This is a genomic window from Vibrio aphrogenes (assembly GCF_002157735.2).
GTDB lineage: Bacteria > Pseudomonadota > Gammaproteobacteria > Enterobacterales > Vibrionaceae > Vibrio > Vibrio aphrogenes.
The window spans coordinates 230,687-461,372 of sequence record NZ_AP018689.1 but is presented as its reverse complement, the minus strand read 5'-3'; the positions used below and the strand labels follow the sequence as shown (position 1 = coordinate 461,372).

Sequence of the window (230,686 nt, the reverse complement as noted above, 5' to 3'; positions counted from 1 at the left end):
CCACTTTGACAGTGCTGAGCAACTTATGGCATGCATTGATGAATATATTGATTATTACAATAACGATCGGATTAAGGTGAAATTAAAAGGCCTAACTCCGGTAGAATACCGAAATCAGGCCTTAGAAGCCGCATAACAGAAATGTCCAACTTTAAGGGGTCACTTCAGTGGGATACAGGCCTTTTTTTGAAAACTTTCGCTTACCAGCCTGCCCCAACATACATGGTGTCGGTAATAATGGTGGTCATAATCGCAGTGCTATTGATAAACATCATATTTCTTAACTTTTCTTAGTAACTGCCCTTAGATTTACCGACTTAACTGTCAAGAGTCAATCAAAAGTTCGATTTATTCCTAATTCGTTCCAATATAGCGATAAAGGTCATAAAAATTATCAACTACAGAATGAAAACTAACTTGAACAACCTTCTAAAAAAAAAGGGAGATTCAAAATAAAAAATTAAAAAAATCAACACATCAAGATAGAGCTATAATTTAATTAGCCATTATCCCCTGTAAGAAACTTTTGTTCTATACAGGAATTATCACACGAGAATCAACTCAGTTGCTATTCATCTTTATAAGAAGCTGTATGTGCATGTAAAAAGACTGCCTCTTAATGCGTTAACCCCAAATCAATTTAAGGCTAACTCCAAACACCACCTAATTCAGATCATGCATGATGCATAAAAATACTCTCATCATCCTTAACATAACCGCAAAAGATCAAATTTGTTATATGCACGTTAGCGTAAACTTGGTCTTTTTAAACATCCATTTATAGAACTGATTGATGCAAATCAACAAACTTGATAATAGCTCATAGACACATATTGTTAGCAAGCTGTTAAGACGGTAGACTCAATATCATAAGTGGACAAAACATTAGCCAAGCTTTTTCAATATTTCCAGGCTTAATTAATCAACCTCATTAATGCCTAATAATGATTCATTGACTATATTGTTCATAATGAAGTTTTTAATAACATAATATTTTTTTCCAAGATTTATAAATTATTTAAAGTCATGATTTAGGTACTCCTATGCATACCCCACAAATTCTTATCGTTGAAGATGAACAAGTCACACGCAATACGCTGAAGACTATTTTTGAAGCAGAAGGATATACAGTTTTTGAAGCCATTGACGGCGATACTATGCACCAAATACTGTCTGAAAACCCTATTAACTTAGTGATCATGGATATTAATCTACCAGGCAAAAATGGCTTGCTTCTTGCTCGAGAATTGAGAGAGCAAGCGAATGTTGCTCTGATGTTCTTAACTGGACGTGACAATGAAGTCGATAAGATTTTAGGTTTAGAAATTGGTGCAGATGATTACATCACTAAACCATTTAACCCACGTGAATTAACCATTCGTGCACGTAACTTATTGCATCGTTCAATGAGTCAAGGTGATGCACAAGAAGAAAAACGTGTCGTAGAAAAATACGAATTTAATGGTTGGACGCTGGATATTAACAGTCGTTCTTTGATCAATCCAATGGGTGATAGCTACAAGTTACCTCGTTCAGAGTTCCGAGCGTTGCTACACTTTTGTGAAAACCCAGGCAAGATTCAAACTCGTGCTGACTTACTGAAAAAAATGACCGGACGTGAACTAAAACCTCATGACCGTACTGTGGATGTGACAATTCGTCGTATTCGTAAACATTTTGAATCCGTTGCAGACACCCCTGAAATCATTGCTACGATCCATGGTGAAGGCTACCGCTTTTGTGGTGATCTAGCCGAATAAGACCTTGCCATTGCAGCGTCTTACTCTTGCATAATGCTCAAGCCTCATTGCACTCACAATGAGGCTTTTTTATTTCTTGCTATTGCGACTTTTTACTCATCTTTTGTTGTTGAATCCATTGCTTTAATAATTCAATATCTTGTTGATAATAACGCTCGATACTTGCCACCCAAGAAGCCACTTTCTCACGCCATTGTGGTGACTCTGGCGTTTGAGCCAATTGGGCTAAAGCTTGTATCCTTTGCAGCCCCACCGAGCCTGCCGCCCCTTTAATTTTATGCGCCTCAGACACAAGGTTGTCGTCATCTTTATCTTGTAAATACTGATTCAATAACGTCATATATTCCGGCATAGCTCGCTCAAACATCGCGACACTGTCTAATACCGCTTGTGTGCCAACAATCTCTAAATACATCAAGAGCATATCTTGATCGATGATCTCATCTGATGGTGTGAGCTGTTGGGGTTGGTTCGTACTATTTTGACACTCAGACACAGGTTCAGACTCTTTCTTCTCCTCGACAATCAATTGAGAACTGACCGCATCTCTGGATGGTAAACTTGGCGAAAACTTATTAATCACCTGATAAATATCTTTCACCGACAATGGCTTACTTATTGCGTCATCCATTCCTTTATCAATATATTCTTGCTTATTTTTCAATAAATTTGCTGTCAAAGCCACCAGTGGTGGTAAATCAGTGTATTGCTTTCTCAGCTGTTGAGCGATATCAAAACCTGTCATATCGGGTAATTGAATATCAAGAAACACCAAATCAAACTGCTCAGGTGCAAACTTCTCTAATGCTTCTTCTCCTGACATGGCGATCTCAACCGTATGCCCTAAGTTTTCTAATACCGAACGAGCCACCGTAATGTTTAAGGCGATGTCTTCCACCATAAAAATACGTAAGCTTTTTTGTGTTTTTACTTTGTCAGTAACATCAGGAAGATGCGCAATCGGAACATGAATAGAAACCGTAAAAGTACAACCAAAGCCTAGCTCACTTGTCACCGTGATATCACCGCCCATACGGCGAGCAAATTCTTTCGAAACCGCCAAACCAATGCCCGTCCCAACTGCATGCAAATTATCTTTACCGGATTTCACTTGATAATACATACCAAAAATATTATCGATTTCAGATTCTGGAATACCGATACCAGTGTCTTCAATTTCAAAAATAATATCGGCAAATTGATCATCAAAATCTGCGCTGACATTGACGGTCACACCACCTTCTTTCGTAAACTTCATGGCATTATTCAGTAAGTTCCACAGCACTTGACGTAAACGGGTCGCATCGACTGAAATCGCTGTCGGTAATTCCGTTAACCGGTCTAATTCAAAACTTAATCCTTTTTGCTCGGCCATTAATCCAGAGATTGTTTCAATATCGCTGATAAAACTTTGAAAATCCGTATCCGTTGGTAATAACTCCAATTGTGTACGATCTAACTTATCTAAATCGATCACATCATTAAAAATATGGCCCAATGTGATCGCGCTGATATTAATGGTTTGCATATATTGGCGTTGCTCTTGATCCAACTTAGAGTCCAGCAAAATACGACTTAAACCGACAATCCCATTTAATGGCGTACGAAGTTCGTGACTGATCGTCGAAATAAAGGTGGTTTTATCTTGGCTCGCTTTCACTAACGCATCTTGATAAGCCTTACGGTCGGTAATATTTCGTCCAAACCCTACCAAACCAAGCAACTGTTTCGACTTGTTGTAAAATGGCAACTTCCTAAATTCAAAGTAGGCTTTTTCACCATTGGGGTACTCTAACCAAATGTCGTAAGCCAATTCTCGGTTAGAATCAAAAACTTCTTTATCTGTGATTTCGATTTGGTGGAGCGTATGGATGTCTTTATACACATCATAAATAGATAGCCCCACCAACTCATTTTCGGTTAACCCGGTCAGCTCTTCAAAAGCCTTATTACAACCAGAAAACACCCCTTCGGTATTTCGGTAATAAATAAGATCTGGAGAGGAATCTAAAAAAGAGCGCAGCAAAGCCGTTCTTTCCGCTAGCTCCACTTGGGTTTTCTCTCTTTGATAAACTTCATTTTTTAAGTCTTGCATCATTTCAAGACGCGCTGCTTCCGCTTTGACCCTTTCGGCGATTTGCTGATTTAATTTATGGATATTTTGTTGCAGTTCTAAATTCAGCTCATGATCGCGCTGACGCATATTTTTGAGCTTTTCCACCATTTTGCTCAGCCGCTGGCGTGACTCTTCTAATTGATCCACAACCACTGTTAGAAAATACACCGCCCAAGGGGTGATTAAGATCCCGAAGAAAATAGAACGAATAATGACAATATTTTCTACTTCGCCCAGCCAGATCATGCTGACAACGGCTTGTAAGAGCACTGAAAAACAAACGAAAGCCAGTGCCAGCAACATGGAAAAACGAACCATGCCTAACTTCACAAGCAGATCGACATAATATTGAGCCAATTTTTTTATTAATTTCATGATACATTCCGCTCAGACAGCTAGTTAATTTGATAAATGAGGTAATGAAAAGATAAAACCAAAGCGATGACTGGTTAACTAAAACCATGATAATCCTATTGCTTAAACCACCCTTTTATATCATTCAAAACACTAAAAAGCCTTGAGTTATTTCCCCTTACTTTCACTTAGCATCAACATGAGGCGTGACAATTAAGGTACACGACTCGCTCAATGATTCACCCTAACATCGCATTAACAAAAACAAATAAACATTCACTTAAAATGCATAAAATTCAACATCATCGACATTTTGTTCTTTTAATATGCAAAATATGTGAAAAAAATAAACAAATTTATTTAACTTTCGTTGGAATTACATAGTACAAAAATGTAGGATGGGTGAACGATTCTGTGTTTTCGTGATAGGAATCACGCCAAAACTCAGGAGTAAATCGCTAGCACTTCCTTTTAAAACAGCATAAAACACTAATTATGTGTTGAAACGGATATAAAAGGAACTAAGGAACCGCTTTTTTCGCAAATACTTTTCTGCGAATGGTTGAAAGGAATCGCACTTACTAGACCGAGCAATGTCGACGTAAGCTGAAGATTATAAGTAAATAAAAGGACAAAGCGGCTATAACGAAACGCATTGAAGCGAATCAATAGCTGCTATTTAACTTGGAAGGATGTACCTATGGTAAGTAGAGAGCACAGTACACAAGGATTGTACACTCCCGAGCTGGAGCATGATGCCTGTGGAATCGGTTTTGTTGCTCACTTAAAAAACCGTAAATCCCACGCGGTAGTTACTCAAGCACTCGATATGCTAGCCCGAATGGAACACCGAGGTGGTCAAGGTTGTGACCCCTGTAGTGGTGATGGTGCGGGTATTCTGCTACAAAAACCTCACGAATTTCTATTAGAAGAAGCAGTTAAACTTAGTATCAAGTTACCTTCTTTTGAAAAATACGGTGTTGGTGTGGTTCTTTTCCCTAAAGATGAACACAAGCGCCAACAATGCCGCGATATTCTTGAACGTAATGCCAAACGCCTTGATCTTGAGATCTTAGGTTACCGTGTTCTCCCCGTCGACAACTCTATGATTGGCGAAGATCCACTGAGCACAGAACCTCAGTTTGAGCATGTTTTCATTTCTGGTGGCCCAAGTACAGAGCCAGAAGAACTTGAACGTAAACTGTACGTATTACGTAACTATACCGTTCGAGTCTGTTTAGAGTCAGTTTCCAACATTGGTGACGATTTCTACATCAACTCACTTTCGTATAAAACGCTAGTCTACAAAGGCCAGCTAACTACAGATCAGGTTCCTCAGTATTTCTTAGATCTGCAAAATCCAACCATGGTGACCGCGTTAGCCTTGGTTCACTCTCGCTTTTCAACCAATACGTTCCCTCGTTGGCGTTTAGCTCAACCTTTCCGTTACATCGCTCACAATGGTGAGATCAATACGGTTCGCGGTAACCTCAACTGGATGAAAGCACGCGAAGCTATTTTAGAATCGGATCTCTTCACCAAAGCTGAAATCGACATGCTATTGCCGATTTGTTCAGAGAACGGTTCAGATTCATCAAACTTCGATATGGCATTAGAGCTACTTGTTCTATCTGGCCGTAGCTTGCCACACGCTTTAATGATGTTAATCCCTGAAGCTTGGCAAGAAAATAAAAATATGGATCCAGCGCGTCGTGCCTTCTACCAATACCATGCCAATATCATGGAACCTTGGGATGGCCCGGCTTCTGTTTGTTTCACTGATGGTGTTCAAGTAGGGGCAACACTGGACCGTAATGGGTTACGTCCATCTCGCTATACGGTAACTAAAGATAATTTCTTAGTTATGGCATCAGAATCAGGTGCGGTAGAAATTGCACCAGAAAACATCGAATACCGCGGTCGCTTACAACCAGGTCGTATCTTTGTTGCCGACCTTGAACAAGGTCGCATCATTTCTGATGAAGAAGTCAAAGATACCATCGCAAAAGCCAAACCTTATGAGCAATGGGTACAAGACAATCTATTAACACTCAAAACACTGCCAGATGCAGATAACATGCACCACCAGCCTTCGGCGGCGAAACTGCTACAACACCAACAAGCATTTGGGATTACTAGCGAAGAAGTGAATGACATCATCCATGTTCTGGCGGAAACAGGCTATGAACCCTTGATGTCCATGGGTGCCGACTGGCCTCTTGCGGTGTTATCACACCAATCACAACACCTGTCTCATTACTTTAAGCAGTTATTTGCTCAGGTCACTAACCCACCGATCGACCCGATCCGTGAGCGTATGGTGATGTCACTTAACACCTACTTAGGTCGTGACCATAACCTGTTAACTGAAACCCCAGAGCACTGCCGAAAAGTTGAGCTTGAGTCGCCCGTTCTCTCTAACGATGAGCTTGAGAAATTACGTGCGATTGATAACGAACACTTGCAAGCCAAAACACTGGATATCGTATTCCGTGCCACTGAAGAGCCGGGCAAACTAGAACGTGCACTGAAACGTATTTGTCAGTACGCAGAAGATGCAGTGATCGACGGTTATTCGATCATTCTACTGACAGACCGTGCAACCAACTCTAACCACGCAGCAATTCCTGCGATGTTAGCTGTAGGTGCGGTTCACCATCACCTTATCCGTAAAGGCTTACGTGCCAAGTGTGACATCGTAATCGAAACCGGTGATGCCCGCGAAACACACCACTTTGCCACTTTAGTTGGCTATGGTGCCAATGCGGTTAACCCATACTTGGTGACAGAAACGATCGTGGATCTTCAGAAGAAGAAAAAACTCGATCCTGAAATTTCAACCGAGCAATACTTCAACAATTACCGTAAAGGCATCAATGCTGGTCTATTGAAGATCTTCTCTAAGATGGGCATCTCAACTTTACAGTCATACCATGGTGCGCAAATTTTTGAAGCGCTAGGGATCAGTAAATCGGTGGTAGATAAATACTTCACCGGTACTGTTTCACGTATTCAAGGTTTAACCATCGATGATATCGCTCGTGAAGTGTTGATCCGTCACCGTGTTGGCTACCCAACGCGTGAAATCCCAATTCAAATGCTGGATGTGGGTGGGGTTTACCAGTGGAAACAACGTGGTGAAAAACACTTGTTTAACCCTGAAACCATCTCTCTCTTGCAACAATCAACTCGTAATAAAGATTACTCACAGTTTAAGCAATATGCGAAAACGGTGGATGATCAAGGTGATAACGCAGCGACATTACGCAGCCAATTAGATTTCATCAAAAATCCTGCCGGTTCTATCCCGCTAGATGAAGTCGAGTCAATTGAAAGCATCCTCAAACGCTTTGCTACCGGAGCCATGAGTTTTGGTTCTATCTCCTACGAAGCGCACTCCACACTGGCTGTTGCCATGAACCGTATTGGCGCAAAATCGAACTCAGGTGAAGGCGGTGAAGACCCAATTCGCTTTGAGAAGAAAGCCAATGGCGACTGGGAACGCTCTGCAATCAAACAGGTTGCATCTGGCCGTTTCGGGGTAACCTCTTACTACCTGACTAACGCTGATGAGCTACAAATCAAAATGGCTCAAGGGGCAAAACCAGGTGAAGGTGGCCAGCTACCAGGTGATAAAGTCGATGATTGGATCGGGGCAACCCGTCACTCAACTCCTGGAGTCGGTCTCATTTCTCCACCACCACACCACGATATTTACTCAATCGAGGATTTGGCTCAGCTGATCTACGATCTGAAAAATGCTAACCGTGACAGCCGCGTGAACGTTAAGCTGGTATCGGAAGCTGGTGTTGGTACTATTGCCTCTGGTGTAGCGAAAGCCAAAGCAGATGTAGTTTTAATTGCAGGCTTTGATGGTGGTACAGGTGCATCACCGATGTCATCGATTCGCCACACAGGTTTACCATGGGAATTGGGCCTAGCCGAAACACATCAAACGCTACTGAAAAACGGCTTGCGTAACCGCATCGTCGTGCAATCTGATGGCCAAATGAAAACGCCGCGTGACCTAGCGATTGCGACACTACTTGGCGCAGAAGAATGGGGCGTGGCAACCGCAGCGTTAGTAGTTGAAGGCTGTATCATGATGCGTAAGTGTCACAAAAATACTTGCCCTGTCGGTATTGCCACACAAAACAAAACCTTACGTGAACGTTTTGATGGCCGCGTAGATGATGTTGTTACCTTCTTCCAATACATGGCAGAAGGTTTACGTGAAATCATGGCAGAGCTTGGTTTCCGCACCATCCAAGAAATGGTCGGCCAATCACAAAAACTGAAAGTTCGTGACGATATCCAACATTGGAAATACAAAAATCTTGACCTTAGCCCTGTGCTTTATATTCAAGAGCCACGTGCTGAAGATGGCGTTTATAACCAAAAACCTCAAAACCATGGTTTAGAACAAGTCCTCGATCGCAAATTGATTGAAGTCGCACAACCTGCCCTAACCAAAGGCGAAGCGGTTGAAGCGCTCTTCCCTATCATCAATACCGATCGTAGTACCGGTACTATGCTGTCGAACGAAATTTCGAAAGTGTACAAAGACCAAGGCTTACCAAAACCAATGAATGTGAAATTCACTGGTTCTGCTGGTCAATCATTCGGCGCATTCTTAGCAAAAGGCGTGAAGTTTGAAGTAGAAGGCGATGCCAACGACTATTGGGGTAAAGGCCTATCAGGGGGCACCTTAGTGCTTTATCCTGACCGTCGTGCAACCGTTGTCGCCGAAGATAACATTGTTGTCGGTAACGTCTGTTTCTACGGCGCAACCTCTGGCGAATCCTTTATTCGCGGTATGGCGGGTGAGCGTTTCTGTGTACGTAACTCAGGTGCACACGTGGTAGTGGAAGGTGTCGGTGATCACGGTTGTGAATACATGACTGGAGGCTCGGCGATTATCCTTGGTTCAACTGGCCGCAACTTTGCCGCAGGTATGAGTGGCGGTGTGGCGTATGTCTGGGATAAAGAAGGGGATTTCAATACGAAATTAAACCCAGAGTTGGTTGATGTCGATCCAATTGAAGCTGAAGATAAAACCTTTATCAAAGAGATGCTCACTAAGCACGTTGAGTACACAGGAAGTACCGTTGCGCAGGCATTCTTAGCTGATTTTGACAATAACCTCTCTCGCTTGGCAAAAGTGATGCCTCGTGATTACAAAGCGGTATTGCAAAAACGTAAACAAGCCGCAAACAAGGAAGAGTTGGAGGCCGTAAATGGGTAAGCCTACTGGATTTTTAGAGCATGGACGTGAACTACCGAAAAAAGTCGACCCGGCGGTTCGCATACAAGACAACAAAGAGTTCGTTTTAGACCAAGAGTTTGGCAGTAAAATTAACACTCAGGCCTCTCGTTGCATGGACTGTGGGGTGCCGTTTTGTCATAGCGGTTGCCCAATCGGCAACATTATTCCTGAGTTTAATGATGCGGTATACCGTGATAGCTGGGAAGAAGCTTGGCACATTTTAAGCAGTACTAACAACTTCCCGGAGTTTACTGGCCGAGTTTGTCCGGCTCCTTGTGAAACAGCCTGTGTACTCGGTATCAACCAAGATCCGATTACCATCTGTAACATTGAAAAGAACATTGTTGAACGTGCTTATAAAGAGGGTTATGCCAAACCGCGTAAACCTCGTATACGTACTGGTAAGTCAATTGCGATAGTCGGTTCAGGCCCCGCTGGGCTTGCAGCGGCCGAGCAACTGAATGCCGCAGGCCACTCTGTCACTGTGTTTGAACGTGATGAGAAAATTGGTGGCTTATTGCGCTTTGGGATCCCAGATTTCAAACTCAGCATGGAAGTTATCGATCGTAAACTGGATCTGATGGCAGAGGCGGGTGTGAAATTTGAGGTTAACGCACATATTGGGGTTAACATTAATGCTCAGCAATTACGCCAAGAGTTTGATGTGGTTTTATTAACCGGCGGCTCAACCGTACCGCGTGATTTACCTATTCCTGGTCGTGAGCTGAAAGGCGTCCATTTTGCGATGGAGTTTTTAGGTCAAAACAACCGTCGTGCCAACAACATGGATCTGAAAGGTGAAGAAATTCATGCAAAAGATGATCATGTTGTCGTAATTGGCGGAGGAGATACAGGTTCTGACTGCGTCGGTACTTCTAACCGTCATGGTGCAGCGAGTATTACTCAAGTCGAGATCATGCCAATCCCGCCAGAAAAACGCCCAGCAAATCAACCTTGGCCGCAATACCCAATGATCATGAAAACCACCACTTCTCATGAAGAAGGTTGTGAGCGTCATTGGAACATTTTAACCAAGGAATTCATTGGTGATGAAAATGGCCATGTAAAAGAATTGCGTATTGCTGACATCGTTTGGGATGAAGCCAAACCCGGTGAGCGCCCAGGCTTTAAAGAAGTCGAAGGCTCTGAACGCGTGATTCCTTGTACTAAAGCCTTCTTAGCCATGGGCTTCTTACACCCAGAACCAACTGGGGTATTGGCTCAATTGGACATTAAGCTAGATGAGCGTGGAAATGTCGCCACCAATGGCTATGCAACGAACCAAAAAGGAGTCTTTGCCGCGGGTGATATGCGCACAGGTCAATCACTGGTCGTACGTTGTATTAATGAAGGGCGTGAATGTGCTCGCGAGATCGACGCTTATCTTATGGGTAATAGTCATTTAGAAGCTCGTGCAGATTCATTAATGAAATCAGCCTAATAACTGCGATTAAATCCGTAAATTAAAACCCCGTTATATTGCGGGGTTTTTCTTTATTCTTGCTAGCGTCTCTATCTATGGGGGGCTCTTTTTTATAGCTCCTGACACCATTATTCCGCCTTAATAAGCTCTTAAAAAATAATAAGCTCTCAAAAATAATAAGGTCTCAAGATGCGAAAACGTTATATTTTAGCTATGGTTATATTATTGATTGGGTGTAGTCAGAGTCGAGCCATGAAAAAACCAACACCAGAACTACTATGCAGCTCCAAGCCAAATTGTGTTTCTACTCAAGAAATACGCAAAGATTATTCCATTCCACCTTTTCAATTAATCTCTCCAGACACTAGCTTAGATGACATTGAACGTATTGCGCTAACGCTACCACGAACATCGACGGTCCAAAAAACCGAAAACAGTCTTCATTTAGAAGCCAAAAGCCTTATCTTGCGCTTTGTAGACGACTTACATATCACAAAACAAGGTAACCAATTGCAAGTACGTTCCAAATCACGAGTTGGATATTCAGATTTTGGCGTCAATAAATCTCGCACAGAAGCGCTTCGTCAAAAACTGCTTGAGGCTAAGTTGATAGCGCCCAATACTGCTGTTCACCATTAATAAAATTTTAATTGCGAGGACGACTTATCGAAATTTTAGCCTTGTTCTTACGCAATTTCTGACCATCTAATGAATGTGATTGCTATAAGCGTGCTTTTTAATATGGGGGGAACTTTTATCTCCCCCTCGCTCCTGTGCTACAATCGCGCCATATTTGATAGACATAGAGAAACAAATTATGAAAGTTGGAATTATTGGTGCAATGGAGCAAGAAGTCTCCATTCTAAAATCAGCCCTGATTGGTTGCCAAAGCACAACAAAAGGTGGCTGTACATTTCATACAGGCACCATCCATGATGTTGAAGTGATCTTACTGCAATCAGGGATTGGTAAAGTGTCGGCCAGTATTGGTACCACATTGCTGATTGAATGCTTCCAACCAGACGTCATTATTAATACAGGTTCTGCTGGTGGTTTTGATTCTAGCTTAAATCTAGGTGATGTTGTGATTTCAACCGAAGTTCGTCACCACGATGCTGATGTGACCGCTTTTGGTTATGAAATGGGGCAAATGGCTGGTCAACCTGCCGCCTTCACCGCCGATCCAACACTCATTGATATTGTGGAACAAACTCTGCTAGAAATGAAAGACACTCATGCTGTACGTGGTTTAATTTGTACCGGTGATGCTTTTGTTTGTACAGCACAGCAACAAGCCTTCATTCGTCAACATTTTCCTAATGTGATCGCCGTTGAAATGGAAGCGTCAGCCATTGCGCAAACTTGTCATCAATTCCGTATGCCTTTTGTGGTTGTTCGCGCAATTTCTGATGTGGCAGATAAAGAATCACCAATGAGTTTTGATGAGTTCTTACCGCTTGCGGCTAAACGTTCATCAGATATGATTGTTAACATGTTAACTCGTATGAAATAACGCTTTATCGAGCCATGTTTTCTGGCATGGCTCATTTCAAGGAACGAAAACTTGCTACGGAAACAGTTACTCGCTATTACTCTTTGGCTCGCTGCTACAACACAAGTAATGGCCGCTCATCCTCACGTTGCACAACGCGTGATAACCCTCTCACCTCACGCCACCGAATTAGCCTTTTCTGCCGGATTAGGTGACAAAATCGTTGGTGTCAGTCAAGCCAGTGACTACCCTCCAGAAGCTGGTAATATCGAACAAATTGCCAGCTACCAAAATATTAAACTCGAAAGAGTTCTCACATTACAACCCGACTTGGTAATTGCCTGGCACTCTAATGCCAACGCTAAAGAATTAGATAAAATAAAGCAATTTGGCATCCCTATTTATTACTCCGACATTGAAACCCTCTCGGATATTCCTAAAAATATCCGCCAATTAAGCCAATGGGCCGCCGACCCGACGATTGGTCAACATAATGCGGCTGTATTTGAAGCAACACTCGAGTATTTACACCGCAAATACCAACATAGGTCAAAAGTACGTTATTTTTATCAGCTCAGTGACCAACCTCTGATGTCATTTAGTCCACCTCATTGGCCCAATGACATATTATCAGTGTGTGGTGGTCAAAATATTCTTTCACAACAAGCGGTTGCTTATCCTCAAGTCAATCAAGAGCAGATTATTGCCTTAAAACCGGACGTCATCTTTATCCCTGAAGACTCCCTCAGTCACTCAATTTGGCAAAAATGGCCGCAGATTCCAGCAGTAAAGCACCAATTTATTTGGTCTCTGAACCCAGATTGGATCTCCCGTCCAACCATGCGTAGCCTTAAAGCACTCGAGCAAGTTTGTCACTATTTAGATAAAGTAAGATCATTGTAAATAAATATTTGCGCAAATCGAATTTACCAGTAGAATCTACGCCAATTTTCTCCATATCAATATACCCATAAGAATGCCTTCCATGCATATATCGCTACTGTATATTTTTGACTTATTTGGCACCGCCATTTTTGCAATATCAGGCGTATTACTCGCAGGTCGTTTAAAAATGGACCCATTTGGCATGGTTGTATTAGCCAGTGTCACCGCCATTGGTGGTGGCTCGATTCGAGATATGATGCTCGGTTCAACCCCAGTGTTCTGGATCATTGATAATAATTATTTATGGGTGGTGTTTGTGACCTGCCTATTTACTTTGTTATTAGTCCGTCGTCCCCGAAAACTCTCGTGGTACGTATTGCCTGTATGTGATGCGATCGGTTTAGCGGTCTTTGTAGGAATTGGGGTTGAAAAGTCACTATTATTGCAAGATTCGATGCTAGTTGCGGTTATTATGGGGGTTATCACTGGCTGTGGCGGTGGCATTATCCGGGATATTTTGGCCCGCGAAATTCCCATGGTATTACGCAGTGAAATCTATGCCACAGCGTGTATTGCCGGTGGCATCATTCACACCCTTTCGTTATATTTTGATCTGCCTTCCCAAGTTTCATTTTTATTAGGGGTGACAACGACCTTAACGATTCGCTTAGCCGCAATCCGTTGGCACCTTGCTCTACCGACCTTATCTTTAAAACATTAATCCGTTCAAACATGAATGCTGTAAAACAAAAAAGGAGTCAATCATTGACTCCTTTTCTCGTTATAAGTTGTATCCATCACACTAATTCGATAGTCAAAAACTGCCTAAAAAAAGGCTTGAGTACCCATGGTCTTAATCGTCTTTGGTAAAATTCTCAACCGAGAAATGCTCTAAATCATAAGGGGTTTGCTGATAGACGCAATAATTGAGCCAATTGGCAAATAATAGATGCCCATGACTACGCCAGCTCGCACATGGAGGGTTATCCGGATTATCGTTGGGATAATAATTGACAGGTATGGCGGGATCTAATCCTTCCGCTAAATCACGCACGTATTCATTGTGTAAAGTATTGGCATCATACTCAGGGTGTCCCGTCACAAACACATGACGTTTATCTTTGGTTGCTGCCAAATAGACGCCAGCATCATCAGATGTCGCCAAAATATCTAAATCGGTATGCTCAGCAAGATAATCTGCACTAAAGTCTGCATAACGGGAGTGCGGAGCTAAAAAGCCATCATCAAACCCTCTCACAATGGGGTGAAATTCACTAACAACACTGTGTTGGTACACACCAGAAAGTTTTTCATCGCGTGTTTGTTTCGGCAAATCATACAACAGCTTTAATCCAGCTTGTGCGGCCCAACATACATAGAGTGTCGAGGTGACATGATCTTTTGCCCACGTCATCACCGTTTGTAAGTGATCCCAATAAACCACATCTTCAAATTGAACTAAGCCTAACGGTGCACCTGTTATGATCAAACCATCAAAATTACGGTCTTTGACCATATCAAACTGGCGGTAAAAGTTATTTAAATGCTCGGTTGGCGTGTTTTTGCTTGGTCTGTCATCGATTCTTAATAGCTCAATATCCACTTGAAGTGGACTGTTTGACAGTAAACGTAAAAATTGAGTTTCCGTCTCAATCTTTTTAGGCATGAGATTTAAGATCAAAACTTTCAGTGGGCGAATCATCTGTGTCGTCGCTCGAGTCTCCGACATAATGAAGATTCGTTCCTGACGAAGAATATCGGATGCAGGAAGTTGATCGGGGATCTTAATTGGCATTGCGCTCTCTCCATAAGCAATCTAGACGTCTAAACACCCATGAGTATATCAACCCTTATCGGAATGTCGAGTAAGAATCAGAAGTTCTATTGTCAAATTTATACCAATCATAGTACTTAACCTCAACTGCGGATAAGAGTGTCACAATAACCATTCTAACCTTCTGATATATAAATAATAAAAATATCTATCCTCTACCTAAGGTTAATTAATTTCTCTCAATACCGAAATTTAGGATGGATAATAAAGCAAAATAATCGGTCAATATCTAACCTATTACGTAGGTTTTAAAGAAGTTAAACGCCAAAATTGCTGTATTGAGTAACTTCCAGTTATCCGCAACTGAGGTTACTTAGATAATCAGAAATTGCTTAAAATCAGAAATTGCTTAAAAAAGAAGAATCAGATAATGAGTACAATTGATATTAGTACTCTGAGGGTTCTGAGATAACAAAAAAGCAGTACTCACATACTGCTTTTTTAGATAAGGTGTTTGTTTACCTACTTGCGGAAGTTATTTAACGACCGTTAAGGTTGGACGCCCTTTAGGCTTACTTGAAGAGTCAGTCTCTATCGCGGTTGAGCCTTCCCTTTCTTCAACGTCAAGCGTGGTATCTACATTCGACAAAGATGATGCTACATCTTCTTCCATATTTTCCTCAAATTCCGCTTCATAAGCTTCCTCTGGTTCAAACATGGTACCCGCTCCATTTTCACGCGCATAAATTGCTTGTACCGCGTAAATAGGAACAATCACCGAATGTGGACGACCACTGAAACGAGCATTAAACATGATCGCATCATTACTGATTTCCAAGTTACCAACTGCGCGAGGGGCGACATTTAAAATAATTTGTCCATCTTGTACAAATTCAATCGGCACTCGCACACCTGGTAATGTCGCCTCAACAACTAAATGTGGCGTCAAATCGTTATCCACTAACCATTCGTAAAATGCACGAATGAGGTATGGACGTCTTGGAGTCATCTTGTTCATATCCATGATATTAGCGAACCAAGCGCATTTCTCTTTCAGCTTCTGTTAATGAAGCTAAGAATGAATCACGCTCAAACACACGGCTCATGTAGATCTTAAGTTCTTTAGAACCAGGTCCAGATAATTCAATACCCAATGTTGGTAAACGCCATAATAATGGAGCTAAATAACAATCGATTAAGCTAAATTCTTCACTCATGAAGTGTTCGTATTCTGCAAATACAGGCGCAAGCGTCAGTAAATCATTACGTAATTTAACACGTGCTGCTTCGGCTTCTTCCGCTGAGCCTGTCATGATTTTTTCAGCTTGAGAGTACCAGTTACGCTCAATACGATACATCATTAAACGGCTGTTACCACGAGCAACAGGGTAAACCGGCATCAAAGGTGGATGCGGAAAACGTTCATCAAGGTATTCCATGATGATGTTTGAGTTATAAAGTGCAAGTTCACGATCAACCAATGTCGGAACTGACTTATATGGGTTCAGTTCAATTAAATCCGATGGTAAGTTTTCTTCATCGACTAACTCAACTTCGACACTCACACCTTTTTCGGCTAGAACAATACGAACCTGATGGCTATACATATCTGAAGCACTTGAAAATAGAGTCATCACAGAACGTTTATTGGCAGCTACAGCCATTGAGAAGCCCTCCAGCACACTTAAAATAAAAAAGAATGGAGGCTAATTGCCCCCATTACACAAAATTTAGCAAGGAATTTTAGCACATTTGTTCACATTCAGGCTAATTTTTATTCCTTAGACTTTTTAGTAGTAATTCAAAATGCCCCAAATCAGTGAACATCTCTCCAGTACTCTTTCTTCAGTAAGACCACGATAATGGTAAAGATCACCAAAAACGCCATCACCCACCAACCTAAAGCATGTCGCTCAAGTTTCACAGGATCACCTGAATATTCTAAAAAGTTCACAAGATCGCGAACGGTATTGTCATATTCTTCACTTGTCAGTTCACCCATTTTAGATACTTGTGTACCAACAACAACTTTATGCTCTTCACCATCGATCGTTTGAGTATCATAAACCGGCTCAGGGATCCCTTGTAATCCTTCTAATACATGTGGCATCCCCACATTAGGGAAGGTGATATTATTCACCCCAAACGGACGAGAAGGATCCGTATAAAAAGAACGTAAATACGTATAAAGCCAATCAACGCCACGTACTCGAGCGACTAAAGTTAAATCCGGCGGTGGGCTACCAAACCATTTACCAGCATCTTCTGCTGGAATCGCATTGGTCATCAAATCACCGATTTTCGCCTTAGGATCGAATACTAGGTTTTCCATCATTAAATCATCTGGAATACCTAAATCTGTCGCGACACGTTGATAACGTTGATATTGCGTTGAATGACATGCTGCACAATAACTCATAAAGGTTTTAGCACCACGTTGTAACGATGCTTTATCTGTTAAGTCATTATTAGCACTATCTAAATGTACATTTCCACCTGCTGCCATTACCGTGAATGGCAACATAATGGTCAAAAGTCCTACAATCCACTTTTTCATTTGAATGTTACCCTCTCTGGCAATGGTTTCGTCGCTTCATTTTTACTGTAGAAATACAGCAGCACAAAGAACATGAAATATCCTAAGCTAAAGATTTGCGATAACAGCGTATACAACGATGTTGCTGGCAAAGTACCTAAGATCCCAAGACCGATAAAGCACACAACAAATTGGCAGATATTCAATAGGTGCCATTTACTACGGTAACGGTATGAACGCACTTTACAGCGATCAAACCATGGTAATAAGAATAAGAATAAAATCGAGGCTCCCATTGCCGCAACCCCTAACAACTTGTCAGGTACTGCACGCAAAATTGCATAGAAAGGTGTGAAATACCAAACAGGTGCAATATGCTCAGGTGTCTTCAATGGGTTCGCAGCTTCAAAGTTAGGCGGCTCAAGGAAGTATCCCCCCATTTCTGGGTTAAAGAACAACACATAACTAAAGAAGAACAAGAAACCAGCAACACCGACCAAATCTTTAACCGTCCCATAAGGATGGAAAGGTACTGAATCGATGATGTTATATTTCTTAGTGAACTGCTTATGGAATTTAAATTGTGTCTTATGCTCGCCGTTATCATCTGGTGCTTTTGGAATCTTAGTATCAATACCGTCAGGGTTGTTCGAACCGACTTCATGCAAGGCTAGTACGTGTAATACAACCAATAGCAATAATACAATTGGTAATGCAATCACGTGCAATGCGAAGAAACGGTTTAGCGTCGCGCCTGAAATAACGTAGTCACCACGAATCCATAATGTTAAGTCATCACCAATAACAGGAATCGCACCAAATAATGAGATGATTACCTGTGCGCCCCAATAAGACATTTGTCCCCAAGGTAATAAATACCCCATAAAGGCTTCAGCCATCAGTACTAAGAAGATCAACATACCGAAGATCCACAATAGCTCACGTGGCTTTTGATAAGATCCGTAGATAAGGCCACGGAACATGTGTAAATACACCACAACAAAGAACGCAGAAGCGCCAGTTGAGTGCATATAACGAAGTAACCAGCCATATTCTACATCACGCATGATGTATTCAACCGAGGCAAATGCGCCATCGCCTGATGGTACATAATTCATGGTTAACCAAATGCCGGTAAGGATCTGGTTAACAAGTACCAACATGGCTAAAGAACCGAAAAGATACCAAAAGTTGAAGTTCTTAGGCATTGGGTATTCAGACAGATGCTTCTTATAGGCATCCATAACAGGTAGACGTTTTTCTACCCAATCAAGTAAGGCTTGCATCAGGCTTCCCCTCCACGACTCTCACCAATGATAATTCTGCTATCACTTAGATAACCATGTTCTGGTACCACTAAATTGAGCGGTGCAGGAACCCCTTGGAACACTCGCCCCGCTAAATCAAATTTTGACCCGTGACATGGGCAGAAGAACCCCGATTTAACACCTTGAACTTGTTCACTAAAAGAATCAGGTAAATACGTTGGTGAACAGCCAAGGTGAGTACAGATACCTACCGCGACAAAATAGTCAGGCTTAATAGAACGATATTTATTTTGAGCATATTCAGGCTGCTGCTCTTGTTCGGATGCAGGATCGCGAAGTTTATCATCCAACGAATCTAACTCAGCTAATGTGGACTTTGAACGCCGAACCACCCAAACAGGTTTTCCTCGCCATTCGACCCGCACTAACTGACCTTCTTCTAGCTTACTGATATCCACCTCTACAGGCGCACCAGCTGCCTTAGCCCTTTCACTTGGATTCCAAGATTTAATAAAAGGCACGGCAACCGCCACCGCTCCAATACCACCAACAACAGCTGTCGTAGCGGTTAAAAAGCGCCGACGGCCATTATTTATAGGCGCATTGCTCATCCAAACATCTCCCAATCTGCATTCAATACAAAAGAGTAACCCAATCCATAAGTCTGGCGACCTAATACTCTCAAATGTGCACTTTATTATTCACACCGCCAAGATAACGGCAGTATTTATTGGCTTATAATCATGCACATGTTTATAAAAATTCATTCAAATGATAAATAAACCGTTACATCCAGACAAGGTAAAGCTACCTTTTCGTAACATCTGTAACCTATATTTGTTTAGGACCTCACAAAAGCCATTAAAAACTCATCATTACAGGTCATTAAAAATCATATTGAAACGATAAAATGTGGCGAACTATTAGGGAAATAAAGTGAAATCGATATTTAAATGATACATTTAGTAACATTTAGCCAACTCAACATGATGGCAAAGATAAGAAAGGAAAAATGAAATCCACAAAGAGAATAAAGTGAAAAAGTAGAGCGTAAAAAGAAAATAAAACCGTAAAAAGACGTCGTGAAGTAATAATGTTAAACCATAAAAACAAAAAAGCTCGACCGAAGCCGAGCTTTTGTAACCACACACCAGAAAACTGGTGACGTTGATTTGCAATACAGGAAAACCTGTAAAGTAAATTAACGCTTAGAGAATTGTGGTTTACGACGTGCTTTACGTAGACCAACTTTCTTACGTTCAACGCAACGAGCGTCACGTGTAACGTAGCCAGCTGCACGTAGCGCAGGACGTAGAGACTCATCGTATTCCATTAGAGCGCGTGTGATACCGTGACGGATCGCACCAGCTTGACCAGAAATACCACCACCTTTAACAGTGATGTATAGGTCTAGTTTCTCTACCATATCAACAAGTTCAAGAGGTTGTTTAACAACCATACGTGAAGTTGGACGACCGAAGTAGGTGTCTAGGTCACGTTTGTTGATTACGATGTTGCCGCTGCCTGGTTTGATGAAAACACGAGCAGCTGAGCTTTTGCGACGGCCAGTGCCGTAGTATTGATTCTCTGCCATTTCGATAATCCTCGATTAGATGTCTAGTACTTGTGGTTGTTGAGCAGCATGGTTGTGCTCAGCGCCAGCGTAAACTTTTAGCTTACGGTACATAGCACGGCCAAGAGGACCACGTGGTAGCATACCTTTAACAGCTAGTTCAATCGCCATTTCTGGTTTGTGATCAATCAGTTTTTCAAAAGAGATTGATTTTAGACCACCAGGGAATTCAGAGTGACGGTAATAGATTTTACCCTTCGCTTTGTTACCTGTAACAGCTACTTTCTCAGCGTTTACAACGATGATGTAATCACCAGTGTCAACGTGAGGAGTGTACTCAGCTTTATGTTTGCCACGTAGGCGAGATGCAATTTCACTTGCTAGACGGCCAAGAGTTTTACCTTCAGCGTCTACAACATACCAGTCGCGTTTTACAGTTTCTGGTTTAGCAACGAAAGTTTTCATGCTAATAATACCCGTTAAATTAATATTCTAGTTTAAGGAATGAGTTCCCCATTCATTATCAATGAGCATATATACTCATTCCCACTGTCTAAGAGCTCTATGCTCACCCCTTCGAGTGGTAGACACTCTCGGCTTTGTCCCTCTACTAAAAGAGCAAACGCAACCTGCAGTAACGGTGGGTCGCAGGATTATAGAGAAGAGTGAGGGAAAAATCATCTATTTTTGCTAAAAAAATCTGATTAATTAAAAATAAGGTTACGATTTTACTTAAATCGTCAAAATCACCGGAAATAAAAGGCGGATTGATGATATTTCACTCATTTCATCCTCTCGCTAGGCTAAGTGTTCGTTCGATAAATACGCAACACTTTGCATTTCAATCAAACGGGATTGGCAACGTTGAAATTCAAATTCTAGCCGACCTTGAGTGTACAAATCCGACAATGCCACTTCAGCAGAAAGAATCAAGGTCACATTACGCTCATAAAACTCATCCACTAACGCAATAAAACGTCGAGCGGCATCATCTCGAGTGCTGTCCATTTGCTTCACTTCCGCCAAGAGCACCGTATGGTATAAACGTGATATTTCAATATAGTCTGATTGGCTACGCGAGCTTTCACACAATTGAGAAAAGTTGGCATAAAGCACACCATCGCACGCACCTTTTACTGCAATTTGTCGATGGTTAATCAAGATAGAGGTTGCTTCTTTTAATTCACCTCGACTCAATTGACGATAATACCGCTGCAAATTGTCGGCAGCCTTGTCATCTAATGGAAAATGATAAATTTCAGCTTGCTCTAAGGTTCTTAATCGGTAGTCCACCCCACTGTCGACATTCACTTCGGTACAATGTTGTTCGATTAAGCGAATCGCAGGTAAAAAACGCGCTCTTTGTAGTCCATTTCGGTATAACTCTTTCGGAGGAATATTCGAGGTTGCAACCAAAACCATACCGCGTTCAAAAAGCGCTTCAAACAAGGTGCCTAAGATCATCGCATCGGTAATATCAGAGACAAAAAACTCATCAAAACAAATGATGTCCGTTTCTTGTTTTAAAATATCAGCAACCTTTTGCAACGGGTCTTCGACATCCTTCAATAACCCTAACTCTTTATGAACTCGTAACATAAAACGATGGAAATGCATTCGACTTTTCTTGGCATAAGGCAAAGCATCATAAAACACATCCATCAAATAGGTTTTACCACGCCCCACCCCTCCCCAAAAGTACAATCCCTTTGGCGGAGCAGTCTCTTTTTGACGCTGAAAAAGTTGAGAAAATAAACTCGTTTTTTTGCGAGGTGTTGATACATACTCAAGAAATTGATGATAAAGTTGATCTAACTTTTCGACTGCATTATGTTGAGCTTGATCAGGTTGAAATCCTAAATGCTCAATGTCGTAGAGATACTTTTGCTTTGGCGTCATCATTCAATGTCATCCATGATTACCGAAGTGATATATTGAGAAAATGGCCCCACATTGATCGTTCTAAGGGCAGCTTTTGCTTTATCAAGCAAGACGGCCATAGTACCATGTATTTAAAACATGTATAACTTGTTGTAATAAACATGTTAGAAAACAATGATAAGGAACTTTTATGGTTTTTCTTTATGCTGCAGTAGGTTTGGTTATTGGTATCATTATCGGCATTATCATTGCCCGCTTAATGACACCTGAATACAAGAAACATAAGCAACTTCAAAAGGAACTTGAAACCACCAAGTTTGAGTTAGAACAACATCGCCAAGATCTATCTGACCACTTCTCAAATACTGCAGAAATGCTCGATAGTTTAGGGAAAAGTTACACTAAGCTTTATCAACATATGGCACAAACCTCTTCTGATTTATTGCCTAACCTACCAAAACAAGAGAATCCATTTATTACTCAGGCAGCAGAAGAGTCAAGCGAAGACAAACATCACGAAGAAATTACCGATGTTCAACCTAAAGATTACGCGAATGGTTCGACTGGCTTACTTAAAGATCAGAAAAAAACGTTAAGTAATTCACCAGAAATGAACAAAGCGTCATAACCTCTCTCATTTCGTGGGAACTTTGCAAGGTTTTTTTACTCTATAGCTCCGGTATTCAATAAAGGAGTATTAGAATGAAAAAACCTTTGCTTGTTCTGAGTGCTATCTCATTAAGCCTTAGTGCTGTTTTAACCCCGGTGTCAGCCAGTGCTACCCTTCCGACGTCATTAAATGGCCAAGAAATGCCGAGCCTTGCTCCTATGCTTGAGCAAGTGACTCCGGCTGTAGTTTCTGTGCTCGTAGAAGGCAAGAAACACGCTAGTGGACAATCCATTCCAGAGCAATTCCGCTTCTTCTTTGGACCAGACTTCCCCGTTCCAGCTCAACCTGAACGTCAATTCAGAGGTCTAGGCTCTGGCGTCATTATTGATGCGAATAAAGGCTATATTGTGACTAATTATCATGTCATTAATGAAGCCGATAAAATCCAAGTAGCCCTATCCGATGGCCGAGAAATAAAAGCCACATTAATTGGTGGTGATAAACTGTCAGATATCGCCATTCTAAAACTCGAAAAGAGCGTATCCGGTTTAACTCAAATTAAAATGGCTGACTCTGATCAACTGCGCGTTGGTGATTTTGCAGTCGCAATAGGTAACCCATTTGGTTTAGGACAAACTGTTACCTCAGGGATCATTTCAGCATTAGGTCGTAGTGGGCTTAATATTGAAAACTTTGAAAACTTTATTCAAACCGATGCCGCTATTAACACCGGCAACTCAGGTGGAGCCTTAGTCAACCTGAAAGGTGAACTGGTCGGAATTAACACCGCTATCTTAGGGCCAAATGGTGGTAATGTCGGTATTGGTTTTGCCATCCCATCCAATATGGTGAAAAACTTAACCGAACAAATCATTGAGTTTGGTGGCGTTAAGCGTGGCATATTAGGCATCCAAGGGGGAGAGATCACCCCAGACCTTGCCGAAGCAATGGGCTACGACAGCAGTAAAGGTGCCTTTGTAAGTCAAGTCATGCCCAACAGCGCAGCAGAAAAAGCAGGCTTAAAAGCGGGTGATGTTTTAGTTTCGATTAATGATAAGAAGATCAACACCTTTGGTGAATTACGTGCCAAAATTGCCACCATTGGTGCAGGGAAAACCGTCAAGATAGGCATCATCCGTGATGGTAAAAATATCACTAAAAATGTCACCCTAGGGGAAGCAGAACAAATCCAAGCCAATGCTGCCGAACTGCATCCGGGGCTTGATGGTGCCAAATTTAGTAATACTGACAGCCACGATCCAATTGCTGGCGTCAAGATTACCGACATCACGAAAGGCTCAGCGGCGGAACGTTATCAACTGCAAGCAGGCGATATCATTATTGGCGTAAATAGGACTCGCGTGAAGAATTTAGCACAAATGCAAAAAGTCCTTGAGCAAAAAACCAATATCTTGGCCTTGAACATTCAACGAGGAGAACGCACTATTTACTTAGTGGTTCAATAATTCTCCTAACTAGCAACGCCATAACCAACAGAAAAGAGAAGTTTCGCGCTAAACTTCTCTTTTCTTTGCTTTCTATCCGGTGCTATTCTTTGCAAGACTCCCTTTAATTCATACCCGCACCTGAGGATACCAATGGTTAATTTTTTGCTGCGACCTATTCTTATTGGCCTAGCAACCGCTGTCGTAATTTTATTCGCAGTACCATCGTTACGTCAGGATATTTTGCATATTGAATCGGAACCTAAAGCTGAAACTTTTGATGATATGCAAATTTCATTTAGCCATGCGGTCCATCGAGCAGGTCCTGCTGTCGCCAATATTTATAGCCGACAATATGTTGAAGGCGACCGCTTAAAACTCAAAACCCAAGGCTTAGGCTCTGGCGTTATCGTGTCCGATAAAGGGTATATCATTACCAATTACCATGTGGTAGCTCAAGCCGATCAAATTGTTGTGGCATTGCAAGATGGTCGAGTATCCAGTGCTCAATTGGTGGGCTCTGACAAACGCACAGATATTGCTGTTCTCAAAGTTGAAATGAATAATTTACCGGTGATCCCACAAAACCCCGACTCTAACTCCAAAGTTGGCGATGTGGTATTAGCCATAGGTAATCCTTACAACTTAGGACAAACCACCACCTTTGGCATTATTTCAGCCATCGGCCGCTCCTCCGTCAGTGCTGATGGACGACAAGCCTTTATCCAAACCGATGCGGCAATCAACAAGGGAAACTCTGGCGGCGCTTTAGTGAATACCTTAGGTGAGTTAATCGGAATTAATACGGCTTCATTCCAACAAGCAACAGACTTGGAAACCTATGGTATTTCTTTTGCGATTCCTTATAAATTAGCCCATAAGATCATGACAAAAATTATTGCCGATGGTCGAGTAATTCGTGGTTACATTGGTATCGACGCTCAAGATATGAATGCGGTTGCCGCTCGCTTGCTGGGTATTGATTATGTTAATGGTATCGTGGTTCTCAGTATTGCCGAAGGTTCACCTGCCGATAAAGCGACGCTCAAAGAAAAAGATGTCATCGTGGGAATTGATGGTAAAAAAGTCATTAATAGTCAAAGTGTTTTAGACATGGTGGCAGAGTTTCGTCCCGGCACCGTAGTTAACTTCGATATTTTACGAGATGGCAAATCTCTAACATTACCCGTTACGATTGCTGAAGACCCTAGAGATTAAAGCATTAAGAATAAAAAAGCTCGGCACAACAATTATGCTCCCTCAACGACATAAAAAAACATCATCACATAACATGATGATGTTTTCATTCATTTAGCAGACCATAAATGTGGCTTAAAACTGAGTTTCTCATACCATTAATCCTACTAATTAGGTGTTCAGATAATTAGTAGGATTGGTATAAACTACAAACTAAACACAAAGTTGGCGATAATTGCCGATAAAATGCTGACTAACGTTGCGCCATACAGCAATCTCAAGCCAAATTTTGCCACCATATTGCCTTTTTCTTCATTGACCCCTTTGACCGCACCAGCGATGATGCCAATGGAGCTAAAGTTTGCAAAAGACACCAGAAAAATGGATAAAGTCCCGACAGTGATTTCCGATAAGTTTGCGGCTTGATCTTTGAGCTCCAGCATCGCAACAAATTCATTAGTCACTAATTTAGTCGCCATAATGCTGCCCGCTTGTAACGCCTCTGAACTTGGCACTCCAATCAGCCAAGCAATCGGATAAAATACATAACCGAGTACCGCTTGGAACGTAATCCCGAACACTAAATCAAAACCATGGTTGATTAAGGCAATTAAGGCAATAAAGCCAATTAACATCGCAGCCACAATCACCGCCACTTTGAACCCAGTAAGAATATACTCACCTAACATTTCAAAGAAACTGTCTTTAGGTTGCTCGTCCTGCCCTTGCTTAACCATGTCATTAAAATCGACTTCCGCATCGTAATCATAAGGGTTAATCAAAGATAAAATCGTAAAACTACTGAACATATTTAGAATCAAAGCCGTTACGACATATTTAGGGTCAATCAATTGCATATAAGAGCCGACAATCGACATCGATACCGTCGACATCGCGGTGGCCGCAAGTGTATACATACGTTTTTCAGACATTTTGCCGAGAATGTCTTTATAGGTAATAAAGTTTTCTGATTGACCCACCATAAGCGCACTGATCGCGTTAAATGACTCTAACCGCCCCATACCATTCACTTTCGACAATACAAAGCCAATCGCTTGGATCACAATAGGAAGTAATTTGATGTGTTGTAAAATACCAATCAAAGCGGAAATCAACACTATCGGCATCAATACGTTGAGGAAAAAGCTAAACTCACCCGCATTCAGCAAACCACCAAATACAAAGTTGGTACCTTGTGCGGCAAATTCCATTAATGCTTCAAACCCAGCAGAGATGGAGCGAATAATCCCAGTTCCCACATCAGAATGAAGAAAGAAGAAAGCCAGCGCTATTTCAACAAGTAATAATTGCAAGATATAGCGAATCTTAATCTCTGAACGATTTCGGCTTCCTAACAAAGCCAGCCCAGTCACAACCAATAACGCAAAGAAGAATTGTAAATATACCATCACACTCAAAACCCAATATAGTTCTCAATTGGTGTGAATATTTGATCATATCGTTTCATTTTTATAATGCATAGATCACATTCATTCATTTCTATTACGTCTGTAACACGACCAATCTATTGAGATGTGAACGCAAACGAATACCTCTTTAACTCGTCACTTTAAAATCGATTTATCAACAAATATAAAAAAAGCGCCAAACTCACTGGCGCTTTACAATTTTACAACATATTGATTACTCGGCAGATTCAGGATGATCCACTTCGATTTTCGTGACACGTTGTAAGCCTCTAGGCAGTTTGCCTCCTCGACGACCACGTTCGCCACGGAAGTTATCTAGATCAATCGGTTTTAATCCAAGCTTACGCTTACCCGCATACAAGGTCACACTGACACCATAAGGGATGGCGATCAACTGCGAGACTACTTCTTCACGAGTTTTAGCTTTAGCCGATGGAATATTAATGATCTTATTACCTTTCCCTTTACTTAATTGCGGCAAATCTTTAATTGGGAATAAGAGCATTCGGCCATCATTGGTGATCACCAAAATCTCATCTTTATCCAGATCTGAAATAGGACTTGGTGGTAATACTTCTGAGTTTTCAGGTAAATTAATTAACGCCTTACCACTACGGTTTTTCGATAGTAAATCTGAACCTTTACACACAAAACCATAACCGGCATCCGAGGCAATCAACCATAGTTGCTCATCTTCACCCATCACAACTTGGCGAACATGGCTACCTTCCGCAATCCCTAGACGTCCAGTAATCGGCTCACCTTGGCTACGGGCTGATGGGAGCGAATGAGACTCTAATGAATAACTGCGCCCATCCGTGCCTAAGAACACGGCCTGTTGGTTACTCTTACCATGGGCATGAGCAAGATACTCATCACCTGACTTATAGTTGAGTGAGGCTGGATCAACATCGTGCCCTTTCGCATGGCGAATCCAACCTTTTTCTGAAAGTACGACTGTAATTGGTTCGCTTGGGATCAAGTCGCGTTCCGTTAATGCTTTGGCTTCTGCACGTTCAACTAATGGCGAGCGACGATCATCACCGTATTTTTCTGCGTCGGCTTGAATCTCTTTTTTGATCAAAGTATTTAAACGACGTTCAGAACCCAGTAGTTGTTCAAGTTTTTGACGTTCTTTTTCAAGCTCATCTTGCTCGCCACGTAGCTTCATTTCTTCTAATTTGGCTAAGTTACGTAAACGCGTATCTAAGATAGCATTCGCTTGGATCTCAGTAATCCCAAAGCGAGCCATCAATACTTCTTTGGGCTCATCTTCGGTACGAATGATCTCAATTACCTCATCCAAGTTAAGGTAGGCAACCAATAAACCTTCCAAGATGTGCAGGCGATCTAACACTTTATCTAGGCGATACTGTAAGCGTCGACGAACCGTGGTTTTACGGAACTCAAGCCACTCTTGAAGGATCTTGACCAAGCCTTTTACTTCAGGGCGATTATCTAAACCGATCATGTTGAGGTTAACACGATAGTTCTTTTCAAGATCAGTAGAAGCAAATAAGTGGTTCATCAACTGATCGCAATCCACACGGTTAGAGCGAGGAACGATCACGATACGAGTTGGGTTTTCATGATCCGACTCATCACGCAGATCATCCACCATCGGCAGCTTTTTGGCGCGCATTTGGTTGGCAATTTGTTCTAGTAACTTCGCACCAGAAACTTGATGAGGCAACGCGGTGATCACAATATCACTGCTTTCTTTATGCCATACCGCACGCATCTTGATACTGCCACGACCGTTACGATAGATCTTTTCAATATCCGCTGCAGGTGAAATAATTTCCGCTTCGGTTGGATAATCAGGGCCTTTTACATGGGTCATGATTTCCGATAATTCGGCTTTAGGGTTATCAATTAAATGGATTGCAGCATTGGCAATTTCACGCACGTTATGCGGAGGAATGTCGGTTGCCATACCAACGGCAATTCCGGTAATGCCGTTTAATAAAATGTGCGGCAAACGAGCTGGCAACATTTTTGGCTCTTTCATGGTGCCATCAAAGTTTGGTGTCCATTCCACCGTACCTTGACCCAATTCACCTAATAGAACTTCAGCAAACTTAGATAATTTCGCTTCGGTATAACGCATCGCCGCGAACGATTTCGGATCATCTGGGGCACCCCAGTTACCTTGACCATCCACCAGCGGATAACGATAAGAGAAGGGTTGCGCCATCAAAACCATGGCTTCATAACAGGCTGAATCACCATGTGGATGGTATTTACCTAACACATCCCCCACGGTACGAGCCGATTTTTTATATTTTGCCGCCGCAGAAAGGCCAAGCTCAGACATCGCGTAAATAATACGACGCTGCACCGGTTTCAGACCATCGCCTACGTAAGGTAAAGCGCGGTCCATAATTACATACATTGAATAGTTAAGATACGCATCTTCAGTAAATTTGCGTAACGTCAGCTGTTCAACGCCATCAAATGTCATTTCAGAACTCATTGATTAACCTTTTTATTCACTCGTCGTTTATAGCTCAACATCCGCTTGGTCACCGTAGGCCTGAAGCCAGTTACGGCGGTCTTCCGCGCGCTTTTTACCCAATAGCATATCCATCATTTCAATGGTTTGCTCATTATCATCAATGGTCAATTGCACCAAGCGACGAGTGTTAGGATCCATAGTCGTTTCACGTAATTGCAATGGGTTCATCTCACCCAAACCTTTAAATCGTTGTACGTTGATCTTGGCTTTCTTATTGCTTAAACGCTCTAAAATACCGTCTTTCTCACCTTCATCTAAGGCGTAAAAAACCTCTTTCCCACAGTCAATGCGGAATAAGGGCGGCATTGCCACATACACATGGCCTGCACGTACTAAAGATTCAAAGTGACGCATAAACAACGCACATAATAAGGTCGCGATATGCAAACCATCGGAGTCCGCATCGGCTAGAATACAAATTTTCCCATAGCGCAAGCCATCAAGATTATCGGTATCAGGGTCAATCCCAAGGGCAATCGAGATATTATGCACTTCATCAGAGGCCAGAACTTGATCCGATGATACTTCCCACGTATTTAAGATCTTACCACGCAAAGGCATAATCGCTTGGAATTCACGATCGCGCGCTTGTTTGGCCGAGCCACCTGCCGAGTCCCCTTCCACCAAGAATAATTCGGTACGATTTAAATCTTGCACTGAGCAATCGGTCAGCTTACCAGGGAGTGCTGGACCTGAGGCCACTTTTTTACGCACCACTTTTTTACTGGCACGCATACGACGATGAGCGCTGGCAATACAAGCTTCTGCTAATAATTCGGCAATTTGTGGTTTTTCATTCAGCCATAAACTAAAGGCATCTTTGACCACGCCTGAAACGAAAGCCGCAGATTGACGAGACGATAAACGTTCTTTGGTTTGCCCTGCAAATTGTGGGTCTTGCATTTTGATCGATAACACGTAAGCACAACGATCGAAAATATCATCCCCGGTCAATTTCACGCCACGTGGTAATAAGTTTCGAAATTCACAAAACTCACGCATCGCATCCAGTAAACCTTGGCGTAAACCATTGACGTGAGTACCACCTTGCGCAGTTGGAATCAGGTTAACGTAGCTTTCGGTAATAAGATCGCCGCCTTCAGGTAACCAGATGATCGCCCAATTGGCCGCTTCGATTTGACCTGTAAACTCACCAGTAAATGGCTCTTCAGGTAAAACAGGGAATCCCTTAACCCCTTCGACCAAGTAATCTTTTAGGCCATCTTCGTAATACCATTTATGGGTATTGCCGTTCACTTTATCGATAAATTCAATTTCAAGTCCAGGGCATAAAACCGCTTTCGCTCGTAAATTATTAATCAACCGACTTACTGAAAAATTACCTGAATCGAAGAAAGAAGTGTCTGGCCAAAAATGCACACTGGTACCAGTATTACGTCGTCCGCAAGTTCCCGTGACTTCTAATTCTTTAACCTTATCACCATTTTCAAAGGCAATTTCATACACTTGGCCATCACGTCGGATCTGAACTTCCACACGCTTAGAGAGTGCGTTCACAACCGAAATGCCGACCCCGTGCAAACCACCAGAGAACTGATAGCTTTTATTCGAGAATTTACCACCCGCATGCAATTTACAGAAAATCAGTTCCACCCCTGAGATTTTTTCTTCAGGGTGAATGTCGACTGGCATACCACGACCGTCATCGGTCACTTCAATAGATTGATCGGCAAATAACGTTACTTGAACTTTAGAGGCATGTCCTGCTAGGGCTTCATCGACACTGTTATCAATAACTTCTTGTGCCAAGTGATTCGGGCGCACAGTGTCGGTATACATTCCTGGGCGACGACGAACCGGCTCAAGACCGTTCAGAACTTCAATCGCACCAGCATTATATTGTTCAGTCATAATAAAAAGATAATCTCAAAAAAGATGGTAACTATTTAGACCCCAAATGGCCTTATTTTAGTTATTCTATGCCATAAATACTGGCATCATAGTCTGTATCCCAGCCGATAATGTCAAGTTAAGCCATATAAAAGTGAAGGATTCCTCCCTTTACATCACTCAGTCTTACTTTTACCACTGACTACAGAAAAAACACATCCACTCTGTCTCAGTAACCAAAGCAACTATAAGGCTAAAAACTCCACAATTTGTTGCGGGTATCGTTCAAAGCCAACAAAACTGTGATCACCAAGCTCTTCGATCGTTGAGCGGCTATGCTTATATTTATCAACAGCTTGACGATAGTCTAACACTTCATCGCCTTGTTGTTGCAACAACCAAAAATCATTCGGTGAACGTAATCTTGTTATTTCTAGGGCTTTAAGCTCTAAGATGTGCTTTTCTTCTAAAACATAACTTTGATTGGTATAAGGGTTGGTTTGCTGCCCAAGGTAATCCACTAATAATTCAAAAGGACGCACTGCCGGGTTTACCACTACTGCTCGACAACCATATTTATCATTGAGCCAGGTTGCCAAGTAGCCGCCCAAAGAACTCCCAACTAAACCAATATTATAGTCTCGATGATGGTTACTGATGAAGGCATCAAGATAATCCGAGGCGCGCTTAGGAAAATGCGGTAATTGTGGAATAACCAAGGTGATATCAGGTCGGTATTGTTGGCAGTATTCCCGAATGAGGTTGGCTTTATGAGAGTTGGGCGAGCTATTAAAGCCATGTAAATATAATAGCATCGAGGGTTTGTTCACTGCGCTCTCCTTAAATCATATCTGGAAGCGCAATTGTACACCAACCACCAATTAAATGGATATTAGGAGCATCACACTCGCTTAATCAATAACCTTGTGATTCAAAATCTGGTTGGAAATCACTGCTCGCTAAGCGATAAACTTGCGTTTCAATTTGTCCATTCGCTTTTAAGGTTAAACTGCGCCATCCAGGTGACACCGTATCCAGAGCAAACTCATGCGATTGTGGTTTAAATTGAATACAGGTTGATGGGCTGGTCAAGACTTCGACGCCCTGATAATGCTGATGAAAATCTTGATGCACATGGCCACACAATACCGCTTTCACATTTGAGTGCGGCTGTAGCACTTGCCAGAATGCTTCGCTGTTATGTAAACAATGCTGATCAAGCCAAGCACTGCCGACTAATAAGGGGTGATGATGCAAAAGGATCAGACTAAAACGTTCAGGGTAATCAGCTAATTTTTGTGATAAATATTGTAATTGTTGTGCTGATAATACCCCGTGAGGGCAACCTTCAACTTGACTATCTAGCAAAATAATTTGCCAATGTTTTCCGACCAGTAAATGTGTATCTTCTTGAATTTGCGGGGAAGGATAAACACTGTACATATTAGGTTGGTAGTCGTGATTACCCGGTAACCAAAAACAAGGCTTTTGTAGCGGAGCGATACCTTGCTCAAATAAAGTATAAGAAGCATCAGTGTGATCTTGTGAGACATCGCCTGTCATGAGTAAGGCATCATAGTGCCGTTTACTTGTCGTAATATCCTCAACCACCGCCGTAAAACTATCAAGCGTATTCACACCTAAAAGTGCCCTTTCTCGATCAGAAAAAAGGTGGGTATCGGTAATCTGAACCAAAGTGACATCAGCTAAATCAGGTTCAAGCAAATTGGGAAAGTCAGTTTTCAAAGTGGTCAACTCATCTCTATACGTTTGTTGATAGTTATTATTTTGTTACATACTAATAAATAGGCGCTCGACTAATTCCATGCCTCAAACAAAAGCTTAACCATTCTCCAAGAAACTGGTTTACTTGAAACTTTTCGTCTTTTTGCATCATTTTTTTATTAGGATAATCATAGCGTGCCTCAACTCTAGAAATCTGCTCACTGGCACACACTTCCGCAACTCGAGCATCGTGATAAAGGCGAACCCGCATGCGAGGCAATGGAAAGATTGGACGCACATCACATTGGCACACATCCACTAAGGTGGTATAGCGGGTCACCTCTTTCACTTCCAGTTGATACGCCATTTGAGAAACTTGATACGAACGCGTTTCTCCTACCTCATGCGCACTAGGTAACAAAGAGTTCATTTTGGCATAATTGGTTTCATAAACGCGCATTAAACCAGCAAGATCAACATGGTAAGTTTTTGTCATTCACAGCCTTTTCTTTTTCATTGCAACATTCAGACAATAAAGCATTGGTTTACATAGAAACAACATTTAACACCAACGTTGTTTCAATTTAGTATGATTTAATTGTAACCACTGTAATGCAATGATAGTCGCTCCATTTTCTATCACACCCGATTCAACCAGTTGATAAGCTTGTTCTCGAGTCATCACATGAACTTTAATGTCTTCATTTTCCGAATCTAGGCCATGCACACCGGATGCAGTTGTTGCATCAATCTGACCAACAAAAACATCAATCGTTTCAGAGCAACCACCTGAAGAAGCGTAATAATGGCTAATCGCTTCTACCTCACCGACTAGCACGCCCGCTTCTTCCATTGCTTCACGGCGAACCACCGCTTCTGATGATTCATCTTGATCATTCATACCGGCAATGATTTCAAGCTGCCATGGAGAATGATGTTCTAAGGCTCCAACCCGAATTTGCTCAATTAATACCACTTCATCGCGCTTGGCATCAAAGGCTAATAAAGCCGAGGCATGTCCCCTTTCGAACATCTCTCGCGTAATTAAGCCACTCCAACCGCCTCGAAATAAACGATGCTTAAAAGAGTATTTGATCACTTTAAAAAAACCATTAAAGACTCTTTCTTTACTCTCAATCTGAATATCTTGTGACTGAAAAAGCGAGGTAAATGGTTTAAAGTTCATCTTGAAACTCCTTTTATTGGACCGAGATCTAATCACGATAGTGATAAATCGACAAGCTTTGATACAATTTTTTTTGATAAATGTTGAGTTTTTTTTAACCTTAAACTTGTTTTATTGTCCAGACGGATAGTAAGTGGTAAATTAATGTAAAAGTTTGCATAACATTCTAGCTACTTAGGTTACAATCTAAACCATTATTGTCTCTTTTATTATAAGCGGGAAAAGAACCATGAAAAAACTGCTTCCTCTTTTCATCAGCCTCTCTCTTGGTGGCATACACTTGGCTCATGCTGATGATCTTGCGCAGATTTATAATCAAGCAAAAGAAAACGATCCTCAATTATTAAGCTCAAAAGCTGATCGTGATGCGGCATTTGAAGCAATCGAATCAAGTCGTGGTGACCTTTTACCTCAAATTAATCTAACCGCGGGTTATAACATTAATCGCAATATCAACTCTCATAACAATGATCCTGTAGAGAGTTATGGAGCAAGCACCAGTGAGCAAAATGTGTTCACAGCGGGCCTCGACTTCTCTCAACAATTATACAGTCGTGACAGCTGGGTAAACTTGGATATTGCAGAGCAAAACGCTCGCCAACAAGATTCCGCTTATGCCGCCGCACAACAAGAAATGATTTTGCGTGTTTCTCAAGCTTATTTTGATGTGTTGCAAGCTCAAGATAATTTAACTTTTATCCAAGCTGAGAAAAAAGCCGTTGGCCGTCAATTAGAACAAACGAAACAACGTTTTGAAGTGGGTCTATCGGCCATTACTGATGTGCATGATGCACAAGCTCAATACGATAGCGTGTTGGCTGATGAGATCATTGCTCAAAATGACTTAACAAACAGCTATGAAGCTTTACGCGAAATCACCGGCCAAGATAATAAAGACTTAAGAGTGCTAGATACCAAGCGTTTCACCGCGAGCACTCCTCAAACTACACAAGCTTCATTAGTTGATGAAGCCAAACAAAAGAACTTGAGCTTATTAACTGCACGAATCGCACAAGATATTGCGAAAAGTAATATTTCTTTAGCTCAATCAGGTTATAGCCCTTCTTTAACTTTAGATGGTGGTTATCAATATTCTGATATCGATGAGCATAACAGCCACTCACCTTACAGTAACTACACCAGCAACGATTACAACATCGGTGTAAATTTAGTGATTCCACTTTACCAAGGTGGCTCAACCAGTGCTGATGTAAAAACTGCGCAATACCAATATGTCTCAACCAGCCAACAACTGGAAGAAACCTATCGTAGCGTAGTGAAAGATGTACGTGCTTATTACAACAATATCAATGCGTCCATCGGTACTATCCGCGCCTACCAACAATCAGTTATTTCTGCTAAATCAGCCTTAGAAGCGACGGAAGCGGGTTATGAAGTTGGTACGCGTACTATTGTCGATGTATTAGATTCAACTCGTAGTTTGTATGATGCTAACCGTAACCTTTCAGATGCACGTTACAACTACATTCTGAGTGTACTACAACTAAAACAAGCTGTTGGTACGCTGAGCGAGCAAGATGTGTTAGATATCAATGCAGGCTTAATCGCGGCTAAATAATCGTTAACACAGCCTAATTAACAACGCCGCTTCAGAGCAAACTGAAGCGGCGTTTTTTATCCATTGGTTATAGCAGCAATCGTACTAATTAACCTTTACCACCTTTAATGGCATTGATGATTTCCGACGTTGAGCAGCCATCTTCAAAGTTCAGCACTTTCACTTCACCGCCTGCCGCAATCACTTCGGCACCACCAGCGATCTCTTCCGGTTGATAATCTCCGCCCTTCACTAATAAGCTCGGTAAAACTTCTGAAATTAAGCGTTGAGGAGTATCTTCACTAAATGGCACCACCCAGTCCACGGCACCTAAGCCGGCTAATACCGCCATACGGCGATCGGTTGGATTAACCGGTCGGCCAGGACCTTTTAAGCGCTTCACTGACTCATCAGTATTAACGGCGACAATCAGCTTATCGCCTAATTCTGCAGCGTGATTTAAATAAGATACATGACCTGCATGCAAAATATCAAAGCAACCATTGGTCATCACCACTTTTTCACCACGAGCACGAGCTTGCTTCACGGCCTCAATTAAAGCGGGTTCACTGATCACGCCATAATCCGTATCTTTACTACCATGGATGGCTTCGGCCAACTCAATCGTCGACAGGGTCGAGGTTCCAAGTTTACCCACTACCACACCGGCCGCCGCATTGGCGAGTGCACAGGCTTCTTTTAAATCTTTACCCGCCGCCACAGACGCTGCCAATACTGAAATCACAGTATCACCCGCCCCCGTCACATCGAAGACTTCTTGAGCTTGAGTCGGAAGGTGGAATGGCTCTTGTCCGCGACGTAATAGCGTCATACCATGTTCACTGCGGGTCACTAATAAAGCGTCAAAATCAAACTTGTCGATTAAAGCCAAGCCTTTTTCAACTAAGTCTTGCTCATCTTTCGTTTTACCGACCACCAATTCAAACTCAGACAAATTCGGTGTTAATAAGGTTGCGCCACGGTAACGTTCAAAATCCGCTCCTTTAGGGTCAATAAAAACTGGCACCTTCGCAGCTTTAGCTTGCTGAATCATGGTTTGCACATCATCCAACGCCCCTTTACCGTAATCTGATAAAATTAACGCGCTCACTTGAGGAAGATACGTGGTCAAACGATCCAACATAGGTTGGGAATCTACCTGAGAAAAACTGTCTTCAAAGTCTAAACGAATCAGTTGCTGGCCACGGCTCATCACTCGCAATTTAGTGATCGTAGGGAGCTCTGGCACTGTGACAAAATCACACACCACATTTAAAGAAGATAACTTTTGGTTTAGTACTTGAGCAGGCTCATCTTCACCAGTTAAACCAACTAACTTGGCATTCCCGCCTAATGCAGCAATATTCATCGCTACGTTGGCAGCACCGCCTGGTCTTTCTTCATTATTTTCTATTTTCACCACTGGCACTGGCGCTTCTGGAGAAATACGTCCTGTCGGGCCATACCAATAGCGGTCTAGCATGACATCTCCAATAATTAACACACCAGATTGAGCATAATCAGGCAAAATAGGTTTCATACAATTCTCCAAATACTAAACCGAAAGCGCATAGACCAAAATGCCTACTCTTTCGCTCAGTTAAATTTCTGATATGGGGCCAATAATATCACAGCCCTAGACAACTGCTCCAGAGCTCGGTGATACAAGCCCGGTGCTCAGCAAAGCGAGATTGATCAACATCAGCCTCTAAGTTCAGCAAGTTTCGATGGTGGATTTCATTTCTCAAACAAGTATAGGCTTCTATTAATTGCTGAGCCTGACTGGTTTCAATAAGCCCTTGCTCAGCCATGGTTTCAAGGATGCGTACATTGTCTGACCAACGAGTTAACGCATGGTATTGATGACTATATTGCAGCACCATATATTGAACCAAAAACTCAATATCCGTAATTCCGCCTTTATCTTGCTTTAGCATAAAACGGCCAGCTTTTTTTTCTGATAAGTGTTCGCGCATCTTTTCTCTCATCTCATAAACGTCTTTTTTCAGCTTTTGTGGCTCACGTTCCTGAGTTAAGATTTTATGGCGGGTCTCATTAAAGCAGCGTTCTAATTTCTCATCGCCATAAATCATACGCGCTCTCACTAACGCTTGATGCTCCCAAGTCCATGCTTCTTGCAGTTGATATTCTTCAAAGGTTTGCGCGGTACAAGCCAATAATCCAGATGTTCCAGAAGGCCTTAACCGTGTGTCGATGTCATACAAAATGCCAGATGGCGTGCGCACAGAAAAAATATGCACAATTCGTTGCGCTAAACGTAAATAAAACTGTCTGCCATCAATTTCTTTTTTACCATCGGTATACACATTAGGCGGACAATCGTGCAAAAATACCACGTCCAAATCAGAATTATAGCCAAGCTCCCAACCGCCGACTTTACCGTAACCAACCACCGCAAAACCTTTACCGTTTCGATGGGCTAAATGGCTCGGCTCTCCATATTTTGCCGTTAATTGTAACCACGCCTGTTGTACCACGGCTTCGACAATCGCTTCGGCTAAATACGTTAAATGATCGCTCACTTTCATGACAGGTAAGGCACCCGCAATATCCGCCGCCGCAATGCGTAAAATGCAAATCTGCTTAAATTGGCGTAATGCTTCCATTTGTTGTTCCATATCGTCTTCAGGAATGCGCGCTAAAAAGTCACGTAGTTCCGAACGATAATGTGTCAATGCAATGGGATTGTAGAGCTGTTGAGGATCAAGTAATTCATCAAGCAAAATAGGATAACGACCCAGCTTTTCAGAGATCATCGGGCTGGCAGTACACAAACGAACCAGTTGTTTTAATGCCCCAGAATGCTCTTCTAATAATTCTAAATAGGTCGTCCGAGTCACGATGTTATTCAAAAGATGCAAGACTCTCGCCAAGCCAAATTCAGCATCGGGATGAGCAAATACCACATCAAATACTTTAGGCATTAAGCGAACTAACACTTCACGCCCTCGTGGTCCTAACGTCTTTTTGGCTAAATCTTGTTTGAAGCGCACAATCACATCGGCCAATTGCGCTGCATTTTCAATATCGAGATCTTGGCGAATAATCAGCTCTAAGGTTTGAGGCTGAGAAGCCATGTCCCACATTTCAACATAATGAGAAGCGACCGAGTGCTCCGACTCATCTTGCTCACCAATCAAATCAATAAAGACTTGGTGGACGGCGTCCATGTGCTGAGCAACCAAGGCAAATAAAGCGGGCCAATTGTCCACTGACATGGCATAGGCTAAACGCTGTTGATCACATTCATTATCCGGTAACGTTTGAGTTTGTTTATCATCAATCGCTTGTAGTAAGTTCTCTAATTTCCTTAAAAATTTATACGATTGGCGTAAGTTAGCCACCTCTTGAGAGCTCAACAACCCCAGCTCATCAATCGCCGCTAAGGTTTCTAATAGACCTCGACCTTGCAAGCTAGGTTCTCGTCCACCGCGAATCAATTGAAACACTTGGACAATAAATTCGATCTCTCGGATCCCTCCCGCGCCAAGCTTGATATTATTACTCAGCCCCCTGCGCCGAACTTCCGCACTGATCATCGACTTCATTCGACGCAGAGATTGAATCGCACTAAAGTCGATATAACGACGAAAGACAAATGGTCTGAGCATCTGTTTTAGCTCTTGGTATTGGGGGTACATTTCACAGCCCATGACCCGAGCTTTAACCATGGCGTAGCGTTCCCAATCTCGGCCTTGTTCTTGATAATAATCTTCCAGCGCCGAGTAACTCATCACCAAAGGGCCACTTTCACCAAATGGACGTAAACGCATATCAACCCGATAGCAAAAACCGTCAAACGTGGTTTGATCTAACGATTTAATCACTCGCTGTCCAAGCCGCGTAAAAAACTGCGCATTATCTAAATGGCGACGCTGGCCTTGGGTCTCACCATTTTCTGGGTAGGTAAAAATCAAGTCGATATCTGATGAGAAGTTAAGCTCTGCTCCCCCGAGTTTTCCCATCCCAATAATCAACATCGGTTGTGCTTCACCTTGAGCATTACAAGGCGTCCCCCATTCTGCGCAACAGGCTTTATATTGCCATTGGTAGGTTTCCACAATCATGGCTTCGGCCAACATCGATAAGTGTTGTAAACTATGCTCTAGCGGCCATTGCTGAAGGAAATCTCGCCACGCAATCACCACCATTTCTTGACGGCGAAAGAGCCTCAATTGATGAAGTAACTCCGCTTCGTTATGGCATGCTGATAAACGTGCAAATAACTGCTGACGGTAATACTGGGCACGATTTGACGTTGCCAGTAATTCTGGAAGTTGCATGAAAAGGAGTTCATCGGCCAACAGCGATTCTGCAATAAAGTCACTTAACCCTAATACTACTTCCAGTTGTTGGTAAGCCTCATCCGGCCATTGAGCGCGAGCATTAGGAAATCGAGTTTTCAGTGCATCCAGTGCTTGTTGAGATAAAGCTTGTAATGGGGCAGGCAAGCTCATAGAAACTCCTTGTTCAATCATCAATAATCAAAGCCTTACTCTACTCTGTTTTAACATTTGATGTTAGGCTCAATTTATCGCTAAATAAGTGATGGGGAAAGGATACCTTGTATGATCTATTTACTTTACCAGATCATCAGTAACACGGATTAAGGGGACAACATGAAGTATCAAACCAATAATGACTCAGATTTTAAACCCATGAGTTTGATGTCATTATTACTCTCATTTGTCTCCTTGGTGATCGTTTATCATTTACTTTTCATGACCATTGATCTTGAGACTCGCCACACGTTATTAGGCATAGATACCGCCATCTGCGGGCTCTTTCTTCTCCAACTGACGATTGATTGTTATCGCTCTAAGCAGCGATTGCGGTATTTACGTCAGCATTGGTTAGACATTGTCGCCAGCATCCCGATGATCGAAGTTCTGCGTTTGGCTCGTATTGTCCCTATTGTTCGCATTGTGCTGTTAATGATTCGTCATCGACAATCATTTTTAAGTGAAGCCAAAAAAAATCGTAAAGAAGCAACCTTAGCGACGATCTTTACGTTATTGATTGTACTAATCACTATTGGCTCAACCTTTATGCTGTTATTTGAAGCCGATGCAAAAAGCAGTAACATTCATAATGCCGGTGATGCATTGTGGTGGAGCCTGGTCACGATATCCACCGTCGGTTATGGAGACCATTATCCTGTGACCTTTGCTGGCAAAATACTCGCTACCGCGATGATCATTTGTGGCGTGGGGATTTTTGGTATGATTTCAGGCTTAATCACCTCAATTTTATCTTCTCCTTATAAATCAAAACCCCCTAAGCATGAAACCTTATCATCAAAACAGCTAGAACAACTCCTCAAGCAGCAACAATACATGATTGAAAAAATAGACAAATTGGAACAACAGTTAGAACACATCTCGCCTAAAAACCCGCCTCGACATGATTCCTGATTTATATTAGCGGTTAAGCATTATAAAAATAAGACACAAAAAAAGGGTTCACTAGGAACCCTTTTTGGTCAATATAAATTTAAGCATGCCAGTAAGGCGAAACTTCGGTACAGCGCATGCGGGTTTGTTCCATCGCATGTAAAATAGACACTTCTTGACGTCGAATCCAACGTTCAACTTGATCTTGTTCTTGTGCCTCTAAGGTCGGTAATAATTGCTGTAATGGCTCTAAAGTCAGTAAGTCATCCACCCCTTCTAGCAAATCGACCCAAGGTAAGCGAAATTGTGTACGCTGCTCGAGATCAAATAGATAAGCAAAAGCCAAACCAGTGAAGAGATTACGCTTTAGGCGAGCTTTCTGATCAATATAATCTTGGCAAGATAAGGTTCTTTCAATAGGGAACACTTCGATCAATTCAGCCCAACTACGATCTAATTGTTTGATAGCAAAAGGCTTCACATCTTGCGTCATTTTTTCACGTGCTTTGTCATCTAAAAATGGCTGCCAACCTTTAGATAATATCCAGCGACTCAGGTCAAGTAGGACTGCGGTATAACGAGCCGAACCAAACAAGGTTAAGATCGCTTCTGCGTCAGGCAGAGCCTCTTTTTGCTCATTTAAAGCGGCGACCAACTGTTTTTGGCAATCGAGCTTTCTTAAAGCATAGCCTTTATCTTCTGTTAGTCCGTCCAAATAGCGTGAGGTTTTTAACCACGACAATTCTTCTTCTAACCATTTTAACTCTTGACGTAATAACGCACTGCCACGACGAGGAATAATGCCGCCATAGACGGTAAATAACTGACGAATGAAGTGAATCGAATAATCAATTTGCTCTAACGCTTCAATCGAGGGTTGTTCAGTGTAGATTTGTTCATGGTAATGCCAATGCGATAAGCCATGTTCCAGAGATTGAATAAAGCACTCTTCTACGCTGAATTTAGGATCCGTTTCTATTAATGAGAAATCCACCACCGGATCGGACGTGTAGTTTTGCGCTAAGCGATAACCTCGCGCAGCTTTACTTAAATTACCTAAACGCATGCCACCTTGATCGGATAAAACCCGAGCTAAGGTAAACAATGATTCAGTTTGACCTGATTTTAACTCCAGCTCCACTTCGCAAATGGGGCTTTGATTTTCACCAGCAATCACGACACCTTGATCGAAAGCAACTTCAATTTGACTGCCATCTGGCATACTTAATAACCATTGCTCACGCTCAAAGTTAGTAGCGAACAACGGGACTATCTCTTGTTGCAGAGTCTGAAGATCACGTCCTTCAGGCCAAATATCCTGTGGATGAAGGGAAAGATCGGGTTCATTACTTGAGTGCTCAGCATTATATTCAGGTCGCTGATGCAAACCTGCCACTACTCTACCTGCGGTTTTGACGGTTTGAACATACACATCATCGCTTTGACGAATACGTAAACCAATATCATGCAGACGTAGCCAAGAATCGGTCGTATCAAAGTAGGTATTACCCAGCTCTTTACAACTGTGTTGCAGGACTTTGGTTTCTGCGATTTTTTTCTTTAAAACTTCAGAAAATTCAGGGGATACAAAAAACTTAAGTTCTATCTCGGTTTCCATAATGCGGCCTATGATTAATGACCCTCAAAGAATATTGTGGATTTGAATCGTGGGCAAGAAAGAAATCACTTTGTCTATTTATATATTGAATAAAACAGCATCAATCTTCCTCAGATTTCAGCTCATTTCATTTTTACATAGACTAAAATGGTATGAATGCTATGAAGATTACGTTAACATGCGCGCGACTTTATAGCACTGTCCAGCATTTGAGCAGAAACCCGCTTAAATGAAAATGAGTTATATTATTTGTAGGTTAAATAACCATGCCAGTAAATACAATTATGGGGTTATTTGCAAAGTCCCCTATTAAGCCTTTGCAAGAACACGTTGTATGTGTAAATGAATGTTGCTCACAACTGATCCCTTTTTTCGAACATTGTTTAAAGAGTGACTGGGATACAGCGAATCAAATTCGTGAAGATATCTCGCGTCTAGAGCGCGAAGCAGATGTATTAAAACGAGAAATTCGTCTAAAGCTGCCACGCGGTCTATTTATGCCAGTTGATCGTACCGATATGCTTGAGCTGTTAACTCAACAAGATAAGCTTGCCAACCTTGCTAAAGATATTGCAGGCCGCGTTATCGGACGACAATTAGAGATTCCTTCACAAATTCAAGAAAGCTTTCTAGCCTATGTTTCTCGTTGTCTTGATGCCGCTAAACAAGCGCAAGAAGTAATTCATGAACTTGATGAATTACTAGAAACCGGCTTTAAAGGTCGTGAAGTAACCCTTGTTGCTGAAATGATTAATCAACTAGATGAAATTGAAGATGATACTGACTCGATGCAAATTGCATTACGTCAGGAATTAATGGCGATTGAATCTAAATACAATCCGATTGATGTTGTATTTTTATACAAAATTCTTGAATGGGTTGGTGGTATTGCCGATCAAGCACAGCGTGTTGGTGCTCGTTTGGAAGTGATGTTGTCTCGTTCATAATGTAATCGAAGCAGCAATAATAAATAAGAAAAGTACAAAATAACAAACCAGGCAGCAGTGGGGTGTGATTCCCGACAACAAGCTTGCCTAACCTGTTATCTCAAAACTAGGTATTACAATGGATATCCTCGCTAACTACGGCACTATTTTAATTTTAGTTGCAGCGTTTTTTGGTTTCCTAATGGCTGTTGGTATTGGTGCAAATGATGTTGCCAATGCCATGGGCACATCTGTTGGTTCAAAAGCACTAACAGTTAAACAAGCGATTGTTATCGCAATGATTTTTGAATTCGCAGGGGCTTACCTTGCGGGCGGTGAAGTCACCGACACAATCCGTAAAGGGGTCATCGATACGTCTTACTTCGCCTCTCAACCTGACGTCTTAGTCTACGGTATGATGGCGTCATTATTGGCTGCAGGTACTTGGCTTCTTTTAGCCTCATACATGGGCTGGCCAGTATCAACGACTCACTCTATTATTGGTGCTATTATTGGTTTTGCTTGCGTTTCTGTTGGTACAGAGGGCGTAGACTGGCACTCTGTTCAAGGAATCGTTGGTAGTTGGATCGTCACCCCCTTTATTGCTGGTATTTTTGCCTATGGTATTTTTGTTAGTGCCCAACGACTGATCTTTGATACCGAAAACCCGTTACTCAATGCTAAACGCTTTGTTCCGGTATATATGTTTATTACCACTATGGTTATCGCTCTAGTAACCATCAAAAAAGGTCTTAAACATGTCGGATTACATCTAACTCATGGCGAAGCTTGGCTATACTCTGCCGGTATTTCTGGTCTAGTTATGGTTTGTGGTTATCTTTATATCAATAGAAGATTTGCGAGCCACAAAGAAGATCGTAGCTTTTCTGGTGTAGAAAGCATTTTCAGTGTCTTAATGGTTATTACCGCTTGTGCGATGGCTTTTGCTCACGGTTCTAACGACGTAGCAAATGCTATTGGGCCTCTTTCTGCGGTTGTGGCTACGGTTGAGAATCTAGGTCAACTGACAGCTAAAAGTACAATTGCATGGTGGATTCTTCCATTAGGCGGTGTCGGTATTGTAGTCGGTCTAGCTACTATGGGCCATAAAGTAATGGCGACGGTCGGTACTGGTATTACCGAATTGACGCCAAGCCGTGGTTTTGCCGCTCAGCTAGCAACCGCTTCAACCGTAGTATTGGCTTCAGGTACAGGCTTACCAATTTCAACCACTCAAACCTTAGTGGGTGCGGTATTAGGTGTTGGCTTTGCTCGTGGTATTGCGGCACTAAACTTAGGTGTAGTACGTAACATTGTGGCTTCTTGGATCATCACCCTACCTGCTGGTGCGGTGTTAGCCATTGTATTCTTCTACGCTCTTCAAGGTTTATTTGGTTAACCATCAAAATGGTTCGCAGTAACTGACTCTGTCATCACTGTGTCATAATTATTACTTCGAAGTAAAAAGAGGGAGCGAAAGCTCCCTCTTTTGTTGCACCTAAAGCGGAAACTTCTTACTATTCGATAATATTATATATAGCCATTTCATTCATATTGGCTACTTGGGTTTAGCCCAAAGTTTTACACCAATTAAAAGGGACACAATGTGAAAAAGCTTCTTAGCTTCGTATTATTGGCATGTTTTTTTGCCCCAATGACCTACGCGAGTGAATTCTACATTTCAGATAAACTTTTTACTTATGTACACTCTGGCCCTAGCAATGATTACCGAATTATTGGCAGCGTCAACGCAGGAGAGAAAATTAAACTTCTTTCTAATAATAAAGCCACTGGGTTTAGTCAAATCATCGACGCCAATGGTCGTAAAGGCTGGGTAGAAAGTAAATACGTTACTCAAGAAGTCAGTATGTCGATTCGCTTACCACAGCTTGAAAAAGAGCTCACTACGGTGAAAGAGCAATTGAGTCATGCTCGAGAAACATCGGATACTGAAAAAGCAGGCTTAGTCAGTTCTCTGGAATTGAGTAAAAAACAAATTACTGACTTAGAAACCAACTATCGTAATATCAATCAACAACTCATCGATTCACAAGAAGAAGTTCGTGCCCTGCGTGCGAAAATTGATACTCAAAAAGAAGACTTGTTGCTACGTTACTTTATGTACGGCGGTGGTGTGGCTGGCTTAGGTTTACTCTTTGGTCTGATCCTGCCTCATATTATTCCACGTCGTAAGAGAAACCCTGGCGGCTGGGCTTAATACTTAAGCATCCCTAAATACCATAACGGCTTCCCATCAAAGGAAGCCGTTTTTCTATCTCATTCATACTCAAGATAATTTGATGCAGTTATACCAAGCAGAATATATCACCACGATATCTGCTGTTAGTGCATTGGCGATAAAGCAATACCTTCAAACACCACACCATCCCAACCATGAATAATAAAATTTCGGATATTTTGGTGATCGGTGTTTTCTGGGTGGGCTAATACATCTTGTCGATAATAATGACCAAAACACGCTAAAGTCTGCGCTTGAGTTAAATCATGCTGGCGAGCAAAAGCTAAAATTTTACATGAGCCATTATTTTGACCCGCCTCATTATCTAACTCACCATTTTTAAAGGCCGTCGGGGTAAATGTGTAATTAGCATCAATAACCGCTATGGTTTGTTCAAATTCTACCGATAACGGCTCTGTTCTTATTTGGTGTAAAAATTCATTTAATTCCATCATTCTCTCCTCTTATCCAAAGTTGAGGTTAATTTAACCATTCATCTTGTCTACAAATTCGACATTTTATTATGAATCTTTAAATAAAAAACCGCTGCAACAAACAGCGGTTTTATATTGTCATGAGTTAAGTGTATCGCTTATGCAGGCTCTTGGAAGATCACTGTATCCGCTTTCTTGGTATAGTGCTCCATACGATGGAAGTTAAGATAGCGATAGGTATCCGCCGCCGTCGCATTGATTTGCTCAGCATACTCTAGGTATTCCTCTTTGGTTGGAATACGGCCTAAAATAGCGCCAACCGCTGACAACTCAGCCGAAGCCAAGAAAACATTCGCCCCATTACCTAAACGGTTCGGGAAGTTACGAGTTGACGTCGACATGACCGTTGATTTCTCAGCAACACGCGCTTGGTTACCCATACACAATGAACATCCCGGAGTTTCAATACGCACCCCAGCGCGACCAAAGATGCCGTAGTAACCTTCTTCCGTCAGTTGGTCTTTATCCATCTTGGTTGGCGGCGCAACCCATAAACGGGTTTCGAGCTCACCTTTATGTTTTTCCAAAAGTTTACCCGCTGCGCGGAAGTGGCCAATGTTAGTCATACAAGACCCAATAAACACTTCATCAATCTGTGTACCTTGAACCTCTGACAGCAAACGAGCATCGTCAGGATCATTCGGCGCACATAGAATTGGCTCATCGATTTCGGCTAAGTCAATTTCAACCACATGAGCGTATTCAGCGTCTTCATCAGCGCTCATTAGCTCAGGGTTCGCTAACCACTCTTCCATCGCTTTAATGCGACGCTCAATGGTACGACGATCGCCATAACCTTCAGAGATCATCCACTTCAACATCACGATGTTAGAGTTTAAGTATTCGGCAATGGATTCTTCAGAAAGCTTCACCGTACAGCCCGCAGCAGAACGTTCCGCTGAAGCATCGGAAAGCTCAAACGCTTGCTCAACCGTTAGGTGTTCAAGGCCTTCAATTTCCAGTACACGACCAGAGAATTCATTGATCTTACCGGCTTTTTCAACCGTTAAGAGACCTTGTTTGATGCCGTAGTAAGGAATCGCATGCACCAAATCACGCAGTGTAATACCGGGCTTCATTTCACCTTTAAAGCGAACTAAAACAGACTCAGGCATATCAAGTGGCATAACCCCCGTTGCTGCCGCAAAAGCGACCAAACCAGAGCCAGCAGGGAAGGAAATCCCTAATGGGAAGCGAGTATGTGAGTCGCCACCAGTTCCTACTGTATCAGGCAGTAACATGCGGTTTAACCATGAGTGGATAATACCGTCACCAGGGCGAAGCGACACCCCACCACGATTCATAATGAAATCAGGTAGCGTATGGTGCGTATTCACGTCAACGGGTTTTGGATAAGCCGAGGTATGACAAAAAGACTGCATTACAAGATCAGCCGAGAAACCTAGGCAGGCAAGGTCTTTAAGCTCATCACGAGTCATTGGCCCAGTGGTATCTTGCGAGCCCACCGTCGTCATTTTAGGTTCGCAATAAGTGCCAGGGCGAACGCCTTCAACACCGCAGGCTTTACCCACCATTTTTTGTCCTAAAGTAAAGCCTTTATTGGACTCAGCCACAGGGACAGGACGGCGGAAAACTTCAGAGGGTTCCAAACCTAATGCGGTACGAGCTCGGTCGGTTAAACCACGACCAATGATCAATGGAATACGACCACCAGCACGAACTTCATCGTACAACACATCGGTTTTCAGTTTGAAAGTCGCAATCACATCATCAGTGCCGTGTTTGCAAACTTTGCCGTCGTGAGGATAAATATCAATCACGTCACCCATGTGCATTTTGGAGACGTCGAGTTCAATCGGGAGCGCACCAGCATCTTCCATAGTATTGAAGAAGATCGGGGCAATTTTACCACCTAAACAGAAACCACCAGCACGTTTGTTTGGCACGAATGGAATGTCATCACCCATAAACCACAATACTGAGTTAGTAGCAGATTTACGAGATGACCCGGTCCCCACCACATCACCCACATAAACCAGTGGATGGCCTTTTTCTTCTAAAGCTTGAATTTGCTTGATAGGGCCGACATTGCCCGGATCATCAGGATTGATGCCTTCACGCTCATTTTTGAGCATCGCTAATGCATGCAGAGGAATATCTGGACGTGACCATGCATCCGGAGCCGGAGACAAGTCATCGGTGTTGGTTTCGCCGGTTACTTTAAAGACCGTTAACGTCACTTTATCATCAAGTTTTGGCTTTTTCAGGAACCATTCCGCATCGGCCCAAGATTGAAGAACCGCTTGAGCAAAGGTATTGCCCGCTTTGGCTTTCTCTTCAACATCATGGAATGCATCAAACATTAATAATGTGTGTTTTAAGGCTTCAGTAGCAATAGGAGCCAGTAACTCATCGTCTAAGAAGCTCACTAATGGCTCAATGTTATAACCACCTTGCATAGTGCCAAGCAACTCAGCGGCTTTTTCACGAGAAATCAGTGGTGATTGGGCTTCATCTTTCGCTACCGCCGTCAGAAAACCGGCTTTAACGTAAGCGGCTTCATCAACACCGGGTGGTATACGGTTAACAAATAGATCAAGAATGAATTCTTCTTCACCTTGAGGTGGGGTTTTTAGTAATTCTACCAAAGCAGCAACCTGCTCTGCGTCTAAAGGTTTTGGGACAATTCCTTCAGCGGCACGCTCTTCGACGTGTTTACGGTAGGCTTCAAGCACGACTCATTCCTCTCATTGCGGTTTACTTTTACTATGATAATCAAAGTAAACATCCATGGAAATTTGGCTTCCTGCCCATTTTTTATTATGAATTGGTATTAATAATCGAATATGGTCGGAGCCAAAGTGTTAGTGTCAGGATAACAAATTTAACCAAAAATTAAAATCTGCCGAGTTTGACCAAGCTAGCAAAGTGACATTAAAGTTGCTGAAAAACTTGGCCAAACACGTCATTTATATCTATGGTCGGCGGAAAGTGCCATCAAAACATTGACCCTATCATCAGATAGGCCGAACGGTAACCTTCCTCCGTTTGACCATACGCCAAAATAATCGGGCCGATTGGCGAATCTACCCCAGTAAATACGGTTCCTGCCGCATACATGGAGTCGCTATCCCACTTTTTATTGGTATCATTCCAAACCCCACCATATTCCAGCGAGCCACCAATATAGACCGGAGATTTGAATAGCCCAAAGTCATTATCGAACCATTTATAACGGTACACTAAACTGGTGTAAGCTTTATTTCGCCCAAGTAAGCTGTCTCTTGGTATGCCAGATAAATTCAGAAAACCACCTAGTTCTTTCGGATCTATCGGTAAATCAGAACTATCGCTGTCAACCACACCATAATCAAAACGACCGACCAAGGTGTGCTTTTGATAACTTTTCGCTAACATAAACATGGTGCTGACTTCCGCCACTTTCTCATCTGACTCATCATCATAATCATCAAATGAATATAAATATTCGACATCAGCATAATAACCTGTGGTTGGGAAGTTAAAGTCATCTAAGGTATCAAGGCGATATCGAACATAGGCGGCTTGTCTGGTGTAATCTTCATCTCCAAAAGCAGGAAGCCCAGCTAAACTGGTATTTCCTTCGGTATAACGTAGACCTAACCTGAGCTCTTGCCATAAGGTGGGTTGATAACCAATGGCGAAATCCCCCACCCACTTAACATAATCGACCGGCAATGAATTTTCTGTATCCGATAATTCAGTTTGCCCCGTATAGCTGCTAGAAAAATCATAGGATTCAGGAATGAAAAAATTCGATTTTTCATCGCTATAAGAACCTTCGAGCGATAGAAAGTATTGCTGATCATAAGTCAGAGGGTAATACAGCTCTAAACCAAAAAATTTATCGGTACCGATTTCAACATTCGCGCGTAACTCAGCACCACTATCGTCTAAATCGGTAAAATTACTGGTCATGCCTATCGAATATTTACTGGAGTTCTGAAAGTTATCTTCCATGAAAAAGCGAAAATCTAAATAATTCGGCCCCCACTCTTTTTCATTCACTTTCAAGTTTAAATCGGTGGTCCCATCTCCATTATCTTGATAATCATAGGACACTCGTTCAAATCGATCTAAGGCATACAAATCTCGCACTTTTTGTTCAATTTGTTCTGAGGTGTATTCCTGACCAGCCTTAATATCCAAACGCGCTAACAGTAATTTTTCATTGTAATGACTGTTGTTATCGATATTGACTTGTTTTATTTCAAGATCCGCACCGCTTTTGAAGGCTTTACGTTTTTCTGTTTTCGTCATTTGATAGGCTCGATAAGCCTGCGCATCAATCGAATATTGGGCTAAAACTTGCTTATGTGCTAACGCAGCTTGATAACCTAACCCATACGCTTCCGGCATTTGTGAAAAATCGGTAGTGCTCATTTGCCCGACCGCCGGTTTAATCAAGACGTCTTGCGAACTCAGTAAGTCCGTTTGCTCTTGTGTGCTGCGACGAACTAAATAATTAGATAATTGATTACCGACACTCAAGAAGGTGTTTAGTTGTTCTCCCGTTTTGTAATCGGTACTGATGTCGACAGCAATAATAACATCTGCTCCCATCGCACGCGCTAACCCTACCGGCATATTGTCAGTCACACCGCCATCCACCAACAACATGCCTTTATAAGGGTAAGGTGGCAAAGCGCCGGGAACCGACATACTTGCCATCATAGCGTCAACAATTTCGCCCTCTTGAATAATCACCGGCTTTAAATTAACGATATCAGTGGCAACAGCCCGGTAGTGCACAGGAAGTTGATCGAAAGAATCAAAGGCTGGCAAATTGCCCGTACTTTGACGCAAAATTTGCAACATGTTTTGACCTTGTACCACCCCTTTAGGCACCTTCACTTCTAACCAGCGTAAGCCCAAATCCGTGTGTAATTGATAGCGGTCATCGTACTCTTTATCTCTGACTCTTCGCTCGCTACGACCAACACGATCGTTATAGCCGCTATTCCAATCAATGCCTTGTACGGTTTTTTGAATATCCTCTGCCGTCATTCCTAAAGCATACAGTCCACCGACATAAGAGCCCATACTGGTGCCAGTGACGATATCCACCGGAATATGAAGCTCTTCTAAAACCTGTAAGACCCCGATATGAGCGGCCCCTTTAGCCCCGCCTCCAGCCAATACCACCGCAATGGTAGGACGAGTCGAGCCATCTGGCATTACTTGTTGAGCACTGGCAGACAGACTCAATAACGCCAGAGAAAAAGCACCTATTACAATACGAAAGCGTTTCAAGCAAATATCCTTTTTTATCGCTCGCGATAAGTTAAATGAAAGTGGTAGCTAAACATCAATGTTAACCAGTTTGATATAAAACATATTTATGTAAAACATGTCTATGTAAAACGCATCTCTAGGTAAAACACAGCTCTAGGTAAAACTAAAGCTTAGTCATGCTTAGCCACCTTAACTTAGCAACGTAAATTAACGTTATTTATTGGTGTTAGTGTCACCATCTTCCATTTGGGCATTATCAACGATGTGATTTTCACCAATATCTTGAGGTAGCACTAAGTTTAAGATGATCGCCACAATACCGCAGAGACTCACACCTTGTAAGCTAAACTCACCAATACCAAATGCCATACCACCGATCCCAAAAACCAGTGTCACAGCGACAATAACCAGATTGCGAGACTTGTGTAAATCGACCTGATTTTTGATCAAAGTATTCAAACCCACGACGGCAATCGATCCAAATAATAAGATCATAATACCGCCCATCACCGGTACGGGAATAGTTTGTAAAATTGCCCCTAACTTACCAACAAAAGCCAAAACCAATGCGGTAATAGCGGTCCAAGTCATGATCACCGGGTTAAAGGCTTTGGTTAACATCACCGCGCCAGTCACTTCTGAATAGGTCGTATTCGGTGGTGCGCCAAAAAATGCCGCCGCCATAGTGGCTACCCCATCACCAGCCATCGTGCGGTGTAACCCCGGTTTTTTCAGATAATTTTTACCCGTTACATTAGAGATGGCTAAAATATCCCCTACATGCTCCACCGCAGGTGCGATCGCCACCGGAATCATAAAAAGAACCGCGTTAATATTAAATTCAGGGAAGGTAAAATTAGGAAGAGATAACCAAGAAGCTTGTTGAACCGGAGTAAAGTCAACCACACCAAAGACAACACTGGCACAGTAACCACTTAAAATCCCACCAAAGATAGGGATCAATTTAAACCATCCTTTGCCGAAAATACTCAAGCCGATGGTCACTAATAAGGAAATAGAAGAGATCCACAGTGCGGTGTCATGCATCACTAATTGGGTACCACCGTCGCCGCTTTTCCCCAGAGCCATATTGACGGCTGCGGGTGCTAAACCTAACCCGATCACCATGATCACCGGGCCAACGACCACTGGCGGTAATAAGCGATGAATAAAACCCACACCTCGAATGCGAATGATGGTTGCTAAAATAACATACACAACCCCTGCTGCCATTAAACCACCTAAGGTGCTCGGAATCCCCCAAGTTTGAACTCCGTACATAATTGGGGCAATAAAAGCAAAAGAGGAAGCTAGGAAAATAGGGACTTGCCGCTTCGTCACGAATTGAAATAATAATGTACCAATACCCGCACCAAATAATGCCACACTCGGATCTAACCCGGTTAGCAATGGAACGAGAACTAATGCGCCAAATGCTACGAATAACATTTGTGCTCCCTGCAATACTTTTAACATAACGCCCTACATCCTTTAAAAAAAACAAACTTACGGATTCTATCACTAAAGTGAAATTTAAACAGAAAAGACTCAGATTGTTTTTCAATCTCTCATTGCTACTTTTAAAACCACGGCTGCATTAGATAATGTGAAATAAAGCCCCAATACAAAAATAACGGCCAATGGGGCCGCTATTTTCTTCAATTTTCGCTTTTCGTTATTCCTTGCCAAACATTAGCCCGCCCACTCATATAAAGCAGGGATCTGAATAATGTGATTATCAAACTGAATCAATAAGCTTCCTGGCAATATTTGCTGCAACTTCACCACAGGATCAATGATCCATTCGCCTTCGTGGACGTTTTTCCCATTCACTTTGATCCAACGACTGTCGGCTCTCGATGAGTACATGTGGGTTTCAAAGTTCATTGCTGGTAATCGACCACGAAACCTAGTCTCATTTCCCACTAAATTAATAGCATCGCTCAGTTGTTGAGAGGAGGGTTTCCTCTTAGCTGACGCTCCCACTGAATCAGGGTGTGCTTGTAACGCAGATTGAAACTTTTCCGCTAACTCAGGAGATAACCCAGAAAGATCCAAGTGATCCACATTCCAGTCTTCTCGGCCATCGTTCACGTTCACTTGATCGGTTTGGATGATTTTACCGGTTGACGACTGATTAGAATTATCCGCGTTTGTCGTTACTGGTGTTGGAACACTCGTATTATGTGAGACCGACTGTTTAGCGACCAACGGTTTAACGATAGGCTTGGCCGCTGCGCTCGCTCTCGAATCAACAATAAAGCTTCCTGGTAAAGGGCGAAGCGTTTTAAGCTCAGGGTAAGACAGCCGCTGAGCAACTGGATCCTCCCTCTTTATACCCTGTAATGAACCCAAGTCAGCCGCCATACTTGATTGGCTTATTGCCTCTAACTGAGGGCGCTCTTTCGTCTTTATAAGCATTGGATAAACCATGGCGGCCACCACCAACAAAGGCAACACAAATAAAGTAGCTTTTATGTAGTGGCTGCGTTTTTCTGCCCTCATTGACGCTGGCTGACGAAGTGGCCCATTCGAAGCTGGCATTTGCGCTTGGTAGGCTTGTTCCGATTGTTTTAACGCTTGCATCACTTGTGACATCATTTTTCCCCAATGAACGATGAAACGCCAACATCAACCACTCGAGGCGCTTGAGAATTCACATAGCTATCAAGCAACATGCGTGTTTTTTTACCAGCAATGCCATCAACATGAATGCCTTGCCACAATTGAAAAGCCTCTACTTTTTGTTTCACACTATGATCAAACTCGCTGGTATTGTGTATTGGTTCACCTAAAACCTGCGACAATAAACGGTTTAGTTTCACGACCTCTTCCCCTTTGGAATACAGTTTCAAGGTGCGATCTGCAAGGTCGCTATGCCAAAGCAATTGATACTCACCCGACCAATGCTGCTTGAGCCAGTTAAGTGGTACTTCAATCCGTTCATCGTCCATTAACAGCTGAGCTTGGTCATCCGTCAGTTTGTATAAAATGGCAAAATAAGAACGATAATTATCTTGCATCGTCAACATAGCAGGGCGATTGATCACCGCAAGATCATTTAACGAGCCCGAGGCTTGGTAGCAATACAATTGTGCCCTGATTGCTTGCTGGCAATTGGCTTCCGTGCTGGTAACCTCATAACCCCATAATGAAAATAACGTGCGCATCGAAGCCAGAGGATTATGACTGGCTTGTATCAAAGGGGTCACTAACTCATCCACCTTATGTAAGGAAGAAGACTCTGTATTCAAAGCTTCTGGGTTTGAGTGGTTAGCCGTCAATGACTCGGCCTTTGTTGACTCCGTCTCAAGATGGATATTTGAAGTAGAATCTTGCTTTAATTGGTTGGCTTGTACAGAGTGCCCATTGACATACCAAGTGCTAGCCAACATCCAAAGCAGCCCCGCCACTACGCTCCCAACCAGCAAACTGCCCGCATACCCAACCCAGTTAACATGAGTACGGTGTGAGGCTACAGATTGAGCATAAGGAGATCGCGAGCTGGCAGGATCCATATTTACCGGACACTGAAATGACATCACATCTTGGCATGCCTTTTGTGCCACCGACAGAGACACTTGCGCCTCCCCGCTGTAATAGGCATACAGTAAACATTTATCACACACCAGATTGATCAAACGCGGGACACCCTGGGTCTGCTTAGCAATCCACTTCGTCGCCTTAGCGGTAAAAATATCTTGCTGACAGCCCGCTACGTGCAAACGAAATTGAATATATTGTGACACTTCATCAGCCGTGAGCGGTAACAAATGGTAGCGCCCAGTAATCCGCTGAGCCAATTGCCGCAATTGCTCGGTTTGTAATTTATATTGCAGTTCTGGTTGGCCGATCAACAACACGCGTAATAACTTTTGGCTTTCAGTTTCTAAATTGGTTAATAAACGCAATTGCTCTAACACATCAGCAGATAAATGCTGAGCTTCATCAATCAATAATAAGGTTTTTATCCCTTTACCATGGTTATCCAACAAGTATTGATAAATCGCCTGGGTTAATTGTTTTAGGCTGGCTTCAGGTTGATAGGCAATGGAAAACTCATCGCATATCGCCTCCAGTAAATCTGAACTGGTGTAAGTTGGATTGAGCAATAATCCGGTTTTCACTTGATCGTCTAAGACACTCAATAACGCTTTGGATACGGTGGTTTTTCCCGTCCCCACTTCACCAGTTAATAGCGCAAAACCGCCGCCGCCACCTAAGCCAACCTGCAAATGATTCATGGCTTCTCGGTGTCGCGCACTTAAAAAAATATAACGAGAGCTTGGAACTATGGTGAACGGTAAATCGGTGAGACCAAAAAAGTCTTTATACATGCACAATACTCAAAATTAACACTAACGATGAAGTAACCTATAAGCTACACCAATCCCCTAGCGATTTATAGCAAGAAGCCAGCGCAATGTAGCGCAAATTCCATTTATTGCTAGAATATCGACTCATTACATTGATTTGCATTAGTTGAAAAAGGACACATTGTGGAAATATATCTTGTTGGCGGTGCGGTACGAGATCATTTACTTGGCATCCCCAATTACGATAAAGATTGGGTGGTCGTCGGCAGTAGTCCACAAGAGATGCTCGCACAAGGTTTCCGTGCGGTGGGACAAGACTTTCCGGTTTTTTTACATCCACAAACGCAAGAGGAATACGCCCTTGCCAGAACAGAACGGAAATCGGGACAAGGTTATACTGGTTTTGAGTGCCATTACGCGCCAGATGTCAGTTTAGAAGAGGATCTTGCGCGACGGGATTTAACCATCAATGCCATCGCCCAAAGCGCCGATGGCAAGCTTTACGATCCTTATCATGGGCAAGCGGATCTAGAGCAACTCTTGTTACGCCATGTGTCTCCCGCTTTTAGCGAAGATCCATTACGAGTCTTACGGGTAGCACGATTTGCCGCCAAGCTCAGTCCTCTGGGGTTTTCAATTGCCCCAGAAACTATGCAATTAATGAAACACATCGTCCAATCCGGTGAGTTGCAATACCTCACCGCTGAACGCGTATGGCAAGAGTGGCAAAAATCGCTATCCACTCAAGCGCCACAAGTTTTTCTTGAAGTCTTAAAAGAATGCGGCGCGTTAGCTGATATTCTACCTGAAGTCGATGCCTTATTTGGGGTACCTCAACCGCCACAATGGCATCCAGAAATTGATACCGGTATTCACACCTTGATGGTCGCCCAACAAGCAGCCCAATTAAGTGAGCAACTCTGCGTTCGCTTTGCCGCGCAAGTGCATGATCTTGGCAAAGGCGTAACACCAAAGCACGAATGGCCGAGCCATAAAATGCATTGTCATAGCGGCATTTCATTAATCAAAACACTGTGTCAAAGACTCACCGTACCGAATGAGTGCCGAGATTTAGCCTTATTGGTGTGCCAACATCATTCCAATATTCATCGCACTTTTGAACTTAAAGCCTCGACCGTACTCAAATTGTTCAATCAAATCGATGTCTGGCGAAAACCCGAACGTTTTCAACAAGTATTGCAATGCTGCCAAGCAGATCATCAAGGTCGCTTAGGTATGCAAGCTGCTCCTTATCCACAAAAACATAGAATGCAGCACTATTACCAAGCCGCAATTGCAATCGATGTTCAATCAATTATTCAACAAGGCTTTCAAGGTAAAGCCATTCGTGAAGAATTAGATAAACAACGGATACAGGCCATTCAACAAGCCAAAGAGTCATACTAACACTATGAAAAGTTTGAAAAGCTTGTAAGAAACATCGACAATGATGAAAAATTGAAACCCTCTTAACAATAATTTATTAATAATAGCTTAAGTTTGAATGAGTTATCTCACCTCAAACGACACATAGGAACCTCCTGTCTCATGACCATTTTTGACTCTATTGTGCTTGGCATAATCGAAGGTATTACGGAATTTTTACCCATTTCATCCACCGGACACATGATTGTTGTCGGTGATTGGTTAGGCATTGCCAACACAGATACCAACCAAGCTTTTGAAGTGATCATTCAAGTAGCGGCCATTTTAGCGGTGATTGCCAATTATAAAGAAAAGTTTCATCCTCGCTTTTTTGAACTGTGGGTGAAAGTCGCTGTCGCCTTCTTACCCATTGGGATCATTGGCTTCTTATTAAGCGATGTGGTCAAAGCCTTGTTCAGCGTCACAATTGTCGGCGTGATGTTTATTATCGGCGGGATCATCTTTATTGCCGTGGAACGCTATTACCAAGAAGAAGCGTGCCCGACGGTTGATGTCAACGACGTCTCCATGAAACAGGCCATGTGGATTGGCTTTGCGCAAATCTTTGCACTCGTCCCCGGAACCAGCCGTGCTGGCGCAACGATTATTGGCGCAATGTTAGTTGGTTTAAACCGTAAAACTTGTGCGGAATTTTCATTCTTATTGGGCTTACCGGTTCTTGCCGCCGCTTCAGGTTATGATTTATTAAAACACTACCAAGATTTTACCAGTGCTGACTTTACTAACTTAGCAGTCGGCTTTGTCACCGCCTTTATTGTCGCGTATTTCGTTATTAAGTTATTCATCAACTTCTTAGCAAAATTCACCTTTGTTGGCTTTGGTGTTTACCGCATCCTCTTTGGGTTATTACTCTTAGCGATGGCTTAATCAAGCATTGAGCGACTGTGATGCCTTATACCAATCTACTAGGTAACCAAAAGGCACGGCGGCAGCAACTAACCTCCCCCTTAATAAAAAACGAGCTCTGATGGCTCGTTTTTTTAATGACGAATTGGTTAGTTAATTTTAACGGTTAAAAAGCAAAGTCTGCCAAGGTTAAGCTGTTTTTAGGGCCTTGAAACTGCTGCCAAATTTGCTCAATAGTTCGTCCATCTGAAGCAATGAGGAGTTGCGGAGAGAGCTCCCACAAAGGGCGTAACACAAATTCAAATTTAAAAATATCGCTTCTAGGCAAGGTTGGATTGTCAGTCGACACTTGCTCCCCAAACAATAATAAATCCAAATCTAAAGTTCGGTCTTGTAGTTTTTGAGCATTAGGTTGACGTCCCCACTTTAACTCAATATTTCTTAGCTGATGGTGCAATTGAGTCAGTGAGAGCTCAGTATCTAATTCCATCACGCAATTATAAAAAGCATGGCTATCAAACCCGACTGGCTGGCATTCATACACATTAGACGCGCGAACCAAGCCTAATAAAGACAACTCTTGATAGGCTGCCCTAATATGAGTTTGTCTTTCAAGATTAGAACCTACTCCAATATAGGCTAAGGTCACAGTTGACCTCGTTCAATAATGACACCAACCCCTTTAGCTTGAGGAACTGCGCCAGGTTTAATCAAATGAATCTTGACCCAAGGAACTGAAAATTGCTCCATGATTAACTCCGCAACTTCTTCCGCCACACGTTCTACCAATTGAAAATGCCCAGATTCTATATGTTGTAATACCGCTTGGCTGACTTTGGCATAATCAAGCGCATCATTAACATCATCACTTTTCCCTGCGGGACGATTGTCATGTGCCATTTCAAGATTAAGAATGAGCTTTTGTTTAATCTCTTGTTCCCAGTCATAAGCACCGATGGTGGTGATCACCTCTAATTGTTCAATAAATACTTTATCCAAAGCTACCCCACTCCCTTTTCTAAGTTAATGACAAGATTAATATTGATGAATGTGTAAGTTTACGACTCATCGGATACCCAATTGAGATAAAAACACGTAAGATGCGAAAAATATACTATATCTAAGCAAATTGAAGTATATATTCCAATCATATCGTTTCACCACTGCCTAGGAAAAGCATGAGTATTTTGGCACTTATTATGATCATTTTCGCGTATTTACTCGGGTCAATCTCGAGTGCGGTATTGATCTGTCGTCTGTGCAAATTGCCCGATCCAAGACAGCAAGGCTCACACAATCCCGGTGCCACTAATGTGTTGCGCGTTGGTGGAAAATCAGCGGCAATTGCAGTGTTAGTCTGCGATATTCTCAAAGGAATGATCCCGGTTTGGCTTAGCTATTACCTCGGCATTGAACCTTTATTATTAGGCTTTATTGGCGTAGCCGCCTGCTTAGGCCATATCTACCCCTTATTTTTTCATTTCAAAGGCGGCAAAGGGGTGGCAACCGCAATCGGTACGATGGCCCCTATCGGTTTTGACTTAACTGGTATGCTCATGGCGACTTGGCTCGTCACTTTTTTTAGCACTCGCTATTCTTCACTCGCGGCTATTATCACCACTTTACTTGCGCCTTTTTACACTTGGTTAGTCAAACCGCAATACACAATTCCAGTGGCGATGTTATCTTGTCTCATCATTTTCCGTCATTATGCCAACATCAAACGCTTAATTGATGGTAGTGAACCCAAAGTGAAATCGAAAACCGCCACCAAAGAAGCGCAAGAATAATACCAATCACACTAATTAACCTCAGCTTCGGATAATTATGCTCAGATAATGAGTGCGGTTGATATCCCCCTCGTTCCATCTCCACGAATCCATGCTCACACAAACCCCACAGCATAAAAAACGGCAACCATTGGCTGCCGTAAGATTTATAGGTGTATGGGTTATTCTGCAATAGGAGCTACCGCGATGGGCTCTAATTGGTCAATCGGCCAACGAGGCTGAGCTTGTACAGAAAGATCGGTCATCTCACCATTACGTAAACGTTGCATTCCCGCATAAGCGATCATGGCACCATTATCAGTACAAAATTCAGTTCTCGGATAATAGACCGCACCACCGACTTTTTTCGCTAACGCTTCTAATGATAAACGAAGCTGTTTGTTAGCACTTACTCCGCCAGCAATAACGATACGCTTTAGCCCTGTTTGTTCTAATGCACGTCGGCATTTAATGACTAAAGTATCACAAACCGCTTCTTGGAAAGCATAAGCAATATCGGCACGCGTTTGTTCAGAATCATCATTTGCAGCAATCGTATTAGCGGCAAAGGTTTTTAAGCCAGAGAAGCTAAAATCCAAACCCGGACGATCAGTCATTGGTCGAGGAAACTTAAAGCGACCAGGAGTACCATTTTCCGCTAAGCGAGAAAGTAATGGACCGCCAGGATAATCTAAACCCATCAATTTAGCGGTTTTATCAAAAGCTTCACCAGCAGCATCATCAATTGATTCACCTAAAATTTGATATTCACCAATACCGTTAACTTCCACCATCATGGTATGCCCACCCGAAACGAGCAAAGCCACAAACGGAAAAGCAGGTGGATTATCTTCCAGCATTGGCGCTAATAAGTGTCCTTCCATATGATGAACTGGCACAGCCGGCACATTCCAAGCGTAAGCCAAACTGCGTCCAATCGTTGCACCAACCAGCAGCGCGCCCACTAAGCCAGGGCCTGCGGTATAAGCCACACCATCAATGTCGCTTGAGGTCAATCCGGCTTCTTTTAACGCCGCCTTAATCAAAGGAATGGTCTTTTTCACATGATCTCGAGACGCCAGCTCAGGCACCACGCCACCATAATCGGCGTGCAATTTAACTTGACTATAAAGTTGATGAGATAACAAGCCTTGCTCTTCATCATAGATGGCAATCCCGGTCTCATCACATGACGTTTCAATACCTAAAATTCGCATAATATTCTCACGACCGTCTAAGTCGATTAGTTGATTTTTCTTTAATTGAGCGTAATCTTACCGCTTCGGAAAAAATTTAACCAGATCTTACCTTGATAATGCTTTACAAATGGGTAGCGATCGGATTAAAATTCCGCACCATTTTTGATCTAGCTGATTACTTTACGTTCCAAGTTTGGGGCGAATTCAAAGATCAGCATTAACGAATAACCCCTGAGGTGAAAGGCATATGCCAGTAGTTAAAGTACGTGATAACGAACCGTTTGACGTAGCATTACGTCGTTTCAAGCGCTCTTGCGAAAAAGCAGGTGTTCTTTCTGAAGTGCGTCGTCGTGAGCATTATGAAAAACCAACAACTGTACGTAAACGCGCTAAAGCAGCGGCTCAAAAGCGTCACGCTAAAAAGCTAGCTCGCGAAAACGCACGTCGCGTTCGCTTGTACTAATAACTTAATCTCCCACTAAGGACTTAAGTTATGGCTCTGATTGACCAACTTAAAGATGAGCAAAAATTAGCGATGAAAGCCAAGGATAAATTACGCCTTGGCACTATCCGTTTAGCTCTTTCAGCCATTAAACAACGTGAAGTCGACGAACAGATCACTCTGAGCGATGACGACATCATTAGTGTGCTGACTAAAATGGTTAAACAGCGTCGCGATTCTGTTACGCAATATGAAGCTGCAAATCGTCAAGATCTTGCAGATGCTGAAAAAGCAGAAATTATCGTTCTTGAGGAATTTATGCCTCAACCGCTTAGCGAAGAAGAAGTGGCAGCTTTAGTTGATAAAGCTATCCTTGATTCAGGTGCAGCGGGCATGCAAGACATGGGGAACGTTATGGGGGTATTAAAACCTCTACTTCAAGGCCGTGCAGATATGGGCAAAGTAAGTGGTTTAGTTCGCGCTAAATTAGCTTAATCTTCCCAAATAAATTAAACCAAGCCGTGCACTTCTTTGGAGTTGCACGGCTTGTTTGTATATAAAAGGATACAAGGTTTCTAGTCCCTAGTTTCTAGGAAAACTATCTCTATTAACTTTAATCCACCAATAAAAACACACTGCAATAACAAGTGAAATATAGGTTATCGCCCCTAGGAACTAGGAACTAGGAACTAGGAACTAGGAACTAGGAACTAGGAACTAGGAACTAGGAACTAGGAACTAGGAACTAGGAACTAAATTATCATTTGCCCAACTTAAACAATCATTAAGAGTTTAAATTTTTATGGCAGGACACATACCACGTAGTTTTATTGATGACCTTCTTGCACGCGTTGATATCGTGGATCTGGTCGATCCGCGAGTAAAACTCAAAAAACAAGGTAAGAACTACGGAGCATGTTGCCCGTTTCATAATGAAAAATCGCCTTCTTTTATTGTTAGCCCTGACCGTCAGACTTATCATTGCTTTGGTTGTGGTGTACACGGTAATGCCATTGATTTTATGATGGAATACGAACACTTAGAGTTCGTTGAAGCCATTGAAGAACTGGCTCACTTACAAGGCTTGGAAGTTCCAAGAGAGCAACGTAGCGGCGGCCAGTTTTCAAATTCAGCCCCTAAAGTTAACGCTGAACAAAAACGTAATTTATACGACTTACTAGGCAGCATTAGCCAATATTACCGCTCCCAACTAAAAGTCGGCGCCAATAAAATCGCAATTGAATACCTTAAAAATCGCGGCTTATCGGGTGAAATAGTCCAAAAGTTTGGCATTGGCTATGTGCCCGATGAATGGGATTGCGTACGTAAAAACTTTGGTCAGCAAAAAACCGTACAGGATATGCTGGTTGAAGGCGGAATGCTGATTGAAAACGATAAAGGAAATCGCTACGACCGTTTTCGTGGCCGAATAATGTTCCCAATTCGTGACCGACGTGGCCGGGTAATTGGGTTTGGTGGTCGAGTATTAGGTGATGAAAAACCTAAATATCTCAATTCACCAGAAACCCCAGTTTTCCATAAAGGTAAAGAGCTTTACGGCCTGTATGACGTCCTACAAAGTCACCGTGAACCTGAACAAATCTTAGTTGTTGAAGGGTATATGGATGTGGTGGCCTTGGCTCAATATGGGGTCGATTATGCTGTCGCGGCGCTAGGAACCTCAACCACGGGCGATCATATGCAAATGCTATTTCGTCAAACCAGTACCGTGGTCTGTTGTTATGATGGTGACCGAGCAGGTAAAGAAGCCGCGTGGCGTGCCATGGAAAATGCTTTGCCCTACTTAACCGATGGTAGACAACTGAAATTTATGTTTTTACCTGATGGTGAAGATCCAGATTCTTATATCCGCGAACACGGTAAACAACAGTTTGAGCAACACGTATTTCATGCTACTTCCTTGTCTGAATTTCTATTTTCGACACTCATGCAACAAGTGGATACCAGCAGCAACGAAGGGAAAGCAAAATTGACCTCGCTCGCGGTTCCTTTAATTGAAAAAGTCCCAGGTGGTACATTACGTCTATACTTAAGGGACTTACTAGGAAAAAAACTCGGGTTACTCGATGAACGTCAATTACAGCAGTTAATCAGTAAAAACAACTCAACACAAACTACACCGCAACCGCATAAAGAAATCAAACGAACACCAATGCGAGTGGTTATTGCGTTACTTTTACAAAAACCCAGCTATGCTGAATTAGCGCCAGACTTAAATTCCATTCGTCAAATTGACTTACCAGGATTAAGTTTATTATTAAACGTACTTGATATTTGCCGAGAAAATCCCAATATCAACTCTGCACAGTTAATGGAATACTGGCGTAATCAAAAAAATGAAGCATTATTATCACGTTTAATGAATTGGGATATCCCCCTCAATGATGATAATGAACAAGATGTATTTTTAGACACATTGGATAAAATACTAGCTCAATGTGTTGAAAAACAAATAGAAACATTGCAAGCGAAAGAAAGAAGCTCCGGCTTATCAGTCGAGGAAAAACGGGAGTTGCAAGATCTCATTCTTCAACGTCCTTAGTTCAGCAACGCCCCAAGATCACGGTTCTTGAGTGGCGAGCAATGATTAAATTTGTTATAATTGGCGGTTTGCATTTCGCATACTAATATTCTTCACTCAGACCTCAAGTTGGATATCGTCGATGGATCAAAATCCGCAGTCACAGCTCAAGTTACTTGTCGCCAAAGGTAAGGAACAAGGCTACCTGACCTACGCCGAAGTAAACGACCACCTACCTGAAGAAATCGTAGATTCAGAACAGGTAGAAGACATCATTCAAATGATTAACGACATGGGTATCCAAGTCGTTGAAACCGCACCTGATGCGGATGATCTTATGTTGAATGAGGCCGTAGCAGATGAAGACGCAGCCGAAGCTGCAGCAGCTGCAGCAGCTGCACTTTCAAGTGTTGAAAGTGAAATTGGCCGAACAACAGACCCAGTACGTATGTATATGCGTGAAATGGGTACGGTTGAACTATTAACTCGTGAAGGTGAGATCGACATTGCAAAACGCATTGAAGATGGCATCAACCAAGTCCAATGCTCAGTCGCAGAATACCCAGGCACGATTTCTTATATCCTTGAACAATTCGATAAAGTTCAAGCCGAAGAGCTTCGCTTAACTGACATTATCTCTGGTTTTGTCGATCCAGATGATGATGGCAACGCAGCTCCAACCGCGACTCACGTTGGTTCAGAATTATCTGTCGTTGATGACGATGATGATGATCTGGATGACGACGATGAAGATGATGACGATTCAGAAACGGAAGAAGAAGAAGTTGGTATCGATCCAGAGCTTGCTCTAGAGCGTTTCACTGAGCTTCGCAATACTTATCAAAATCTTCAACTTGCTATCAACGAACATGGCCGCTCAAGTAAAGCCATCACTGATATCAAGCAAGAGTTTTTAGATGTCTTCCGTCAGTTCCGTTTAGTTCCAAAGCAATTTGACTACCTAGTCAACGGCTTAAAGAACTCAATGGATCGTGTTCGTACACAAGAACGTTTAATTATTCGTACTGTCGTTGAATATGGCAAAATGCCGAAGAAAGCCTTTGTTCAAGCTTTCACTGGTAATGAATCTTCCGATGCTTGGTTAGATGATATTTTATCGTCTGGTAAACCGTATGCAGACAAGATCAAACAAAGTGAAGAAGAGCTACGTCGCTGTATCTTCAAGTTAAAATCTATCGAAGAAGAAACGTCTTTGAATGTACAAACCATCAAAGATATCAGCCGTCGTATGTCAATCGGTGAAGCTAAAGCTCGTCGTGCGAAAAAAGAAATGGTTGAAGCTAACCTTCGTTTGGTTATCTCAATTGCGAAAAAATACACTAACCGTGGTTTACAATTCTTAGATTTAATCCAAGAAGGTAACATCGGTCTAATGAAAGCCGTTGATAAATTCGAATACCGTCGTGGTTATAAGTTCTCAACTTATGCTACTTGGTGGATTCGTCAGGCGATCACTCGTTCAATCGCAGACCAAGCACGTACGATCCGTATTCCGGTACACATGATCGAAACCATTAACAAATTGAACCGTATCTCTCGTCAGATGCTTCAAGAAATGGGTCGTGAACCACTACCAGAAGAATTGGCTGAACGCATGCAAATGCCAGAAGACAAAATTCGTAAAGTCTTGAAGATTGCTAAAGAGCCAATCTCAATGGAAACCCCTATCGGTGATGATGAAGATTCACATCTAGGCGATTTCATTGAAGATACCACTCTAGAATTGCCTCTAGATTCAGCAACCTCAACCAGCTTGAAGTTTGCGACTAAAGACGTTCTAGCAGGCCTAACCCCTCGTGAAGCGAAAGTTCTACGTATGCGTTTCGGTATCGACATGAACACCGACCACACGTTAGAAGAAGTGGGTAAGCAATTCGATGTGACTCGTGAACGTATTCGTCAAATCGAAGCAAAAGCACTACGTAAACTTCGTCATCCAAGCCGCTCAGAAACACTGCGCAGCTTCCTAGACGAGTAAGTAAGCTATTAGTTAGATCAAAAGGTGAGTGTTAAGCTCACCTTTTTTGTATCTACAATTTAAAATGGTTTAAGTGGATAAAAACTAAGCGCATTATACGAGCTCCTATCTAGACAGCACTCAGTCATTCCCCTATAATCTTCCAACAATTCGGCCCCATAGCTCAGTTGGTTAGAGCGCACGACTCATAATCGTTAGGTCCACAGTTCAAGTCTGTGTGGGGCCACCATATACAGAAAGGCGTAGCAGGTTAGTAACCGCTACGCCTTTTTTTGTATTTTCAGTTTTGGGTCAAGTATTTATACCTTTAAAACAACAAACCACACCGTCTTCTTTCTTCACTTGGCACTGTTCAATCAGCAATGTTTTTAATTTCTTGCGAGCTCGAAGTAGTCTTGCTTTGACAGCACTTAACGATAAATCATATTGCTGCGCATACTGTTTTTGGGTCAGTCCTTGCAAGTCACATAACTCAATCACTGACCTCTCAGAAGGTGATAACATTGGCAAGATGATAGGTAAACACGTTTGCATTTGCACAACGGTATCTTGCTCTATTTTATGGCTAGGCACATTGTCATCAATCTCTTCGCTTAATATTTGTTTTCGCAAAACATCAATATAGCGATTCTTCACGACTTTAAATAACCAAGACTTTGCATCATCTAAGTTACAAAAACGGTTAGGATTTTTCATCGAACTTAAAAAGACATCTTGCATGATATCTTGTGCAAGCTCTTGATCTTGCGTTTGTTTAACCAACCAATTGAAAATCAATTTTTCATTGTCATTCCACGCTTTTAATAAACACTTCATCTAATATAGGCTCTCTAAAACGAACAATAAGATGCCTTTTTTAACTTAGGCATCTTATCAACTTGTTTATTCACTGAGTAATTGCATCACGACCTCTTTGCTAGGCACTGATCCCGTATGCTTTACTACACCATCAATCGCGACCCCTGGAGTACTCATGATACCGGCTAACATGATTGCTTCTAAGTTAGTGGTTTTCTCAACCGATACCTTGATATTCATATCTTGAGCCACCTCAATGAATCGGTTTACGGTTTCAGTACAATTAGCACATCCGGAGCCATACACATTCACTTTTTTCATAGTCTACCCTTAATAATAGTAATTAAACATCCAGCCAATCAGCGTGATCGCCACAAAGATGTATCCTGCTAACATTGCAAGTAAGCGATATGTCATCACTTGCTTGAGCATAATAAATTCCGGCAAACTTACCGCAACCGCACTCATGCAAAAGGCCAAAGTCGTACCAAGAGGAACGCCTTTATCAATTAAAGACGCCATAATCGGTACAATACCGCTAGCATTGGTATACATTGGAATTGCAATCAAGGAAGAAACTAGTACTGACCACCATTGACCTGCTGATAAGTTTTCTTTAAACCATTGCGCAGGAATGAAACCATGTATCATTGCGCCAATCCCAACACCAACAATGACCCATTTCCAAATACGTTTAACAACCGCAAGCATTTCTTGTTTGGCAAAAAGGTGATGTTCTTTTAATGACAATGTTTTGGTGGTTACTACATCCACGGTATTGCTAGCTTGCTGCTCATGTTCATAAATATTGGCCAAAAATGGCTGCAACCAACGATAGGATTTAGTCATATCAATTAAAAGGCCAGCAACCACGCCTAATGAAATGCCCAAGATGATATACATTAAGGTGAATTTAATCCCTAATATCCCGCCAAGCATGATCACTACAACTTCATTGATCAGTGGCGAAGTCACCAAAAAGGCCATGGTGACCCCCAAAGGAATACGTGCTGAAATAAATCCCATAAAAAGAGGAATGGAGCTGCATGAACAAAATGGCGTGATCGCCCCAAATGTCGCCCCTAATACATACCCCACCCCTTTTCTTTTGCCTTGTAGGAAATCACGCACACGCTCGACATTCAAAGCTGCTCTTAAAAATGCAATGATATAAATAAGCAAAACCAATAGAACTAAAATCTTAGAGGTATCTTCGATAAAAAAATGAATAGCCTCTGCACTAGGAGTATGGCGAGGTAAGTTGAAAGTATCGTAGGTCAACCAATTCGCTAAGGTAGTAAAAATTTCCAGCATGATGTAATGCACCTTTCATTCAATCTATACTCCTAACACGTAGCAAAGAAAAAAAGGATGCACAAAAGAGGGTTTTTATCTCGATAACAATGGCAATAACTAGATAGCAATAAAATGGTTAATCTCAAGAAAATTGAAAATAAAAAGTTAAGAGCGAGTAAATACACTGTTTATCAACGTATACTCATGAGTAGATAGCGATAAAGCAGCAGCCCTCTTAATCAATAATCTATTTTTAATCACACCAAAAAACGAGGCAGTCGCTCATGACTGCCTCATATCATTATTTCGTCAATATAGTGACTGAAAAAACCTACGCTTGCTTCTGAATAAGTGATTCTCGATACATCACAATGTCATCGATCGTTAACACTGGCATATTGTGTAATTTACCAAAGGCGACGATTTCTTCGGCTCTAGCCATGGTGCCATCTGGGTTAGTGACTTCACATAACACTCCTGCAGGATTCAAGCCGGCAAGTTGCATCAAATCCGTCGTACCTTCGGTATGACCTCGGCGAGTAAATACTCCACCTTGGCGAGCACGCAGAGGAAAAACATGGCCTGGGCGTGCCAGATCATCCGGTTTAGCATCGGCAAAAATCGCGGTTTTTATCGTAGTTACGCGGTCGGCTGCTGATACACCGGTCGTCACGCCTTGTTTGGCTTCAATCGACACAGTAAACGCCGTTTGGTTTTGGCTGTTGTTATTGACCACCATTGGAGGTAATGCAAGTTGATTTGCCTGCTCATCCGTCAAGCATAAGCAAACGATACCACTACCTTCGCGGATCATTAAGGCCATTTGAGTATCGGTTAAGGTTTCAGCGGAATAAATAAGGTCGCCTTCGTTTTCACGGTCCTCATCATCTAAGACAAGAACACCTTGTCCCTGTTTTAATGCCATAAGCGCTGCTTCAACACGCTCAAAAGGGTTACCGAACTCGGCAAGTAAAGAAGGTTGGTTCTGATTCATGGTAATGACTCCTGTAGGTACCAGAATCAGGGCTATTTTTAAGAAGGGATCAAACAGCACTTGGCGAGATACCAAGTACGATCAATACAAGGCCGATAGACTTGAGTCTAACGACATTTATCCTCTCCCATCCAGACTATTACTGTCGGCTCTGGCTTCTCACCAGATCTGCTGACCTCAATCCGAAGATTAAGCGCTCGCGGGCTGATAGCTTCATCGCTATATACCGCCGGTGGGGAATTGCGCCCCGCCCTGAGAATAATTAATAAAACCCACACAATGTGGGAAGCCCATGGTATTACAGAGATCAAATAAAATCTAATATTCAGATAAAAAAAACCTCAGCACAACGCTGAGGTTTCAATCACTAAAAATAATTAAGCGAAAATTAAGCTGCGGCTTTAATCGACTCAACAGCAGCCGTTACTTTCTTCTCACCAATAGGAAGAACTGTACGGCCGTATTCCAAATTAATGATAGTTGCTACTGCAAGGTAAACCGCGCTAGAACCACAGAACAGGCCAACAATACCAGCAATAAAGCCAATCGTTGCATTACCAGAGAAATCACCCGCTGCTAATAAGAAGAACAGAATCGTCAAGCTACCGAATACCACTTGTTTAGCCACTGGATAACGAGGCAAAGTCGCAATAAACATGAAGCCAGTAAAGATACCCCAAATAGTTAGGTATGACGCTAAAAAGTGCGCGGAGGTGGCTTCACCAAAGCCCATGCTTGGCATCAAAATCAAGCCAACTAATGACAACCAAAACATGCCATAAGAAGTAAAGGCAGTAGTACCAAAAGTATTACCGTTTTTGTATTCCATGATACCGGCGATCACTTGAGCAATACCGCCGTAAAAAATACCCATCGCAAGGATCACTGAGCTTAATGGGAATAAACCTACGTTATGTAGATTTAAAAGAATGGTCGTCATACCAAACGCCATTAAACCTAATGGGCCTGGATTTGCTGGTTTTGTAGTAGTTGCGGTTGACATAGTTTTACCTGATTAAAATATAGTCGGAATATAAAAAAGCGGCGTATTATTGTCGAAGAACACCGCTTTGTAAAACATTTTGTCAGTTAACTCGCAAAAAACTAATTTAAGTCATAAAAGAGCGTGACATCCCCAGCTAAATAGACTCTCTATTAACCACGCTTTATCTATAGATAGCAGGAGCTTAGTGTATTTTAGTCACTTAAAACTCGAGTGACGCACAGGTAATGCTCTCTTATTCCCATTTTTACCTTTTACTTCTCCCGATTTTGTGTCTTCTACTTTTACTTCTGGCTTATTTTTCAAAACAATCACAGGGCGAGTCATGAATAAGTTATTCGGATAAAGTACGCTGTCGCCTTCCAAGTTACGTAACTGAACATTCATAAAGCCCATTTCGATGATCTCGCCTTCAATAAAATTTGCCCCATCAATCACTTTCACCCAACGACCGACACGACAATCATTTTGGGTAAATAAAATCAAAAAACTGGTTAAGTTACTCAATAAAGACCAACCAGCAAACAGCGCCACCCCCAACAAAGCAAACATTGAAGAGCCCACTACCAGTAAGCCTCGAAGCTCAATCCCCCACAACATCAATAACAAACAAATCAGAATGATCGAGGTTAAGCTATTAATTAATAGGCGAGCCCGCTGTTTTCGGTGAGGGCTGATCCCCGCTTTCATGCTACTTAAAAATATTCTTGCTGGCATGCGTCTTAGCATCGGGTAGAAGACCAACACTAATATGGTGATAAACCACTTATAGTAATCTTGCGTGAACAGCAGCCAATCTGTATTCATAAGCGTCGACATTAAACATTCACCTCTTTTTGTTGCTCATGCTCTATGGCTTGCTTTTGATAGCGATTTGCCAAGAGTGCGCAATAAAATATCTGTAAGGGATGATAAATCATTATCGGTAACAGCAGCATACCTAAACGTGGGTCGGCACCAAAAATGACTTTTGCCATCGGCACCCCTGCCGCTAAGGTTTTCTTACTTCCGCAAAAAACAGCAGCCACTTCATCGGCACGTTTAAAACCCAAACGTTGGGCACTCCATTTCATACCATTCACGATCACCAGTAAAACCACGGCACAAATCGCCACTGACAATAAAACATAATCCAGTGAAAATGAATGCCAAATCCCTTCATTAACCGAATCAGAAAAGGCATTAAAAACAATCAGTAAAATGACATATTTATCTAATTTATTCACGCTACTTTTATGCTTTTCAAAAAACGTCAAAATAAAAGGTCGAACACATTGCCCAACAACCATTGGCAGCAATAACATCTGCGCAATCGAGGTCACTGAAGACATCACATCAAATTGAGCACCTTCCAAGCCCATAAAAAATTGAATGAATAATGGGGTTAAAAAGATCCCGAGCAGGCTCGACAATGAAGCATTAAAAATAGCGCCGGGAATATTACCGTGTCCAATCGCCGTCATGGCAACAGAAGAGGAAATGGTGCTTGGTAACACAAACAAAAAACAAAAGCCGAAAGCTAAGGCACTAGGCATAAACACCAAAAACGCTTGCCCAAAACACACCCACAATAACGGGTAAACAATAAAGGTTGCCGCTTGAATAAACAGGTGCAATCGCCAGTTTGCGACCCCATCTCGCAACGCAGTCGGTGACAGCCCAACGCCATGCAAAAAGAAAATCAAAGCGATACCTAACGTCGTGACTTTATCTAAATGCAAAACACCAGCACTTTTCCCAACATTAGGAATAACCAGCGACAACAAGATGGCCCCTACCATGGCCAACAAGAACCACTCTTTTTTAATTAAACGAACAACATTGGTCTTCATACAAGCGATTCCTTTTAGCCTTGTCTTTGAAGTAAGAATTTAAGCAATTTAGCAATTACGTTACATAATGTGAATAAAAGCACTGAAAAATGGTTACATATCATTTAGATAATGGGATACTGATTTACGAGCCTTTTTTGCTCAATTTTTGACTAACATACTGCTTAACCTATAATAAATATTCACTTATCAGATGCGATTATAGGATTAATTGACGTAGTTTATACCCAATCTATTTTGAGAACAGGTAACGACCATGACATTAGATTATGTGGCTCTTTGCATACTTATCTTTGTAGTGTTGGTGCTATTTTATGGCATCATTGCTATTCATGATATCCCTTATGAAATATCCAAAAAGCGCAATCATCCCCATCAAGATGCTATCCATGTCGCTGGCTGGGTAAGTCTTTTCACTCTTCATGTTTTATGGCCATTTTTATGGATCTGGGCAACCTTATGGCGTGCAGACCGAGGATGGGGCTTTACGCAAATCCAAACCGAACAAAATAATATCCACCAAAAAGTAGATGAATTAAACGATCAAATCGTGCATTTACAACAACAATTAACCGAATTAAATAAAAAAGAAACCACAACCAACCCCACCAGCAAGGCGGATGAATCAAAAGGAGAGTCAAACTAATGGAAACCATCATGACTCTGACTTATATCGCCTTCTGTATTGCGATTTTTAAAATCTTCCGGATTCCATTAAATAAATGGACAGTACCTACCGCTGTATTAGGCGGTATCGTACTACTTGGCAGCGTATTCTTATCCATGAACTACTTCCAACCATTTACCCAAGTCGGTGGACAAATTTATACCACCACGCCAATGGTTTCGAATATTCGCGCCCGAGTGGTGTCAGTGGATGTAGAAGCCAATACTTTAGTTAAGCAAGGCGATCCTCTGGTTCACTTAGATGACACACCTTTTAAAGCCGCCGTTGTGAAACAAAAAGCCGCATTAGCTGCTGCTCAACAAAATGTTCTGGTTCTGGAAGCCGATTACAAGCAAGCGGCGGCGAGCTCAACCCAAGCTTTGGCTGAGCGAGATCGTACTCAACGTGAATCAGCTCGTTACCAAAAAGGCTATAAGCGTGGCGCATTTACTTTGCAACAAGTGGATGACAAACAACAAGCTGCTAAAGCCGCTGAAGCTGCTTATCAAGCTGCTCTTGCGAATGAAAAAGCCGCAGAAGCTGCCTATAAATCTGAAATTGATGGCGTTAATACCACAGTCGCAGAAGCACAAGCGGCCTTAGATAAAGCGCAATTTAACTTAGACCAAACGGTAGTTCGCGCTCCAACAGACGGTTATGTCACTCAGTTGGCTTTAAAACCCGGTGTAATGGCAGTACCGCTTCCTTTTAAACCGATTCTGACCTTTGTCAGTACTCAAGATACTTACTTTATTGGTGCCTTCCGCCAAAACTCGACTTTGAACATTAAAGAAGGCGATGAAGCGGATATGATCTTCCGCTCATTACCAGGCAAATCGTTTAAAGCAGAAGTAGTTCAAGTACTCCCAGCCATTGCTGAAAGCCAAATCCAAGCCAATGGCAGCTTACTCGGCACCAATGCTCTACAAACTCATGGTCGAATCATGGTGAAATTTGAGCTAAAAGACGATATTTCTCAATATAATTTACCTATGGGTGCTAATGTAGAAATTGCGGTCTATTCTGGAAAAATGGAAGAGTTAGCTTTGATTCGTAAAATTTTGATTCGCATGAAAAGCTGGCAAAACTACGTCTATTTCGACCATTAATAGACAAGCTTAATACTAATCACGCTCATTCACCTCAACGGCGAATAATTAGATGATTTAAATTAGCTCAGTGATTTAAAGTAATTCTGTGATAAAAAATAAGCCCTGTCATGCAGGGCTTATTTCATCTCGAGCGAACTCATAGCAACAACATCAATCCATTACAAACACAGTTCAGCCAGTGTACTTAAACGCTTTTGCGGACTCGCCACATAAGGGTTGGTTTTATCCCAAGCGTATCCGGCTAAGATTGAGCTGATTTTCTTCTTAATTTCAGGATTGGCTTGTTCAAAAAACACCACATTTTGGAAGCGCCCGTCATACCAACCTTCAACATAAGCTCGGAAGGTATCAACGCCGACCATCAGTGGTTCGGCATAATCTTTATTCCAATCTACCGCTTCACCATTAAATTGACGAATCAAAACCTCGGTCGCTAATTCTGCTGATTTCATCGCAATCGTGACACCGGATGAAAATACCGGATCTAAAAACTCTCCCGCATTGCCTAATAATGCATAATTCTTGCCCGCCAAATGCTTAACGTTGGCAGAGTAGCCACCAATTTTTCCACTCATGTGACAAAAATCTGCATCACGAAATAGACGTTTAAGATGTGGCTCTTCTTGAGTCAGCTGCTTTAAGGCTTCAATATTATCGTCTGGATAAGCCTCAAAAAACTCCGGGCTTCCCACCACTCCAACTGAGCACACTCCATGACTAAATGGAATTAACCAATACCAAACACTGGTATTTTCTGGGTGCACATAAATAGTGATTTTATTGCGATCATAATCCAGCTCACGTGCCAGTTCTGGCGATATATGATCGGTAACATGGGTAAATAATGCTTGTCGTGGCGGCAAATTCGATGGCTGCTCTAACTCAAGCAGACGAGGCAACACTCGCCCGTAACCGCTGGCATCCAAAATAAAATCTGCCTGAATTTGATAGGCTTGCTCATGCTGATCTAACACAGAAATAACCGGCTTAGTCGATTCGACATTCACGTGCGTTACCGTATGTTGATAACGAATCTCGACTCCTTGCAGCTCGGCTTCATCTGCTAATAGCTTGTCAAAAGTGGCGCGCGGTACTTGAAAGGTGGTGCCTTCCCCTGCGGTGTACTTTTGCGTGAAATCAAAATGGGTATATTGATCTTGATAACGAAATGCCGCGCCATTTTTCAATTGGAACCCTGCTTGATTAACCGCATCAAACAAATTGGCCTTTTTAAGGCTCTCCATACAAGCTGGCAATAAACTTTCACCAATTGAAAAGCGAGGGAAAAGGCTGCGCTCAAGTACCACACAATCAATATGATGTTGCTTTAAAATAGCCGCGGCAATAGAGCCAGATGGCCCAGCGCCAATAATTACTACTGATGTTTGTTCCATCTTATCCACTCTTAACGGTTCCTAGGTTTGAGAAAGTGTTCTTGTGTTTGAAAACATATCCCAGTGATAAAGATTAGTTGGCTTTCAAATGCAATAAGGTATGACCTAAACCAATGTGATCGATCCGCTCATTGACCGTAAAGCCTGCCTCAGCAACGATTTCTAAGAAGTCTTCGCTGCGATAAAAACGGCTGTTACCATTGGCAAGACACGTAAAATACAACGAGGTCGCATTTAAGCTATACGACGCGGCTTCGTAACGTTGTGCATCCCAAAATAACTCTAAGATATAAACGTCCGCATTCTCCGACATCGCAGCCCGTACTCGACGTAAAATGCTTAAGATTTCCATTGGTGAAAAACAGTCTAAAAATTGACTCATCCACCACACATCAGCACCTTGCGGTAAGCTTTGCTGTTTATCGAGTAAATTCGCTGGGAAAAAGTCCACTCGCTCAGCAAAACCATGTTGTGCAATGTTTGGTTTCGCCAACTCAATCTGCTGAGGGAGATCAATGATCGTTACCTTAACTTTCTCATCATGCTGACAGCATTGCAAAGTCCACTTACCCGTATTTCCACCAATATCAAAAATACGCTGTGGTTGATTAGAGAAGATTTTCTGCAATAACACCGGGAAGGTATTATCGGAATAAAAATGATCAAACTTAAACCAGCTTTGTTTGGCCTGTTCTGGTAGTTGGGATAACCCTTCATAAATGGTCGCCCACTCACCTAACTCTTTAAGACCTGCGGGCGTGCCCTCTTTAATCGCTTCGGTTAAGTGCATCATGCCGGCATAACAAACATCTGCGGTAAAATCCATATTAGCGATCGTCATGCCATCTCTTAATAAAGAGTGTCCTAATCTCGCCAGCACATAATGTTGCTCATTCCAAGTCACGATATGTGCGCTGAGGCCCATGTCTAATAACACTTTGACGCCATATTCCGACACTTGAGTCGCGTCAGCAATTTGTTGTGCCGTCATACCTTGTTCTGGTTGGGTTTCTAATGCGGCTAAAATTCCCAAATCACGTAATGTTCGTGCGGTATGAAAAACAATGGGGGCAAAGGCTAATTTCTGCGCTTCTGTTTTGGCTTCTAATGCTGAATAAGGATCATGCCGATATGGTTTCACAATAACGTCTCACTAATGAATATTCTCAATTAACAATAATCAAGTTTGATTGGCTAAAATGAACCTAAAGCATAGATTCATATTAATAACTTGAAGTAACTTCATGTTTTTGTACCAATAAAGTCACAAACAAGATAGCACTCACATCAATAAAAATGGTATTTTTAAATAATGTTTTGAATTATGGGGTTCAATAGACACAAATGAGCACTATTGCATTTAATCTTGAGCAATGGCATGCCTTGTCACCAGGAATAGACACACCACAAGCTTGGAAAAATCATTCTTGGGACCAATTAGCATCATCAGATGAAGCTCAGAAGCCTCTGTCGACGCCTCTCATTCCAGCCATGATGCGACGCCGCATGAGCCCACTCAGCAAAGTGGCACTCCAAACCGCCTTGCACCTTCAGCAAGCTCATGACGCCCCTTTTGATTACCTCGTTTTTTCAAGTCGTCATGGTGAATTGCCGCGTACTGTGGACTTATTACAACAAGTCTTACAAGGTGAAGAAGCTTCTCCAATGGCGTTTTCTCAATCGGTGCATAACACCAGCGCCGGATTATTTACCATCGCCAATAAAAGCCCAATTCCTGCGACCTCGCTTGCAGGATGTGAATCGAGCCTACATCACGCTTTAATTGAAAGTTGTGCTTATTTGGCGGAAAACCCATCCCATAAAGTTTTATTGATTGATTTTGATGCGCCACTTCCTAAGCCTTATGATCAATTTGAAGCCACGCCCACACCGCCACTTTATGCTTTAGGTTTGATCCTGTCTCATGGCACGACTACCCGCTTAACTTGGCAGCCTCAACAACCCACTGAGCAAGCGACGAAAAGACCATCACAAACTCTCGATGTTATTAAGCATCTCGCTCATCAATCCGATCAATGGCAAATTAATGACCACCGTAATCATTGGCTTTGGCAAAGAATATTGGCATAAATGAACACATGACCCAGACAACACTGACTTTTTCACAACACTGCAATAAATATTGGCGTGTCATCGCAACGGGCACCTGCTTTGCGATCTTTGGTCTGGGCGCATTAGGGCTAACCTTTATCGTTTTTCCACTGATGACCGCTACCATTCGTCAGCAAACTCAACGAGAACTCCGAGTTCAATCCATCATCCAGCGTGCCTTCGCTTTATTTTGTCGTACCATGAAATTCACCGGTGCGATTGATTACCAATTTGATAATATTGAAGCGCTGTTACAAGACCGCAATTGTTTGATCGTCGCCAATCACCCAAGCTTAATTGATTATGTACTGATCGCCTCTTGCCTCCCGCAATGTGACTGCTTAGTCAAAGCGGCAATTTGGCATAACCCGTTTATGAAAGGTATAGTGAAAGCCGCTGGCTATATCCCGAATCGCGACCCTGAAAGCTTATTAGATGACTGTAGCCAACGCTTAAATCATGGTAATGTCCTGCTGATTTTTCCTGAAGGCACACGAACCACTCCCGGTCAGGCATCAAAATTACAACGCGGTGCCGCACAAATTGCAGTACGCACACAACGGGACTTACGGGTCGTGCATATTAGCGTGAACCCCAGCTTTTTGACTAAACAAAAAAAATGGTATCAAGTGCCTGATACAAAACCCTTTTTTCATATTGAAGTGAAAGGTAAAATCCAAGTTGATGAATTTATTAAACACAGTGATTCACCAACTACCGCAGCACGTCAGCTCAACCGACATTTATCCAGTGCCATATTTCCCGATATGGCGCACAAGCATTAAAATAACAAAGCAACTTTAAAATATTTAGGCAGGTTATAGTGGAACAACTACACAACGAATTAAAAGCATTGATCATTGAAGCGCTCAACCTTGAAGATATTCAGATTGAAGATATCGACACTGACGCTGCGTTATTTGGTGACGGCTTAGGTTTAGACTCTATCGATGCACTTGAGCTCGGGTTAGCCATCAAGAAACAATACCATGTCGTGATCGACGCCGATGATAGCCAAACTCGTGCCCATTTTGCTTCTGTGGCAAACTTAGCAAAATACATTTCGAGCCAACAAGCGTAATTCCAATCAGGCGTAGACATTATGACAGACATGAATAGAGATGAAGTATTCAACAAAGTAAGAGAGGCTTTTGTTGAGTTATTTGAAATCGATGCAGATGACATCAAACCAGAAGCTAAACTCTACCAAGAGCTTGATCTTGATAGTATTGATGCGGTAGATCTTGTTGTGCACTTACAAAAACTGACAGGTAAAAAAATTCAACCTGATGAGTTTAAAGCCGTTCGCACCGTCGACGATGTGGTCGATGCGGTCGTTGCGCTACTCAAGGAAAAATAATGCGATTCATCACGGCTTTATCTGGCTTATTGCTGCTGGCTTATCCGGTGGCGGTATATTACGGATTAAGCCGCTGGGGGCTTGGCGTGATCGCAGTGATCTTTGCGCTGTTATTTCTGTTACGCATCGTGGCCGGTCATCGTGCCAAGCTCAAAGAATTGAAATACATCGCTTGGTTAAGTGGTGGCGCAGGCATTGTGCTCACCTTATTGGCGATGGTATTTCGTCAACACGGCTGGCTAACTTACTACCCGGTGGTCGTCAATGTCTTGCTATTTAGCTTATTTTTTAGCAGCTTATGGCAACCACAGACCATCATTGAACGATTAGCACGGATACAAGAGCCTGAACTACCGGAAAGTGGTATTGGTTATACTCGAAACGTCACCAAAGTATGGTGTGCCTATTTCGTAATTAACGGTGCAATCGCCCTTTATACCTGCTTTCTTTCACTGGAAATTTGGACTTTATATAACGGCTTAATCAGCTATATTCTTACCGCAGCTTTATTTGCCGGTGAGTGGCTGGTTCGTCAACGACTCCGTCAGTCCATGTCGCAATCATGATCACTATGAGTACAACCACCAGCATGACTCCAATTTCTTTTTTGCCAATCTCTCAACTCATGAGTCGTCAACGCTCATTGAGTCACCCTATTGCGGCCATCCTCAGTGAAACGCCACACCACCAACATCTGGATTGGCAAACCTTTAAGCGCGATATCATCCAACTGCATCAGCACTTGCAAGCCACTGAGCAGCAACGTTGGGCGATCTGTTGTGACAATAGCTATTGGTTTGCAGTGGCCTTTATGGCGGCGGCGCATAGTCAGAAACACATCATTATCCCTGGTAACTTACAACCGGCGGCATTGGCCGAGTTGTCGTCACAATTTGATGCCATTTTATATGATGAAGCTATTGATGTAGCCTTTTTATCAGGCCATCCGCAAGTGCAACTGCCATTATCCAGCGCCCAGAAAGATCAAGCAGATATCCAATTCTCCCCGTTAACTAACGTCGATATCACGTTATTTACTTCCGGTTCGAGTGGTCAACCTAAAGCCATCCATAAACCGTTAGCCATACTAGAAAAAGAAGTCGCCCAACTGGAAGCGACTTGGGGGGAGTCTTTACGTGGAGCGATCACCGCCAGTACGGTCTCACACCAACATATTTACGGTTTGTTATTTCGCATTTTATGGCCCTTGTCTGCCGGTCGCCCTTTTTGGGGACACGATTGGCAATACCCCGAACACATTATTGAACATGCTAATTCCGACACCATCTTAGTCAGCAGTCCGGCATTATTAAAACGCTTAGCGCCACATCACACTCAGCAGGCGATTCGTGCGATTTTCTCCTCTGGTGGCCCGTTGGATTTTGCGTCCGCGCAGCATTGTCAGACGCTGTTTGATTACCTGCCGCATGAAGTCTTGGGCAGCACTGAAACCGGCGGGATCGCTCATCGCCAACAAGTGACGTCACAACAACCATGGCAAGCTTTTACCGGAACACAAATCGCCACCAATCCAGAAGGCTGCTTACGCATTTTTTCGCCATTAGTCGATGAGCAACATTGGTATCAAACCGCAGATCAATGCGAGATCGTTGATCCCCAACACTTTGTATTAAAAGGTCGGGCCGATCGCATCATCAAAATTGAAGAAAAACGCATTTCTTTAACCGAAATTGAAAAGCGCTTACACCAATTGGCAGAGGTTGCTGAAGCGGCGGTGATTCCTTATCAAGACACTAACAGGCTAATAACGGCGGCAGCGATCACCTTAACTCCCGAAGGTGTATCTCGTTTACATAGCTTAGGCAAAGGACGCTTTCATCTGATGTTAAGAAAACAATTACATCAATGGATTGAACCTGTCGGCATTCCTCGCCGTTTTCGCATCATTGAAGAAATCCCGCTCAATACCCAAGGTAAGCGTCTAGTAAGCGATATTGAGCAACTTTTTCATTCTACACAAGCCCCAATCCATGAGTAGTCATCCTATGTCGATCACCAGAAAGCCGCAGCTAATTAAGCATCAACATCATCACCAAGAGCATGCCGTGACCTTATGGCTACAAGTCGATGCGGATATCGAGGATTTTAAAGGCCACTTTGCGCAATTTCCGTTATTACCTGGGGTCACTCAAATTGATTGGGCGATCTTTTATGCGCAGCAGTTTTTACAAGCACCTGCACACTTTCAAGGAATGGAAGTCATTAAGTTTCAAGAACCTATCCTTAAAAATAGCCTTGTAACACTAAACTTAACCTGGCATCGTGATAAACAAAAGTTGTATTTTCATTATTATTCACAGCCACAAGATCGCTCTCAACAAGAACGCTCTCAACACGATCATTCACAACAGCAAGATGAGACCCGTACTCATTCTTCTGGCCGTATTTTATTAGGGGAATCCTAATGATGATGGATAGAATTTAACCAAGGGCCTGCCATTTGCTATGACACACTTTTCACCTTGTTTCATCATTCCTTGCTATAACCACGGCACGACTATGGCTGAGGTGATTGACTCATTACGCCCTTTTGGTTATCCCATTTTGATCATTGATGATGGCAGTGATGCGATGACCAAAGCCGCCTTACAGCCCTTGGCAGACGCTGCGGATGTTCAGTTACTGACCCATGCTAGCAATCAAGGCAAAGGAGGCGCGATGATCACCGGCCTGCGTGAAGCACATCGCCTTGGTTTTAGTCACGGATTACAAATTGATGCCGATGGTCAGCACGATCCCGCCGCCATTCCTTTACTCATCCAAGCCGCTCAGCAGCATCCTGAACACTTAATTTCTGGTCGGCCGATTTATGATGATTCAGTGCCTAAGTCGCGCTTTTATGGTCGTTATGCCACTCACATCTGGGTCTGGATTGAAACCTTATCTCTCGAAATTAAAGACAGCATGTGTGGCTTTCGTGCTTATCCATTAAATGCCACAGTTGAGACCTTAAATCGTTATTCCTTTGGCAAACGCATGGATTTTGACAGTGAAATCATGGTCAAAATGTATTGGCAAGGAGTCAGTTTCCAATTTATCGACACCCGTGTTTTTTATCCAGAAAACGGCATTTCTCATTTTGATGCGCTGCATGACAATCTGCGTATTAGCAAAATGCACACTCGATTATTCTTTGGCATGTTGCCACGAATCCCGAAGTTAATCGCCCGCCATTTTAGCTCCGCCAAAGAAAAGTCATCCGCTTCAACAGACACGGTGCATTGGGCGAAAAGCAAAGAACAAGGCACGGTTCTCGGGATCAAATTATTGATGGCAGTTTATTCTTTACTGGGCCGTTCAGTATTTAATGCTCTCTTAAAAGTGGTGATCGGCTATTATCACAAAACCGGTACACAAGCTCGCCAAGCCTCAGAGCTTTACCTCGAGCAGTGGCGTCAATATCAAGGGCTATCTTCTCAAAATAGCGACTACTCTAGCTACCAACATTTACTCTCTTTTGGCCATACCATGTTAGATAAACTAGCCGGATGGCGAGGCGATATCACCCGTGATGATCTCACCATACATGGACAACAACACTTTGATGAAGTGATTGAGCGTCAACAAGGGATTGTCATTTTAGGATCGCATTTAGGTAATCTCGAACTATGTCGAGCTATGGGTCGTTTACGCCAAGGTGTAACCATTAATGCCCTCGTATTCACTGAACATGCCGAACGCTTTAATCAGGTCATGAAGGCGATCAATCCTGATTCGTCGGTCAACCTCATTCAAGTCACCACACTTGGCCCAGATACCGCCATTTTATTGCAACAGAAAATAGAGCAAGGTGAATGGGTGGTGATCGTCGGTGATCGCACCTCAGTGACCAAGGAACAACGAGTGGTATGGGCTGACTTTTTGGGCAAACCCGCCCCCTTTCCACAAGGCCCGTTTATGTTAGCGACCGTTCTGGCCGCACCGGTTTATCTCATGTTTGGCCTACGCGATGAAAACGCAGACATTCGACGTCCTAAATATCATGTGTATTTTGAACCCTTTAGCCAAAAAATCACCTTACCTCGCAAACAACGAAGCGAAGCACTGCAAAGCGTGGTACAAGATTATGCAGCGCGATTAGAATATTTCACCTTAAAGGCGCCACTGCAGTGGTACAACTTTTTTAATTTTTGGCAATTAAGTGGTTCTGTAGACCAGCATGAGCCAACTCCTACCAATAGCGTAAGTGAATCCAATGACCATACAAACAAGCAATAACTCTACGATTACCTTTGGTGCTCAACGTCTTACCATTGAAGATGTCATCAGCTTATCTCAAGGTAGCCAAGCACAAATGAACCCAGCGGCAGACTTTGTTGCCAAAATCGATCGTGGCGTGGCCTTTTTGGAGCGCTTATTAAAACAAGAAGGCGTGATTTATGGGGTCACCACTGGTTATGGGGATTCTTGTACTGTGGCTATTCCGATGAATTTGGTCGATGAATTGCCTTTGCATCTCACCCGTTTTCATGGCTGTGGTCTCGGTGAACATTTAGATGAGCAGCAAGCACGCGCCGTATTAGCGACCCGTTTATGCTCTTTATCGCAAGGCGTGTCTGGGGTCAGTCACGAGTTACTCAATCAAATCGTCACTTTAATTAATCACGGCATTACCCCGCTGATTCCTCAAGAAGGCTCAGTGGGTGCCAGTGGTGATTTAACCCCATTGTCTTACCTGGCCGCGGCGCTAATTGGTGAGCGTGAGGTTATCTATCAAGGACAAGTTCGCCCAACGGCTGAAGTGTTTGCTGAGCTTAATATTGCTCCGATAAAACTGAAACCCAAAGAAGGGTTAGCGTTAATGAACGGCACCTCAGTCATGACTGCCCTCGCGTGCATCGCTTATAAACGAGCCGAATATTTAGCTCAACTGGCGACTCGAATTACCGCCATGGTGTCACTGGGTATGCAAGGGAATGATTTCCATTTTGACCAAGCTTTATTTGCGGTTAAGCCTCACCAAGGACAGCAACAAATTGCGGCGTGGTTACGTTCTGATTTGCAAGCAGAGCGACCACCAAGCAATAGCGATCGCTTGCAAGACCGCTACTCTTTACGCTGTGCGCCACATGTCATTGGGGTATTACAAGATAGCCTACCTTGGTTGCGTCAGATGATTGAAAATGAACTTAACAGTGCCAATGATAATCCGATCATTGACGGTGATAATGAGCGAGTACTGCATGGCGGCCACTTCTACGGCGGTCACATTGCTATGGCGATGGATACCTTAAAAACCGCAGTGGCCAATATTGCCGATTTGCTCGACCGTCAGATGGCGCAATTGATGGACTACAAATTTAATAATGGTTTGCCGTTTAACTTAACCGGCGCAACCGGAGAGCGTAAACCGATTAACCACGGCTTTAAAGCGGTGCAAATTGGTATCTCAGCTTGGACGGCAGAAGCCTTAAAAAACACCATGCCAGCCAGCGTGTTCTCTCGCTCAACCGAATGTCACAACCAAGATAAAGTCAGCATGGGAACCATAGCTTCACGAGATTGTTTACGCGTTTTACAACTGACAGAACAAGTTGCCTCGGCATCCTTACTGGCTGCCACTCAAGCTATTGAACTGCGTAAACGCCATCATGAATTAGATCAGCAACACTTTAGTCCGGCGATCAACACTATGATGGAAGCGGTGCAATCAGAGTTTGAGTTTGTTATCGAAGATCGTCCATTAGAAGCGGATTTAAGGTTATTTGTTGCCAAAATCCAACAGCAAGCGTGGCCTTTATATTGATCTCAGCAAAATAGCTTGATAACAAAAAATAGATTGATAAGAAAAAATAGATTGATAACACCCTGAGATCTTTATAAAACCCAAAACAGATTCATAAAAGCAAAGCGTATTCGTAAAACCCAAGCGAGCACATTATTTATGACACAAACTATCGCTCTTTCCAGCCAAGTCATCATGACGCCGTCTTTTCAAGATGCCGATCCGATGGGCGTGGTGTATCACGGTAACTACTTTCGTTTCTTTGAAGAAGCGCGCCGCGTCCTGCTGGATAAAATTGGCTACAACTACCGTGAAATGCAGGCATCCGGCTATATGTGGCCGATTATTGATACTCGAGTCAAATACATCAAACCGATCCCTTTTGATCTCACGGTACGAGTGGAAGCCAAGTTGGTGGAATGGGAAAACCGACTCAAAGTGGATTACGTGATTTATGATGCGCAAAACGGACAGCGCTTAACCAAAGGTTATACCATGCAAGTGGCGGTCAGTATTGACACTCAAGAGATGTGTTTTGTTTCTCCTAACGCCTTAATCGATAAGCTCAATGCCTGGAATCAACATGAATAAACTCACCAAATGGAAGCAAAGACGTTATTGGCAATGGTTATGGCTTGCGACTATGGCAATCTTTTCCGCTCCGGCTGCCTACGCCGCCCAACCTAGTTTAGCCAGCATCCAACAACAATTGGCTCAGCAAAACATTGTCCGTGGTGACTTTACCCAAACTCGTCGAATGCAAATGTTCGATGCTCCCTTGGTGTCACAAGGAAAATTCGTCCTGTCACGCGATCAAGGTCTATGGTGGCAGCAAACCCACCCGTTTCCGACCTCCTTGGTGCTGACAAAAAACACCTTAAGTCAACAAATCGGCTCAGAGCCTGCGCAAATTCTAAAAGTCAGCGACAACCCTATGGTGTTCTATTTCAGCCATGTCTTTTTGTCGTTATTTAAAGGTGATACCAGTGCGTTAACCGAGCAATTTACTCTTAGCTTCTCATCACAAACTGATCAGCATTGGGTTTTATCACTGACGCCTAAGTCTTCTCCATTGGATAAAGTCTTCAGCAGTATCGAAATCGAAGGGCAACAAGACATCAATAAAGTGGCCTTAATGGAAATTCGTGGCGATAGCACCGTGATTGAATTTAGCAATCAAACCCAACAGCCAGACTCTTTAACCGCGGCGGAACACGCCATTTTTGCGATCCAAGAATAATATGAAAACCAACGCGCCTATTCATTCATCTCAATCTCGCTGGGCCTTATTGTGGTTAATCGTCATGGTGAGCCTAACCGCCATGCTGGTGAGTCAGATCACCAGTAAATCACTGCCGATTGAAACCAATATCATGGCGTTGCTCCCTAAGAATCAGCAAGATCCGCGAGCACAGCTTGCCTTTGACAAAGTGGCTGCCACCATGAGTGATAAGGTGGTGTTTTTAGTCGGTAGTGCCTCGCCACAAACCGCTATTACGGCGGCGCAACAGTTAGAAAAGCAACTAGAAAGACTGGATCTGTTTACGCACGTTGACGGTAAAGTGACGCAAAGCGATCAACAAGCTTGGGGGCAATTTTTCTTTCAAGCGCGCGCTCAACTCTTAACTGAAAAGCAACAGCAACGCCTCGCACAACACCCGCAAGAGCAAACTCAATCGGTGATTCAAGCGCTTTATAATCCTTTTTCAGGGGTTAGTGCCAATGAACTCCAATACGATCCGTTTTTGTTATTTAGAGAATATTTACAACAATTAACTGCCAACTCGGGCAATTTCCAGCTTTCTCAAGGCTATTTAACTGCCCAATATCAAGGCCAAAGCTATGTTTTATTGACCGCGGATCTCAACGGTTCTGCTTATAGCATGGCATTGCAGCAACAGTTGCCTCAGCTCAATCAGCTCGAAAGCCAGATCCAACAAGAGTTTCAAACCGAGCAAATTTCCATTCACCATACCGGGGTGATCTTTTATGCCGCCCACGGCAGTGAAAGTGCTAAAAGTGAAATCAGCACCATCGGGGTCGGCTCCTTAATCGGTATCGTCTTTCTGGTATTAATCGTTTATCGCAGCATGATGCCACTCAATTTGGCCCTACTTTCCATCGCCTGTGGATTTTTGGCCGCCTTCGTGCTGACAGTGGCACTGTTTGGCAAGGTACATTTGTTTAGCCTAGTGTTTGGTGCCAGTTTAATTGGCGTCTCGATTGACTATGCGTTTCACTATTTAACCGAACGCCTCGCCGCCGGTCGACAGTGGGATGCTAATCAAGGACTTAAGCATATTTTCATTGCCATCAGTTTAGGGTTATTGACCAGTTTAATTGGCTATTTAGGCATGTTGATCGCCCCTTTCCCTGGGCTGCAACAATTGGCGTTATTCTCTGCAATTGGCTTAACCGCCGCTTATGCGACAGTGGTTTGTTGGTATCCAATTTTAGCGGCTTCACCCAGCGTTGAGCGCCCTTTACCTTGCGCCAACTTACTCTCAGGCTGGATCACGCTCTGGCAAGTCCGCCCTATTCGTTGGCTGATCCCCTCAGTCTTAATGATACTGGCAGCAATCGGGTTGTGTTATACCCAATACAATGATGACATTCGCCAATTACAAGCTATGCCTGCGGCCTTAAAACAACAAGAAACGCTCATCAAAACCATCAGTGGTGTGCAAAATGATCAGCAAATGTTGTTAGTGAGCGCCGACAGCGATGAAGCGCTACTGCAAAAATTAGCGCACGTTTCACAATTACTCGATCAACAAGTCACTCAGGGCAACTTAGGCGGCTACCAAAGCCTCAACCAATTTGTTCCCAGTCAACAACAGCAACAACACAATATGGCACTGGTCAAAGCGCTGTATCAGTCACAAGCTGAGTCATTACAACAAGCGTTACAGTTGAAACACACTCCAACCTTGCAAGATAACTGGACCCCTTTAACTTTAGAGCGCTTCTTAGCTTCTCCGATTTCCAAACCTGTGCGTTTTATGTGGTTAGGCGATCTAGATGGACTGCGCTCAGCGATCATCACGCTCAACCAAGTCACCGATGCGGCGGCTATTCAAGAGTTAGCCGCTCAGCAACAGCATGTTAGTTACTTAAATAAAACCGCAGAAATTTCTCAGCTTTTTGGCTCGTACCGACAACATGTGACCGAATTACTTGCGCTCGCCACGCTGTGTATTTTCATCGTGGTTGCTCTTCGTTATGGGGTAAAACAAGGGGTGCTTATTGTGACTCCGCCTTTAATTGCAGGTGCGGTCGGGATTGCGGTGACGGTCCTAACGGGTGCCTCGTTGAATTTATTTAATTTATTGGCACTGATTTTAGTGTTTGGGATAGGAATTGATTACACGTTATTTTTTGCAGAGCAATCGAAAAATAACCTTAACCTTGCCACTATCAGCAGCACATTATTGGCTATCAGCTTATCGGCTCTGACCACTATTTTGTCTTTTGGGTTATTAGCCTTAAGCGACACCCAAGCCATTCAAAGTTTTGGTGTTACCGTTTTATTTGGCATTTTTGTGTCTTGGTTATTGGCCCCATTAGCCATGAAGCCCCTCGTTCGTCATCCAAGCGCTGCTAATCAAGGAGCTACATCCTAATGCGTTCTAGCTTAATTCATTCCAGCTTAATTTATACGAGTTTAATTCGTTCAATTTGTCGGCCACTAATCTGGTTACTGACGAGCGTATTGTTATTCGGTTGCGCTCAACAAACCGCACCAATCGCTCCAGAGCAGAACACTCACATTAAGATTGCAGACAACACTTGGGTACACTTACCTTTGCCGTCACAACTGGGGTATGCGGTCACCGCCAGTCAACTGCTGAGCGTGCGCTATCAAGACCAGCATCAGCAACAACAAAGCAATCAATTGCCCATCCAGTTACAAATTACGCAAGATAAAGTGGTGTTAGCTGGGTTTTCCTCTTGGGGGACGCGTCTGCTCAGCTTAACCTATCAAAACCAAGACATTGATACCTATGTTATGACAGGATTAGGCGGCGTCTTACCGCAACCAGAACAAGTGTTATTCAACTTAATGATCACCTTGTGGCCGGTGGAGGTTTGGCAGCCTCAACTGCAACGTATCGGTTGGCAATTAACTGAAACGCTAACGGATTCTTCATTAGAGTCCAGCAAACCCAATCATACCGCGCACGCCAAGCAACGCACCTTAATCAATGATAAAGGACAGGTGGTTGCCGATATTTATTACGCTGACCGTCAAGCGTTGAAAGGTGATATCACGTTTATAAATCACGCTTTGGACTTCACCATTGTGATAAAAACCTTACAATATCAACTAGAATCCAACTCATCAGCTCAAGAGACGCATTAGCAATAGGAAATCAATATTTAATGTCAACACAGACAGCGACTCCACTTTACATCCATGCTTGTGGTTCACATTCGGCTTTAGGTTGGACAAACGACATGATCCACCAGCATTTGCAATTAGGCTCAACGCCGCATATGCAGCGCACTACCGAGTGGCTCAATGATGGCAGTGAAACCGTTGTGGGTTATGCTAATGGCCCTCTGCCGCACCTTGATGACACTTTTGCCCATCAAGATACGCATAATAACCGCTTAGCTTTATCGGCGTTATTGCAGATGGATGCTGAAATCAAAAATGCCATTGCCCATTATGGCGCTGAACGTATTGCGGTGATTGTCGGCACCAGCACTTCTGGTATTTCGGATGGTGAACACGCGCTGCAACATTGGCAACGCACCACGCAGCTTCCCAAGCAGTTTGATTATCACCAACAAGAAGTGGCCAATACCAGTCGTTTTATTGCTGAATATTATGGCATTACTGGCCCCAACTACACCATTTCAACCGCCTGTTCTTCCAGTGGGCGAGTGTATCTCTCGGCACAGCGATTATTAAAAGCCGGCCTTGTCGATGCCGTGATCGTGGGCGGAGCCGATACCTTATGCAAACTCACTTTAAATGGATTTTATGGCTTAGAAGCTTTATCGCATCACCATTGCAATCCCTTTAGTGAGAAGAGGGATGGCATCAATATTGGTGAAGCGGCGGCGTTTATGCTGCTGTCTTTAGATAAACCTCATGTGGTTCACCCAACTTATAAGCAAGATGCGTCTAACCAACCAAACGCTGATTACAACCCGAACGCTTGCTTGGCGTTATTAGGGGCCGGCGAAAGCTCCGATGCTTATCATATCTCCGCCCCTCAGCCTGAAGGTATTGGCGCTGAACGGGCGATGCGCAATGCGTTAACCAATGCCGGATTGCAGGCAGATGACGTGGGATACGTAAATGCCCATGGTACCGCCACTAAATTAAACGATGCCATGGAAGCGCAAGCGATTGAGCGAGTGTTTGGCTCAAACATCCCCGTTAGCTCAACCAAGCCTTTCACCGGCCATACCTTGGGGGCGGCCAGTGCCATTGAAGCGGCGATTTGCTGGCATGTCTTGCAATATCAACTTCCGATCCCAGCGCAAATTAATGATGGTCACTGTGATGAGTTTACTATTGCCTTAGCGCAGCCCAACACCAAGCTGCAACGCCCAGTGATTCTCAGCAACTCCTTTGCTTTTGGCGGCAATAATGTCAGCTTAATTTTTGGATACCCTAATGACTGATTTTTCGTTATCCCCCACCACTCCGATCGGTGAGCTATTGCCTCACCAAGCGCCAATGATTTTGATCGATAAACTGATCGATATCAGTGATACCAAGGTTCATACTCAAGTATTGATTCAAGCGGATGGACTCTTTTTTGACGCTGCTACCAATACCGTGCCCGGCTATGTGGGGATTGAATACATGGCACAGTCAATCGCGGCTTGGTCTGGTTATCACGCTAAACAACAAGGCAAAGATCCTGACATTGGATTTTTATTAGGCTCTCGTCGCTATCACAGTGACTGTGCTGCCTTTTCCTTAGGTCAAGTTCTTGATATTCATGCAGAACAACTGATGGAAAACAATGGCATGGCAGCCTTTTATTGCCAAATCATGCACCAAGGAAAAGAGATAGCTCACGCACAACTTAATGCATTTGTCCCTTCTCCAGAACAACTCAATGATATGCTGGCGCAACAATAACGTTCAGCCTATTGAAAATAAAAGGAAATCACGATGACCCGACACGTTCTCGTCACCGGAGCAAGTAAAGGTATAGGCCAAGCCATTGCCATTCAATTAGCCCAAGATGGCTTTGTCGTAGTGGTCCATTACATGAGCGATCAACAAGGTGCTCACAAGACCATTGAACAGATCCAACAGCTCGGTGGACAAGCTCGCGCCCTGCAATTTGATATTAGCGATCGTCAACAATGCCAACAGATCATTGAAGCCGACATTGAACAACATGGTGCCTATTATGGCGTAGTCAGCAATGCTGGCATTACTTGTGATACCGCCTTCCCTGCCATGATGAGCGAGGAATGGGATAAAGTCATTCATACCAATTTAGACAGCTTTTATAATGTATTACATCCGTGCGTCATGCCAATGGTGCAACGTCGTAACGGTGGCCGAATCATCACCATGGCTTCGGTATCTGGCATCATGGGGAATCGTGGACAAACCAATTACAGCGCTGCCAAAGCCGGGATTATTGGTGCGACTAAAGCTTTAGCCTTAGAGTTAGCCAAACGCAAAATCACCGTCAACTGCGTCGCACCGGGCTTAATTGATACCGGTATGGTCGATGAACATGTCCAACAACATGCGTTACCACAAGTGCCGCTCCGCCGCATGGGACAACCACAAGAAGTGGCCGGTCTGGTCGGTTATTTAATGTCTGATAATGCAGGCTACATTACTCGCCAAGTCATTTCAGTTAATGGAGGTTTAATATGAATCGTCGTGTCGTCGTCACTGGCATGTCCGGCATCACCGCATTTGGTAATGATTGGCAGCACATTGAGCCCAAATTGCGCGCCTGTGAAAATGCGGTGCAATTTATGGAAAGCTACGTTCAATATGATGGATTGAATACCAAATTAGCCGCGCCGATTGTCAATTTTGAATTACCCAAGCATTACACTCGTAAAAAAACACGTGGCATGGGGCGAGTCTCGCAAATGGCGACTTTAGCCTCTGAACAAGCACTATTACAAAGCGGCTTACTGTCGCCTGATGGTGACAAGCACCCCATTTTAACCAATGGTCAAACCGGTGTGGCTTATGGCTCATCAACCGGCAGTACTCCTGCGATTGGCGCATTTGGTGTTATGCTCAACGAAAAGTCGACTCGCGCCATTACAGCCACCACCTATGTACAAATGATGCCACATACTTCAGCGGTCAATGTTGGGCTATTTTTTGGTTTACGTGGCCGTGTTATCCCAACCAGCAGCGCATGTACCTCTGGCAGTCAAGCTATTGGTTATGCCTATGAAGCTATCAAGCATGGCTACCAAACGGTCATGGTTGCCGGCGGTGGTGAAGAGCTTTGCCCAACTGAATCGGCGGTATTTGATACCCTTTTTGCAACCAGTTTAAAAAATGATGCGCCGAAAACAACTCCTCGACCTTACGATAAAGACCGTGACGGCCTCGTCATTGGCGAAGGTGCCGGAACACTGGTACTTGAAGAATACCAACATGCAGTTGAGCGTGGCGCGACGATTTATGCGGAAATAGTTGGCTTTGCCAGTAACTGTGATGCGGCCCATGTCACTCAGCCGCAAATGGAAAATATGCAGCGCTGCATGGAGCTGGCCCTCGACAATGCCAATTTAAGCCCAAGTGTTATTGATTATATCTCCGCCCACGGCACCGCGACCGACCGTGGTGATATCGCCGAAAGCCAAGCCACTGAAAATGTCTTTGGCCACCAAACCCCAATCAGTTCTTTAAAAAGCTACTTTGGACATACCCTCGGGGCATGCGGTGCACTTGAAGCTTGGCTCAGTTTGGAAATGATGCACAGCGGCTGGTTCAACCCGACTTTAAACTTGGATAATATCGATCCAGAATGTGGGAAATTAGACTACATTCGAGGCCACGGTCGTGAACTCGATTGCCAATACATTATGAGCAATAACTTTGCTTTTGGTGGGATCAATACCTCGATCATCTTTAAGAAATCCGCCGACGCCTAATCAACAAATGGCGCTCTACCAGAGCGCCATCATTGCTTTATTCTATTCATTGATCTTATACCAATCATAAGATGGTATTCGTAGAGACTCGACTAAAATTTATAGCCCACTCCAATCATATAAACCCAAGGGTCGATATCCACATCAACATCAAGCTTACCCACGGGGGCAAAATCAACACTGGCATCGGTATTAATATCGATATAACGAACTTGAGCGTTGAGCGTAATGTTATCGGTAATAAAGTAGTCCATGCCCACTTGTCCTGCCCAACCCCATGAATCATCAAGACTAAGATTACTAAAGCCTTTACTGCTTGCCGAACTGCTCACTGAATCATCAAAGAAGAACGTATAGTTCACGCCAACCCCAACATAAGGTTGAAACTTAGACTCGTTAGCCAGTGGGTAATACAACAAACTCAATGTCGGTGGTAAATGCTTAACACTACCTAATGACCCATTCAGTGAATCCAATCCAGCAGGCGATCCTTTAACCGAGACATCATGGCTAAATGGTGTGGCGGCTAATAATTCAATCCCCACATGATCCGTCATCATGTAAGCAAAGTTCAATCCCAATTGGGTATTGTTATCCACTGACAGATCGCCCCCTAAATTCGATCCTCCAGCCTGAATACCATCGGTTGATTCATTCGGTGCCACCATCACCGCCCCCGCTCGAATTAAAATATCGCCTTTTTCAATCGCCGCATGTGCAGAAAATGTTGCTGCCATCGCCATAGCCAATACGGTTCCCATTACAGGCATGTTTTTCATGTTATTACTCCTTTATTATTATTGTTTGTTTATTGTTATTATTGCTTTCAAACTACCTCTAGTAATGACTACCCCTTTTGAGGTAGATCAATAAATAACCACACCTTCATTCATAGTGGTTATTTTTGTTAACTTGAGCACAAAGATTTAGTTACGATAACGCTGAATTTAATCAAGAAAGGAAACACTCAATAACGAATATTGAGGCATACTATCGACTCGATTTATTCGTAGCATTGTTGGTAGTTAAGTTAGTGGTCATTACGCTGTTAGTAGTAGCTGAACTAGTGCTCATTGAGCTGGTGGTAGATAAGCAGTTGGCAGTTGATTAATTGAGAGGAATTTATGTACAAGATCGGAGAACTGGCCAAATTATGTGGCATTAATAACGATACCTTACGCTTTTATGAAAAATCAGGCTTGCTCACCCCATCTGCACGCTCAGAATCGGGATATCGCTTATATAACGAACAAGACAAACAAGCCTTATTATTCATTCTAAGGGCCAAAAAGGTCGGATTTAATTTATCGGATATCAAAGAGTTATTAGAAATCGAAGTCGAAAAAGCCAGTAATTCTTGTTTTGATGTGAAACAGGTAGTGGATGCCAAACTTGCCGATGTGGAGCAAAAATTAGCTGAATTACAGCAATTTCAACGTTCCTTGCAAACCTTATCCTCGGCCTGCTGTGGCGGCAAAGGCAGCGCAGAACAATGTACGATTTTAGAAGCGTTAGAAAGTGACATTGAACATGTTAAGCCTGAAAAGCATGGTTAATAACTGCAACCCACCCCCGATTAATCGGCTTCAAAACTTCAGCTTTTCTTCAGTGAATCTTAAGGTTTTCTCGTTAAGTTAAGAGCTAAATGTGCAAATGATGTGTCTTCAGATAATGGTTGGTCGCTGATGCTTTCGCTTGAGCTGCTACTTTCACCTGAGCTTACACCCCATTTGTATTGAACTTTTTTCATCATTGCTAATCCGAAAGCAGGGTATACCAATCACATTAACTAGATGGTCAGATAATGAGGACGATTGGTGTTATTCATCCATTTAACGAGATCCTATAATGGCAAGTATTTCAGTGGTTATTCCAGCTAAAAATGAACAAGGAAATATAGGGAAATTAATCAAGGAAATTCATTCTAGCTTACAAGGTTATCCTCAATTTGAAATTGTCATCACCGATGATGGTAGTCATGATCACACCGCTCAAGAAGCGATAAACTCCGCGGCAGAATGCGGTTGTCCTTTGCAAGTGATTCGTCATGCACAAAGCTGCGGTCAAAGCACCGCCGTATTAACAGCGATAAAGCATGCCAAAGGCGAATGGATCATCACCACTGATGCCGACGGGCAAAATGATCCTTCCGATATGCCTAAGATGTTAGAAGCGGCGAGCCATCAAACCAATCCACACTTTTGTATTGCTGGATTTCGTGCCCAGCGCCAAGACACCGCTTGGATTCGCTTTCAATCTAAAATCGCCAATACCATCCGGCATGCTTTACTCGGTGATGGGGTTCCCGACTCAGGTTGTGGATTAAAAATCATCCCGAAATCAACCTACTTACAATTACCTTATTTCGATCACATGCATAGGTTCTTACCCGCATTAATCAAAAATATCGGCGGGGATATTGTCATTCATCAAGTTAGGCATAGAGATCGTGAAATCGGCACTTCAAATTACAACGCTTGGAATCGAGCTTGGGTTGGGATCATTGATATCCTTGGCGTAATTTGGCTCCAAAAACGGACTCAGCGCCCAACAATCGCAAACATTTACACTTCAGCGTCTACACAAGATGATTAAACAATGAAATGGCTAAAACTGGTTTTGCTCATCATCATTGGCCTGTTACTCGCTCAACAGCTTGAAAGCCCTGTGATGGCTCATTTAACCGATAAAAATTGGCTACTGGCTTATGTGCAACAACATGGCCTTCAAGGCGATCTCATTATCTTGTTGTCTTGCGTGGCTTTTTTAGCCGTCAGTGGCCCTAAACAAATCATCGCCTTGGTACTTGGCTACATTTATCCGCTTGCTATTGCGCTTGGCATGGCTTTATTAGCTTGTTTATTCGCAGCCGCCGTCAATTACCTGGCCGCTCGATATTTAGTGGGTCAGGTCTTATTTCATCGTTTTCCCAAACGCATGAGTCAATTTAACCAATTTGCCAGCCATAAGCCCTTTTATAAAATCTTATTGCTCCGTTTATTTCCCATTGGTAACAATGTCGTGACCAACCTACTCTCAGGTAGCGTTCGAGTACCGGCCTTCGCCTTTTTTTCAGCCAGTTTGCTCGGTTATTTTCCACAAATTCTGATTTTTGTCTTGATGGGTGCTGGCATTCAAACCACGAGCCACAGCATGATTTATCTCAGTATTGCCTTAGCTGTCATCAGCACGCTATTAACCGGATACCTATATCAAGATCATCTTAAACAACGCCTTGAAATGTTAACCATCGACAACGCTAATTTGGAAAAACCTCATGAGCTTGCTTAACCTTCGCAGTAAAAAGACTGAACAACATCAAGATTATTACTCGACCTTATTCTTTCTCTTGATTGTCGCAACGCTCATTATTTTTACCGGGATCGGTTGGCGTGACCCTTGGCCTGCCGATGAGCCACGCTTTGTCGAAGTGGCTAGAGAAATGGTACAAAGTGGTCAGTGGTTTTTTCCCATGCGCGGTGGTGAACTCTACCCAGATAAACCGCCTGTATTCATGTGGTCGATGGCCGCCTTATATTGGCTGACTGGTGACTTAAAGGCTACCTTTTTATTGCCTAATGCCATAGTCAGCTTATTGGTCTTGCTATGTTGTTATGACATTTCGGCTAAATTATGGAATGTTAAAACCGCACGTACCGTTGGGCTGTTGTTGTTGATCACCCCGCAATTTATTATTCAAGCAAAAGCTGCGCAAATTGATGCCATGGTCGCCGCTTGGATTACCCTTGCGATGTACGGTTTATTGCGTCATTTCTTTCTCAAAAGTCATTGGCTTTGGTACTGCCTCGCTTGGGCCTTCATGGGGTTAGGCATCATTACCAAAGGGGTAGGATTTCTGCCCGCGCTCTTGTTGATCCCGGTGTTGTACCTACACTTTAGCGGTCAACATCGGTTTGAAAATCAAATCTCATGGAAGCTCCTGCTCGGCCCGTTGATCATGTTACTGGTCGTGGCTTGTTGGCTTTTACCTATGCTCATGTTGGCCGAATCTAGCCACAATCCAGACTTCATTGCCTATAAAGACAATATCTTATTCAAACAAACGGGAGAACGTTACGCTAACGCTTGGGGACACATCCAGCCTTGGTGGTATTTCTTAACCAACGTCATACCTATGATGTGGTTTCCTCTCTATTTTGTGTGGTTAAATCGCCCATTTTGGCAACAACTTAAACGCTCACCAGTCATCCTCAGCCTGCTGATTTGGGTGGTGCTGTTAGTGATTTTCTTCAGTATTAGCCCCGGTAAACGAGGGGTCTATGTTTTACCCGCCGTCCCTATGATGGCGATAATAGCGGGTTGGTATTTAAGTCATTACTCATGGCAACGCTGGACGGACAAACTGCTCAAGATTGCCTCCATTGTTATCGCAGGTTTATTACTCATCGCCACCGTCATGGCAGGGTCTAACGCTCCCATCCTAACCAAACAATTGGGCGATAATCTGCTCCCTTATGCCGCGTTCTTTGCCGGTGTAGCTTGCTTATGGATTATCATTTATTGGCAAACCCGACGCCAATCGGGCTTAATCACCTGGGGAAGTGCCATTTCGCTCACTTGGGTACTCTACAGCTTGATTGGTTACTCACTATTAAACCCAATCCGCACGCCAGCCAAAGCCATCATGCAGCAAGTCGCCCAAGATATTGGTCTCAATGGCGAACTGGGAGTCACTCGCTTTAAAGAGCAATTTTTGCTGTTTTCGCCCATTTCACTGACTCATTTTAGTTATTTAGCCGATAAGCAAGAACAAGATCGTAATGCGTGGTTATGGTTAAAAGAGCAACCAAATCGCTATATTTTTACAGAAAAAACCGAGGATATGGTGTGTTTTGATGTCAACAAAGCCAAGCCTTTAGGGCAAGCACATCGTCGTAAATGGATCTTGTTAGACGCCTCCGCCATGCTCAGCCATTGCCAAGCTCCACAAACCATAAAACGTTACCATCTCTCAATAAGCCAACCCTATTCTGAATAAAAAAATGGCAGCATATCGATGTGATAGCTGCCACTGTGAGATAAAAATTTCATAGTGAATATGAGACGTTATTCTTCTTTTACTCACTTATGGACAAAACCTTGTTAGACCTGATGCTCTAAAAAGATTCTGTCAGATTAGGAAAAGTATGTTGAAGCCATAGTCGTTTGTTAGATGCCCGATTACTGAAGCTGATTTAGTAGTGGTAACGACACGAAATTATCGTTATCGCTTCATCATCGACCGCATAAACAAGCCTATTAGTATCATCAATACGGCGAGACCAAAAACCAGATAAGTTCTCTTTTAACGGTTCAGGTTTACCGATGCCCTCAAAAGGAGAGCGCTTAACATCATTGATAATTTTGTTGATGCGCTTTAGTGTTTTCTTGTCTTGGGTTTGCCAATACAAGTAGTCATCCCAAGCGTCATCAGTCCACGACAATAGACGTTGACGACTACTCATCAATTAACTCTCGTGCTGTTGTTTTACCTGCACGATACTGTGCTACCGAACGGTTTAGGTGTTCAGCATTTTTAGGGGAGCGCAGTAAGTGAACTGTCTCCATAAGGCTGTTGTAGTAGTCTAAAGACATCACCACTGCATCTTCAGAATCACGGCGTGTAATGACTGTTGTATCAGCATCATTAACTACACCGTCTAAAACAGCTTTAAGACTATTTCTAGCTTCAGTAAAAGATACGATTCTCATAAGAACCTCCACATGTACATTTAATGGAACAAGTATAGCCTTCACTATCTTAGTTGTACAGTAAATTGAACATGTAATATTAATAAGGTAACTTACAATTTAATAGACGGATAAAATCCGTCTATCATTCCATTCAATTCTCAGATCAACAAGCTAACCATCTCAATTTATTCATAAAATATGAACTTACCTCATATTCAATCAACATAAAATGCGGAAATAATCCATATAGTTAACCAAAGCCTACTCATGAAGAAGAACTGTGGGTTTAATTAGTATCTAAAAATACAATTATTCAAGCTTCAAACTATACAAAATTGACAGCATTTGGCATGAGAAAATATATGGATAAAGCTAATCATTATGGCACTTGTGGGGATACTTTCTAACTCGTTTTTGGGCATTTTCGATTTAAAAATGGCAGCGTATCGATGCGATCGCTGCCATTTTAGTATGAGAGTTTATTACTCTCTCACATCACTGATATTTTTACACCGTCGCTTTATTCTACGGTTACTGCTTTAGCGAGGTTGCGGGGTTGGTCAACATCTGTGCCTTTAATTAAGGCGACATGATAAGACAACAACTGCATTGGAATGGTGTAGTAAATCGGTGCAGTAATTTCACTGACACTTGGTAAGTTAATAATTTTCATGCTTTCATCGCCTTCAAATCCCGCATTAGCATCGGCAAAGACATACAGCAACCCACCGCGTGCACGTACTTCTTCAATGTTAGATTTCAGCTTTTCAAGTAGGTCATTATTTGGCGCTACCACGACAACTGGCATGTCGGCATCAATTAATGCCAATGGGCCATGTTTTAATTCGCCCGCCGCATAGGCTTCTGCGTGAATGTATGAAATTTCTTTCAATTTTAGAGAAGCTTCCATAGCAATTGGGTAGAACTCACCACGACCTAGGAATAAGGTGTGATGCTTATCAGCAAAATCTTCGGCTAAGGCTTCAATCTCTTTATCGTAGGCTAATGCCGCTTGAATTTGCGTAGGAAGAGCATGTAAAGCATCAACAATTTCTGCTTCTTTTGCATGATCAATGCGTTGTTGCTGCTTACCAATCGCAGTCACTAACATCAATAGCGCTGAAAGTTGCGTGGTGAAGGCTTTGGTTGAGGCCACGCCAATTTCAGTGCCAGCACGAGTCATGAAGGCAAAATCCGACTCACGAACCAGTGATGACCCCGCAACGTTACACACTGTCATGGCGGCCATGTAGCCTTTTTCTTTTGCCAAACGTAAAGCGGCTAACGTATCGGCAGTTTCACCGGATTGAGAGAGCGTGATCAATAAACTATTTGGACGGGTAACAAATTTACGGTAACGGAATTCTGATGCAATCTCGACATCACAGCTTACGCCTGCTAACGATTCAAACCAGTAACGCGCGGTCATCCCGGCATTATAAGAGGTACCACATGCGATAATTTGTACGTGCTCCACTTGCGATAAGATTTCTGCGGCATGCACGCCAATGCTTTCGGTAATGACGCTCTCTTTAGTCAGACGAGCTTCCATCGTGTTAATTAGGGCTGTCGGTTGTTCGTAAATTTCTTTTTGCATAAAGTGACGATATTGGCCTTTATCCCCAGCGTCATGTTCTGCATTCGATTCAGCAATTTCACGTTCAACTTGTTGGCCTTGGCAATCGAATACTGTGACCCCACGTCGAGTCACTTCCGCAACATCACCTTCTTCTAGGTACATAAAGCGGCGAGTTACGTTCAATAACGCCAATTGATCGGAAGCGATGAAGTTTTCACCAACGCCAAGACCAATCACGATCGGGCTACCTGAACGAGCAACCACAACACGACTTGGATCTTTACGATCAACAACCACAGTGCCATACGCACCTTCAAGCTGTTGTACTGCTTTTTGTAAGGCTTCAGTCAAGCTTTCTGAGTTACGTAATTCCCATTCAACTAGGTGAGCAATAACTTCTGTATCCGTTTGAGATTCAAATACATAGCCACGCTCACGTAAGGTTTCACGTAACGATTCATAGTTTTCGATGATCCCATTATGTACTACGGCAATATCGCCGGAAATATGTGGGTGAGCGTTCACTTCTGATGGTTCACCATGCGTCGCCCAACGTGTATGAGCAATCCCGGTGCCACCAACCGCATGCGCTGATTCAACAGCATCGGCTAATTCTTGAACCTTACCTAAACGACGAATACGCGTCATATTGGACTCAGAATCAACAATCGCAACACCGGCTGAATCATAACCACGGTATTCAAGACGACGTAAACCTTCGACTAAAATTTCAGCAATATCACGTTGTGCTACTGCACCCACAATTCCACACATAGTATTTATCCTTTTATTCCTTTACCAACAGCAAGCAAAAGGTGGCAAAGCTTAGTTAAAATGAAATTTATTCAACCTCACCTGCGCATAAGAGTGTCTTCTCGTTATCCGCAGCTGTGGTTATTTAGAAATCACAACCTGCACATGATGTTGTTCTATTTGTGCTTGTTGCTCTAAACTGATCCCACTGTCCGTCACAAGTACATCAATTTTGTCCCATGACAGCTCTAAATTTGGAATTTTGCGACCAATTTTGTCAGATTCCACCATCACCACGACGCGACGAGCTACTTCCGACATCACCTGACTTAACCCAAGCAGTTCATTAAACGTTGTGGTGCCACGTTCCAAATCAATCCCGTCCGCTCCAATGAATAATTGGTCGAAATCGTATGAACGCAGAACTTGCTCGGCGACTTGCCCTTGGAAAGATTCAGAATGGGTATCCCAAGTCCCTCCAGTCATCAGCAGGGTGGGTTCACTTTCTAATGCATTTAACGCATTAGCGACATTTAAAGAATTGGTCATCACCACTAAGCCACGCTTTTGGTTTAATTGTTCAATTAAAGCGCCCGTGGTACTTCCACTATCAATAATGATGCGATGGTGATCTTTGATTAATGTTGCGGCGGCTTTTGCCAACCCCAGCTTTCGCTTCGAAACTTCTTCTGAAAATTCTTCATTTAGGATTTCTTTAGGTAAGGCTACTGCGCCACCATAACGGCGTAACAATAAACCACTGGCTTCCAAAGCAGATAAATCCTTTCTTATTGATACTTCAGAGATATCAAATTGTTTTGTTAAGGCTTCGACGCTGACTTCACCATGCTCATTTATTTGTTGAACAATTAAGTGACGACGTTGTTGAGTGTTTCGTTTAGACATAAATGAAAATCTATTAAGTTTCGAATCGAAACAACATTAAACACAAACGAAACTTGATTGTCTATATATTTCACATAGAAAAATAAATGTTTTTTACAGAAACCTTGTCCTAAGACAAGTAACTAATCGTGATCTTCCCCACAAAGACTGGTAAAATTACCACCCCATTTAAGAAACAAAATTACAACGCAGTTTTCTCGCAAACTGTAATGAACTGATGACTACCCAGAAAAAAGTGTCGGTAGTTAAGCCAGAATGGGAATAATGTCTACACTGTAAAACAGACCACAAAACTGTCAGGCAGAATTTTGGTTTTATTGCTCAATACGTATTTACGTGTATTAGCACTCAAACTTGCAAAAATTGAAAAATATAATATTACTTACCGGAGAGTATCTACTCATGAAAAAGACCAAAATCGTATGTACGATTGGCCCGAAAACTGAATCTGTTGAGAAACTAACTGAACTAGCAAACGCTGGCATGAACGTAATGCGTTTAAACTTCTCACACGGTGATTTTGAAGAACACGGCAATCGTATTGCTAACCTTCGCCAAGTAATGAAAAACACAGGTAAACAACTGGCTATCCTTTTAGATACCAAAGGCCCTGAAATCCGCACAATCAAACTAGAAAACGGCGAAGACGTTGCACTAGTAGCGGGTCAAGATTTCACATTCACAACCGACACTACCGTTGTTGGTAACAAAAACACTGTAGCGGTTACTTACCCAGGTTTTGCTCAAGACCTTAAAGCCGGTGACACTATCCTAGTTGACGATGGTCTAATTGAAATGGAAGTCGTTGCAACGACTGATACTGAAGTTCAATGTAAAGTATTGAACAACGGTGACCTAGGTGAAAACAAAGGTGTTAACCTTCCTGGCGTATCAGTAAAACTTCCTGCTCTAGCAGAAAAAGATAAAGCTGACCTTAAATTTGGTTGTGAGCAAGGCGTAGACTTCGTTGCTGCTTCTTTCATCCGTAAAGCAGAAGACGTAAAAGAAATCCGTGAATTGCTATGTGCAAACGGCGGCGAAAACATCCAAATCATCTCTAAAATCGAAAACCAAGAAGGTGTCGATAACTTTGATGAGATCTTAGAAGCGTCTGACGGCATCATGGTTGCTCGTGGTGACCTAGGTGTTGAAATCCCAGTTGAAGAAGTAATCTTCGCTCAAAAAATGATGATCGAGAAATGTAACCGCGCTCGTAAAGTGGTTATCACAGCAACTCAAATGCTTGATTCTATGATCAAAAACCCACGTCCAACTCGCGCAGAAGCGGGCGACGTAGCGAACGCCATCATGGATGGTACTGACGCAGTTATGCTTTCTGGTGAATCTGCAAAAGGTAAATACCCTGTTGAAGCAGTGACTATCATGGCGCAAATCTGTGCTCGCACTGATAAAGCACTAAAAGCAGAACTAGGTTCTCGTCTAGACAGCCCACGTCTACGTATTACTGAAGCCGTATGTAAATCAGCAGTAGAAACGGCTGAAAAATTGGCTGCTCCAGTTATCGTTGTAGCGACTGAAGCTGGTAAATCTGCTCGTTCAGTTCGTAAATACTTCCCAACAGCACGCATCATTGCGGTAACAACTAACGCTAAGACAGCAGCACAGCTTTGCTTGTCTAAAGGTGTAACGCCAATCGTTGTTGAGTCTATCAATGATACTGAAGACTTCTACCGTCAAGGTATGGCTCTAGCTCTAGAAACAGGCTACGGCGAGAAAGGCGACGTAACTGTTATGGTTTCTGGTGCTCTAGTACCATCAGGCACAACTAACACTTCTTCTGTTCACGTTCTTTAATGAAAACGAACTGATAGAAATACCAAAGGAGGCCAATGGGCCTCCTTTTTTTATGTCAGTCGTTTATGCCAATCAATAAGCCCTTAGCGACGAAAAGATTGACCCATTCAAGGCTCTTACTCAATTCAAACTCTTATTAAAGTTAATCTCTATAAACCTCAGATCTAAGCACCCCAGGTCTTAGCCACATCTGCCGTTACCAGCCAAAGAACTCTTGATGATGCGTATTCAATAGCAGAACTAATAATAAGAAATATAAAGCGCTAATATTGATAGCAAGTACTAACAAACTCGCTATCGTCACTCTCACCACCACAACATTAGACATAAGCCACTCACCCAAATACCTCACTCTCCATCCAATAAGTTTAGTGAAGTTTTATCGATTTATTAGACTAAAGTCTTAGATCTTTTTTTCATAAAAATTGCAGCATAAAAAAAAGCAACCCGTAAGTTGCGTTCTAAATAGTGCTATTCTCAAGCTAGCGATATTTATCAATGATGAGGTTCGTATCAGCTATGCTTTTAAAGCACGTTCTCCACGGGCAATCCCCACCACCCCACTGCGTGCTACTTCAATGACATCGGTCATCTCGGAAACCGCTTTGATAAAAGCATCTAACTTGGCCGTATCCCCGGCTAATTGAATGGTAAACAAAGAAGCCGTCACATCCACAATCTGTCCACGGAAAACATCCGCTAAACGGTGCACTTCAGCACGAGAAAATCCGCTGGCTTTGACTTTTACCAACATCAGCTCTCGTTCAACATAATCAAATTCCGTCACTTCTTGCACTTTTAAAACATCCACCAGCTTATGCAGGTTTTTTTCAATTTGCTCCAGCTGTAAAGCATCCGTGGCAGTGGTGATATTGATACGTGATAAGGTAGCATCGTCTGTGGGCGACACAGTTAATGACTCAATGTTGTAACCACGCTGAGAAAACAGACCGACAACACGGGACAAAGAACCTGGTTGGTTTTCCAATAACAATGAAATGATATGTCTCATATTAGGTTCTCTCCGTCTTGCTTAGCCACATTTTATCCATGCCTTCCCCTTTGATTTGCATTGGGTAAACATGTTCCGTTTCATCCACATTGATATCAACAAACACCACACGGTCTTTCATAGCCAGTGCTTTTTGTAAGCCGCTTTCTAGCTCATCAGGGTGATTAATTCGAATCCCGACGTGACCATAAGCTTCTGCAATGGCGGCAAAATCAGGAACAGAATCCATATAAGAATGCGAATGGCGACCTTGATAAATCATATCCTGCCATTGTTTTACCATGCCTAAGAAACGGTTATTCAAGTTGATGATTTTCACTGGAATATCGTATTGCATACAGGTGGATAACTCTTGGATATTCATCTGAATACTGCCATCACCGGTAATACAAACCACTTCTTCTTGTGGCATCGCAAATTTCACCCCCATCGCGGCGGGTAAACCAAACCCCATGGTGCCTAGACCACCAGAGTTTATCCAACGACGTGGCTTATCAAACGGATAATACAATGCGGCAAACATTTGATGCTGACCTACATCGGAGGCGACATAAGCTTCACCCTTGGTCAATTTATATAAGGTTTCAACCACTTGTTGCGGCTTAATGCGATCAGAAGTTTTATCATACGCTAGGCAGTTACGGTTCTTCCAACTTTGTAGCTCTTGCCACCATGTTGCGAGCGCCTCAGAATCTTGCTCAATACCATGATCTTCCAATTGCTTTAGCATACTGTTTAGCACTTCATCAGCCGAGCCCACAATCGGTAAGTCGGCATGAATCGTTTTAGAAATAGAAGAAGGATCAATGTCAATATGCATGATCTTGGCGTTAGGACAATACTTTTCTACATTGTTGGTGGTGCGATCATCAAAACGCACCCCGACGCCAAAGATAAGATCAGCATTATGCATCGCCATATTTGCTTCGTAAGTGCCATGCATTCCTAGCATACCTAACGAATTTTTATGGGTTGCTGGGAAGGCACCTAAGCCCATCAAAGTACTCACAACCGGCAAACTTAACGCTTCGGCTAATTTGATCAGTTGTTCACTGGCTTCAGCAATAATCGCTCCGCCTCCAACATAAAGAACCGGTTTTTTCGCCGCCAATAAGGTTTTTAATCCTTTCTTAATTTGTCCTTTATGCCCTGATGTCGTCGGGTTATAAGAACGCATTTTGACTTCTTCAGGGTAAGAATAAGGGTAGTTTTCTAAAGGATTGAGGACGTTTTTAGGTAAGTCGACAACAACCGGACCTGGACGCCCCGTTGAGGCAAGGTAAAACGCTTTTTTGATTGTCGAAGGAATATCTTCCGCTTTTGTAACCAAGAAACTGTGTTTTACGACTGGGCGTGAGATCCCAACCATGTCACATTCTTGAAAGGCATCATTACCAATCAAGCTGCTGGGTACTTGTCCTGATAGCACCACCATCGGGGCCGAATCCATATAAGCGGTCGCAATTCCGGTGATGGCATTGGTTGCCCCTGGGCCTGAAGTCACTAATACGACCCCAACTTTTCCCGTGGCTCGCGCATAACCATCGGCCATATGAACCGCAGCTTGCTCATGACGAACCAGAACGTGTTCAATATCACTTTTTTCATGCAGCGCATCGTAAATATCCAAGACAGAACCGCCCGGATAACCAAAGATGTGATCGACGCCTTCGTCGATTAAGGAGCGAACGATCATATCCGCACCAGATAACATTTCCATGTTGCCTCCTTTTAAGCCGCACCAATCAGGAAACAAAGAAAGCCCCTTAATGAGCGTTATTCGTCCAGTTGCAAATTGGTTCGGCACTACATAGTTAGGGCTTATTTTTAGCCTAATAAATTCAGAGATGAAGGTGAGCTCCTCCCGGCCTTCATCTCTTGCGCTATGTACCTGCAGATATTGTCATAACAATTCGACAGGGTGCATATTCGAAATTACTTTCGTAGCGATTACTTTACCGCCAACTTATAAATCTTGTCTATATGAGGTAAAACACAAGATTAACCATCTTGGTTGTTAATTGATTGCATTCATAGGTAACAAACTAGCTACAAACCCATTTCCCAGCAAATCATCTAATTATTCAATAAAAAAAAGAGAATAATAATGTGATTAATGAGAGCGGGCTCACGAGTGTTCCGGCATAAAAAAGCGCAGGACGAAAATCTCGTACTGCGCTTCTTCAGTTAAGAATAATGCTTATCGTTTTGCAGCTAATGCTTCTCCACAAATAAGCATTAATTGATCACGCATCCAAATATGACCTTTGTCTTTTTCGCTAGAATCATGCCAAGTTAAATACCCCGACACTTTATTATCGCTAAATGGGTAATCTAAGACTTTATAGTGAGTTGGATTTGGGATCGCTTCCACTAACCAACGAGGCACGACCGTTACTAATTCAGATTGTCCCACCACGTATAAAATATTACTGAGACTGGTTCCTTGGTACGATTCTTGGCACTCTAAATCGCTCCCATAAACACGCTCATAAAAGCTTCGAATGCCATTCACTTTAGATAAAGTCGCATGCTTTTCTGACATAAATTCTTGTTGGCTAATGTGATCGCCAATACGTGGGTGATTGGCTGCGACCACTACCACTAACTCATCGCTAAAAATTTCTGTGCTGGAGTAACCCGCTTGCTCAAAGCGAGCATAATCAATCACGAAATCTACTTCTTGATAACGCAGTTTTTCGGGTAATTGATGATCAAACTCTGCATCCAAATTCAGTTGAATGCTGGGGGATTTTTCCGCAATACCACGCATGATATGAGGGGCAAAACGTAAATCACATGGGCTGCATACTGCCAATTTGAAAACACGATCTGAAGTCTCTGGGACAAAAATCGAATTAGGTAATTCATTACGTACTAATTGCAGCGCTTGTCTGAGTGGGCCAAAAAGCTGACGAGCACGCTGGGTTGGTTGAATACCACGACCATGACGCATGAAAAGTTCATCATTAAACATGACTTTTAAACGCGCAACCGCATTGCTCACTGCGGGTTGTGACATCCCTAAATACTGCGCCGCACGGGTAATATTTTGCTCTTGCATCACCGCATCAAAAACAGTGAGTAAATTAAGATCCACTCCACGTAAAGTCGACTCAGATCTTAAGTTAACAGCTGGGTTTTGTTGTTCGATAGGAAGTGCCATTGTATGTTGTGCCTCTCATAATTGTGGTCAATCACATCAAGAACAAGTGATGATTCGCCACAAAAAGATAGTGAATAATCATTGTATTTACCGAACCACTTATTCGGATTGCCGACACTATTCACCAAGCAAATATAAGAAGCAATTGTATTGATAATAAATGATTTTAATTTACTAAAAATCACTAAAAGATAGAAAAAATCAATAACTTATATCTATTTATAAATTTTTATAAAAATCTCTATAAGCCCCTAATAGCTTCTTTGTAAGCTTATTCGTTAATCAGAACATAAGGAGGAAAGTCAACTTGTTCCCAGAGTTCACTCCATAACGGAGCAATGTTATGCCAGTCACCTTGTGTAACCCAGCGAGCAAGATGAGCGGCAACATCTGGGTACACTACTGGCTCTGCCGCTTGCTCATTTAACCAATCTCTCACCGCACTGGGATCTAACCAAGCCATAGATTGAGCTAACCCCAAGGCTTCAAGTGTCGCCACATTACTCATTTGTTCAAACTGACCATTTAAAGGTTTTAGCAACAGTTTCTTTCCTAAAGTTAATGCTTCAGACGGTAACTCAAATCCGCCGTTTGCCATCACGCCATGACAAGCATGTAAATCAGCTTGAAAGTTGGCATACGATAACGGCATAAATGTGATGTTTTCTTGTTGCAGCCTTTCTTTGATCTCGGGGTGATAACAGATGAATTTATGGCTAGAAAAGCGCAACAACAACTGCTTTACCTCTTGCCAATCTTCAAACGGCAAATAGACTAAAATAAAATCATCTTCACTAATGCGGTGGTGCTTATTGGTGTGCACAATAGGTGGCAAAATGGGTTGTTGGAAATGATACCAATGCAAACCTAAACGATGCTGCGTTGGTGCAAAATGCTGAATCAAGGTTTGATCGATCCAAGTGGCCCCTTTCTTGGGAACCGAATATTGAAAAGCATTTTGATGGCTAATACCGATAGTCGGAACATTTTGCTTTTTCGCAGCCCAAGCAGTGATCGGTTCAAAGTCATTAATAACCACATCGTAGCCCGATAAATCCATATCTGAGATTTCCTTCCATAAATGGCTGGGATTGGTATTGATGGCGGTTTTTAAATGACTGACTTTGCCTTTTTCCGTGCTAAAGGTTAAGCCTCTGCGTGTTTGATACTGACCGAAATCATCCATGGAAAAGTAGCCCTTCTCATCTCGGCCTGAAAAAAGAAAATCTACTTTAATGTCATCACGTTGCTTGAAAGCACAAGCCATGGCTCTTGCTCGTGCAATGTGTCCATTTCCAGTCCCTTGTACGCCATACAAAATCTTCATAAGCCGTTAGCCTGCCATTAAATAGATCGCACTCAACGCACAACTCACGCCCAGTAAGGCTCCGAGCACAATATCGGTTAAAAAATGCACGCCTAATAAAATGCGTGAAAAGCCGATTAAACCAGCCCAAGCAAAACACGCTACGCCTAAATCAGGGTAGAAATGATCCATTAATACCGCCATCAAGAAGGCGGCCGCAGTATGACCTGACGGTAAACTGTATTGATCGGAAGGGGTGATATAAGAGGTCAATAAATGGGAAATTTGTGCTGGGCGACGGCGCTTAAAGCTGTTTTTCACTAACCAATAAATCGGTAGCTCAATTAAAAATGCCAGTAATCCCACCATTAAGAAAGCTTGGCCAGCTCTTGGCTCAAACCACCAAGAAAGCAAACCGATTACCGCATAAAGGTGTCCATCCCCCGTATGTGACACTGCTTTACTCACACGTGCGACCGGCAAATTAAATCGATGTTGTAAACACAATAAAGAAAACGCTAAATCGAATCGGGCTATAGGTTGCATTGTTTTCATCACATACTCCTAATATACAGTGGTTTATCCCTTATCCACCCGACCAAAGTAAGTGACATTAATGACAAAAAAGTGACGATAATTTGTTCTTATGATGAAACTTCCCCCACTCAAACCATTAACCAATCAATAACAATACTTTCGTTTATTTGGATATTTTTTCAACGAAAGGGTTGACGCTCCCCCCAAGAGTGCGGTACTAATTGACTCAATCATTACGTGGACGTTTTTAATGCTAAGGAAAGTAAACAGCATGAATAAACCATTTTCGACTCTACTCAACCTCCTCCTCATCGTGAACCAATCGCGCGGGTAGGCAGTGGACGAAAAACCACAACGAATTTCAAACAAGCCCGCATCTCACATGCGGGCTTTTTTATTCGCTAGAATCTAAAATAAAAAACCGCATTGGATAGCGAAGCACATAGATAAGGAAGCTAACATGAACGATCAAGTCATTATATTCGATACGACCTTGCGCGATGGCGAACAAGCGCTATCAGCGAGCCTAACAGTAAAAGAAAAATTGCAGATCGCTTATGCTCTCGAGCGTCTAGGTGTTGACGTTATCGAAGCCGGTTTTCCTATTTCTTCACCGGGCGATTTCAAATCCGTCAAAACTATCGCACAACATATTAAAGGGAGCCGTATTTGTGCACTATCCCGTGCGGTGGAAAAAGACATTGATGTCGCCGCAGAAGCATTAAAAACCGCCGAAGCTTTCCGTATCCACACCTTCATCTCAACCTCAACCATTCACGTTCAAGACAAACTACGCCGCAGTTATGACGATGTGGTTGAAATGGCGATTAACGCAGTAAAACGCGCGCGTAAATACACCGATGATGTGGAATTTTCGTGTGAAGATGCCGGCCGTACACCGATTGATAACCTATGTCGTATCGTTGAAGCTGCCATTAATGCTGGTGCCACCACGGTCAACATTCCAGATACCGTCGGCTATACCTTGCCAAATGAATTCGGCGGCATTATTCAAACCCTATTTAACCGTGTTCCTAACATTGATAAAGCCGTTATCTCAGTACATTGTCATGATGATTTGGGGATGTCGGTAGCTAACTCGATGGCGGCAGTTCAAGCAGGGGCTCGCCAAGTCGAAGGAACGATCAATGGCATCGGTGAACGTGCAGGTAACTGCGCATTAGAAGAAATCGCCATGATCATTCGTACTCGTGGTGAATTCCTAGGCGTGAATACTGGCCTTAAGTACGACGAAATCCACCGTACCAGTAAGCTAGTGAGCCAACTTTGCAACATGCCAATTCAAAGCAATAAGGCGATTGTAGGGGCCAACGCTTTCAGCCACTCTTCAGGTATTCACCAAGATGGAATGTTAAAAAATAAAAACACTTATGAAATCATGACTCCAGAATCCATTGGCCTAAAAAACCAAGCGCTGAATCTAACCAGCCGTTCTGGTCGCGCTGCGGTTAAAAGTCACATGGATTCAATGGGCTATAAAGATTCAGATTACAACCTAGATACTCTATATGAGGACTTCTTAAAGCTTGCTGACCGTAAAGGTCAAGTCTTTGATTATGATCTTGAGTCATTGATGCACTTTGCTAACTTGCGTGAAGAAGATGACTTCTTTAAATTAAATTATCTTAGTGTGCAATCTGGCAGTGTGATGGCGACCACCAGCATTAAGTTGCAATGTGGTGCAGAAGAAAAATGTGAAGCCGCTGTCGGTAATGGTCCGGTGGATGCCTTATACCAATGTATTTATCGCTTAACGGGTTATGAAATTGTCTTGGATAAGTTTGATCTTACCGCCAAAGGCGAAGGTGAAGATGGCTTAGGTCAAGCAGACATTATTGCCAATTACAAAGGGCGCAAATATCACGGTACTGGCCTAGCAACCGATATTGTCGAAGCTTCAGGTCAAGCACTATTGCACGTGATTAACAGCATTCATCGCGCTGATCAAATTGCTGAAATTAAGCAATCAAAAAGAATGGAAACAGTATAAGTTGAAACAAAACACAATTCGGTGATGAATCGTGTGGTTGAGTCTAGGAGCTAGTGAAAAGTCGACATTGTTACAAGCGAGCACCGCTAAGAACCGACACAGCTAGAACCAACATAACTAAGAACCAATATAACTAAGAACCAATATAACTAAGAACAGGCACGTTCATCACTAAAGTAACAAATTCAGTTATACATACTTTTAAGGAAGAGAGAACTCATGTCAGCAACATACAAAATTGCAGTTTTACCAGGTGACGGCATAGGCCCAGAAGTGATGCAGCAAGCACAAAAAGTCTTGGATGCCATCGAACAAAAACACGCGATCTCATTTGAACGTCAACAATTTGATGTCGGCGGTATTGCCATTGATAATCACGGCTGCCCATTACCTGAAACAACAGTTAAAGGATGTGAAGAAGCGGATGCGGTATTGTTTGGCTCAGTAGGAGGCCCCAAATGGGAACACCTACCACCTAATGATCAACCTGAGCGTGGCGCTCTCCTGCCTCTTCGTAAACACTTCCAACTTTTTTGTAATCTGCGTCCTGCGCAAATTCATGCTGGATTAGAAAGCTTCTCACCATTACGTGCAGATATCTCTGACCGTGGCTTTGATATTGTGGTCGTCCGAGAGCTCACTGGTGGTATCTATTTCGGTCAACCTAAAGGTCGTGAAGGTTCTGGCCCTGATGAAAAAGCGTTTGATACTGAAATTTATCATCGTTATGAAATTGAACGTATTGCAAAAATCGCCTTTGAATCGGCTCGTCTGCGCAACAAAAAAGTGTGCTCAGTCGACAAAGCGAACGTATTACAAAGCTCTATTTTATGGCGCGAAGTGGTGGAAGAAATTGCCAAAGACTACCCAGATGTTGAGCTATCACACATCTATATCGATAACGCCACTATGCAGCTCATCAAAGACCCTTCTCAATTTGATGTGATGCTATGCTCCAACATCTTTGGTGACATCATTTCCGATGAATGCGCCATGATCACAGGCTCCATGGGGATGCTACCTTCTGCTAGCTTAAACGAAAGCAAATTTGGTTTATATGAACCCGCAGGCGGCAGTGCGCCAGATATCGCAGGCAAAAACATTGCTAACCCAGTGGCGCAAATTTTGTCGGCCGCATTAATGTTGCGTTATAGCCTAGGAGAAGAGGAAGCGGCGCAAAGTATCGAGCAGGCGGTATCAAAAGCCTTAGCAGCCGGAGAGCTGACTGCCGATCTTGCAGGTAACCAACCCGCCCTTTCGACCTCTGAAATGGGTGACAAAATCGCGCACTATATTCTAAATTCATAATCTGAGCAGGTAGCAAGCAATGTCAAATTCAACACCAAAAACATTATATGAAAAAGTCTACGATGCTCATGTGGTCGTAGCCGCCCAAGGCGAAAACCCAATTTTATACATCGACCGCCACCTAGTACACGAAGTGACCTCACCACAAGCTTTTGATGGTTTACGCGAAAAAGGTCGTAAAGTGCGCCAAGTGAGCAAAACCTTCGCCACGATGGATCACAACGTATCTACTACCACCAAGGATATCAATGCCTCTGGTGAAATGGCACGTATTCAAATGCAAACTTTAATGAAAAACTGTTTGGATTTTGGAGTAACGCTTTACGATCTAAACCATAAATATCAAGGTATTGTGCACGTAATGGGCCCAGAGCTAGGCATTACCTTGCCGGGTATGACCATAGTTTGTGGTGACTCTCACACCGCCACCCACGGCGCTTTTGGTTCATTGGCATTTGGGATTGGCACCTCAGAAGTAGAACACGTATTGGCAACGCAAACCCTAAAACAAGCGCGTGCTAAAACGATGAAGATCGAAGTCAAAGGTAAAGTCGCCGAAGGCATCACCGCCAAAGATATCGTACTGGCAATCATAGGTAAAACCACGGCGGCTGGCGGTACAGGCTATGTGGTGGAGTTTTGTGGTGAAGCAATTACCGATCTTTCAATGGAAGGTCGCATGACGGTATGTAACATGGCGATTGAACTGGGCGCTAAAGCCGGCCTAATTGCACCAGACCAAACGACTTTTGATTACATCAAAGATAAGAAGTTTTCCCCAAAAGGCGCAGACTTTGACGCGGCAGTCGAGTATTGGAAAACCCTAAAATCAGACGATGATGCACAATTTGATGCAGTAGTGACACTAGACGCCGCTGAAATCAAACCACAAGTGACTTGGGGGACCAACCCAGGGCAAGTAATGTCGGTCGATGGTATTATTCCGAACCCACAAGATTTTACCGACCCAGTTGAAAAAGCCTCAGCGGAAAAAGCTTTAGCCTACATGGGGCTAGAAGCGGGCAAAAAACTGTCTGATTACACTGTCGATAAAGTGTTTGTTGGCTCTTGTACCAACTCACGTATTGAAGATATGCGCGCTGCGGCTGCCGTCGCTAAAGGTCGTAAAGTCGCCGCCAACGTGCAAGCGTTAATCGTACCGGGCTCCGAACAAGTCAAAGCCCAAGCTGAACAAGAAGGCTTGGATAAAATCTTTATTGATGCGGGGTTTGAGTGGCGCTTACCAGGCTGCTCAATGTGTCTTGCTATGAACAATGATCGCCTAGGGCCAAAAGAGCGCTGCGCCTCAACCAGTAACCGTAACTTTGAAGGTCGCCAAGGCCGTGATGGTCGCACTCATTTAGTTAGCCCAGCGATGGCGGCTGCCGCTGCTATTGCCGGTCACTTTGTTGATATTCGTTCACTAGATTCTGTCCAGCAAATTAATAAGCAATAAGGAGCACGCTATGTCTCAAGCCTCTACACAGACAGGTTTTCAACAACATACTGGCCTAGTCGTGCCATTAGATATTGCTAACATTGATACCGATGCCATCATTCCTAAGCAGTTTTTGCAAAAAGTCACGCGCTTAGGTTTTGGTCAACATTTGTTTCATGATTGGCGTTTTTTGGATGATGCCGGCACTCAGCCTAATCCTGAATTTGTCATGAATGCACCACGCTATCAAGGCTCGAGCATTCTACTGGCTCGTGAAAACTTTGGTTGTGGCTCATCACGTGAACATGCTCCTTGGGCTTTGGCCGATTATGGCATTCAAGTGATGATCGCACCGAGTTTTGCTGATATTTTCTATGGCAACTCCATCAATAACCAAATGGTTCCGGTGCGCTTAACCGAGCAACAAGTGGATGAAATATTCCAATTTGTTGAGGCCACTGAAGGTGCACAAATCACTGTCGATTTAGAAGCGATGACGGTTTCTGCAAATGGAAAACAATATTCATTTGAGATCGATGAGTTCCGTCGTCACTGTCTGCTTAATGGATTAGATAATATAGGCTTAACCTTGCAACATGAAAGCAAGATTGCTGAATATGAAGCGAATATTCCCGCCTTTTTACGTTAGGTAAGGTATTCTCTATTTAAATCAGAAAGCCTCATTGACCATTCAATGAGGCTTTTTTATGACTCATGCATCGATGAACGCACTCACTATTTGGGATAATGAGCCAGTTAGATCAAACTGACCGATTCAAGAAAGAAAGAAAGAAAAAACTATTCACTCAAGAAAGCGAAAAGCGAAAGTTTTCTCACTCACCTCAGGTCTTATTGTTATACCGATATTAAGAACTGAAGAGTCATCAATGAAACACTGCCTTGCCCTACTTTTTATGTGCCTTGCTTTTCCTGCCCTATCAGCCCCCAAGGCGGAACGCTGGGATTATTGGGACGTCAACCAGCCACAAAGTCAGCAAATCGTCGATCACTCCACATGGCAGGCGTTATTAGATCGATATCTGATCACACAAGATCAAAATACCTTATTTCTCTATAGCCAAGTTAGCTCATCAGACAAGCAACGATTACACGATTACCTAAGCAACTTAACCACTCAAGACCCTCGCCAACTCAACCAAGCACAACAATTCGCTTATTGGGTTAATCTCTACAATGCTTTAACGGTCAATTTGATTTTAGAACACTATCCTATTACTTCTATCACCAAACTCGGTGGATTATTTTCTTTTGGCCCTTGGGATCAAGACATCACGACAATTAATGGGAAAGCGCTCACTCTAAATGATATTGAACATCGAATTTTAAGGCCCATTTGGCAAGACAAGCGGATCCATTATGCGGTCAATTGCGCCAGTCTAGGTTGCCCGAATCTATTACCTACAGCCTTTACTGCCACCAATACCGAGCAGTTGTTAACGCAAGCTGAATCTGCTTTTGTCCATAGTTTAAAAGGAGTGGCGGTTAAAGGTTCAAAATTGCAGTTATCTTCTATCTATGAATGGTATGCAGCGGATTTTGGTGGGGAAGCTGGCGTTTTATCATATTTAGAGACATTGCGACCGGAAATCGGCGATACCAATAAAAAACCCAGCTATCGATATAACTGGGATTTGAATAGCATTAAATATTGAATATTGAATAAGTCTAAATCTTAAATAGCCCTAAATTTGAAGTAGCATTAGGGCTTAAATAAAACAGACTTTTGCATCATGGCTAGCGCGCTACACCAAGAAGTGCTGCAACACACCTAATCAGCACCATTAAAAGCCTTTATCTTTTTTGATGAGATCATAAGCGGATTGAATTTCTTGGGCTTTTTGTTTGGCAACTTCCATCATTTCTGGCGGTAAACCTTTGGCGACCAATTTGTCTGGGTGGTGCTCATTCATCAGCTTACGATGAGCACGCTTAATGGTTTTGGCATCGGCAGTTTTGTCCACCCCAAGTAATTCGTACGCATCATCCAGTTGAGAACGAGTTGGCCCTTGCTGCCATTGACCGCCCGATTGTTGCCCCTGGTGTTGATAGCCACCAAAACCACCGCCTTGCTGAAAACGAAACGCCGCTTCTTGCATGCGCAAACGTTGTTGTAAATATTGCGCGGTAAACCCTAATTCTGCTGCGACCGTTTGTAGTACATTCACTTCACTTGGGTGCAATGAGCCATCGGCAAAGGCTGCCGAAATTTGTAACTCAAGAAAAAACTGCAATAAATCACGACGACGACCCGCAGAAAAACGCACACGACGCAGTGTCTCTTCTAATGGAAAGTGCGCTTCTTTTCCTTGACGAAAGGCTTCTTGCGCAATACGTTTTTGCTCACCCGTCAAGTTCATGCGATCCATCATAACCGTTGCCAGTTGAATCTCTTCTTTTGTCACTTGACCTTTTGCTTTCGCAACATGCCCCATCACCGCATAAGCCGCTTGGAAAAAGTCGGTTTGACGTTCCGCTTGAGACGGGCCGGAGCCAAAGGCGGATTGGAATCCTTGTTGACTACGTCTTGCTTTATCGAATTGATGACCGATAAAGCAACCAATGATTGCGCCCGGGATATTCCCTATCATCGAGCCAAACAAAATTCCCAGTAATTTACCTAACATATATTGATTCCAAATCCCAAACTATGAATTTTTATTGTTAACTATTGTCTGTATAGTGTCGATTCTTGCCAGATTCTTATATGATATAGAAATCTGTGTATATTTCGTATTATTTCTGTAAATAACCTTTGTCTATACACAAGTGTTATCAAACAACAATCTCACTTAAGTTTCACAGGACACTTTTATTTCATGCTACCAGTTTCTCGCACTTTTCTCGCCACGCTCATAAGTGCCGCCTTCTTGCCAACTGCCTTCGCGGATGAAAGCAGTCAGGACAGTGTGCCGGAAATCATCCCAGTTGATCAATGTATTGCGCCAGAAAAAAACTCTTCAGACCCTGAACAAGAAACCGTTAAAGTAGAAGCCGATAGCATTCATACCGAAGGACAAAATCAAGCTGTCTATCAAGGTGATGTCATCATAACCCAAGGGCCTAAAAAGATTACCGCCGATCAGGTGACGATCAACCAAAGGGATAATTCCATTGTGGCGGATGGTAATGTGACTATGAATGATGGGCAAATCAAATCTAACTCTAATAAAGTTAAGTCTGATTTGAAAGGTGAGCGTGTTGAGCTACATGACACTCAATATAAATTATTGTGCCAACCTGCTCGTGGTGAAGCCGCTTATATTTTAAAAGATGGTCAAAGCATCTATACCATGGAAGATGGGACTCTCACCACCTGTCCAGAAGGTAACAAGTCTTGGCGAGTCAAAGCCACCGACATTGATATCGACAATAATGAAGAAGAAGCCACTTTTTATAACACGCGTTTTGAGATATTAGACGTGCCTGTTTTCTATTGGCCTTATATTACCGTACCCATTGGCGATAAGCGTAAAACTGGTTTTCTCTACCCATCGGGTGGTTATGACACCAAAAATGGTTTAGAAATTAACGTTCCGATCTATTTTAACTTAGCGCCTCAATACGACCTCACCACGACACTGAACTACATGCAAGAACGTGGTTTGCAATTTGATAATGATTTCCGTTACTTAACTGATGGTTTTGGTAGTGGTGACATCAATTTTGAATATTTGCACCAAGATGACCTGTATAAAGAAAAAGGGGCTCGTTGGGGGATAAACTTCACTCATGATGGTATTTATCAACGCCATTGGAAGTTCACCGCTGACTATTCTCGTGTCAGTGATATTGATTACTTTACTGACTTAGATTCCAGCATTGGTAACCGTGAAGATGGTCAGTTATTGCAATCGGGTGAAGTCTCTTACCGTACAGATTATTCTGATACCACATTAAAAGTTCGTGACTTCCAAGTGCTTAGCTCGTCTCAGCCTTATCGCTTAATGCCGCAGCTGCAATATCAATACAATCGCGCCAATGTATTGCCTCATATCGATGTTGAGTGGAACAGCCACGTCAGTCGCTTTGAAACCGATGATGATGACCTACCAGATGCTACCCGTGTGCACCTTGAGCCTGGGGTTGTTATCCCGTTTTATGCTCCTTGGGGTCAGTTGACCACTGAAGCAAAATTAATGTACACCTATTACCAACAAGACTTAAAAGATGGTAGTGCAACCACACAAACCAACAGCTCTGGTGATAGTGTTACTTTATCGAAAACGGCTGACCGTACCGTTCCAGAATATCGAATCAGTGGCTCATTATTTTTAGATAATAGTCAGAAATGGCTCGGTGGCTATACCCAAACCCTCGAGCCGAAAATGCAATATTTGTACATTCCTCGTGTCAATCAAGATGACATTTATCAAGGCTATGACACCACCTTATTGCAAAATGACTATTACGGATTATTCCGAGACACTCAATACAGTAGTATCGATTACATTGCTTCTGCCAATCAGTTTAGTTACGGTGCGACCTCTCGTTTTTATGATGAAAACTACAAAGAACGCTTTAACTTATCCCTCGGGCAAATCTATTACATCAATCCGGGTGATGATGAAGTCAATTTGTCAGCATGGGCATTAGAAAACGAATGGAACATCAGTGATGAATGGTTATTTAAAGGTGGCGTTCAATACGACAGTAATGTCTCAAGCTTACAAATTGCCAACAGCACCATTGAATATAAACTCCCAGGCGGTGGCTACACACAGTTAAACTACCGTTACGTCTCTAAAGATTACATTTTAGATAACGCCTCTGGGTTAACCGAAAGCAGTTTGAATTCGTATACTCGTGATGGTATTTCTCAGGCAGGCTTTTTAACCAGTTTTAATGTAGCAAAACGCTGGGATGTTCGTGCGAGTTATTTCCATGACCTCACTGAAAACCAAATGTTAGAAAGCTTACTGGGCGTAACTTACAATGACGATTGTTGGTTCCTAGGTTTAACCTTTACTCGCCATATTATTAACTCAGGCAATGTTTCCGATATTTATCCTGAGCCCGGTGGTGAATACGAATCAAAAGTCAGCCTTAACATAGGCATAAAAGGCTTAGGACAAAGTACTGGATTATCAACCAGTGATGGTGGTAACGCCCTAAGTTATGGCCGCCCATTTGCGCTGGCAGACTAATAAACGATACATCAGCGGTGAGCTTCTCCCGCTGATGCATTTCATTTGTTGTATTAATTGGATATCTAAAAAATGAAGACATGGATTCCCGCATTAATTGGAATAATGAGTCTATTCACAGTCTCTACTTCTATTGCTGCCCCTCAACCACTGGATCATGTGGTTGCAATTGTGAACAACGGGGTGATTCTCCAAACGGATGTTGATACGGCACTTAAAACCGTGCAAGCCAATGCTCAAGATAAGAATCAATCTTTACCCGATAGCGATACGTTAAAAGATCAAATTTTAGAAAAATTGGTCATTGATGAAATCCAATTGCAAGAAGCAAAACGTATGGGCATCCAAATCGATGACCAACGCTTAGATCAAGCGATTGAAGGCATTGCTCATGACAATAAACAAACCTTAGATGAAATGCGCTCTTCACTACAGCAACACGGTATTACCTACCCGGTATTTCGTGAGCAAATCCGTAAAGAAATGGCGATCAGCGAAGCGCGAAATGCTCAGGTTCGTCGACGTGTCAACATCTCTCCTTCTGAAGTCGAAACCTTAGCCTCGATGCTCGCAGAACAAACGACACAAAATGTAGAATATAAAATTTCTCAGATCCAATTACGTTTTGGTGATGATAAAGACGCAACCGAACAAGAAGCTCAAGATCTGATTAAGAGATTACATAACGGTGAAGATTTTGCGACGCTCGCTTACACCTATTCAAAAGGTCCGAAAGCCTTACAAGGTGGTGACTGGGGATGGATGCGTAAAGAAGAAATGCCAACTATTTTTGCCGATCAACTCACCACTCAAGGTAAAGGCGCGATTATTGGGCCTTTCCGCAGTGGCATTGGTTTCCACATCATGAAAATCGATGACGTCAAAGGACTGCAAACCGTTGCGGTAACCGAAGTGAATGCTCAGCATATTTTAATTAAGCCTTCGATCATTTTAAGTGATGAAGGGGCGAAAAATGAATTAAATGAATTCATTCAAGAAATTAAATCGGGCAAGCGTACCTTTGGTGAATTAGCTCAGCAATATAGCCAAGATACTGGTTCTGCGGTCAATAATGGTATTTTAGGGTTCCAAACACCGGATAGCTATGTACCAGAGTTTAAACATCAAGTTGAAACTTTACCGGTGGGACAAATCAGCCAACCGTTTAAAACCGTTCATGGTTGGCATATTGTCAAAGTGTTAGACCGCCGCACCGTCGATCGCACTGAATCAGCGATGAAAAATCGTGCTTATCAAATTTTATTCAAACGAAAATTTAATGAAGAAGCCGCCGCGTGGATACAAGAGATTCGTGCCAGTGCTTATGTCGAGATGCTAGATCAACAAGAGCAAGATGATGATGCCTAAGTTTAACACCACAAAACGCCTGATTATTACGGCTGGTGAGCCCGCGGGAATTGGCCCAGATCTTGTGATTGCGCTCTCTCAATACCAATGGCCCCATCAATTGGTGGTCTGTGCCGATAAAAGCATGTTGGCAGAACGCGCCAAGCAATTGAACATAGAGGTGAAATTGCTTGATTATGACGCCCAAACACCGCCACAAGCTCAGCATAAAGGCCAATTGTATGTTGAGCATATTGCTACCAATGCTCCCGTCGTCCCCGGACTGCTCAACGAAGCAAATGGTCATTATGTTTTAAACACCTTAGAGCGAGCATGCCAAGGTTGCATCAATGGTGAATTTGATGCCTTAGTCACCGGCCCTGTACATAAAGGGGTGATTAACCGAGCAGGTGTGGCATTTAGTGGTCACACTGAATTTTTTGCCGAGAAATCCAACACCCCTCTTGTGGTCATGATGCTTGCCACAGAAGGCTTACGTGTCGCCTTAGTCACCACTCACATCCCGTTAGCTTATGTGAGTCAAGCCGTGACCGAAGAGCGCCTTGAAAGCATTATTCGTATTTTACATAACGATTTGGTGCTTAAATTTGGTATCGATAATCCAGCTATTTATGTATGTGGCCTAAATCCTCATGCAGGGGAAGATGGCTGTCTTGGACGTGAAGAAATTGATACTATCACGCCTACATTAGAGCGATTAAAGCAACAAGATGGCTATAACTTAGTTGGCCCCTTGCCTGCAGATACGATCTTTAATGAAAAATACTTACAAAAAGCCGATACCGTGCTAGCCATGTATCATGATCAAGGCTTACCCGTGCTAAAATATAAAGGCTTTGGTAATTCCGTCAATATTACCTTAGGGTTGCCTTTTATTCGCACTTCGGTCGATCACGGCACAGCACTGGATTTAGCGGGCACAGGGAATGCCGACATAGGCAGTTTTTTAACTGCAATCACCCATGCTTTACAACTGGCTGAAACGTCAAAACAACCAGAAAGCAAATAGAGAGTAATCAATGAGTAATGATGTCCATCTAGGCCATAAAGCCCGTAAACGCTTTGGTCAAAACTTTTTAAATGATCCCTATATTATTGATGGTATTGTTTCTGCAATAAACCCACTTCCAGGGCAAAATTTGGTTGAAATAGGTCCCGGTCTTGGGGCTATTACTGAGCCTGTTGGCCGTGAAGTTGATAAATTTACCGTTATTGAACTTGACCGAGATTTAGCGCAACGTCTAAGAACCCATCCTGAGTTAGCCGATAAACTAACCATTCATGAAGGCGATGCGATGCGTTTTGACTTCAATGAATTGGTTAAACCAAATAACAAATTACGTATTTTCGGTAACTTGCCATACAACATTTCGACGCCATTGATGTTCCACTTATTTGAATTTCATAAAGATATTCAAGACATGCACTTTATGCTGCAAAAAGAAGTGGTTAATCGTCTTGCGGCAGGCCCAGGCTCAAAAGCCTATGGTCGTTTAACCGTAATGGCACAATATTATTGTAAGGTGATGCCGGTTCTTGAAGTGCCACCAACAGCCTTTGTACCGCCACCAAAAGTAGACTCAGCGGTTGTTCGCTTAACCCCTTATGAGGTTCTGCCTTACCCAACAACCAGTTTAAAATGGCTTGACCGCGTGTGTCGTGAAGGCTTTAACCAACGACGTAAAACGGTTCGTAATTGCTTCAAAAACTTAGTGACCGCCGAAGAATTAGAGCAATTGAAGATCACGCCAAGCCTACGTCCTGAAAACTTGACCTTGGTACAATTTGTTGATTTAGCCAATTATTTACACGCTAAAGAACAATAATCACTACTAAAAAAAGGAGCGCTTCGATAAGCCTCCTTTATTTTGATGATTTCTCTATGGATAGGAGATGGTTGTGAATCAAAAAACCTCACCCAGTATCACATGCCAAGTTCATACTCGGTATATAGAAGAACAATCTCAACCTGAGAAAAGTCGCTATATTTTTGCCTATACTATTACCATACGTAACCTAAGCCCGCACTCAATCCAACTGATGAGCCGTCGCTGGCTGATTACCGATGCCAATGGCAAGCAATTAACCATTGAAGGTGAAGGCGTAGTCGGTGAGCAACCAGTTATTGGTTCAATGCAAGAATATACCTATACCAGCGGTACTGCTTTAGAAACTCCTGTTGGCGTGATGCAAGGTCATTACGTGATGCTAAATGAAAACAGTGATGAATTTATTACCGATATTCCACCATTTCGTCTGGCGATTCCCAATATATTAAATTAGAGAGGCACAGTGTCCACCTATATTGTCGGAGATATACAAGGCTGTTTAGATGAATTGCAGCTATTACTTAAAAAAGTAGCATTTAACCCCCAACAAGACACACTTTGGGTGGCTGGCGATCTGGTTGCTAGAGGGGATAAATCATTAGAAACACTAAGGTTTATAAAAGAATTGGGTGACTCTGCTCGCTGTGTATTAGGCAATCATGACTTGCACTTGCTTGCTGTTCATCTAGGCTACTTTCCTGCCAAACCTAAAGATAAAACCTCCAATATACTCTCTGCGCCCGATCGAGAAAGCTTAATCGAATGGCTACGACAACAACCTTTACTGGCTGAACATGATCAGTTTGTAATGTGTCATGCTGGCATTGCCCCTGTTTGGGATTTAGCTACCGCTAGGCAGGCGAATCAAGAAATCACTGCCATCTTACAAAGTAGCGACTGGCCTTGGTTAATCAAAAACATGTACGCCAATCAGCCAACCCAATGGCAAGCTCAGCTACAAGGTATTGAACGTTATCGCTTCATTATTAATGCCTTTACCCGGATGCGCTTTTGCGATCAGCAAGGCCAGCTGGATATGGCATGCAAACTGCCACCAGCAACAAATCAAGACCCTAACTTATTGCCGTGGTTTAAGGTTAAGCATCGTATTCCATTAAATAAAACGGTTATTTTTGGACACTGGGCTGCCTTGATGGGCTGCCACGATGAAGAAGCTAATGTCATCGGGTTAGACACAGGGTGTGTGTGGGGTGAGCACTTATCCATGCTCAGATGGGAAGATAAAAGCCTGTTTACTCAAGACTCATTATTAAACCAATCCTGCTAATCATCTGGTTATTAAAAGCAATACGCAGTAAAGATAATATGCAGTGAAGGCAATACGCTGTATTTCAAAAAATAAGCCTTATTTTAGAACACTAAGCGGTATTTCAGAATAATCAATACCGCTGTTTCTTTCGATGCTTCAAGCGCGTTGTAAAATCATAAAGCGCATATCATAAGCATTCTTTTGATCTTTTGCATAAGATGATTGATGAGTCAGCTGCCAGTCTTCTCCCCACTCAGGGAATTGTGTATCCCCATCAATATCCGCCTCAATATGAGTTAAATACAAGGTATCGGCCATCGCTAGGTAAGTGTGATAAATACTCCCTCCACCGATGATCATCAGTTCTTCAACGTTACCCGCGGCTTGCTGTGCCTGTTCAAGACTGTTGACCGTCGTAACACCATCAATCGACAAGTCGGCATCTCGGGATAAAACAATATTCAATCGGCCGGGCAATGGCCGACCAATTGACTCATAGGTTTTACGCCCCATTAGGATTGGCTTACCCATTGTGCATTGCTTAAACCAAGCAAAATCAGCCGGAAGATGCCACGGCATTTGATTATCTTTACCAATAATTCGGTTATTTGCCATGGCGGCAATCATGCTGATCTTCACTTTTTATCCTTTTATTCATCATCAAATAAACGTATTAAACCACGGAGCGGCGACGGTAAAATAACAAACCAGGCATGGCTAAGCCAATCGCTAAACCGGCAATAATAAACATGGCTTGTAAAAAGTTATCCATTAACATCGCGACTAATTGAGGATCGTAGCCACTTTGTTTCATTTCTACTAAGGCGATCATCGCTTTAAAAGCATACACGCCAGGCACCATTGGGATCATGGCAGCAACCGTAAAGACTTTAGGATGTGCTAGGAATCGATGGGACCACAATACGCCGATCATCCCAACAATGGTCGCAGCAAAGAAAGTCGCCCACTCAATGGGAATCGAATACGACATCATAATAAATCGTAATCCATGCGCAATCGCTCCACCTAAGGCACAATATTTTAAAGCGTTAAATGGCACATTAAATACCAAAGCAAAACCGATTGCTGGAATCGCGGCTAGCGCCATATCCATCGCAACATCAACCATAAACTCAATCATTGGATCCACTCCCATGTTCCCGTTAGCGTCATCGCCGCAACAATCCCTAAGCTCGTGGCAAAAGTGAGTAAGCTCGCCATTACAAACCGAGCAATTCCCATATTAATATAGCCTTTAAGCATATCTGCAACCGAGTTGATCAAGGGGAAACCAGGAACGAGCATTAACACTGAAGACGCCATGGCGGTAAAAGGTGAGTTACCAATTTGATATATCACCGCTTGTGAGGAAATTAAAGTGGTCACAAAAGCGGTCACCGCAAAGTTTAATAATGGGTTAAAGTTGCGGTGGCCAATTTCTTGACGCACAAACATGCCAACACACGAAGAAATAAAGGTAACGAAACAAATGGCAATATCTCCGCCAGCTAAACGAGCAAAAGCGGCACAAGAAAGCCCGATCATGACCAATACTAGCCAACGGTTATAACGAGTTGGTTGGATTTTATTTAATTTATCTTGGGCGAGACGATAATCAATCACTTTACGTTCTAACATAATGCAAATACGTTGAATATCAGTGACTACTTTCATATTAATGCCGCGATCTGGGCTGCGACGTGCGGTGGTAATACAATGATCATTCATCACAGTCGTTACGATAATAGAACTTGCCGATAACGAAACTTCAACTTCTGACATGCCACAAGCGAGACCAATGCGCCTCGTAAGATCACCGACTAAGGTACTTTCCGCTCCATGAGCTAATAACATTTGTCCAGTTTGAACAATTAAACGGGAAATGACTCTTTGTTTTTCTTCCATAACACACTCTTATCAATCCTTTGATTACCCCATATTGCCTTAATTTAGTAATCGAAAAGATGATTTTGAATAAAAAAAAGCTGTGATTTTTAACAAAACCCCAGCTTTCTTTGTTATTAAATGAATTTAAAGATCAGTCACGAACATAAATGACATGGCCATCATCTTCGTCATCGTCCCAGTCATCGTCATCCCAATCTTCTGTGACAACATCTTTACCACTCATGGCATCTTTATGGTAATCGTCCCACTTGAAGTCAACCTTCTCTTCTTCTTGGGTTTCTTCGACTTCTCGTGGTAAATCTTCCATAAAGTCAGCAAGATCATAACAAAGTTGTTGAGTCCCTAACTTATTGGCCGCAGAGATCTTGGCATAATGACCTTCCCAACCTAAAGCTTCGATGATCTCTTGGATCTTTTCATCCGCTTCTTCTTCCGTCATAAGATCAACCTTGTTAAAGATCAACCAACGCGGTTTCGCAGCAACTTTATCACTGTATTGCTCAAGCTCATCAATGATCGTTAACGCATTTTCAATAGGATCAGAACCATCGATCGGCTGAAGATCGATCATATGCAATAGCACACGACAGCGTTCAAGGTGCTTCAAGAAGCGAATCCCTAAACCTGCACCATCGGCAGCCCCTTCAATCAAACCTGGGATATCGGCAATAACAAAGCTACGCTCCGAACCTGCGCGTACCACACCTAAACTAGGAATTAAGGTGGTAAATGGGTAGTCAGCCACTTTAGGTTTAGCTGCGGAAACCGCACGAATGAAAGTCGATTTACCGGCATTAGGTAAACCAAGCATGCCCACATCCGCCAGTAGTAAGAGTTCTAAACGCAACTCACGCACTTCACCTGGTGTTCCCATGGTCTTTTGACGTGGTGCACGGTTAACCGATGATTTAAAACGTTGGTTACCTAAACCATGCCAACCACCTTTTGCGATCATGATTTTTTTGCCATGCTCGGTTACTTCACCGACCACTTCATTGGTATGGATATCCACAGCACGTGTTCCAACTGGCACTTTGATGGTTTTGTCTTTACCACGTTTACCAGTACAGTTACCACCACGGCCATTTTCACCGCGTTCGGCTTTATGGAAACGCTCAAAACGGTAATCGATTAGAGTGTTAAGGTTTTCGTCGGCTTCCATATACACGTCACCGCCGTCACCACCGTCACCACCATCAGGGCCACCTTTAGCGACAAATTTTTCACGCCAAAAACTAACGACACCATTACCGCCATCACCGGCTTCTACTTTTATAACTGATTCATCAACGAATTTCATTTGCTACTCCACTCGCTCTTGTTAGCAAGTTAGTTTGAGTGTAAACCACAGACTATAAATCCCATACGGGCTCTCGGCTCTCGGCTCTCGGCTCTCGAGAATAGGGTCTAGGGTCTAGGGTCTAGGGTCTATTATATAATTTAGGCATAAATAAAAAACCCCGCCATAAGGCAGGGCTTTTAAATTGGTTTTTAAGCAAGAAACTTATTCAGCTTCGATGCTTACAAACTTACGGTTCTTAGGACCTTTTACTTCAAATTTCACTTTACCTTCTGCTAAAGCGAAAAGAGTATGGTCTTTACCGATACCAACGTTAGTACCAGCGTGGAATTTAGTACCACGTTGACGTACGATGATGTTACCAGCTAGAACAGATTCGCCACCAAAACGCTTAACACCTAGGCGTTTGCTTTCTGAGTCGCGACCGTTACGAGTAGAACCACCAGCTTTTTTATGTGCCATGTTAGCTTCTCCTTAGATTAATTAAGCGCTGATGCCAGTAATTTTGACTTCAGTGAACCACTGACGGTGGCCCATTTGCTTACGAGAATGCTTACGACGACGGAACTTAACGATTTTAACTTTATCGCCACGACCGTGCTTAACTACTTCCGCAGTTACTTTACCGCCAGCAACCAAAGGTGCACCAACAGTGATTTCCTCACCATTAGCAACCATAAGAACTGAATCAAACTCAACGCTTGCGCCAGTTTCTACGTCCAATTTTTCTAAGCGAATGGTTTGACCTTCGCTTACACGGTGTTGTTTACCACCAGATTGGAAAACAGCGTACATATTTTACTCCGCTTTTTCCGCACAGCATCATGTTAGTTATATTAAACATATCAGGTGTGCGCTTAAACTTGTCATCAATAGGGCGCAGATTCTACTTGAGAGCATCGCCTTTGACAAGATAAATATTAAAAAAAATGGCGAAAAGATCATCGCCTGATTAAAGTGCGCTAATGATGCCGTTAACACTCGTGTTTATCAATGTTTTTTAGTGTAGAATCTAACAATATTTTTAAATTTTTGACTAGTTACTGTCTTATTTCATCTGGAATAACAATGGATTTTAAAGCTATCCAGGCACTCACTGCCGACGACATGGTAAAAGTGAATGAAACCATTCATGCCCAACTTAACTCCGAAGTAAGTCTTATCAACCAATTAGGATTTTATATTGTGAGTGGCGGTGGTAAACGTATGCGCCCTCTGCTCGCCTTGTTATCGGCCAAAGCGCTCGGTTATCAAGGTCAAGACCACATTACCGCCGCAGCCTTCGTTGAATTCATTCATACAGCGACCTTACTGCACGATGATGTCGTTGATGAATCGGATATGCGCCGTGGTAAAGAAACGGCGAATGCGGCTTTTGGTAATGCGGCCAGTGTCCTAGTCGGTGACTATATTTATACTCGCTCCTTCCAAATGATGACTAGCCTAGGATCTTTAAAGATCCTCAAGCTGATGAGTGATGCGGTTAACGTGATTGCCGAGGGTGAAGTGCAGCAGTTAATGAACTGTAATGATCCTGACACCACTGAAGACAGCTACATGCAGGTTATTTACTCAAAAACTGCGCGTTTATTTGAAGCGGCGACACAAATTGGCGCTCTCTTAGTCGATGCTCCACAAGAAGTAGAAACGGCACTGCAAAACTACGGTAAATTTTTAGGTACCGCCTTCCAACTGATTGATGATGTGATGGATTACACTTCAGATGGTAAAGAAATGGGTAAAAATGTGGGTGATGATCTCGCAGAAGGCAAACCGACCCTACCATTGCTTTATGCCATGCGTAACGGTACACCAGAACAAGCGGTGATGATAAGAGAGGCGATTGAGCACTCTAATGGGATGGAAAAACTGGATGCGATTATGCAAGCCATGCATGAGACAGGTTCACTCGAATACACCACTCTCCGTGCAGAACAAGAAGCCGATAAAGCGATTGCTGAACTGGCGATAATTCCAGACTCACAATACAAAGAAGCGTTAATTGCGCTCGCCCACATGGCCGTGAGACGAAAAAAATAAGAAACTAGAAACAAATAAAAATCCCGTGTCGCTCAATCGCAACACGGGATTCGTTTTATGTTGGGTCTGTAATGTCATTCGCGAACGATTTATTTCGCAAATTCTTCCCCTAATGCAATATCAGCTTTCAATGTATCAAGCATGCTGTCAAAAGCGTGTTGTTCGAATGCGCTAAGCTCACCAAAGCTTAAAATTTCTTCGATACCCGATTTACCAAGACGAATCGGTTGAGCGAAGAAACGTGCATGTTCACCATCGCCTTCCACATAAGCACATTCTACAATGCCTTGCTCGCCATTGAGCGCTTTTACTAATGACAAACCAAAACGGTAAGCCGCTTGCCCCATAGATAGCGTTGCAGAGCCACCACCGGCTTTTGCTTCAACCACTTCGGTACCAGCATTTTGAATACGTTTAGTCAGTGCAGCAAGCTCATCATCAGAAAACTCAACCCCTTTCACTTGAGAAAGTAATGGCAGAATAGTCACACCTGAGTGGCCACCGATCACCGGTACTTCTAAGCCTTTAAGTGGCACTCCTTTTAGCTCAGAGACAAACGTCTCAGAACGAATCACATCCAGCGTCGTAATGCCAAATAAACGACGTTTGTCATACACACCCGCTTTCTTAAGCACTTCAGCCGCAATCGGCACCGTCGTATTCACTGGGTTAGTAATGATACCAACACAAGCACTTGGGCAAGTGTGAGCGATTTTTTCCGCCAACGATTTAATAATACCTGCATTGACATTAAAAAGATCCGAACGATCCATGCCAGGTTTACGAGCAACACCCGCTGAGATCAATACGACATCTGCTCCTTCTAGGGCTGGTGTAGGATCTTCACCTGCATAGCCTTTAATTGATACCGGCGTCGGAATATGACTTAAATCCGCAGCCACACCAGGGGTAACAGGGGCAATATCATAAAGAGCCAGATCTGAGCCTGCTGGAAGTCCATTTTTCAGCAATAACGCAAGTGCTTGTCCGATACCGCCTGCAGCACCAATTACAGCTACTTTCATGTGCCTATCTCCTTTGAAATATTATGTTATTTTTAGGTCTTCTCCTAAGTTGCAACGAAAGTACAACAAGTCGTAAATAATTACAATTCCCTCACCTCAGCTTTGAGATGTTAAACTAATTAATTTAATTTTATCAATACAATCAACAACTAATGAAGATTGTAAAAATATCATTAACAATATAAAAACAACCGAGTTCGTGTTTATCACGTGAATGCTTGGTGATTAATGCTCACCTATGCGAAAATAGTGAAATTATATGTACTACTACAAGAATAGAACTATGAAAAATAATGATAAACAAGATAATCTAATTCGTTCATTCAAGGCTCTATTAAAAGAAGAGTGTTTCGGTTCTCAAGGCGAAATTGTTGACGCTTTACGCGAAGAAGGCTTTGAAAATATTAACCAATCCAAAGTGTCTCGTATGCTAACCAAATTTGGTGCGGTACGAACGCGCAATGCCAAAATGGAAATGGTCTATTGCTTACCGGCAGAATTAGGAGTACCTACGGCGTCGAGTTCGTTACGTGAGTTAGTGCTGGACGTCGGTCATAACGATGCACTTGTGGTGATCCATACCGGCCCTGGAGCGGCTCAATTAATCGCACGCTTATTGGACTCATTAGGTAAGTCAGAAGGCATCTTAGGCGTGGTCGCTGGTGATGATACTATTTTTATTACCCCAACCTTAACCATCACCACCAAACAACTTTATGACTCTGTATGTGATTTATTCGAATACGCAGGATAAGTTCGAGCTTCAACTCATTTCTTAGTCAATAGAAGGCGTTAACACTCATGACGTGAACGCCTTCTCATTTTTTACAACCCATAAAATAATTATCTACCTTCCTATATAACGAACCATTAGTATGCTTACTGCTAATGCTCATTATTTATACGCCACTATTCTCACCGGCCAAGGACCTTGTCCAGCAACGCTGATCAGGCATAAGGAATAAGCCATGACTGTACGTTCATTATTGACTCGCTATTTCCTCAAGAGTGTGGCAATACCGCTCATGCTCGTCGCCAACTTACAATCAGGTATGGCTGCCGAATCACTCTTACCAAAAACCTATATTACGATTGCAACAGGATCAGTAACTGGCGTGTATTACCCTGCAGGAAGCTCGATCTGTAAACTGATTAATAAAGGCCGAACACAACATAATATCCGCTGCTCAATTGAAGCGACCGCAGGCTCGGTTGAGAATATCGATAATGTTCGATTAGGACGTAATGATTTAGGCATTAGTCAAGCAGACTGGCAATATTTTGCTCATCAGGGGAATCCAGCTTTTTTACCCAAAACACCCTATACCAATATGAGAGCCTTATTTTCGCTCTACAGTGAACCCTTCAATCTGGTTGTCCGACAAGATGCCAATATTAACAGTGTGGCAGATCTTGCTGAAAAAAGAGTCAACATAGGCAATCCAGGATCGGGCGATCGAGCCACCATGAATATGATCATGAATCAGTTTGGTTGGTCAAAACAAAGCTTCTCACTCACGACAGAATTTACGGTAGCCAGCCGCGCTCAAGCCTTATGTGACAACCAAATCGATGCATTCATTTCTATTTTAGGTAATCCCAATGCGTCGATTAAAGAAGCGACAACCTCTTGCCAAGCCCAACTGATCCCAATAGCCGGTCCCAAGATCGAACAATTAGTCAAAACTACACCTTATTATACCCCAACCGTGATCCCGGCAAACCTTTACCCTAACAATGACCAAGACATCAACACTTTCAGCGTCTTATCCGTAGTCTTTAGTGATAGCCGCATGAGTGACGAAGTGGCTTATCAAATCACAAAATCGGTGTTTGAGAACTTCGATACCTTCAAACGATTACACCCGGTATTTTCGAAACTCCAAAAACAGCAAATGATTCATAATGGCATTTCTGTTCCTCTGCATCCCGGAGCCATTCGTTACTATAAAGAAGTGGGATTAATGTAATGGACAAACCTAACCGGCCCTAAACCACACGATTTTGTTCAATACCTTGTTGAAACTTCTCAATATTATCCATCAGAATATGGCACAAGGCTTGAATTGAAGAATCGCTTCCCCATGCCACATGAGGCGTTAACAATAAATTAGGTAAATCCTGATTGGCGAGTAAAGGATTTGACTCATCAGCCGGCTCTTGAGTAAACACATCACACCCCGCCCCTGCAATTTGCTTGGCTTTGAGTGCTGCCACCAAATCAGCTTCATTGACTAAGCCACCTCGTCCAACATTAATCACAATAGCGCTGGATTTCATTGCGCTTAACTCCGGCTCAGCAATCAAGTTTTTGGTTTGTGGCGTTAAAGGACAATGTAGTGTCAAAACATCCGCACTTTCAATCACCCGCTGAAACTCCATATAACCAAGGCGGCAAGGAGAAACCCCTTTACGCTCTGCAAAGACTACCTTCATCCCTAATGCTTTAGCTAACACTGCCACAGCTTGTCCAAGGCTGCCACTGCCAATAATCCCTATGGTTGATCCTGCAATATCGGTAATTGGATGAGTAAAGAAACAAAACTGTTTGTCTTTTTGCCACACACCTGCGGCGATATCTTGATGATAACCAACCAAGTTACGCTTCAAGGCAAACATCATCGCCAATACATGTTCTGGCACTGAGCGAGTGGCATAACCTTGCACATTAGTTACGGCAATTTTATGTTCTCGACAATAATCAAGATCGACATTATTAGTGCCAGTAGCAGAGACTGCGATCAATTTGAGATTGGGCGCTTGAGCTAATAGCTCCGCCGTCAATGACACCTTATTTGTAATCACAATATCGGCCCCAGCAATGCGCTCAACAACCTGTTCCGGTGAGGTAAAATCATATTGTTGCCATTGGTGCTCAAACGTTAGGTTCGGTAATACGATGTGCTCAGGAATCGTGGCATGATCGAGAAAAACCACGGTCAATTTACTGGTTAAAGGTTTAGGATGAATTGGGGCAGGAGCTACAAATTGAGATGAGGTTGACATAAGAAATCCTTTTCCATAACCAACAAGCTTGGTTTTATGATGAGATCAAAGTTTTATAATCAGGTAATTCAACCTCAGGGTCAAAATGTTGCAAGATCTGTGCAGTTACTGTGGGATAAAAATCACAGGCCACAAATGAGGTCGATAATTGATTATTGCTCGGATGATAAAAGCTCAACTCCGCTGAATGCAACTGTAATCGCTGAGAATATGCTAAAGCGTCAGGAGTAGCATAAAACTCATCCCCAACAATCGGATGACCTAAGGCCAACATGTGAACACGTAATTGGTGGGAACGCCCCGTAATCGGTAATAACCGCACAACTGTCGTTTGGCCTTCACGAGCCACCACTTGATAACGGGTTAAAGACGGTTTGCCATCTTGATGACACACTTTCTGCCGAGGGCGATTTGGCCAATCACAAATCAAAGGTAGGTCGATTTCCCCTTGATCTTGCTCCACATTTCCCCACACCCGAGCGTAATAGATCTTATGCGTTAAGCGGTACTGAAATTGCTTTTTGATGTGACGCTCTGCCTCTTTCGTTAGAGCAAATAACATCAAGCCTGAGGTCGCCATATCCAAGCGATGTACCACTTCAATCTCAGGGTAAGCCTCACGCAAACGGCTCCACATACTGTCATAATGTTCAGCCAATCGCCCCGGTACAGAGAGTAATCCTGCGGGTTTATTCGCTACTAAAATATGTTCATCTTGGTAAACAATATCAATCCAAGGCTCAGTTGGGGGGAGGTATTCAAGTAGGGCCATTAAGACGGTTCCTAGTTTGGAGTTCCTAGTCCCTAGGATTCTCTCCCTAAAAAAATAGTTCAAGGGATAATATTTAGGGTGGAAAACTAACAAATAAAATATGTACAAATCACCCCAGTTCCTAGAAGTTACCCTCTAGGAACTAAAAACTAGGAACTAGGGACTGGTTTTTTACTGATGCGCTACCACAATCAAACGCAATGAATCGAGTTGCAATTGCGCGGTCTCAATGTAACCAGACAAGGTTTCGATTTGTGATTCAATCGCCACAATTTCTTCATCACGAATGTTTGGATTGACCGCTTTTAAAGCCAGTAAACGTTCCAGTTCGAGATTAAGTTTTTGCTGCATTTCCAGCTTGGCGGTTTGGCGAACCTCATCCAATTTTGGCAATACCGCTTGCTCTGCTTTCTCAATTAAGCCATGGATCTGATCTTGTACCGAGCTGGCGACTTTACTTGCCATGTGTCGGTTAATCGGACTTAACTGGCGGTTAAAGGTATCAAATGGAACTTGTTCCGACAGTTCATTACCTTTGCCATCCAACAATAAACGGATCGGCGTTTTCGGTAAAAATTGGTTGATACCACTGCGTTTTGGCGCTTGTGCATCGACTAAATACACTAACTCCAAGAACATCGTACCGACGGGTAAGGCTTTATTTTTCAATAATGAGACGGCGTTGGTGCCGACATTCTCACTGAGCAATAAATCGATGCCCCCTTGGATCATCGGGTGCTCCCAACTCATAAAGTGCATATCTTCACGCGACAAAGCAGTGTCACGATCAAAGGTGATGGTAGCTCCTTCATACGGCAAACCAGGATAACTTGGCACCATCATGTGCTCTGACGGCGTAACCACTAACGCATTTTCACCTTTGTCATCTTGATTCAAGCCGATGGTGTCAAATAGGCCAAGCGCAAACGTCACCAAATTCGTATCGTTGTCACCATTGGCAATGGTTTCGGTAATTTTCTGCGCCTTTTCACCACCATTAGAATGAATTTCTAACAGTCGATCACGGCCTTGTTCCAATTTGGATTTAAGTTGTTTATTCAGCGCGGCCGAATGTTCGACCAATTGCTCTAGCTGAGAGTGATCATCATTGGCTAGCATGGTGATCAACTCCGCTGAATATTGATCGTAAACCGAGCGTCCGGTTGGGCAGGTTTCCGCAAACGCATTCAAACCATGGTGATACCAATGAGCTAACGTGGCTTGCGCAGAGTCTTGTAAATACGGTACAAAAATATCGATATCACGGCTTTGACCGATACGATCTAAACGACCAATACGCTGCTCAAGTAAATCCGGGTTAAACGGTAAATCAAACATCACGAGCTGATTAGCAAACTGGAAATTACGACCTTCTGAGCCGATTTCCGAACAAATTAGCACTTGTGCACCACCTTCTTCCTGAGCGAAATAGGCCGCCGCTTTATCACGTTCTAAAATCGACATGCCTTCATGGAAAACCGTCGCACGGATCCCTTCACGTTCACGCAAGGCTTGCTCTAATTGCAATGCCGTAGTGGCACGCGATGCGATCACTAAGATTTTCTCAGCACGTTTTGCCAAGACTTTTTCGATCAACCAGCTCACACGAGGATCAAAGTTCCACCATGAGGATTTATCGCCCTCAAGATCTTGCAAGATCTCTTCTGGGTATAAATTTTTCAAGGCTTGAGCTTGTTCAGGAAGATCACCATCCATCATTTTAGATACGCGCATGGCACGGCTATATTGTTCTGGCATCGGCATGTCGAGTAAATGAACATGGCGTTGCGGGAATCCTTGAATAGCCGCACGAGTATTACGGAACAAAATACGTCCCGTCCCATGGCGATCCATTAAGTTATCAATCAACTCTTGGCGGGCGAGTGTTTTCTGTTCAAGGTCAAATTCCGCTTGCGAGCTACAACCATCTAAAATTCGGAATAATGGCTCTGCATCTTGCTCAGAAAGCAGTTCAGTAATGCTGTTCTTCTCATCATTGGTTAATGGCTTACCTGACTCCAAACTCGCGACCGCTTCGGCCACTGGCGCATACTGTTGTTCTTCTTTGACAAAGGTTTGATAATCAAAGAAACGATCTGAATCGAGTAAACGTAAACGAGCAAAATGGCTTTCATGGCCTAATTGTTCTGGAGTGGCGGTCAATAATAAGACCCCAGCAATTTTCGCGGCTAAGCCTTCGATCATTTGATATTCACGGCTTGGTGCATCGACGCTCCACTCTAAATGGTGCGCTTCATCCACTACCAATAAATCCCAATCCGCGGCCACCGCTTGATGGTAACGTTTTTCATGTTTCTTTAAGAAATCCAATGAACATAAAACGTATTGCTGCGTATCAAATGGGTTAAGAGCATCGGCCTTGGCTTCTAAGCAACGTTCTTCATCAAATACTGAAAAATGCAGATTAAAGCGACGCATCATTTCCACCAACCATTGGTGTTGCAGCGTTTCTGGCACCACAATCAAAATACGCTCAGCACGGCCTGTTAGCACTTGTTGATGAATGATCATGCCAGCTTCAATGGTCTTACCTAATCCCACTTCATCAGCCAATAAAACACGTGGTGCATGGCGACGACCCACTTCATGAGCAATATACAATTGATGAGGGATCAAGCCGGCACGCATGCCACATAAACCACGCATTGGGCTTTTGTGCTGTTGGTATTGGTTGGTTAATGCGTTATAGCGCAACACAAAATTATCCATGCGATCAATTTGACCGGCGAACAATTTATCTTGCGGTTTATTAAAACGAATTTGATGATTAAGGAAAATTTCACGCAATGCGACGTCACTTTGCTGTGTATCTTGACGAGTACCAATATAAGTCAATACATTCTCTTGCACGTCGACGTGTTCCACTTTGAGCGTCCAACCTTCTTGACTCTCAATCACATCCCCAACGTTAAATATTACCCGAGTGATCGGCGCATCATTGCGTGCATATAAGCGGTTTTCTTCCGATGCCGCAAACATCAAGGTCACGGTACGAGCATCCAGCCCCACTACCGTACCCAGTCCTAAATCACTTTCTGTATCACTAATCCAACGCTGACCTAACGCAAATGCCATGTAATCGACTACCTTATGAATCTGACTGTATTGAAATCTATTTTAGTGGTTTTTCATGATTTTTTCTCACAAAACTTCACGCTAAACCACCCTCTGTCGTCCCTTGATATTGACGTTGTAAGCAAAACTTTTTGCCATCAACCAAGCCTTACGCCCAATAAAAAGAAGAGTCTTTCAGAGAAATAAAAAGTGGCACATCTTACTTGATGAGACCTGATATATCACCCTGAATTAAACTTAATTTTTCAACTGCCATAAAAGTGTCAATATTTGAGAGGTATGGTAAGGATGAAAGTCACAATCTTTCATATACTCATGATAAGTACTGAACAAACGGGTTCGACCTTATTCGAATGTCAGTGCTTAATCACTTAGGGTTTGATCGTTATGTAGCTGCACGCTACCGACACACTCGATAGCAAAGAGGAATAGGATGTTCCTCTCATACCTCTCACATTAGAGGTAGATCAGCAGCGACCTCTGGCAATCAAACATTGCTAGCCTTCCGCAACGCGGAAAAAGGAGATGCTATGGGCGCGAATGAAAAAACGCTAACCAGCCGTACCTCACAAGACAAACTGTCTCGCAAGATTTTTGTCTTAGACACCAATATCCTACTGCACGAACCGCACGCTATTTATTCCTTTCAAGAACACGACGTTGTCATTCCCATGACAGTTTTAGAAGAACTCGACCGCATCAAAGACAGCAAACGCGATGTCGCACGTGATGCCCGAGTCGCTATCCGAGCTCTAGAAGCGATTTTTCACGATGCCACTCCCGAAGAAATCTCCCAAGGCATCCCTTTTGGTTACGAACACCAAACCTCAGGTACCCTTTCTATTCTTGCCGATTATGATGTACAAGAAACCGACAAAGCCTTTGCCGATAAAGCCGGTGATAACCGAATTTTAAATGGTGTGTTGTCACTACAAAATCGCCGCTCCCCTCGTGAGGTGGTGCTGATCACCAAAGACATCAACATGCGCTTGAGAGCAAAAGGTGCAGGCGTTAAATTTGTCGAAGATTACCGTACTGACCAATTGATTGATGATGTTCAATACCTCACCAAAGGCTTTACCGAATATCAAGGCAGTTTTTGGGATAATTTCCAGCAAGTAGAAAGCCACACCTCAGGCAGTAAAACCTTCCATTTAGTGGATCGTGAAGGCTTAGAGCCCACCTTTATTAATCAATATTTAATTGACCAAGACACGGATTTTGCAGGAAGAGTTGAAGAGCTTCATCCAACCAACGCTAAAATTCGTGATTTAAGTCGAGAACGACTGCTGCACCGTCATGCTTGGGATGTCTACCCCAAAAATATTTATCAAGGCATGGCAATGGACGCCTTATTAGACCCTAGCATCGACTTGGTCATTTTGACCGGAGCCGCCGGGAGTGGGAAAACCATGTTAGCCATGGCTGCCGCATTAGAAATGACGATAGAGAAAAAGATGTTCGATAAGATCATCGTCACCCGTAATACCCCAGATATCGGTGAAGCCATCGGATTCTTACCCGGTACGGAAGAAGAAAAAATGATGCCTTGGTTAGCGGCAATTACTGATACGTTAGAAGCTTTGCATAAAAATGATCATTGCACCGAAGGATCCTTAAAATACATTTGCGATAAAGCCAACATCCAATTTAAATCGATTAACTTTATGCGCGGTCGTTCCATTCAAAATGCTTTTGTGTTGCTTGATGAATGCCAAAACCTCACCGCCTCACAAATTAAAACCATCATTACTCGTTGTGGTGAAGGCACCAAAATTGTGTGTTCGGGGAACTTAGCGCAAATCGATTCCACCTACCTCACCCCTGTCACCTCAGGCTTAACCTATATTGTTGAACGCTTTAAAAACTTTGAAGGCAGCGCCAATATTCACTTAAATGGCGTGGTTCGCAGCCGTTTAGCCGAATTTGCAGAAGAAAACTTATAATCTGTCTTCCTCTAAAACGGGCGAATTTACGCCCGTTTTTTTACTTAAGCTCAACCGAGGATAAGAGTGTCACAATAACAAGTCTACCTCGCTGAGATATAAGTGATAAAAATATCTATCCTATTACTTTGATTTTAAATAAGTTAGATACCTAAGCACTGTATTGAGTGACTTCTAATGATTCGCAGCTGAGGTTACTGAGAAAAGCCCGTTAATATCCTATTAATTTGAGACAATATCGTTTTGTTAGAATTAAAAAATATAAATTTAGTCCAAAATGATATTAGAGAACTTTAAGCGATCGCATTACCATCAGCCGCTTGTTTAAACCGAGTGGCGTGATCTGAGTCACAAAACATCAGTTTCCGCACCCGCTCACCACAAGTGGTCCCCATAATGCAAAACGATAAAAACATCACGATCATCAAGCGTGCCATACTACGCTTCCTTATTTTAGCTCTGCTAGTCGCTTTACCTGTTTTATGCATTCGTATTGATATCTTTTATTTTGATAATCATTTAGGCGAACTTTCCTTAACCGAGTTATTACAAGAAAGCATGTTATTGATTGCCACTTGCTTATTTGCTTTGATTGCCAAACACCAACCCGAGACTCGTCACGCCTACCTTTTAGTTACTGGCTTTTTTGCGTGCTTATTCATCCGTGAATTAGATGCGTTTTTTGACCTTATCTATCATGGGTTTTGGATTATTCCCGCACTCCTTGTTGCCCTTAGCGCTATTGGCTATGCGGCCAAACAACCACAAAAAACCATCCAAGGGTTATGTGAGCATGTGCAAAATAAAAATAGCACTTCAATGATGGTCGGATTGGCGATTTTATTGGTTTTTTCTCGCCTATTTGGTATGGGCAGTTTATGGGAAGGGATTTTAGGTGATGACTTTGTTCGTACCGTCAAAAATATTGCTGAAGAAGGCACCGAAGTCCTTGGTTATGTCATGATGTTTTATTCTGCATTATGCTATTACATCGACTCGAAACGCTCACTCGCCTCCCAAAAATAATATCAGGCAGGCGCTGTTTTGTGTTCTGATTTGCGCTCAGTTCAGCGTCTGCACACCGGATGGTATTTACAGGCAACCGATCTCAGACAAACGAGAAAGAATCATTGTTTAAGCTTCCAGCCCTCCGGCAGTAAGAAAGGCGGTGAATCCTTGGTTATGGTGACTAAGACTTAAACGTTCAATCTCTCCCACTTCACTAACTTGCCCTTGTTGCATAAAAGCAAAATGAGTGGCGATCATCTTAGCGTCACTCACATGATGAGTAACCATCAACACTGTGATTTGACGCTGCTTGGCTAACTTCGCCACCAATTGCAGCATCTCTTCTCGTAAAATAGGATCTAAGGCCGAAAAAGGCTCATCCAATAACCAGATAGCGTGTGATTGAACAAAACAACGCGCTAGTGCAACCCGTTGTTTTTGCCCACCAGACAATTGCTCAGGAAGCCTATCCAGTAAATCCTCGATACCAACCTGCTGCGCCGCTTCTTGTATTTGTTGTTGCTGCTGTGATGTCAGTTTTAATCCCGGGTGCAGCCCTAAGCCAATATTTTGTCGAACCGTAAGATGGGTAAATAAATTATGTTCTTGAAATAGCATCGCAATCGGACGTAAATGAGGGGCGGTTCCCACCACGTTATACCCATTAATTAAGATGCAGCCTGAATGAGGTTCTATAAACCCTGCCAGCAAACTGAGTAGTGTCGATTTACCAGACCCACTTGCCCCCATTAAGGCCATGATAGCGCCCGTGGGTAATTGCAGTTCAAATTCAAAGCTTTCGTTTTGGTATTCATAGCGCACTTGTCGTAAGGCAATCGCGACAGAGTGCGGCTTAAGGGGTTGTTTCATTATTGGCTACCACGTTTAAAAACTCGTTCAATTAACGTAAAACACAACACACTAAAAATCAGCAGACACAATGCCACCATCGCGGCGGCGTCCATTTGATAGCTGCCTAAGAGTTGAAACAAATACAAAGGCAAGGTCGTCAAAGACTGGCTCCCAAATAAAGCAATCGCACTTAAATCCCCCATCGAAAACATAAAGCAAATAGCAAAAGCATGAGCGATTGGCTTATTTAATGCCCGCCACTCTACTAAACGAAAACGACTCCAGCCTGACATACCAAGGCTTTGACACAGGTAGTGATATTGCTGTGCGGTTTGTAACATAGGCTGATTCAAGGTTTTAATAATATACGGCAGCCCCATTAGGCTATTAATCGCAATCACCACCCAAAATGCCAAACTAAATACATCCACTTGTTCACGTAACAACAAAAATAGCCCGGTACTGATCACAATCCCGGGGGTGACTAAAATAATGGTGCCCATTAATTCAATCTGACTGGCTCGGTGTTGCTGACCTTTTAATATCCAAGCTCGACTGGTCAATAAAATAGCAACCCCGAACACCAAGGCCAAAGTACTTGCCAGCATCGCAATTTGCAGTGATGCACTGAAAGCTTGCCAGAACTTACCTTGTTGCAACACAACAAAAGAGTGAGGATTCAGCCCTTGGATCACCACCATCATCAAGGGTGGCAATACCAAAAACATCGCGGCAATAATCCAAAATCCATCCCAAACTTTGGCTGCTCGGCTATCAATAAAATAGCGATATCCTTGGTGATGGGCCGAGTTCGAAGCGGGTAAGGTTCGCGTTAACTTCAACAACAATAAACTTAAACTACCGCATAGCAGCATTTGCCATAAGGCTAAAATCGCTCCAGTTTGTAAGTCAAAATCAAATTTAATCGCTTGGTAAATCGCCAGTTCAATAGTCGTTGATTTAGGCCCGCCTCCCAACACCATCACGGTTGAAAAGCTGGTAAAACACAGCATAAAGACTAAACCAGCAATATGCGGCAACTGTTGCTTCATTCGTGGCCATTCAACTTGGCGAAACTTATCCCAACCTTGCATTCCAAGATGGGCACACAGTTTATGTTGCTCATTTGGAATCGAATCTAAAGCATGCAATAACAAACGGCTCGCATACGGTAGATTAAAAAAGACATGGGCAATCAAAATGCCATTAAGACCATAAATAGAAAATGGCAATCGACTACCAAGCGATTGAAATAATTGAGCAATTAACCCACTATTGCCCAAAATAGCCACTAAGCCAAAAACCCCCACCAAAACCGGTAACACCAGAGTTGAAGCAAAAAGCTTAAGCAGTAAGGATTTTCCAAAAAAATGACGCCGAGATAAAGCATGAGCCACCGGAATGGCCAGCCCAACGCTTAACAGCATAGAAAAGGCGGCTTGATAAAAACTAAAAAACGTTATGTGACGCAAATACGGATCGGAGACAATCCAGCCGACATTCAAGGTGGGGGCATGTTGAATTAAGGCCGCCACAGTTGATAGCACAAACAAGCCAATCGTTAGCGCAATAACAATACCAAACTTAGGGACGGCAACCTTTACCATGCAACAACCCTAGCAAGTAGCCAGTAGCCTGAGATTGGCAGGCTACAAATCCGATCCTGATGCATTATTGGGTCAGCGCCATTTGCCATTCACGCGTCCAACTTTTTAGCTGCTTAGCAACCACGTCAGGGTCCAATGACAACATGGCTTTCGGCATCGTTAATTGCTCATAGCCTTTAGGTAGCGGCACATCCGTCACTGGGTACATCCAATTACCTGTGGCCATTACCGACTGAAAATCATCACTGAGAATAAACTGCATAAACTCATCCGCCAGCTTTTGATGCTTTGAGCTTTTGAGCTTGGCGGCCAACTCAATTTGTGCGTATTGCCCTTCAGAAAACGTGGCCGCGGCGTAATTAGGATTATTTTCCGCAATGATGTGATAGGCCGGTGAAGTGTTATAAGACAACACCATGTCACTCTCGCCTTTCAAAAACATCGGGTAAGAATCTGACCAACCTTTACTGACAGTGACGGTTTTTTTCGCCAGCTGTTGCCAGGCTTTGGCGGCGTCATTGCCATACACATCTTTCATCCAAAGCAATAAACCTTGGCCGGTAATGGAAGTGCGAGGATCTTGATAAATAATCGTAAAATCATCACGCTCAACAAGCTCTTTCAAACTCTTTGGTGGGTTTTTCATTTTGGTTTTGTCATACACAAAAGCAAAATAACCATAATCAAACGGCACAAAATATGGACTATTCCAACCACCAGGAATAACCACTTTCGAAGTATCAACTTGATGCTTTGCCAGTAACCCTGTGGCTTGCGCTTGTGCCATGATATTGTTATTCAAGCCCAGCACGATATCCGCTTGAGTATTTTTTCCTTCCATGCGAATGCGGCTCAATACCGAGCCCCCATCATCTAAGGCAACAAAATTCAGCTCACAACCACATTGGCTTTCAAAAGCGGTTTTTATTTTTGGCCCAGGTCCCCAATCAGAAGTAAAGGAATCGTAGGTATACACAGTTAAGACAGGTGATTGCTCCGCCATTGCTGGCATCGCTGCAAGAGTTGAACAGGAAAGTGCGAATAAGGTCAAAGATTTTGAGGTGAAGTTCACTAGAGGCATCCTTTTTAGTGAGCGTTATTAATACCCGGCCAAGGAAAAGGAAGGAATCCCTACCTCATTTCCTACGCCAGCATTATCTGGTTCAGGTCACGGGTATTTTCTCAGCCAACGTCTAAGTTAGCACCCCGATGAGTCATCTCGTTACAACCTCTCCAGTCACAAGAGGTCATTCGTGTCTAGATTGTAGTGTTTTGTATACAATCAATCTAGTCGTTATAAACAAAAGTGTTAGTTACGTTGATCATAGCCCCACCGAGGCACTAATCCTTGTTCAATACCAAGATGATCAAGTATACGCGCCACCATAAAATCGATTAAGTCATCAATGGTCTTTGGCTGATGATAAAAGCCTGGGGCCGCAGGCATAATCGTAACCCCCATTTGTGATAATTTGTGCATATTTTCCAAATGCAAGGTCGAGAAAGGGGTTTCACGCACCACTAACAGTAGTTGTCCCCGCTCTTTTAGCACCACATCGGCGGCGCGCTCAATCAGGTTGTCTGACATACCATGGGCAATCGAGGCAACACTCCCAGCAGAACAAGGACACACTACCATTTTTTTAGGGGCTGCCGAACCGGAAGCTACTGGAGAAAACCAATCTTCTTTACCACACACCACCAGCTTTTCCGTGGCACAATTTAGGTGCTTCACCAAGGCTTGTTGCGCTGCTTCTGGTCCTGACGGTAATTTCAAATCATGTTCCGTCGCCATGACCACTCGAGCAGCAGAAGAAATCAACAGATACACAGTGTAATCCGCAGCCAGTAAACATTCTAAGAGACGTAACCCATAAGGCGCGCCAGAAGCGCCGGTAAAAGCTAAAGTGATTCGTTTATCGGTTGTTGGCGTCATGCTTTTTCCTATCGCTTTAGTAGGCAAAAAGATCATCATGATCTTTTTACCTACTTTATTCTTTTTGCCTACTATGTTCTTTTTGCTCTCGCACTCTTCATTAAGAGTTAAGATCCATAGATTATCAAAAGGTGATTAGCTACTTTTCTGTTCTAATGCTTGTAACAATTTAGCGTGAATGCCTTCAAACCCACCATTACTCATCACCAGAATTTGATCGCCAGATTGCGCACGCGCCACAATATGGGCGACGAAATGCTCCATATTGTCATCTACATAACTTGGTTGCGGGCATTGATCAGCTACCTCTTGTACCTTCCACTTAATATTATTAGGTTGGTATAAGCACACTTCATCAGCATGTTGAAAAGCCGCTGCTAAAGTCTGTTTATGAACTCCCATTTTCATGGTGCTCGAGCGAGGCTCAAAAACGGCAATGATCTTGCTATCACCAACTTTATTACGCAAACCTTCTAAAGTGAGATTAATCGCCGTAGGGTGATGAGCGAAATCGTCATACACTTTGATGCCACCAACTTCACCTTTTAGCTCTAAACGGCGCTTGGTATTAATAAATTTCCCTAAAGCTTCACACGCAAGATCTGGCGTCACACCGACATGACGGGCAGCAGCAATCGCCATTAAAGCATTATTAACATTGTGCTCACCCACTAAATCCCATTGGACTTCAGCCTGCAATTGGCCATCTAAATAAACTTTAAAGTGGCTACCGTCTTTTTGAATTTTCTCCGCTTTCCAATGCCCATCATCACCAATGTATTCAAGCTCACTCCAACAGCCTCGCTGAATCACATCTTTTAAGTCCTCATCATTCGTGGGAACTAAGATACGCCCATTGCCTGGCACAGTACGGACCAAATGATGAAATTGCCGCTTGATCGCTTCAAGATCGTCAAAAATATCCGCATGATCAAACTCCAAGTTATTCATCACTAATGTACGCGGATGGTAATGCACAAACTTAGAACGCTTATCAAAAAAAGCACTGTCATATTCATCAGCTTCAACCACAAAGAACATGCTTTCGCCTAAACGAGCCGAGATCCCAAAGTTACCTAAAACCCCACCGACTAAGAATCCCGGAGCATAACCACAATCTTCTAAAATCCATGCCAGCATACTGGCAGTGGTGGTTTTACCATGGGTGCCGGAGACAGCTAAAACCCAACGATCATGTAAGAGAAACTCTTGTAACCATTGCGGCCCTGAGGTGTATTTCAAATTGTGATTTAAAGCATATTCAACACAAGGGTTGCCTCGGCTCATGGCATTACCAATCACTACCAAATCCGGTGCTGGATCTAATTGCGAAGGGTCAAATCCTTCAATTATTTCAATGCCTTGTGATTCAAGTAACGTGCTCATTGGTGGGTAAACATTGGCATCACAGCCTGTGACTTTATGCCCAAGTTGACGAGCTAAAACTGCAGCACCGCCCATGAATGTGCCACAAATACCAAGAATATGAATATGCATAACCGCGGTTCCTACCTCATTTGAGAGGCGTCGATGATTGGAAAAATGAAAGCAAATAGTACCGTAAAGTCGCCAAAAAGTACGCTGAGAATACACATAAATGCTGAACTTTTGTCACATGACCACAATCTGCACCTTATGAACGGAATCCTTTTGCTGAGTCAAGTCATCAGTGCCTTTCTTTAACCTTTAGAGGTCACATTTGTGACATTTTACAAGTTACTTCATTACCATTAAAAAGTTTGCCAATTTACAATCGCATAAACCTTAATTTTGAAGGTATTAGTCTTGTTAAGCCTAACGACACTCTAAAAGGAATAATCATGTCGACCATGCGCACACTTGGTGAATTTGTTGTAGAAAATCAGCACCACTTCCCCCATGCCAGTGGGGAGCTTTCTTCATTACTCGGTTCCATCAAACTGGCCGCAAAAATAGTTAACCGTGAAATCAATAAAGCTGGCCTAGTGGATATTACCGGTTCTGTCGGAGCGGAGAATGTTCAAGGCGAAGAACAGCAAAAACTCGACTTATACGCCAATGAAAAATTTAAAGCGGCGCTCGAAGCACGCGACCAAGTCTGTGGCGTTGCTAGTGAAGAGGAAGATGAAGCGGTCGCCTTTAATAAAGATCTCAATAAGAATGCCAAATACGTTGTCTTAATGGACCCACTTGATGGTTCATCAAATATTGACGTCAATGTGTCTGTCGGCACCATCTTCTCGATTTATCGCCGCGTCTCACCGATTGGCAGCGCCCCGACACAAGAAGATTTTTTACAACCCGGTCATAAGCAAGTGGCTGCTGGTTATATTATTTATGGCTCTTCAACCATGTTGGTTTACACCACAGGCAATGGAGTGCATGGCTTTACTTATGATCCTTCATTAGGTGTGTTCTGTTTATCCCATGAACGTATGACCATTCCTAAAACGGGCACCATCTATTCCATAAACGAAGGTAACTATATTCGTTTTCCATTAGGCATCAAAAAATACATCAAATTTTGCCAAGAAAATGTTCCTGAAGATAATCGCCCTTACACCTCACGTTACATTGGCTCTTTAGTTGCCGATTTTCACCGTAACTTATTAAAAGGTGGAGTGTATTTATACCCAAGCACAGAAAGCCACCCCAATGGTAAACTGCGTTTATTGTATGAATGCAATCCTATAGCATTTTTAATGGAACAAGCAGGCGGAAAGGCTACCGATGGAAAAGATCGCATTCTTGATATAAAACCCACCGAGCTGCATCAACGTGTGCCTTTTGTGGTCGGCTCTCCGCTAATGGTTGATCAAGTAGAAAGCTTCTTAGAGCAATATCCCGAAGAATAATCACGAGTTCATTCAAACCTATCTGCATTAAAGCACCATCTCACAAGGGTAACGATTGAAGCGGGTTACCCTTGTGTTTGCCGTGCTGGTGAGCGCTCTACGCCAAATATGTTCACTCAACCGCACGCACTCTAGCGCTATTTATTTATACTCTTTAGTGAGTCAATCTCCTTGTCATCCTCATTATCCAAAACAGTTTTTATTCTCATTGGAACTCGCATCTTTAAGTGACTTGGGTATAATCAAGCGGTTAATTTTCATTTCAACCCTTTTCATTTCAACCCAGAGAAAGGAAGCCTCATGAGCTTGAATAATGTTCCTGCTGGTAAATCATTGCCAGATGACCTATATGTTGTAATCGAAATCCCAGCCAATGCGGATCCCATCAAATACGAAGTCGACAAAGACAGCGGCGCAGTATTTGTCGACCGTTTTATGTCAGCGCCAATGTTCTACCCTTGTAACTATGGTTACGTGAATCACACCTTGTCTTTAGATGGTGATCCGGTTGACGTATTAGTACCAACGCCATTCCCTCTAATGCCAGGTTCAGTAATTCGTTGTCGTCCTGTTGGCGTGCTAAAAATGACTGATGAGTCAGGTGAAGACGCAAAAGTGATCGCGGTTCCTCACAGCAAATTATCGAAAGAGTACGACCACATCCAAGACATCAACGATGTACCAGAGTTGCTAAAATCGCAAATCACGCACTTCTTCGAGCGCTATAAAGATCTTGAACCGGGTAAATGGGTAAAAGTAGACGGTTGGGAAGATGTTGCGGCAGCACGTAAAGAAATTCTAGAATCTTACGAACGCGCCCAAAAGTAATTCTTATTATTTATCCATTAAAAAAGAGCCATTCATCGGCTCTTTTTTTAATGGTGCGACTTTCGGTTACATGAAAGACCAATCGACCTCATTATCGGCTCCATTATCGGCTGATTGTTGCTTGTTAAAAGGCTTGATAGCGACGTTTAACTTTTCATTTATAAGAGAAGTTAATTGTAGAATAACTAGCTTTCGCTGCGGGTAATTATTTTCCTGCAGATTGCGACTCTAACCCCGACATATAATCCTCACGAAAGAAAGGATCGAGATTGTCACATGTCCCTCGATAAGGTTGGCCGGTAGCCCCTAACCATGAGGCATTTTGACTACAAAACTGTTTCAACCCTTTCTCATAACCTTGCTGATAAGCTTGATAAGCGCTATCGGTGAGCAGCGTTGATTGCTTAGCCAATTGCTCCTGACTATGTTCAACAAAGCCTTTCGCAGCCATTTGTTCCCCATAAGCCTGCCAATCTTGAGTATTAGCGGTATCCGGTAAGCCTTGTTGAGAAACGCAACCAACACTCAATAATAACGTTAAAAGCACGATATTTATTCTCATCAGAGTCTCTCCATTGCACATCAAAGTGATGAAAGTGACGAAGATTATGCCCCCTCGTTTTAACCTCATGACTAAAAAGTCTCGCTTAAAAGCATGAGTTAAAAATAGGAGCAATACGTTGAACCAATCACCCGTTAGTCATGACCTTTAAGCATTAGCCTATTTAAGCATAGCATCGTTAATTCAAGCGGTGCCTCTTCTTTTCTATTAGACAAGATTCACAACCACATTGCGACAACAACAAGCTATGTGTTTCTGCGTTTTGTACGCACTTATCAATTTTGCGTTTGACACCAATCTCCCGTAAAAATACGTCGTTTGAGCGAACGGGGATCTTGATATAAATAAATCCAAGCGGGCCCATAAGGCGTATCGATTAATTGGCGATCGTATTCGTGGGGATAATCTTCCAGCAGGTCTAAACGAGCCAAGGTCGCGTCGTCTACACGATAGACTTCTCCTACCAACAGCTCATCCCCTTTTATCGCAGCCGGATACTCACCAAGGTCAAATAAATGAAAATGTTTTTCGGTGATATAACGCCCTAGAAATTGACTCTGCGCCAATAAAAAAGCGTTAGATTGACCCTGGCGCAACGTGCCATACACAAAAACTTGAGCGGACATTCCTTGTTCCTTCTTTTATTTCTTTGTTCCTTCTTTTATTTCTTTTTTCGTTATCCCTATCTCTTCGTTATTAAGCCTAAGCTTAGTGAATCAAGAAACGAGAAGGCAACAGACATCGTATTAGTGGAAGCTAAATTGATAGAGGAAATCCACCGCGCTATCGACGCCAGTGACCGCTTCCACATAAAAATCCTTTAGCAGCTCATAACGTACGGTAAATTCACCTAACGCATTAAAAATACCCACGCCATATTTAACCTGTAAGCCCGGCGCAATATAGCCACTGACAGTCACTTGAGAATCATCGCCAGAGCCAGAAGTCCCTAATTGTAAGTCTTGAACACCAAAAGCTTCTCCTAGCTGTCCGACTAAGCGACCACTTTTGGCTAAGCTCAAACCAATTAAAGCCGTAGTCATGGCGCTACCGGTTGAACCATCTTCCACACCGCGACCACGCAATAAGTAAGATAATGCATTGGTTTGCGACATCGCAGGCTCAGAGAAAATCGTCACTTCTGGCGCATCCGCAGGTCCCGTCACTTGAATCCCTGCGATAACATCATCTTCGGTATTATCAGGGTTACGAACCGCTTTAATCGCCAAATAAGGCTGATCCGCAGGGCCATTCATTAAGATTTTCCCTTCTTGAATAATCAAATCCTGACCAAACGATTGGTAATACCCTTTTTCAATGCGAATTTCGCCAAGAATGAACGGACCTCGATCTTTTTGAGAGACTTTTAAGCTACCTTCTAAGTTACCTTTCAAGCCAAAAGCCGACAAACTGACATCATCACCAATATGGATCATCACATCACTTTCTATCGCCATCGGCAAACCGGTGTCTTGTTCGACAGGTTCTAAGTCGTGATCTAATAACACTTCATCTTTCGAGACACTGATGGCACTTTCTGGCAAATCTTCAACTAAAATCCGCCCCCAAGGAATATCAATATTACCGGTAATTTTCGCCACTTGAGGAGTGAGAGAAATGGTTAAATCCGGCTTGACCTTGAGCATTACCATTGGTGGGACTTCGGCTTTTAATTCATCGCCAAACACCCGTAAATTGGCATTCCATTGCGAGATTTGCGCCCAATTAGCCTCTCCTTGCAAATGCAAATCACCATCGGCCGTATTCAATAAACTGGTTAAGCGCGCTGAGTAACCATTAAATTGGGTTTTGACATCGCCTTGATGCACATCCACTGGAAACATTTGTCCTTCCGCTTGAATGCCATCAATATCAAAATTGCCTTGCACTTGTGGGTGTAAAATCGGTCCCTTGAACGACAATTGTGAATTAATTTGCGCATTTAAATCGTTTTGCTGCCCAAGTATCGGACGTAAGAACCCCAAATGGATCCCTTTAATGCTATTGCTACCATCAATCGACATAGTTTGCGCCGACACATTGGCAATGCTGGCTTGACCTTCTATTTGCCCATTAGCGGTTAAGGCAAGTAACCAATTCATATCCAGCTTATTGTGCTGTAACACCGCTGATAAGCTGATCTTGTCCCATGGAATAGCCAACGGAGTATCAAGCTTTTGTGTCACCTTCCCCGCCGGAATATCCACATTGAGGGTAAGCTGAGGCGGCATATTATTAGCCCATTTGAACCAAGCATCAGCATTTAATTGCCCTTCTAACCTTGTTTCTGGCGGTAAAAATGCTTTCAAGCCCATAAAAGGAAATTGTTGAATCGATACACTGGCTTCGCCTGAATCACCGGCCGATAAATCCTTATCCAAACAGATTTTTGCCGGTAAGTTTTGCCAGCAATGCGCTTGGATATCAGCTTGTTGTGACGCTACGCCATAATGAATCTGAACCGGGTGATTGATTTGCCAAACCGGATCATTTTGTGCCGGTGTATTCGGTTCTAAAATAGTGATGCGCGCCGACTGTAATTGCCCTTGCCACTCAGGTTTTTTATCCGGTGATGTCACTCCACCTTGGATAGACCATTGAGTAGCGATTAAATCAGTTAAGGCATCTAGAGTCAGCGTGTGGGATTGTTGATCCCCTTGAAAATTCACGTTGAGATTTTTTAATTGATTTTCTTGATAAAAACCATCTTCTGCAATTAAACGGATATTGCCACTAGGCGCTGGCAAGGGAGCAACTTGCCCTTGCAGTGACAAAGAACGTAAGCGCGCTTCCCCTTGTTGCCAGTCGATCGCATTGGCGGTTAAATCGGCCACAATCGACGGCGCGTTTTGTTGGCCAGTTAATTGTAGATCACCGCTGATCTGTCCAGCTAAATTGGGGATCGTGTCCGACAACTTGGCCAAATTAACCGCGATATTCATATCCCAATCTTGATCTAATTTACCTTTTATTTTCAGAGCATTATTGGCATGAGAAAGTTTTAGCCCCGGGGTTTTGACTCGGTATTGCCCCTTACCGTTCAAGTCACTAGCACTTAGCCTTCCTTGCAATAACAAAGGGTAATTCCGTAATTGACCTTCGATGGCTAAACTAGGGAAATTCACGCGCCATCCTCCTTGCGAGGTTAAACGCCCGGTATTAATAAGGCTCCCATTCAACACCCCTTCAGCTTCCGGCCATTGTAGCCCAGGCTGAATATTGGTTAAGCCTAATGTTGCCTTCCAATTCAAAGGCTCAGCCCAGTTTATCATGGCTTGACCTGAAAGATTTCCACCTAAGGTATCAATGGATAATTTTTCAAAATCCATTTGTTGTAAGTTTCCTTGAGCGGCCAATCCAACCTCCGTTTGGGGAATATCTTGGCCTGATAATTGAGATTCTAATTCAAAATGATATTGCTCTAATGACCCCTTACCTTCTAAATACTCAATCGCTATTTGATATTGCGAATCGCCTTTAAATGGCCATTGTGCTTGCGCATTTCGCAAACTTAAATTGAAAGGCAGTGTCGCTTTTAAGGGCTGAATATGAGCATTAATATCTGCTTCTATCCCACCATTTAGTTGACTATTAAGCTGTAAATCGGCCGCACTGCCACTGGCTTTCAACTGTATTGTTTGACCAGAATAGTCCTGCATTTTCACAGCCGCTGTAGCGTTAAGCTCTAAAGGATACTGGCCTGATAATGTCACCTCGCTATCGAGTTTGAGATCCACTTGTGGCATATCCAATTGCAAATTCGACAATTTAATTTGGCTGCCCACAGCACGGCCTTGAAAACCGAGATGGTTTACCGTTAGCGGGGACGCCTGTTGCAAAACAAAATCTCTCACGTCAAATTGCTCTACCCGTAACCCTATTGGCAAACTAATGGTCGGCAATTGAATATCTGGCTGTTGAGCTAATGGGATGTTGTTATGAGGCTCTGGCTGGCGAGCACTTGAATCCTCTTCAGGTAAAGACAAGCGGATACTTTGCCACTGAGTTGGCCGTAAAGTTAAGGTTCGCCCTTGCAAGTACAAGCCAGTTGAAAAATGCTGCCACGCGATGTTGTAGCCTAACGCATCCACTTGAATATCATTCAGTTTCAGGTGAGTTAACGAAATCGGAATCGGAACGAAAATAGCTGGCATTGACGACTCATCATCCTCTGCAACAGCTTGGGCATCACTCTCCGGCAAATGCGGCATGTCCAATTTAAACCCATCGACCGATACCGTATCGATACAAATAGATTGCTTAAATAAACAATTGATTGAAGTGGAAAAATCCAAGTGTTTTAATTGTGCATTCACGCCCAAATCGGGGTCTTGATAACTGACATTATGCAGACTGAAGGCGGGTAACACACTGCCTTGCGTTGACTCTATGGTCAACTGTGGTACCAACTTTTGCACCACCCACAAGCCACTTTGCAGCCCAACATTAGTAAACAGCAATACCACCAGCAATAAGATGGCAACCAACACCGTGGTAGGAATGACTAATATAATCCCTAACAGCCACTTTAATAAGCGCTTCATTATAATTCTGGCCCCAAGGTAAAGTGGATTTTAAACTCATCGCCTTCGTCAGCATCAAGGCCATACGCAAAATCTAAACGCACCGGCCCAACTGGCGATGCCCAGCGAATGCCCAAGCCTACCCCTCGTTTCCAATCGGGTGTATCCGTCCAAGAATCACCGACATCCAAAAAGGCCGCGCCCCACCAGTTGCCAGTGACACGATATTGGTATTCGATACTACTGGTGGCCATGTACGCACCACCTTCTAATTCACCATCATCATCTTTAGGTGAAATTTCTTCATAACCGTAACCACGTAATGAGTTGATCCCGCCGACAAAGAAACGCAATGATGGTGGCACTTCCGACCAATCATCGGCAAACGAGCCTCCAGCATCTAAACGTGTCAAAAAGCGATGATTACGGCCAATACCACGAATCCAACCAGTATGACCAACCAGACGAATCAAACGAGTATCAGACAATAATGCCGGATCACCGTATTCAATGTTGATACTTTGCTTATCTCCCCACATCGGCATCGTACTGCCTCGTGAGCGCACCCGTGAAAACGTCACTCCCGGTAATACGTATAAAGAATGCCCTGATTCTGAGGCTTGAATATAGTCTTCATATAATAGGCGTAAATAAATGGTTCGATGCCAACCTTTGTCATACAGCCAATGGCGTTCAAAAGACAAGTTTTGCTCTTGGCTATCGGTATCGTTATCGTTTTCATCTTTAAAACCGTATTGCACTAAATAGTAATTTCGCAATACATCTTCCAATGGGATTTTGTAGTTTGCGGTTATGGTCTTTTCTGGATCCGATAACATCAAACTCGCTCCAACACTATGCCCATATTGGTTTAGCCATGGTTTTTTCCACGATAATTTACCGCGTGGACCAACATCGGTAGAGTAACCTAAACCCGTCTCAATTTGGTTGCGGGTTTGCGGAGACAGCCGCACTGTCATCGGTAACGATTTATCTTGGTCTTCATTTTCGATTTCAGGCTCCACCGAAATACTCGAGAACCATTCCGAACTGGATAAGTTTTGATTCAACTCACCCACCAAAATTGATTGATACGGGTCCCCCGCTTGATAAGGGACCAAAGACTGAACGCGTGCTTCTTCGATTTGACTCCCAACAATGCTGGTCGCACCAAAATGATAACGTTGACCACTTTGGTAATGAATTTTCACAAAGGCTTGATTGCGGCTCGGAGACACCTCTAAAACACTGCTTTCAAAGCGACCATCAAAATAGCCTTTTTGCAGCGCTAGATTTCTCAAGGCAGACTTAAAAGACTCATAATGACCATGATTAATGACGCGGCCTAAATTTAATTGAGAACGATCCACCAAATTCATAAAGTCTTTATCTGTGGCGGCTTCCCCTTCAATAATAATGTCACTTTCATAAATAATCGAAGGGATCCCAGCGTCGACCGTTACGATCAATTCTCGATCGCCATCAGGATCATTGGTATCACCCTCAATGGTAAATTGTAGGCTTGGGTTGTAATAACCTAAGGCCTTTAAGGCGTCAGTGATATTTTCTTTAATGCGAGATTGAAAACGCAACGAGGTAGAGTATTCACTTTCTTTAATCGAAGACAGATACGCCGATACGTTATCTTCTAGCTCGCCGTCTAATCCTTCAATGCTCAAGTCGGTCTCGGCATAACTTGGCCCTGCTGAAAAAAACAGCAAACCGCTAAATAATGAAGTCGCAAAGCTTTTTTTCATAAGTGAATATTTTTACTCATACTCAAAACTGCTGTAATTTGTCAGCGATTAATAGATAACGCATCAATTCAATGAAAGGACCAAAGGAAATAAAAGGTCTGTTTGTTAGTCGAGTCTACAGTTAAACCTTTCACCTCAAATTAGGATGCCAGTTAAACTACCAGACTTTCTCTTTTCTCAAAAGTCAGATAAGGATTATATATGTCGAATAAAGATAAATTAGTGACCCAAGAGAGTGCATTATTAGGTCGGGAAGAGAAAATGCTCATTACCGAGCTGCATTATGTTAATCAAACCGATTTAACCGCAGCCAAACCTCACGCCAGTCAAGAAGTGATTTTAGGGTTAGGCTGTTTTTGGGGAGCGGAGCGCGTGTTTTGGCAATTAGACGGCGTGTTGAGTACTTCTGTCGGATACAGTGGCGGCTGGACACCTAACCCAACCTATCAAGAAGTCTGCACGGGACAGACCGGGCACGCCGAAGTAGTGCGGATAATTTTTGATCCTAAGATCATCACTCTCCAAGATTTACTTGCGGTCTTTTGGGAAAAGCACGATCCGACTCAAGGAATGCGCCAAGGTAATGATATTGGCACCCAATATCGCTCCGTCATTTTCACTGAAAATAATGAAGACCTGGTGATTGCACAACGAAGCTTGCAGACTTATCAACAAGCTCTAGGTGAAGCCTTAGGAAAAACCATCACTACCGAAGTAGCCATGATGAAAGACTACTATTTAGCCGAAACTTATCACCAACAGTATTTGGCTAAAAATCCTCAAGGGTATTGCGGCATCGGCGGTACTGGAGTGTGCTTCCCACCCAGCTTAACGGGTGAGGCCTAGTTTTTGGTCAATCATGCCAAGCTTCAACTAAACACATACCCTAACCAAATACATAACCTACCAAATACATAAAGCCTCAACACATACCAAGCTTAGTCAAACCGCTAAGCTTGATGTGGTTTAATCTCATTAGAGGTTAGGTTCGTTGTGACCTTTACGATTCCATTGATAATTGGGCGATGGCCAAGTTGACTTCTTTCATGATCTGCAATTGTTTCTTATTCGATACATCAGGTAGCAGCACTTTACCTTGATCAAAATGAAACTCCCCGACGCCTTTAATGCCAAAGTGCCCTTTAAAGACCACCTTCACAAAACGCGCAATTTGTAGTGGACGATAGCGATTAAAAATTGGCTGCATGTTCATTTGTCTATCCTAATTATTTTTATTTAAAACAACGAGCTAACAAGCCTTAACTCCGAATAAGGTTCGCATTCTTTCATGCGAATATTACTGCGGTATTACAGTGTTTATAGTTGCTAAGATTCCACTCAGCCACATTCGTTCTCATAAAAATGCCAATTAGTGACCTAGCGCAGAATTTACGATATCCGCCGCAATATTTTCCTCGTAATCATCTAGCCTAATCAAACATGCAAAATTAAAGCCAAACTATATTTCACACTTTTCCTATCCATTTATGCGCTAGTATATAAGGATAAAGGCTTTGCTTTTCCATCATTTAATTAGGAAAACCACCATGATAAAAAACCTCTCTCTTGCACTTGCTTTGAGCATGTTCACCCTTTTGGCACACGCTAATAATATTAAAGTCGGCAGTAGTGTTCCTGCCGTCAGTGTCGATAAAGGAGGCGAAATCTTCATTCAAGATAAAAACGTCAACTACCTACCTTGGAATACCGAATTAATGTTAGGTAAAGTCCGTGTCATTCACGCGATAGCAGGCAGAAGTGGCGCTAAAGCGATGAACAAACCCTTGATGGATGCCATCACCAATGCCCATTTTCCACAAGACCAATACCAAACCACCAGCATCATCAATCAAGATGATTCTATTTGGGGAACCAGTGCTTTTGTAAAATCGTCCGCGGAAGATGGAAAAGAAGAATTTCCTTGGTCATCAATGGTATTAGATCAAGAGGGTGTGGTGGCGAAGCAATGGCAACTGACGGAAAAATCCTCCACGATTATCGTTCAAGATAAAACCGGACGAGTCTTATTCAATCAAGAAGGGGCCTTGACTGAACCACAAATTGAACAAGTGCTGCAACTGATCCAACAAAATCTCTAGCAACCCTATTCACAAATGTAATAACATAACAACTCTTGCCAAATCAGCCATTGTTATAGTATAACAATGGCTGATTGTATGAGAAGGGTGCACTAAGGTACGTTTCTCTCCTCCACCATGAAACACGATGACTCAGCCCAATATTGAACTAATGAACTAATGAATTAATGGTTATATACCTCATTCATTCTTCATCATTGGGCACTAAACTAAAAGAGAAACGAAATGGACACACGTATTCTAGCACTATCAACTTTGTCACTCTCTCTGCTCAATACTCCCGCTTTTGCAGAATCATCCAACGAATTTATTCAGCATCAAGCACATGTTCATGGCATGGTTAATTTTAGTATCGTCCAAGATGCTCAAGATATTTTGATTGAAGTTCAAGCTCCAGGCATGGATATATTGGGTTTTGAACACTCACCACAAACTGAAAGTGAAAAACTCAGCTATCAACAGGCTAAGGTCACTCTGGCGGATGGCGTAAAAATGTTTCAATTGCCCGCGGCTGCGCATTGTCAGTTAGTCAGTGCTGTCGTCGATAGCAGTATTAGTGCTGATGAGTCTACCGACCATGAGCATGACCACGACCACGACCACGACCACGACCACGACCACGACCACGACCACGACCACGACCACGAGGATCATGGTTCTTTCAATATTCAATATCAATACCAATGTTCTGATATTAGTAAACTTTCTCAATTAACCACGCTCTGGTTTCAGCAATTCCCGAATACTCAATCAATTGAAGTAAACTTGCTGACCGATCAGGCGCAAAAACATCTTGAGCTCAAGCAACCCAATGCGACTATTCGTTGGTAATACGAGGTAAGTGAATAATCGCTCACATTCAATAACTGGCCATAAATAGGTTGAGCGTTAAAGCGACTAAACCTTTTACTGGTTAAGTGGTCCTAAAAACTAACTAGTTCTAAAAACTAAGTGGTTCTAAAAACAACGATAACGAAACGGTTATCGTTGTTTTTATTAAGTCATACCAATCACACTAATTAGATGGTTAGATAATGACTGTGATTGCTATCAGGTAGACATGGATTTATAAAGCAGGGGACTGCCCCCTATTTATTGAACTAAAGATGGAAAAATGATGACACTTCACTCTGAGGCAGTACGCCTAGACCAGGTCCAATTTGCTTGGCCAAAATCCCCTCATTTGGTCATCGACATTGAGCAACTGACGGTCAAAACAAACCAACACGTCTTCATTAAAGGCCCAAGTGGAAGTGGTAAATCAACCTTACTGAGTTTGTTAACTGGAATGATGACGCCGCAAACGGGTGAAATTCATCTTCTAGGACACAATTTAGGACAATTAACTCAGGCGCAGCGCGATCAATTTCGCTCCCATCATATTGGTTATATTTTCCAACAATTCAATTTATTACCTTATCTTTCTGTGATTGAAAATGTGTTATTACCGTGTCGTTTTTCTCATTTACGCCAACGCCAGACTACTCACAATCATCACACAGCCGAGCAACAGGCCGAGCAATTATTGCATCGACTACAGTTACCAGCAGACTGCTTTCAACGTTCAGTCAATCAATTGAGTATCGGTCAACAACAACGAGTTGCCGCTGCGCGAGCGTTAATTGGCCAACCTGAGCTGATCATTGCCGATGAACCCACTTCCTCTTTAGATGCCGATAATCGCCAAGTCTTCATTGAGTTATTACTGGAAGAAGCCAATCAATCCGGCGCAACAGTGCTCTTTGTCAGTCATGATGCAAGCTTGCAGCGTTATTTTGAGCGCTGTATTGATCTGACTGACATTAATCGCGTGAACCCCTTCACATCAGCGGAGAAACTGTCATGAGCGCCATTATTTCTTTAGCTTGGAAAAGCCTGCTCAACCGTAAAACGACAGCCCTACTCACCATTTTTACGGTCGCAATTTCGGTATTGCTGCTGCTCGGTGTCGAAAAAATTCGCACTCAAGCCAAAAGCAGCTTTGCTAATACGATCTCAAATACCGATCTGATTGTCGGTGCTCGTTCGGGCGATATCAATTTGCTCCTTTACTCGGTGTTTAGGATCGGCAATGCGACTAATAATATTGATTGGACAAGTTATCAAGCCATCCGGAAGTTACCACAAGTCAAATGGGCCATTCCGATCTCATTGGGCGACTCTCATCGTGGCTTTCGCGTCATGGGAACCAATCAGGATTACTTTAAATTTTATCATTATGGAAGTAAGCAACCACTTACTTTCGCTTATGGTCATGAGTTTAAAGGCTTGTTTGATGTGGTGTTAGGTTCGGATGTCGCCAAAAAGTTACACTATCAATTAGGCGATGATCTGATTATTGCGCATGGAATTAGTGACAAAGCCTTTACTCGCCATAACAATCTTCCTTTTACTGTGGTTGGAATATTAGCCCCCACAGGCACTCCCGTAGATAAAACTGTGCATGTATCGTTAGAAGCCATAGAAGCGATTCATATTGGTTGGGAATCGGGCGCACATTTAGGCCATACTCCCAGCCAAGAGCAATTAAAACAAACTCAGTTTGAACCGAAACAAATCACCGCCTTTTTATTAGGGCTCAACTCTAAAATTCAAACTTTCATGCTACAAAGGCAAATCAATAATTATCCCAAAGAGCCTTTGAGTGCGATTTTACCGGGCATTGCTTTAAGCGAATTATGGGGCATGATGTCGGTTGCCGAACAAGCCTTGATGGTCATTTCCGCTTTCGTGGTGGTGGCAGGGTTATTAGGTATGCTGACTGGCCTGTTAACCAGTTTACAAGAGCGGCGACGTGAAATGGCGATTTTACGGGCAATGGGCGCGCAACCGAAGCATATTTTCTTTTTGCTTATGAGTGAAGCAAGCTTGCTGACCTTATTAGGTATCTCGTTTGGTGTGGCGTTGTTGTATATGGTTTTAGCGTCCTCCGCTCCCATCATAGAGCAACAGTATGGAATAAAGATTGCGTTGAGCACCTTAACCCATCATGATCTGACCTTGTTGTTGTTAGTACAAGCTTCAGGGGTCTTGATTGGGTTATTCCCATCGTTTAAAGCGTACCGCCATTCTATTATTGATGGCATGACCATTAAGGTATAACTATGCAAATGTTTCGTGCTTACTCTGCTCACTCATCACTGAAAATACTCGGCCTACTGCTGTGCCTTTTAACCGCATTCAGTATGCTCGCTCATGCACAAAATGATAAGCAGCCACTCAAACTAGATTGGTTAGATTTGGTGCCTATCGATGAGCAAAAAAACTTTGATAAGTTGGGAATGCCGGCCCCTGGTGGCCATGAAGGCGGCGCGGCAAAACAAAACTTAATCGGAAACACTCGCCCAGAATTAAATAAAAGTTATGTCAAAATTCCGGGCTTTGTCATCCCACTAGAAGGCGATGAAAACACCATTACTGAGTTTTTACTGGTACCCTATTTTGGCGCTTGTATTCATGTGCCACCACCGCCGCCCAATCAAATCATTTACGTCAAATTTCCGAAAGGGGCTCCGGTGCAACAATTGTGGGATGTAGTGTATGTAATTGGCACCTTGGAAACGCAAACTCTCGATCATGAATTAGCGCAAACGGGTTATACCTTGGAAGGAGACGCTATTGAAGAATACGACGATCTCTAAACATGGCATGCCCTGCTATCGTTAACCTTGTATTTAACCTCAGTGAGTGTGAGAGCGATAATGGTCGATTACGCAATCACCGCTCTCTCTCTTAAAGCTTGTAAGCATTGCGCAACCAGTTCATCTAAAGAGTGCTCACCGGCCAATAAGTCTATTTCTGGCTGTTGCGGCGCTTCGTAATCAGAATCAATGCCGGTAAAATTAGCGATTTCCCCGGCACGGGCTTTCTTATACAACCCCTTAGGATCTCGCTGCTCACAGACAGCAAGAGGCGCATTAACAAAAACCTCGATAAATTCCCCTTCAGGCAGCAACTCTCGCACCATTTGACGTTCAGCACGATGGGGTGAAATGAAGGCCGAAAGCACAATCAAGCCAGCGTCAGCCATCAATTTCGCTAATTCACCAATACGACGAATATTTTCACGGCGATCTTGGGCCGAGAAACCTAAATCACGACACAATCCATGACGAACATTATCACCATCTAATAAATACGTGTGATAACCCAGTTGTGCTAATTTGCTTTCGAGAGCCCCCGCTACGGTTGATTTCCCTGCTCCCGATAACCCGGTAAACCACAAAACGACTGGTTTTTGATTTTTCAATTCAGCGCGAGTTTGCTTGGTCACTTGATGCTGATGCCAAATGACGTTTTCATCTTTAGTTAATTCGGTCATAAAAGAGTCCATCCTAATGGCTTACGCCGTAATAATTACAATATTAAAAAGGAAAAAAATATGGGATTAAAGTTAAGGTCACGGCGGAATAGACCAGCGAAATCGGCAACCCTATTTTAATAAAATCTTTAACCCGGTAATTGCCGACGCTATACACCAATAAGTTTGTTTGATAACCATAAGGTGAAATAAAGCTCGCACTGGCTCCAAACAAAACCGCCATAATAAACGGCATAGGATCGACACCATAGCCAACCGCCATGCTATAACCTAAAGGGAAGGCCAATGCAGCCGCCGCATTATTGGTGATAAGCTCCGTTAATAATAAGGTCAGCAAATAGGTTGCAATCAAAGCGCCCAATGGGCCCGAGCCATGAAACAGATGGATAAAGCCATTACCTATTTCTTGTGATAACCCAGAAGACATCATCAATTGCGCCAAACATAAAGCTGAGCCGACAATCATGACAATATCGATCGGAAAACGGCGTCTTAATTCACCAATCCCCACCGCTCCGATGAACAGCATCACCACTAAATACCCTGCCAAACCTTTAATAATCGGGATCACTCCCAGCAATGACAAACTGATAATCGCGGCAAAACCAAGCAGCACCATAGCTGATTTACTGCGATCCAATTTGGCACTCGAATCTAAGTCATTAATGAGAACAAATTCTTTATTATGCGCTTGTCTTGCTGACTGAAACCCCTTACCAGGCACGAGTACTAAAGTATCTCCAGCAGCAAGTGCAATACTTCCTAACCCGCCTTCTAAGCGCTCATGACCACGACGAATGGCTACCACCACCGCATCAAAACGCTCTCTAAATTGACTTGATTTCAACGTCTTATCGCATATTGATGAGGACTGGCTAACCACAACTTCGATAAAACTTTGCCCGTTAAGGTGATGCTGTCCATACAAGGTGATCCCAGGGATCTCTTGTAAGGTTGCGACACTTTCCACATCGCCACAAAATAACAAACGATCATTTTCTAGCAGTAGCAGATCCGGTGTCACTGATGGTATCGTCACGCCATTACGTACTACTTCCGCCAAAAATAATTTGCGTAATGCACGTAAGTTATTTTGAGCAATACTTTTACCGATAAGAGGAGACCCTCGCTCCACTTTAGCCTCAAGAAAATAAGGCAAATCATCCTGCTCATGAGTCTCACTGTGCGGTAATAAATAGCTCAATGGGATCAACACCATCACACCGATCAATAAAATCGCAAGGCCTATGCATGTAGGAGCAAAAAAACCTAGGCTCGGTAAGCCAGCATCAACCACAAAGCTATTAATGATTAAATTGGTGGAGGTGCCAATTAAAGTAAGCGTCCCTCCTAAGATCGCCGCATAAGATAACGGGATCAATAACCGTGATGGTGCATGCGATTGATTACGCTTGATCGCCCCAATCAAAGACACCACCACCGCGGTATTATTGGTAAAGGAAGACAGAAAAGCCGTGGATAACCCTAGTTTTGCCACCGCAGTCCCCAGTCTCCCAGAGGAGATATGGCGGCTAATCCAACTGATCAAGCGCGTTTTTTCTAATGCGCAAGAAGCCAAGATCAGCAAGACTAAAGTTAACAAAGAAGCATTGGTGAAATTTTTCGCCAAGCCATCCAGATCCACCGCTCCGGTCATAAAAGCCATTAAAGCGGTGGTGGCAAAAATAAAGCTCGGTTTTATTTTGGTGAAGATCAAAGCGCCAATAATGGCAACCAATAGGAGTAACACTAACCATTTTTCCAGCATGGCACCTTGCTCCACCATCCACATACTTTACGAGTTCTCATCACTGCGAACAGCATGGAACAAGTGACCAATATCTTTGGCCTCCCAATGAGGAAAATGCTTACGGATTAAGGCATTTAACTCGACCTCAAAGCTCGATACACTCGTAGCTTGAGCCTGTAAGCCAGTTAGACGTTCTCGGATCATACCGGCCCCAACCGTCACATTGGTTAAGCGATCGATAATAATAAAACCACCGGTATCCGAGCAGTCGGTATAGTGGTCTAAAGCGACTGTTTCAGTTAGAGAAATCTCACATAACCCAATTCCATTTAATGGCAATTCTGTGGCATCAAAAGCCTCTAGCTTGTTAATGTCATATTGATGCTTCACCTGCTCCAATTGACCAATGGTCTTCTTGCCGGCAATTTTAATGTCGTACTGACGCCCTGGAGCAAAAGGTTGATCCGTCATCCAGACCACATCAGCTAAAAATTGATTAGTCGCTTTGATCTTGGCTCCTGTAGGCACCAATAAATCCCCACGGCTAATATCGATTTCATCTTGCAAGGTTAAGGTCACCGCTTGTCCCGCTCGCGCTGAATCTAAATCACCATCAAAGGTAACGATTCTCGCGACTTTAGAGCTCTTGCCAGAAGGTAATGCGGTTATCTCATCCCCGACACTGATGGTGCCATTGGCAATCGTGCCGGCAAAACCGCGAAAGTCGAGATTCGGGCGGTTGACATATTGCACCGGCAAGCGAAATTCACCTTGGGTGTGCGCTTGGCTCAGATCGATATCTTCAAGAATTTGTAATAAGGGCTTACCTTGATACCATGCAAGGTTTTGTGTTTGATCGACTACGTTATCCCCTTCCAAGGCTGAAATCGGGATAAGTTGAATATCAATATTTGGATTCAAGTGTTGCGAGAACGCCAGATATTGCTCACGGATCTCGTCAAATCGTTGCTGAGAATAATCCACTAAGTCCATTTTATTAACCGCTACCACAAAATTACGAATCCCCAATAAACTGGAAATAAAAGAATGACGACGAGTTTGATCTAAGACGCCTTTACGAGCATCAATCAAGATCACCGCCACATCACAAGTGGATGCACCAGTGGCCATGTTACGTGTGTATTGCTCATGCCCCGGAGTATCAGCAATGATAAATTTACGTTTTTTGGTCGAGAAGTAACGATAGGCAACATCAATGGTAATGCCTTGTTCACGCTCCGCTTGTAGGCCATCAACCAGTAAAGCCAGATCCGGTCGCTCACCGGTAGTTCCGACACGTTGACTGTCATTATTTACCGCCGCTAATTGATCTTCATAAATTTGCTTAGAATCGTGTAGCAAACGGCCAATTAACGTGCTTTTCCCATCATCGACAGAACCACAGGTTAAAAAGCGCATTAACGATTTGTATTGGTGTTGGGTGAGATACCCTTCAATGCCTAATTCTGCCAACTCGGCTTCAATGACTGCATTCATAATAAATCCTTTTGGTAACGTTCAATATTGACACTTTTGTGAGTAGGCATTGCTTAGAAATAACCTTGGCGTTTCTTCAATTCCATCGATCCTGACTGATCATGGTCGATCGCCCGACCTTGACGTTCACTCGAGGTCGCGACCAACATTTCTTGAATGATCTCAGGTAGCGTTGCCGCAGTGGATTCAATGGCTCCGGTCAACGGATAACAGCCCAGCGTTCGAAAACGTACACTCTTTTGTTCAACCTTATCCCCTTCTTCAAATTGGAAGCGATCATCGTCCACCATGATCAACATGCCATCTCGTTCCACCACAGGGCGTACCGCCGCTAAATACAGTGGCACGATTTCAATGTTTTCAAGATAGATGTATTGCCAAATATCCAATTCAGTCCAATTTGAAAGTGGGAACACGCGAATGCTTTCCCCTTTATTGACTTGGCCGTTATAGGTATGCCATAGCTCTGGGCGCTGATTTTTAGGGTCCCAAGTATGGTGTTTATCACGAAATGAATACACTCGCTCTTTCGCGCGTGACTTTTCTTCATCACGACGAGCCCCACCAAAAGCAGCATCAAAACCATATTTATTCAATGCTTGTTTTAAACCTTGAGTTTTCATGATGTCGGTGTGTTTAGATGAACCATGTACAAATGGATTACATCCCATCGCCAAGCCTTCAGGATTCTTATGCACTAACAAATCAAAACCATATTTTTTGGCTGTGCGATCGCGAAATTCGATCATTTCTTTAAATTTCCAATCCGTATCTACGTGCAAAAGTGGAAAGGGAATTTTGCCGGGATAAAAAGCTTTACGCGCTAAATGCAACATCACCGCTGAATCTTTGCCGATTGAGTACATCATGACGGGATTATCAAATTCAGCCGCCACTTCACGGATAATATGAATACTCTCCGCTTCCAGTTGCTGTAAATGTGTTAAACGTTCTTGTTCCATGATTTCTATCCTTTATGCACTGAATGCGTTTTTAATGAGGAGCCTTTACCGTTCTTCGTCAAAAATTAAACCGCAAGACTTTGAACTGATTCGAGATTTTGAGCTTTAGGACCAAACCAAGCCAATTGCTCGGCTAATTGAACCACCTCACCCACCACGATTAAGGCAGGAGATTCTGCTTGTTGAGCGAGTGTTGCCAAATCGGTGAGTTTTCCGATTAAAACTTTTTGCTGACGTTGTGTCCCTCGCTCAATGATGGCGATCGGTGTATCGATATGACGACCATGATCCATCAATTGCTGCTGAATATAAGAAGACTTCATGAGCCCCATATAAATCACTAAAGTTTGTTTACCACGAGCCAGCGTGGTCCAATCCATGTGATCATGTTCTGATTGCAAATGCCCAGTAATGAACATCGCTGATTGAGCATAATCTCGGTGAGTTAATGGGATCCCCGCGTAGGCAGTCGCTCCTGCAGCAGCGGTAATGCCCGGGATGACTTCAAAACCAATCCCTGCCCTAGCAAGCACTTCAAGCTCTTCCCCACCGCGACCAAACATAAAAGGATCACCACCTTTAATTCGCGCCACTTTATAGCCTTGTTGAGCAAAATCGATTAACAGCTGATTGGTTTTTTCTTGCGGAACACTGTGATGACCCGCTCTCTTACCAACACAAACTAAGATGGTTGAATCAGGAATGAGAGCCATAATGTCATCGGATACCAAATAGTCGTACAACACCACATCGGCCTGTTGTAAATAAGACAAAGCCTTAATTGTCAGAAGCTCAGCATCACCAGGCCCAGCGCCGATTAAAGCCACTTGCCCAGCCATTAAGCGACTCTTAGAGAAAGGAGGTAACGCCTCTTTCATCCCAACCGGGTTCGAGCTTGAGGTCTGTGGAGATTTTTTATTTGGAAATAATGCAACCGTATCCATACTTGTTAGCCCTTAAACTTAATTGCTAACCATTATGACCATCTGCCTCGATGAGCTGAAATGCTAAAATTTCATTTTTTATTCGAATAACTGCTAAGGGAATATAGCCATGAGGAATAAGCATTAACAAAAGGAGTGATAAATTGAACAGAAAGCCCTATTATATTGATAAAAATTAACCAGATAGGTGTTTAGCATGCAATGGATATGTAAATCATTTGAACAGTTGAGCACGCTCGAACTTTATCAAGTTCTACAATTACGAGTAAATGTCTTTGTGGTTGAGCAAACTTGCCCCTATCCAGAACTGGATGGTAAGGATTACCTACCAGGGGTATACCATTTATTGGGATATCAAGATGGAGAGCTGATTGCTTGCACACGTTTGCTCGCTGCCGGCATCAGTTACGATACTGTTAGTATAGGTCGAGTAGCAGCCCACCCATCCATAAGGGGACAGGGTTTAGGGCATCAACTAATGCAAGTATCAATTGAGCAATGCCAACAATTGTGGGGAGAGGTTGATATCACCATTGGCGCTCAAGCACATTTAGAAAAGTATTATCGCCAACATGGCTTTAAGAGCATCTCAGAGGAATACCTTGAAGATGATATTCCCCATATCGATATGATAAGACACGCATCGCGGTAAATTAACGGCTACGTTCAAACCCACCGCTGCTTAAACGGAAAAACATGACTGCACCGTCTTCTTTCTCAAGTTGCAGAATATCCAGATCACCACGATTGGTCAGTTTAAATCGAATTAACTGGCCTTCTTTAATATGGCTAAGTGGTTTATCTTTTCCTTGAATTTCCAATAGTTGCGTCAAATCTGATAAAGCAAGATCATTGTTTCTAAAGACTTGCGATAAGGTATCACCTTGTTTTACCGTGTAATCATTCCATGGTTCAGGGCCTGCATTATTAGAGACTTTGCGCGTAACTTCTTCATTAGCATCGCTCCCACCACTGAGTTGAACTCGTTGCTCATGAGTTTCTATTTTAGGTTTAGGTTTGGTTGCCGCGGTTTCCTCGCCATTAATAATTAAAGGCACTGTCATGCGTGATGGTTTATCTACTGATGTAACAGAGTCTGCTTGCTCGCTGCGCCCCTCTTCAGAAGTCGGCCACAATAGTAATAACAAAACCAAAGGCAATAATATTATCAAGCTACGTTGGTGAACTTTAGGCAGTGAACGCCAAACATGAATAACACTCTGCGAAAATTGACATTGAGTAATAGTCTGACGCAAAGCGTAGATACGGCTATGAGGTTGTTTTTTGCGTTGATTCACGAGCTTTGATCCTATTTTTATTTGCCACAAGGATATTGCATAAAGTAATCGTTTTGTCAGTATATTACAAAATTTTACTCTCCCGACAGATGTAAAACCATTTTCACACTCAAAGTTTCAACAATGAATCATAACTGTTATCCTTAGCGCTTCATTTAAGCAAACAAGAGATTCGCATGTCTGACGTTAAATTAGAAACAATCGAACAAAAAGCAAGCTACGGTATCGGCCTTCAAATGGGTCAACAACTTGCAGGTAGTGGCCTAGAAGGTTTAAATGTTGCTGCTATTGCTAAAGGTATTGCAACATCATTAACTGGTGACATGCCAGAAATCGAAGTTGATGATATCAACAATGCATTACGTGAACTGCACACTCGCGCTGAAGCATTACGTGCAGAAGCGGCAAAAGCGGCAGCCGCTGATGGCGAAGCATTCTTAAAAGACAACGCTCTTCGCCCTGAAGTAACTGTTTTAGAATCTGGCCTACAATATGAAGTTATCACCGAAGGAACTGGTGAAGTTCCAACTTCAGATAAACAAGTCCGTGTACATTACCACGGTCAATTAACTGACGGTACGGTATTTGACAGCTCAGTGACACGTGGTCAACCAGCTGAATTCCCAGTAACGGGTGTAATTGCAGGTTGGGTTGAAGCGTTACAATTGATGCCTGTAGGTTCAAAATGGAAACTCTACATCCCACAAAACTTAGCTTATGGTGAGCGTGGTGCCGGTGCTGCGATCCCTCCATTTGCAGCTCTAGTTTTTGAAGTAGAACTACTAGCTATCCTATAATCATTGTATTCAAATGGTTAAAATTAATAAAAGCAGCGATTGCTGCTTTTTTTATACCTAAAAAACGATTATAACTAGTTACTGTATTTCAACCTAAATGGATTGTACTATGAAGAAACTCGCTCTTACCTTAATTGCTGCCAGTTTAGTTGTTTCTAGCCCTAGCTATGCGCTCTTCGGTCTAGGTGATAAAGATTCTGATGCAGTAACCAAACTTGCTAGCCAAGTACAAAGTAGCTCAACGCTCGTCAACAGTTTAAAAGATCAACTTGGCGTTTCTACTGAACAAGCTGCAGGTGGTGCTGGTGCATTATTAGCTATGGCTTCAACTCAATTGAGTGGTTCAGCTGAAGATGAACTTTCTGGACTATCCTCAAACTTGAGTGGATTATTAGACACAGCAAAATCGACAAGTAATACGCTCGATAGTATGGCGGCAGTGAAAACTGTATTTGAAAAATTGGGATTAGACAGCTCTATGGTTGAGCAATATGTTCCAATCGTCTTAGATTACTTAGGCGATGAAGGGGCAAGTTCAGGCTTGCTCAGCTCTTTAACTGGGCTATGGAAATAATCTTCCAAAATTGAATCAAAGCGGCATGGTTGTCGCTTTTTTTATCTCTCCTTTTGTTATCTCTCAAAAAAGTAACTTTTATATAGAATTAATACTAAAATTTTAATTGTAGAATAACTACTTATTGAAAATTTTATCCTTGTGCTCAAGCCTTGTCCTACGCAACTTCTGACCATCTAATTAGTGAGATTGATATAGCCATATCTTACTCATTTTGCGCGCATTATGATTTTATTGCAGATATAAAAAAACGCCGAATGTAACATTCGACGTTTTTTCATTTATTTAATTCGCTTATTCAGCAGCTTCTTCAGCCGCTGCTTCTGGACGGTCAACAAGCTCAATGTATGCCATTGGCGCTTTGTCACCGGCACGGAAGCCAGCTTTTAGGATACGAGTGTAACCGCCTTGACGGGCAGCAAAACGTGGACCTAATTCATTAAATAGTTTTGCTACAACTTCGTTATCACGAGTGCGAGCAAATGCTAGACGACGGTTAGCAACGCTGTCAGTCTTAGCTAGTGTAATCAAAGGCTCAACTACGCGGCGAAGCTCTTTTGCCTTAGGCAAAGTTGTCTTGATAACTTCATGACGAACTAGAGAGCTAGCCATGTTGCTAAACATCGCTTTGCGATGGCTGCTGTTGCGGTTGAGTTGACGACCACTCTTACGATGGCGCATGACCTAATCCTTCTAACTAATATCAATTAATCTTCAGCAATCGACGCTGGTGGCCAGTTTTCTAGGCGCATACCTAGAGACAGACCGCGCGACGCTAGAACATCTTTAATCTCTGTTAAAGACTTCTTACCAAGGTTTGGCGTTTTAAGAAGCTCAACCTCAGTACGCTGTACAAGATCACCGATGTAGTGAATCGCTTCTGCTTTTAAGCAGTTAGCAGAGCGAACTGTTAGTTCAAGATCGTCTACAGGACGCAGTAGAATAGGATCGAACTCCGGCTTCTCTTCTTTCTCTTCTGGTACACGTACATCACGAAGATCTACGAACGCATCCAATTGCTCAGCTAAAATTGTAGCTGCACGACGGATTGCTTCCTCAGGTTCTAAAGTACCGTTTGTTTCCATATCGATAACAAGCTTGTCTAAGTCAGTACGTTGTTCTACACGTGCTGCTTCTACAGCGTAAGCGATTTTATCAACCGGGCTGTAAGTAGCATCAACAAGTAGACGACCAATTGGACGCTCATCTTCTTCAGTATGGATACGGGCTGAAGACGGAACATAACCACGACCACGTTGAACTTTAATACGCATAGCGATTTCAGATTTGTCATCCGTTAGGTGACAAATAACGTGTTCTGGGTTAGCGATCTCTACATCACCATCATGGATGATGTCACCTGCAACAACAGGGCCCGAGCCTGATTTTTTTAGTGTAATAAACACTTCATCTTTGCCTTCGGCAACACTTACAGCCAACCCTTTCAGGTTAAGAAGGATCTCAAGGATGTCTTCTTGAACGCCTTCTTTGGTGCTGTACTCGTGTAGAACGCCTTCAATCTCTACTTCTGTCACAGCACAACCTGGCATAGAAGATAGAAGAATACGGCGAAGTGCATTACCTAAAGTGTGGCCAAAACCACGCTCTAAAGGCTCAAGAGTTACTTTTGCATGTGTCGTGCTGATCTGTTCGATGTCAACAAGACGTGGCTTAAGAAATTCTGTTACAGAACCCTGCATTGTGTCCTCTCTTTTGTTTAAACCTTACTTAGAGTAAAGTTCGACGATCAAGTGTTCGTTGATGTCAGCAGATAGATCAGAACGCTCTGGGATGCGTTTAAACACACCTTCCATCTTGCTAGCATCTACTTCAATCCAAGTTGGTTTTTCGCGTTGTTCAGCAACTTCTAGAGCAGCTTTAATACGTGATTGCTGTTTAGCTTTTTCACGGATAGAAACAACATCGTTAGCCGTAACTTTGAATGAAGGAACGTTAACTACTTTGCCGTTTACTAGGATAGCTTTGTGGCTAACTAGCTGACGTGATTCAGCGCGAGTAGCACCGAAACCCATGCGGTATACGACATTATCTAAACGACCTTCAAGAAGTTGAAGCAGGTTTTCACCTGTGTTGCCTTTAAGGCGTGCAGCTTCTTTGTAGTAGTTGCGGAATTGTTTTTCTAGTACGCCGTACATACGACGAACTTTTTGCTTCTCACGAAGCTGAACGCCAAACTCAGATAGACGACCGCGACGAGCGCCGTGTACACCTGGTGCGTTATCAATTTTACACTTGGTATCGATCGCGCGGACACCAGACTTAAGGAATAAGTCAGTACCTTCACGACGACTAAGCTTAAGCTTAGGGCCCAAATATCTTGCCATGATCTTTCTCCAATATTCCTAGAAACGAATTAAACGCGACGTTTCTTAGGTGGACGACAACCGTTATGAGGGATCGGAGTTGCATCAACAATGTTAGTGATGCGGTAACCCAATGCGTTTAAAGCACGGATAGTTGACTCACGACCAGGACCTGGGCCCTTAACCATAACTTCCAAGTTCTTTAAGCCATATTCTTTGGCCATTTCACCTGCGCGCTCTGCAGCAACCTGTGCAGCAAATGGCGTAGATTTACGAGAACCACGGAAACCTGAACCACCGGCAGTTGCCCATGCTAGAGCATTACCTTGACGGTCAGAAATGGTCACGATTGTGTTATTAAAAGAAGCATGGATGTGCGCTACGCCATCTGCTACTTGTTTGCGAACGCGTTTACGCGTACGTGTTGGTTGTTTTGCCATTGTACTCTCTACCTTATCCGATTATTTTTTGATCGGCTTGCGCGGACCCTTACGAGTGCGTGCGTTGGTTTTAGTACGCTGTCCACGTAGTGGTAGACTGCGACGATGACGAAGACCGCGGTAACAGCCAAGGTCCATAAGACGCTTGATGTTCATCGATACTTCACGACGTAGATCACCCTCTACAGTGTATTTAGCTACACCATCACGCAGTTGATTAATCTGCTCTTCAGTTAGTTCACTGATCTTAACATCTTCAGCAATACCCACTTCAGCTAAAATAGCTTGAGAGCGAGTCTTACCGATGCCATAGATTGCAGTTAAAGCAATCACAGCATGTTTTTGATCAGGAATGTTAATGCCTGCTATACGGGCCACTATTCACTCCTAGTACTTATATAAAGAATTATCCGCTGCAAAGCCCGTCGAGGATACGCAGCGGCATACTACTTCTTTTGCACGCAAAAGGTAGGCCGAGGAATATACTCGGCCTGCCCTCATATTTCAAGTAAAAATTTCTGCTAATTAGCCTTGGCGTTGTTTATGCTTTGGCTCACTGCAAATTACACGCACAACACCGTTGCGCTTGATAACTTTACAGTTACGGCAGATTTTTTTAACGGAAGCACGAACTTTCATTGCTAAACTCCGTAAATGAAATCTGAACTATACTCGCTAAATTAGCGACCATAGCCTTTCAGATTCGCTTTTTTCAAAACAGAATCATACTGTTGAGACATCAGATGAGTCTGTACCTGTGCCATAAAGTCCATGATAACTACCACTACGATAAGTAGTGAAGTACCACCGAAATAGAACTTAACGTTCCAAGCGGTCATCATAAACTGTGGGACGAGACAAATAAAGGTAATATATAAAGCACCAACTAACGTTAAACGTGTCATGACTTTATCTATGTATCTTGCTGTCTGCTCGCCTGGGCGGATGCCGGGTACGAATGCACCGGACTTCTTCAAATTATCTGCTGTTTCACGAGGGTTAAACACCATCGCTGTATAAAAGAAACAGAAGAAAATAATTGCTGTCGCATAGAGTATTATATACAAAGGTTGACCTGGACTTAGTGCCAAAGACACATCCGTTAACCAACCAAATGTTTTACTCTCGCCGTTCTGGCCAAGCCATTGAGCTAGAGTACCTGGGAACAGGATAATACTTGAAGCAAAGATAGCTGGGATAACACCCGCCATATTTATCTTCAATGGTAAATGCGTACTTTGTGCTGCAAACACTTTACGACCTTGTTGACGCTTCGCATAGTTAACGACAATACGACGTTGACCACGTTCCATGAAAACAACGAAATAAATAACAGCGAACGCAACCACAGCGATTAACAATAGAAGAAGCACGTTCAATTCACCTTGACGCGCTTGCTCAATTGTATGTCCGATTGCAGCAGGCAACCCAGCAACGATACCGGTGAAAATAATCAACGAGATACCATTACCAATTCCGCGCTCAGTAATTTGTTCACCTAACCACATTAAGAACATGGTGCCGGTTACTAAACTAATGGTAGCAATGATTGTGAACAAGGTTTGATCGATAACGACCAGATTTTGGACCATGTTCGGCAAACCAGTTGCGATACCAATGGCTTGGAATGTTGCTAGTACAAGCGTGCCATAGCGTGTGTATCGGCTTATCTTACGACGGCCTGCTTCACCCTCTTTCTTGAGTTCCGCTAACGCTGGATGAACTACAGTTAGCAATTGGACAACAATCGAAGCCGAAATATACGGCATGATGCCCAATGATAATATAGATGCACGCGAAAGAGCACCACCAGAGAACATGTTAAACATTTCAATGATGGTACCTTTTTGCTGTTCGAACAAATCGGCAAGTACAGCCGCATCAATACCAGGAATCGGCACAAAAGAGCCAGCTCGGAATACCAAAAGCGCGAGGATTACGAATAATAAACGCGATTTTAATTCACCAGTACCTTGTTTAGAAGTACTGAAATCTTGTCCTGGTTTTTTAGCCATCTGTACCTATCCTTCGAAGATTAAGCTTCGATTTTACCGCCAGCAGCTTCGATAGCAGCTTGAGCACCTTTAGTCACACGTAGACCTTTAACAGTTACTGGCTTGCTGATTTCACCAGAAAGAACAACTTTAACAAACTCGATGTTCTTAGTGATTACGTTAGCAGCTTTCAAGCTGTCAAGATCGATAACGTCAGCCGTTACTTTCGCTAGCTCAGCTAGACGAACTTCAGCGCTCACTAGGCTCTTACGAGAAGTGAAGCCGAACTTAGGTAGACGTTGTTTCAAAGGCATTTGACCACCTTCGAAACCTGGACGTACAGAGCCGCCAGAACGTGATTTTTGACCTTTGTGACCACGGCCACCAGTTTTACCTAGTCCAGAACCGATACCACGACCTAAACGCTTTTTAGAAGGTTTAGAACCCGCAGCCGGTGATAGAGTATTCAAACGCATTCTGATTACTCCTCAACTTTAACCATGTATTGAACTTTGTTGATCATGCCGCGAACGCATGCAGTATCTTCTAGTTCAACAGTGTGGTTGATTTTACGAAGGCCAAGACCGCGCAAAGTAGCTTTGTGCTTTGGTAGGCGACCAATTGAGCTTTTAGTTTGAGTTACTTTAATAGTTGCCATGGTGTTCTTACTCCGAAATAGATTCAACAGTTAGACCACGTTTAGCAGCAACCATTTCTGGTGACTTCATGCCGCTCAAACCATCGATCGTTGCACGAACGATGTTGATAGGGTTCGTAGAACCGTACGCTTTCGCAAGTACGTTGTGAACACCTACAACTTCAAGTACTGCACGCATTGCACCACCGGCAATGATACCTGTACCTTCAGCAGCTGGCTGCATGTAAACTTTAGAGCCTGTGTGACGACCTTTCACCGCGTGGTGAAGAGTGCCTTCGTTAAGTGCGATAGTAACCATGTTACGACGCGCTTTTTCCATTGCTTTTTGAATCGCAGCTGGTACTTCACGAGCTTTGCCGTAACCGAAACCAACACGACCATTACCGTCACCAACTACAGTTAGCGCAGTAAAGCTAAAGATTCGACCACCTTTAACCGTTTTAGAAACACGGTTAACAGCGATAAGCTTTTCATTCAAATCTGAAGCTTGTTGTTCTTGTTTAGCCATCTTCCAACCCTACCTTAGAATTTCAGACCAGCTTCACGTGCAGAATCTGCAAGTGCCGCCACTCGACCGTGGTATTGGAAACCAGAACGATCGAAAGCAACATCAGTGATGCCTTTTTCGATAGCGCGCTCAGCAATAGCTTTACCTACAGCTTTAGCAGCGTCAACGTTACCAGTATTCTTAACTTGCTCACGGATCGCCTTTTCTACAGTAGAAGCAGAAGCGATAACCACAGAGCCGTTTGGTGCGATAACCTGAGCGTACACATGACGTGGAGTACGGTGTACTACTAGGCGGTTTGCACCTAGCTCAGCAATCTTACGACGTGCACGTGTAGCACGACGGATGCGAGATGCTTTCTTATCCATAGTGTTACCTTACTTCTTCTTAGCTTCTTTAGTACGCACATTTTCATCTGCGTAACGAACACCTTTACCTTTATAAGGCTCAGGCTCACGGTAAGAACGAATGTCAGCTGCAACTTGACCGACTAATTGCTTATCACAAGCAGTTAGAACGATTTCAGTTTGGCTTGGACATTCAGCTTTAACACCTGAAGGCAGTTCATGCTCTACAGGATGAGAGAAGCCTAGAGTTAGAGAAACAGCGTTGCCTTTAATAGCAGCACGGTAACCTACACCCTTAAGAACTAACTTCTTCGTAAAGCCTTCAGTAACACCAACAACCATGTTGTTTACTAGTGCACGCGCAGTACCTGCTTGAGCCCAAGCATTCACTACACCTTCACGTGGACCGAAAGTCAGGTTGTTTTCTTCCTGAGCGATCACTACTGCATCGTGTAAAACGCGAGATAACTCACCTTTTGCACCTTTAACAGTAATTTCTTGGCCGTTCAGTTTCACCTCTACGCCAGCTGGAATAGCGACAGGTGCTTTAGCAACACGAGACATATACTACTCCTTAAGCTACGTAACAGATGATTTCACCACCAAGACCTGCTTTACGAGCAGCACGGTCAGACATTAGACCCTTGGAAGTGGAAACAACAGCAACACCCAAACCGCCCATCACTGATGGTAACTCGTCTTTTTTCTTGTAGACGCGTAGACCAGGACGTGAAACACGTTGGATTTGCTCGATTACTGGTTTTGCTTGGAAGTACTTAAGCGTAACTTCTAGCACAGGTTTTACTTCGCCTTCAATTGCGAAGTCAGCGATATAACCTTCAGCTTTTAGCAAAGTAGCAATTGCAACTTTAAGCTTTGAAGAAGGCATTTTCACAGCAACTTTATTTGCTGCCTGACCGTTACGAATGCGGGTCAGCATATCCGAAATCGGATCTTGCATGCTCATATGATTTACTCCAAATGATTAAGTGGCAATTACCAGCTAGCCTTACGAAGTCCAGGAATCTCGCCTTTCATGCAAGCTTCACGAACTTTGATACGGCTTAAACCGAATTTACGTAGGTAACCGTGTGGACGACCAGTTTGGTTGCAACGGTTGCGCTGACGCGATGCACTTGAATCACGTGGAAGAGCTTGCAGTTTAAGAACTGCGTTCCAGCGATCTTCTTCAGATGCGTTAACATCACTGATGGTTGCTTTAAGCGCAGCACGCTTTTCAGCGTATTGTGCTACAAGCTTTGCACGTTTTGTTTCACGTGCTTTCATTGATTGTTTAGCCATAACAGTAACCCTTCACCTTATTTGCGGAATGGGAAGTTAAAGGCAGCCAGCAGAGCTCGGCCTTCCTCATCAGTGTTTGCAGACGTCGTGATAGTAATATCAAGACCGCGTACACGATCGACTTTATCATAGTCGATTTCCGGGAAGATGATTTGCTCGCGAACGCCCATGCTGTAGTTACCGCGTCCGTCAAAAGACTTAGCGCTAACACCACGGAAATCACGTACTCGTGGAAGAGCGATAGAAATCAAACGCTCAAGGAAATCCCACATACGCTCGCCACGCAAGGTTACTTTACAACCAATTGGGTAGCCTTCACGAATTTTGAAACCAGCAACAGATTTACGAGCTTTAGTGATAAGTGGCTTTTGACCAGAGATCGTTGCCATATCGCTTGCTGCGTTTTCTAGTAGTTTCTTATCGTTGATTGCTTCACCAACGCCCATGTTTAGGGTGATTTTCTCAATCCTAGGGACTTGCATGACGCTTGTGTAGCTGAACTCTTTGGTCAGTTCAGCGACTACAGACGACTTGTAGTAATCATGCAGTTTCGCCATAGTAGAACTCCAAATTACTTAATTAATTCACCGTTTGATTTGAAGAAACGCACTTTTTTGCCTTCTTCAAAACGGAAACCGATACGATCCGCTTTACCAGTAGATGCGTTGAAGATTGCAACGTTAGAAGCATCAATAGCTGCTTCTTGTTCAACGATGCCACCTTGTTGACCTAGAGCCGGTTGAGGCTTTTGGTGTTTCTTAACAAGGTTGATACCTTCTACGAATACTTTACCAGTTTCGAGAACCTTAGTTACTTTACCGCGCTTGCCTTTATCTTTACCAGCAAGAACGATTACTTCGTCATTACGACGGATTTTAGCTGCCATTTTATTGCCGCTCCTTACAGAACTTCAGGTGCTAGTGACACAATTTTCATGAATTTCGCATTACGAAGCTCACGAGTCACAGGACCAAAGATACGTGTACCGACTGGTTGCTCAGTATTGTCGTTCAACAATACACAAGCATTACGGTCGAAGCGAATGACAGAACCGTCTGGACGACGAACGCCTTTACGGGTGCGCACCACTACCGCTTTCAGAACATCACCTTTTTTAACTTTACCGCGAGGAATTGCTTCCTTAACAGTAACTTTAATGATGTCTCCGATATGTGCATAACGGCGGTGAGAGCCACCCAGAACCTTAATACACATTACTCTGCGAGCGCCGGAGTTATCCGCTGCGTCGAGTGTACTTTGCATTTGGATCATGTTAGTGCTCCGCTAAATATTAAAACTAGACCCATCACGGGTCGGGCTGCCTCTTTATAAGGGCTGCGAATTGTACCACCGTTTCTAGAGAAAAGGTAGACAAAAAACAAACGGCTCCAAAAAAAACTTTGGAGCCGCTTTAAAAGCCTAAAAATTAAGCAAAATTAAATTTTCGCTTTTTCTAGAACTTTAACCAAAGTCCAAGATTTAGTCTTAGACATTGGGCGACATTCACGAATCTCAACTTTGTCGCCTAGGCCACATTCGTTGTTTTCATCGTGAGCATGTACTTTTGTCGTACGTTTGATGAACTTCCCATAGATTGGGTGTTTAACAAAACGTTCGATAGCAACAACAATAGACTTGTCCATTTTATCGCTAATTACACGACCTTGAGTCGTACGAGTTGTTTCGCTCATTATGCGCCTGCCTTACTAGTCAAAACAGTCTTAACACGTGCGATATCACGGCGTACAGCTTTCAGAGTATGAGTTTGCTGTAGCTGACCAGTTGCAGCTTGCATGCGCAAGTTGAACTGTTCGCGTAGCAAATTCAATAACTCAGCGTTAAGCTCTTCAACGCTTTTTTCGCGTAGGTCTTGTGCTTTCATCACATCACCTGCTTAGTTACAAAAGTTGTTTTTATAGGCAGTTTACGTGCCGCTAGGCGGAACGCTTCACGTGCCAACTCTTCAGGTACACCACCCATCTCGTACATCACTTTACCAGGCTGGATTTGGGCAACCCAATATTCAACGTTACCCTTACCTTTACCTTGACGAACTTCAAGAGGTTTTTCAGTGATAGGTTTGTCTGGGAAAATACGAATCCAGATTTGACCTTGACGCTTAACGTGACGCGTCATTGCACGACGAGCCGCTTCGATCTGACGAGCAGTAATGCGACCACGGCCAACAGCTTTTAGGCCGTATTCGCCGAAGCTTACATCAGTACCTTTCGCTAGACCGCGGTTACGACCAGTCATAACCTTACGGAATTTAGTACGTTTAGGTTGTAGCATCAGTCGACTCCTTACTTACGGCTTTGACGTGGCTTCTTCTTAGGCTTGTCAGCCTTTGGCTCTACCGCGTTTGCGTCTGGCATTCCACCAAGGATTTCACCTTTGAAGATCCAAACTTTAACGCCGATCACACCATATTGAGTGTGAGCCGAAGAAGTTGCGTAATCAATGTCAGCACGTAGGGTATGTAGAGGCACACGACCTTCACGGTACCATTCAGTACGCGCGATTTCAGCGCCGCCTAGACGACCACTTACTTCTACTTTAATACCCTTAGCACCTAGACGCATTGCGTTTTGTACTGCGCGCTTCATAGCACGACGGAACATAACACGACGTTCTAGCTGAGACGAAATGCTATCAGCCACTAATTGACCGTCTAGCTCAGGCTTACGTACTTCAGCGATGTTAATTTGCGCTGGTACACCTGCAATTTTAGCTACAGCTGCGCGTAGCTTCTCAACGTCTTCGCCTTTTTTACCGATAACAACACCTGGACGAGCAGTGTGAATAGTCACACGGATGCTCTTCGCAGGACGTTCGATAACGATGCGAGATAAAGACGCTTTAGACAGTTCTTTTGTTAAGAACTGACGTACCTTGAAGTCGCCGTCTAGGTTGTCAGCGAATTCGTTGGTATTAGCAAACCATGTAGCATTCCAAGGCTTAACGATGCCAAGACGAATACCATTAGGATGTACTTTCTGACCCATTTGCTTACTCTCCTAGTCTCTTAGCGATCTGCTACAACAACAGTGATGTGGCTTGAACGCTTCAAGATACGATCCGCACGGCCTTTAGCACGAGGCATAATACGCTTCATGATAGGACCCTCATCTACGAAGATTTTAGCGACTGATAGATCGTCGATATCTGCACCTTCGTTGTGTTCCGCATTTGCAATCGCAGAATCAAGTACTTTCTTAATTAAGTCAGCCGCTTTTTTGTTGCTGAACGTTAAGATTTCAAGCGCTTGCTCTACTGATTTACCACGGATTTGATCTGCAACTAAGCGAGCTTTCTGTGGAGAAATGCGAGCAAAGTTATGTTTAGCAATAGCTTCCATTATTTACTCCTTATTTCTTCTTAGCTTTCTTATCTGCAGCATGGCCGCGATAGGTACGTGTTGGTGCAAATTCGCCCAGTTTGTGACCGATCATTTCATCAGTTACGAATACTGGAACGTGTTGACGACCATTATGGACAGCGATGGTCAAACCAATCATTGATGGAATGATCATTGAACGACGGGACCAAGTCTTAATAGGCTTTTTGTCTCCGCTTTCCACCGCTTTCTCTACCTTCTTCAGCAAGTGTAGGTCAATAAATGGACCTTTCTTGAGAGAACGTGGCATGGCGATTCCTCTTTATAGATTATTTGTTACGACGACGTACAATGTACTTGTCAGTGCGTTTGTTCTTACGGGTCTTGAAGCCTTTAGTTGGCATACCCCATGGAGAAACTGGGTGACGACCACCAGAAGTACGGCCTTCACCACCACCGTGTGGGTGGTCTACTGGGTTCATTACCACACCGCGAACGGTAGGACGAACACCGCGCCAGCGGTTAGCACCAGCTTTACCAAGTTCACGAAGCATGTGTTCAGAGTTACCTACTTCACCGATTGTTGCACGGCCTTCAGATAACACTTTACGCATCTCACCAGAACGTAAGCGTAGAGTTACGTATGCACCGTCGCGAGCGACTAGTTGTGCATATGCGCCAGCAGAACGAGCTAGCTGTGCACCTTTACCAGGCTTAAGTTCAATACAGTGAATTGTAGAACCTACTGGGATGTTACGCATCGGCAGAGTGTTACCTGCTTTGATAGGCGCATCTACACCAGATTGGATCGCATCACCAGCTTGAATGCCTTTAGGTGCAATAATGTAACGACGTTCACCGTCTGCATACAATACTAAAGCAATGTTTGCACTACGGTTTGGATCGTATTCAAGACGCTCAACTTTCGCTGGGATACCGTCTTTAGTACGTTTAAAGTCAATCAAACGGTAGTGATGTTTGTGACCACCACCGATGTGACGTACTGTGATACGACCGTTATTGTTACGACCACCATTCTTAGAGTTTTTCTCTAGAAGAGGTGCGTAAGGCTTACCTTTATGTAGGTCAGCATTTACTACTTTAACAACGTGGCGACGACCAGGGGAAGTCGGCTTACACTTAACAATAGCCATTTTTAACTACTCCTGTTACTCAGCACCGCCAACGAAGTCAAGGTCTTGACCTTCTTTCAAAGTAACGTAAGCTTTTTTCACGTCTGAACGACGGCCTTCACGCATACCTTGACGTTTGGTCTTACCCTTAAGAACTAGGGTATTTACAGACTTAACTTCAACTTCAAATAGCTTTTCTACAGCTGCTTTGATCTCTTTTTTAGTTGCGTTAGTTGCAACTTTAAAAACGATAGTGTTTGCTTTTTCAGCAGCCATTGTCGCTTTTTCAGAGATGTGCGGAGCACGTAGAACTTTTAGTAGACGCTCTTCACTGATCATGCCAGCATCTCCTCAACTTGCTTAACTGCTTCTGCAGTCATTAGAACCTTGTCAAATGCGATTAGACTTACTGGATCAATACCAGCTACATCACGTGCATCAACTTTGTAAAGGTTACGAGCAGCTAAGAATAGATTCTCGTCTACTTCGCTAGTTACGATTAATACATCGTTTAGCTCAAGATCTTTAAGCTTAGCAACTAGGTCTTTAGTTTTTGGCGCTTCAACTGAGAAGTTATCAACAACGATTAAACGCTCTTGACGAACTAATTCAGAAAGAATTGCTTTCATAGCACCGCGGTACATTTTTTTGTTTACTTTTTGGCTGTAGTTTTGAGGCTTAGCAGCAAAAGTAACACCACCTGTACGCCAGATTGGGCTACGGATTGTACCAGCACGCGCACGGCCAGTACCTTTTTGACGCCATGGTTTAGCGCCACCACCAGATACTTCAGAACGAGTCTTTTGAGCACGAGTACCTTGACGAGCACCTGCTGCGTATGCAACAACTACTTGGTGTACAAGAGCTTCGTTAAACTCACGTCCGAAAGTAGTCTCGGAAACAGTTAGTGCATCAGCACCTTTAACCATCAATTCCATTACTTACTCCTAGACGTTATGCTTTAACAGCTGGTTTTACGATTACGTTGCCACCGATAGCACCAGGTACTGCACCTTTAATAAGAAGCAGATTGCGCTCAGCGTCAACACGTACGATCTCTAGGTTTTGAGTCGTTACACGCTCAGCACCCATGTGACCAGCCATTTTTTTGCCTTTAAACACGCGACCTGGAGTTTGACATTGGCCAATTGAACCCGGAGCACGGTGAGACAAAGAGTTACCATGAGTCATATCTTGAGTACGGAAATTCCAACGCTTAACTGCGCCTTGGAAACCTTTACCTTTAGATGTACCAGTAACGTCTACTTTTTTGATTTCATTGAAAAGTTCTACGTTTAGCTCAGCGCCAACTTCAAACTCTTCACCGTTTTCTAAACGGAATTCCCAAAGACCGCGGCCTGCTTCAACACCTGCTTTCGCAAAGTGACCAGCTTCAGGCTTAGATACACGGTTAGCTTTCTTAGCACCTGCAGTTACTTGGATTGCAGAGTAACCATCGTTTTCAAGTGTACGTACTTGAGAAACACGGTTAGCTTCAACCTCAACAACTGTTACAGGGATAGAAACGCCTTCTTCGGTAAATACGCGGGTCATACCCACTTTACGACCGACTAGACCAATCATTATTTCTTCTCCCTTAACCTAGGCTGATTTGAACATCAACGCCAGCAGCAAGATCTAAACGCATCAGTGCATCAACAGTTTTATCTGTTGGTTCAACGATGTCGATTAAACGCTTGTGAGTACGGATTTCGTACTGGTCACGTGCGTCTTTGTTGACGTGAGGAGAAATAAGAACAGTGAAACGCTCTTTACGAGTAGGTAGTGGAATAGGACCACGAACCTGTGCGCCGGTGCGCTTTGCTGTTTCAACGATTTCCGCAGTTGACTGATCGATTAGACGATAATCGAAAGCCTTTAGGCGGATACGAATACGTTGGTTCTGCATGAGACAGAGCTCCAATTAATTAATTACACAAACAATATCGCCACTCAACTGCGTAAATTCGCAGGAATGCCGATTGATTTATGTGAAACCGTAGTGCCCTTATTGGGTACATTGTCAGTTAATTTCTATCAGAAACTATTTAACTATTATCTAGATAACTAGGTGACTAATTTTTATTAACTGCGAACATAAGCTGAGTATACATTATGGTTAAATCACCGAATAATCTCTGAAAGATTAAGAGTGTTAACACGAATCCTCGCTGCTCATTGGTTCACAACTGGCTAAACCAGAGCCGTGCATTATACAGATCACAAAACGGGATGCAAGTGTTGTTTGAAAATTAATCGAGAAAAGAAAATAGAGCCGAGAGCCGAGAGCCGAGAGCCGAGAGCCGAGAGCCGAGAGCCGAGAGCCGAGAGCCGAGAGCCGAGAGGAGTGTCATTTAGGATACAAAAAAGGGAAGCTTAAGCTCCCCTTTTTTTATTAGTACTAACGGTTGTTAGCTATCAGCAATTAAGCGATAACTTTAGCAACAACACCAGCACCAACTGTACGGCCACCTTCACGGATAGCGAAACGTAGACCTTCGTCCATCGCGATTGGTGCGATTAGAGTAACAGTCATTTGTACGTTATCACCAGGCATTACCATTTCAACACCTTCTGGTAGTTGAATGTCGCCAGTTACGTCAGTTGTACGGAAGTAGAACTGTGGACGGTAACCTTTGAAGAATGGAGTGTGACGACCACCTTCATCTTTCGAAAGTACGTATACTTCTGATTCGAAAGTTGTGTGTGGGTTGATTGATTTAGGAGCTGCTAGTACTTGACCGCGCTCTACGTCATCACGTTTAGTACCACGTAGAAGTGCACCAACGTTCTCACCTGCACGACCTTCGTCAAGCAGTTTACGGAACATTTCAACACCAGTACATGTAGTTACTGTAGTATCTTTGATACCAACGATTTCTACTTCGTCACCTACGCGTAGGATACCACGCTCGATACGACCAGTTACAACCGTACCACGACCTTGGATTGAGAACACGTCTTCAATTGGTAGTAGGAATGGTTGGTCTACTGCACGCTCTGGCTCAGGAATGTAAGAATCTAGTGCTTCTGCAAGCTCAATGATTTTCGCTTCCCATTGCTCTTCGCCGTTTAGTGCGCCTAGAGCTGAACCTTGGATTACTGGTAGATCATCACCTGGGAAGTCGTACTCAGATAGAAGTTCACGAACTTCCATTTCAACTAGCTCTAGAAGCTCTTCATCATCAACCATGTCACATTTGTTCATGAATACGATGATGTAAGGGATACCAACTTGGCGACCAAGTAGGATGTGCTCACGAGTTTGAGGCATAGGACCGTCAGTTGCAGCAACAACTAGGATACCACCGTCCATTTGCGCAGCACCAGTGATCATGTTTTTAACATAATCGGCGTGTCCTGGGCAGTCAACGTGTGCGTAGTGACGAGTTGGAGTATCGTACTCTACGTGAGAAGTAGCGATTGTGATACCGCGCTCACGCTCTTCAGGAGCGTTATCGATTGACGCGAAGTCACGAGCTGAACCGCCGTACACTTTAGAAAGTGTAGTACAGATAGCTGCAGTTAGAGTGGTTTTACCGTGGTCAACGTGGCCGATAGTACCAACGTTTACGTGCGGTTTCGTACGTTCAAATTTTTCTTTAGACACAATCGTGTTCCTTCCTAGTTATGATTCGTTTTGACATAGTTTAAGTCAAAACGCGCCAGAATTTGCTATTTTATGCGTCAATTTTCATCAACGCAATAGATTCATGGTTTAAGTCGGCAGATCTCTATGAAAAAGATCATTAATTTAAACCTTAACCGCGCTCTGCAATGATTGCTTCAGCAACATTTTTAGGCACTTCAGCATACTCAGAAAATTCCATCGAGTATGATGCACGGCCTTGAGTTGCAGAACGTAAGTCGGTTGCGTAACCAAACATCACAGATAATGGTACTTGGGCTCGGATAATTTTCAAGCCGCCATAACCTTCTTCCATTCCTTCAATAATGCCGCGACGACGGTTTAGATCACCAACAACATCCCCCATCCAGTCTTCAGGGGTGGTCACTTCAACTTTCATCATAGGCTCGAGTAACACAGGTTGTGCTTCCAACGCGCCTTTTTTGAATGCCATTGAGCCAGCAATTTTAAATGCCATCTCACTTGAGTCGACATCGTGGTATGAACCATCGAACAAGGTTGCCTTAATATCCATTACAGGATAACCAGCAAGTACACCATTGTTCATTTGTTCTTCAATACCTTTCGATACTGAACTGATGAATTCACGAGGAACAGCACCGCCCACGATCTCGTCAACAAATACAAATCCTTCACCTGGTTCAGATGGTTCAAGCTTAAGCCATACATGACCGTATTGGCCACGGCCACCTGATTGACGAATAAATTTGCCTTCGACTTCCGCTTTACCACGAATGGTTTCACGGTATGCCACTTGAGGTTTACCTACATTGCAGTCAACACTGAATTCGCGCTTCATCCGATCAACGATGATATCTAAGTGAAGCTCACCCATACCTGAAATCAAGGTTTGGCCAGTTTCATCATCAGTTTCCACGCGGAAAGATGGGTCTTCTGCGGCTAATTTGCCTAAAGCAATAGCCATTTTATCTTGGTCAGCAGTCGAACGCGGTTCAACAACAATTTGAATCACTGGCTCAGGGAATTCCATGCGCTCAAGGATCACTTTATGGTTTTGATCACATAAGGTATCACCGGTGGTCACATCTTTTAAGCCAATTGCTGCAGCGATATCGCCTGCTAATACTTCTTTAATTTCTTCGCGCTTGTTTGAGTGCATTTGAACAATACGTCCAAAACGCTCACGCTTTTGCTTCACTGAGTTGTATACCGTATCACCAGAGTTGACTTTACCGGAATACACACGCATGAAGGTTAACGTTCCCACAAATGGGTCAGTTGCAATTTTGAAGGCAAGAGCTGCAAATGGTTCGTTGTCGTCTGCATGACGCTCAACTTCATTCTCATCTTCATCAATACCTTTAATTGAAGGCACTTCAGTGGGTGATGGTAAGTAGTCAATCACCGCATCAAGTACAGCTTGTACGCCTTTATTTTTGAAAGCGGAACCACAAGTTGCTAATACAATCTCGTTGTTCAAAGTACGAGCGCGTAGTGCTTGCTTGATTTCAGCTTCACTGAGCTCTTCACCTTCAAGGTATTTATCCATCAACTCTTCTGTGGCTTCTGCAGCCGCTTCCACTAAGTGGCTACGCCATTCATCAGCGAGTTCTTGCATATCAGCCGGAATTTCTTCGTATGTGAAGGTCATGCCTTGATCGGCTTCATTCCAGTTAATAGCTTTCATCTTGATAAGGTCGATGACACCCTTAAACTCTTCTTCTGCACCAATATTTAATTGGATTGGAACCGGAGTCGCACCAAGACGATTTTTAATTTGGTTTACAACGCGCAAGAAATCTGCACCGGCACGGTCCATTTTGTTCACGAACACGATACGAGGTACGTGATATTTGTCCGCTTGACGCCATACAGTTTCAGACTGAGGTTCAACACCAGATGATCCACAAAAAACCACCACTGCTCCATCAAGTACACGCAAAGAGCGCTCTACTTCGATCGTAAAGTCAACGTGTCCAGGGGTATCAATGATATTGACGCGATGTTCTTCGAACTGAGCTTCCATACCACGCCAGAAAGTAGTCGTAGCAGCAGATGTGATAGTGATACCACGCTCTTGCTCCTGCTCCATCCAGTCCATGGTTGCAGCGCCATCGTGAACTTCACCAATTTTATGAGAAAGGCCTGTGTAGAACAGAATACGCTCAGTTGTGGTTGTTTTACCTGCATCTACGTGCGCACAGATACCGATGTTACGGTAGCGCTCAATAGGAGTTTTACGAGCCACGATTGTATCCTCTTACTAAGGAAACCCTTAGGTTGTTCAAACCATTTATCTAACTTAATTTGAGATCGATAAATAGTAAAAATGTGCTGCGGGAATCCCCGCAGCACAGAAGGTATAACTAACGTTATAAGTCGGCTAACAAGTAGCTGATTACCAACGGTAGTGTGCGAACGCTTTGTTCGCGTCTGCCATACGGTGAACGTCTTCACGTTTCTTAACAGCAGTACCTTTGTTTTCTGACGCATCTAGCATTTCAGCAGCTAGGCGCATTGCCATAGATTTTTCACCACGCTTACGCGCAGCTTCAACCAACCAACGCATAGCAAGTGCGTTACGGCGAACCGGACGAACCTCTACAGGTACTTGGTAAGTTGAACCACCCACACGGCGAGATTTAACTTCTACCGCTGGACGTACATTTTCAAGAGCTTCTTCAAATACAGCTAAGTGATCTTTACCAGATTTCTCAGCCATAGTATCTAGTGCAGTGTAAACAATTTTTTCAGCAGTTGATTTCTTACCATCAACCATAAGGATGTTTACAAATTTTGCCAGCAATTCAGATTTGAATTTAGGATCTGGAAGGATCTTACGCTGACCAATTACGCGACGACGTGGCATGGATGTTTCTCCGTTGTCTTCTTCAGGTTATCCAAAACTTTTCAGTTTCATCAAAATACAATAATTGTAGTGTTTGGCCTTACTTAACGCTTTCTGTTATTACAGAATAGCTATTAAGACTTAGGACGTTTAACACCATACTTAGAACGACCTTGTTTACGGTCGTTAACGCCAGCACAGTCAAGAGCGCCGCGAACGGTGTGGTAACGCACACCTGGTAAATCTTTAACACGACCACCACGGATTAGAACAACTGAGTGCTCTTGAAGGTTATGACCTTCACCGCCGATGTATGAAGTAACTTCAAAGCCGTTAGTTAAACGAACACGACATACTTTACGTAATGCTGAGTTCGGTTTTTTAGGAGTAGTAGTATATACACGAGTACATACACCACGTTTTTGTGGACACGCTTCTAGTGCAGGCACGTTGCTTTTAACAACTTGCTTTGCACGTGGCTTGCGTACCAACTGGTTAATAGTTGCCATTAAATAGCTCCTGATTTACGAAAATAAGCTTGTGAAAAATCTAATCCTTATTCACCTTCAAATAACATTGAAGTGAGAAATAAGGACGCGAAATTTTATGCATCAAGGGGGCGTGTGTCAAGAAATATACAATCTTGCGAGAGAGTTTTTTTATTTTAAGCGAATCTCAAGGAATTCAAAGCGGGATTTAATCCCAAGTCATCGATTGAAGGTGTTGCTCAGTTAACAAAACAAAACCAATAAAATCAACATTTTGAAATAACTTCATCGCTTCAAGATTTAAGCCTCTTGCGCAAGCATCTTCTTCTAGCACATAGACTTGATCTTGACGATCCTTTAGTGATTCAAATAACCCATCCTGACGAAATAAAGCATAAACAGCGTCTTCAATGAGTAAAATGTCATCATCAGCTTGGATCAATGGCAATGAATCAAGCAGCCCAGTGTGAGTTTTTATAATATGCAGCATCACTAAGATCCTATTAATACGTCATGATCTTATGACATTGTTGCAGCTTGTCAGCTATTTGTTGTGGATTCAATGTTTGCGTGTCTATCACTAAGGCTTGGCTCGTTAGCTGATATGCTTGCAGCGACGATTCACACACAAAAACTTTTTCAATATCATACAGTTCAAGCAATTTAAAAGCGGCAATATAATCACGTGACTTTATTTTCTCAGGTTGCTGTGAGCCTATCAATTGCGTCACTCCAGCGCCGATAAAAAATACCTCAATATCTTCACAATATGCCGATGCCGCTAATAAGGCATCTAAGCCTTCACGACCTTTTGCCGTCGTATGTGGATACGAACGAAAAACAAAACCTAAACGCATTAAAATTGCACCACCCTATCTTGAGTCAACAATGCTTCTGATAAGCTTCCCAGCCCAGCCAGCTCAAAACCAGCTGCCACATTACTTGAATCGAGAGCATGCGTCTCGGCTTCATGACGATCCACAATCCCTCGCCTTAATGATGCCGCTACACAGGCCTCTAAGCGCACCTGATGACGCTGGCTTAGTTGTTGCCATGCTTTGGTCAGATCAAACTCATCATTGGCAGGAAGGACCAAACCAGAGGCATTATGTACACCATCTTGATAAAAGAATACGCTAACCAATTGATGTCCTTTTTCGAGCAAGGCGCAAGCAAATTGATAGGCATGACGAGCGGACTGGCTACCATACACTGAACCATTGACGACCAAAGTGTAAGTTAACGACGCTTGGCTCACTTTTCACCATCCTCAATTTTACGTTGACGAATATAAAGGTAGACCGTGTGCTTAGAGATATTAAGACGATCCGCAACTCGGTTAATGGCATCTTTAATATCAAAGATCCCTTTATCATACAGATCCATCACGATCTGACGGTTTTTAGTGTTATTGGATACCGACTTATCAGCATTGATTTCTTCGATCGTGCGCTCAACCGTTTGATCCACCAGCTCTTCTACATCACTGGCAAAGTTCACCGATGACGCTGCTTCTTCCGCTTCTGCGGTTGGCATAAAAGCATGCAATACTTGTGAGAATGGGGCATCTAAATTGATATTAATACACAACAAGCCAATCACACGGTTATCGGCATTACGGATCGCAATCGTAATCGACTTCATCAATACGCCACCTTTGGCACGCGTAAAGTAAGAACGGGAAAAATTACGCTGCGAACCTTCAATATCTTTGAGCATTTTTAATGCTAAATCGGTAATGGGTGACCCCACTTGACGACCGGTGTTTTCACCATTGGCAATTTTGATGGCAGAAGTGTGTAGGTCTTCTAAAGAATGCAGTACGATTTCACAGTAGCTACCGATTAAACTGGCTAGTCCATCTACCACCGCTTCATAAGAATGCAGTATCGTTTTATCTTGCTCGGTAAAGGGCATTACATGTACAGATTCCATTTCTAATAATGCTTCAGAATGCACAACTTCAGATTGACTCACAGGCACCTCTTGCTACTTCTTGATTAATTCACCGAGATAAATGCCCAGCCACAGCGCTGAACAATTAAACAAATTAGTGTAAGTTTATCAGAAAATTTGAATTAGGCATTGCTCTAACCGCATTATGATGATTTAGAACAAATTTTTATCAAATTGAGCGGGAATAAAAAAGGCCCATCACCTGATGAGCCTTAAAAATTTAATCGTAAATTGAATTACTTAGCAGCTGGTGCTTGTGGTGCGTCTGCTGATTTTACTGACATCAACTCAATTTCGAAAACTAACGTTGAGTTAGCTGGAATCGTTGGTGTATCTTGCTCACCGTAAGCCAACTCAGGCGGGATAACCACTTTGTATTTTGAGCCAACCTTCATTAATTGTACCGCTTCAGTCCAACCTGGGATCACTCGATTCAATGGGAAAGTCGCAGGCTCTTTACGGTCGTAAGAGCTGTCGAATTTAGTTCCGTCGACCAAAGTACCTTCATAGTTGACTACGACAGTATCCGTGGCTTTAGGAGACATGCCCTCGCCTTCTTTCTCTACTTTGTAAAGAATGCCAGAATCGGTTTTCTTCACGCCTTCTTCTTTGGCAAAGTTCGCGCGGAACTCATCGCCTGCTTTTTTCGCTGCAGCCGCTTTTTCTGCTGCTTGAGCTTGCATCTTCTCAGAAACACGTTTATCTAAAGCTTGTAATGCTTGATGAGTTTCTTCTTCTGTCATGCCTGCTTTTTGCGCAAACACATCTTCAATCCCTTTTAGGACGATATCTTTATCTAAATTGATGCCAATTTCTGATGGTTTTTCAATGCTGGTATTTAAGTAGTTCGCAAAAGAAACACCAATCGCATACGCCGCTTTTTCATCATCCGTTTTGTATAAAGTGGATGCTGCAGCTGATTGCGTTTGTTCCGCTTTCGGCGCCGCTTGTTGTGCGTCTTTAGATTCTTCTTTCTGGCAGCCAACCGCTAATAAAACAGTTGCAGCTAACAGAGATACTTTAAAAATCGGTTTCATTCACTTCTCCAGCGTGATGGCAAGCCATCGTTATGATTTAAAAAAATTATTGTAACAACACCTAGAAATTTTATCGCTTCCACTACAAATTCTAGTGCTTCCACGACTATGAATGCTTCTAAATGATGTGATGTTTGAATATCCTCAATCAGGATATCTCTTGTTTCTACACTACCATGGACTTATTCCAAGCACTTGGTAGATGACTGTATTTTTAGAACAAAGTTCAACAAAAGTAGAAAAATGTATCATGAAAGTATGAATTTTCTTTTTCTTTTCAGGCCCTTTCTTCGTAGCGCCTCTCTATTGAACACTTACGTTGCATCAAACTTCTACAGACCTGAATGTTTCAGGTATACTCTCACTTTCTTTTATCACTAAAGTAAACAGCATGCATTCAGATAACCTAGAGCTGGAATTAAAACAACGTATTGATGATCTTGAGTGCCAAGTGGCTTTTCAAGAGCAAACCATCAATGACCTTAATGATGCCTTAAGCCAACAGCAGATCTTGATTTCTCGTATGCAAGATCAAATGAAATTTGTGGTGGGTAAAGTGAAAAACCTTGATGCTTCTCATTTAGCGGACGCGTCAGAGGAAACACCCCCTCCTCATTATTGATCCATTGAAGTATTAGCCCATTGAGGTATTAATCCATTTAACTCTTAATCCATTTAGTGAATCCTATTCACTGAAATGATGAGCGTAACTTCATTAACAAAAACGCCAACTCTTCAGTTGGCGTTTTTTAAAAGATTAGTGAGAACAGCCACAACCGCCGTTGCCATCACAGCCTTCTTTTTTCTCTTCGTGATCATGACCGCCACAGCAATCACCATCGTGGTCATGGTGGTGACCCGCTTGATGCACATGACCGTGCGCCATTTCTTCTTCAGTCGCCGCGCGAACTGCCACAACTTCAACATCAAATGTAAGTGTTTGGCCTGCTAGCATGTGGTTACCATCTACCACCACTTCATCACCATCGACTTCAGTGATTTCTACTGGGATTTGACCTTGGTCGGTATCTGCTAAGAAACGCATGCCCACTTCAATTTCATCTACACCGTGGAATACGTTTGCAGGAACACGTTGCACTAGGCCTTCATTGTGCTCACCGTAAGCGTCTTCTGGAGCAATAGTTGCTGTGAATTTGTCACCGGCAACTTTACCTTCAAGCTCTTTTTCCAAACCAGTGATTAGGTTGTTATGGCCGTGTAGGTAATCTAATGGCGCATCAACCGTTGATTGGTCAACCACAACACCATCTTCAACTTTCACTTGGTATGCCAAGCTAACAACAACGTTTTTTTCAATTTTCATATTCGCTCCAAATTCAGATTAAGCGTGAGAATGTGAGCACTTAATCTCTATTTGCAAGATAATGGGGATAAGCTTTGCAGATTTCAATCGCTAAAGGTGATTATTTTTCTATCCAAACCACCTTCTTCATCTCTTTCTTTTATTATGGCTTTCACTCTGGTTTAAAAATCCCAATCAATTGTTCGGCTTGGTGTGGTGTTTTTTCAACAACTTGAGGCGTTTTTTGTTCCACATAATCACACTCGACACATTCCACGACTTCAATTTGATTCTCTTCCCATACTCGCAAGCTGTCTGTTTGTTCACAGAGTGGGCATTTAGCTCCGGCAATAAATCTTTTCTTCATGCTGCAATTCCGCCTTAACTTATCAACTAATCCCAGTAATTCTGGATTTTACGTTCGCTTTCCATTTCTCGGTCAAAAATCTCTTCCAATTCTTGACGCACTTCCCTCGCCTTAATTCCTACCTCTTTATCTTCTGCATGTTGAGGTAATAACTCTTTAAGCATAGCGGTATCTAGTTTTCTAAAATGCGCTTCAGCTCGCTTGGCTTGATAAGGATGCATGCCTAATTCTGTTAATACTTGTCTGCCAAGATCCAAAGCCCCTAAGAAGGTTTCTCGCGAGAACAAGGTCACCCCTAGATTAAGCAGTTGATAAGCTTCAATGCGACTGCGCGCACGTGCCAGCACTTTTAAATGAGGGAAATGATGCTTACACAATTCAGCGATTTTAAGTACTTCTTCTGGGGAGTCGGTACAAATTGCAATGGCCTCGGCTTGCTCAGCTCCAGCAGCCCGAAGCAGATCCAGTTGAGTCGCATCACCGTAATACACTTTATAGCCAAATTTGCGCAGCAATTGAATTTGACTGGCATCACTTTCTAAAATCGTAATGCGTATTTTATTGGCATACAGTAAACGCCCGACAACTTGTCCAAAGCGTCCAAAGCCCGCCACAATGACTCGAGGCTCTTCATTTACCACATCAGATTGCATCTCTTCTTGGCTATTGATGGTGCGATTAAACCACTTATGCTGAGCCAATAAGAGTAGCGGCGTGGTCATCATCGATAAGCTGACCACAACCAATAAAAATGAACTCAATTCAGGCCCTAATAAACCATGACCTTTGGCAGCGGTAAAGAGCACAAAAGCAAACTCGCCTCCTTGGCTCAAAATCGCGGCCATTCGACTACGAGCTTTTGAACGTGTTCCCATTAAGCGAGCAAGCACATATAAAATCAGCCCCTTAATCGACACTAACGCAAGCACAGCGGCAATAATTTTAATGGGGTACGAGATTAATAGTTCGAGATTGACCGCCATGCCGACCGACATAAAAAACAGGCCAAGCAATAGCCCTTTAAAGGGTTCGATAGCGGTTTCTAGTTCATGGCGATATTCACTTTCCGCTAACAACACCCCAGCTAAGAAAGTGCCTAGGGCCATCGATAACCCCAGCTTACTCATTAACACCGAAATCCCAATCACTAATAATAAGGCGGCCACAGTAAATAGCTCTCTGACGCGGCTCATCACCACATAACGGAAAATGGGTCTTAATAAATAATGCCCTCCGACTAACAGGGCGCTAATTCCCCCAATCATCCAAACTGCATCTAACCAATCGCCTCCGACATTGCCCGCCAATAAAGGCAACAAAGCCAACATCGGGATCACCGCGATATCTTGAAAAAGCAATACCGCAAAACCTGACTGGCCCGTTTCAGTGCCGGCTAGACCTTGTTCTTCAATCACTCGCAATGCGATGGCCGTCGACGATAAGGCCAGGCCCATCCCAATGACTAAACTGTTTTGCCAGCTCACCCCAAAAGCATTGGCAATCGCCGAGATGGCAAAGGTAGTCACTACTACTTGAGCACCACCAAGCCCTAAAATAGGCATTCGCATTTGCCATAATTTTTTCGGGTTCAATTCCAAACCAATTAAAAACAGCAACAACACCACGCCCAGCTCAGAAAAGTGCATCACGCTATCAACATCGCTGATCAAGCCCAATCCCCATGGCCCAATGACGATACCAGCAATTAAATAGCCTAAAACCGACCCTAAACCTAAGCGTTGCGCTAAGGGAACCGTAACCACGGCGGCGGCTAAAAACACCACGCCACTGTTTAAAAAATCCATTGTTGATGCCATCAAGCGTTCCTTTCTACTTTTTGTAATTCAATCGGATGGAGTAACCAAGAACGATACGCTTGCGCATGCTCAATACGGGTCGCCTTATCAACATTACGCGCCCAATATAAAACCATAGGTTCAACCCAATGCATTTGACACAATTTTGCGGTTAACTCAAAAGGCTGCAAAATCTGCTCTAATGGATACTGGTTATAACCTCTTGTTGAAAATGCCTCTTTTGATCCTCCGGCAGTCACTATGCTGCGCCAATATTTACCTTTTAAGGCTGCGCCCTTGCCAAACGCAAACCCTTTACCAAGCACCGTATCCATCCACTCTTTCATTAATGCCGGACAAGAATACATAAAAAGAGGATGCTGAAAGACAATCACATCGTGCTCTAAAAGCAAACGATGCTCAGCTGCCACATCAATGAAAAAATCCGGATATCGACCATATAAGTCATGAATAGTGACATTGGATAACCCTTGCGCGGCTTTTAATAACATTTGATTAGCAATAGAATTATCTGGATCAGGGTGAGCATAAATCACTAACACACGAGGGTTAACTTTTGACTCGTTCACATGAGAACCTATCTCCTCTGGAGATTCCTTGGTCTTCGACATTGTTACTCCTCTCTTCTTGCCTTGCTTATTGCTTTAGCAGTGACCATTTTCTCACTAGCAACGGCTATTTCTTACTATTAGTTTTTACTATTAGTTTTTACTATTAGTTCTTACTACTAGTATGAACGCTCATTTTATTGCTGCAATTAACAACTCTTCAACAAATAATTCATCATATCCTAATTCGTATAATGATCGACATTTATCCATTAAACCCCTAATATTCTCAGCGTAACAAAACAACCTCCTTCAACGATTCCTAACAGCAACTCTAAATAAGACCTTTATGATTACATTTTCCAATATTCAATTACTGCGCGGTGGTAAACCTCTATTAGATCAAGCCTCTGCAACTATTCACCCCGGTGACAAAGTCGGTTTAGTTGGAAAAAATGGTTGCGGTAAATCCACCTTATTTGCGTTGTTAAAAAATGAGCTTTCTATCGATGCTGGCAATTTTCAAATGCCAGCCCAGTGGGAATTAGCTTGGGTTGCTCAAGAAACCCCAGCATTAGAACGTGCCGCATTAGAATACGTAATTGATGGTGATCGCGAATATCGCCAATTAGAGCAAGACTTAGCCGCAGCCGAACAAGCGGATAATGGCACCTTAGTTGCCGAGTTACATGGCAAATTAGAGACGGTCGGTGGCTATACCATTAAATCTCGTGCTGCAGAATTGCTGAATGGTTTAGGCTTTAGCCAAGAGCAGATGCAATGGAATCTCACCCAATTTTCTGGTGGTTGGCGAATGCGATTAAACTTAGCGCAAGCCTTGTTATGTCGCTCTGATTTGTTACTGCTCGATGAACCAACCAACCACTTAGATTTGGATGCCGTACTGTGGTTGGAAAAGTGGCTACAAAACTACCCGGGCACTTTGATTTTGATCTCGCACGACCGCGATTTTCTTGACCCTATCGTGGGGCGAATCATCCACGTGGAAAACCAGTTACTCAATGAATACACAGGTAACTACTCTTCCTTTGAAAATCAACGTGCTCAAAAATTAATGCAACAACAAGCCATGTATGCCAAACAACAAAAACAAATGGCGCATATGCAAAGTTATATCGACCGCTTCCGCTACAAGGCCTCCAAAGCACGCCAAGCCCAAAGCCGCATTAAAGCGTTAGAGAAAATGGAAAAAGTCCTTCCTGCGCAATTTGATAACCCATTTAGCTTTGAGTTTCGTGAGCCCGCAGCCTTGCCAAATCCAATCATCATGATGGACCAAGTATCAGCAGGTTATGGCGATAATCTCATTTTAAAACACATTCGTTTGAATTTGGTTCCTGGCAGCCGTATTGGCTTATTAGGCCGTAATGGCGCAGGTAAATCGACGTTAATCAAATTACTCTCCAGTGAACTCAAACCGCAAAGTGGCGATCTCACTTATTCACAAGGGGTGAAAATTGGCTACTTTGCTCAGCATCAATTAGAAACCTTGCATCCAGAAGAAACACCGCTACAACACATGATGCAGATTGCGCCCAATCATACCGAACAACAATTACGAGATTACTTAGGCAGCTTTGGGTTCATCGGTGATAAAGCCCTCGATAAAGTCGCTCCGTTTTCTGGTGGGGAAAAAGCTCGTTTAGTCTTAGCGTTAGTGGTGTGGCAAAAACCTAACCTCTTATTACTCGATGAACCAACTAACCACCTAGATCTCGACATGCGCCAAGCTCTGACGATGGCACTGCAAACGTTTGAAGGCGCTATGGTGATTGTCAGCCACGACCGCTATTTACTGCGTGCCACCACCGATGACTTATACTTAGTCGATGACAAACAGGTTGTGCCTTTTGATGGCGATTTAGGCGACTATTACAAATGGTTAACCGAACAACAAAAACAAGAGAAAAAAGACACGCAAGACCCCGTCAACAGCGAGCCCAGTCAAAACAGCGCTGCCGCACGTAAAGAGCAAAAGCGTTTAGAAGCCGAATTACGTAAACAAACGGCACCAATTCGCAAAAAACTGACACAACTCGAAGCAAAAATGGACAAACTAAGCCTAGAGTTAGCCGCTGCCGAACAACAATTAGGCGATGTATCACTCTATCAAGATGAAAATAAAGCTAAACTGACAGAAGTATTAGCGCAACAAGCCTCCAGCAAGTCTCAATTGGAAGACATTGAGATGGAGTGGATGGCCTTACAGGAAGAACTGGAAAGCTTAAGCTCATAATATGACCCAATATCAACCGCTGCCTCTCACCTTTGAACGCCTATGGCAATTTAGTTTGCAACATTATGGCGTGCGCAAAATTAAAGAAGCTTGTTTGCATTTACAAAACCAATACCATGGCAAAGTCAATTTGGTGTTGTTACTGAAATGGTTAGATGAACACCAACTCGCCCTATCAGAGCAACAATGGCAACAACTTGATGCAGCGATTGAACGTACGGAACACTTATTAGAGCAATTTCGTTATTATCGTCGCAAAGCCAAACCGCATTTGCCCGACACCCTATATCGTGAATCTTTACAGTTTGAACTGCAACTAGAACGCCAACAGCAATCAGATTTGGTCCATTGCATTAATCAAATGGACCTTTCTCCTCGTTCTGGCCAACCCATGACCCATCTCTATTGTCATAAGGTTGGGGCTGAACATCTGTGTGAGATTTTTTATAATACGGCTCGATAACCCCAATCAATGGATAAGGCAGTACCATGATCATTCCTTGGCAAGAGATTCAGCCCGAGACACTCGATAATTTAATCAAAGAATTTATTTTACGAGAAGGAACCGATTACGGCCTCCAAGAAACCACACTTGAGACCAAAATCAAACAAGTCAAAACACAACTCCAAGCTGGCAGTGTTGTTATTGTTTTTTCCGAGCTCCATGAAAGCGTCGATATCAAATCGATTCGGGATCTCAACTAACCTCTCACGCTCTCCTATTTATTCTTTGCCGTCATTCCTCTACACTGTGGGACATAATTAAGTCGCAATAAAGGATTATTATGTCGGCAAAACACCCGATCATTGCGGTTACGGGTTCATCAGGTGCAGGAACCACCACCACCTCAGAAACCTTCCGTAAAATGTTCAATATGATGGGCATTCAAGCTTCTTGGGTTGAAGGCGATAGCTTTCATCGTTATACGCGCCCAGAAATGGACATCGCCATTCGTAAAGCCAAAGAGCAAGGCAAGCACATCAGCTATTTTGGCCCCGAAGCCAATGACTTCCCCGCTCTCGCGCATTTTTTCAAGCAATATGGGCAAGATGGCACCGGTAAAGTGCGCCGTTATCTACACAGTTTTGATGAAGCCGTCCCCTATAACCAAATGCCAGGTACCTTTACCCCTTGGCAAGATCTGCCTGAAAATACCGATGTTTTATTCTACGAAGGTTTACATGGCGGCGTCGTCGATGGCGAGGTCAGCGTGTCGAAACACGTCGATTTTCTGATTGGTATGGTGCCGATCGTTAACTTGGAATGGATTCAAAAATTTGTGCGTGATACCCGCGATCGCGGCCATTCACGAGAAGCTGTGATGGACTCGATTGTGCGTTCAATGGATGACTACCTTAATTACATAACGCCACAATTTTCACGCACTCACATTAACTTTCAACGCGTTCCAACCGTGGATACCTCCAATCCACTCAATGCAAAAGGAATCCCCAGTCTCGATGAAAGTTTTGTGGTGATCCGCTTACGTGGCATTAAAAATGTCGACTTTCCTTATTTACTCGCCATGATTGATGGTTCATTCATGTCGCGCCATAACACCCTAGTGGTACCGGGCGGAAAAATGAGTTTTGCTATGGAACTCATCATCCAACCGTTATTACATCAATTAATCGAAACAGGGAAAATCGACTAGAAATGCTAGCGAGAGCACACTTACTGTCGAGTCTGTGATTTCGAACACATTTTGGCAGTCAAAAACCCCATTCTTGGTCGATCAAAATCAAGAAATCCGATGAAGAAAGGGGTAGTATTTAAGACCAACTGTAAAAGTCTTACAGCTAAGAAAATTAGCACCTATTTTATGTGACCCGTCCAGACGGTCTCAGGATGGATGACTCAACACTGAGCAAGCCTTGTAGAGGAAGTAACAAATTATGGTTCTAGGTAAACCTCAAACTGACCCAACATTAGAGTGGTTTCTATCGCACTGTCATATCCATAAGTACCCATCAAAAAGTACTTTGATTCACGCCGGTGAGAAAGCAGAAACTCTGTATTACATCGTGAAGGGTTCAGTGGCTGTATTAATCAAAGATGAAGAAGGCAAAGAGATGATTTTGTCTTACTTGAACCAAGGTGACTTCATTGGCGAATTAGGCCTATTTGAAGAAGACCAAGAGCGTACCGCTTGGGTCCGTGCAAAATCACCTTGTGAAGTCGCTGAAATTTCATTTAAGAAATTCCGCCAACTTATCCAAGTGAATCCAGATATCTTAATGCGTCTTTCTGGTCAAATGGCTAAACGCCTACAGATTACTAGCCAGAAAGTGGGTGACTTAGCTTTCCTAGACGTAACGGGTCGTATCGCTCAAACTCTGTTGAACTTAGCGAAACAACCTGATGCGATGACTCACCCTGATGGTATGCAAATCAAGATCACTCGCCAAGAAATTGGTCAAATTGTTGGCTGTTCACGCGAAACTGTTGGCCGTATCTTGAAGATGCTAGAAGAGCAAAATCTGATTTCAGCTCACGGTAAAACCATCGTCGTTTACGGTACGCGTTAATCGTCTTTCGTTTTACAACAAGCCAAAATCCACAAAGCCACTGAATGAAAGTTCAGTGGCTTTTTTTATACGCGAGTTTCGTTATTCGGGCGCTACGCTGCTTGTGACTCGATAAAGATAAGAGCCGAGAGCCGAGAGCCGAGAGCCGAGAGCCGAGAGCCGAGAGCCGAGAGCCGAGAGCCGAGAGCCGAGAGCCGAGAGCCGAGAGCCGAGAGCCGAGAGCCGAGAGCCGAGAGCCGAGAGCCGAGAGCCGAGAGCCGAGAGCCGAGAGGATTGTGCTGCGAGACCAACTAATGTCAATAATTCTTTTCGGTTCCCTAGCGCAGCGTCCCCATATCTCGGCTTTCCTGCTTGTGCTTTTCCTCGCTTAGAGAAGCGCAGCGGTCTGTTACGAATACCGATATTACCCAATCGCCGGTAACACCCCTGCACTGATCAACAACTGCACCCCGATAATAACCACGCCCATTAACAAGGTAAATATTAATGCAGGTTTACCACCGCTCACTGTAAAGGCTTGAGTTTCATGATGCTGTTGACGTGATTTCACTACCATAGCAACCGGTAATAGAATGGCTAAAATAGCCAAAGCAATAGCAGCATAACCTAACGCCATAATAAAACCTTGTGGGTAGAACAAAGCAAAGCCTAGTGGAGGCAAAAAAGTCACGAAAGCGATCGCCACACGGCCTTTTTTGGTTTGTCGCTTATTTAAGCTATCCCCTAAAAATTCAAACAAGCCCAAGCTCACCCCTAAAAATGAAGTAATCAACGCAAGGTCAGCAAAGACAGACACAATCTGCGAAATCATGCTGTTATGAATCACTTGAGATAAGATATTCACTAAAGAGCTCACATCTGAAGCTTGTGATAAGGTCGCTTGATTCACCACACCCAAGGTTGCGAATTGCCATAAGATGTAGACAATTAATGGCAATAAAGAGCCGCAGAGCATCACTTTCTTTAAGGCCTTCATGTCTAATTCTAAATAGCGTACCACCGCAGGAATGCTCCCGTGAAAGCCAAAAGAGGTAAAAATTACTGGCAAAGCCGCCACAACCAGTCCTTTTTCTAATGGCATGTTGACTAAATTCACCGCTTCAATATTAGGGGTTAAGAAAAACAACATGGTTGCCATCGCGATCAGCTTACAGGTAAACAACACTCGATTAACTCGATCAACAGAATGCGTCCCAAAGGTGACAATAGAGGCGATTAATAGTGTAAAAATGACGGTGCCTAAACCGCTCGAGACATCAAGAGAAAACCAGTTATATAGCTTGGCGTTAAACTGACCACCACCACCAGCAATGTAAGCGGCACATAACGCATAAAATAAAAATAGCATGGCAAAGGTCGCAATCCATTTGCCTTTTTCACCCAGAAACTGTTTCGCTAAAGTGTGTAGGGTTGCGTCATAATCGGCATGTTGATGAAGCTCTAACATTAATAATGCGGTGTACGCCATTAAAGCCCACATCCCCACCATGATCATCAAGGAGGTGGAAAAGCCTAAACCGGCAGATGCAATCGGAAGTGCCAGCATGCCAGCCCCAATGGTTGTACCGGCAATGATCAAAGTACTGCCAAAAACCTTTGAATTACTCATATTGTTATCTTTTTACCTGGTGGAATAATAAGCTGACACATTACTCATTTTTCAGGATTAAATCGAGGTAACAAAAATCAAAATCGCTCAATTATTCTACAAATTTACCTTAAATAGTCATTTTGTTTTGGTGTATAAAAAAATATACGCACTGTAAATAAAAATAAACCCAATGGCCAAATGAGCCACTGGGTCAGATGAAAAGTCATTTTAACGGTCAATTAAATACCGTATTGATCTCGATAAGCTTTAACTGAAGCTAACTGCTCGGCACTGTTGCCTTGCTCTTCAAGATACGTGACTAAATCGCCAAGACTAATAATAGAAATGACCGCACACCCAAAATCACGCTCGACTTCTTGAATGGCAGATAACTCACCTTTACCTTTTTCTTGACGATCAATGGCCACCAATACACCCGCTAAATCAGCAGCATTGGCTTTGATGATTTCCATGGATTCACGAATTGCAGTCCCTGCCGTGATCACATCATCGACCAACATAATACGCCCTTCTAGGGGATTACCTACTAGATTCCCCCCTTCGCCATGGTCTTTAGCTTCTTTGCGGTTAAAACAATAAGGAGTATCAATATCATGATGATCGGCAAGAGCTACCGCTGTGGTTGTGGCAATAGGGATCCCCTTATAAGCAGGACCAAATAACACATCAAATTCAATCCCTGAATCCGCTAACGCGGCGGCATAAAAGCGCCCTAAACGAGCCAAATCACGGCCGGTATTAAATAACCCAGCATTAAAGAAATACGGGCTAATGCGACCAGACTTTAAAGTGAACTCACCAAACTTCAATACTTCCTTTTCTAAGGCAAACTCTATAAATTCACGTTGATATGCTTTCATAAAATATCTCTATTCGGTCCCTAGTTCCTAGCTTCTAGTCCCTAGAGAATTTCATCTTCAATTTCAGCTGTTATAAATCTAACAGACTCAAATTGCACTCAAAAAAATAGCCCCTCAATGAGGAGCTATTTAAAAAACTTAATTTGCCAAGGCGGCTTTCTGAACGGCGATAATATCTTGGATGCCCTTCTCCGCCAGATCGAGTAATTGATTCAACTCAGCACGTGAGAATGCCTCTCCTTCTGCCGTTCCTTGCACCTCAATCATTTTACCTTCTTCGGTCATCACCACATTCATGTCGGTATCCGCAGCAGAGTCTTCTACATATTCTAAATCACATAAAGCGTGCTCACCGATAATACCAACTGAAACCGCCGCAACATGACACTTCATTGGGTTTTTCTTTAGTTTGCCTAAGTCCACTAATGATTGAATCGCATCGGCCAATGCCACACTTGCGCCCGAGATAGAAGCGGTACGAGTACCACCATCCGCTTGGATCACATCACAATCAACCGTGATCATCATTTCGCCTAATACATCCAAATCGACGACAGCACGTAAACTACGCGCGATTAAACGTTGGATTTCCATAGTACGACCGCCTTGTTTACCGCTAGCGGCTTCACGACGGTTACGCGTATGAGTCGCACGAGGTAACATGCCATATTCGGCCGTTACCCAACCTTTACCACGGCCTTTTAACCAACCTGGTACTTTTTCTTCAACACTGGCATTACACAATACTTTGGTATTACCAAACTCCACCAAAACTGAACCTTCAGCATAAGCGGTATAGTTACGAGTCATTTTAATAGGACGAACTTGATCCGCGGCACGATCATTTGGACGCAAAGTTGAAGACATAAAGAAATACCTAATTAGCAATAGAATTGGGGCAAGATTATAACGATCTTGTCGTGAAAAAGCGATCTTAACGACGATTAATAAAACCACAGAGATTAAAGAAACCACCTTGCCTTAGACTGTGATAATATTCTTTTCAGAAAATCATCACACAATTTAGATTAGGTAATCTTCAATGATCTACAGCATGACCGCTTATGCCCGCAAAGAAATCAAATCCGATTGGGGCAACGCTGTGTGGGAAATCCGCAGTGTCAACCAACGCTACCTTGAAACCTACTTCCGTCTACCTGAACAATTTCGTGGTTTAGAGCCAATTTTACGTGAGCGTTTTCGTAAGCGTTTAGCGCGCGGTAAAGTCGAATGTCACTTACGCTTTGAAGCCAATTCCAAGGCGCAAAGCGACCTCAACATCAATGAAGACCTTGCCAAACAAGTGATCAAAGCCGCTAATCAAGTGATGTCTCTAACCGGTGAAGAGTCACGCATCAACCCATTTCAAGTAATGAACTGGCCGGGTGTGATGGAAGCACCAGAGCAAGACATGGACACCATCCAAAAAGAACTACTTGAAGCGTTTGAAGAAGCAATGAGTGATTTCATTGACGCACGTGGCCGCGAAGGTGCCAACATGAAAGCCTTGATCGACCAACGCCTTGAAGCGATCACCGCAGAAGCTGCCAAAGTACGTGCTCGCATGCCAGAGATCCTACAATGGCAACGCGACCGCCTACTCAACAAATTTGAAGAAGCCAAAATTGAACTCGACAGCTCACGGGTCGAACAAGAATTGATTCTACTGGCGCAAAAATCAGACGTCGCAGAAGAATTGGATCGCTTAGATTCTCACGTTAAAGAAGCTACTAACATCATGAAAAAAGGCGGCGCTTGTGGCCGTAAACTCGATTTCATGATGCAAGAATTCAACCGTGAAGCGAATACGCTAGCGTCTAAATCGATTAGTACGGATGTGACCGCTTCAGGTGTTGAATTGAAAGTGTTGATTGAGCAAATGCGTGAGCAGATCCAGAATATTGAATAATATTTTACAGACACCAAAAGAACTCAAAATTACTGTTTATAAAGGATTCTCATCAGAAACTTAATTTCATAAGATATCATCTAAATGATGGCAAAGATGGGGACAGTAGAACAATGCAATGATACGTTGCTTGTTATCTGTCACCATTTTTTACGTCTGTTGTAAACATCCAACTAATTAATCAAAGTGGTCGACCATCAATCGCAAATGACGCTTTGAATTACTGTAAACAACTATTCAATCATGTAAACATCCCCTAAAATAAGTACAAATAAATTCGCTGTTTACATACAACCTAGATAACAAATAATTGCTTTGTGATTAATGTTGAATTTTTTCTTTATATCCTTATTCAAAGGATCACACCTTAACTTTTTGAACGATGAGTATATAGTTATATCTATTAAAACTGATATAGTTCTCTAATATTAAAAAGCAGGAAAGATATCATGTACTCAACCGACGCAATTGAACTCGTCAAACTAGGCGTAAACATCGAAATCGCAAAAAACTCTTCTTTACACCCAACAGACGCACTAGAAATCGTAAATATCGCCAGTGAAATTGGTACTCACGTTACAGTAAAAAAGAAGTACCACACTGAAGTTCTGATGGAGATGGCAAAAGTAGGACGCGACCACGTCACTATCGCTATTTAGCCAACGGCTATCTAGTTCTTCGCCTAGATAAAACAGAATGTGCAGTATATTGGGGACAATATGCTGCACATTTTTATTCCCAGAAAGGAGCATGAATTTTCTGACATTAGCGATGTTTGACTCGCTAATCGGTTAAGCCTACTGAGCTGCTATTCTGTTGTTTTTGCGCAACCTCAATCTAATAAATTAGCTTCCAAATAAAGGCATCACACCCGTTTGACTACAAACTTCGTTTAAACGAACCTGAGCTTTCAAAATGTTATCTTTCCAGTGCTCATCTTGCGCCCACATTTCGATCACAAGTGGCACTACGCATTCCGTTTCTTTCAATGTTTTGAAGATCGCATTGAAATCGACTTCTCCCTCACCAATCACTAAATCACGGAACTGCCCTTTATATTCAGGAGTGACGCGATACGTATCTTTAAGGTGAATCTGAGTAATATGCGGCTTACTCAGCTTAAGCTCTGTCACGATGTCATAATTCCAACCCGAGATATTACCTACGTCTGGATACGCAGTGAAATAAGGTGAGTCAATCTCACGGCTCAACACTTCAAACTTGCTTAACGAGTTCAGGTAATCCGTGTCCATGATTTCAACCGCTAGCATCACCCCAGCGCGTTCCGCCAGTTGTGCCGAGAGCTTCATACCTTCGATAAAACGTAGGTGTGTCGCTTTGTCTGCTAGTTCGTAGTACACGTCATACCCTGCCAGCTGAATGGTACGAATCCCCAACTTGTACGCCAACGTAATAGCCTTCTCCATATGGATAACAGCTTGCTCTCGCACTTTAGGATCGGCTGAGCCAAATGGGAACTTACGGTGTGCACTCAAACACATCGACTGTAGCGGCACTTGATGTTTTTCACACAAGCGACGTAGGCCATAGACCTCTTCATCGTACCAGTCTAAACGACTGCGTCTTTCATCGGACTCATCGATCGAAATTTCGAGGAAATCAAAGCCTAACTCTTTCGTCGTTTTTAGCTTATCTTCCCAACTTAAGTCATTCGGAAGGGCTTTTTCATAAAGCCCGACACGATGGCGCGTTAAGTTTTGGTACATAACGCCTCCTAGCTCCAGTAACGGCTGATTTGTTCTTTCAGTGCTTCAGCGGTTTCTTGACCCTTTTCACCTGCCAACGCGCGACCCGCAATGAAAGTTTTCGCTTTAATGCCTTCGAATAGATACAAATCTTCTGGCACGATGCCACCTGTAATAGAAAGCTCGATACCCAGCTCAGACAGCGCACGCATCTTCACTAAGTCCGCTTCTGTCCAGCCCACACCCGCCAACTCAGCATCACGGGAACGGTGGTAGATCGCTTGTGTAATACCTAGGTCAACCCACGCTTGAGCGTCTTCCATTGTCCAGTTACCGTAGATCTCGATTTGAATTTCGCCATTAAATTCATCAGCGACTTTCTTACACGCGTCAATGGTTGCGATGTGCGCTGCTGCTGAAACCGTAATCCAGTCAGCACCGGCTTCAAAGGCCATACGTGCCAGAATCGCACCGCCATCTGTGGTTTTCATGTCACACACTAAGATATGGTCAGGGTGGTTTTTACGCAGTGTCGAAACCGCCTTCATGCCTTCAGCGAACGCAAGGATAGTCCCCACTTCAATTACATCTACGTAGCTCTCTACGTTGTTAGCAACTTCAATAGCAGCAGGTAGGTTCGTTTGGTCTAGGGCGATTTGAATCATTGGTTTAGTCATGGTTTTATCCTTTAATTTGTTCACGTATTAGATGGGCAAGACCATCTTGATTGTTATCTGTTTTACATACGGCTTGAGCGTTCGATTTGACGGTGTCGTCAGCATTAAACATCGCTACGCCTAACCCTGCGTATTGAAGCATGGATATGTCGTTGTGATTGTCGCCAATAGCAATTACTTGGGATGGTTGAAAACCCAACTCATTCACGTATTTAGCAAGGCGTAGGCCTTTACTATTGCCCATGGCAGCAAAGTCGATTCGGTTCGACCAAGAACGTTCGCCGTTAAAGTGCTCTTTGACCCAAGGCGTTTGCATCAAGCGTTCAACCGACTCTTGCTCCCCTTCCACCACAAACTTCCACACAAACTCAGTGTTCTTCGCCGTTTCAGAGAATGAATCCACGCGGTAGATATTTGGCTTGTGGTGCTCTGGCGCTTGCTCAGCCCACTCTTCCAACGCCAACATGTAAGCGAATGGGTTGTAGTTCGAGTAAGTCATCGCATCGGTGATATACATCACCATCTTCAGCTTGTATTCCTCCGCTAGCTCAATGAACATCTGAGCGTGTTTATGGTTAATAGCGTTCTGAGTTAAAACAGTCTCGGTTTGGTAGTCATACATGTAGGCTCCGTTGCAGCAGATAATCGGAGTATCTAGCCCTAACTCATAGTAATAAGGCCTTGCTGCGGTGTGATGCCTACCGGTCACGATCATCACATGGCAATGTTGCTTAGCCTCTTGGATCGCTTTTTTCACTTCAGGATGGATGGTGTGATCATCAGTCAACACGGTTCCATCAAGGTCTAACGCCAATACTTGATACATCGCCTCTCCTCACATCATGCTTTTTGCTGCCCGTAGTAAGCATTTTCACCGTGCTTACGTAGGTAATGTTTATCTGATAGCTCCGGCTGAATCTTGATCCAGCTGTTCAGCGAACGTGTAGCTAGTGCCATTGCCGATACTTCCTCTAGCACTACCGCGTTATGTACGGCGTCTTTGGCATCTTTACCCCAAGAGAAAGGCGCATGGCCCGCCACAATCACACTCGGTACTGCCATCGGGTCGATATGACGCTGGATAAACTCTTCGATGATCACCAAGCCAGTGTTCTTCTCATACTGATCAGCAATTTCGGTGTTCGAGAGCTTACGTGTACACGGGATGTCACCATAGAAATAGTCAGCATGTGTCGTGCCCAGAGCTGGAATATCAATGCCCGCCTGCGCCCAAATCGTTGCACTGCGAGAGTGAGTATGCACAATGCCGCCGATGTCTGGGAATGCTTTGTAGAGCTCCAGATGAGTAGCAGTATCACTTGAAGGATTCAGCTTGCCTTCAATGATGTTGCCCTCTAAATCTAATACCACCATGTCTTCAGCCGTCATGTCACTGTATTCAACACCTGAAGGTTTAATCGCTATCACGTCATTTTCACGGTCAAACTCAGAAACATTGCCCCAGGTAAATGTCACTAAGCCGTACTTAGGAAGCTGCAAATTCGCTTCTAAAACACGTTGTTTCAATTGGCTATATTTGGACATATCGACTCCTTAAGCCGCTTCAGCTTGTGCGAGAGCCATATCAATCAGATTCACCACATCTTGCGGTGTTTTACATGCACGTAGTTTTGAGAAATCTTCATCAAACTCGATCAGGTTCGCGACCTGCATCGTACCTTCGATGTGTTCTTCTGAATCTTTACCTGCCAAGGTGATCAGCACATCGACTGGCTCGTCTACGTCATCAAATTGAATTGGGGTTTCTAAGAGTGTTAATGCGAAGCCTGTTTTGATTACCCCATCCTCTGGGCGGCAATGTGGTAGAGCGAATGCGTCGTGAATACAGATGTATGGGCCTTCAGCCGAAATCGCTTTGATGATCGCATCGTAGTAACGCTCTTCAGCTACACCAGCTTTAACCAAAGCATCAGTACCGATCTTGATAGCCGACTGCCAGTCGGTTGCTTTTGCATTAAGTTGAATTGAGTTGTTGGTAATCAGAGATTCTTTCAAGTTCATTGTTTTGCTCACTTAGTAATTTGTTATTAGTATTTTTATTAGCCCAGTCGCTTTGCCGCTGAGCTAGTTCAATTATTTGTGGAAGTTGTTTTCGATAAGTGAAATCAGCTCATCACCAAAGGTTTTCACCATGATCATGTTCTTCACTGCTAGCTGCTGTTTACCTTCCGGTAAGTTGGTAATCTTTTCAGCCAGAGCAACCGAAGTAACGATGATATCGAATGAACCTAAGTGTGATTTGTAGTCTGTGATTGCACTGTTGAATGTTGTTGCTGGAACCCCTTTCTTATCTAAGAACTCTTTAATCTTCTTAGAACACATCATTGAAGAGCCTTGACCAGAGCCACAGCACACGAGAACTCGCACTGGTTTTTGTTCAGTGGCGTTGCTCGCTTGTGGAGCCTCAGTCACCGCTTGAGATTTCACAGGCGCTTGCGAATTAGGAGCTTCAACCTCAACTTCTACGCCTTCTGATGTTACTGCTGTCATGGTTTGCGCTGGTTGCGCTTCGCCGTCTTCTTCAGCACGCAGTGCTTTCGATGCGAAGTACATGTAAACACCCGATAGTGCGACAACAACAAAGAAGAACATGCTAGAGCTAGAGATACCTTGCATGATTGGTGGGAATACAAGAGCCCAATCAGCCATACCCATCCAGCCGTTAAACTCAGTACCTGATTGCGCAAAGATGTGAATCGCCCAAGCTGAACCAACCACCTCGATAATGCCCATTACAAAACAGATCTTCATCACCGCTTTCCAGCCACCGAAGTGGTTAGCGAACACACCAATCGTTGCGTTAGAGAAGAACATTGGAATGAAGCCAGGGATAATCATAATTGGCGCATCGAAAGCCAACATCGCCAATACTGCTGTGAATTGACCCACAGCACCCCAAAGGAAGCCGAACACCATTGCGTTTGGTGAATATGCGTAGATAGCGGCACAGTCAATAGCAAGAACCGCATTCGGGATTAGACGTTGAGAAATACCATTGAACGCTTCAGAAAGCTCGGCAACGAACATACGTACACCGGTTACGATAACTTGAATCGCTACTGCGAATTTCAGACCCGTTTCGAAGATGTAGATAAGCCAATGTGTGCTACCTGCCATCTCCTGAAGATTATCAAGGCCGAAAGAGAGAAGAATAATGCCGAAGAATGCCGTCATGACTAACGTAGTAGCAGCAATACTATCGTGGAAGATGTGTAACCATTTCGGTAGGTTGATGTGGTCTACACTGTCGTTCTTATCACCTAACTTTGGAGCAACTTTCGTTGCTACCCAAGATGCAAACTGCTGTTGGTGACCAATAGAGAAGCCAGCTCCGCCTGTCACTTCTTGTGTAGGCTTGAACATAATGTTGGAAGAGATGCCCCAGTATAGAGCCATCAAAATTGCAGAGTAGATGATAGTTTCCCACATACCCGCACCAAGCACGAAGTAGAAAACAGCAATCAAGCCAGCTTGTTGGAACATGATGTGTCCCGTAAGCATGATAGTGCGGATACCCGTAATTCTGCGAAAGGCAACCAATAGAATGTTGATTCCCAGTGCCATAAGGACTGCGTATCCAACCCAAGAGTAATTGTCACCCATAGTTTCCATGGTGGCCATCATGGAGGTGTAAGGGTCGATTACCGAGCCTGTTAGTCCATGAATTTCACTCATCTTTTCAATAACAGGTTTAAAACCTGCTACCAGTGTTCCCGCACCCACTTGAACAATCATAAAACCAACAATGGTTTTAATTGAACCAGCGATAACGGTTGTTGCGTCACGTTTGAGAAGGATGTAACCGAGACAAGTTACGATACCAAGCAGCAAAGGTGCTTTGGTCATAACCTGACTGTAAAAAATATAGAAGATATCGTATAAGAACTCCATATCTTTACCCCTGATATAATTTGTATTTTTAATGATTTGTAGGATTCAGTGATGTCTTGTTTTGCTCACGAGATAAACTTTAACAATCAAAACCAATCATTCAATGCTCACTTGTGATTACTTTGACTTAAATCAATTATCCACTATTAGAATATGGGTAATTGGGCATTGGATCACACCAAAAAAGCAAAACACAATAAAAAACAATAACTTATCAAAATCGTGATTAAAGTCTTGTTTTACAAAATCGAGTATTTGACAATCATTAACGTGATAATTAGAATCAAAACAAATCAAAAGTAATCATAAAATTGTCACAACGACAAATAGAGTGATAAATATGAACGAAATGCAAAGACACAACGGCATCCTGTCGTTACTAGAAGAAATGCAGACGATTAACGTCTCTCATATTATTGATAATTTTAGTGTTTCACCGGCTACCGCTAGACGTGATATCGCAAAGTTAGATGAGCTAGGCAGACTTCGAAAGGTACGAAATGGCGCCGAAAGAATAGAAAACCAAAAGAGAAAGTGGTCACCGCTCAATATCAACAGTACTGAGTTTTATGAAGAGAAATCTCTTATAGCGCATGCTGCTGCCGAGCTTTGTCAGGCGGGAGACACCGTAGTCATAAACTGTGGTTCAACCGCTTTCCTACTGGGCCAGCAGCTATGTGGAGAAGACGTTCAGATCGTGACGAACTATTTCCCACTCGCTAGCTACCTTATCAACGAAGATCATGACGACGTGATCATCATTGGTGGCCAATACAACAAGGCACAAAACATCTTTTTAAACCCAGCACCAAACTCATTGAGTGGCTATGCCGGGAACTGGATGTTTACGTCTGGTAAAGGGTTAACTGATGCGGGTCTCTATAAAGCCGACATGCTAACCGCCGTTGCCGAGCAACAGATGTTAGAACAAGTCGACAAGTTAGTCGTTGTAGTCGATAGCTCTAAAGTAGGTCAAAGAACCGGAATGCTGTTTTGTAATGCCAAGCAAATAGATATTGTCATTACTGGTAAAGATGCCAACCCAAATGTTATTAAAAAGATTGAAGCTCAAGGGGTGCAAGTCATATTAGTGTGAACCTAAAGAACTAACCCAAAAAATAATAATAAAGCTCAGCTCAGTACTTTAATTCTAATTAAGGTGCTCGGCTCCCTACATCTAAAACTAATCAAATAATTGAAATTTAAAGGTATCATCATGAAAAATATAAGTGAAATAACCCGCGAATCTTGGATCCTAAATACATTCCCGGAATGGGGTACTTGGTTAAATGAAGAAATCGAACAAGCAGTTGTTGCCCCAAATACCTTCTCTATGTGGTGGTTAGGTTGTACTGGTATTTGGCTAAAATCAGAAGGTGGTGCAAACCTATCAATGGATTTCTGGTGTGGTACCGGTAAAAAAACACAAGCAATTCAGAAAATGAAAAACCAACATCAAATGATGCGTATGGGCGGAGTTGAAGCACTCCAACCAAACCTGCGTACCTCTATTTTCCCTTTAGACCCATTTGCAATAAAAAAAATCGATGCTGTAATGGCTTCCCATGACCACGGTGACCATATTGATATCAACGTAGCGGCAGCTGTTCTAAAAAACTGTGACGAGCATGTGAAATTCATCGGGCCTAAAGCATGTGTAGATCTGTGGATAAAATGGGGAGTTCCAGAAGATCGTTGTATTATTGCAAAAGTTGGAGATGAAATTCAAATCAAAGACGTGAACATAAAAGTTCTAGACGCTTTCGATCGTACAGCATTAGTTACACTACCGGAAGGTACATCTTCTTTAGATAAAGACATCTTAGATGGTATGGACGACCGCGCAGTTAATTACTTAGTCGAAACAACCGGCGGCTCAATTTACCACTCTGGTGATTCACATTACTCTAACTACTACGCTAAGCACGGTAACGATCACAAGATTGACGTTGCATTGCTTTCTTATGGTGAAAACCCACGCGGGGTAACAGATAAAATGACCTCCTCAGATATTCTTCGTGCAGCAGAATCTTTAAATTGTGAAATAGTTGTACCATTCCACCATGACATTTGGGCTAACTTCCAAAACGACCCACGCGAAATCGAGGTGCTATGGAACATGAAAAAAGAACGTCTTCAATACAATTTCGCACCTTTCTTCTGGCAAGTGGGAGGTAAATATACTTACCCAACAGATAAAAATCGTATGCATTATCAGCATTTTCGTGGTTTTGCTGATATATTCAAAAATGACCCCGAACTACCTTACCGAGCATTTTTATAACAATTTAAAATAAGCTATAAATTAGAAATATACTCAATGCCCAAGTCCTAAGCTCAATGTTTATCAAAGATAATAGAGCATAAAACTTGGGCATAATTTATTTAAAATGAATAGATAACTATTAGTATCTTGATATTCAATAACTTATTCATGATTTTACACAATACTTACATTTCGTATTTATTATGAAGCCCTCACCCCTAACCAGCCATTTAGACGTCTAGACGTTGACATTCCTCTGCTCAAGCTTTAATCTGCGCGCCCTGTTTCTATTATTACTTTTTGGAATGTTATGTCTGCTATCCCTCCATCCAATTCAACTCCAGCGAGCAACATCACACCTTCGGCTTTAGCTTTATTACCTTTAGGGGTCTTTCTGGCGTTATTCATTGGCGTAGGGGCTTATTTGACTTTACAAGGGGTCGATTTTGCGTTTTATCAATTGCCTGCACCGATCGCGGCATTACCAGCGATTGTATTGGCGATTGCCTTAAGTAAAGACAAAATTAACCAAGCGATTGAGCAATTTTTAAAAGGCGTTGGTCACCAAGACATTATTGCCATGTGCATGATCTACCTATTAGCGGGTGCCTTTGCGGCGGTTGCCAAAGCGTCAGGTGGTGTCGATGCAACGGTCAACTTAGGCTTATCCCTGTTACCCACTACTATGATTTTGCCCGGCATCTTTTTAATTTCCGCCTTTATTGCCACGGCGATGGGCACCTCAATGGGCACCATTGCCGCCGTGGCTCCGGTGGCCGTTGGCATTGCCCATTCAGCAGGCATGAGTTTGCCATTAACGGCAGGCGTCGTATTAAGTGGTGCTATGTTTGGAGATAACTTATCGATCATTTCCGATACCACGATTGCGGCAACTCGTTCACAAGGCTGTGAGATGAAAGATAAATTTCGCGAGAATATTAAGATCGCACTTCCTGCCGCCCTCATTGCGTTGGTGATTTTTGCTTTGAGTAGTACTGCAACGCAAACTCCCGCGACCTCGGAGATTGAATGGCTTAAAATCTTGCCTTATATCACCATCTTGGTTTTAGCGGTATCAGGGTTAAATGTGTTCGTAGTATTGAGTTTAGGTATTATTTTTGCCGGAGCGGTCAGCCTGTTTGCAGTGCCAGATTATGCCTTAACCCAATTAGGTAAAGACATTTATGCAGGCTTTGGCAACATGCAAGAAATCTTCATTCTTTCAATGTTAATTGGTGGTTTAAGTGAATTGATGCGTCGACAAGGTGGCTTAGCCTTTTTAACTCAATTCGTCAGCCGTATCATTCAAAAGTTTGGCACCCAACATTCTCATGATGCCAATTCTAAAGCCAGTGAGTTTGGTATCGCCATTTTGGTGTCTTTAACCAATTTTTGTACGGCCAATAATACGGTCGCAATCATTGTTTCAGGCAGCGTGGCCCGTGAGCTTTCACAACAAAATGATGTCTCACCACGTCGCTCGGCCAGTGTGTTGGATATCTTTTCTTGCGTGACACAAGGCATTCTTCCTTATGGGGCACAAATTTTGTTGTTGGGTTCCATTTTTCAGCTTTCGCCTTTAGAGATCGTCAGCAACTCTTATTACTGTTTTGTGTTAGCGGCTTGCGCGATGTTAGCCATGCTACTTAAACCTCATCGTCTCTAACTTACTGCCTCTTTTCCCTTCGGTTTCCTCTACCCCCTCATGGTATTTTGACTCAAAATGCTATGAGGGGTTAAAAAAGTCTTACATTTTTTATAACTTTTATTGATAACGGCTAATATTTAGGTGTATCTTTAGCCACTCCTCACCATGACGCAACATTCTTGAGTTTTATTTAACAAACTCTAACTTTTCACCTCACCGAGGAACCGTTTATGGCAATAAAAAAATATACCCACGCGGCGGGCGGCTGGGGCGCACTTATCAGCACCAGCAAGCACTTACTAAAAAGCGAAAATGTCGCTAAAAATATCCGCAATTTATTACGGACCAACCAAGATAAAGGTTTTGACTGCCCCGGTTGTGCTTGGGGTGAAGATGGCGAAAAAGGCTTTTTCCACTTTTGTGAAAATGGAGCCAAAGCTGTTAACTGGGAAGGTACTCGTCGCCGTGTAAATGCCGCATTTTTTGCGCAACATCCTGTCAGTTGGTTGCGCAAACAAAGCGATTATTTTTTAGAATATCAAGGTCGCTTAAATCAACCCGTTCGTTACAACTCACAAACCGACCATTATGAAGCTATTAGCTGGGATGATGCTTTTGCTCTTATTGCTAAACATCTCAATCAATTAGAATCCCCCAATCAGGCTGAGTTTTATACTTCTGGACGCGCCAGTAATGAAGCGGCATTTTTATATCAATTATTTGCTCGCGCAGTTGGCACCAATAATTTCCCTGATTGTTCGAATATGTGTCACGAAGCCACCAGCGTGGGGTTAGCTCAGTCTATAGGGATTGGCAAAGGCACTACGCGCATGGAAGATTTCGCTAAAGCCGACGCTATTTTCTTATTTGGGCAAAACCCAGCAACCAATCATCCACGCATGATGGATACCTTATACAAGGCTTCACGCCGTGGCGCTTCGATTGTCTCTTTCAATAATCTTAAAGAGCGTGGCTTAGAACGCTTTACCAACCCACAAAATAAAATTGAAATGATCACCAACGGGTCAACTCCAATCAGTGGTCATTACTTCAAGCCAAAATTAGGCGGTGACATGGCCGCGGTACGTGGCATGGTTAAGGCACTATACGAATTTGATCAAAATGAAATTGCCCAAGGCCGCCCCTCCATTTTCGATCATGAATATATTGCCGCCCATACTAACGGCATGGAAGATTATCTCGCTAAAGTCGCGGCCACCCCTTGGGATGACATCCTTGAGCAATCAGGATTAACTCGCGAAGAAATTGACAGCGCCGCCACCACTTACCGCCAAGCTAAACGCGTGATCACAACCTGGGCGATGGGAATCACCCAGCACAAACATTCGGTCAATACCATTCAAGAGATCGTAAACTTACAGTTGCTCTTTGGGCAAATTGGTCGTGAAGGCGCTGGCGTCTGCCCTGTTCGTGGACACAGTAATGTCCAAGGTGACCGTACGGTTGGCATTAATGAAAAACCCTCAGCGGCTTTCAATCATAAAATGGAACAAGTTTTCAACTTCACCGTTCCTAAACAGCCGGGCCACAACGTAGTTGAATCGATCAAGTCCATGTTAGCTGGGGAGAGCAAAGTCTTCATCGCTCTTGGGGGTAACTTTGTTTCCGCCACCCCCGATACACGCCTAACTCAACAAGCTTTGGAAAGTTGTCACTTAACCGTGAGTATTGCCACCAAACTCAATCGCACGCATTTATCGCCGGGTAAAGACTCCCTGATCCTGCCTTGTTTAGGTCGTACCGATATCGACTTACAAAAACAAGGACAACAATGTGTTACGGTCGAAGACTCCTTTAGCATGGTGCATGCCTCTTATGGTGCAGTTGCTAATGATAAAGAGCATAACGATCAAGGTGAGATGCGCTCCGAGCCTGCGATCATTGCAGGAATGGCTCAAGCCACATTAGGCTCTCATCCGGTCGCATGGTTAGATTTAGTTGATGATTATGATCGTATTCGATCGTTAATCGAACAAGTGATCCCAGGCTTTGCTGGCGTGAATGAGAAGATCAAACAACCGGGTGGTTTTTACCTTGGCAACTCAGCGCGAGAAAATAACTGGCAAACTCCATCGGGTAAGGCTGAAATCATAACCCATGATTTACCTGAACATTTATTACCCGCTAAATTACGTGCCATGAGTGATCAAGCGGTGTTCGTGTTACAAACCATGCGTTCTCACGATCAATACAACACCACGATTTATGGCTTTGATGATCGCTATCGTGGCGTATTTGGTGAGCGAAAAGTGCTGTTTATGAATGCGCAAGACATCGAGAAAATCGGTCTAAAAGCTGGTGAACGGGTTGATATTCGTTCGCTTTATGCCGATCAATATGAACGTGAAGTCTTTGGCTTTAAATTGGTCGCCTATGATATTCCGGTCGGCAACATTGCCGCTTACTTCCCAGAAGCAAACCCATTAGTGGCGCTGCATGATAGTGGAGATTTAAGCCATACCCCAGTGTCTAAAGCGATCGCCGTTACTGTGAAGAAAAGTGCTGAAACCGATGAAAATATCCATGTCGTGTCTTATTAATACCAAGCACGAGTTAATACCGAGCACCAGCTATTTTCATTTAGGACGTTGAGTCACACCACTATGTCACAAAGTAGTTGGCTATATCGCTGATTTATCAAGTGACACATTTATCAATGTGACAAAAAAGCTCAGGCCGAACATCAATAATATGTTCGGCCTGAGCTTTATTTGGCTATAAGTTTTCTTTAATCATTAGCTTTCTTGAGCCATTAACCTTCTTTAACTATTAGCCTTCTTTAACTATTAGCCTTCTTTAACTATTAGCCTTCTTGAACCAAAATCTTGCTTAAATCATTAACTTACTTAAACCATAAAGAAGCTGGAATCGAGTGTTATGGCTCTATCAATAATCGATGCGGATAAGTATAAGCGTCCGCACGTCCTGGGCGGCAGAAGCCCACTAAGGTTAAATTCGATTGCTCAGCCAGTGTCACCGCCATACTGGTGGCGGCAGAGATAGCCAACAAAATTTCCACCCCTGCGCTCACGGTCTTTTGTACCATTTCGAAACTGGCACGACTGGTCACCAAAATCGCCCCTCCTGAGCATTTATTTTTTGCGATATACCCCACCAATTTATCTAAAGCAATATGACGACCGACATCTTCTCGAATGGCGACAATCTCTCCTTGCTGCGACAAATAGACCGCCGCATGTGTTGCCCCTGTGATTTGGTTAAGCGCTTGCAGATCTTTAAGTTGTGCCAACACCCCATCAATAAGATGCCAATCTAACACGCTCTGATTAGGAAGTGGTGGTTGGGAGCGCACCACATGTGATAAATGCTCAGAGCCACAAATACCACAACCGGTTCTGCCTGCCATTGTCCGACGAGCTTGTTTTAACCTTTCAAAACAACGATTGGATAATTCAATGTACAGCTCTACCCCCGCCTCAGAGGTTTGTATCTCAATGTCATGAATATCACGAGCATAATCAATAATGCCTTCAGACAATGAAAACCCTATCGCCAAATCCTCCAGATCCGTTTGACTGCACATCAATACCGTGTGAGAAATACCGTTGTATATCAAGGCTACTGGGGTTTCGATGGCAAACTGCTCTTGCTCATTCACCACAGCAGATGTGGCCTGAGAGCGAAAACGAGTCACCGGAGCTGCTTGTATAACAGAATCGGGTACAGGAATAAGCGGCAATCGTGAGTGGGAGTTTTTCATAGCAACATCAATCTTAAATACACCGCTTGAGTATACCGAAAAGTCACTCTGAACATAGGAAATAATAGCCAACCGATTCAAATTAGAGTGCAGTTGTGCTACTCTTCGCTCCCCATTTTTTCCCTGACTATTTTTATCCTTTGTGTGCGTTGTCTACCACACCTGATGGTAAGCGACTAAAATAGGAAGGCAAACCACAACAAAAGTGAATGAATAATGATCGGTAAAGGTACGCTTTATATTGTTTCTGCACCAAGTGGTGCAGGTAAATCGAGCTTAATTTCTGCCATGTTAGAAAAAAACCCTAACTACGCGATGAAAGTGTCTATTTCACACACCACTCGCGATCAACGTCCTGGCGAAGAAGATGGCGTTCATTACCACTTTGTGGAAAAAGAACATTTTGTGGAATTAATGCAACAAGGCGTATTTCTTGAACATGCCGAAGTGTTTGGCAATTATTACGGCACCTCTCGAGTCTGGATTGAAGAAAACCTCAATAAAGGCATCGATATTTTCCTCGATATTGATTGGCAAGGTGCTCGTCAAATTCGTGAACAAATGCCGCAAGCAAAAGGTATTTTCATTTTGCCACCCTCTAACGGGGAGCTAGAGCGTCGTTTGAACACTCGAGGCCAAGATAGTGCTGAAGTGATCGCTGGACGCATGAGCAAAGCCAAAGCAGAAATTTCTCATTACAACGAATACGATTATCTCATCATCAATGATGACTTTGACGCCGCCCTAATGGACTTTAAAGCTATCATCCGTGCTGAGCGTTTAAAACAAGATAAACAAGCGGTTAAATACAACGGCATGTTAAAAGCGTTGCTCACAGAATAATTCTGCGCCAACGTAACGAAAGTAAATCTATCGACGGGCATGTTATTGCTAGAATCTCAACAAGTATGGTTGTATAATTTCCCGTCATTCTAAATAAAATTCACTAATTGGAGTCACCATGGCACGCGTAACTGTCCAAGACGCTGTTGAAAAAATCGGTAACCGTTTCGACCTAGTTCTTATTGCGGCTCGCCGCGCACGTCAAATGCAAACTGGTAACAAGGATGCATTGGTTCCGGAAGAAAACGATAAAACGACCGTGATCGCTCTACGTGAGATCGAAGAAGGCTTGATCACTAAAGAAGTATTGGACGCACGTGAGCGCCAAGAACAACAAGAGCAAGACGCGGCAGAACTAGCAGCAGTAAGCAGCATCGTTCACCACCGTTAATCTCTCTATTCTGGGCGTAGAACACATTGTACTTATTTGAAAGTTTAAAGGCCGTTGCCCAAGAATATTTGCCAGAGTCTCAACTTGAGACTCTGCGACAAGCCTTTTTGGTCGCAAAAGAGGCGCATGAAGGTCAAAGTCGCTCCAGTGGCGAACCTTATATCATCCACCCTGTCGCGGTAGCCCGCATCCTCGCAGAAATGCATCTGGATAACGAAACCTTAATGGCAGCGTTATTACATGATGTCATCGAAGATACTGCCACCACCAAAGAAGATCTCGCTGCTCAGTTTGGTGAAACCGTAGCTGAACTCGTGGATGGTGTCTCTAAACTCGATAAACTCAAATTTCGCGATCGCAAAGAAGCACAAGCTGAAAACTTCCGCAAAATGATCTTGGCCATGGTGCAAGATATTCGCGTGATTTTAATCAAGCTGGCAGACCGCACTCATAATATGCGCACTCTTGACGCCTTACGCCCAGATAAGCGTCGTCGCATTGCGCGTGAAACGTTAGAAATCTTCTCCCCCTTGGCGCACCGCTTAGGTATTAACAACATCAAAACCGAACTCGAAGAGCTGGGTTTTGAAGCACTCTATCCCAATCGCTACCGAGTGTTAAAAGAAGTTGTGAAAGCTGCTCGTGGTAACCGCAAAGAAATGATCCAACGCATCCATAGTGAAATTGAAGGTCGTCTCCAAGAAGCCGGCTTACAAGTTCGAGTGTTGGGACGTGAGAAGAATTTGTACTCCATCTACAATAAGATGCGTACTAAAGAGCAACGTTTTCATACCATTATGGACATTTATGCCTTCCGCGTGATTGTCGATACGCCAGATACTTGTTATCGCGTGCTAGGTCAGGTACATAATCTGTATAAACCTCGCCCTGGCCGTATGAAAGATTACATCGCAGTCCCCAAAGCCAACGGCTATCAATCTTTACACACTTCGATGGTTGGTCCTCATGGTGTGCCTGTTGAAGTGCAAATTCGTACTGAAGACATGGACCAGATGGCGGATAAAGGGGTGGCGGCGCATTGGTCTTACAAAGCCAATGGCGACAGCTCAGGCACCACCGCACAAATTAAAGCGCAACGTTGGATGCAAAGCCTACTTGAACTCCAGCAAAGTGCGGGTAACTCTTTCGAATTTATTGAAAACGTTAAATCTGATCTCTTCCCAGATGAAATTTTCGTGTTCACGCCAAAAGGCCGCATTATTGAATTACCGGCAGGAGCCACTGCGGTTGATTTTGCTTACGCTGTACATACTGATGTGGGTAATACCTGCGTAGGCGCGCGAGTAGATCGCAATCCTTATCCGCTGAGTAAATCACTCAAAAATGGTCAAACCATTGAAATCATCAGTGCACCCGGTGCTCGCCCTAATGCCGCTTGGCTAAATTATGTGGTGACCTCGCGTGCTCGCACTAAAATTCGTCAAGTTCTGAAAACCATGCGCCGAGAAGAATCGGTGGCACTCGGTCGTCGCTTGCTCAATCATGCGCTTGGTGAGTTATCTCTTAAAGACATTAGCGCGGAAAATATTAAGCATGTCATTGCGGATCTAAAACTGAAAAGTGAAGATGAATTATTGGCAGCGATTGGCTTAGGCGAATTGATGAGTATTGTGATTGCTCGTCGTTTATTAGGTGATGCCGATGAGTTAACTGAGCTACCTTCTAACGAGGACGACGCTCTATCAACCAATAAAAAGCTACCAATTCGTGGTGCAGAAGGTATTTTATTGACCTATGCGAAATGTTGTCACCCGATCCCTGGCGACGATATTATTGCTCACGTATCACCGGGTCGAGGCTTAGTCATTCACCGTGAAACTTGCCCTAATATTCGTGGTTATCAAAAAGAACCTGAACGTTATATGGCCGTTGAATGGTCGAAAGATTTTGAGCAAGAGTTTATAACTGAACTTAAAATCGACATGCAAAATCGCCAAGGGGCTTTAGCCGACTTAACCAATGTGGTTGCTTCGACTGGCTCGAATATTCATGGCATCGCAACCGAAGAACGTGATGGTCGTTTATATACCGTTACCTTATTATTGACCACCAAAGATCGTGTGCACCTTGCTGGTATCATGAAACGTATTCGCGTCATGCCGCATGCCTTAAAAGTGCGTCGTGCTCGTAATTAATCGCATGATACACGAATGAGATGGTCTGATATTGCGTAGGGAAATGACTTGAGAACAAGCATCCATTTTCGATAAGTCGTTGCTCTACAATCAGGCCCTCATGAACAAAAGCTCTTTATAAACGAAAGCTCTTTATCTATGGCACTCGTTGCTCGAGTCAAAAAATTCCAGTCACGAGTGTCATTAGAGAAGTCACTTAATGGACAGCACTTAACAGACAGCGCCTAACGATTCGTGCTTTCAAAAATTTTGTCGGCTGACGCTTCCACAAAACCTTGATACAAAACCCCATCCGCTAAAGGAAAGCGTTTCGCAAACTCATAAAACCCGCCTGGAATACAAAGCTCACCATCAGAACACGCCACCGACACTTGGTCTGCAATGGTCGAGGACTGTTGTAACCCCACCGCTTCGCTCCCTTTAATATCACCTCCCGAATGATTTAATTCAAAATGATGCCAAACGAGAAAGTCATTTACTTGTTCAAGATCTGCAAAGCCAGGCAGTGCATTCACACTGATCGTAAAATGATTCGCACCAAAGCCATGAGCAGCAACCCAAGCAGCATATTCACTTTCTTTCGACAACTCAGCATAATCTTGTTTCGAAATACGCCACGGTCTGCCTTGAAATAAAAAACGAACATCATCTGTATATTGAGATGGAATATCATGCGTCAGCTTGTTAACGATATCTCTTAGGGTCTCTGAACACGCCGCTAGGTTAAGTTCACTAATAAAGACTTTCGGATAATCAGCTTCAGGATGTTGATAATGATGAGCATACAGCTTTTTCGCTTCAAAATGATATTCACCAGCCTGGTAGTACCCCAATTCAACAAAATGCTTGGCCAATTGTTCAAGACCTAACTTAGAGCCCGAAAAAGTGCGTAATGCAATATGGTCATTAATCGGCTCACCCTGCTGATGGGTCAGAAGTTTCTGCACTTTCAAGGCAGAAGGACACAGGCGGGTCGTGTAGTCTTGCCACAGATGTTCAAATAATTGCTCAACACTCAACATAGCATTTCTCCGATAGCGACTCATGGTATTCATACCAATCACATTAAATTGCTTTGATGGGTATAACTATAGTTCAAGTGAGCAAAAGCAATAGGTAACAGTTTAATTTCTTTCGTAAAACTCACATTGAGCGCACAAAAATAACGGGACAAAAAAAAGCGCTCCACAATAACGGGAACGCCTTAGTTTACTCGCTGAGTTAGTGTTAACGGATTAAGACTGATTCACCAATGAAGCCAACGCTGCATCCAGCTTCTCTAAACCTTGTTGAACCTCATTTTTAGTGATCACTAAAGAAGGGGTAAAACGTACCACATTCGCTCCGGCCACCAGCAGTAATAAACCGTGCTGACCTGCGGCCACCAAGATATCACGAGCACGCCCTTGCCATTCTTCATTGAGTTCAGCGCCAATCAATAAACCTTTGCCACGGATATCTGCAAATATCCCATACTTTTGATTTAATGCTTCTAAACCTTGCTTCAACCATTGCTCACGTTCGACAACGCCTTGTAAAACCATCGGTTGACTGATGTGATTCACCACCGCTTCCGCCACGGCGCACGCTAATGGGTTACCACCATAAGTGGAGCCATGTACTCCCACTTTCATATGTTGAGCCAATTCACTGGTGGTAAGCATCGCACCAATGGGAAAGCCTCCCCCTAATGATTTTGCGGTAGACAAAATATCCGGAGTCACCCCTAGGCCTTGGTAAGCATAAAAGTGGCCAGTACGCCCATTACCCGTTTGTACTTCATCGAAGATCAACAACGCATTATGTTGATCACAAAGATCGCGAACGGCGTGAATAAAGTCGCTATCCGGAGAGATGACCCCACCTTCACCTTGCAACGGCTCCATCATCACCGCGCAAGTTTTCTCCGAAATGTGTGCTTTTAAGGCGGCAAGATCGTTATAAGGAATATGCGTCACATTACCTGGTTTCGGGCCAAAACCATCCGAATAGCTCGGTTGACCGCCCACGGTAACAGTAAAGAACGTTCGGCCGTGGAAACCTTGTACAAACGCAATGATTTCACTTTTTTCTTCACCATGAACCTCTTTTGCCCAACGACGCGCCAATTTCAAGGCCGCTTCGTTGGCTTCGGCACCAGAGTTGGCAAAAAAGACTTTTTCCGCAAAACTGATTTCCGTTAACTTTTTCGCTAAACGTAAGGCAGGCTCATTGGTCATCACATTACTTAAATGCCAAATTTTATGGGCTTGTTCCGTTAAAGCTTCTACCATGATGGGATGGCAATGGCCTAAGCAGCTAACGGCAATGCCACCAGCAAAATCAATGTACTCTTTTCCTTGTTGGTCCCACACCACAGAACCTTGCCCACGAACCGGAATCATCTCCATCGGGCTGTAACATGGCACCATGACCTCATCAAACCAACTTCTTTTTACTTGTGTATTTATAGACATCCCTAATCCCTTTTATCCACGACCCATTGGTGATTAATTTAGCGAACTCCGCATCGAGTAGCAATAGATTTTTATTCACTTTTTTAAAATAAAAATTCAATAGTATTGATATCAGTGCGATCAATCGACTGACATTATTGATAATAAGCGTAGTGGAAAATAACGAAAGGATAAAATAATCGTCGTCAGCTTGTGCAATATCTAACACTTCTGACTTCCATTAGGTCAAGATTGCTGGATAAAATTCGCTAGGATCTGATGACCACATTGGGTTTTAATTGATTCAGGATGGAACTGCACCGCCTCAATTGGCAAGCTTTTATGTCGATAACCCATGATCTCATCCATTTCACCACTTTCGAGGGTACTCCAAGCGGTTAATTCGAAGCAATCTGGTAAGCTTTCGGTTTGCACTACTAAGGAATGGTAACGAGTCACCGTCAAAGGATTTGGCAAGCCAGTAAAGACACTGGTTCCGTTATGTACGATCGCAGAAGTTTTACCATGCATCACTTGTCGTGCACGTACCACTTGCCCTCCAAATACTTGAGCAATCGCTTGATGACCAAGGCATACCCCTAAAATGGGTAATTGCCCGGCAAAATGTTCAATCGCTTGCAATGAGATACCGGCCTCATTGGGTGTACAAGGTCCTGGAGAGATAACTAAATGAGTTGGATTCAGAGCTTCAATACCTGCAATATCAATTTCATCATTACGAATAACACGCACTTGCTGGCCTAATTCACAAAAATACTGATATAGGTTGTAAGTAAAGGAATCGTAATTATCGATAATCAATAGCATGGGTGGATTGGGCTCATTTAAAACAGAAGGGAAAGAATGCCTCTTTCAGTCAATAGACTCGCTTTCGGTCAAAACACCAAAAGAGGCATCATTTAGACGATTAAGCTCGTGGTACAAACCCCACCGCTTGGAAGGCTTTTGCTAACGTTACCGCCGCTTTTGCTGATGCTTTTTCAGCGCCCACTTTCATCACTTCATCCATGTAAGCGCGATCAGCACGAATACGATGATATTCCGCTTGAATCGGTTCTAGCATAGCAACTACCGCTTCACCTACATCTTTCTTAAATGGGCCGTACATTTCAACGCCAGCATATTGCGCTTCGATTTCCGCATAGCTCTTGCCTGTTGCAGCAGAATACAAGCCCATCAAGTTTGAAATACCTGCTTTGTTTTCCACATCGTGAGCGATACGTGGTGGCGTTTCTGTATCCGTTTGTGCTTTATTGATCTTTTTCAAAATCGACTTAGGATCTTCCAAAATAGTGATCACGTTTTTACGGTTATCATCCGATTTTGACATTTTCTTCGTCGCATCTTGCAAGCTCATGACACGCGCATTCACTTGTGGAATGTAAGGCTCTGGAATTTGGAAGATAGGCTCATCTGGGCTATACACATTGTTAAAACGGTTCGCAATATCACGTGCTAACTCTAAATGTTGTTTCTGATCGTTACCGACCGGCACTTGGTGAGCGCCATACAACAAAATATCCGCCGCCATCAAAACAGGGTAAGCAAATAAACCCGCATTAACATCATTCGCGTAACGTTGAGATTTGTCTTTAAACTGAGTCATACGATTCAGTTCACCCATTTGGGTATAGCAGTTTAAAAGCCAGCCTAATTGAGCGTGTTCCGGTACGTGTGATTGTACGAATAACGTGCTCTTTTTAGGGTCAACACCAACTGCAAGACAAACCGCTAACGCATCTAAGGTCGCTTCATGTAATGCTTTCGGATCTTGGCGAACCGTGATCGCATGCAAGTCCACGACACAATATTGGCAGTCGTAATCGTCTTGCATTTGTTGCCATTGACGTAGAGCACCCAAGTAGTTACCAATACTCAGTTCACCAGACGGTTGAACACCACTTAATACAATGGGTTTGCTCATGTTTCTTTCCTTTACCTGTCTACCCAATCAGGATGTCTTGGGCTTGAATTAAAAATAATGCCTGCTTCCCCTAAAATAATAGGAAATAACAGGCATTTCAGTTTACTGATCTAGCTCGGTTTGACTAGCGTTTTATCAGACTAATTGCTTCCAAGAGACAAATTAATTTACCACCGCCAGCACATCCAACAATTCAGCCAAATTATCTGCGACAAAATCAGGAGCAGAATCGGCAATCGGTTCGCCATGGTTGTAACCATAAGTTAAAGCAAATGAATGACAACCAGCATTTTTCGCCGCCAGAACGTCATTTTTAGAATCGCCAACCATCAACATTTGCTTAGCACTCACTTGGTGTTTCTCAAGTAGCCAGTTCAACGCCATAGGATCGGGTTTTTTGTTCGGAAAATCATCGCCGCCAATCACATCAACAAATACATCAGCAATACCGTGTTGAGCCAGAATGTCGGGGACGAACGCCGAAGGCTTATTGGTCACAATCGCCATTTTGTAACCTGCGCCATGCAAGGTTTGCAACGTTGATTTCACCTTGTCATACAGGTGGCTGAGTCGATGCCCGCCTTGGTGATAAAATTCATCGAAACGTACTCGCGCTTGCTTAACCAGCTCGGCATCTAAGTTCTCATCAATCAGAATATCTTGACTCAATGCTCGAGCGATCAAAATATCTGCGCCATTACCCACCCAGTCGCGAACTTGCGCTTGAGTCACACTTGGAAAATCGAGACTGCGCACCGCAAGATCGGCCGCTTCGGCCAAATCTGGCACGCTATCGAGTAAGGTTCCGTCTAAATCAAATGCGATTAATTGAATATCTTGTAGTGCCATTACCATGTCCATCGATAAAAAAACAGGCTTGAGTGTATCTCAAGCCTGTTTTTATATCGACCCTATTAGCTATATCGACCCATGAGCTATATTAACCTATGCGCTACATAGTCCTATTAACTCGGGCTTATTCTTTTACTTGGGCTAATTCGTTGCGCATTTGGTCAATCACTTCTTTATAATCAGGCTGATTGAAAATAGCAGAACCGGCCACAAACATATCAGCACCCGCTTCCGCGATTTCACGAATGTTATCTACTTTAACGCCACCATCAATTTCCAAACGGATGTTACGTCCACTTTCATCGATGCGTTTGCGCACTTCACGCAGCTTATCTAATGTCGAAGGAATGAAAGACTGACCGCCAAAACCTGGGTTTACTGACATCAACAAAATCATATCCACTTTATCCATGATGTAATCAAGATGGTGTAATGGCGTCGCCGGGTTAAAGACTACCCCAGCTTGACAGCCGTGCTCTTTGATTAATTGTAAAGTGCGGTCCACATGCTCCGTGGCTTCAATATGGAAAGTGATCATGCTGGCACCGGCTTTGGCAAACTCAGGTACGATGCTATCTACTGGCTTCACCATCAAGTGAACATCAATTGGCGCGGTAATACCGTAATCACGCAACGCTTTACAAATCGGCGCACCAAAAGTCAGGTTTGGCACATAGTGATTATCCATCACATCAAAGTGAACAACATCAGCACCAGCTGCCAATACTTTTTCTACGTCTTCGCCTAAACGCGCAAAGTCAGCAGAGAGAATGGAAGGGGCAATCAAAAAGTCTTTCATGGATAACTCCGAATAAGGCCAAAACAGTAGAAGCTCAATCGTGAACACAATTGAATATAATTTCGGCGCAAGTTTACCCAAGCAAACGATTAGATACAAGGCAGGAAAGCGTTTACGGGTGAATGGTCACATAAAGGTTCTAGGTAGCTAGTCCCTAGTTTCGCTTCGCTGCTAGGAAGAGCCGAGAGCCGAGAGCCGAGAGCCGAGAGCCGAGAGCCGAGAGCCGAGAGCCGAGAGCCGAGAGCCGAGAGCCGAGAGCCGAGAGCCGAGAGCCGAGAGCCGAGAGCCGAGAGCCGAGAGCCGAGAGCCGAGAGGATTGTGTGGCGAGACTACCTAATGTCAACCATTCTTTTCGGCTCCCGAGCGCAGCGTCCTCGTAACTCGTACCTAGAAACTAGGAACCAGAAACCAGAAACCAGAAACCAGCCTATCCCTTCGCTTCAAACAACGCCAACAACTCATCCACTTTATTACGGCCTGAGCCATTACGGCTGATGGTGCGTTTTACTTTCACAACATTTAATTGAGCGCCTTTATAAAGACGACGAGTTAATGCCGTATCGTGATTAGAAATCAAAACAGGGATCTCTCGCTGCATTGCTGTGTGTTCAGCAATACTGGCTAATTCAGCTTGGTCATCCAACGAAAAGCCATTGCCGGCATACGACGTAAAATTACTGGCTTGAGCAAGGGGAGCGTACGGGGGGTCGCAATATACGACACACCCTTTACGAGCACGCGCAAAGGTTTGGGGATAACTTTCACAGACAAAGCTGGCTTTTTTAGCTTTTTCAGCAAAATGCAGCATTTCTTTTTCAGGAAAGTAAGGTTTTTTATACGAACCAAACGGCACATTAAATCCGCCCTTTTTGTTATAACGGCATAAGCCATTAAATCCAAAACGGTTCATATAGAGGAAAGCTAAGGAGCGAAAAAAGGTATCTTGGCTTTGATTAAAATCGGCTCTGATGCCTAAATACACCTCTTTACGATTGTATTCACTCGTAAAAAAGCGCTGAGCCTCTTGGATAAAGTTATCCGGCTGCTCTTTAAGCAAATTATACAAATTAATCAGATCAGGGTTGATATCGGCTAATAAGTATTGGTCATAGTCGGTATTAAGAAACACTGAACCAGCCCCGACAAAAGGCTCAATCAGTTTTCTACCTTCTGGTAGGTGACGTTGAATATCTTCAACTAATCCGTATTTACCGCCTGCCCATTTGAGGAAAGCTCGCTGCTTCTTCATTTATTTTACTACTCACCGACCACATATCTTTCACCAACCCATCAACTATTGCTAATGGGGTGGGGAATGTAACACATTTCAGCGCGAGACTCAGCGTTATTTCGCTTTCTCAATTTCTTGATGCACTTGTGCCATTGATTTTGGCCAAGGTTGTTCTTTTTGTAGCGCTAACGATAACTCTTGAATCGCTTCTCGAGTCTCCTGAATGCTAGCAAAATCTTTATAGGTAATAATATACCAAGGCTGTTGACCACGAAGGGTACGATAAATACGAACTTTGCCATCTAAGTCATACATTTTAAGGAAATTGATCGCTTCCTCTTCTTCGGTAACTGCTGCCAATTGCAAAGTATAGCGCTGCTCAGGAATCGCTAATAACGCTTCGCTTGCTAGGGTTAAGTTACCATCAGCAATCGAAGAATAATTCGTCGCCGGTAAGTTTTGTACGTCTTCTTGACTGACTTTGGCCGATTTTGGGCTTTCACCATTTAACAGCGCATCCACCACATTCGCCGGTACCACGACACGTTTTTGCTCGCCATTGGTCTCATCGCCAACCGTTAAGGTTTTTTCAGTAACACTCGGTGGCAGCGCATCGTCTTGTTGAGTTGACTCGCTTTGAGATGAAAGGGTTGATTGCGCCGAACTGCTCGCGTCAGTTGTCGCGGATTCGTCCGTTGGGGCTACTTGTTGCTCATCCTTCTGGCTTCCAGCATCAAGCATTTGGTCTTGTACCCTCGCTTGATAGCTGGTCCACCAAGACCAACCGCCTAAGGCGAGCAATAAAATGATAATGGCAATTAAAGAACGTTTTACCCAACATACGACCGGTGGGCGATGTTTTTCCGCCAAAGCATAAAGATTGCCGGGATAAGCTTCGACTTTTTGAGCGGCCTGATAAATGGCTTGTTGCTTTTTCTCTGAATCTACATGATGTGCAGGGATCACCAGTTGTTCAAGAAAATCATTCACTTCTTGAGGACGGAAAGGCTCAATTACCAAATGTTTAAAATCGGGTTTTGGTAGGGTCGTTAACGAAGCTTCATCGATTAAATCTGGGTTAGCAAATAAAATAACATTGATTTGCCACAGTGGTTGGTTCTGAGCTTCCAACACCAGTTGGGCTAATTCATCCAATAGATGATGCGTCAGTAAGTTAGCATCATCAACCACAATCGTAGCTTTGCATTCTTGCTCGCCACGAAAAGTCCCTAAACTTTCGGTTAAGGTTTCTTCGCCAGTACAGAAGCTATCTGAAAGCAATTGTCCCAGTAGCACACTGCGTTGCTGTTCTGCCGTTTGAGATGGTAAACAAATGAGAAAAGACAAGGTTTGAATGGCGGAGTCAGTATTAAGGAAACGTTGCGCTAACCAAGACTTACCTGCCCCCTTTTTACCGGCGACACAGATCAGATTTGAATCGAGACGAATCATCTGTTGCAAGTTGTCTAATAATTGTTGTTGCGATTCCAATTGCACAATGGGTGCTCCATCATGAGTCATACTCATTACTAGCCTCTTTCAAATCAAGAAAATTTTCTTTTTGTATTAACATGTTAGTAAGTTATATATGTCAAATAAACATAAATTTCTTGAATGCAATGAAAAAGACCTTTGAGCTTGATATAACTCAAAGGCCTTAATACTAACGACAGGCTTCTATCGCTTGTCTAATGATGGCTTCATCGGTATCACCGAGAACCTCTGCAGAGCCTATCCCGGT

At 43.1% G+C, this 230,686-nt stretch carries 225 protein-coding genes, 1 tRNA gene and 2 riboswitches (2 of these 228 cut by a window edge); of the genes, 90 read left to right on the top strand and 136 right to left on the bottom strand.

The features are described 5' to 3' along the window. Both VCA1004_RS02195 and arcA read left to right on the top strand, forming a co-directional pair. Window positions 1–136, top strand: partial view of an IS3 family transposase gene (locus tag VCA1004_RS02195; RefSeq protein WP_086981067.1) — the 3' portion only. It extends 710 nt beyond the left edge of the window; only the last 136 of its 846 coding nucleotides appear in the window; its start codon lies beyond the left edge, outside the window; it ends in the stop codon at window positions 134–136. Window positions 137–1,043: 907 nt separating this feature from the next. After that, window positions 1,044–1,760: a two-component system response regulator ArcA gene (gene arcA / locus VCA1004_RS02190; RefSeq protein WP_086982214.1), complete on the top strand. Its 717-nt coding sequence runs from the start codon at window positions 1,044–1,046 to the stop codon at window positions 1,758–1,760. Between the two features lie 79 nt (window positions 1,761–1,839). On the opposite strand, the gene arcB is transcribed toward arcA, so the two are convergent. Beyond that, window positions 1,840–4,251, bottom strand: coding sequence for an aerobic respiration two-component sensor histidine kinase ArcB (arcB, locus tag VCA1004_RS02185; protein ID WP_086982213.1), 2,412 nt, complete (start codon window positions 4,249–4,251; stop codon window positions 1,840–1,842). A 679-nt stretch (window positions 4,252–4,930) separates the two neighbouring features. Here arcB and gltB point away from each other — a divergent pair. The 6 genes from gltB (at window position 4,931) to VCA1004_RS02155 (ending at window position 14,017) form a co-directional block, all read left to right on the top strand. Next, a complete protein-coding gene (gltB, locus tag VCA1004_RS02180; RefSeq protein WP_086982212.1) occupies window positions 4,931–9,475 on the top strand; it encodes a glutamate synthase large subunit in 4,545 nt (1,514 codons plus the stop codon). Next, window positions 9,468–10,937, top strand: a complete 1,470-nt coding sequence (locus VCA1004_RS02175; RefSeq protein WP_086982211.1) for a glutamate synthase subunit beta — start codon at window positions 9,468–9,470, stop codon at window positions 10,935–10,937. Before gltB ends, VCA1004_RS02175 begins: the two co-directional genes overlap by 8 nt. Window positions 10,938–11,171: 234 nt before the next feature. Continuing rightward, window positions 11,172–11,558, top strand: a complete 387-nt coding sequence (locus tag VCA1004_RS02170; protein ID WP_232012611.1) for a DUF1499 domain-containing protein — start codon at window positions 11,172–11,174, stop codon at window positions 11,556–11,558. A 178-nt stretch (window positions 11,559–11,736) separates the two neighbouring features. After that, window positions 11,737–12,432, top strand: a complete 696-nt coding sequence (gene mtnN / locus VCA1004_RS02165) for a 5'-methylthioadenosine/S-adenosylhomocysteine nucleosidase (protein WP_086982209.1) — start codon at window positions 11,737–11,739, stop codon at window positions 12,430–12,432. Between the two features lie 51 nt (window positions 12,433–12,483). Then, window positions 12,484–13,314: a helical backbone metal receptor gene (locus VCA1004_RS02160; RefSeq protein ID WP_232012610.1), complete on the top strand. Its 831-nt coding sequence runs from the start codon at window positions 12,484–12,486 to the stop codon at window positions 13,312–13,314. Window positions 13,315–13,396: 82 nt separating this feature from the next. Beyond that, window positions 13,397–14,017, top strand: coding sequence for a TRIC cation channel family protein (locus VCA1004_RS02155; protein ID WP_086982208.1), 621 nt, complete (start codon window positions 13,397–13,399; stop codon window positions 14,015–14,017). A gap of 132 nt (window positions 14,018–14,149) precedes the next feature. Here the strand turns inward: VCA1004_RS02155 and metA are convergent, their stop codons facing one another. The 9 genes from metA to zapE form a co-directional block, all read right to left on the bottom strand. Then, window positions 14,150–15,091 (bottom strand): homoserine O-acetyltransferase MetA, encoded by a 942-nt coding sequence (gene metA / locus VCA1004_RS02150; RefSeq protein ID WP_086982207.1) that lies wholly within the window; start codon window positions 15,089–15,091, stop codon window positions 14,150–14,152. A 514-nt stretch (window positions 15,092–15,605) separates the two neighbouring features. Further along, window positions 15,606–16,094 (bottom strand): ClpXP protease specificity-enhancing factor, encoded by a 489-nt coding sequence (sspB, locus tag VCA1004_RS02145; protein ID WP_086982206.1) that lies wholly within the window; start codon window positions 16,092–16,094, stop codon window positions 15,606–15,608. Window positions 16,095–16,098: 4 nt separating this feature from the next. Next, window positions 16,099–16,734: a stringent starvation protein SspA gene (gene sspA / locus VCA1004_RS02140; RefSeq protein WP_086982205.1), complete on the bottom strand. Its 636-nt coding sequence runs from the start codon at window positions 16,732–16,734 to the stop codon at window positions 16,099–16,101. 152 nt (window positions 16,735–16,886) lie between these two features. Next, window positions 16,887–17,627: a cytochrome c1 gene (locus tag VCA1004_RS02135; RefSeq protein WP_086982204.1), complete on the bottom strand. Its 741-nt coding sequence runs from the start codon at window positions 17,625–17,627 to the stop codon at window positions 16,887–16,889. Next, complete coding sequence (locus VCA1004_RS02130; RefSeq protein ID WP_086982203.1) at window positions 17,624–18,892, bottom strand: cytochrome b; 1,269 nt, start codon at window positions 18,890–18,892, stop codon at window positions 17,624–17,626. The genes VCA1004_RS02135 and VCA1004_RS02130 overlap by 4 nt, the downstream gene beginning before the upstream one ends. Continuing rightward, window positions 18,892–19,485, bottom strand: a complete 594-nt coding sequence (petA, locus tag VCA1004_RS02125; RefSeq protein ID WP_086982202.1) for a ubiquinol-cytochrome c reductase iron-sulfur subunit — start codon at window positions 19,483–19,485, stop codon at window positions 18,892–18,894. The genes VCA1004_RS02130 and petA overlap by 1 nt, the downstream gene beginning before the upstream one ends. Window positions 19,486–20,075: 590 nt before the next feature. Then, a complete protein-coding gene (gene rpsI, locus VCA1004_RS02120) occupies window positions 20,076–20,468 on the bottom strand; it encodes a 30S ribosomal protein S9 (protein WP_086982201.1) in 393 nt (130 codons plus the stop codon). 15 nt (window positions 20,469–20,483) lie between these two features. Further along, the gene (gene rplM, locus VCA1004_RS02115) at window positions 20,484–20,912 is read right to left on the bottom strand and encodes a 50S ribosomal protein L13 (RefSeq protein WP_086982200.1); all 429 of its coding nucleotides are present in this window, start codon (window positions 20,910–20,912) and stop codon (window positions 20,484–20,486) included. Window positions 20,913–21,245: 333 nt separating this feature from the next. Beyond that, window positions 21,246–22,346 (bottom strand): cell division protein ZapE, encoded by a 1,101-nt coding sequence (zapE, locus tag VCA1004_RS02110; protein ID WP_086984605.1) that lies wholly within the window; start codon window positions 22,344–22,346, stop codon window positions 21,246–21,248. A 172-nt stretch (window positions 22,347–22,518) separates the two neighbouring features. On the opposite strand from zapE, the gene zapG reads away from it, so the two are divergent. From zapG to degS, 3 genes are all read left to right on the top strand, one after another. Next, window positions 22,519–22,956, top strand: a complete 438-nt coding sequence (zapG, locus tag VCA1004_RS02105; RefSeq protein WP_086982199.1) for a Z-ring associated protein ZapG — start codon at window positions 22,519–22,521, stop codon at window positions 22,954–22,956. Between the two features lie 74 nt (window positions 22,957–23,030). Then, a complete protein-coding gene (locus VCA1004_RS02100; RefSeq protein WP_086982198.1) occupies window positions 23,031–24,404 on the top strand; it encodes a Do family serine endopeptidase in 1,374 nt (457 codons plus the stop codon). Between the two features lie 132 nt (window positions 24,405–24,536). After that, on the top strand, window positions 24,537–25,601 hold the full coding sequence (gene degS / locus VCA1004_RS02095) for an outer membrane-stress sensor serine endopeptidase DegS (RefSeq protein WP_086982197.1): 1,065 nt from the start codon (window positions 24,537–24,539) through the stop codon (window positions 25,599–25,601). Window positions 25,602–25,786: 185 nt separating this feature from the next. On the opposite strand, the gene VCA1004_RS02090 is transcribed toward degS, so the two are convergent. The 7 genes from VCA1004_RS02090 to nudF form a co-directional block, all read right to left on the bottom strand. After that, on the bottom strand, window positions 25,787–26,989 hold the full coding sequence (locus tag VCA1004_RS02090) for a NupC/NupG family nucleoside CNT transporter (RefSeq protein ID WP_086982196.1): 1,203 nt from the start codon (window positions 26,987–26,989) through the stop codon (window positions 25,787–25,789). Window positions 26,990–27,224: 235 nt separating this feature from the next. Continuing rightward, window positions 27,225–29,486, bottom strand: a complete 2,262-nt coding sequence (gene parC / locus VCA1004_RS02085) for a DNA topoisomerase IV subunit A (protein ID WP_086982195.1) — start codon at window positions 29,484–29,486, stop codon at window positions 27,225–27,227. 27 nt (window positions 29,487–29,513) lie between these two features. Next, window positions 29,514–31,400, bottom strand: coding sequence for a DNA topoisomerase IV subunit B (parE, locus tag VCA1004_RS02080; protein ID WP_086982194.1), 1,887 nt, complete (start codon window positions 31,398–31,400; stop codon window positions 29,514–29,516). A gap of 224 nt (window positions 31,401–31,624) precedes the next feature. Continuing rightward, window positions 31,625–32,209, bottom strand: coding sequence for an esterase YqiA (gene yqiA / locus VCA1004_RS02075; protein ID WP_164520812.1), 585 nt, complete (start codon window positions 32,207–32,209; stop codon window positions 31,625–31,627). A gap of 85 nt (window positions 32,210–32,294) precedes the next feature. Then, window positions 32,295–33,134 (bottom strand): 3',5'-cyclic-AMP phosphodiesterase, encoded by an 840-nt coding sequence (gene cpdA / locus VCA1004_RS02070; RefSeq protein ID WP_232012609.1) that lies wholly within the window; start codon window positions 33,132–33,134, stop codon window positions 32,295–32,297. Between the two features lie 43 nt (window positions 33,135–33,177). After that, a complete protein-coding gene (locus VCA1004_RS02065) occupies window positions 33,178–33,600 on the bottom strand; it encodes a DUF1249 family protein (RefSeq protein WP_086982192.1) in 423 nt (140 codons plus the stop codon). A 66-nt stretch (window positions 33,601–33,666) separates the two neighbouring features. Next, the gene (gene nudF, locus VCA1004_RS02060) at window positions 33,667–34,290 is read right to left on the bottom strand and encodes an ADP-ribose diphosphatase (protein WP_086982191.1); all 624 of its coding nucleotides are present in this window, start codon (window positions 34,288–34,290) and stop codon (window positions 33,667–33,669) included. Between the two features lie 229 nt (window positions 34,291–34,519). On the opposite strand from nudF, the gene tolC reads away from it, so the two are divergent. Further along, entirely contained in the window at window positions 34,520–35,869 is a 1,350-nt protein-coding gene (gene tolC, locus VCA1004_RS02055; RefSeq protein WP_086982190.1) for an outer membrane channel protein TolC, read from the top strand. An 88-nt stretch (window positions 35,870–35,957) separates the two neighbouring features. Here the strand turns inward: tolC and hldE are convergent, their stop codons facing one another. Further along, the gene (hldE, locus tag VCA1004_RS02050; protein ID WP_086982189.1) at window positions 35,958–37,388 is read right to left on the bottom strand and encodes a bifunctional D-glycero-beta-D-manno-heptose-7-phosphate kinase/D-glycero-beta-D-manno-heptose 1-phosphate adenylyltransferase HldE; all 1,431 of its coding nucleotides are present in this window, start codon (window positions 37,386–37,388) and stop codon (window positions 35,958–35,960) included. Window positions 37,389–37,476: 88 nt separating this feature from the next. Further along, a complete protein-coding gene (gene glnE, locus VCA1004_RS02045; protein ID WP_086982188.1) occupies window positions 37,477–40,326 on the bottom strand; it encodes a bifunctional [glutamate--ammonia ligase]-adenylyl-L-tyrosine phosphorylase/[glutamate--ammonia-ligase] adenylyltransferase in 2,850 nt (949 codons plus the stop codon). Window positions 40,327–40,488: 162 nt separating this feature from the next. On the opposite strand from glnE, the gene VCA1004_RS02040 reads away from it, so the two are divergent. Further along, window positions 40,489–41,283 (top strand): potassium channel family protein, encoded by a 795-nt coding sequence (locus VCA1004_RS02040; RefSeq protein ID WP_232012608.1) that lies wholly within the window; start codon window positions 40,489–40,491, stop codon window positions 41,281–41,283. Between the two features lie 79 nt (window positions 41,284–41,362). Here VCA1004_RS02040 and VCA1004_RS02035 read toward each other — a convergent pair whose 3' ends face one another. Then, the gene (locus VCA1004_RS02035) at window positions 41,363–42,880 is read right to left on the bottom strand and encodes a CYTH and CHAD domain-containing protein (protein WP_086982187.1); all 1,518 of its coding nucleotides are present in this window, start codon (window positions 42,878–42,880) and stop codon (window positions 41,363–41,365) included. 266 nt (window positions 42,881–43,146) lie between these two features. On the opposite strand from VCA1004_RS02035, the gene VCA1004_RS02030 reads away from it, so the two are divergent. The 3 genes from VCA1004_RS02030 (at window position 43,147) to VCA1004_RS02020 (ending at window position 46,024) form a co-directional block, all read left to right on the top strand. Beyond that, on the top strand, window positions 43,147–43,827 hold the full coding sequence (locus VCA1004_RS02030; protein WP_086982186.1) for a TIGR00153 family protein: 681 nt from the start codon (window positions 43,147–43,149) through the stop codon (window positions 43,825–43,827). 118 nt (window positions 43,828–43,945) lie between these two features. Further along, window positions 43,946–45,205 carry an inorganic phosphate transporter gene (locus VCA1004_RS02025; RefSeq protein ID WP_086982185.1) on the top strand — a complete coding sequence of 420 codons (1,260 nt, stop codon included), beginning with the start codon at window positions 43,946–43,948 and terminating at the stop codon, window positions 45,203–45,205. Between the two features lie 207 nt (window positions 45,206–45,412). Further along, entirely contained in the window at window positions 45,413–46,024 is a 612-nt protein-coding gene (locus tag VCA1004_RS02020; protein ID WP_086982184.1) for a TIGR04211 family SH3 domain-containing protein, read from the top strand. A 125-nt stretch (window positions 46,025–46,149) separates the two neighbouring features. Here the strand turns inward: VCA1004_RS02020 and VCA1004_RS02015 are convergent, their stop codons facing one another. The 6 genes from VCA1004_RS02015 to VCA1004_RS01990 form a co-directional block, all read right to left on the bottom strand. Further along, entirely contained in the window at window positions 46,150–46,497 is a 348-nt protein-coding gene (locus VCA1004_RS02015) for a HopJ type III effector protein (protein ID WP_086982183.1), read from the bottom strand. Window positions 46,498–46,637: 140 nt separating this feature from the next. After that, window positions 46,638–49,235 (bottom strand): bifunctional aconitate hydratase 2/2-methylisocitrate dehydratase, encoded by a 2,598-nt coding sequence (gene acnB / locus VCA1004_RS02010; protein WP_086982182.1) that lies wholly within the window; start codon window positions 49,233–49,235, stop codon window positions 46,638–46,640. 262 nt (window positions 49,236–49,497) lie between these two features. After that, window positions 49,498–51,792, bottom strand: a complete 2,295-nt coding sequence (locus VCA1004_RS02005) for a patatin-like phospholipase family protein (RefSeq protein ID WP_232012607.1) — start codon at window positions 51,790–51,792, stop codon at window positions 49,498–49,500. 195 nt (window positions 51,793–51,987) lie between these two features. Further along, the gene (locus VCA1004_RS02000; protein ID WP_086982181.1) at window positions 51,988–53,250 is read right to left on the bottom strand and encodes a uracil-xanthine permease family protein; all 1,263 of its coding nucleotides are present in this window, start codon (window positions 53,248–53,250) and stop codon (window positions 51,988–51,990) included. Between the two features lie 216 nt (window positions 53,251–53,466). Continuing rightward, the gene (locus VCA1004_RS01995) at window positions 53,467–54,375 is read right to left on the bottom strand and encodes a general secretion pathway protein GspB (RefSeq protein ID WP_086982180.1); all 909 of its coding nucleotides are present in this window, start codon (window positions 54,373–54,375) and stop codon (window positions 53,467–53,469) included. Then, a complete protein-coding gene (locus VCA1004_RS01990) occupies window positions 54,372–56,111 on the bottom strand; it encodes an AAA family ATPase (RefSeq protein WP_086982179.1) in 1,740 nt (579 codons plus the stop codon). Before VCA1004_RS01990 ends, VCA1004_RS01995 begins: the two co-directional genes overlap by 4 nt. Window positions 56,112–56,273: 162 nt before the next feature. Between VCA1004_RS01990 and VCA1004_RS01985 the strand changes: the two genes are divergently transcribed. After that, window positions 56,274–57,497 carry a multifunctional CCA addition/repair protein gene (locus VCA1004_RS01985; protein ID WP_086982178.1) on the top strand — a complete coding sequence of 408 codons (1,224 nt, stop codon included), beginning with the start codon at window positions 56,274–56,276 and terminating at the stop codon, window positions 57,495–57,497. Between the two features lie 141 nt (window positions 57,498–57,638). After that, complete coding sequence (locus tag VCA1004_RS01980; protein WP_086982177.1) at window positions 57,639–58,403, top strand: undecaprenyl-diphosphate phosphatase; 765 nt, start codon at window positions 57,639–57,641, stop codon at window positions 58,401–58,403. Window positions 58,404–58,548: 145 nt separating this feature from the next. Here the strand turns inward: VCA1004_RS01980 and folK are convergent, their stop codons facing one another. Next, window positions 58,549–59,031 carry a 2-amino-4-hydroxy-6-hydroxymethyldihydropteridine diphosphokinase gene (gene folK / locus VCA1004_RS01975; RefSeq protein ID WP_086982176.1) on the bottom strand — a complete coding sequence of 161 codons (483 nt, stop codon included), beginning with the start codon at window positions 59,029–59,031 and terminating at the stop codon, window positions 58,549–58,551. Next, window positions 59,028–59,381: a dihydroneopterin aldolase gene (gene folB / locus VCA1004_RS01970; protein WP_086982175.1), complete on the bottom strand. Its 354-nt coding sequence runs from the start codon at window positions 59,379–59,381 to the stop codon at window positions 59,028–59,030. The genes folK and folB overlap by 4 nt, the downstream gene beginning before the upstream one ends. Window positions 59,382–59,560: 179 nt before the next feature. On the opposite strand from folB, the gene plsY reads away from it, so the two are divergent. Continuing rightward, complete coding sequence (plsY, locus tag VCA1004_RS01965; protein ID WP_086982174.1) at window positions 59,561–60,172, top strand: glycerol-3-phosphate 1-O-acyltransferase PlsY; 612 nt, start codon at window positions 59,561–59,563, stop codon at window positions 60,170–60,172. A 161-nt stretch (window positions 60,173–60,333) separates the two neighbouring features. On the opposite strand, the gene tsaD is transcribed toward plsY, so the two are convergent. Beyond that, complete coding sequence (gene tsaD / locus VCA1004_RS01960; protein WP_086982173.1) at window positions 60,334–61,368, bottom strand: tRNA (adenosine(37)-N6)-threonylcarbamoyltransferase complex transferase subunit TsaD; 1,035 nt, start codon at window positions 61,366–61,368, stop codon at window positions 60,334–60,336. A 229-nt stretch (window positions 61,369–61,597) separates the two neighbouring features. On the opposite strand from tsaD, the gene rpsU reads away from it, so the two are divergent. The 5 genes from rpsU (at window position 61,598) to VCA1004_RS01935 (ending at window position 66,562) form a co-directional block, all read left to right on the top strand. Next, a complete protein-coding gene (gene rpsU / locus VCA1004_RS01955; RefSeq protein ID WP_017024921.1) occupies window positions 61,598–61,813 on the top strand; it encodes a 30S ribosomal protein S21 in 216 nt (71 codons plus the stop codon). A 30-nt stretch (window positions 61,814–61,843) separates the two neighbouring features. Then, window positions 61,844–62,287 (top strand): GatB/YqeY domain-containing protein, encoded by a 444-nt coding sequence (locus VCA1004_RS01950; RefSeq protein ID WP_086982172.1) that lies wholly within the window; start codon window positions 61,844–61,846, stop codon window positions 62,285–62,287. Window positions 62,288–62,594: 307 nt separating this feature from the next. Next, window positions 62,595–64,355, top strand: a complete 1,761-nt coding sequence (dnaG, locus tag VCA1004_RS01945) for a DNA primase (RefSeq protein ID WP_086982171.1) — start codon at window positions 62,595–62,597, stop codon at window positions 64,353–64,355. Window positions 64,356–64,476: 121 nt separating this feature from the next. After that, window positions 64,477–66,333, top strand: a complete 1,857-nt coding sequence (gene rpoD / locus VCA1004_RS01940) for an RNA polymerase sigma factor RpoD (RefSeq protein WP_126000516.1) — start codon at window positions 64,477–64,479, stop codon at window positions 66,331–66,333. 152 nt (window positions 66,334–66,485) lie between these two features. Further along, window positions 66,486–66,562: transfer RNA gene (locus tag VCA1004_RS01935), tRNA-Ile, on the top strand. Window positions 66,563–66,624: 62 nt separating this feature from the next. Here the strand turns inward: VCA1004_RS01935 and VCA1004_RS01930 are convergent. The 7 genes from VCA1004_RS01930 to VCA1004_RS01900 form a co-directional block, all read right to left on the bottom strand. Then, on the bottom strand, window positions 66,625–67,149 hold the full coding sequence (locus tag VCA1004_RS01930) for an RNA polymerase sigma factor (RefSeq protein WP_086982169.1): 525 nt from the start codon (window positions 67,147–67,149) through the stop codon (window positions 66,625–66,627). Window positions 67,150–67,215: 66 nt separating this feature from the next. Continuing rightward, window positions 67,216–67,452 (bottom strand): thioredoxin family protein, encoded by a 237-nt coding sequence (locus tag VCA1004_RS01925; protein WP_086982168.1) that lies wholly within the window; start codon window positions 67,450–67,452, stop codon window positions 67,216–67,218. 9 nt (window positions 67,453–67,461) lie between these two features. After that, the gene (locus VCA1004_RS01920) at window positions 67,462–68,445 is read right to left on the bottom strand and encodes a permease (protein ID WP_086982167.1); all 984 of its coding nucleotides are present in this window, start codon (window positions 68,443–68,445) and stop codon (window positions 67,462–67,464) included. Between the two features lie 313 nt (window positions 68,446–68,758). Beyond that, complete coding sequence (ribB, locus tag VCA1004_RS01915) at window positions 68,759–69,421, bottom strand: 3,4-dihydroxy-2-butanone-4-phosphate synthase (RefSeq protein ID WP_086982166.1); 663 nt, start codon at window positions 69,419–69,421, stop codon at window positions 68,759–68,761. A 115-nt stretch (window positions 69,422–69,536) separates the two neighbouring features. Next, a riboswitch (FMN riboswitch) is annotated at window positions 69,537–69,685 on the bottom strand. Window positions 69,686–69,809: 124 nt separating this feature from the next. Then, window positions 69,810–70,424, bottom strand: a complete 615-nt coding sequence (locus VCA1004_RS01910; RefSeq protein ID WP_086982165.1) for an acetate uptake transporter — start codon at window positions 70,422–70,424, stop codon at window positions 69,810–69,812. A gap of 198 nt (window positions 70,425–70,622) precedes the next feature. Next, window positions 70,623–71,231 (bottom strand): mechanosensitive ion channel domain-containing protein, encoded by a 609-nt coding sequence (locus tag VCA1004_RS01905; protein WP_086984601.1) that lies wholly within the window; start codon window positions 71,229–71,231, stop codon window positions 70,623–70,625. A gap of 11 nt (window positions 71,232–71,242) precedes the next feature. Next, on the bottom strand, window positions 71,243–72,256 hold the full coding sequence (locus VCA1004_RS01900; RefSeq protein WP_086982164.1) for a bile acid:sodium symporter family protein: 1,014 nt from the start codon (window positions 72,254–72,256) through the stop codon (window positions 71,243–71,245). 256 nt (window positions 72,257–72,512) lie between these two features. On the opposite strand from VCA1004_RS01900, the gene VCA1004_RS01895 reads away from it, so the two are divergent. Continuing rightward, entirely contained in the window at window positions 72,513–72,902 is a 390-nt protein-coding gene (locus tag VCA1004_RS01895) for a DUF3302 domain-containing protein (RefSeq protein ID WP_086982163.1), read from the top strand. Next, window positions 72,902–74,032, top strand: coding sequence for an HlyD family secretion protein (locus tag VCA1004_RS01890; protein WP_086982162.1), 1,131 nt, complete (start codon window positions 72,902–72,904; stop codon window positions 74,030–74,032). Before VCA1004_RS01895 ends, VCA1004_RS01890 begins: the two co-directional genes overlap by 1 nt. A gap of 161 nt (window positions 74,033–74,193) precedes the next feature. Here the strand turns inward: VCA1004_RS01890 and VCA1004_RS01885 are convergent, their stop codons facing one another. Together VCA1004_RS01885 and VCA1004_RS01880 are read right to left on the bottom strand one after the other, a co-directional pair. Then, window positions 74,194–75,429 carry an NAD(P)/FAD-dependent oxidoreductase gene (locus tag VCA1004_RS01885; RefSeq protein WP_086982161.1) on the bottom strand — a complete coding sequence of 412 codons (1,236 nt, stop codon included), beginning with the start codon at window positions 75,427–75,429 and terminating at the stop codon, window positions 74,194–74,196. A gap of 73 nt (window positions 75,430–75,502) precedes the next feature. Then, window positions 75,503–76,570, bottom strand: a complete 1,068-nt coding sequence (locus VCA1004_RS01880) for a methyltransferase (protein ID WP_086982160.1) — start codon at window positions 76,568–76,570, stop codon at window positions 75,503–75,505. 203 nt (window positions 76,571–76,773) lie between these two features. Between VCA1004_RS01880 and VCA1004_RS01875 the strand changes: the two genes are divergently transcribed. From VCA1004_RS01875 to VCA1004_RS01795, 17 genes are all read left to right on the top strand, one after another. Beyond that, window positions 76,774–77,520, top strand: a complete 747-nt coding sequence (locus VCA1004_RS01875) for a beta-ketoacyl synthase chain length factor (protein ID WP_086982159.1) — start codon at window positions 76,774–76,776, stop codon at window positions 77,518–77,520. A gap of 8 nt (window positions 77,521–77,528) precedes the next feature. Then, complete coding sequence (locus VCA1004_RS01870) at window positions 77,529–78,326, top strand: lysophospholipid acyltransferase family protein (RefSeq protein WP_086982158.1); 798 nt, start codon at window positions 77,529–77,531, stop codon at window positions 78,324–78,326. Window positions 78,327–78,364: 38 nt separating this feature from the next. After that, window positions 78,365–78,622 carry a phosphopantetheine-binding protein gene (locus tag VCA1004_RS01865; protein WP_086982157.1) on the top strand — a complete coding sequence of 86 codons (258 nt, stop codon included), beginning with the start codon at window positions 78,365–78,367 and terminating at the stop codon, window positions 78,620–78,622. 21 nt (window positions 78,623–78,643) lie between these two features. Next, window positions 78,644–78,901, top strand: coding sequence for an acyl carrier protein (locus VCA1004_RS01860; RefSeq protein WP_086982156.1), 258 nt, complete (start codon window positions 78,644–78,646; stop codon window positions 78,899–78,901). Further along, the gene (locus tag VCA1004_RS01855; RefSeq protein WP_086982155.1) at window positions 78,901–79,467 is read left to right on the top strand and encodes a COG4648 family protein; all 567 of its coding nucleotides are present in this window, start codon (window positions 78,901–78,903) and stop codon (window positions 79,465–79,467) included. Before VCA1004_RS01860 ends, VCA1004_RS01855 begins: the two co-directional genes overlap by 1 nt. Before the next feature lie 23 nt (window positions 79,468–79,490). Next, window positions 79,491–80,900 (top strand): AMP-binding protein, encoded by a 1,410-nt coding sequence (locus tag VCA1004_RS01850; protein WP_086984600.1) that lies wholly within the window; start codon window positions 79,491–79,493, stop codon window positions 80,898–80,900. 7 nt (window positions 80,901–80,907) lie between these two features. Then, window positions 80,908–81,327, top strand: a complete 420-nt coding sequence (locus VCA1004_RS01845) for an ApeI family dehydratase (RefSeq protein ID WP_086982154.1) — start codon at window positions 80,908–80,910, stop codon at window positions 81,325–81,327. A 40-nt stretch (window positions 81,328–81,367) separates the two neighbouring features. Next, window positions 81,368–83,140 (top strand): glycosyltransferase family 2 protein, encoded by a 1,773-nt coding sequence (locus VCA1004_RS01840; RefSeq protein WP_086982153.1) that lies wholly within the window; start codon window positions 81,368–81,370, stop codon window positions 83,138–83,140. Further along, window positions 83,118–84,668, top strand: coding sequence for an HAL/PAL/TAL family ammonia-lyase (locus VCA1004_RS01835; protein WP_164520811.1), 1,551 nt, complete (start codon window positions 83,118–83,120; stop codon window positions 84,666–84,668). Before VCA1004_RS01840 ends, VCA1004_RS01835 begins: the two co-directional genes overlap by 23 nt. Window positions 84,669–84,806: 138 nt before the next feature. Then, a complete protein-coding gene (locus VCA1004_RS01830; protein WP_086982152.1) occupies window positions 84,807–85,238 on the top strand; it encodes an acyl-CoA thioesterase in 432 nt (143 codons plus the stop codon). Next, window positions 85,231–85,887: a LolA family protein gene (locus VCA1004_RS01825; RefSeq protein ID WP_086982151.1), complete on the top strand. Its 657-nt coding sequence runs from the start codon at window positions 85,231–85,233 to the stop codon at window positions 85,885–85,887. Before VCA1004_RS01830 ends, VCA1004_RS01825 begins: the two co-directional genes overlap by 8 nt. A 1-nt stretch (window position 85,888) precedes the next feature. Then, window positions 85,889–88,270 (top strand): MMPL family transporter, encoded by a 2,382-nt coding sequence (locus VCA1004_RS01820; RefSeq protein ID WP_086982150.1) that lies wholly within the window; start codon window positions 85,889–85,891, stop codon window positions 88,268–88,270. Further along, window positions 88,270–89,010 (top strand): DUF3261 domain-containing protein, encoded by a 741-nt coding sequence (locus tag VCA1004_RS01815; RefSeq protein WP_086982149.1) that lies wholly within the window; start codon window positions 88,270–88,272, stop codon window positions 89,008–89,010. Before VCA1004_RS01820 ends, VCA1004_RS01815 begins: the two co-directional genes overlap by 1 nt. 20 nt (window positions 89,011–89,030) lie before the next feature. After that, entirely contained in the window at window positions 89,031–90,287 is a 1,257-nt protein-coding gene (locus VCA1004_RS01810) for a beta-ketoacyl-[acyl-carrier-protein] synthase family protein (protein ID WP_086982148.1), read from the top strand. Then, window positions 90,280–90,753 (top strand): hotdog family protein, encoded by a 474-nt coding sequence (locus VCA1004_RS01805; RefSeq protein ID WP_086982147.1) that lies wholly within the window; start codon window positions 90,280–90,282, stop codon window positions 90,751–90,753. Before VCA1004_RS01810 ends, VCA1004_RS01805 begins: the two co-directional genes overlap by 8 nt. A gap of 33 nt (window positions 90,754–90,786) precedes the next feature. Further along, complete coding sequence (gene fabG / locus VCA1004_RS01800) at window positions 90,787–91,512, top strand: 3-oxoacyl-ACP reductase FabG (RefSeq protein WP_086982146.1); 726 nt, start codon at window positions 90,787–90,789, stop codon at window positions 91,510–91,512. Then, complete coding sequence (locus tag VCA1004_RS01795) at window positions 91,509–92,759, top strand: beta-ketoacyl-ACP synthase (protein ID WP_086982145.1); 1,251 nt, start codon at window positions 91,509–91,511, stop codon at window positions 92,757–92,759. The genes fabG and VCA1004_RS01795 overlap by 4 nt, the downstream gene beginning before the upstream one ends. Window positions 92,760–92,851: 92 nt before the next feature. Here VCA1004_RS01795 and VCA1004_RS01790 read toward each other — a convergent pair whose 3' ends face one another. Further along, window positions 92,852–93,538 (bottom strand): OmpW/AlkL family protein, encoded by a 687-nt coding sequence (locus tag VCA1004_RS01790; protein WP_086982144.1) that lies wholly within the window; start codon window positions 93,536–93,538, stop codon window positions 92,852–92,854. Between the two features lie 345 nt (window positions 93,539–93,883). Here VCA1004_RS01790 and zntR point away from each other — a divergent pair, with 345 nt between their 5' ends. The 4 genes from zntR to VCA1004_RS01770 all read left to right on the top strand — a co-directional run bounded on the left by zntR (window position 93,884) and on the right by VCA1004_RS01770 (window position 97,758). Then, entirely contained in the window at window positions 93,884–94,315 is a 432-nt protein-coding gene (gene zntR / locus VCA1004_RS01785; protein ID WP_086982143.1) for a Zn(2+)-responsive transcriptional regulator, read from the top strand. Between the two features lie 292 nt (window positions 94,316–94,607). Continuing rightward, window positions 94,608–95,354 (top strand): glycosyltransferase family 2 protein, encoded by a 747-nt coding sequence (locus VCA1004_RS01780; protein WP_164520810.1) that lies wholly within the window; start codon window positions 94,608–94,610, stop codon window positions 95,352–95,354. 3 nt (window positions 95,355–95,357) lie between these two features. Further along, window positions 95,358–96,050, top strand: coding sequence for a TVP38/TMEM64 family protein (locus VCA1004_RS01775; RefSeq protein WP_086982141.1), 693 nt, complete (start codon window positions 95,358–95,360; stop codon window positions 96,048–96,050). Next, window positions 96,037–97,758: an ArnT family glycosyltransferase gene (locus VCA1004_RS01770; RefSeq protein ID WP_086982140.1), complete on the top strand. Its 1,722-nt coding sequence runs from the start codon at window positions 96,037–96,039 to the stop codon at window positions 97,756–97,758. The genes VCA1004_RS01775 and VCA1004_RS01770 overlap by 14 nt, the downstream gene beginning before the upstream one ends. Before the next feature lie 196 nt (window positions 97,759–97,954). On the opposite strand, the gene VCA1004_RS01765 is transcribed toward VCA1004_RS01770, so the two are convergent. The 4 genes from VCA1004_RS01765 to VCA1004_RS01750 all read right to left on the bottom strand — a co-directional run bounded on the left by VCA1004_RS01765 (window position 97,955) and on the right by VCA1004_RS01750 (window position 101,691). Then, window positions 97,955–98,224, bottom strand: a complete 270-nt coding sequence (locus VCA1004_RS01765) for a Txe/YoeB family addiction module toxin (protein WP_164520809.1) — start codon at window positions 98,222–98,224, stop codon at window positions 97,955–97,957. Next, a complete protein-coding gene (locus VCA1004_RS01760) occupies window positions 98,217–98,471 on the bottom strand; it encodes a type II toxin-antitoxin system Phd/YefM family antitoxin (protein WP_086982138.1) in 255 nt (84 codons plus the stop codon). Before VCA1004_RS01760 ends, VCA1004_RS01765 begins: the two co-directional genes overlap by 8 nt. A 502-nt stretch (window positions 98,472–98,973) precedes the next feature. After that, window positions 98,974–100,806 carry a glutamine--fructose-6-phosphate transaminase (isomerizing) gene (glmS, locus tag VCA1004_RS01755; protein WP_086982137.1) on the bottom strand — a complete coding sequence of 611 codons (1,833 nt, stop codon included), beginning with the start codon at window positions 100,804–100,806 and terminating at the stop codon, window positions 98,974–98,976. 120 nt (window positions 100,807–100,926) lie between these two features. After that, entirely contained in the window at window positions 100,927–101,691 is a 765-nt protein-coding gene (locus tag VCA1004_RS01750) for a DeoR/GlpR family DNA-binding transcription regulator (protein WP_086982136.1), read from the bottom strand. Window positions 101,692–102,093: 402 nt separating this feature from the next. Between VCA1004_RS01750 and pykF the strand changes: the two genes are divergently transcribed. Then, the gene (gene pykF / locus VCA1004_RS01745; protein WP_086982135.1) at window positions 102,094–103,506 is read left to right on the top strand and encodes a pyruvate kinase PykF; all 1,413 of its coding nucleotides are present in this window, start codon (window positions 102,094–102,096) and stop codon (window positions 103,504–103,506) included. A 196-nt stretch (window positions 103,507–103,702) separates the two neighbouring features. Here pykF and VCA1004_RS15325 read toward each other — a convergent pair whose 3' ends face one another. The 6 genes from VCA1004_RS15325 to VCA1004_RS01720 form a co-directional block, all read right to left on the bottom strand. After that, a complete protein-coding gene (locus VCA1004_RS15325) occupies window positions 103,703–103,834 on the bottom strand; it encodes a hypothetical protein (protein ID WP_086982134.1) in 132 nt (43 codons plus the stop codon). Window positions 103,835–104,023: 189 nt separating this feature from the next. Then, on the bottom strand, window positions 104,024–104,518 hold the full coding sequence (ilvN, locus tag VCA1004_RS01740) for an acetolactate synthase small subunit (RefSeq protein ID WP_086982133.1): 495 nt from the start codon (window positions 104,516–104,518) through the stop codon (window positions 104,024–104,026). Window position 104,519: 1 nt separating this feature from the next. Then, window positions 104,520–106,238, bottom strand: coding sequence for an acetolactate synthase 3 large subunit (locus VCA1004_RS01735; protein ID WP_086982132.1), 1,719 nt, complete (start codon window positions 106,236–106,238; stop codon window positions 104,520–104,522). A 480-nt stretch (window positions 106,239–106,718) separates the two neighbouring features. After that, complete coding sequence (gene leuO / locus VCA1004_RS01730; protein ID WP_086982131.1) at window positions 106,719–107,684, bottom strand: transcriptional regulator LeuO; 966 nt, start codon at window positions 107,682–107,684, stop codon at window positions 106,719–106,721. A 271-nt stretch (window positions 107,685–107,955) separates the two neighbouring features. Further along, window positions 107,956–109,011: an MJ1255/VC2487 family glycosyltransferase gene (locus VCA1004_RS01725; RefSeq protein WP_086982130.1), complete on the bottom strand. Its 1,056-nt coding sequence runs from the start codon at window positions 109,009–109,011 to the stop codon at window positions 107,956–107,958. Window positions 109,012–109,017: 6 nt separating this feature from the next. Continuing rightward, the gene (locus tag VCA1004_RS01720; RefSeq protein WP_086982129.1) at window positions 109,018–109,545 is read right to left on the bottom strand and encodes a phosphatase PAP2 family protein; all 528 of its coding nucleotides are present in this window, start codon (window positions 109,543–109,545) and stop codon (window positions 109,018–109,020) included. A gap of 442 nt (window positions 109,546–109,987) precedes the next feature. Here VCA1004_RS01720 and leuA point away from each other — a divergent pair, with 442 nt between their 5' ends. From leuA to VCA1004_RS01695, 5 genes are all read left to right on the top strand, one after another. Continuing rightward, a complete protein-coding gene (gene leuA / locus VCA1004_RS01715; RefSeq protein WP_086982128.1) occupies window positions 109,988–111,538 on the top strand; it encodes a 2-isopropylmalate synthase in 1,551 nt (516 codons plus the stop codon). 219 nt (window positions 111,539–111,757) lie between these two features. Next, window positions 111,758–112,846, top strand: a complete 1,089-nt coding sequence (gene leuB, locus VCA1004_RS01710) for a 3-isopropylmalate dehydrogenase (protein ID WP_086982127.1) — start codon at window positions 111,758–111,760, stop codon at window positions 112,844–112,846. Window positions 112,847–112,865: 19 nt separating this feature from the next. Further along, window positions 112,866–114,302 carry a 3-isopropylmalate dehydratase large subunit gene (gene leuC, locus VCA1004_RS01705; protein WP_086982126.1) on the top strand — a complete coding sequence of 479 codons (1,437 nt, stop codon included), beginning with the start codon at window positions 112,866–112,868 and terminating at the stop codon, window positions 114,300–114,302. A gap of 10 nt (window positions 114,303–114,312) precedes the next feature. Next, window positions 114,313–114,933: a 3-isopropylmalate dehydratase small subunit gene (leuD, locus tag VCA1004_RS01700; RefSeq protein ID WP_086982125.1), complete on the top strand. Its 621-nt coding sequence runs from the start codon at window positions 114,313–114,315 to the stop codon at window positions 114,931–114,933. 238 nt (window positions 114,934–115,171) lie between these two features. Continuing rightward, a complete protein-coding gene (locus tag VCA1004_RS01695; RefSeq protein WP_086982124.1) occupies window positions 115,172–115,957 on the top strand; it encodes a DUF547 domain-containing protein in 786 nt (261 codons plus the stop codon). Between the two features lie 129 nt (window positions 115,958–116,086). Here the strand turns inward: VCA1004_RS01695 and djlA are convergent, their stop codons facing one another. Next, the gene (gene djlA, locus VCA1004_RS01690) at window positions 116,087–116,929 is read right to left on the bottom strand and encodes a co-chaperone DjlA (protein WP_086982123.1); all 843 of its coding nucleotides are present in this window, start codon (window positions 116,927–116,929) and stop codon (window positions 116,087–116,089) included. Window positions 116,930–117,121: 192 nt separating this feature from the next. Here djlA and lptD point away from each other — a divergent pair, with 192 nt between their 5' ends. The 6 genes from lptD to VCA1004_RS01660 all read left to right on the top strand — a co-directional run bounded on the left by lptD (window position 117,122) and on the right by VCA1004_RS01660 (window position 123,934). Beyond that, window positions 117,122–119,449 carry an LPS assembly protein LptD gene (lptD, locus tag VCA1004_RS01685; RefSeq protein ID WP_086982122.1) on the top strand — a complete coding sequence of 776 codons (2,328 nt, stop codon included), beginning with the start codon at window positions 117,122–117,124 and terminating at the stop codon, window positions 119,447–119,449. A 72-nt stretch (window positions 119,450–119,521) separates the two neighbouring features. Further along, window positions 119,522–120,817, top strand: coding sequence for a peptidylprolyl isomerase SurA (gene surA / locus VCA1004_RS01680; protein ID WP_086982121.1), 1,296 nt, complete (start codon window positions 119,522–119,524; stop codon window positions 120,815–120,817). Further along, window positions 120,810–121,826 carry a 4-hydroxythreonine-4-phosphate dehydrogenase PdxA gene (pdxA, locus tag VCA1004_RS01675; protein WP_086984598.1) on the top strand — a complete coding sequence of 339 codons (1,017 nt, stop codon included), beginning with the start codon at window positions 120,810–120,812 and terminating at the stop codon, window positions 121,824–121,826. Before surA ends, pdxA begins: the two co-directional genes overlap by 8 nt. Before the next feature lie 10 nt (window positions 121,827–121,836). After that, complete coding sequence (gene rsmA / locus VCA1004_RS01670; protein WP_086982120.1) at window positions 121,837–122,643, top strand: 16S rRNA (adenine(1518)-N(6)/adenine(1519)-N(6))-dimethyltransferase RsmA; 807 nt, start codon at window positions 121,837–121,839, stop codon at window positions 122,641–122,643. Between the two features lie 73 nt (window positions 122,644–122,716). Continuing rightward, a complete protein-coding gene (apaG, locus tag VCA1004_RS01665; protein WP_408646861.1) occupies window positions 122,717–123,100 on the top strand; it encodes a Co2+/Mg2+ efflux protein ApaG in 384 nt (127 codons plus the stop codon). A gap of 9 nt (window positions 123,101–123,109) precedes the next feature. Continuing rightward, window positions 123,110–123,934, top strand: coding sequence for a symmetrical bis(5'-nucleosyl)-tetraphosphatase (locus VCA1004_RS01660; protein WP_086982118.1), 825 nt, complete (start codon window positions 123,110–123,112; stop codon window positions 123,932–123,934). Window positions 123,935–124,072: 138 nt separating this feature from the next. Here the strand turns inward: VCA1004_RS01660 and folA are convergent, their stop codons facing one another. The 6 genes from folA to rplU all read right to left on the bottom strand — a co-directional run bounded on the left by folA (window position 124,073) and on the right by rplU (window position 127,919). Further along, window positions 124,073–124,555: a type 3 dihydrofolate reductase gene (gene folA, locus VCA1004_RS01655; RefSeq protein WP_179949572.1), complete on the bottom strand. Its 483-nt coding sequence runs from the start codon at window positions 124,553–124,555 to the stop codon at window positions 124,073–124,075. Between the two features lie 34 nt (window positions 124,556–124,589). After that, complete coding sequence (locus tag VCA1004_RS01650) at window positions 124,590–125,072, bottom strand: threonine/serine exporter family protein (RefSeq protein WP_086982117.1); 483 nt, start codon at window positions 125,070–125,072, stop codon at window positions 124,590–124,592. After that, the gene (locus VCA1004_RS01645; RefSeq protein WP_086982116.1) at window positions 125,054–125,821 is read right to left on the bottom strand and encodes a threonine/serine exporter family protein; all 768 of its coding nucleotides are present in this window, start codon (window positions 125,819–125,821) and stop codon (window positions 125,054–125,056) included. The genes VCA1004_RS01650 and VCA1004_RS01645 overlap by 19 nt, the downstream gene beginning before the upstream one ends. 133 nt (window positions 125,822–125,954) lie before the next feature. Beyond that, window positions 125,955–127,124, bottom strand: a complete 1,170-nt coding sequence (cgtA, locus tag VCA1004_RS01640; protein ID WP_086982115.1) for an Obg family GTPase CgtA — start codon at window positions 127,122–127,124, stop codon at window positions 125,955–125,957. 204 nt (window positions 127,125–127,328) lie between these two features. After that, window positions 127,329–127,586 (bottom strand): 50S ribosomal protein L27, encoded by a 258-nt coding sequence (gene rpmA, locus VCA1004_RS01635; protein ID WP_086982114.1) that lies wholly within the window; start codon window positions 127,584–127,586, stop codon window positions 127,329–127,331. Between the two features lie 21 nt (window positions 127,587–127,607). Next, complete coding sequence (gene rplU / locus VCA1004_RS01630) at window positions 127,608–127,919, bottom strand: 50S ribosomal protein L21 (RefSeq protein ID WP_086982113.1); 312 nt, start codon at window positions 127,917–127,919, stop codon at window positions 127,608–127,610. Between the two features lie 273 nt (window positions 127,920–128,192). Between rplU and ispB the strand changes: the two genes are divergently transcribed. Next, window positions 128,193–129,164: an octaprenyl diphosphate synthase gene (gene ispB, locus VCA1004_RS01625; RefSeq protein WP_086982112.1), complete on the top strand. Its 972-nt coding sequence runs from the start codon at window positions 128,193–128,195 to the stop codon at window positions 129,162–129,164. An 89-nt stretch (window positions 129,165–129,253) separates the two neighbouring features. Here ispB and mdh read toward each other — a convergent pair whose 3' ends face one another. Further along, the gene (gene mdh, locus VCA1004_RS01620) at window positions 129,254–130,189 is read right to left on the bottom strand and encodes a malate dehydrogenase (protein ID WP_086982111.1); all 936 of its coding nucleotides are present in this window, start codon (window positions 130,187–130,189) and stop codon (window positions 129,254–129,256) included. Between the two features lie 283 nt (window positions 130,190–130,472). On the opposite strand from mdh, the gene argR reads away from it, so the two are divergent. Both argR and VCA1004_RS01610 read left to right on the top strand, forming a co-directional pair. Continuing rightward, a complete protein-coding gene (gene argR, locus VCA1004_RS01615; RefSeq protein WP_086982110.1) occupies window positions 130,473–130,943 on the top strand; it encodes a transcriptional regulator ArgR in 471 nt (156 codons plus the stop codon). A gap of 271 nt (window positions 130,944–131,214) precedes the next feature. After that, a complete protein-coding gene (locus VCA1004_RS01610) occupies window positions 131,215–132,159 on the top strand; it encodes a TAXI family TRAP transporter solute-binding subunit (protein WP_086984596.1) in 945 nt (314 codons plus the stop codon). Between the two features lie 19 nt (window positions 132,160–132,178). On the opposite strand, the gene VCA1004_RS01605 is transcribed toward VCA1004_RS01610, so the two are convergent. The 3 genes from VCA1004_RS01605 to rapA form a co-directional block, all read right to left on the bottom strand. Then, window positions 132,179–133,195: a D-2-hydroxyacid dehydrogenase gene (locus VCA1004_RS01605; RefSeq protein ID WP_086982109.1), complete on the bottom strand. Its 1,017-nt coding sequence runs from the start codon at window positions 133,193–133,195 to the stop codon at window positions 132,179–132,181. A 34-nt stretch (window positions 133,196–133,229) separates the two neighbouring features. Next, the gene (gene rluA / locus VCA1004_RS01600; protein WP_086982108.1) at window positions 133,230–133,967 is read right to left on the bottom strand and encodes a bifunctional tRNA pseudouridine(32) synthase/23S rRNA pseudouridine(746) synthase RluA; all 738 of its coding nucleotides are present in this window, start codon (window positions 133,965–133,967) and stop codon (window positions 133,230–133,232) included. 171 nt (window positions 133,968–134,138) lie between these two features. Beyond that, window positions 134,139–137,063, bottom strand: coding sequence for an RNA polymerase-associated protein RapA (gene rapA, locus VCA1004_RS01595; RefSeq protein WP_086982107.1), 2,925 nt, complete (start codon window positions 137,061–137,063; stop codon window positions 134,139–134,141). A gap of 530 nt (window positions 137,064–137,593) precedes the next feature. On the opposite strand from rapA, the gene VCA1004_RS01590 reads away from it, so the two are divergent. Further along, window positions 137,594–139,009, top strand: a complete 1,416-nt coding sequence (locus VCA1004_RS01590) for a PhoH family protein (RefSeq protein ID WP_086982106.1) — start codon at window positions 137,594–137,596, stop codon at window positions 139,007–139,009. 396 nt (window positions 139,010–139,405) lie between these two features. After that, entirely contained in the window at window positions 139,406–140,035 is a 630-nt protein-coding gene (locus VCA1004_RS01585) for a hypothetical protein (protein WP_086982105.1), read from the top strand. Window positions 140,036–140,143: 108 nt separating this feature from the next. Here VCA1004_RS01585 and thiQ read toward each other — a convergent pair whose 3' ends face one another. From thiQ to mpl, 5 genes are all read right to left on the bottom strand, one after another. Beyond that, window positions 140,144–140,887 carry a thiamine ABC transporter ATP-binding protein gene (gene thiQ / locus VCA1004_RS01580; RefSeq protein ID WP_086982104.1) on the bottom strand — a complete coding sequence of 248 codons (744 nt, stop codon included), beginning with the start codon at window positions 140,885–140,887 and terminating at the stop codon, window positions 140,144–140,146. Continuing rightward, a complete protein-coding gene (gene thiP / locus VCA1004_RS01575; RefSeq protein WP_086982103.1) occupies window positions 140,887–142,476 on the bottom strand; it encodes a thiamine/thiamine pyrophosphate ABC transporter permease ThiP in 1,590 nt (529 codons plus the stop codon). Before thiP ends, thiQ begins: the two co-directional genes overlap by 1 nt. A gap of 64 nt (window positions 142,477–142,540) precedes the next feature. Next, window positions 142,541–143,557: a thiamine ABC transporter substrate binding subunit gene (gene thiB, locus VCA1004_RS01570; RefSeq protein WP_086982102.1), complete on the bottom strand. Its 1,017-nt coding sequence runs from the start codon at window positions 143,555–143,557 to the stop codon at window positions 142,541–142,543. Window positions 143,558–143,599: 42 nt separating this feature from the next. Beyond that, window positions 143,600–143,695: riboswitch (TPP riboswitch) on the bottom strand. Between the two features lie 90 nt (window positions 143,696–143,785). After that, window positions 143,786–144,412, bottom strand: coding sequence for a flavin prenyltransferase UbiX (locus tag VCA1004_RS01565; RefSeq protein WP_086982101.1), 627 nt, complete (start codon window positions 144,410–144,412; stop codon window positions 143,786–143,788). Window positions 144,413–144,547: 135 nt separating this feature from the next. Then, window positions 144,548–145,909, bottom strand: a complete 1,362-nt coding sequence (mpl, locus tag VCA1004_RS01560; RefSeq protein WP_086982100.1) for a UDP-N-acetylmuramate:L-alanyl-gamma-D-glutamyl-meso-diaminopimelate ligase — start codon at window positions 145,907–145,909, stop codon at window positions 144,548–144,550. Window positions 145,910–146,232: 323 nt separating this feature from the next. Between mpl and fbp the strand changes: the two genes are divergently transcribed. Both fbp and ppa read left to right on the top strand, forming a co-directional pair. Further along, window positions 146,233–147,246: a class 1 fructose-bisphosphatase gene (gene fbp, locus VCA1004_RS01555; protein WP_086982099.1), complete on the top strand. Its 1,014-nt coding sequence runs from the start codon at window positions 146,233–146,235 to the stop codon at window positions 147,244–147,246. A gap of 300 nt (window positions 147,247–147,546) precedes the next feature. Beyond that, window positions 147,547–148,074 (top strand): inorganic diphosphatase, encoded by a 528-nt coding sequence (gene ppa / locus VCA1004_RS01550; RefSeq protein ID WP_086982098.1) that lies wholly within the window; start codon window positions 147,547–147,549, stop codon window positions 148,072–148,074. 205 nt (window positions 148,075–148,279) lie between these two features. On the opposite strand, the gene VCA1004_RS01545 is transcribed toward ppa, so the two are convergent. From VCA1004_RS01545 to tamA, 4 genes are all read right to left on the bottom strand, one after another. Beyond that, window positions 148,280–148,636 carry a DUF2799 domain-containing protein gene (locus VCA1004_RS01545; protein WP_086982097.1) on the bottom strand — a complete coding sequence of 119 codons (357 nt, stop codon included), beginning with the start codon at window positions 148,634–148,636 and terminating at the stop codon, window positions 148,280–148,282. A gap of 275 nt (window positions 148,637–148,911) precedes the next feature. Further along, window positions 148,912–149,262 (bottom strand): gamma-glutamylcyclotransferase family protein, encoded by a 351-nt coding sequence (locus VCA1004_RS01540; RefSeq protein WP_086982096.1) that lies wholly within the window; start codon window positions 149,260–149,262, stop codon window positions 148,912–148,914. Between the two features lie 120 nt (window positions 149,263–149,382). Next, on the bottom strand, window positions 149,383–153,180 hold the full coding sequence (gene tamB, locus VCA1004_RS01535) for an autotransporter assembly complex protein TamB (RefSeq protein WP_086982095.1): 3,798 nt from the start codon (window positions 153,178–153,180) through the stop codon (window positions 149,383–149,385). After that, window positions 153,180–154,916, bottom strand: a complete 1,737-nt coding sequence (gene tamA / locus VCA1004_RS01530) for an autotransporter assembly complex protein TamA (RefSeq protein WP_086982094.1) — start codon at window positions 154,914–154,916, stop codon at window positions 153,180–153,182. Before tamA ends, tamB begins: the two co-directional genes overlap by 1 nt. A 201-nt stretch (window positions 154,917–155,117) precedes the next feature. On the opposite strand from tamA, the gene msrA reads away from it, so the two are divergent. Continuing rightward, window positions 155,118–155,762, top strand: a complete 645-nt coding sequence (msrA, locus tag VCA1004_RS01525) for a peptide-methionine (S)-S-oxide reductase MsrA (RefSeq protein WP_086982093.1) — start codon at window positions 155,118–155,120, stop codon at window positions 155,760–155,762. Between the two features lie 154 nt (window positions 155,763–155,916). Here the strand turns inward: msrA and VCA1004_RS01520 are convergent, their stop codons facing one another. Then, window positions 155,917–156,129 (bottom strand): DUF1107 family protein, encoded by a 213-nt coding sequence (locus tag VCA1004_RS01520; RefSeq protein WP_086982092.1) that lies wholly within the window; start codon window positions 156,127–156,129, stop codon window positions 155,917–155,919. A gap of 334 nt (window positions 156,130–156,463) precedes the next feature. Here VCA1004_RS01520 and VCA1004_RS01515 point away from each other — a divergent pair, with 334 nt between their 5' ends. The 5 genes from VCA1004_RS01515 (at window position 156,464) to VCA1004_RS01495 (ending at window position 160,656) form a co-directional block, all read left to right on the top strand. Then, entirely contained in the window at window positions 156,464–157,015 is a 552-nt protein-coding gene (locus VCA1004_RS01515) for a YtfJ family protein (protein WP_086982091.1), read from the top strand. Between the two features lie 225 nt (window positions 157,016–157,240). Next, the gene (gene zrgA, locus VCA1004_RS01510; protein ID WP_126000515.1) at window positions 157,241–157,846 is read left to right on the top strand and encodes a zinc uptake protein ZrgA; all 606 of its coding nucleotides are present in this window, start codon (window positions 157,241–157,243) and stop codon (window positions 157,844–157,846) included. Window positions 157,847–158,129: 283 nt separating this feature from the next. Next, window positions 158,130–158,861, top strand: coding sequence for an ABC transporter ATP-binding protein (locus VCA1004_RS01505; protein ID WP_086982089.1), 732 nt, complete (start codon window positions 158,130–158,132; stop codon window positions 158,859–158,861). Continuing rightward, the gene (locus VCA1004_RS01500) at window positions 158,858–160,117 is read left to right on the top strand and encodes an ABC transporter permease (RefSeq protein ID WP_086982088.1); all 1,260 of its coding nucleotides are present in this window, start codon (window positions 158,858–158,860) and stop codon (window positions 160,115–160,117) included. The genes VCA1004_RS01505 and VCA1004_RS01500 overlap by 4 nt, the downstream gene beginning before the upstream one ends. An 8-nt stretch (window positions 160,118–160,125) precedes the next feature. Beyond that, window positions 160,126–160,656, top strand: coding sequence for a DUF3299 domain-containing protein (locus VCA1004_RS01495; RefSeq protein WP_408646891.1), 531 nt, complete (start codon window positions 160,126–160,128; stop codon window positions 160,654–160,656). 68 nt (window positions 160,657–160,724) lie between these two features. On the opposite strand, the gene cysC is transcribed toward VCA1004_RS01495, so the two are convergent. The 5 genes from cysC to cobA all read right to left on the bottom strand — a co-directional run bounded on the left by cysC (window position 160,725) and on the right by cobA (window position 166,423). Then, window positions 160,725–161,336 (bottom strand): adenylyl-sulfate kinase, encoded by a 612-nt coding sequence (gene cysC / locus VCA1004_RS01490; RefSeq protein ID WP_086982087.1) that lies wholly within the window; start codon window positions 161,334–161,336, stop codon window positions 160,725–160,727. 43 nt (window positions 161,337–161,379) lie between these two features. Further along, entirely contained in the window at window positions 161,380–163,104 is a 1,725-nt protein-coding gene (locus VCA1004_RS01485) for an SLC13 family permease (RefSeq protein WP_086984594.1), read from the bottom strand. A gap of 27 nt (window positions 163,105–163,131) precedes the next feature. Further along, entirely contained in the window at window positions 163,132–164,583 is a 1,452-nt protein-coding gene (cysN, locus tag VCA1004_RS01480; protein ID WP_086982086.1) for a sulfate adenylyltransferase subunit CysN, read from the bottom strand. Window positions 164,584–164,636: 53 nt separating this feature from the next. Next, entirely contained in the window at window positions 164,637–165,545 is a 909-nt protein-coding gene (gene cysD, locus VCA1004_RS01475; RefSeq protein WP_086982085.1) for a sulfate adenylyltransferase subunit CysD, read from the bottom strand. 65 nt (window positions 165,546–165,610) lie between these two features. Next, on the bottom strand, window positions 165,611–166,423 hold the full coding sequence (cobA, locus tag VCA1004_RS01470; RefSeq protein ID WP_408646890.1) for a uroporphyrinogen-III C-methyltransferase: 813 nt from the start codon (window positions 166,421–166,423) through the stop codon (window positions 165,611–165,613). 262 nt (window positions 166,424–166,685) lie between these two features. Here cobA and VCA1004_RS01465 point away from each other — a divergent pair, with 262 nt between their 5' ends. Next, window positions 166,686–167,141 carry a GNAT family N-acetyltransferase gene (locus VCA1004_RS01465; protein ID WP_086982083.1) on the top strand — a complete coding sequence of 152 codons (456 nt, stop codon included), beginning with the start codon at window positions 166,686–166,688 and terminating at the stop codon, window positions 167,139–167,141. A gap of 1 nt (window position 167,142) precedes the next feature. On the opposite strand, the gene VCA1004_RS01460 is transcribed toward VCA1004_RS01465, so the two are convergent. Further along, on the bottom strand, window positions 167,143–167,787 hold the full coding sequence (locus tag VCA1004_RS01460) for a LysM-like peptidoglycan-binding domain-containing protein (protein WP_086982082.1): 645 nt from the start codon (window positions 167,785–167,787) through the stop codon (window positions 167,143–167,145). A gap of 176 nt (window positions 167,788–167,963) precedes the next feature. Between VCA1004_RS01460 and VCA1004_RS01455 the strand changes: the two genes are divergently transcribed. Together VCA1004_RS01455 and VCA1004_RS01450 are read left to right on the top strand one after the other, a co-directional pair. After that, the gene (locus VCA1004_RS01455; protein WP_086982081.1) at window positions 167,964–168,584 is read left to right on the top strand and encodes an FKBP-type peptidyl-prolyl cis-trans isomerase; all 621 of its coding nucleotides are present in this window, start codon (window positions 167,964–167,966) and stop codon (window positions 168,582–168,584) included. 109 nt (window positions 168,585–168,693) lie between these two features. After that, window positions 168,694–169,158: a DUF2780 domain-containing protein gene (locus tag VCA1004_RS01450; protein WP_086982080.1), complete on the top strand. Its 465-nt coding sequence runs from the start codon at window positions 168,694–168,696 to the stop codon at window positions 169,156–169,158. 294 nt (window positions 169,159–169,452) lie between these two features. On the opposite strand, the gene rplQ is transcribed toward VCA1004_RS01450, so the two are convergent. From rplQ to fkpA, 37 genes are all read right to left on the bottom strand, one after another. Further along, entirely contained in the window at window positions 169,453–169,839 is a 387-nt protein-coding gene (gene rplQ / locus VCA1004_RS01445; protein ID WP_086982079.1) for a 50S ribosomal protein L17, read from the bottom strand. A gap of 26 nt (window positions 169,840–169,865) precedes the next feature. Then, window positions 169,866–170,858, bottom strand: coding sequence for a DNA-directed RNA polymerase subunit alpha (locus VCA1004_RS01440; RefSeq protein ID WP_086982078.1), 993 nt, complete (start codon window positions 170,856–170,858; stop codon window positions 169,866–169,868). Window positions 170,859–170,882: 24 nt separating this feature from the next. After that, complete coding sequence (rpsD, locus tag VCA1004_RS01435; RefSeq protein ID WP_086982077.1) at window positions 170,883–171,503, bottom strand: 30S ribosomal protein S4; 621 nt, start codon at window positions 171,501–171,503, stop codon at window positions 170,883–170,885. 29 nt (window positions 171,504–171,532) lie between these two features. After that, window positions 171,533–171,922, bottom strand: a complete 390-nt coding sequence (rpsK, locus tag VCA1004_RS01430) for a 30S ribosomal protein S11 (RefSeq protein ID WP_086982076.1) — start codon at window positions 171,920–171,922, stop codon at window positions 171,533–171,535. 21 nt (window positions 171,923–171,943) lie between these two features. Beyond that, a complete protein-coding gene (rpsM, locus tag VCA1004_RS01425) occupies window positions 171,944–172,300 on the bottom strand; it encodes a 30S ribosomal protein S13 (protein ID WP_086982075.1) in 357 nt (118 codons plus the stop codon). A gap of 147 nt (window positions 172,301–172,447) precedes the next feature. Next, window positions 172,448–172,561, bottom strand: a complete 114-nt coding sequence (gene rpmJ, locus VCA1004_RS01420) for a 50S ribosomal protein L36 (RefSeq protein WP_000868186.1) — start codon at window positions 172,559–172,561, stop codon at window positions 172,448–172,450. Window positions 172,562–172,602: 41 nt separating this feature from the next. Beyond that, a complete protein-coding gene (gene secY / locus VCA1004_RS01415; protein WP_086982074.1) occupies window positions 172,603–173,937 on the bottom strand; it encodes a preprotein translocase subunit SecY in 1,335 nt (444 codons plus the stop codon). A 20-nt stretch (window positions 173,938–173,957) separates the two neighbouring features. Next, window positions 173,958–174,392, bottom strand: coding sequence for a 50S ribosomal protein L15 (rplO, locus tag VCA1004_RS01410; RefSeq protein ID WP_086982073.1), 435 nt, complete (start codon window positions 174,390–174,392; stop codon window positions 173,958–173,960). Between the two features lie 5 nt (window positions 174,393–174,397). Continuing rightward, window positions 174,398–174,574, bottom strand: coding sequence for a 50S ribosomal protein L30 (gene rpmD, locus VCA1004_RS01405; RefSeq protein WP_086982072.1), 177 nt, complete (start codon window positions 174,572–174,574; stop codon window positions 174,398–174,400). Between the two features lie 7 nt (window positions 174,575–174,581). Further along, on the bottom strand, window positions 174,582–175,082 hold the full coding sequence (rpsE, locus tag VCA1004_RS01400) for a 30S ribosomal protein S5 (RefSeq protein ID WP_086982071.1): 501 nt from the start codon (window positions 175,080–175,082) through the stop codon (window positions 174,582–174,584). 14 nt (window positions 175,083–175,096) lie between these two features. Continuing rightward, window positions 175,097–175,450 carry a 50S ribosomal protein L18 gene (rplR, locus tag VCA1004_RS01395; RefSeq protein WP_086982070.1) on the bottom strand — a complete coding sequence of 118 codons (354 nt, stop codon included), beginning with the start codon at window positions 175,448–175,450 and terminating at the stop codon, window positions 175,097–175,099. A 9-nt stretch (window positions 175,451–175,459) separates the two neighbouring features. Beyond that, window positions 175,460–175,993 carry a 50S ribosomal protein L6 gene (gene rplF / locus VCA1004_RS01390; protein WP_086982069.1) on the bottom strand — a complete coding sequence of 178 codons (534 nt, stop codon included), beginning with the start codon at window positions 175,991–175,993 and terminating at the stop codon, window positions 175,460–175,462. Window positions 175,994–176,003: 10 nt separating this feature from the next. Then, window positions 176,004–176,396 carry a 30S ribosomal protein S8 gene (rpsH, locus tag VCA1004_RS01385; RefSeq protein ID WP_086982068.1) on the bottom strand — a complete coding sequence of 131 codons (393 nt, stop codon included), beginning with the start codon at window positions 176,394–176,396 and terminating at the stop codon, window positions 176,004–176,006. 29 nt (window positions 176,397–176,425) lie between these two features. Continuing rightward, a complete protein-coding gene (gene rpsN, locus VCA1004_RS01380; RefSeq protein WP_027697919.1) occupies window positions 176,426–176,731 on the bottom strand; it encodes a 30S ribosomal protein S14 in 306 nt (101 codons plus the stop codon). A gap of 17 nt (window positions 176,732–176,748) precedes the next feature. Further along, window positions 176,749–177,288, bottom strand: a complete 540-nt coding sequence (gene rplE / locus VCA1004_RS01375) for a 50S ribosomal protein L5 (protein ID WP_086982067.1) — start codon at window positions 177,286–177,288, stop codon at window positions 176,749–176,751. Window positions 177,289–177,302: 14 nt separating this feature from the next. Beyond that, window positions 177,303–177,617: a 50S ribosomal protein L24 gene (gene rplX / locus VCA1004_RS01370; protein ID WP_086982066.1), complete on the bottom strand. Its 315-nt coding sequence runs from the start codon at window positions 177,615–177,617 to the stop codon at window positions 177,303–177,305. A gap of 14 nt (window positions 177,618–177,631) precedes the next feature. Further along, complete coding sequence (gene rplN, locus VCA1004_RS01365) at window positions 177,632–178,003, bottom strand: 50S ribosomal protein L14 (protein WP_017026385.1); 372 nt, start codon at window positions 178,001–178,003, stop codon at window positions 177,632–177,634. Between the two features lie 164 nt (window positions 178,004–178,167). Beyond that, window positions 178,168–178,422 carry a 30S ribosomal protein S17 gene (gene rpsQ, locus VCA1004_RS01360; RefSeq protein WP_086982065.1) on the bottom strand — a complete coding sequence of 85 codons (255 nt, stop codon included), beginning with the start codon at window positions 178,420–178,422 and terminating at the stop codon, window positions 178,168–178,170. After that, window positions 178,422–178,613 carry a 50S ribosomal protein L29 gene (gene rpmC / locus VCA1004_RS01355; protein WP_017026387.1) on the bottom strand — a complete coding sequence of 64 codons (192 nt, stop codon included), beginning with the start codon at window positions 178,611–178,613 and terminating at the stop codon, window positions 178,422–178,424. The genes rpsQ and rpmC overlap by 1 nt, the downstream gene beginning before the upstream one ends. Next, window positions 178,613–179,023 carry a 50S ribosomal protein L16 gene (rplP, locus tag VCA1004_RS01350; RefSeq protein ID WP_017026388.1) on the bottom strand — a complete coding sequence of 137 codons (411 nt, stop codon included), beginning with the start codon at window positions 179,021–179,023 and terminating at the stop codon, window positions 178,613–178,615. The genes rpmC and rplP overlap by 1 nt, the downstream gene beginning before the upstream one ends. Before the next feature lie 11 nt (window positions 179,024–179,034). Further along, window positions 179,035–179,736 (bottom strand): 30S ribosomal protein S3, encoded by a 702-nt coding sequence (rpsC, locus tag VCA1004_RS01345; protein ID WP_017026389.1) that lies wholly within the window; start codon window positions 179,734–179,736, stop codon window positions 179,035–179,037. Window positions 179,737–179,756: 20 nt separating this feature from the next. Beyond that, entirely contained in the window at window positions 179,757–180,089 is a 333-nt protein-coding gene (rplV, locus tag VCA1004_RS01340; protein WP_086982064.1) for a 50S ribosomal protein L22, read from the bottom strand. A gap of 10 nt (window positions 180,090–180,099) precedes the next feature. Further along, entirely contained in the window at window positions 180,100–180,378 is a 279-nt protein-coding gene (gene rpsS / locus VCA1004_RS01335; protein WP_004398469.1) for a 30S ribosomal protein S19, read from the bottom strand. Between the two features lie 19 nt (window positions 180,379–180,397). Then, window positions 180,398–181,222 carry a 50S ribosomal protein L2 gene (rplB, locus tag VCA1004_RS01330; RefSeq protein ID WP_086982063.1) on the bottom strand — a complete coding sequence of 275 codons (825 nt, stop codon included), beginning with the start codon at window positions 181,220–181,222 and terminating at the stop codon, window positions 180,398–180,400. A gap of 15 nt (window positions 181,223–181,237) precedes the next feature. After that, complete coding sequence (rplW, locus tag VCA1004_RS01325; RefSeq protein WP_086982062.1) at window positions 181,238–181,540, bottom strand: 50S ribosomal protein L23; 303 nt, start codon at window positions 181,538–181,540, stop codon at window positions 181,238–181,240. Then, window positions 181,537–182,139 (bottom strand): 50S ribosomal protein L4, encoded by a 603-nt coding sequence (gene rplD, locus VCA1004_RS01320; RefSeq protein ID WP_086982061.1) that lies wholly within the window; start codon window positions 182,137–182,139, stop codon window positions 181,537–181,539. Before rplD ends, rplW begins: the two co-directional genes overlap by 4 nt. 16 nt (window positions 182,140–182,155) lie before the next feature. Beyond that, complete coding sequence (gene rplC / locus VCA1004_RS01315; protein ID WP_086982060.1) at window positions 182,156–182,785, bottom strand: 50S ribosomal protein L3; 630 nt, start codon at window positions 182,783–182,785, stop codon at window positions 182,156–182,158. A gap of 13 nt (window positions 182,786–182,798) precedes the next feature. Continuing rightward, window positions 182,799–183,110 carry a 30S ribosomal protein S10 gene (gene rpsJ / locus VCA1004_RS01310; protein WP_086982059.1) on the bottom strand — a complete coding sequence of 104 codons (312 nt, stop codon included), beginning with the start codon at window positions 183,108–183,110 and terminating at the stop codon, window positions 182,799–182,801. Window positions 183,111–183,626: 516 nt separating this feature from the next. Next, window positions 183,627–184,811: an elongation factor Tu gene (gene tuf, locus VCA1004_RS01305; RefSeq protein WP_086981798.1), complete on the bottom strand. Its 1,185-nt coding sequence runs from the start codon at window positions 184,809–184,811 to the stop codon at window positions 183,627–183,629. 151 nt (window positions 184,812–184,962) lie between these two features. Further along, entirely contained in the window at window positions 184,963–187,059 is a 2,097-nt protein-coding gene (gene fusA, locus VCA1004_RS01300; RefSeq protein WP_086982058.1) for an elongation factor G, read from the bottom strand. 150 nt (window positions 187,060–187,209) lie between these two features. Then, a complete protein-coding gene (gene rpsG / locus VCA1004_RS01295) occupies window positions 187,210–187,680 on the bottom strand; it encodes a 30S ribosomal protein S7 (protein WP_027696492.1) in 471 nt (156 codons plus the stop codon). 113 nt (window positions 187,681–187,793) lie between these two features. Then, complete coding sequence (gene rpsL, locus VCA1004_RS01290) at window positions 187,794–188,168, bottom strand: 30S ribosomal protein S12 (RefSeq protein ID WP_004399892.1); 375 nt, start codon at window positions 188,166–188,168, stop codon at window positions 187,794–187,796. A gap of 187 nt (window positions 188,169–188,355) precedes the next feature. Further along, entirely contained in the window at window positions 188,356–188,637 is a 282-nt protein-coding gene (tusB, locus tag VCA1004_RS01285; protein ID WP_086982057.1) for a sulfurtransferase complex subunit TusB, read from the bottom strand. Between the two features lie 13 nt (window positions 188,638–188,650). Next, window positions 188,651–189,004 (bottom strand): sulfurtransferase complex subunit TusC, encoded by a 354-nt coding sequence (tusC, locus tag VCA1004_RS01280; RefSeq protein ID WP_086982056.1) that lies wholly within the window; start codon window positions 189,002–189,004, stop codon window positions 188,651–188,653. Further along, entirely contained in the window at window positions 189,004–189,405 is a 402-nt protein-coding gene (tusD, locus tag VCA1004_RS01275) for a sulfurtransferase complex subunit TusD (protein WP_086982055.1), read from the bottom strand. The genes tusC and tusD overlap by 1 nt, the downstream gene beginning before the upstream one ends. Next, window positions 189,402–190,082 carry a helix-turn-helix transcriptional regulator gene (locus VCA1004_RS01270; protein WP_408646889.1) on the bottom strand — a complete coding sequence of 227 codons (681 nt, stop codon included), beginning with the start codon at window positions 190,080–190,082 and terminating at the stop codon, window positions 189,402–189,404. Before VCA1004_RS01270 ends, tusD begins: the two co-directional genes overlap by 4 nt. A 257-nt stretch (window positions 190,083–190,339) precedes the next feature. Continuing rightward, window positions 190,340–191,140, bottom strand: a complete 801-nt coding sequence (fkpA, locus tag VCA1004_RS01265; RefSeq protein WP_086982053.1) for an FKBP-type peptidyl-prolyl cis-trans isomerase — start codon at window positions 191,138–191,140, stop codon at window positions 190,340–190,342. Window positions 191,141–191,531: 391 nt separating this feature from the next. Here fkpA and VCA1004_RS01260 point away from each other — a divergent pair, with 391 nt between their 5' ends. Beyond that, entirely contained in the window at window positions 191,532–191,762 is a 231-nt protein-coding gene (locus tag VCA1004_RS01260; protein ID WP_086982052.1) for a SlyX family protein, read from the top strand. A gap of 135 nt (window positions 191,763–191,897) precedes the next feature. Here VCA1004_RS01260 and slyD read toward each other — a convergent pair whose 3' ends face one another. The 4 genes from slyD to kefG form a co-directional block, all read right to left on the bottom strand. Continuing rightward, a complete protein-coding gene (gene slyD / locus VCA1004_RS01255) occupies window positions 191,898–192,464 on the bottom strand; it encodes a peptidylprolyl isomerase (protein ID WP_086982051.1) in 567 nt (188 codons plus the stop codon). Between the two features lie 151 nt (window positions 192,465–192,615). Then, entirely contained in the window at window positions 192,616–192,810 is a 195-nt protein-coding gene (locus VCA1004_RS01250; RefSeq protein WP_086982050.1) for a YheV family putative zinc ribbon protein, read from the bottom strand. A gap of 26 nt (window positions 192,811–192,836) precedes the next feature. Beyond that, window positions 192,837–194,627, bottom strand: coding sequence for a glutathione-regulated potassium-efflux system protein KefB (gene kefB, locus VCA1004_RS01245; RefSeq protein ID WP_086982049.1), 1,791 nt, complete (start codon window positions 194,625–194,627; stop codon window positions 192,837–192,839). Further along, a complete protein-coding gene (gene kefG / locus VCA1004_RS01240; protein ID WP_086982048.1) occupies window positions 194,627–195,238 on the bottom strand; it encodes a glutathione-regulated potassium-efflux system ancillary protein KefG in 612 nt (203 codons plus the stop codon). Before kefG ends, kefB begins: the two co-directional genes overlap by 1 nt. A 286-nt stretch (window positions 195,239–195,524) precedes the next feature. On the opposite strand from kefG, the gene VCA1004_RS01235 reads away from it, so the two are divergent. The 5 genes from VCA1004_RS01235 to crp all read left to right on the top strand — a co-directional run bounded on the left by VCA1004_RS01235 (window position 195,525) and on the right by crp (window position 199,961). After that, entirely contained in the window at window positions 195,525–197,432 is a 1,908-nt protein-coding gene (locus VCA1004_RS01235) for an ABC transporter ATP-binding protein (RefSeq protein WP_086982047.1), read from the top strand. A gap of 1 nt (window position 197,433) precedes the next feature. Then, entirely contained in the window at window positions 197,434–197,895 is a 462-nt protein-coding gene (locus VCA1004_RS01230; RefSeq protein ID WP_086982046.1) for a TIGR02444 family protein, read from the top strand. Window positions 197,896–197,921: 26 nt separating this feature from the next. Next, entirely contained in the window at window positions 197,922–198,137 is a 216-nt protein-coding gene (locus tag VCA1004_RS01225; protein WP_086982045.1) for a YheU family protein, read from the top strand. Window positions 198,138–198,217: 80 nt separating this feature from the next. Next, window positions 198,218–199,087 (top strand): phosphoribulokinase, encoded by an 870-nt coding sequence (locus VCA1004_RS01220; RefSeq protein ID WP_086982044.1) that lies wholly within the window; start codon window positions 198,218–198,220, stop codon window positions 199,085–199,087. 241 nt (window positions 199,088–199,328) lie between these two features. Beyond that, on the top strand, window positions 199,329–199,961 hold the full coding sequence (gene crp / locus VCA1004_RS01215) for a cAMP-activated global transcriptional regulator CRP (protein ID WP_086982043.1): 633 nt from the start codon (window positions 199,329–199,331) through the stop codon (window positions 199,959–199,961). 403 nt (window positions 199,962–200,364) lie between these two features. Here the strand turns inward: crp and VCA1004_RS01205 are convergent, their stop codons facing one another. From VCA1004_RS01205 to rph, 3 genes are all read right to left on the bottom strand, one after another. Further along, window positions 200,365–201,570 (bottom strand): aromatic amino acid transport family protein, encoded by a 1,206-nt coding sequence (locus VCA1004_RS01205; protein WP_086982042.1) that lies wholly within the window; start codon window positions 201,568–201,570, stop codon window positions 200,365–200,367. Between the two features lie 221 nt (window positions 201,571–201,791). Next, complete coding sequence (gene pyrE, locus VCA1004_RS01200) at window positions 201,792–202,433, bottom strand: orotate phosphoribosyltransferase (RefSeq protein ID WP_086982041.1); 642 nt, start codon at window positions 202,431–202,433, stop codon at window positions 201,792–201,794. A 138-nt stretch (window positions 202,434–202,571) separates the two neighbouring features. Continuing rightward, on the bottom strand, window positions 202,572–203,288 hold the full coding sequence (gene rph / locus VCA1004_RS01195; RefSeq protein ID WP_086984593.1) for a ribonuclease PH: 717 nt from the start codon (window positions 203,286–203,288) through the stop codon (window positions 202,572–202,574). A gap of 187 nt (window positions 203,289–203,475) precedes the next feature. Between rph and VCA1004_RS01190 the strand changes: the two genes are divergently transcribed. Together VCA1004_RS01190 and VCA1004_RS01185 are read left to right on the top strand one after the other, a co-directional pair. Then, entirely contained in the window at window positions 203,476–204,342 is an 867-nt protein-coding gene (locus VCA1004_RS01190) for a YicC/YloC family endoribonuclease (RefSeq protein ID WP_086982040.1), read from the top strand. A 449-nt stretch (window positions 204,343–204,791) separates the two neighbouring features. Beyond that, complete coding sequence (locus VCA1004_RS01185) at window positions 204,792–205,001, top strand: hypothetical protein (protein ID WP_086982039.1); 210 nt, start codon at window positions 204,792–204,794, stop codon at window positions 204,999–205,001. A 186-nt stretch (window positions 205,002–205,187) separates the two neighbouring features. On the opposite strand, the gene VCA1004_RS01180 is transcribed toward VCA1004_RS01185, so the two are convergent. The 6 genes from VCA1004_RS01180 to VCA1004_RS01155 all read right to left on the bottom strand — a co-directional run bounded on the left by VCA1004_RS01180 (window position 205,188) and on the right by VCA1004_RS01155 (window position 210,637). Then, window positions 205,188–206,069, bottom strand: coding sequence for an L-ribulose-5-phosphate 3-epimerase (locus VCA1004_RS01180; RefSeq protein WP_086982038.1), 882 nt, complete (start codon window positions 206,067–206,069; stop codon window positions 205,188–205,190). Window positions 206,070–206,077: 8 nt separating this feature from the next. Beyond that, entirely contained in the window at window positions 206,078–206,725 is a 648-nt protein-coding gene (locus VCA1004_RS01175) for a 3-keto-L-gulonate-6-phosphate decarboxylase UlaD (RefSeq protein WP_086982037.1), read from the bottom strand. Window positions 206,726–206,729: 4 nt separating this feature from the next. Then, a complete protein-coding gene (locus tag VCA1004_RS01170) occupies window positions 206,730–207,551 on the bottom strand; it encodes a Cof-type HAD-IIB family hydrolase (protein WP_086982036.1) in 822 nt (273 codons plus the stop codon). Between the two features lie 14 nt (window positions 207,552–207,565). Next, window positions 207,566–208,270: an L-ribulose-5-phosphate 4-epimerase gene (locus tag VCA1004_RS01165; RefSeq protein ID WP_086982035.1), complete on the bottom strand. Its 705-nt coding sequence runs from the start codon at window positions 208,268–208,270 to the stop codon at window positions 207,566–207,568. Between the two features lie 9 nt (window positions 208,271–208,279). Beyond that, the gene (locus VCA1004_RS01160; protein ID WP_086982034.1) at window positions 208,280–208,747 is read right to left on the bottom strand and encodes a PTS sugar transporter subunit IIA; all 468 of its coding nucleotides are present in this window, start codon (window positions 208,745–208,747) and stop codon (window positions 208,280–208,282) included. A 72-nt stretch (window positions 208,748–208,819) separates the two neighbouring features. Then, window positions 208,820–210,637, bottom strand: coding sequence for a PTS ascorbate-specific subunit IIBC (locus VCA1004_RS01155; protein WP_086982033.1), 1,818 nt, complete (start codon window positions 210,635–210,637; stop codon window positions 208,820–208,822). 340 nt (window positions 210,638–210,977) lie between these two features. On the opposite strand from VCA1004_RS01155, the gene ulaR reads away from it, so the two are divergent. The 4 genes from ulaR to VCA1004_RS01135 all read left to right on the top strand — a co-directional run bounded on the left by ulaR (window position 210,978) and on the right by VCA1004_RS01135 (window position 217,112). Continuing rightward, window positions 210,978–211,733 (top strand): HTH-type transcriptional regulator UlaR, encoded by a 756-nt coding sequence (gene ulaR / locus VCA1004_RS01150; protein ID WP_086982032.1) that lies wholly within the window; start codon window positions 210,978–210,980, stop codon window positions 211,731–211,733. 120 nt (window positions 211,734–211,853) lie between these two features. Continuing rightward, window positions 211,854–212,921 (top strand): L-ascorbate 6-phosphate lactonase, encoded by a 1,068-nt coding sequence (gene ulaG, locus VCA1004_RS01145; protein WP_086982031.1) that lies wholly within the window; start codon window positions 211,854–211,856, stop codon window positions 212,919–212,921. 292 nt (window positions 212,922–213,213) lie between these two features. Further along, entirely contained in the window at window positions 213,214–214,569 is a 1,356-nt protein-coding gene (locus VCA1004_RS01140) for a Na+/H+ antiporter NhaC family protein (RefSeq protein ID WP_086982030.1), read from the top strand. Window positions 214,570–214,781: 212 nt separating this feature from the next. Continuing rightward, window positions 214,782–217,112, top strand: a complete 2,331-nt coding sequence (locus tag VCA1004_RS01135; RefSeq protein ID WP_086982029.1) for an FdhF/YdeP family oxidoreductase — start codon at window positions 214,782–214,784, stop codon at window positions 217,110–217,112. A gap of 335 nt (window positions 217,113–217,447) precedes the next feature. On the opposite strand, the gene fdhD is transcribed toward VCA1004_RS01135, so the two are convergent. Then, complete coding sequence (fdhD, locus tag VCA1004_RS01130; protein WP_086982028.1) at window positions 217,448–218,293, bottom strand: formate dehydrogenase accessory sulfurtransferase FdhD; 846 nt, start codon at window positions 218,291–218,293, stop codon at window positions 217,448–217,450. Window positions 218,294–218,512: 219 nt separating this feature from the next. Between fdhD and gmk the strand changes: the two genes are divergently transcribed. From gmk to spoT, 3 genes are all read left to right on the top strand, one after another. Next, window positions 218,513–219,136 carry a guanylate kinase gene (gmk, locus tag VCA1004_RS01125; protein WP_086984592.1) on the top strand — a complete coding sequence of 208 codons (624 nt, stop codon included), beginning with the start codon at window positions 218,513–218,515 and terminating at the stop codon, window positions 219,134–219,136. A gap of 118 nt (window positions 219,137–219,254) precedes the next feature. Further along, entirely contained in the window at window positions 219,255–219,527 is a 273-nt protein-coding gene (rpoZ, locus tag VCA1004_RS01120) for a DNA-directed RNA polymerase subunit omega (RefSeq protein ID WP_105902889.1), read from the top strand. Window positions 219,528–219,553: 26 nt separating this feature from the next. Next, window positions 219,554–221,683, top strand: coding sequence for a bifunctional GTP diphosphokinase/guanosine-3',5'-bis pyrophosphate 3'-pyrophosphohydrolase (spoT, locus tag VCA1004_RS01115; RefSeq protein ID WP_086982027.1), 2,130 nt, complete (start codon window positions 219,554–219,556; stop codon window positions 221,681–221,683). A 224-nt stretch (window positions 221,684–221,907) separates the two neighbouring features. On the opposite strand, the gene VCA1004_RS01110 is transcribed toward spoT, so the two are convergent. The 9 genes from VCA1004_RS01110 to aroB all read right to left on the bottom strand — a co-directional run. Continuing rightward, window positions 221,908–222,729: a DUF1338 domain-containing protein gene (locus VCA1004_RS01110; RefSeq protein ID WP_408646888.1), complete on the bottom strand. Its 822-nt coding sequence runs from the start codon at window positions 222,727–222,729 to the stop codon at window positions 221,908–221,910. 189 nt (window positions 222,730–222,918) lie between these two features. Next, window positions 222,919–224,139 carry an aspartate aminotransferase family protein gene (locus VCA1004_RS01105; protein ID WP_086982025.1) on the bottom strand — a complete coding sequence of 407 codons (1,221 nt, stop codon included), beginning with the start codon at window positions 224,137–224,139 and terminating at the stop codon, window positions 222,919–222,921. 225 nt (window positions 224,140–224,364) lie between these two features. Then, window positions 224,365–224,946 (bottom strand): aminodeoxychorismate/anthranilate synthase component II, encoded by a 582-nt coding sequence (locus VCA1004_RS01100; protein WP_086982023.1) that lies wholly within the window; start codon window positions 224,944–224,946, stop codon window positions 224,365–224,367. A 100-nt stretch (window positions 224,947–225,046) separates the two neighbouring features. Beyond that, window positions 225,047–226,063, bottom strand: a complete 1,017-nt coding sequence (gene trpS / locus VCA1004_RS01095) for a tryptophan--tRNA ligase (RefSeq protein WP_086982022.1) — start codon at window positions 226,061–226,063, stop codon at window positions 225,047–225,049. Between the two features lie 162 nt (window positions 226,064–226,225). Beyond that, complete coding sequence (locus VCA1004_RS01090; protein ID WP_086982021.1) at window positions 226,226–226,912, bottom strand: phosphoglycolate phosphatase; 687 nt, start codon at window positions 226,910–226,912, stop codon at window positions 226,226–226,228. Window positions 226,913–227,039: 127 nt separating this feature from the next. Beyond that, a complete protein-coding gene (rpe, locus tag VCA1004_RS01085; RefSeq protein ID WP_086982020.1) occupies window positions 227,040–227,714 on the bottom strand; it encodes a ribulose-phosphate 3-epimerase in 675 nt (224 codons plus the stop codon). A 427-nt stretch (window positions 227,715–228,141) separates the two neighbouring features. Further along, window positions 228,142–228,963, bottom strand: coding sequence for an adenine-specific DNA-methyltransferase (gene dam, locus VCA1004_RS01075; RefSeq protein WP_086982019.1), 822 nt, complete (start codon window positions 228,961–228,963; stop codon window positions 228,142–228,144). A gap of 96 nt (window positions 228,964–229,059) precedes the next feature. Beyond that, on the bottom strand, window positions 229,060–230,472 hold the full coding sequence (locus tag VCA1004_RS01070; RefSeq protein WP_086982018.1) for an SPOR domain-containing protein: 1,413 nt from the start codon (window positions 230,470–230,472) through the stop codon (window positions 229,060–229,062). Between the two features lie 136 nt (window positions 230,473–230,608). Beyond that, window positions 230,609–230,686 carry the final stretch of a 3-dehydroquinate synthase gene (gene aroB / locus VCA1004_RS01065; protein WP_086982017.1) on the bottom strand. The gene runs 1,005 nt beyond the window's last position, so the window shows 78 of its 1,083 coding nt (coding positions 1,006–1,083); its start codon lies off the right edge, out of view — the gene reads right to left on this strand; its stop codon occupies window positions 230,609–230,611.

Bases quoted from the DNA above. Each gene is read 5' to 3' on its own strand.
- VCA1004_RS01230 (WP_086982046.1), top strand. From the start codon at position 197,434: ATGACCCAATATCAACCGCTGCCTCTCACCTTTGAACGCCTATGGCAA.
- parC (WP_086982195.1), bottom strand. From the start codon at position 29,486: ATGAGTTCTGAAATGACATTTGATGGCGTTGAACAGCTGACGTTACGC.
- rplE (WP_086982067.1), bottom strand. From the start codon at position 177,288: ATGGCGAAACTGCATGATTACTACAAGTCGTCTGTAGTCGCTGAACTG.
- VCA1004_RS01220 (WP_086982044.1), top strand. From the start codon at position 198,218: ATGTCGGCAAAACACCCGATCATTGCGGTTACGGGTTCATCAGGTGCA.
- trpS (WP_086982022.1), bottom strand. From the start codon at position 226,063: ATGAGCAAACCCATTGTATTAAGTGGTGTTCAACCGTCTGGTGAACTG.
- rplX (WP_086982066.1), bottom strand. From the start codon at position 177,617: ATGGCAGCTAAAATCCGTCGTAATGACGAAGTAATCGTTCTTGCTGGT.
- VCA1004_RS01760 (WP_086982138.1), bottom strand. From the start codon at position 98,471: ATGAGAATCGTATCTTTTACTGAAGCTAGAAATAGTCTTAAAGCTGTT.
- kefG (WP_086982048.1), bottom strand. From the start codon at position 195,238: ATGTCGAAGACCAAGGAATCTCCAGAGGAGATAGGTTCTCATGTGAAC.
- VCA1004_RS02000 (WP_086982181.1), bottom strand. From the start codon at position 53,250: ATGTTAAAAGTATTGCAGGGAGCACAAATGTTATTCGTAGCATTTGGC.
- VCA1004_RS01135 (WP_086982029.1), top strand. From the start codon at position 214,782: ATGGCAATAAAAAAATATACCCACGCGGCGGGCGGCTGGGGCGCACTT.
- VCA1004_RS01815 (WP_086982149.1), top strand. From the start codon at position 88,270: ATGCGTTCTAGCTTAATTCATTCCAGCTTAATTTATACGAGTTTAATT.
- rluA (WP_086982108.1), bottom strand. From the start codon at position 133,967: ATGGCCCTACTTGAATACCTCCCCCCAACTGAGCCTTGGATTGATATT.
- rplR (WP_086982070.1), bottom strand. From the start codon at position 175,450: ATGGATAAGAAAGCATCTCGCATCCGTCGTGCTACACGTGCACGTCGT.
- zapE (WP_086984605.1), bottom strand. From the start codon at position 22,346: ATGACGCCAAAGCAAAAGTATCTCTACGACATTGAGCATTTAGGATTT.
- VCA1004_RS02090 (WP_086982196.1), bottom strand. From the start codon at position 26,989: ATGGTATATTTACAATTCTTCTTTGCGTTATTGGTTGTGACTGGGCTG.
- rpsL (WP_004399892.1), bottom strand. From the start codon at position 188,168: ATGGCAACTATTAACCAGTTGGTACGCAAGCCACGTGCAAAGCAAGTT.
- VCA1004_RS01905 (WP_086984601.1), bottom strand. From the start codon at position 71,231: ATGAATACAGATTGGCTGCTGTTCACGCAAGATTACTATAAGTGGTTT.
- msrA (WP_086982093.1), top strand. From the start codon at position 155,118: ATGTCGAATAAAGATAAATTAGTGACCCAAGAGAGTGCATTATTAGGT.
- glmS (WP_086982137.1), bottom strand. From the start codon at position 100,806: ATGTGTGGAATTGTGGGTGCAGTAGCACAACGTGATATTGCTGAAATT.
- VCA1004_RS01455 (WP_086982081.1), top strand. From the start codon at position 167,964: ATGTCTGACGTTAAATTAGAAACAATCGAACAAAAAGCAAGCTACGGT.
- VCA1004_RS01875 (WP_086982159.1), top strand. From the start codon at position 76,774: ATGAGCACTATTGCATTTAATCTTGAGCAATGGCATGCCTTGTCACCA.
- VCA1004_RS01485 (WP_086984594.1), bottom strand. From the start codon at position 163,104: ATGCTGGAAAAATGGTTAGTGTTACTCCTATTGGTTGCCATTATTGGC.
- zapG (WP_086982199.1), top strand. From the start codon at position 22,519: ATGGTTTTTCTTTATGCTGCAGTAGGTTTGGTTATTGGTATCATTATC.
- VCA1004_RS01100 (WP_086982023.1), bottom strand. From the start codon at position 224,946: ATGCTATTGATTATCGATAATTACGATTCCTTTACTTACAACCTATAT.
- VCA1004_RS01835 (WP_164520811.1), top strand. From the start codon at position 83,118: ATGACCATACAAACAAGCAATAACTCTACGATTACCTTTGGTGCTCAA.
- arcB (WP_086982213.1), bottom strand. From the start codon at position 4,251: ATGAAATTAATAAAAAAATTGGCTCAATATTATGTCGATCTGCTTGTG.
- VCA1004_RS01185 (WP_086982039.1), top strand. From the start codon at position 204,792: ATGTACTCAACCGACGCAATTGAACTCGTCAAACTAGGCGTAAACATC.
- VCA1004_RS01925 (WP_086982168.1), bottom strand. From the start codon at position 67,452: ATGAAAAAAGTGAATGTGTATGGCTCCGGATGTGCTAATTGTACTGAA.
- rplP (WP_017026388.1), bottom strand. From the start codon at position 179,023: ATGCTACAACCTAAACGTACTAAATTCCGTAAGGTTATGACTGGTCGT.
- VCA1004_RS01500 (WP_086982088.1), top strand. From the start codon at position 158,858: ATGAGCGCCATTATTTCTTTAGCTTGGAAAAGCCTGCTCAACCGTAAA.
- VCA1004_RS01765 (WP_164520809.1), bottom strand. From the start codon at position 98,224: ATGAGTAGTCGTCAACGTCTATTGTCGTGGACTGATGACGCTTGGGAT.
- VCA1004_RS01930 (WP_086982169.1), bottom strand. From the start codon at position 67,149: ATGAAGTGTTTATTAAAAGCGTGGAATGACAATGAAAAATTGATTTTC.
- argR (WP_086982110.1), top strand. From the start codon at position 130,473: ATGAAAAATAATGATAAACAAGATAATCTAATTCGTTCATTCAAGGCT.
- VCA1004_RS01590 (WP_086982106.1), top strand. From the start codon at position 137,594: ATGGGCGCGAATGAAAAAACGCTAACCAGCCGTACCTCACAAGACAAA.
- rpoZ (WP_105902889.1), top strand. From the start codon at position 219,255: ATGGCACGCGTAACTGTCCAAGACGCTGTTGAAAAAATCGGTAACCGT.
- cgtA (WP_086982115.1), bottom strand. From the start codon at position 127,124: ATGAAATTCGTTGATGAATCAGTTATAAAAGTAGAAGCCGGTGATGGC.
- fabG (WP_086982146.1), top strand. From the start codon at position 90,787: ATGACCCGACACGTTCTCGTCACCGGAGCAAGTAAAGGTATAGGCCAA.
- VCA1004_RS01770 (WP_086982140.1), top strand. From the start codon at position 96,037: ATGAGCTTGCTTAACCTTCGCAGTAAAAAGACTGAACAACATCAAGAT.
- VCA1004_RS01830 (WP_086982152.1), top strand. From the start codon at position 84,807: ATGACACAAACTATCGCTCTTTCCAGCCAAGTCATCATGACGCCGTCT.
- VCA1004_RS15325 (WP_086982134.1), bottom strand. From the start codon at position 103,834: ATGTCTAATGTTGTGGTGGTGAGAGTGACGATAGCGAGTTTGTTAGTA.
- VCA1004_RS01695 (WP_086982124.1), top strand. From the start codon at position 115,172: ATGAAACACTGCCTTGCCCTACTTTTTATGTGCCTTGCTTTTCCTGCC.
- VCA1004_RS01165 (WP_086982035.1), bottom strand. From the start codon at position 208,270: ATGTCCAAATATAGCCAATTGAAACAACGTGTTTTAGAAGCGAATTTG.
- VCA1004_RS01495 (WP_408646891.1), top strand. From the start codon at position 160,126: ATGTTTCGTGCTTACTCTGCTCACTCATCACTGAAAATACTCGGCCTA.
- ppa (WP_086982098.1), top strand. From the start codon at position 147,547: ATGAGCTTGAATAATGTTCCTGCTGGTAAATCATTGCCAGATGACCTA.
- VCA1004_RS01170 (WP_086982036.1), bottom strand. From the start codon at position 207,551: ATGTATCAAGTATTGGCGTTAGACCTTGATGGAACCGTGTTGACTGAT.
- VCA1004_RS01235 (WP_086982047.1), top strand. From the start codon at position 195,525: ATGATTACATTTTCCAATATTCAATTACTGCGCGGTGGTAAACCTCTA.
- VCA1004_RS01895 (WP_086982163.1), top strand. From the start codon at position 72,513: ATGACATTAGATTATGTGGCTCTTTGCATACTTATCTTTGTAGTGTTG.
- nudF (WP_086982191.1), bottom strand. From the start codon at position 34,290: ATGAACTTTAAACCATTTACCTCGCTTTTTCAGTCACAAGATATTCAG.
- VCA1004_RS02025 (WP_086982185.1), top strand. From the start codon at position 43,946: ATGGATATCCTCGCTAACTACGGCACTATTTTAATTTTAGTTGCAGCG.
- leuD (WP_086982125.1), top strand. From the start codon at position 114,313: ATGTCTCAAGCCTCTACACAGACAGGTTTTCAACAACATACTGGCCTA.
- VCA1004_RS01450 (WP_086982080.1), top strand. From the start codon at position 168,694: ATGAAGAAACTCGCTCTTACCTTAATTGCTGCCAGTTTAGTTGTTTCT.
- VCA1004_RS01900 (WP_086982164.1), bottom strand. From the start codon at position 72,256: ATGAAGACCAATGTTGTTCGTTTAATTAAAAAAGAGTGGTTCTTGTTG.
- rplC (WP_086982060.1), bottom strand. From the start codon at position 182,785: ATGATTGGTCTAGTCGGTCGTAAAGTGGGTATGACCCGCGTATTTACC.
- tsaD (WP_086982173.1), bottom strand. From the start codon at position 61,368: ATGCGAATTTTAGGTATTGAAACGTCATGTGATGAGACCGGGATTGCC.
- VCA1004_RS01190 (WP_086982040.1), top strand. From the start codon at position 203,476: ATGATCTACAGCATGACCGCTTATGCCCGCAAAGAAATCAAATCCGAT.
- VCA1004_RS01070 (WP_086982018.1), bottom strand. From the start codon at position 230,472: ATGAGTATGACTCATGATGGAGCACCCATTGTGCAATTGGAATCGCAA.
- VCA1004_RS01545 (WP_086982097.1), bottom strand. From the start codon at position 148,636: ATGAGAATAAATATCGTGCTTTTAACGTTATTATTGAGTGTTGGTTGC.
- VCA1004_RS01110 (WP_408646888.1), bottom strand. From the start codon at position 222,729: ATGAGTCGCTATCGGAGAAATGCTATGTTGAGTGTTGAGCAATTATTT.
- plsY (WP_086982174.1), top strand. From the start codon at position 59,561: ATGAGTATTTTGGCACTTATTATGATCATTTTCGCGTATTTACTCGGG.
- VCA1004_RS02130 (WP_086982203.1), bottom strand. From the start codon at position 18,892: ATGCAAGCCTTACTTGATTGGGTAGAAAAACGTCTACCTGTTATGGAT.
- tolC (WP_086982190.1), top strand. From the start codon at position 34,520: ATGAAAAAACTGCTTCCTCTTTTCATCAGCCTCTCTCTTGGTGGCATA.
- ulaR (WP_086982032.1), top strand. From the start codon at position 210,978: ATGAACGAAATGCAAAGACACAACGGCATCCTGTCGTTACTAGAAGAA.
- rpsC (WP_017026389.1), bottom strand. From the start codon at position 179,736: ATGGGTCAGAAAGTACATCCTAATGGTATTCGTCTTGGCATCGTTAAG.
- surA (WP_086982121.1), top strand. From the start codon at position 119,522: ATGAAGACATGGATTCCCGCATTAATTGGAATAATGAGTCTATTCACA.
- rpsK (WP_086982076.1), bottom strand. From the start codon at position 171,922: ATGGCAAAACAACCAACACGTACGCGTAAACGCGTTCGCAAACAAGTA.
- rplD (WP_086982061.1), bottom strand. From the start codon at position 182,139: ATGGAATTGATGGTTAAAGGTGCTGATGCACTAACTGTTTCCGAGACT.
- VCA1004_RS01175 (WP_086982037.1), bottom strand. From the start codon at position 206,725: ATGACTAAACCAATGATTCAAATCGCCCTAGACCAAACGAACCTACCT.
- VCA1004_RS01820 (WP_086982150.1), top strand. From the start codon at position 85,889: ATGAAAACCAACGCGCCTATTCATTCATCTCAATCTCGCTGGGCCTTA.
- tamB (WP_086982095.1), bottom strand. From the start codon at position 153,180: ATGAAGCGCTTATTAAAGTGGCTGTTAGGGATTATATTAGTCATTCCT.
- VCA1004_RS01250 (WP_086982050.1), bottom strand. From the start codon at position 192,810: ATGAAGAAAAGATTTATTGCCGGAGCTAAATGCCCACTCTGTGAACAA.
- VCA1004_RS02135 (WP_086982204.1), bottom strand. From the start codon at position 17,627: ATGAAAAAGTGGATTGTAGGACTTTTGACCATTATGTTGCCATTCACG.
- pykF (WP_086982135.1), top strand. From the start codon at position 102,094: ATGAAAAAGACCAAAATCGTATGTACGATTGGCCCGAAAACTGAATCT.
- VCA1004_RS01160 (WP_086982034.1), bottom strand. From the start codon at position 208,747: ATGAACTTGAAAGAATCTCTGATTACCAACAACTCAATTCAACTTAAT.
- rpsH (WP_086982068.1), bottom strand. From the start codon at position 176,396: ATGAGCATGCAAGATCCGATTTCGGATATGCTGACCCGCATTCGTAAC.
- VCA1004_RS01540 (WP_086982096.1), bottom strand. From the start codon at position 149,262: ATGTCCGCTCAAGTTTTTGTGTATGGCACGTTGCGCCAGGGTCAATCT.
- VCA1004_RS02155 (WP_086982208.1), top strand. From the start codon at position 13,397: ATGCATATATCGCTACTGTATATTTTTGACTTATTTGGCACCGCCATT.
- VCA1004_RS01605 (WP_086982109.1), bottom strand. From the start codon at position 133,195: ATGTCAACCTCATCTCAATTTGTAGCTCCTGCCCCAATTCATCCTAAA.
- rpsI (WP_086982201.1), bottom strand. From the start codon at position 20,468: ATGGCAGAGAATCAATACTACGGCACTGGCCGTCGCAAAAGCTCAGCT.
- VCA1004_RS01980 (WP_086982177.1), top strand. From the start codon at position 57,639: ATGACCATTTTTGACTCTATTGTGCTTGGCATAATCGAAGGTATTACG.
- rpsS (WP_004398469.1), bottom strand. From the start codon at position 180,378: ATGCCACGTTCTCTCAAGAAAGGTCCATTTATTGACCTACACTTGCTG.
- degS (WP_086982197.1), top strand. From the start codon at position 24,537: ATGGTTAATTTTTTGCTGCGACCTATTCTTATTGGCCTAGCAACCGCT.
- rplO (WP_086982073.1), bottom strand. From the start codon at position 174,392: ATGCGTTTGAATACTCTATCACCGGCTGCGGGTTCTAAACCTTCTAAA.
- tusB (WP_086982057.1), bottom strand. From the start codon at position 188,637: ATGCTGCATATTATAAAAACTCACACTGGGCTGCTTGATTCATTGCCA.
- pdxA (WP_086984598.1), top strand. From the start codon at position 120,810: ATGCCTAAGTTTAACACCACAAAACGCCTGATTATTACGGCTGGTGAG.
- VCA1004_RS01225 (WP_086982045.1), top strand. From the start codon at position 197,922: ATGATCATTCCTTGGCAAGAGATTCAGCCCGAGACACTCGATAATTTA.
- rpoD (WP_126000516.1), top strand. From the start codon at position 64,477: ATGGATCAAAATCCGCAGTCACAGCTCAAGTTACTTGTCGCCAAAGGT.
- pyrE (WP_086982041.1), bottom strand. From the start codon at position 202,433: ATGAAAGCATATCAACGTGAATTTATAGAGTTTGCCTTAGAAAAGGAA.
- crp (WP_086982043.1), top strand. From the start codon at position 199,329: ATGGTTCTAGGTAAACCTCAAACTGACCCAACATTAGAGTGGTTTCTA.
- cysD (WP_086982085.1), bottom strand. From the start codon at position 165,545: ATGGAACAAGAACGTTTAACACATTTACAGCAACTGGAAGCGGAGAGT.
- slyD (WP_086982051.1), bottom strand. From the start codon at position 192,464: ATGAAAATTGAAAAAAACGTTGTTGTTAGCTTGGCATACCAAGTGAAA.
- ilvN (WP_086982133.1), bottom strand. From the start codon at position 104,518: ATGAGACATATCATTTCATTGTTATTGGAAAACCAACCAGGTTCTTTG.
- rpsG (WP_027696492.1), bottom strand. From the start codon at position 187,680: ATGCCACGTCGTCGCGTAATTGGTCAGCGTAAGATCCTTCCAGATCCT.
- VCA1004_RS01720 (WP_086982129.1), bottom strand. From the start codon at position 109,545: ATGAAAACAATGCAACCTATAGCCCGATTCGATTTAGCGTTTTCTTTA.
- VCA1004_RS01270 (WP_408646889.1), bottom strand. From the start codon at position 190,082: ATGGAATCTGTACATGTAATGCCCTTTACCGAGCAAGATAAAACGATA.
- VCA1004_RS01910 (WP_086982165.1), bottom strand. From the start codon at position 70,424: ATGTCAACCGCAACTACTACAAAACCAGCAAATCCAGGCCCATTAGGT.
- sspA (WP_086982205.1), bottom strand. From the start codon at position 16,734: ATGGCTGTAGCTGCCAATAAACGTTCTGTGATGACTCTATTTTCAAGT.
- petA (WP_086982202.1), bottom strand. From the start codon at position 19,485: ATGAGCAATGCGCCTATAAATAATGGCCGTCGGCGCTTTTTAACCGCT.
- rplM (WP_086982200.1), bottom strand. From the start codon at position 20,912: ATGAAAACTTTCGTTGCTAAACCAGAAACTGTAAAACGCGACTGGTAT.
- VCA1004_RS01780 (WP_164520810.1), top strand. From the start codon at position 94,608: ATGGCAAGTATTTCAGTGGTTATTCCAGCTAAAAATGAACAAGGAAAT.
- arcA (WP_086982214.1), top strand. From the start codon at position 1,044: ATGCATACCCCACAAATTCTTATCGTTGAAGATGAACAAGTCACACGC.
- VCA1004_RS01610 (WP_086984596.1), top strand. From the start codon at position 131,215: ATGCTCGTCGCCAACTTACAATCAGGTATGGCTGCCGAATCACTCTTA.
- rpmA (WP_086982114.1), bottom strand. From the start codon at position 127,586: ATGGCACATAAAAAAGCTGGTGGTTCTACTCGTAACGGTCGCGACTCA.
- leuC (WP_086982126.1), top strand. From the start codon at position 112,866: ATGTCAAATTCAACACCAAAAACATTATATGAAAAAGTCTACGATGCT.
- rpsE (WP_086982071.1), bottom strand. From the start codon at position 175,082: ATGGCTAAACAAGAACAACAAGCTTCAGATTTGAATGAAAAGCTTATC.
- metA (WP_086982207.1), bottom strand. From the start codon at position 15,091: ATGCCAATTAAGATCCCCGATCAACTTCCTGCATCCGATATTCTTCGT.
- VCA1004_RS01795 (WP_086982145.1), top strand. From the start codon at position 91,509: ATGAATCGTCGTGTCGTCGTCACTGGCATGTCCGGCATCACCGCATTT.
- djlA (WP_086982123.1), bottom strand. From the start codon at position 116,929: ATGTTAGGTAAATTACTGGGAATTTTGTTTGGCTCGATGATAGGGAAT.
- rpsD (WP_086982077.1), bottom strand. From the start codon at position 171,503: ATGGCAAGATATTTGGGCCCTAAGCTTAAGCTTAGTCGTCGTGAAGGT.
- rplU (WP_086982113.1), bottom strand. From the start codon at position 127,919: ATGTACGCTGTTTTCCAATCTGGTGGTAAACAACACCGTGTAAGCGAA.
- rplF (WP_086982069.1), bottom strand. From the start codon at position 175,993: ATGTCTCGTGTTGCTAAAGCACCTGTCGCTATTCCAGCTGGCGTAGAG.
- VCA1004_RS01090 (WP_086982021.1), bottom strand. From the start codon at position 226,912: ATGGCACTACAAGATATTCAATTAATCGCATTTGATTTAGACGGAACC.
- VCA1004_RS02015 (WP_086982183.1), bottom strand. From the start codon at position 46,497: ATGGAATTAAATGAATTTTTACACCAAATAAGAACAGAGCCGTTATCG.
- ispB (WP_086982112.1), top strand. From the start codon at position 128,193: ATGGATTTTAAAGCTATCCAGGCACTCACTGCCGACGACATGGTAAAA.
- mpl (WP_086982100.1), bottom strand. From the start codon at position 145,909: ATGCATATTCATATTCTTGGTATTTGTGGCACATTCATGGGCGGTGCT.
- rplB (WP_086982063.1), bottom strand. From the start codon at position 181,222: ATGGCTATTGTTAAGTGTAAGCCGACTTCCCCTGGTCGTCGCCACGTT.
- VCA1004_RS01920 (WP_086982167.1), bottom strand. From the start codon at position 68,445: ATGCTGGAAATTTTTACTACCTTAGCGAATTGGTTGACCTACGATACT.
- VCA1004_RS01440 (WP_086982078.1), bottom strand. From the start codon at position 170,858: ATGCAGGGTTCTGTAACAGAATTTCTTAAGCCACGTCTTGTTGACATC.
- kefB (WP_086982049.1), bottom strand. From the start codon at position 194,627: ATGGCATCAACAATGGATTTTTTAAACAGTGGCGTGGTGTTTTTAGCC.
- VCA1004_RS01825 (WP_086982151.1), top strand. From the start codon at position 85,231: ATGAATAAACTCACCAAATGGAAGCAAAGACGTTATTGGCAATGGTTA.
- VCA1004_RS02170 (WP_232012611.1), top strand. From the start codon at position 11,172: ATGAAAAAACCAACACCAGAACTACTATGCAGCTCCAAGCCAAATTGT.
- rpe (WP_086982020.1), bottom strand. From the start codon at position 227,714: ATGAAAGACTTTTTGATTGCCCCTTCCATTCTCTCTGCTGACTTTGCG.
- sspB (WP_086982206.1), bottom strand. From the start codon at position 16,094: ATGGATATGAACAAGATGACTCCAAGACGTCCATACCTCATTCGTGCA.
- gltB (WP_086982212.1), top strand. From the start codon at position 4,931: ATGGTAAGTAGAGAGCACAGTACACAAGGATTGTACACTCCCGAGCTG.
- VCA1004_RS01520 (WP_086982092.1), bottom strand. From the start codon at position 156,129: ATGAACATGCAGCCAATTTTTAATCGCTATCGTCCACTACAAATTGCG.
- rpsQ (WP_086982065.1), bottom strand. From the start codon at position 178,422: ATGAGCGAAACAACTCGTACGACTCAAGGTCGTGTAATTAGCGATAAA.
- mdh (WP_086982111.1), bottom strand. From the start codon at position 130,189: ATGAAAGTAGCTGTAATTGGTGCTGCAGGCGGTATCGGACAAGCACTT.
- VCA1004_RS01840 (WP_086982153.1), top strand. From the start codon at position 81,368: ATGACACACTTTTCACCTTGTTTCATCATTCCTTGCTATAACCACGGC.
- VCA1004_RS01885 (WP_086982161.1), bottom strand. From the start codon at position 75,429: ATGGAACAAACATCAGTAGTAATTATTGGCGCTGGGCCATCTGGCTCT.
- rpmD (WP_086982072.1), bottom strand. From the start codon at position 174,574: ATGGCAACTATTAAAGTAACTCAAACTAAAAGCTCAATTGGTCGCCTA.
- ribB (WP_086982166.1), bottom strand. From the start codon at position 69,421: ATGAATCAGAACCAACCTTCTTTACTTGCCGAGTTCGGTAACCCTTTT.
- thiP (WP_086982103.1), bottom strand. From the start codon at position 142,476: ATGGTAAAGGTTGCCGTCCCTAAGTTTGGTATTGTTATTGCGCTAACG.
- VCA1004_RS01565 (WP_086982101.1), bottom strand. From the start codon at position 144,412: ATGACGCCAACAACCGATAAACGAATCACTTTAGCTTTTACCGGCGCT.
- rplQ (WP_086982079.1), bottom strand. From the start codon at position 169,839: ATGCGCCATCGTAAGAGTGGTCGTCAACTCAACCGCAACAGCAGCCAT.
- VCA1004_RS01155 (WP_086982033.1), bottom strand. From the start codon at position 210,637: ATGGAGTTCTTATACGATATCTTCTATATTTTTTACAGTCAGGTTATG.
- VCA1004_RS01890 (WP_086982162.1), top strand. From the start codon at position 72,902: ATGGAAACCATCATGACTCTGACTTATATCGCCTTCTGTATTGCGATT.
- hldE (WP_086982189.1), bottom strand. From the start codon at position 37,388: ATGAAACCTATTTTGCCTGATTATGCTCAATCTGGTGTGTTAATTATT.
- cysC (WP_086982087.1), bottom strand. From the start codon at position 161,336: ATGACCGAATTAACTAAAGATGAAAACGTCATTTGGCATCAGCATCAA.
- VCA1004_RS01950 (WP_086982172.1), top strand. From the start codon at position 61,844: ATGGCTCTGATTGACCAACTTAAAGATGAGCAAAAATTAGCGATGAAA.
- glnE (WP_086982188.1), bottom strand. From the start codon at position 40,326: ATGAGCTTGCCTGCCCCATTACAAGCTTTATCTCAACAAGCACTGGAT.
- leuB (WP_086982127.1), top strand. From the start codon at position 111,758: ATGTCAGCAACATACAAAATTGCAGTTTTACCAGGTGACGGCATAGGC.
- VCA1004_RS01790 (WP_086982144.1), bottom strand. From the start codon at position 93,538: ATGAAAAACATGCCTGTAATGGGAACCGTATTGGCTATGGCGATGGCA.
- VCA1004_RS01585 (WP_086982105.1), top strand. From the start codon at position 139,406: ATGCAAAACGATAAAAACATCACGATCATCAAGCGTGCCATACTACGC.
- VCA1004_RS02100 (WP_086982198.1), top strand. From the start codon at position 23,031: ATGAAAAAACCTTTGCTTGTTCTGAGTGCTATCTCATTAAGCCTTAGT.
- VCA1004_RS01105 (WP_086982025.1), bottom strand. From the start codon at position 224,139: ATGTCTATAAATACACAAGTAAAAAGAAGTTGGTTTGATGAGGTCATG.
- VCA1004_RS01505 (WP_086982089.1), top strand. From the start codon at position 158,130: ATGATGACACTTCACTCTGAGGCAGTACGCCTAGACCAGGTCCAATTT.
- VCA1004_RS01870 (WP_086982158.1), top strand. From the start codon at position 77,529: ATGACCCAGACAACACTGACTTTTTCACAACACTGCAATAAATATTGG.
- VCA1004_RS01205 (WP_086982042.1), bottom strand. From the start codon at position 201,570: ATGAGTAATTCAAAGGTTTTTGGCAGTACTTTGATCATTGCCGGTACA.
- VCA1004_RS02030 (WP_086982186.1), top strand. From the start codon at position 43,147: ATGCCAGTAAATACAATTATGGGGTTATTTGCAAAGTCCCCTATTAAG.
- VCA1004_RS01140 (WP_086982030.1), top strand. From the start codon at position 213,214: ATGTCTGCTATCCCTCCATCCAATTCAACTCCAGCGAGCAACATCACA.
- VCA1004_RS01650 (WP_086982117.1), bottom strand. From the start codon at position 125,072: ATGGGAGTGGATCCAATGATTGAGTTTATGGTTGATGTTGCGATGGAT.
- rapA (WP_086982107.1), bottom strand. From the start codon at position 137,063: ATGGCATTTGCGTTAGGTCAGCGTTGGATTAGTGATACAGAAAGTGAT.
- thiB (WP_086982102.1), bottom strand. From the start codon at position 143,557: ATGCCTCTAGTGAACTTCACCTCAAAATCTTTGACCTTATTCGCACTT.
- rpmC (WP_017026387.1), bottom strand. From the start codon at position 178,613: ATGAAAGCACAAGACCTACGCGAAAAAAGCGTTGAAGAGCTTAACGCT.
- dnaG (WP_086982171.1), top strand. From the start codon at position 62,595: ATGGCAGGACACATACCACGTAGTTTTATTGATGACCTTCTTGCACGC.
- cobA (WP_408646890.1), bottom strand. From the start codon at position 166,423: ATGAAAGAGGCGTTACCTCCTTTCTCTAAGAGTCGCTTAATGGCTGGG.
- VCA1004_RS01775 (WP_086982141.1), top strand. From the start codon at position 95,358: ATGAAATGGCTAAAACTGGTTTTGCTCATCATCATTGGCCTGTTACTC.
- zrgA (WP_126000515.1), top strand. From the start codon at position 157,241: ATGGACACACGTATTCTAGCACTATCAACTTTGTCACTCTCTCTGCTC.
- VCA1004_RS01845 (WP_086982154.1), top strand. From the start codon at position 80,908: ATGTCGATCACCAGAAAGCCGCAGCTAATTAAGCATCAACATCATCAC.
- VCA1004_RS02040 (WP_232012608.1), top strand. From the start codon at position 40,489: ATGAAGTATCAAACCAATAATGACTCAGATTTTAAACCCATGAGTTTG.
- leuO (WP_086982131.1), bottom strand. From the start codon at position 107,684: ATGGCACTTCCTATCGAACAACAAAACCCAGCTGTTAACTTAAGATCT.
- fkpA (WP_086982053.1), bottom strand. From the start codon at position 191,140: ATGAAACCGATTTTTAAAGTATCTCTGTTAGCTGCAACTGTTTTATTA.
- VCA1004_RS01810 (WP_086982148.1), top strand. From the start codon at position 89,031: ATGTCAACACAGACAGCGACTCCACTTTACATCCATGCTTGTGGTTCA.
- VCA1004_RS01750 (WP_086982136.1), bottom strand. From the start codon at position 101,691: ATGTCTAAACGAAACACTCAACAACGTCGTCACTTAATTGTTCAACAA.
- VCA1004_RS02035 (WP_086982187.1), bottom strand. From the start codon at position 42,880: ATGGAAACCGAGATAGAACTTAAGTTTTTTGTATCCCCTGAATTTTCT.
- VCA1004_RS01995 (WP_086982180.1), bottom strand. From the start codon at position 54,375: ATGATGTCACAAGTGATGCAAGCGTTAAAACAATCGGAACAAGCCTAC.
- VCA1004_RS01860 (WP_086982156.1), top strand. From the start codon at position 78,644: ATGACAGACATGAATAGAGATGAAGTATTCAACAAAGTAAGAGAGGCT.
- fbp (WP_086982099.1), top strand. From the start codon at position 146,233: ATGTCGACCATGCGCACACTTGGTGAATTTGTTGTAGAAAATCAGCAC.
- secY (WP_086982074.1), bottom strand. From the start codon at position 173,937: ATGGCTAAAAAACCAGGACAAGATTTCAGTACTTCTAAACAAGGTACT.
- VCA1004_RS01850 (WP_086984600.1), top strand. From the start codon at position 79,491: ATGACTCCAATTTCTTTTTTGCCAATCTCTCAACTCATGAGTCGTCAA.
- VCA1004_RS01180 (WP_086982038.1), bottom strand. From the start codon at position 206,069: ATGTACCAAAACTTAACGCGCCATCGTGTCGGGCTTTATGAAAAAGCC.
- VCA1004_RS01645 (WP_086982116.1), bottom strand. From the start codon at position 125,821: ATGGAAGAAAAACAAAGAGTCATTTCCCGTTTAATTGTTCAAACTGGA.
- leuA (WP_086982128.1), top strand. From the start codon at position 109,988: ATGAACGATCAAGTCATTATATTCGATACGACCTTGCGCGATGGCGAA.
- VCA1004_RS01805 (WP_086982147.1), top strand. From the start codon at position 90,280: ATGACTGATTTTTCGTTATCCCCCACCACTCCGATCGGTGAGCTATTG.
- rplN (WP_017026385.1), bottom strand. From the start codon at position 178,003: ATGATCCAAATGCAAAGTACACTCGACGCAGCGGATAACTCCGGCGCT.
- VCA1004_RS01735 (WP_086982132.1), bottom strand. From the start codon at position 106,238: ATGGAAATGTTATCTGGTGCGGATATGATCGTTCGCTCCTTAATCGAC.
- tamA (WP_086982094.1), bottom strand. From the start codon at position 154,916: ATGAAAAAAAGCTTTGCGACTTCATTATTTAGCGGTTTGCTGTTTTTT.
- VCA1004_RS02175 (WP_086982211.1), top strand. From the start codon at position 9,468: ATGGGTAAGCCTACTGGATTTTTAGAGCATGGACGTGAACTACCGAAA.
- fdhD (WP_086982028.1), bottom strand. From the start codon at position 218,293: ATGAAAAACTCCCACTCACGATTGCCGCTTATTCCTGTACCCGATTCT.
- VCA1004_RS01515 (WP_086982091.1), top strand. From the start codon at position 156,464: ATGATAAAAAACCTCTCTCTTGCACTTGCTTTGAGCATGTTCACCCTT.
- rpsU (WP_017024921.1), top strand. From the start codon at position 61,598: ATGCCAGTAGTTAAAGTACGTGATAACGAACCGTTTGACGTAGCATTA.
- rsmA (WP_086982120.1), top strand. From the start codon at position 121,837: ATGAGTAATGATGTCCATCTAGGCCATAAAGCCCGTAAACGCTTTGGT.
- rpsN (WP_027697919.1), bottom strand. From the start codon at position 176,731: ATGGCTAAACAATCAATGAAAGCACGTGAAACAAAACGTGCAAAGCTT.
- dam (WP_086982019.1), bottom strand. From the start codon at position 228,963: ATGAAGAAGCAGCGAGCTTTCCTCAAATGGGCAGGCGGTAAATACGGA.
- VCA1004_RS01725 (WP_086982130.1), bottom strand. From the start codon at position 109,011: ATGAAGATTTTGTATGGCGTACAAGGGACTGGAAATGGACACATTGCA.
- parE (WP_086982194.1), bottom strand. From the start codon at position 31,400: ATGACTGAACAATATAATGCTGGTGCGATTGAAGTTCTGAACGGTCTT.
- ulaG (WP_086982031.1), top strand. From the start codon at position 211,854: ATGAAAAATATAAGTGAAATAACCCGCGAATCTTGGATCCTAAATACA.
- rplV (WP_086982064.1), bottom strand. From the start codon at position 180,089: ATGGAAGCTATTGCTAAACATAACTTTGCTCGCATTTCTCCACAGAAA.
- zntR (WP_086982143.1), top strand. From the start codon at position 93,884: ATGTACAAGATCGGAGAACTGGCCAAATTATGTGGCATTAATAACGAT.
- VCA1004_RS01990 (WP_086982179.1), bottom strand. From the start codon at position 56,111: ATGTATAAAGACTTTTTTGGTCTCACCGATTTACCGTTCACCATAGTT.
- thiQ (WP_086982104.1), bottom strand. From the start codon at position 140,887: ATGAAACAACCCCTTAAGCCGCACTCTGTCGCGATTGCCTTACGACAA.
- VCA1004_RS01465 (WP_086982083.1), top strand. From the start codon at position 166,686: ATGCAATGGATATGTAAATCATTTGAACAGTTGAGCACGCTCGAACTT.
- rpsJ (WP_086982059.1), bottom strand. From the start codon at position 183,110: ATGCAGAACCAACGTATTCGTATCCGCCTAAAGGCTTTCGATTATCGT.
- mtnN (WP_086982209.1), top strand. From the start codon at position 11,737: ATGAAAGTTGGAATTATTGGTGCAATGGAGCAAGAAGTCTCCATTCTA.
- rpmJ (WP_000868186.1), bottom strand. From the start codon at position 172,561: ATGAAAGTTCGTGCTTCCGTTAAAAAAATCTGCCGTAACTGTAAAGTT.
- cysN (WP_086982086.1), bottom strand. From the start codon at position 164,583: ATGAATGCAGTCATTGAAGCCGAGTTGGCAGAATTAGGCATTGAAGGG.
- rplW (WP_086982062.1), bottom strand. From the start codon at position 181,540: ATGATCAGTGAAGAGCGTCTACTAAAAGTTCTACGTGCTCCGCACATC.
- tusC (WP_086982056.1), bottom strand. From the start codon at position 189,004: ATGCGTTTAGGTTTTGTTTTTCGTTCGTATCCACATACGACGGCAAAA.
- VCA1004_RS01260 (WP_086982052.1), top strand. From the start codon at position 191,532: ATGCATTCAGATAACCTAGAGCTGGAATTAAAACAACGTATTGATGAT.
- lptD (WP_086982122.1), top strand. From the start codon at position 117,122: ATGCTACCAGTTTCTCGCACTTTTCTCGCCACGCTCATAAGTGCCGCC.
- VCA1004_RS01855 (WP_086982155.1), top strand. From the start codon at position 78,901: ATGCGATTCATCACGGCTTTATCTGGCTTATTGCTGCTGGCTTATCCG.
- VCA1004_RS02065 (WP_086982192.1), bottom strand. From the start codon at position 33,600: ATGACAAAAACTTACCATGTTGATCTTGCTGGTTTAATGCGCGTTTAT.